Source organism: Acrocarpospora catenulata (assembly GCF_018476525.1).
Taxonomy (GTDB): Bacteria; Actinomycetota; Actinomycetes; order Streptosporangiales; family Streptosporangiaceae; genus Acrocarpospora; species Acrocarpospora catenulata.
This window is the reverse complement of the sequence record NZ_JAHCST010000008.1, coordinates 1-230,686: the sequence shown is the minus strand read 5'-3', so window position 1 is coordinate 230,686 and position 230,686 is coordinate 1. Positions and strand designations below refer to the sequence as shown.

At 68.1% G+C, this 230,686-nt stretch carries 180 protein-coding genes, 1 tRNA gene and 4 pseudogenes; 104 read left to right on the top strand and 81 right to left on the bottom strand.

The genetic code is table 11. The features are described from left to right. Nucleotides 1-64 precede the first annotated feature (64 nt). Both KIP79_RS11105 and KIP79_RS11100 read left to right on the top strand, forming a co-directional pair. Nucleotides 65-844 carry an electron transfer flavoprotein subunit beta/FixA family protein gene (locus tag KIP79_RS11105; protein WP_214104633.1) on the top strand — a complete coding sequence of 260 codons (780 nt, stop codon included), beginning with the start codon at nt 65-67 and terminating at the stop codon, nt 842-844. A 10-nt stretch (nt 845-854) separates the two neighbouring features. Then, nucleotides 855-1,808 carry an electron transfer flavoprotein subunit alpha/FixB family protein gene (locus KIP79_RS11100; protein ID WP_214104632.1) on the top strand — a complete coding sequence of 318 codons (954 nt, stop codon included), beginning with the start codon at nt 855-857 and terminating at the stop codon, nt 1,806-1,808. Between the two features lie 68 nt (nt 1,809-1,876). Here the strand turns inward: KIP79_RS11100 and KIP79_RS11095 are convergent, their stop codons facing one another. Together KIP79_RS11095 and KIP79_RS11090 are read right to left on the bottom strand one after the other, a co-directional pair. Continuing rightward, nucleotides 1,877-3,061, bottom strand: a complete 1,185-nt coding sequence (locus KIP79_RS11095) for an MFS transporter (RefSeq protein ID WP_214104631.1) — start codon at nt 3,059-3,061, stop codon at nt 1,877-1,879. 141 nt (nt 3,062-3,202) lie between these two features. Beyond that, nucleotides 3,203-3,718, bottom strand: coding sequence for a TetR/AcrR family transcriptional regulator (locus tag KIP79_RS11090; RefSeq protein ID WP_214104630.1), 516 nt, complete (start codon nt 3,716-3,718; stop codon nt 3,203-3,205). Between the two features lie 103 nt (nt 3,719-3,821). On the opposite strand from KIP79_RS11090, the gene KIP79_RS11085 reads away from it, so the two are divergent. After that, nucleotides 3,822-4,976: a cysteine desulfurase family protein gene (locus KIP79_RS11085; protein ID WP_214104629.1), complete on the top strand. Its 1,155-nt coding sequence runs from the start codon at nt 3,822-3,824 to the stop codon at nt 4,974-4,976. Nucleotides 4,977-4,982: 6 nt separating this feature from the next. Here KIP79_RS11085 and KIP79_RS11080 read toward each other — a convergent pair whose 3' ends face one another. After that, nucleotides 4,983-6,002: a DUF695 domain-containing protein gene (locus KIP79_RS11080; RefSeq protein ID WP_214104628.1), complete on the bottom strand. Its 1,020-nt coding sequence runs from the start codon at nt 6,000-6,002 to the stop codon at nt 4,983-4,985. A gap of 102 nt (nt 6,003-6,104) precedes the next feature. Here KIP79_RS11080 and mnmA point away from each other — a divergent pair, with 102 nt between their 5' ends. Beyond that, nucleotides 6,105-7,193, top strand: a complete 1,089-nt coding sequence (gene mnmA, locus KIP79_RS11075) for a tRNA 2-thiouridine(34) synthase MnmA (protein ID WP_256447199.1) — start codon at nt 6,105-6,107, stop codon at nt 7,191-7,193. On the opposite strand, the gene KIP79_RS11070 is transcribed toward mnmA, so the two are convergent. After that, nucleotides 7,190-7,819 (bottom strand): MBL fold metallo-hydrolase, encoded by a 630-nt coding sequence (locus KIP79_RS11070; protein WP_214104627.1) that lies wholly within the window; start codon nt 7,817-7,819, stop codon nt 7,190-7,192. The genes mnmA and KIP79_RS11070 overlap by 4 nt on opposite strands. Before the next feature lie 19 nt (nt 7,820-7,838). Between KIP79_RS11070 and KIP79_RS11065 the strand changes: the two genes are divergently transcribed. From KIP79_RS11065 to ligA, 3 genes are all read left to right on the top strand, one after another. Beyond that, nucleotides 7,839-8,840, top strand: a complete 1,002-nt coding sequence (locus tag KIP79_RS11065) for a methionine synthase (RefSeq protein WP_372453556.1) — start codon at nt 7,839-7,841, stop codon at nt 8,838-8,840. A gap of 66 nt (nt 8,841-8,906) precedes the next feature. Beyond that, nucleotides 8,907-9,323 carry a hypothetical protein gene (locus KIP79_RS11060; RefSeq protein ID WP_214104625.1) on the top strand — a complete coding sequence of 139 codons (417 nt, stop codon included), beginning with the start codon at nt 8,907-8,909 and terminating at the stop codon, nt 9,321-9,323. Between the two features lie 122 nt (nt 9,324-9,445). Then, complete coding sequence (ligA, locus tag KIP79_RS11055; protein WP_214104624.1) at nt 9,446-11,647, top strand: NAD-dependent DNA ligase LigA; 2,202 nt, start codon at nt 9,446-9,448, stop codon at nt 11,645-11,647. Nucleotides 11,648-12,818: 1,171 nt separating this feature from the next. On the opposite strand, the gene KIP79_RS11050 is transcribed toward ligA, so the two are convergent. Continuing rightward, nucleotides 12,819-14,219 carry a glycoside hydrolase family 6 protein gene (locus tag KIP79_RS11050; protein WP_214104623.1) on the bottom strand — a complete coding sequence of 467 codons (1,401 nt, stop codon included), beginning with the start codon at nt 14,217-14,219 and terminating at the stop codon, nt 12,819-12,821. Between the two features lie 413 nt (nt 14,220-14,632). Between KIP79_RS11050 and KIP79_RS11045 the strand changes: the two genes are divergently transcribed. The 5 genes from KIP79_RS11045 (at nt 14,633) to KIP79_RS49370 (ending at nt 22,214) form a co-directional block, all read left to right on the top strand. Beyond that, entirely contained in the window at nt 14,633-16,732 is a 2,100-nt protein-coding gene (locus KIP79_RS11045; protein WP_250213018.1) for a putative bifunctional diguanylate cyclase/phosphodiesterase, read from the top strand. Nucleotides 16,733-16,800: 68 nt separating this feature from the next. Then, nucleotides 16,801-17,100, top strand: coding sequence for an Asp-tRNA(Asn)/Glu-tRNA(Gln) amidotransferase subunit GatC (gatC, locus tag KIP79_RS11040; RefSeq protein ID WP_214104622.1), 300 nt, complete (start codon nt 16,801-16,803; stop codon nt 17,098-17,100). Beyond that, nucleotides 17,097-18,587 (top strand): Asp-tRNA(Asn)/Glu-tRNA(Gln) amidotransferase subunit GatA, encoded by a 1,491-nt coding sequence (gene gatA, locus KIP79_RS11035; RefSeq protein ID WP_214104621.1) that lies wholly within the window; start codon nt 17,097-17,099, stop codon nt 18,585-18,587. The genes gatC and gatA overlap by 4 nt, the downstream gene beginning before the upstream one ends. Before the next feature lie 14 nt (nt 18,588-18,601). Then, a complete protein-coding gene (gene gatB, locus KIP79_RS11030) occupies nt 18,602-20,089 on the top strand; it encodes an Asp-tRNA(Asn)/Glu-tRNA(Gln) amidotransferase subunit GatB (protein ID WP_214104676.1) in 1,488 nt (495 codons plus the stop codon). A gap of 169 nt (nt 20,090-20,258) precedes the next feature. Further along, nucleotides 20,259-22,214 (top strand): VanW family protein, encoded by a 1,956-nt coding sequence (locus tag KIP79_RS49370; protein WP_214104620.1) that lies wholly within the window; start codon nt 20,259-20,261, stop codon nt 22,212-22,214. Here the strand turns inward: KIP79_RS49370 and KIP79_RS11020 are convergent. Further along, nucleotides 22,201-23,271 carry a PQQ-dependent sugar dehydrogenase gene (locus KIP79_RS11020; protein WP_214104619.1) on the bottom strand — a complete coding sequence of 357 codons (1,071 nt, stop codon included), beginning with the start codon at nt 23,269-23,271 and terminating at the stop codon, nt 22,201-22,203. The genes KIP79_RS49370 and KIP79_RS11020 overlap by 14 nt on opposite strands. A 66-nt stretch (nt 23,272-23,337) precedes the next feature. Here KIP79_RS11020 and KIP79_RS11015 point away from each other — a divergent pair, with 66 nt between their 5' ends. Together KIP79_RS11015 and KIP79_RS48935 are read left to right on the top strand one after the other, a co-directional pair. Continuing rightward, nucleotides 23,338-24,243 carry a 2-hydroxyacid dehydrogenase gene (locus KIP79_RS11015; protein ID WP_214104618.1) on the top strand — a complete coding sequence of 302 codons (906 nt, stop codon included), beginning with the start codon at nt 23,338-23,340 and terminating at the stop codon, nt 24,241-24,243. A 194-nt stretch (nt 24,244-24,437) separates the two neighbouring features. After that, nucleotides 24,438-27,101 (top strand): putative bifunctional diguanylate cyclase/phosphodiesterase, encoded by a 2,664-nt coding sequence (locus tag KIP79_RS48935; protein ID WP_308169665.1) that lies wholly within the window; start codon nt 24,438-24,440, stop codon nt 27,099-27,101. Nucleotides 27,102-27,113: 12 nt separating this feature from the next. Here the strand turns inward: KIP79_RS48935 and KIP79_RS11005 are convergent, their stop codons facing one another. From KIP79_RS11005 to KIP79_RS10995, 3 genes are read right to left on the bottom strand one after another with little or no spacing between them, the layout of a single operon-like run. Further along, nucleotides 27,114-29,696, bottom strand: a complete 2,583-nt coding sequence (locus KIP79_RS11005; protein ID WP_214104617.1) for an FtsX-like permease family protein — start codon at nt 29,694-29,696, stop codon at nt 27,114-27,116. Further along, nucleotides 29,693-30,391: an ABC transporter ATP-binding protein gene (locus KIP79_RS11000; protein WP_214104616.1), complete on the bottom strand. Its 699-nt coding sequence runs from the start codon at nt 30,389-30,391 to the stop codon at nt 29,693-29,695. Before KIP79_RS11000 ends, KIP79_RS11005 begins: the two co-directional genes overlap by 4 nt. Beyond that, nucleotides 30,388-30,903, bottom strand: coding sequence for a PadR family transcriptional regulator (locus KIP79_RS10995; protein WP_214104615.1), 516 nt, complete (start codon nt 30,901-30,903; stop codon nt 30,388-30,390). Before KIP79_RS10995 ends, KIP79_RS11000 begins: the two co-directional genes overlap by 4 nt. Nucleotides 30,904-31,108: 205 nt before the next feature. Here KIP79_RS10995 and KIP79_RS10990 point away from each other — a divergent pair, with 205 nt between their 5' ends. Continuing rightward, nucleotides 31,109-31,957 carry a CAP domain-containing protein gene (locus KIP79_RS10990; RefSeq protein ID WP_250213017.1) on the top strand — a complete coding sequence of 283 codons (849 nt, stop codon included), beginning with the start codon at nt 31,109-31,111 and terminating at the stop codon, nt 31,955-31,957. A 92-nt stretch (nt 31,958-32,049) separates the two neighbouring features. Next, nucleotides 32,050-32,586 carry a DUF1707 and FHA domain-containing protein gene (locus tag KIP79_RS10985; protein WP_214104614.1) on the top strand — a complete coding sequence of 179 codons (537 nt, stop codon included), beginning with the start codon at nt 32,050-32,052 and terminating at the stop codon, nt 32,584-32,586. A gap of 56 nt (nt 32,587-32,642) precedes the next feature. Here KIP79_RS10985 and ilvC read toward each other — a convergent pair whose 3' ends face one another. The 5 genes from ilvC to KIP79_RS10960 all read right to left on the bottom strand — a co-directional run bounded on the left by ilvC (nt 32,643) and on the right by KIP79_RS10960 (nt 38,402). Further along, nucleotides 32,643-33,632, bottom strand: coding sequence for a ketol-acid reductoisomerase (gene ilvC, locus KIP79_RS10980; RefSeq protein ID WP_214104673.1), 990 nt, complete (start codon nt 33,630-33,632; stop codon nt 32,643-32,645). A 43-nt stretch (nt 33,633-33,675) separates the two neighbouring features. Then, complete coding sequence (gene ilvN, locus KIP79_RS10975) at nt 33,676-34,200, bottom strand: acetolactate synthase small subunit (protein ID WP_214104613.1); 525 nt, start codon at nt 34,198-34,200, stop codon at nt 33,676-33,678. Beyond that, a complete protein-coding gene (locus KIP79_RS10970) occupies nt 34,200-35,969 on the bottom strand; it encodes an acetolactate synthase large subunit (protein WP_256447210.1) in 1,770 nt (589 codons plus the stop codon). Before KIP79_RS10970 ends, ilvN begins: the two co-directional genes overlap by 1 nt. Nucleotides 35,970-36,163: 194 nt before the next feature. Then, nucleotides 36,164-37,483, bottom strand: a complete 1,320-nt coding sequence (locus KIP79_RS10965; protein WP_214104611.1) for an MFS transporter — start codon at nt 37,481-37,483, stop codon at nt 36,164-36,166. 67 nt (nt 37,484-37,550) lie between these two features. Then, nucleotides 37,551-38,402 (bottom strand): hypothetical protein, encoded by an 852-nt coding sequence (locus KIP79_RS10960; protein ID WP_214104610.1) that lies wholly within the window; start codon nt 38,400-38,402, stop codon nt 37,551-37,553. Nucleotides 38,403-38,653: 251 nt separating this feature from the next. Here KIP79_RS10960 and serA point away from each other — a divergent pair, with 251 nt between their 5' ends. From serA to KIP79_RS10940, 4 genes are all read left to right on the top strand, one after another. Further along, the gene (gene serA / locus KIP79_RS10955) at nt 38,654-40,243 is read left to right on the top strand and encodes a phosphoglycerate dehydrogenase (RefSeq protein WP_214104672.1); all 1,590 of its coding nucleotides are present in this window, start codon (nt 38,654-38,656) and stop codon (nt 40,241-40,243) included. Between the two features lie 615 nt (nt 40,244-40,858). Then, nucleotides 40,859-41,776: an ROK family protein gene (locus tag KIP79_RS10950; protein WP_372453557.1), complete on the top strand. Its 918-nt coding sequence runs from the start codon at nt 40,859-40,861 to the stop codon at nt 41,774-41,776. Nucleotides 41,777-41,822: 46 nt separating this feature from the next. Then, nucleotides 41,823-42,869, top strand: coding sequence for a 3-isopropylmalate dehydrogenase (locus tag KIP79_RS10945; RefSeq protein WP_214104608.1), 1,047 nt, complete (start codon nt 41,823-41,825; stop codon nt 42,867-42,869). Between the two features lie 116 nt (nt 42,870-42,985). Then, nucleotides 42,986-44,074, top strand: a complete 1,089-nt coding sequence (locus tag KIP79_RS10940) for a branched-chain amino acid aminotransferase (protein ID WP_214104607.1) — start codon at nt 42,986-42,988, stop codon at nt 44,072-44,074. On the opposite strand, the gene KIP79_RS10935 is transcribed toward KIP79_RS10940, so the two are convergent. Continuing rightward, on the bottom strand, nt 44,071-44,730 hold the full coding sequence (locus KIP79_RS10935) for an O-methyltransferase (protein WP_214104606.1): 660 nt from the start codon (nt 44,728-44,730) through the stop codon (nt 44,071-44,073). The genes KIP79_RS10940 and KIP79_RS10935 overlap by 4 nt on opposite strands. Nucleotides 44,731-44,953: 223 nt before the next feature. On the opposite strand from KIP79_RS10935, the gene cimA reads away from it, so the two are divergent. Then, nucleotides 44,954-46,528 carry a citramalate synthase gene (gene cimA, locus KIP79_RS10930; protein ID WP_214104605.1) on the top strand — a complete coding sequence of 525 codons (1,575 nt, stop codon included), beginning with the start codon at nt 44,954-44,956 and terminating at the stop codon, nt 46,526-46,528. 3 nt (nt 46,529-46,531) lie between these two features. On the opposite strand, the gene KIP79_RS10925 is transcribed toward cimA, so the two are convergent. Beyond that, nucleotides 46,532-48,166 (bottom strand): heparinase II/III domain-containing protein, encoded by a 1,635-nt coding sequence (locus KIP79_RS10925; RefSeq protein ID WP_308169664.1) that lies wholly within the window; start codon nt 48,164-48,166, stop codon nt 46,532-46,534. Nucleotides 48,167-48,336: 170 nt separating this feature from the next. Here KIP79_RS10925 and KIP79_RS10920 point away from each other — a divergent pair, with 170 nt between their 5' ends. The 4 genes from KIP79_RS10920 to KIP79_RS46785 all read left to right on the top strand — a co-directional run bounded on the left by KIP79_RS10920 (nt 48,337) and on the right by KIP79_RS46785 (nt 51,651). Then, nucleotides 48,337-49,107, top strand: a complete 771-nt coding sequence (locus tag KIP79_RS10920) for a fumarylacetoacetate hydrolase family protein (protein ID WP_214104603.1) — start codon at nt 48,337-48,339, stop codon at nt 49,105-49,107. Further along, nucleotides 49,100-50,470 (top strand): glutamate--tRNA ligase, encoded by a 1,371-nt coding sequence (gene gltX, locus KIP79_RS10915; RefSeq protein WP_214104602.1) that lies wholly within the window; start codon nt 49,100-49,102, stop codon nt 50,468-50,470. The genes KIP79_RS10920 and gltX overlap by 8 nt, the downstream gene beginning before the upstream one ends. 148 nt (nt 50,471-50,618) lie before the next feature. After that, entirely contained in the window at nt 50,619-51,044 is a 426-nt protein-coding gene (locus tag KIP79_RS10910; protein WP_214104601.1) for a hypothetical protein, read from the top strand. Nucleotides 51,045-51,171: 127 nt separating this feature from the next. Next, nucleotides 51,172-51,651 (top strand): ROK family protein, encoded by a 480-nt coding sequence (locus tag KIP79_RS46785; RefSeq protein ID WP_308169663.1) that lies wholly within the window; start codon nt 51,172-51,174, stop codon nt 51,649-51,651. A 43-nt stretch (nt 51,652-51,694) separates the two neighbouring features. Here KIP79_RS46785 and KIP79_RS10900 read toward each other — a convergent pair whose 3' ends face one another. Next, nucleotides 51,695-53,068: an NsdA family TPR-like regulatory protein gene (locus KIP79_RS10900; protein WP_214104600.1), complete on the bottom strand. Its 1,374-nt coding sequence runs from the start codon at nt 53,066-53,068 to the stop codon at nt 51,695-51,697. A gap of 152 nt (nt 53,069-53,220) precedes the next feature. Between KIP79_RS10900 and KIP79_RS10895 the strand changes: the two genes are divergently transcribed. The 11 genes from KIP79_RS10895 to KIP79_RS10845 all read left to right on the top strand — a co-directional run bounded on the left by KIP79_RS10895 (nt 53,221) and on the right by KIP79_RS10845 (nt 72,460). After that, nucleotides 53,221-53,382, top strand: a complete 162-nt coding sequence (locus KIP79_RS10895; protein WP_214104599.1) for a hypothetical protein — start codon at nt 53,221-53,223, stop codon at nt 53,380-53,382. Nucleotides 53,383-53,447: 65 nt separating this feature from the next. Then, on the top strand, nt 53,448-56,417 hold the full coding sequence (locus KIP79_RS10890) for a lantibiotic dehydratase (RefSeq protein ID WP_214104598.1): 2,970 nt from the start codon (nt 53,448-53,450) through the stop codon (nt 56,415-56,417). Then, the gene (locus KIP79_RS10885; RefSeq protein WP_214104597.1) at nt 56,417-57,676 is read left to right on the top strand and encodes a lanthionine synthetase C family protein; all 1,260 of its coding nucleotides are present in this window, start codon (nt 56,417-56,419) and stop codon (nt 57,674-57,676) included. The genes KIP79_RS10890 and KIP79_RS10885 overlap by 1 nt, the downstream gene beginning before the upstream one ends. A gap of 18 nt (nt 57,677-57,694) precedes the next feature. Beyond that, a complete protein-coding gene (gene fxlM / locus KIP79_RS49365) occupies nt 57,695-59,737 on the top strand; it encodes a methyltransferase, FxLD system (protein WP_214104596.1) in 2,043 nt (680 codons plus the stop codon). A 27-nt stretch (nt 59,738-59,764) separates the two neighbouring features. Beyond that, complete coding sequence (locus KIP79_RS10875) at nt 59,765-60,883, top strand: hypothetical protein (protein ID WP_214104595.1); 1,119 nt, start codon at nt 59,765-59,767, stop codon at nt 60,881-60,883. Nucleotides 60,884-61,295: 412 nt separating this feature from the next. After that, a complete protein-coding gene (locus KIP79_RS10870) occupies nt 61,296-63,797 on the top strand; it encodes a type I restriction-modification system subunit M (protein ID WP_214104594.1) in 2,502 nt (833 codons plus the stop codon). Next, nucleotides 63,790-64,995 carry a restriction endonuclease subunit S gene (locus KIP79_RS10865; protein ID WP_214104593.1) on the top strand — a complete coding sequence of 402 codons (1,206 nt, stop codon included), beginning with the start codon at nt 63,790-63,792 and terminating at the stop codon, nt 64,993-64,995. Before KIP79_RS10870 ends, KIP79_RS10865 begins: the two co-directional genes overlap by 8 nt. An 81-nt stretch (nt 64,996-65,076) precedes the next feature. Continuing rightward, entirely contained in the window at nt 65,077-68,301 is a 3,225-nt protein-coding gene (locus KIP79_RS10860; protein ID WP_214104592.1) for a type I restriction endonuclease subunit R, read from the top strand. Nucleotides 68,302-68,320: 19 nt separating this feature from the next. After that, on the top strand, nt 68,321-69,025 hold the full coding sequence (locus KIP79_RS10855; protein WP_214104591.1) for a M48 family metallopeptidase: 705 nt from the start codon (nt 68,321-68,323) through the stop codon (nt 69,023-69,025). Beyond that, nucleotides 69,022-70,929 (top strand): N-6 DNA methylase, encoded by a 1,908-nt coding sequence (locus tag KIP79_RS10850; protein ID WP_214104590.1) that lies wholly within the window; start codon nt 69,022-69,024, stop codon nt 70,927-70,929. Before KIP79_RS10855 ends, KIP79_RS10850 begins: the two co-directional genes overlap by 4 nt. A gap of 25 nt (nt 70,930-70,954) precedes the next feature. Continuing rightward, nucleotides 70,955-72,460 carry a serine/threonine-protein kinase gene (locus KIP79_RS10845; protein WP_214104589.1) on the top strand — a complete coding sequence of 502 codons (1,506 nt, stop codon included), beginning with the start codon at nt 70,955-70,957 and terminating at the stop codon, nt 72,458-72,460. Here KIP79_RS10845 and KIP79_RS10840 read toward each other — a convergent pair. The 3 genes from KIP79_RS10840 to KIP79_RS10830 form a co-directional block, all read right to left on the bottom strand. Continuing rightward, nucleotides 72,450-72,797: a hypothetical protein gene (locus KIP79_RS10840; RefSeq protein WP_214104588.1), complete on the bottom strand. Its 348-nt coding sequence runs from the start codon at nt 72,795-72,797 to the stop codon at nt 72,450-72,452. The genes KIP79_RS10845 and KIP79_RS10840 overlap by 11 nt on opposite strands. A 1-nt stretch (nt 72,798) precedes the next feature. Then, on the bottom strand, nt 72,799-75,162 hold the full coding sequence (locus KIP79_RS10835) for an AAA family ATPase (RefSeq protein WP_214104587.1): 2,364 nt from the start codon (nt 75,160-75,162) through the stop codon (nt 72,799-72,801). Nucleotides 75,163-75,704: 542 nt separating this feature from the next. Beyond that, nucleotides 75,705-75,917 (bottom strand): hypothetical protein, encoded by a 213-nt coding sequence (locus KIP79_RS10830; protein WP_214104586.1) that lies wholly within the window; start codon nt 75,915-75,917, stop codon nt 75,705-75,707. Between the two features lie 149 nt (nt 75,918-76,066). On the opposite strand from KIP79_RS10830, the gene KIP79_RS10825 reads away from it, so the two are divergent. The 3 genes from KIP79_RS10825 to KIP79_RS10815 all read left to right on the top strand — a co-directional run bounded on the left by KIP79_RS10825 (nt 76,067) and on the right by KIP79_RS10815 (nt 78,059). Further along, complete coding sequence (locus KIP79_RS10825; RefSeq protein ID WP_214104585.1) at nt 76,067-76,570, top strand: VOC family protein; 504 nt, start codon at nt 76,067-76,069, stop codon at nt 76,568-76,570. A 256-nt stretch (nt 76,571-76,826) separates the two neighbouring features. Then, the gene (locus KIP79_RS10820; RefSeq protein ID WP_214104584.1) at nt 76,827-77,384 is read left to right on the top strand and encodes a TetR/AcrR family transcriptional regulator; all 558 of its coding nucleotides are present in this window, start codon (nt 76,827-76,829) and stop codon (nt 77,382-77,384) included. Between the two features lie 15 nt (nt 77,385-77,399). Further along, a complete protein-coding gene (locus tag KIP79_RS10815) occupies nt 77,400-78,059 on the top strand; it encodes a hypothetical protein (RefSeq protein WP_214104583.1) in 660 nt (219 codons plus the stop codon). A 40-nt stretch (nt 78,060-78,099) separates the two neighbouring features. Here the strand turns inward: KIP79_RS10815 and KIP79_RS10810 are convergent, their stop codons facing one another. Continuing rightward, a complete protein-coding gene (locus KIP79_RS10810; RefSeq protein ID WP_214104582.1) occupies nt 78,100-79,281 on the bottom strand; it encodes a cytochrome P450 in 1,182 nt (393 codons plus the stop codon). Between the two features lie 115 nt (nt 79,282-79,396). Between KIP79_RS10810 and KIP79_RS10805 the strand changes: the two genes are divergently transcribed. Further along, complete coding sequence (locus KIP79_RS10805; protein ID WP_214104581.1) at nt 79,397-79,972, top strand: TetR/AcrR family transcriptional regulator; 576 nt, start codon at nt 79,397-79,399, stop codon at nt 79,970-79,972. Here the strand turns inward: KIP79_RS10805 and KIP79_RS10800 are convergent. Then, nucleotides 79,965-81,758, bottom strand: a complete 1,794-nt coding sequence (locus KIP79_RS10800) for a sigma-70 family RNA polymerase sigma factor (RefSeq protein ID WP_214104580.1) — start codon at nt 81,756-81,758, stop codon at nt 79,965-79,967. The two genes, KIP79_RS10805 and KIP79_RS10800, sit on opposite strands and share 8 nt — an antisense overlap. Before the next feature lie 158 nt (nt 81,759-81,916). Here KIP79_RS10800 and KIP79_RS10795 point away from each other — a divergent pair, with 158 nt between their 5' ends. From KIP79_RS10795 to KIP79_RS10730, 14 genes are all read left to right on the top strand, one after another. Further along, the gene (locus tag KIP79_RS10795) at nt 81,917-83,305 is read left to right on the top strand and encodes a DUF1996 domain-containing protein (protein ID WP_214104579.1); all 1,389 of its coding nucleotides are present in this window, start codon (nt 81,917-81,919) and stop codon (nt 83,303-83,305) included. A gap of 81 nt (nt 83,306-83,386) precedes the next feature. Beyond that, nucleotides 83,387-83,929 (top strand): DUF305 domain-containing protein, encoded by a 543-nt coding sequence (locus KIP79_RS10790; RefSeq protein ID WP_214104578.1) that lies wholly within the window; start codon nt 83,387-83,389, stop codon nt 83,927-83,929. A 167-nt stretch (nt 83,930-84,096) separates the two neighbouring features. After that, nucleotides 84,097-85,362, top strand: a complete 1,266-nt coding sequence (locus KIP79_RS10785) for a ferredoxin reductase family protein (protein ID WP_308169662.1) — start codon at nt 84,097-84,099, stop codon at nt 85,360-85,362. Nucleotides 85,363-85,617: 255 nt separating this feature from the next. Further along, nucleotides 85,618-86,676 carry a glycoside hydrolase family 19 protein gene (locus KIP79_RS10780; protein WP_250213014.1) on the top strand — a complete coding sequence of 353 codons (1,059 nt, stop codon included), beginning with the start codon at nt 85,618-85,620 and terminating at the stop codon, nt 86,674-86,676. Nucleotides 86,677-86,853: 177 nt separating this feature from the next. Further along, on the top strand, nt 86,854-87,714 hold the full coding sequence (locus KIP79_RS10775; RefSeq protein WP_308169661.1) for a lytic polysaccharide monooxygenase: 861 nt from the start codon (nt 86,854-86,856) through the stop codon (nt 87,712-87,714). 57 nt (nt 87,715-87,771) lie between these two features. Further along, a complete protein-coding gene (locus KIP79_RS10770; RefSeq protein WP_214104576.1) occupies nt 87,772-88,326 on the top strand; it encodes a DUF305 domain-containing protein in 555 nt (184 codons plus the stop codon). Nucleotides 88,327-88,519: 193 nt separating this feature from the next. Then, a complete protein-coding gene (locus tag KIP79_RS10765) occupies nt 88,520-89,278 on the top strand; it encodes a hypothetical protein (protein ID WP_214104575.1) in 759 nt (252 codons plus the stop codon). Nucleotide 89,279: 1 nt separating this feature from the next. Further along, nucleotides 89,280-89,789 (top strand): thioredoxin domain-containing protein, encoded by a 510-nt coding sequence (locus KIP79_RS10760; protein ID WP_214104574.1) that lies wholly within the window; start codon nt 89,280-89,282, stop codon nt 89,787-89,789. 2 nt (nt 89,790-89,791) lie between these two features. Next, nucleotides 89,792-90,310, top strand: coding sequence for a hypothetical protein (locus tag KIP79_RS10755; protein ID WP_214104573.1), 519 nt, complete (start codon nt 89,792-89,794; stop codon nt 90,308-90,310). Continuing rightward, nucleotides 90,311-90,478, top strand: coding sequence for a hypothetical protein (locus KIP79_RS10750; RefSeq protein ID WP_214104572.1), 168 nt, complete (start codon nt 90,311-90,313; stop codon nt 90,476-90,478). A gap of 87 nt (nt 90,479-90,565) precedes the next feature. Beyond that, complete coding sequence (locus tag KIP79_RS10745) at nt 90,566-91,039, top strand: hypothetical protein (protein ID WP_214104571.1); 474 nt, start codon at nt 90,566-90,568, stop codon at nt 91,037-91,039. Continuing rightward, on the top strand, nt 91,036-91,401 hold the full coding sequence (locus tag KIP79_RS10740) for a MauE/DoxX family redox-associated membrane protein (protein ID WP_214104570.1): 366 nt from the start codon (nt 91,036-91,038) through the stop codon (nt 91,399-91,401). The genes KIP79_RS10745 and KIP79_RS10740 overlap by 4 nt, the downstream gene beginning before the upstream one ends. A gap of 67 nt (nt 91,402-91,468) precedes the next feature. Further along, complete coding sequence (locus KIP79_RS10735) at nt 91,469-91,972, top strand: SigE family RNA polymerase sigma factor (protein ID WP_214104569.1); 504 nt, start codon at nt 91,469-91,471, stop codon at nt 91,970-91,972. Beyond that, entirely contained in the window at nt 91,969-93,027 is a 1,059-nt protein-coding gene (locus tag KIP79_RS10730) for a TolB-like translocation protein (RefSeq protein ID WP_214104568.1), read from the top strand. Before KIP79_RS10735 ends, KIP79_RS10730 begins: the two co-directional genes overlap by 4 nt. A gap of 95 nt (nt 93,028-93,122) precedes the next feature. Here KIP79_RS10730 and KIP79_RS10725 read toward each other — a convergent pair. The 3 genes from KIP79_RS10725 to selA form a co-directional block, all read right to left on the bottom strand. Continuing rightward, nucleotides 93,123-93,218: transfer RNA gene (locus KIP79_RS10725), tRNA-Sec, on the bottom strand. A gap of 15 nt (nt 93,219-93,233) precedes the next feature. Next, complete coding sequence (locus tag KIP79_RS10720) at nt 93,234-94,931, bottom strand: selenocysteine-specific translation elongation factor (RefSeq protein WP_214104567.1); 1,698 nt, start codon at nt 94,929-94,931, stop codon at nt 93,234-93,236. Then, complete coding sequence (selA, locus tag KIP79_RS10715) at nt 94,922-96,208, bottom strand: L-seryl-tRNA(Sec) selenium transferase (RefSeq protein ID WP_214104566.1); 1,287 nt, start codon at nt 96,206-96,208, stop codon at nt 94,922-94,924. The genes KIP79_RS10720 and selA overlap by 10 nt, the downstream gene beginning before the upstream one ends. A 47-nt stretch (nt 96,209-96,255) precedes the next feature. On the opposite strand from selA, the gene selD reads away from it, so the two are divergent. Further along, complete coding sequence (gene selD, locus KIP79_RS10710) at nt 96,256-97,239, top strand: selenide, water dikinase SelD (RefSeq protein WP_214104565.1); 984 nt, start codon at nt 96,256-96,258, stop codon at nt 97,237-97,239. Here the strand turns inward: selD and KIP79_RS10705 are convergent. Then, the gene (locus KIP79_RS10705) at nt 97,226-99,550 is read right to left on the bottom strand and encodes a phosphoketolase family protein (protein WP_214104564.1); all 2,325 of its coding nucleotides are present in this window, start codon (nt 99,548-99,550) and stop codon (nt 97,226-97,228) included. The genes selD and KIP79_RS10705 overlap by 14 nt on opposite strands. Nucleotides 99,551-99,742: 192 nt before the next feature. Between KIP79_RS10705 and KIP79_RS10700 the strand changes: the two genes are divergently transcribed. After that, nucleotides 99,743-100,936 carry an acetate--CoA ligase family protein gene (locus KIP79_RS10700; RefSeq protein WP_214104563.1) on the top strand — a complete coding sequence of 398 codons (1,194 nt, stop codon included), beginning with the start codon at nt 99,743-99,745 and terminating at the stop codon, nt 100,934-100,936. Nucleotides 100,937-100,949: 13 nt separating this feature from the next. Here KIP79_RS10700 and KIP79_RS10695 read toward each other — a convergent pair whose 3' ends face one another. After that, nucleotides 100,950-101,807 carry a universal stress protein gene (locus tag KIP79_RS10695; protein ID WP_214104562.1) on the bottom strand — a complete coding sequence of 286 codons (858 nt, stop codon included), beginning with the start codon at nt 101,805-101,807 and terminating at the stop codon, nt 100,950-100,952. A 171-nt stretch (nt 101,808-101,978) separates the two neighbouring features. Between KIP79_RS10695 and KIP79_RS10690 the strand changes: the two genes are divergently transcribed. Further along, nucleotides 101,979-102,398 carry a pyridoxamine 5'-phosphate oxidase family protein gene (locus KIP79_RS10690; RefSeq protein WP_214104561.1) on the top strand — a complete coding sequence of 140 codons (420 nt, stop codon included), beginning with the start codon at nt 101,979-101,981 and terminating at the stop codon, nt 102,396-102,398. Between the two features lie 63 nt (nt 102,399-102,461). Here KIP79_RS10690 and fumC read toward each other — a convergent pair whose 3' ends face one another. Both fumC and KIP79_RS10680 read right to left on the bottom strand, forming a co-directional pair. After that, entirely contained in the window at nt 102,462-103,904 is a 1,443-nt protein-coding gene (fumC, locus tag KIP79_RS10685) for a class II fumarate hydratase (RefSeq protein ID WP_214104560.1), read from the bottom strand. After that, complete coding sequence (locus KIP79_RS10680) at nt 103,901-105,637, bottom strand: NAD-dependent malic enzyme (protein WP_250213013.1); 1,737 nt, start codon at nt 105,635-105,637, stop codon at nt 103,901-103,903. Before KIP79_RS10680 ends, fumC begins: the two co-directional genes overlap by 4 nt. Nucleotides 105,638-105,764: 127 nt before the next feature. Here KIP79_RS10680 and KIP79_RS10675 point away from each other — a divergent pair, with 127 nt between their 5' ends. Then, nucleotides 105,765-107,033, top strand: a complete 1,269-nt coding sequence (locus tag KIP79_RS10675) for an FxsB family cyclophane-forming radical SAM/SPASM peptide maturase (protein WP_250213012.1) — start codon at nt 105,765-105,767, stop codon at nt 107,031-107,033. After that, complete coding sequence (locus tag KIP79_RS10670) at nt 107,030-108,340, top strand: HEXXH motif domain-containing protein (protein ID WP_214104559.1); 1,311 nt, start codon at nt 107,030-107,032, stop codon at nt 108,338-108,340. Before KIP79_RS10675 ends, KIP79_RS10670 begins: the two co-directional genes overlap by 4 nt. Here KIP79_RS10670 and fxsT read toward each other — a convergent pair. Beyond that, nucleotides 108,333-110,750, bottom strand: coding sequence for an FxSxx-COOH system tetratricopeptide repeat protein (gene fxsT / locus KIP79_RS10665; protein ID WP_250213011.1), 2,418 nt, complete (start codon nt 110,748-110,750; stop codon nt 108,333-108,335). The two genes, KIP79_RS10670 and fxsT, sit on opposite strands and share 8 nt — an antisense overlap. A gap of 322 nt (nt 110,751-111,072) precedes the next feature. Between fxsT and KIP79_RS10660 the strand changes: the two genes are divergently transcribed. The 3 genes from KIP79_RS10660 to KIP79_RS49360 all read left to right on the top strand — a co-directional run bounded on the left by KIP79_RS10660 (nt 111,073) and on the right by KIP79_RS49360 (nt 114,328). Beyond that, nucleotides 111,073-111,228 (top strand): FxSxx-COOH-like cyclophane-containing RiPP peptide, encoded by a 156-nt coding sequence (locus KIP79_RS10660; RefSeq protein WP_214104557.1) that lies wholly within the window; start codon nt 111,073-111,075, stop codon nt 111,226-111,228. Nucleotides 111,229-111,389: 161 nt separating this feature from the next. Continuing rightward, nucleotides 111,390-112,289 carry an SIR2 family NAD-dependent protein deacylase gene (locus KIP79_RS10655; RefSeq protein ID WP_214104556.1) on the top strand — a complete coding sequence of 300 codons (900 nt, stop codon included), beginning with the start codon at nt 111,390-111,392 and terminating at the stop codon, nt 112,287-112,289. Then, on the top strand, nt 112,286-114,328 hold the full coding sequence (locus KIP79_RS49360) for a tetratricopeptide repeat protein (protein ID WP_214104555.1): 2,043 nt from the start codon (nt 112,286-112,288) through the stop codon (nt 114,326-114,328). Before KIP79_RS10655 ends, KIP79_RS49360 begins: the two co-directional genes overlap by 4 nt. A 393-nt stretch (nt 114,329-114,721) precedes the next feature. On the opposite strand, the pseudogene KIP79_RS49355 reads toward KIP79_RS49360, so the two are convergent. Next, a pseudogene (locus KIP79_RS49355) lies at nt 114,722-115,549 on the bottom strand (MFS transporter); the annotation flags it as partial. Between the two features lie 713 nt (nt 115,550-116,262). On the opposite strand from KIP79_RS49355, the gene KIP79_RS48225 reads away from it, so the two are divergent. Beyond that, the gene (locus tag KIP79_RS48225; protein ID WP_256447197.1) at nt 116,263-116,391 is read left to right on the top strand and encodes a hypothetical protein; all 129 of its coding nucleotides are present in this window, start codon (nt 116,263-116,265) and stop codon (nt 116,389-116,391) included. Here KIP79_RS48225 and KIP79_RS10645 read toward each other — a convergent pair whose 3' ends face one another. Next, nucleotides 116,392-117,219, bottom strand: a complete 828-nt coding sequence (locus KIP79_RS10645) for a hypothetical protein (RefSeq protein WP_214104554.1) — start codon at nt 117,217-117,219, stop codon at nt 116,392-116,394. Between the two features lie 182 nt (nt 117,220-117,401). On the opposite strand from KIP79_RS10645, the gene KIP79_RS10640 reads away from it, so the two are divergent. Then, nucleotides 117,402-119,216 carry a glycoside hydrolase family 15 protein gene (locus KIP79_RS10640; RefSeq protein WP_214104553.1) on the top strand — a complete coding sequence of 605 codons (1,815 nt, stop codon included), beginning with the start codon at nt 117,402-117,404 and terminating at the stop codon, nt 119,214-119,216. Nucleotides 119,217-119,493: 277 nt separating this feature from the next. On the opposite strand, the gene KIP79_RS10635 is transcribed toward KIP79_RS10640, so the two are convergent. Continuing rightward, nucleotides 119,494-120,708: a glycosyltransferase gene (locus KIP79_RS10635; protein WP_214104552.1), complete on the bottom strand. Its 1,215-nt coding sequence runs from the start codon at nt 120,706-120,708 to the stop codon at nt 119,494-119,496. A 106-nt stretch (nt 120,709-120,814) separates the two neighbouring features. Between KIP79_RS10635 and KIP79_RS10630 the strand changes: the two genes are divergently transcribed. Together KIP79_RS10630 and KIP79_RS10625 are read left to right on the top strand one after the other, a co-directional pair. After that, a complete protein-coding gene (locus tag KIP79_RS10630; protein WP_214104551.1) occupies nt 120,815-121,279 on the top strand; it encodes a MarR family winged helix-turn-helix transcriptional regulator in 465 nt (154 codons plus the stop codon). 60 nt (nt 121,280-121,339) lie between these two features. Beyond that, complete coding sequence (locus KIP79_RS10625; RefSeq protein ID WP_214104550.1) at nt 121,340-122,506, top strand: baeRF10 domain-containing protein; 1,167 nt, start codon at nt 121,340-121,342, stop codon at nt 122,504-122,506. Nucleotides 122,507-122,513: 7 nt separating this feature from the next. On the opposite strand, the gene KIP79_RS10620 is transcribed toward KIP79_RS10625, so the two are convergent. Then, nucleotides 122,514-123,209, bottom strand: coding sequence for a glycoside hydrolase family 12 protein (locus KIP79_RS10620; RefSeq protein WP_308169670.1), 696 nt, complete (start codon nt 123,207-123,209; stop codon nt 122,514-122,516). A gap of 391 nt (nt 123,210-123,600) precedes the next feature. On the opposite strand from KIP79_RS10620, the gene KIP79_RS10615 reads away from it, so the two are divergent. Then, on the top strand, nt 123,601-125,694 hold the full coding sequence (locus KIP79_RS10615; protein WP_214104548.1) for a cellulase family glycosylhydrolase: 2,094 nt from the start codon (nt 123,601-123,603) through the stop codon (nt 125,692-125,694). A gap of 88 nt (nt 125,695-125,782) precedes the next feature. Here the strand turns inward: KIP79_RS10615 and KIP79_RS10610 are convergent, their stop codons facing one another. Both KIP79_RS10610 and KIP79_RS10605 read right to left on the bottom strand, forming a co-directional pair. Beyond that, nucleotides 125,783-127,243, bottom strand: a complete 1,461-nt coding sequence (locus KIP79_RS10610; RefSeq protein WP_214104547.1) for a multicopper oxidase family protein — start codon at nt 127,241-127,243, stop codon at nt 125,783-125,785. Further along, nucleotides 127,240-127,587 carry a hypothetical protein gene (locus tag KIP79_RS10605; RefSeq protein WP_214104546.1) on the bottom strand — a complete coding sequence of 116 codons (348 nt, stop codon included), beginning with the start codon at nt 127,585-127,587 and terminating at the stop codon, nt 127,240-127,242. The genes KIP79_RS10610 and KIP79_RS10605 overlap by 4 nt, the downstream gene beginning before the upstream one ends. A gap of 196 nt (nt 127,588-127,783) precedes the next feature. Here KIP79_RS10605 and KIP79_RS48930 point away from each other — a divergent pair, with 196 nt between their 5' ends. From KIP79_RS48930 to KIP79_RS10590, 3 genes are all read left to right on the top strand, one after another. Continuing rightward, a complete protein-coding gene (locus tag KIP79_RS48930; protein WP_214104545.1) occupies nt 127,784-128,920 on the top strand; it encodes a sensor histidine kinase in 1,137 nt (378 codons plus the stop codon). Continuing rightward, nucleotides 128,917-129,573 carry a response regulator gene (locus tag KIP79_RS10595; protein ID WP_214104544.1) on the top strand — a complete coding sequence of 219 codons (657 nt, stop codon included), beginning with the start codon at nt 128,917-128,919 and terminating at the stop codon, nt 129,571-129,573. Before KIP79_RS48930 ends, KIP79_RS10595 begins: the two co-directional genes overlap by 4 nt. An 85-nt stretch (nt 129,574-129,658) precedes the next feature. Further along, nucleotides 129,659-131,590: an AfsR/SARP family transcriptional regulator gene (locus KIP79_RS10590; RefSeq protein WP_214104543.1), complete on the top strand. Its 1,932-nt coding sequence runs from the start codon at nt 129,659-129,661 to the stop codon at nt 131,588-131,590. A 6-nt stretch (nt 131,591-131,596) separates the two neighbouring features. Here KIP79_RS10590 and KIP79_RS10585 read toward each other — a convergent pair whose 3' ends face one another. Further along, on the bottom strand, nt 131,597-132,037 hold the full coding sequence (locus KIP79_RS10585; RefSeq protein WP_214104542.1) for a S26 family signal peptidase: 441 nt from the start codon (nt 132,035-132,037) through the stop codon (nt 131,597-131,599). Between the two features lie 172 nt (nt 132,038-132,209). On the opposite strand from KIP79_RS10585, the gene KIP79_RS10580 reads away from it, so the two are divergent. The 4 genes from KIP79_RS10580 to KIP79_RS10565 all read left to right on the top strand — a co-directional run bounded on the left by KIP79_RS10580 (nt 132,210) and on the right by KIP79_RS10565 (nt 135,708). Continuing rightward, nucleotides 132,210-132,419: a hypothetical protein gene (locus KIP79_RS10580; RefSeq protein WP_214104541.1), complete on the top strand. Its 210-nt coding sequence runs from the start codon at nt 132,210-132,212 to the stop codon at nt 132,417-132,419. 136 nt (nt 132,420-132,555) lie between these two features. Next, complete coding sequence (locus KIP79_RS10575; RefSeq protein ID WP_214104540.1) at nt 132,556-133,095, top strand: peroxiredoxin family protein; 540 nt, start codon at nt 132,556-132,558, stop codon at nt 133,093-133,095. Between the two features lie 4 nt (nt 133,096-133,099). Further along, entirely contained in the window at nt 133,100-134,917 is a 1,818-nt protein-coding gene (locus tag KIP79_RS49350; RefSeq protein WP_214104539.1) for an ABC transporter ATP-binding protein, read from the top strand. Nucleotides 134,918-134,955: 38 nt separating this feature from the next. After that, on the top strand, nt 134,956-135,708 hold the full coding sequence (locus tag KIP79_RS10565) for a hypothetical protein (RefSeq protein ID WP_214104538.1): 753 nt from the start codon (nt 134,956-134,958) through the stop codon (nt 135,706-135,708). Here the strand turns inward: KIP79_RS10565 and KIP79_RS10560 are convergent. Next, nucleotides 135,658-136,113, bottom strand: coding sequence for an SRPBCC family protein (locus KIP79_RS10560; RefSeq protein ID WP_214104537.1), 456 nt, complete (start codon nt 136,111-136,113; stop codon nt 135,658-135,660). The genes KIP79_RS10565 and KIP79_RS10560 overlap by 51 nt on opposite strands. Before the next feature lie 60 nt (nt 136,114-136,173). Beyond that, a complete protein-coding gene (locus tag KIP79_RS10555; protein ID WP_214104536.1) occupies nt 136,174-136,938 on the bottom strand; it encodes an SDR family oxidoreductase in 765 nt (254 codons plus the stop codon). Between the two features lie 99 nt (nt 136,939-137,037). Here KIP79_RS10555 and KIP79_RS10550 point away from each other — a divergent pair, with 99 nt between their 5' ends. Next, the gene (locus KIP79_RS10550) at nt 137,038-137,883 is read left to right on the top strand and encodes a helix-turn-helix transcriptional regulator (RefSeq protein WP_214104535.1); all 846 of its coding nucleotides are present in this window, start codon (nt 137,038-137,040) and stop codon (nt 137,881-137,883) included. Between the two features lie 46 nt (nt 137,884-137,929). Here the strand turns inward: KIP79_RS10550 and KIP79_RS10545 are convergent, their stop codons facing one another. The 4 genes from KIP79_RS10545 to KIP79_RS10530 form a co-directional block, all read right to left on the bottom strand. Further along, the gene (locus KIP79_RS10545) at nt 137,930-139,699 is read right to left on the bottom strand and encodes a bifunctional metallophosphatase/5'-nucleotidase (protein WP_214104534.1); all 1,770 of its coding nucleotides are present in this window, start codon (nt 139,697-139,699) and stop codon (nt 137,930-137,932) included. 344 nt (nt 139,700-140,043) lie between these two features. Continuing rightward, entirely contained in the window at nt 140,044-140,685 is a 642-nt protein-coding gene (locus KIP79_RS10540) for a hypothetical protein (protein ID WP_214104533.1), read from the bottom strand. Nucleotides 140,686-140,697: 12 nt separating this feature from the next. Beyond that, nucleotides 140,698-141,573, bottom strand: coding sequence for a 5'-methylthioadenosine/S-adenosylhomocysteine nucleosidase family protein (locus KIP79_RS10535; protein ID WP_308169659.1), 876 nt, complete (start codon nt 141,571-141,573; stop codon nt 140,698-140,700). Further along, nucleotides 141,570-143,204 (bottom strand): AbeC-like domain-containing protein, encoded by a 1,635-nt coding sequence (locus KIP79_RS10530; RefSeq protein WP_214104532.1) that lies wholly within the window; start codon nt 143,202-143,204, stop codon nt 141,570-141,572. The genes KIP79_RS10535 and KIP79_RS10530 overlap by 4 nt, the downstream gene beginning before the upstream one ends. Before the next feature lie 168 nt (nt 143,205-143,372). On the opposite strand from KIP79_RS10530, the gene KIP79_RS10525 reads away from it, so the two are divergent. Together KIP79_RS10525 and KIP79_RS10520 are read left to right on the top strand one after the other, a co-directional pair. After that, nucleotides 143,373-144,101: an NUDIX hydrolase gene (locus KIP79_RS10525; protein ID WP_214104531.1), complete on the top strand. Its 729-nt coding sequence runs from the start codon at nt 143,373-143,375 to the stop codon at nt 144,099-144,101. A 200-nt stretch (nt 144,102-144,301) separates the two neighbouring features. Continuing rightward, complete coding sequence (locus KIP79_RS10520) at nt 144,302-144,811, top strand: HAD domain-containing protein (protein WP_214104530.1); 510 nt, start codon at nt 144,302-144,304, stop codon at nt 144,809-144,811. 46 nt (nt 144,812-144,857) lie between these two features. On the opposite strand, the gene KIP79_RS10515 is transcribed toward KIP79_RS10520, so the two are convergent. From KIP79_RS10515 to KIP79_RS10480, 8 genes are read right to left on the bottom strand one after another with little or no spacing between them, the layout of a single operon-like run. Beyond that, on the bottom strand, nt 144,858-145,613 hold the full coding sequence (locus KIP79_RS10515; protein ID WP_214104529.1) for a COG4705 family protein: 756 nt from the start codon (nt 145,611-145,613) through the stop codon (nt 144,858-144,860). Nucleotides 145,614-145,657: 44 nt separating this feature from the next. Then, entirely contained in the window at nt 145,658-146,902 is a 1,245-nt protein-coding gene (locus KIP79_RS49345) for a sensor histidine kinase (RefSeq protein ID WP_214104528.1), read from the bottom strand. Next, the gene (locus KIP79_RS10505; RefSeq protein WP_214104527.1) at nt 146,899-147,612 is read right to left on the bottom strand and encodes a response regulator transcription factor; all 714 of its coding nucleotides are present in this window, start codon (nt 147,610-147,612) and stop codon (nt 146,899-146,901) included. The genes KIP79_RS49345 and KIP79_RS10505 overlap by 4 nt, the downstream gene beginning before the upstream one ends. Then, on the bottom strand, nt 147,573-149,351 hold the full coding sequence (locus tag KIP79_RS10500; protein ID WP_214104526.1) for a glycosyltransferase: 1,779 nt from the start codon (nt 149,349-149,351) through the stop codon (nt 147,573-147,575). The genes KIP79_RS10505 and KIP79_RS10500 overlap by 40 nt, the downstream gene beginning before the upstream one ends. 14 nt (nt 149,352-149,365) lie before the next feature. Further along, a complete protein-coding gene (locus KIP79_RS10495; RefSeq protein WP_214104525.1) occupies nt 149,366-151,891 on the bottom strand; it encodes an ABC transporter permease in 2,526 nt (841 codons plus the stop codon). Further along, the gene (locus tag KIP79_RS10490) at nt 151,885-152,526 is read right to left on the bottom strand and encodes an ABC transporter ATP-binding protein (RefSeq protein ID WP_214104524.1); all 642 of its coding nucleotides are present in this window, start codon (nt 152,524-152,526) and stop codon (nt 151,885-151,887) included. Before KIP79_RS10490 ends, KIP79_RS10495 begins: the two co-directional genes overlap by 7 nt. Next, complete coding sequence (locus KIP79_RS10485; protein WP_214104523.1) at nt 152,523-153,185, bottom strand: ABC transporter ATP-binding protein; 663 nt, start codon at nt 153,183-153,185, stop codon at nt 152,523-152,525. The genes KIP79_RS10490 and KIP79_RS10485 overlap by 4 nt, the downstream gene beginning before the upstream one ends. Further along, nucleotides 153,173-153,700, bottom strand: a complete 528-nt coding sequence (locus tag KIP79_RS10480) for a hypothetical protein (protein ID WP_214104522.1) — start codon at nt 153,698-153,700, stop codon at nt 153,173-153,175. Before KIP79_RS10480 ends, KIP79_RS10485 begins: the two co-directional genes overlap by 13 nt. 114 nt (nt 153,701-153,814) lie before the next feature. Here KIP79_RS10480 and KIP79_RS10475 point away from each other — a divergent pair, with 114 nt between their 5' ends. Beyond that, a complete protein-coding gene (locus KIP79_RS10475) occupies nt 153,815-155,107 on the top strand; it encodes a HAMP domain-containing sensor histidine kinase (protein ID WP_214104521.1) in 1,293 nt (430 codons plus the stop codon). Nucleotides 155,108-155,182: 75 nt separating this feature from the next. On the opposite strand, the gene KIP79_RS10470 is transcribed toward KIP79_RS10475, so the two are convergent. Continuing rightward, complete coding sequence (locus tag KIP79_RS10470; RefSeq protein ID WP_214104520.1) at nt 155,183-155,872, bottom strand: response regulator transcription factor; 690 nt, start codon at nt 155,870-155,872, stop codon at nt 155,183-155,185. A 57-nt stretch (nt 155,873-155,929) separates the two neighbouring features. On the opposite strand from KIP79_RS10470, the gene KIP79_RS10465 reads away from it, so the two are divergent. The 7 genes from KIP79_RS10465 (at nt 155,930) to KIP79_RS10435 (ending at nt 165,699) form a co-directional block, all read left to right on the top strand. After that, nucleotides 155,930-156,202: a hypothetical protein gene (locus tag KIP79_RS10465; RefSeq protein WP_214104519.1), complete on the top strand. Its 273-nt coding sequence runs from the start codon at nt 155,930-155,932 to the stop codon at nt 156,200-156,202. Between the two features lie 582 nt (nt 156,203-156,784). Continuing rightward, nucleotides 156,785-157,309, top strand: coding sequence for a TlpA family protein disulfide reductase (locus tag KIP79_RS10460; protein ID WP_214104518.1), 525 nt, complete (start codon nt 156,785-156,787; stop codon nt 157,307-157,309). A 39-nt stretch (nt 157,310-157,348) separates the two neighbouring features. After that, complete coding sequence (lepB, locus tag KIP79_RS10455; protein ID WP_214104517.1) at nt 157,349-157,741, top strand: signal peptidase I; 393 nt, start codon at nt 157,349-157,351, stop codon at nt 157,739-157,741. A 48-nt stretch (nt 157,742-157,789) separates the two neighbouring features. Then, nucleotides 157,790-158,311 (top strand): MauE/DoxX family redox-associated membrane protein, encoded by a 522-nt coding sequence (locus KIP79_RS10450; protein ID WP_214104516.1) that lies wholly within the window; start codon nt 157,790-157,792, stop codon nt 158,309-158,311. Nucleotides 158,312-158,322: 11 nt separating this feature from the next. Further along, complete coding sequence (locus tag KIP79_RS10445; RefSeq protein ID WP_214104515.1) at nt 158,323-160,173, top strand: ABC transporter ATP-binding protein; 1,851 nt, start codon at nt 158,323-158,325, stop codon at nt 160,171-160,173. A gap of 145 nt (nt 160,174-160,318) precedes the next feature. Next, entirely contained in the window at nt 160,319-163,855 is a 3,537-nt protein-coding gene (locus KIP79_RS10440) for a WD40 repeat domain-containing serine/threonine protein kinase (RefSeq protein WP_214104514.1), read from the top strand. Between the two features lie 281 nt (nt 163,856-164,136). Continuing rightward, complete coding sequence (locus KIP79_RS10435) at nt 164,137-165,699, top strand: alpha-L-arabinofuranosidase B (protein WP_214104513.1); 1,563 nt, start codon at nt 164,137-164,139, stop codon at nt 165,697-165,699. A 48-nt stretch (nt 165,700-165,747) separates the two neighbouring features. Here KIP79_RS10435 and KIP79_RS10430 read toward each other — a convergent pair whose 3' ends face one another. After that, a complete protein-coding gene (locus KIP79_RS10430; protein ID WP_214104512.1) occupies nt 165,748-167,862 on the bottom strand; it encodes a prolyl oligopeptidase family serine peptidase in 2,115 nt (704 codons plus the stop codon). Between the two features lie 671 nt (nt 167,863-168,533). Here KIP79_RS10430 and KIP79_RS10425 point away from each other — a divergent pair. Beyond that, a complete protein-coding gene (locus tag KIP79_RS10425; RefSeq protein ID WP_250213009.1) occupies nt 168,534-169,532 on the top strand; it encodes a trypsin-like serine peptidase in 999 nt (332 codons plus the stop codon). A 42-nt stretch (nt 169,533-169,574) separates the two neighbouring features. Here the strand turns inward: KIP79_RS10425 and KIP79_RS10420 are convergent, their stop codons facing one another. Continuing rightward, complete coding sequence (locus KIP79_RS10420; protein WP_308169658.1) at nt 169,575-171,041, bottom strand: MDR family MFS transporter; 1,467 nt, start codon at nt 171,039-171,041, stop codon at nt 169,575-169,577. 431 nt (nt 171,042-171,472) lie between these two features. Between KIP79_RS10420 and KIP79_RS10415 the strand changes: the two genes are divergently transcribed. The 5 genes from KIP79_RS10415 to KIP79_RS10395 all read left to right on the top strand — a co-directional run bounded on the left by KIP79_RS10415 (nt 171,473) and on the right by KIP79_RS10395 (nt 175,564). After that, entirely contained in the window at nt 171,473-171,979 is a 507-nt protein-coding gene (locus KIP79_RS10415; RefSeq protein ID WP_214104510.1) for an MFS transporter, read from the top strand. Between the two features lie 101 nt (nt 171,980-172,080). After that, entirely contained in the window at nt 172,081-173,247 is a 1,167-nt protein-coding gene (locus KIP79_RS10410) for a cytochrome P450 (RefSeq protein ID WP_250213008.1), read from the top strand. 65 nt (nt 173,248-173,312) lie between these two features. Next, nucleotides 173,313-174,053 (top strand): DsbA family protein, encoded by a 741-nt coding sequence (locus tag KIP79_RS10405; protein ID WP_308169657.1) that lies wholly within the window; start codon nt 173,313-173,315, stop codon nt 174,051-174,053. Continuing rightward, nucleotides 174,034-174,657, top strand: a complete 624-nt coding sequence (locus tag KIP79_RS10400) for a vitamin K epoxide reductase family protein (RefSeq protein WP_214104509.1) — start codon at nt 174,034-174,036, stop codon at nt 174,655-174,657. Before KIP79_RS10405 ends, KIP79_RS10400 begins: the two co-directional genes overlap by 20 nt. Nucleotides 174,658-174,847: 190 nt before the next feature. After that, entirely contained in the window at nt 174,848-175,564 is a 717-nt protein-coding gene (locus KIP79_RS10395) for a cellulose binding domain-containing protein (RefSeq protein ID WP_214104508.1), read from the top strand. Between the two features lie 13 nt (nt 175,565-175,577). Here KIP79_RS10395 and KIP79_RS49340 read toward each other — a convergent pair whose 3' ends face one another. Further along, nucleotides 175,578-178,487, bottom strand: a complete 2,910-nt coding sequence (locus KIP79_RS49340) for a carbohydrate-binding protein (RefSeq protein ID WP_214104507.1) — start codon at nt 178,485-178,487, stop codon at nt 175,578-175,580. A gap of 640 nt (nt 178,488-179,127) precedes the next feature. Between KIP79_RS49340 and KIP79_RS10385 the strand changes: the two genes are divergently transcribed. Then, complete coding sequence (locus KIP79_RS10385) at nt 179,128-179,856, top strand: hypothetical protein (protein WP_214104506.1); 729 nt, start codon at nt 179,128-179,130, stop codon at nt 179,854-179,856. Between the two features lie 177 nt (nt 179,857-180,033). On the opposite strand, the gene KIP79_RS10380 is transcribed toward KIP79_RS10385, so the two are convergent. The 6 genes from KIP79_RS10380 to KIP79_RS10355 all read right to left on the bottom strand — a co-directional run bounded on the left by KIP79_RS10380 (nt 180,034) and on the right by KIP79_RS10355 (nt 184,671). Then, a complete protein-coding gene (locus KIP79_RS10380) occupies nt 180,034-180,468 on the bottom strand; it encodes a hypothetical protein (RefSeq protein ID WP_214104505.1) in 435 nt (144 codons plus the stop codon). Nucleotides 180,469-180,653: 185 nt separating this feature from the next. Continuing rightward, complete coding sequence (locus KIP79_RS10375; protein WP_308169656.1) at nt 180,654-181,601, bottom strand: aminoglycoside phosphotransferase family protein; 948 nt, start codon at nt 181,599-181,601, stop codon at nt 180,654-180,656. 227 nt (nt 181,602-181,828) lie between these two features. Beyond that, nucleotides 181,829-182,365: a TetR/AcrR family transcriptional regulator gene (locus KIP79_RS48925; RefSeq protein ID WP_308169655.1), complete on the bottom strand. Its 537-nt coding sequence runs from the start codon at nt 182,363-182,365 to the stop codon at nt 181,829-181,831. After that, on the bottom strand, nt 182,358-182,675 hold the full coding sequence (locus tag KIP79_RS10365; protein WP_214104504.1) for a hypothetical protein: 318 nt from the start codon (nt 182,673-182,675) through the stop codon (nt 182,358-182,360). Before KIP79_RS10365 ends, KIP79_RS48925 begins: the two co-directional genes overlap by 8 nt. 329 nt (nt 182,676-183,004) lie before the next feature. After that, nucleotides 183,005-183,553, bottom strand: a complete 549-nt coding sequence (locus KIP79_RS10360) for a PIN domain-containing protein (protein ID WP_250213007.1) — start codon at nt 183,551-183,553, stop codon at nt 183,005-183,007. Beyond that, the gene (locus tag KIP79_RS10355) at nt 183,553-184,671 is read right to left on the bottom strand and encodes a helix-turn-helix domain-containing protein (protein ID WP_308169654.1); all 1,119 of its coding nucleotides are present in this window, start codon (nt 184,669-184,671) and stop codon (nt 183,553-183,555) included. The genes KIP79_RS10360 and KIP79_RS10355 overlap by 1 nt, the downstream gene beginning before the upstream one ends. A gap of 337 nt (nt 184,672-185,008) precedes the next feature. On the opposite strand from KIP79_RS10355, the gene KIP79_RS10350 reads away from it, so the two are divergent. Both KIP79_RS10350 and KIP79_RS10345 read left to right on the top strand, forming a co-directional pair. Next, nucleotides 185,009-185,413, top strand: coding sequence for a DUF4357 domain-containing protein (locus KIP79_RS10350; RefSeq protein ID WP_214104502.1), 405 nt, complete (start codon nt 185,009-185,011; stop codon nt 185,411-185,413). A 488-nt stretch (nt 185,414-185,901) separates the two neighbouring features. Beyond that, nucleotides 185,902-188,238, top strand: a complete 2,337-nt coding sequence (locus KIP79_RS10345; RefSeq protein WP_214104501.1) for a type I restriction-modification system subunit M/S — start codon at nt 185,902-185,904, stop codon at nt 188,236-188,238. Nucleotides 188,239-188,509: 271 nt separating this feature from the next. Here KIP79_RS10345 and KIP79_RS10340 read toward each other — a convergent pair whose 3' ends face one another. Genes KIP79_RS10340 through KIP79_RS10320 form a run of 5 tightly spaced genes read right to left on the bottom strand, consistent with a single transcriptional unit; the run spans nt 188,510 to nt 194,213 of the window. Then, nucleotides 188,510-189,340: a carbohydrate ABC transporter permease gene (locus KIP79_RS10340; RefSeq protein WP_214104500.1), complete on the bottom strand. Its 831-nt coding sequence runs from the start codon at nt 189,338-189,340 to the stop codon at nt 188,510-188,512. Continuing rightward, nucleotides 189,330-190,265 carry a carbohydrate ABC transporter permease gene (locus tag KIP79_RS10335; RefSeq protein ID WP_214104499.1) on the bottom strand — a complete coding sequence of 312 codons (936 nt, stop codon included), beginning with the start codon at nt 190,263-190,265 and terminating at the stop codon, nt 189,330-189,332. Before KIP79_RS10335 ends, KIP79_RS10340 begins: the two co-directional genes overlap by 11 nt. Beyond that, nucleotides 190,262-191,539: an ABC transporter substrate-binding protein gene (locus KIP79_RS10330; protein WP_214104498.1), complete on the bottom strand. Its 1,278-nt coding sequence runs from the start codon at nt 191,537-191,539 to the stop codon at nt 190,262-190,264. Before KIP79_RS10330 ends, KIP79_RS10335 begins: the two co-directional genes overlap by 4 nt. Before the next feature lie 42 nt (nt 191,540-191,581). Beyond that, a complete protein-coding gene (locus tag KIP79_RS10325) occupies nt 191,582-193,189 on the bottom strand; it encodes an FAD-dependent oxidoreductase (protein ID WP_214104497.1) in 1,608 nt (535 codons plus the stop codon). A gap of 13 nt (nt 193,190-193,202) precedes the next feature. Next, nucleotides 193,203-194,213: a LacI family DNA-binding transcriptional regulator gene (locus KIP79_RS10320; protein ID WP_308169653.1), complete on the bottom strand. Its 1,011-nt coding sequence runs from the start codon at nt 194,211-194,213 to the stop codon at nt 193,203-193,205. Between the two features lie 185 nt (nt 194,214-194,398). Here KIP79_RS10320 and KIP79_RS46725 point away from each other — a divergent pair, with 185 nt between their 5' ends. Beyond that, on the top strand, nt 194,399-195,376 hold the full coding sequence (locus KIP79_RS46725; protein WP_308169652.1) for a hypothetical protein: 978 nt from the start codon (nt 194,399-194,401) through the stop codon (nt 195,374-195,376). A gap of 117 nt (nt 195,377-195,493) precedes the next feature. On the opposite strand, the gene pdxR is transcribed toward KIP79_RS46725, so the two are convergent. Then, entirely contained in the window at nt 195,494-196,918 is a 1,425-nt protein-coding gene (gene pdxR, locus KIP79_RS10310; RefSeq protein ID WP_214104496.1) for a MocR-like pyridoxine biosynthesis transcription factor PdxR, read from the bottom strand. A 47-nt stretch (nt 196,919-196,965) separates the two neighbouring features. Here pdxR and KIP79_RS10305 point away from each other — a divergent pair, with 47 nt between their 5' ends. Further along, nucleotides 196,966-198,180, top strand: coding sequence for an MFS transporter (locus KIP79_RS10305; protein WP_214104495.1), 1,215 nt, complete (start codon nt 196,966-196,968; stop codon nt 198,178-198,180). Nucleotides 198,181-198,239: 59 nt separating this feature from the next. Then, nucleotides 198,240-198,851 carry a dihydrofolate reductase family protein gene (locus KIP79_RS10300; RefSeq protein ID WP_214104494.1) on the top strand — a complete coding sequence of 204 codons (612 nt, stop codon included), beginning with the start codon at nt 198,240-198,242 and terminating at the stop codon, nt 198,849-198,851. 268 nt (nt 198,852-199,119) lie between these two features. On the opposite strand, the gene KIP79_RS10295 is transcribed toward KIP79_RS10300, so the two are convergent. Then, the gene (locus KIP79_RS10295; protein WP_214104493.1) at nt 199,120-199,524 is read right to left on the bottom strand and encodes a hypothetical protein; all 405 of its coding nucleotides are present in this window, start codon (nt 199,522-199,524) and stop codon (nt 199,120-199,122) included. A 129-nt stretch (nt 199,525-199,653) separates the two neighbouring features. Next, the gene (locus tag KIP79_RS10290; protein ID WP_214104492.1) at nt 199,654-200,514 is read right to left on the bottom strand and encodes a CPBP family intramembrane glutamic endopeptidase; all 861 of its coding nucleotides are present in this window, start codon (nt 200,512-200,514) and stop codon (nt 199,654-199,656) included. 117 nt (nt 200,515-200,631) lie between these two features. Here KIP79_RS10290 and KIP79_RS49335 point away from each other — a divergent pair, with 117 nt between their 5' ends. Then, nucleotides 200,632-201,333, top strand: a complete 702-nt coding sequence (locus KIP79_RS49335) for a helix-turn-helix transcriptional regulator (RefSeq protein ID WP_214104491.1) — start codon at nt 200,632-200,634, stop codon at nt 201,331-201,333. Nucleotides 201,334-201,475: 142 nt separating this feature from the next. Here the strand turns inward: KIP79_RS49335 and KIP79_RS10280 are convergent, their stop codons facing one another. After that, complete coding sequence (locus tag KIP79_RS10280; RefSeq protein WP_214104490.1) at nt 201,476-203,098, bottom strand: hypothetical protein; 1,623 nt, start codon at nt 203,096-203,098, stop codon at nt 201,476-201,478. Nucleotides 203,099-203,642: 544 nt separating this feature from the next. On the opposite strand from KIP79_RS10280, the gene KIP79_RS10275 reads away from it, so the two are divergent. After that, entirely contained in the window at nt 203,643-204,662 is a 1,020-nt protein-coding gene (locus KIP79_RS10275) for a M48 family metallopeptidase (RefSeq protein ID WP_214104489.1), read from the top strand. A 7-nt stretch (nt 204,663-204,669) separates the two neighbouring features. On the opposite strand, the gene KIP79_RS10270 is transcribed toward KIP79_RS10275, so the two are convergent. Further along, nucleotides 204,670-205,443, bottom strand: coding sequence for a transposase family protein (locus KIP79_RS10270; RefSeq protein ID WP_214104488.1), 774 nt, complete (start codon nt 205,441-205,443; stop codon nt 204,670-204,672). A 1,074-nt stretch (nt 205,444-206,517) separates the two neighbouring features. Here KIP79_RS10270 and KIP79_RS10265 point away from each other — a divergent pair. Further along, nucleotides 206,518-207,012, top strand: coding sequence for a hypothetical protein (locus KIP79_RS10265; protein ID WP_214104487.1), 495 nt, complete (start codon nt 206,518-206,520; stop codon nt 207,010-207,012). Between the two features lie 611 nt (nt 207,013-207,623). Here KIP79_RS10265 and KIP79_RS10260 read toward each other — a convergent pair. Then, nucleotides 207,624-208,652, bottom strand: a complete 1,029-nt coding sequence (locus KIP79_RS10260) for a DUF6236 family protein (protein ID WP_214104486.1) — start codon at nt 208,650-208,652, stop codon at nt 207,624-207,626. On the opposite strand from KIP79_RS10260, the pseudogene KIP79_RS49330 reads away from it, so the two are divergent. From KIP79_RS49330 to KIP79_RS10240, 3 genes and pseudogenes are all read left to right on the top strand, one after another. Further along, nucleotides 208,651-209,001: pseudogene (locus KIP79_RS49330) on the top strand (group II intron reverse transcriptase/maturase); the annotation flags it as partial. The gene KIP79_RS10260 and the pseudogene KIP79_RS49330 overlap by 2 nt on opposite strands. Before the next feature lie 351 nt (nt 209,002-209,352). Beyond that, a pseudogene (locus KIP79_RS46710) lies at nt 209,353-209,932 on the top strand (transposase); the annotation flags it as partial. 250 nt (nt 209,933-210,182) lie between these two features. Beyond that, nucleotides 210,183-211,403 (top strand): SEFIR domain-containing protein, encoded by a 1,221-nt coding sequence (locus KIP79_RS10240; protein ID WP_214104482.1) that lies wholly within the window; start codon nt 210,183-210,185, stop codon nt 211,401-211,403. On the opposite strand, the gene KIP79_RS10235 is transcribed toward KIP79_RS10240, so the two are convergent. Genes KIP79_RS10235 through KIP79_RS49325 form a run of 4 tightly spaced genes read right to left on the bottom strand, consistent with a single transcriptional unit; the run spans nt 211,400 to nt 219,962 of the window. Next, nucleotides 211,400-213,943: an RNaseH domain-containing protein gene (locus KIP79_RS10235; protein WP_214104481.1), complete on the bottom strand. Its 2,544-nt coding sequence runs from the start codon at nt 213,941-213,943 to the stop codon at nt 211,400-211,402. The two genes, KIP79_RS10240 and KIP79_RS10235, sit on opposite strands and share 4 nt — an antisense overlap. Then, entirely contained in the window at nt 213,937-217,194 is a 3,258-nt protein-coding gene (locus KIP79_RS10230; RefSeq protein WP_214104480.1) for a hypothetical protein, read from the bottom strand. Before KIP79_RS10230 ends, KIP79_RS10235 begins: the two co-directional genes overlap by 7 nt. A gap of 6 nt (nt 217,195-217,200) precedes the next feature. Continuing rightward, nucleotides 217,201-218,364, bottom strand: a complete 1,164-nt coding sequence (locus tag KIP79_RS10225; protein ID WP_214104479.1) for a restriction endonuclease-related protein — start codon at nt 218,362-218,364, stop codon at nt 217,201-217,203. After that, nucleotides 218,361-219,962, bottom strand: a complete 1,602-nt coding sequence (locus KIP79_RS49325; RefSeq protein WP_214104478.1) for a PD-(D/E)XK nuclease family protein — start codon at nt 219,960-219,962, stop codon at nt 218,361-218,363. Before KIP79_RS49325 ends, KIP79_RS10225 begins: the two co-directional genes overlap by 4 nt. Nucleotides 219,963-220,028: 66 nt before the next feature. Here KIP79_RS49325 and KIP79_RS10215 point away from each other — a divergent pair, with 66 nt between their 5' ends. After that, nucleotides 220,029-223,127, top strand: a complete 3,099-nt coding sequence (locus tag KIP79_RS10215; protein WP_214104477.1) for a DEAD/DEAH box helicase — start codon at nt 220,029-220,031, stop codon at nt 223,125-223,127. Here the strand turns inward: KIP79_RS10215 and KIP79_RS10210 are convergent. From KIP79_RS10210 to KIP79_RS49320, 5 genes and pseudogenes are all read right to left on the bottom strand, one after another. Then, nucleotides 223,103-224,068 (bottom strand): hypothetical protein, encoded by a 966-nt coding sequence (locus tag KIP79_RS10210; RefSeq protein ID WP_214104476.1) that lies wholly within the window; start codon nt 224,066-224,068, stop codon nt 223,103-223,105. The genes KIP79_RS10215 and KIP79_RS10210 overlap by 25 nt on opposite strands. Then, nucleotides 224,049-226,304: a helix-turn-helix domain-containing protein gene (locus tag KIP79_RS10205; protein ID WP_214104475.1), complete on the bottom strand. Its 2,256-nt coding sequence runs from the start codon at nt 226,302-226,304 to the stop codon at nt 224,049-224,051. Before KIP79_RS10205 ends, KIP79_RS10210 begins: the two co-directional genes overlap by 20 nt. A gap of 789 nt (nt 226,305-227,093) precedes the next feature. Next, a pseudogene (locus KIP79_RS10200) lies at nt 227,094-228,484 on the bottom strand (IS1380 family transposase). Between the two features lie 57 nt (nt 228,485-228,541). Beyond that, nucleotides 228,542-229,252 carry a group II intron maturase-specific domain-containing protein gene (locus KIP79_RS10195; RefSeq protein WP_308169669.1) on the bottom strand — a complete coding sequence of 237 codons (711 nt, stop codon included), beginning with the start codon at nt 229,250-229,252 and terminating at the stop codon, nt 228,542-228,544. 20 nt (nt 229,253-229,272) lie between these two features. Next, the gene (locus KIP79_RS49320; protein ID WP_214104473.1) at nt 229,273-229,965 is read right to left on the bottom strand and encodes a reverse transcriptase N-terminal domain-containing protein; all 693 of its coding nucleotides are present in this window, start codon (nt 229,963-229,965) and stop codon (nt 229,273-229,275) included. Nucleotides 229,966-230,686: the final 721 nt, after the last annotated feature.

Sequence of the window (230,686 nt, the reverse complement as noted above, 5' to 3'; positions counted from 1 at the left end):
GGTCAAGCATCTCGAGGCATCGCGGCGAGCAGCCGTGCGGAATACGGGAGGTCGGCCAGCGGCCATGAACATCGTCGTCTGCGTCAAGCAGGTCCCCGACACGGCGACCGAGCGGAAGCTCAGGTCCGATGACAAGACGCTCGACCGCGACGCCGCGGATGGCGTCATCAACGAGCTCTGCGAGTACGCAGTGGAGGAGGCGCTACGCCTCAAGGAAGCCAACGGCGGTGAGGTGACGGTCCTCACCATGGGGCCGGACAAGGCCACCGACACCATCCGCAAGGCGCTGGCCATGGGCGCCGACAAGGCCGTGCACCTGGTCGACCCGGCCCTGCACGGCTCGGACGCTCTGTCCACCTCCTACGCGCTGGCCCAGACGCTGAAGAAGATCGGTTTCGACTTGGTCATCCTCGGCTCTGAGTCCACCGACGCCCGGACCGGCATGCTCGCCGCGATGCTGGCCGAGCGGCTCGGCGTGCCCCAGCTCACGCTGGCGAACAAGGTCGAGGTGGGCAAGGGCGAGATCACCGTGCAGCGGGTCACCGACTACGGCTTCGACAAGGTGGCGGCCACCCTGCCGGCCGTGATCTCCGTGGTCGAGAAGATCAACGAGCCGCGTTACCCGTCCTTCAAGGGCATCATGGCGGCCAAGAAGAAGCCGGTCCAGACGTTCGGCATCGCCGACGCGGAGATCGACGCGGCCCTGGTCGGCCTGGCCGGGGCGTGGAGCGAGGTGGCCGACTTCGCGGCCGCCCCGCCGCGCGCGGCCGGCGCCGTGGTGAAGGACGAGGGCGACGGCGGGGTCAAGGCCGCCGACTTCCTCACGTCGAAGAAATTCATCTGAGGAGGGTGACATGGCGGAGATCCTGGTGCTCGTCGAGCAGATCGACGGGGACGTCAAGAAGGTCACCCTGGAGCTGCTGACGCTGGCCCGCACGCTGGGCGAGCCGTCGGCGGTCTGGGCCGGGCCCGGCTACTCGGACACGGCCAAGGCCCGCCTGGCCGAGTTCGGCGCGGCCAAGGTGTACGTGGCCGACAGCGCCGACATCGCCGACTACGTGGTGGCCCCCAAGGCCGAGCTGCTGGCCTCGCTGGTGGCCGCCAAGTCCCCGGCGGCGGTGCTGCTCGCGGCCACCGCCGAGGGCAAGGAGGTGGCCGGGCGGCTGGCCGTCAAGACCGACTCGGGCGTGATCACCGACGCGGTCGGGGTGGGCGAGGGCTTCGTCGCCGACCAGTCCATCTTCGGCGGCGGCATCAACGTGCACAGCCGGGTGACCAAGGGCACCCCGATCATCGCGGTCCGCCCCAACTCCACCGCCCCCGTGGCGGAGGCCGGCGCGGCCGTCGAGGAGAAGGTGGAGGTCGCCCTCTCGGACGCGGCGCGCGGGGCCCGGGTGGTGGAGCGGGTCAAGCAGGAGAAGGGCGCCCGCCCCGAGCTGACCGAGGCCGCCATCGTGGTCTCCGGCGGCCGCGGCGTCGGCTCCGGCGAGAACTTCGCGATCATCGAGAAGCTGGCCGACTCGCTCGGCGCGGCGGTCGGCGCCTCCCGGGCGGCCACCGACGCCGGGTGGTACCCGCACGCCTTCCAGGTCGGGCAGACCGGCAAGACGGTCTCGCCGCAGCTCTACATCGCGGCCGGGATCTCCGGCGCGATCCAGCACCGGGCGGGCATGCAGACCTCGAAGACCATCGTGGTCATCAACAAGGACCCCGAGGCCCCGATCTTCGAGATCGCCGACTTCGGCGTGGTGGGGGACCTGCACCAGGTCGTGCCCCAGCTGACCGAAGAGATCGCCAAGCGCAAGTAGTTCTCCCCGGGTTTTCCCGATGGCGCCGCTCGCCTGTTCCGTGACAGGCGAGCGGCGCCCCCTTGTTGTTACGCGGCGACGAGCACCCTTTCCTCGGTCTCCGGCCGAATTTCTTTGGAACGTGCTGTCTTCGGCAGGAATCGCGCGGCCACGGCGATCAGAATGCCGAGCACCACGGCGGTGACCAGCGCGATCCGGAGCGAGGTCGCCCCCGACAGCAGGCCGATCAGCACCGGGCCGAGCAGCAGACCCGCGTAGCCCATCGCGCCGGCCTGGGCGATCGCCGGTCCGGGGGTGGCGGTGGCCGTGCCGGCCAGGGAGAGCGCCAGCGGGGAGATCATCGCCACCGACAGGCCCACCAGCGACATCCCCGCCACGGCGGCCACCGGGGAGGGCACCAGGATCACCATCCCGTACGTGCCCGCGGTCGCCAGACCCGAGACCACGATCAGGCCGGTGGCCCCGAAACGGGTGCGCAGGCGGTCGCCGGAGAGGCGGCCGAGCAGCATGCCCGCCTCGAACACCGGGTAGCCGAGGGCGGCCAGCGCCTCCGGGGCCCGCAGCACGTCCCGCAGGTAGAGCCCGTTCCAGTCGGCCACTATGCCCTCCACCATGAACGCGCCGAAGGTGATCGCGCCCAGCAGGTAGACCACGGGCGGCAGCCGGCGCGCGCTCGCCGACTCCGCCGCCCGGACGTGATCGCGCAGGTACCAGCGGCCGAGCAGCGGCGTGACCGGCAGCGCCGGCACCGCCACCAGCGTCACGTGCGCGGCCAGCGGCAGGTCCGCCGCGATGGCGGCCGTGCCCAGCAGCCCCGCCGTGATCGCCCCGACGCACCACCCGGCGTGCATGCCGCCCAGCAGGGGCTGCCCGGCCCGGCGCTCCACCGCCGAGCCCTGGGCGTTCATCGCCACGTCCATCGCCCCGAAGGCGAGCCCGTTGGCGGCGGCCACCGCCACCAGCGCCGGCACCGACCCGACGTACCCCACCAGCAGCAGGCTCCCCGCGCACAGCGGGCCCGCGACCCGCAGCACAGCCCCGCTGCCGGTCCTGGCCAGTACTCCCCGCAGGGCCTGCATGCTGACCAGGGCCCCAAGCCCCCACGCCAGCAGCACCATCCCCACCTCGCCCTCGGCCATCCCCAGCCGATCGGCTAACGCGGGAATCCGTACGGTGAAAGTTCCGCACAACACCCCAGCAATAACAAACGTGAGGAATGCCCCCAAACGAGCAGTCCTCAGCGCGCGCGACATCACAAACTCCTTTTCCGATGTTTCTCTAAGGTTTTCCGGATGGTCAGTGGGTTTTTCCTGCCAGCGAGTTGGGCAGACATGTTCCGGTCGCCCGTACGGCCCGGGCCGTACAGGGCGACCACCAGAAGATGAGAAAGAGATTCAGGGAACGAGGGCGAGCAGACGCTCGCGAAGGTCCTCGTAGTTCCCTTGATCGTCCCTCGGGTCGAAAACGGCCGGACACTGCGTCGCCGTTTCCCAGAGGCCCTCACAGGCGAGGCGGACAATCCGCGACATCACCGGGTCCGGTTCCTCGGCCAGGCCATGGGTGTGCCAGCGGGCCATCGCGTCGCGGAGCGGGGTCAGGAGAGCGGGGTCCCCGGCGGCGCCGGTGACGACGGCCCAGCGGCGCAGGCGGCCGGTCCGCACGGCCACGAAGGTGGCCTTGATGTAGGCGCGGGTGTAGCAGGAGTCCTGCTGCGCGGCGATGAGGGCGTCGAAGTCCGCGATCAGACGCTCGATCATGCCGTTGACCAGCGCGTCCTTGGTGCCGAAGTGGTAGAGCAGGCCGCCTTTGCTGACACCGGCGCGGTCGGCCACCGCGGCGAGGGTGAGCGCGCGTTCGCCTTGGTCGGCAAGGAGCGCCTCGGCGGCGTCCAGCAGCTCATCCCTCCTCATGCCGTCTACTGTACCGTCTGGACGGTTCACTAACCACACCGAGGGGTGGTGACCTCCACCACTGGGGCTAGGCTTGGTTGGTTGTGTGTGGAACGGAGGGGCCGTGGGGACCGCCTATCTCGATCATGCTGCGACCACGCCGATGCTCCCCGAGGCGATCGACGCGATGGTCGCCGAGCTGAGCCGGGTCGGCAACGCCTCGTCGCTGCACGCGGCGGGCCGGCGCACCCGGCGGGTGGTGGAGGAGTCGCGGGAGACCATCGCCTGCGCCCTCGGTGCCCGCCCGAGCGAGGTCGTCTTCACCTCCGGCGGCACCGAGGCCGACAACCTCGCCGTCAAGGGCCTGTTCTGGGCCCGCCGCCGCCCCCGCATCCTGATCAGCGCCGTCGAGCACCACGCCGCGCTGGACCCGGCGTACTGGCTGGCCGACAACCAGGGCGCGGTCGTCGAGAAGCTACCCGTGGACGCCGGCGGCCGGGTGCTCCCGGAGACCCTGCGCGCCGCCATCGCCGCCGGCCCCGATGACGTGGCGCTGGTCAGCGTGATGTGGGCCAACAACGAGGTGGGCACCGTGCAGCCGGTGGCCGAGCTGGTCGCGATCGCGCACGAGCACGGCATTCCCTTCCACACCGACGCGGTTCAGGCGGTCGCCCAGCTCCCGATCAACTTCGCCGATTCCGGGGTGGACGCGATGACCGTCTCCGGCCACAAGGTGGGCGGCCCGATGGGCGTCGGCGCGCTGCTGCTCGCCCGGGGCATCGACCCCGTCCCCGTGCTGCACGGCGGCGGCCAGGAGCGGGACGTGCGGTCGGGCACCCTGGACGCCCCTGCCATCGCCGGATTCGCCACTGCCGTCCAGACCGCCGTCGACCGCCGCCCCGAGCACGCCGCCCGCCTGGCCGCCCTCCGCGACACCCTCGTCGACCGGGTACGGCAGGCCGTCCCCGACGTGATCCTCAACGGCGACCCGGAGGACCGTCTCCCCGGCAACGCCCACTTCTCCTTCCCCGGCTGCGAGGGCGACGCCCTGCTCATGCTCCTGGACGCCAAGGGGGTTGAGTGCTCCACCGGCTCCGCCTGCTCGGCCGGGGTGGCCCAGCCCTCGCACGTGCTCCTGGCCATGGGGCAGAACCCCGTCCAGGCCCGCGGTTCACTCCGTTTCACCCTCGGCCACACTTCTACCGAGGCCGACGTCGACCGCCTGACCGACGTGATCGCCGTGGTGGTGGAGCGGGCCCGCCGCGCCGGAATCTCCTAGGTTCTCCTAGGCCAGGAAGTGGGCGACCGTTGACCAGGACGGGTCGCTGGTCACGCCTATCCGGAGGCGGCCCTCAGGCCAGGACAGGGTCTTCAGCGCGGTCGTGGTGGTGCCGGTCGGATCGGCATAGATGTGGAACGTCCGGACGCCGTCCACGGTCATGTGGGCGGCCAGTACGGCGGGCTGGTCGGCGAGGGTGGCGGCCAGCTGCTCTCCGAACGTCTCCAGCGCGGTCTCGGAGGCGCCGGTGGGCATACCGTCGCCGTCCTTGGCCCGGTACTGCACGGTGATGGCGATGTGCTGGTCGTACAGCGGGTAGTCGACCGGGCGGAGTGGGTACCTGGCGGTGGCCGTCAGGCGTTTGCCCGTGGGGGCCTGACCCTCCAGCAGGGCCCAGCGTTCGCCCTGGAAACCCGAGGCGACGTCGGCCACCACGCCAGGCAGGTGGATGGCGGCGATCGCGTCCAGCGGCTCGAACTCGGCGGCCTCGATGTCGCCGAGCCAGCGGGCGACCTCGTCCTCGCCGAGCAGCCAGTCGAGCGCGAGCAGCGTGGTCTCCATCCGCGCCTCGTCATCGATGTCCTGAAATATCGGGTGATAGGCGGTGACGTTTACCCGGGGGGTGCCGGGTGGGACCCGTACTCCGAGGACGAAGCCCTCCATGGTGAACTGGTGGCCGTTGAGCTGCAGGGTCAGCTCGTACGGATCCGGCCGGGCCTGCCGGGAGGGGTGGAACTCCCACTCCTCGTCGGCGGCGGGCGCCGCCAGCGCCCACCGGTGCACGAAGGACCGCAGCTCCGGATTCCCGGCCGCGCTCACCACCAGCGCGTGCCGCGCCTCCCGCCCGGGCGCGACCTCCCAGACCAGCGAGTCGTCCATGGCCGCCACCGCCGGCCCGACCAGCTCCGCCAGCGCCTCGGCGTCCCCCGCGTCCAGTTGGGCACGCGTGTCGTCCCACCAGCCCCAGAAATCGGCGATCAGCGCCCCGGAGTCCACCGGTTCACTCTTCCGCCCGAACAATCGCATGGCCAGTCATCCTTCCAGGCAACCTGCACGCCCGCCAACGCGCCCCTGGAGCGAAAAACCCCGACGAGGCGGCTCCGGCTGGACGGTAATCTCGAATACGTTATGGGAAATCGTGTCGCGCCCATGCGGGTGCTCGCCGCCATGTCGGGCGGGGTCGACTCGGCCGTCGCCGCGGCCCGGATCGCCGAGGCCGGTCATGAGGTGACCGGCGTGCACCTGGCGCTCTCGGCCAACCCCCAGTCGTACCGCACGGGCGCCAGGGGCTGCTGCACCATCGAGGACTCCCGGGACGCCCGCCGGGCCGCCGACGTGATCGGCATCCCGTTCTACATCTGGGACATGGCCGAGCGCTTCCACCGGGACGTGGTGGAGGACTTCGTCAGCGAGTACGCGGCGGGCCGCACGCCCAACCCCTGCCTGCGCTGCAACGAGAAGATCAAGTTCGCGGCGGTGCTGGACCGGGCGCTGGCCCTCGGCTTCGACGCCGTGGCCACCGGCCACCACGCCCGGATCACCGACGGCGTGCTCTACCGCTCCCCGGACCAGGGCAAGGACCAGTCGTACGTGCTGGGCGTGCTCACCCGGGAGCAGCTCAGCCACGCGATCTTCCCGCTCGGCGACTCCACCAAGGCCGAGGTCCGCGCGGAGGCCGCCCGGCGCGGTCTGACCGTGGCCGACAAGCCGGACAGCCACGACATCTGCTTCATCGCCGACGGCGACACCCGGGCTTTCCTCGCCGACCGGCTCGGCGGCAGCGAAGGCCCCATCGTGGACGCGCTCACCGGCCAGGTGGTCGGCACCCACCCCGGGGCGTACGGGTACACCATCGGCCAGCGCAAGGGCCTCAACCTGACCCGTCCGGCCTCCGACGGCCGTCCCCGTTACGTGCTGTCCATCGAGCCGGTCTCCAACACGGTCACCGTGGGTCCCCGTACCTCCCTGCAGGTCACTGAGATCACCGCCACCCGACCGATCTGGAACGGCCCGGTGGCCCCGCCCGAGGCCTCCCTCACCTGCGAGGTGCAGCTGCGCGCCCACGGCGAGGTCTACCCCTGCCAGGCCCGGCTCGCCGGCCCCGACCTGCTCATCCAGCTGGGCGCGCCGGCCGTCGGGGTGGCTCCCGGCCAGGCGGCCGTGCTCTACCGGGACGACATGGTCATCGGCTCGGCCACCATCGCCGCCGCGCGCTAGACCGCTACGGACTCGCCTGGCGGGATACGCCGCATGTCGGCCTTCTGCTTGTCCGCCTCCATGCCCAGCCAGTTGTCGATGAGCCGCTGGCCGATCTCGTTGACCAGCCCGTCGTGCGTGGAGTAGGCCCGCGCCGGGCGCACCTGGCGGAGGTACTCCACCATCTCGTACGTCTTCAGCCACGGCGCGATGGTCGGCACCAGCAGGGTGGGCACCTCCACCCCGGGCGGGGTCAGCGCGTCGCCGGGATAGAAGACCTCGTCCTCGATGAAGTAGCCGACATTCTGGATGATCTGCAGATCCGGATGAATCGGCGCGTGCCACTCACCGATCACCCGCACCGCGAAGCCACTCGCCAGGAAGGTGTCCCCTTGCCGGACGATGTGCACCTTGGGCGGAATGTCACCGAGCAGGTCGGCCACCGCCTGACAGGTGAAGATCTCCAGGTCGGGCCTGGCGGCCTGGAGCAGCTCCGGGTCGGTGTGGTCGAAGTGCTCATGCGTGATCAACACCGCGTCGGCGCCGTCCAGCAGCCCCGTCCCGCTGAACGAGCCGGGGTCGATGACGATGGTGGAACCGTCCTTTTCCAGCCGCCAGCAGGCATGGCCGAGTTTGGTGAGCCTCATGACTCACTACGCTAGACCCGTGCGTGACTACCCCTGGGAACTGGCCTCCGCTACCGGTGTCGGGTCGCACCCGGGCGAGGACGCGCTCCTCGCGATGAAGACCGTGTTCGACGAGCTGAGCCTGCCGTACCTGCCGGAGTTGCCCGCCCGCGGGGTGGGCGCGGACATGATCGGGCGGACCGCGGCGCTGCTGGTGGAGCTGCCGGTCGAGGTGCAGCCCACCGGATGGCGGTTCAGCGACCGGCCGGGGCGCGACTTCAAGCGCGCCAGGGACCATCTGATCCGCGACCTGGACATGCTGGAGGAGGTCTCGCAGGGGTACACCGGGCCGCTGAAGGTCCAGATCTGCGGGCCGTGGACGCTGGCGGGCGCGATCGAGCTCCGGTACGGCGACAAGGTTCTCGCCGATCCGGGCGCGGTCCGTGATCTGGTCGACTCGCTCGCGGAAGGGCTCGCCGTGCACCTCGCCGACGTGCGCAAACGGGTGCCGGGGGCGGAGCTCGTGGTACAGGTGGACGAACCTGGGCTGCCGGGCGTGCTGGCCGGGACCGTGCCCACCGCCTCCGGTTTCGGCCGGTTGGCCGCCGTCGAGGCCGTCGTCGCCGCCGACCGGCTCGGCCGGGTGCTGGCCGCCGCCGACTTCCCGATCGTGCACTGCTGCGCCCCCCGCGTGCCCTTCCAGGTGCTCGGTACGGCTGGCGCACGCGGCATCTCCCTGGACGCCAAGCTGCTGCGCCGCGAGGACGAGGACCGCCTCGGCGAGGCCATCGAGGCCGGGACCGCCTTCTTCTTCGGCGTGGTGCCCGGTGTGGACACCCGGCTGCCCGCGCTCGACGTGGTCGCCAGGCCCGCCAAGGAGCTCTGGCGGCGGCTCGGCTTCCGCCCGGACAGCCTCGCCCGGCAGGTCGTGCTCACCCCCGCCTGCGGCCTCGCGGGGGCCTCGCCCGCGTACGCCAAGGCGGCGCTGATCCGGTGCCGGGAGGCGGCCCGGGTGCTCCGGGAGGACCCCGAGAGCGAGTAGCCGGGCGACAAGTCGTCTGCAAGCGGGAGCGCGTATCTCTTTGGCTGGAGCCTGAAGGAGAGACACATGCGTTCAATCGTCATCGCCGGGTTCGCGGCGGCCGTCTTCGCGGGGGTTCTCGCCTCGCCGGCCTCGGCCACGACGGCGGACACCTGGCACTGGGGGCCGGTGGCGTCCACGGACGGCAAGGCCAAGATCAACAGCGGAAAGATCGTCACCCGTTCCGGAGGCGGGCTGCGGGTGACCGGTCGGCTGTACGACAACTCGTCGGTGGGGCCCTGCTCGTGGGTACGCTTCCGGTACCTCAAGGCGGACGGGAAGACCGTGGTCAAGAGCTACAAGAACTGCGCCGCCGGCTATCGGAAGATCGTCCTCGACACCCCGCTGGTGTTGTCGATCGAGGCGAAGGTCTGCCGGGGGAACTCGGTGAAGATCACCGGCAAGTGTTCGCAGTACGAGGGAGTCTGGGCGCAGGGCGGCTGAGCCAGGGGGAGCCGCGTCTCCCCGGGGCGCGGCTCCTGGTTCAAGGTCCAGTAAGGGATGGGCCAGGTTGTCGGTGGGCGGCGCTAGCGTTCTCCTTGGATGTGACGCGAGGGGAGAACGCCATGGCCGACCTTTCCGGTGGGATCGATCAGGTTGCCGATGGGCTTTCCGATCGGCGCAAGCGGCATGCCGAGCTGTCCGAGTTGGTGGAGCAGGCCAACTGGCGTTACTACGTGCTCGACTCGCCCACCGTGAGCGACGCGCAGTACGACACCTGGATGCGTGAGCTGCGCGAGCTTGAGGACGAGACCCCCGAGTTGCGCACGCCCGACTCGCCCACCCAGAAGGTCGGCGGCGCGATCTCCACCGACTTCGCGGCCGTCGAGCACCTCCAGCGCATGGAGAGCCTGGACAACGCCTTCGACGCCGAGGATCTGGCCGGTTGGCAGGCCAGGACCGAACGGCTGGCCGAAGCCGATCCCGCGCCCTACCTGTGCGAGCTGAAGATCGACGGGCTGGCCATCGCGATCGTCTACGAGAAGGGCCGGCTGGTCCGCGCGGCCACCCGGGGGGACGGGCGCACGGGGGAGGACGTGACACCGAACGTCCGGACCGTGCGGAACGTGCCCGAGCGGCTGACCGGGGACGATGTGCCCGACCTCATCGAAGTCCGGGGTGAGGTGTTCCTGCCCGTGGAGGGCTTCCACCGGCTGAACGAGCAGATCATGGACGCCGGGCGGCAGCCGTTCGCCAACCCCCGCAACGCCGCCGCCGGGTCGCTGCGGCAGAAGGACCCGCGCATCACCGCGCAGCGGCCACTCCAGATGATCGTTCACGGGGTCGGCAAGTGGGAGGGCGCCACCCCGCCGCGCACGCAGTCGGAGACGTACGAGCGGTTGCGGTCCTTCGGGCTGCCGGTGAGCGACCTCTACCGGGTGGTCGGGAACCTGGCCGAGATCCAGGAGTTCATCGGCTACTACGCCGAACACCGGCACGACCCGGCGTACGAGATCGACGGCGTGGTGGTGAAGATCGACCGGATCGAGGTGCAGCGGCAGCTCGGGTCCACCAGCAAGGCGCCCCGGTGGGCGATCGCGTACAAGTACCCGCCGGAGGAGGTCACCACCGAGCTCCGCGACATCCAGGTCGGCATCGGCAGGACCGGGCGGGTGACGCCCTTCGGCGTGATGAAGCCGGTCGTCGTGGCGGGCTCCACGGTCGAGCGGGCCACCCTGCACAACGCCTCCGAGGTGGTCAGGAAAGGCGTGCTCATCGGGGACACCGTCGTGCTCCGCAAGGCCGGCGACGTCATCCCCGAGATCGTCGGCCCGGTGGCCGACCTGCGGGACGGCACCGAGCGGGCGTTCGTCATGCCCACCCACTGCCCCGAGTGCGGCACCGAGCTCGCCTACGAGCGCGAGGGGGACGCCGATCTGCGCTGCCCGAACACCCGCGCCTGCCCCGCCCAGCTCCGCGAGCGCATCTTCTTCGCCGCCGGCCGGAACGCCTTCGACATCGAAGGTCTCGGCTATGTCGCCGCGACCGCGCTGACCCAGCCGCTCCCGCCCCAGGAACCCCCCGTCCGGACCGAGGCCGACCTGTTCGACCTCACCATGGACCGCCTGCTGCCCATCCGTTCCATCGTCCGCGACCAGGACACCGGCCTGCCCAAGACCGATCCCGAGACCGGGGAGCCGAAGCAGGTCTCCTTCTTCGCCACGATCTCCGGCGTGCCCAGCAAGAACGCCGAGAAGATGCTCGAACAGCTGGAGAAGGCCAAGAGCCAGCCTCTCTGGCGGGTGCTCGTGGCCCTGTCCATCCGGCACATCGGCCCGCCGACCGCCCGCGCCCTCGCCGCGGAGTTCCCCTCCCTCGACGCCATCGCCGCCGCCTCGGAGGAGGAACTCGCCGCCGTCGAAGGCATCGGCTCCCGGGTGGCCGCCACCATCGTCGAATGGTTCTCCGTCGACTGGCACCGCGAAATCATCGACCGCTGGCGCGCCGCGGGCGTCCGCATGGCCGACGAGCCCCCCACCGACCAGCTCCCCCAAACCCTCACCGGCCTCACCTTCGTCGTCACCGGCACCCTCACCGCCTTCACCCGCGACGAAGCCTCCGCCGCCATCACCTCCCGAGGCGGCAAGGTAGCCAGCTCCGTCTCCAAGAAGACCAACTACCTGCTGGCAGGCGAAAACGCAGGCTCCAAATACGACAAAGCCACCAAACTAGCCGTCCCCATCCTCGACGAGCCCACCTTCCAAACCCTCCTCACCGAGGGCCCCGACGCCATAACACCCCCTACCTCCGAAGAACCAACCCCATAACACCAAGGCCCCCAAATCCTTCATCCGCCGGACAACAGCCGACCCTCCCGGCAAAGCCAGGTCTACGACCGAAGGTCAGAGCGGGCTGGGTCACGTCCAGCTGAGTGGGCGGGAGTCTCCCGGCAACCGTTCTTCGTTCGCCAGGACGGCAGCCGCCGGGGCCGACCGAAGGCCAGAGTGGGCCGGTTGGGTGGGATTACCTCCACCCAACTTCTTGTGTGTGGAGCCGGCGCCCGGGGGATCGCGGTTGCCGGGATCCCGGCAAGAAGGGGAAGGGCGAGGAAGGCGAGGGGAGCCAGGCGAGCCCTACGCGGCCCGACCGGCCAGGGAGGAGCACAAGCTACGGACCGGACATGGCTCCGGCGCTCCGTCCCTAAGACTGCCAAAGAACGCCCGGCCAACCCAACCCTGACCAGCGGAAATATCCCCCGAGTAGGATGGGGCGATGGGGGATAACCAGTGCGGAACACACTTCTCATGATGATTCTCGCCGCCCTGGCGGTCATCGTCGGACTCGCCTACATCTTCGCTGTCGACAACCTCCTGGAATAACCAACCGCCCCAGCCTCACGCACAGACACACCCGCAAGCGGTTGCGCCGAGGGGCTCAAAGGTTCTTGACCAGGGGATGAGCAGGGAGAACAGGGGGACACGGCCGTCGTCACCAGCTTCGCGTCCGGGGATGGCCAAGTCCGCGTGGGTGGCGCAGCCTCGCCACGACCGCCTTCCTGCTTCTTCCGGTTCGTCCTCGCATGGGCCCTACGGTATTGATCGGGCAGGTCGGTCACGACTGAAATAGCTCGCCGAGAAGTCCCGATACGCTGTTATTGACACGCCACTTGACTATTTGTTATGGTGTGATCGTTTTGGGAAGTCTGTCGGCGAGAGCCGGATGGCGATTAGCACTTTCAGGGGAACTGGCCAACTTCTCTAGAGAACTTGGCGCAAAAATCTGGAAGCTTGCGGGACTAAGAATCGCCTCCGTTGATGTGCCGCTGCGTGATTCAAATTCCGCCCGAAGAGGCAACTTCTCTAGAGAATTTTTTGTAAATGAATGAAACCCTGCCACGGATAACGAACAGAGGCCACCTCGGCGCCGGTTTGTGACCGGGGCCGGGTGGCCTCTGGGGGGTCGGTGGCTCCTACGGGCGTACCTGACCCAGTGGTGTGGCTAGACGGCGGAGCAGGTCAGGCCAGTGATGTTGTTGGCGCCCTGCCAGGTGCCGTTGAAGCCGAAGTTGGTGGTGTTATTGGGGGCCAGGTTGCCGTTGTAACTGACGTTGGTGACGGTGACGTTGCCCCCGCTGACGGTGTGCTGGCCGCTCCAGAGCTGGGTGATGGTCTGCCCGTTGGAGAAGGTCCAGCGGACGGTCCACCCGGTGATCGCCTGGTTACCGCTGTTCCGGACGTCCACGCTGGCCCCGAAGCCACCCTGCCAGGAGTTGGTGATGGTGTAGGTGGCCACGCAGGCACGGCCCGCCGAGGGTGACGGGGAGGGCGACGGGGAAGGTGAACGCGAGGGAGAGGGGGAAGGCGAGGGAGAAGGCGAAGGCGAGGGGGAAGGGGAACGCGAGGGCGACGGCGAGGGAGTCGGCGAGTTGGTGGGTGGCGGGGCCGCGATGGCCAGGTCATAGGCGCGCTGCGCCACGAACTGACCTGCGCCGGCGATGCAGCCGTCGGCCTCACCGGGGAGCTTGATCCAGAGGAAGGCGTCGATGGCCGAGTCCCCGGTCACATTGGTGCTCCAGGTTCCGGTGGCGCGCCCAGCCGGGTCGCACCATTCGCTGCCGAGCGGCCCGTTCCCGTTCCGGCTGGTGTCGATGACCGCCTTCAGCCGGGAGATCCCGGTGGCCTGGATGATCTGCTTGGCGTATGCCACCTCGGTGCTGGAGTACCGGTAGTTGGAGACGTTCAGCGAGATGCCGTCCGCGCTGTTGGCGATGTCGGAGGCGACCAGCCGGCTGGCGGCCTCGGAGGCGCTGAGCCAGCCCGAGTGGCCGATGTCGAAGTAGACCTTGGCCTGCGCCGACCCCGCCTTGAGCTTCTTGCCCGCGTACGCCATGGAGGCCCGCGTGTCGGCCTGCTGCGCCGAGCTCTGGCAGTTGGTCATGATCGGCAGCACGTCCGGCTCGAGGATGATCGACGCTGCCCGCCCCTGCAGCCCGGCCGCGAGCTCGTCGATCCAGGCCCGGTACGCGGTGTGGTTGGGCGCCCCACCGGTGGACGCGCCACTGCAGTCCCGGTTCGGGATGTTGTAGACGACCAGGATGGGAATCTTCCCGGCCGCCGCGGCCGCCCCGACGAAGGAGCTGATCTCGCTGCGGATCGTGGAGGTGTTGGTGGTGGTGAACCAGCGGCCCTGCGGGACGGCGGCGATCCGGTCGCGGATCACGGCCGTCTTGCTGTCGTTCGGGTTGGCGGCGACCCACTTGGCCGCGTTGGTCTGCGGGTCCACGTAGAACACCGAGTCGGCGGCGCGCGCCGGGGATCCGGCCACGACCATGGCCGCGCCCATCCCGAGCGCCGTGGCGGCGGCTAACAAGGCCGCCGTCAGGGGCCTGCGTCGAAACATGAGGTACTCCGTCCCTTGGAGATGGGAGCGCTCCCACCGAGCTGGACGGATCTAATCACCCCATCCTGGAGACCAGAAGGCCCACAGCCAATATGGCGGGAGGTCCAACTTGAAACCCCCTGGCAACGCCCCTGTAACCGCCCTCCCGCCACCTGAAACTTTCACCCAACGATGGGTAATCGCCGCACCGCTAGTCGTATGTCCCGGCTTGGCCGCGCCTGTGTCTGGACTGACGGAGCGGCGGGAGCGAAGCGACCAGAGCGGAGGAGGGAAGACACAGGCTCCCCGGCGGCCAAGCCCGCCGTGCCGGAGGCGCGGCCAATTTCACAGTAACGCAGGGTGCCCAAGCGGTTTCGCGAAGTGGTCCAGAGGCCGTACCCTCCCATAGTGGCCTCTTGGGGGGTTTCTTACCGATGACTGCTATTGCGCGCCATCTCGCGCCTCGCCCAGAGCTGGCGGATCCTTCGGACACGCGGGACACCGGCCCGCGCCCCGGCTCGCCCCTGTGGATCTACCTCGCCGGGGTGATCACGATCGGGTTCACCGCGCTGTTCGTCGCGCAGTTCCGGCTCGGCGGCTACGAGCTCGCGCAGCTCGCCACGACCATGCTGTTCTGGATCCTGCTCGTGCTGGTGGTGCTCGGTGAGCTGCGCCCGGTCATGGTCAGCTCCTCGGCCATCGTCGGCGGCACCCCCACCTCGACCATGTTCACCTTCGCCGTGCTCATGCACCACGGGCTCTCGGCGGCCGTACTGGTCCAGGCGGTGGCGGTGGTGGTCAGCGGGGTGCTGCACCGCCGCTCCTGGCACCGCATCGCCTTCAACATCGCCCAGACCACGCTGGCCTGCACCGCCGCCGGAGTCGCCTTCGGCGCGTTCGGCATCCACCCGCGCCCGCTGGAGACCTGGACCCCCGAGGGCACCGACATCCCCGCCATCGCGCTGGCCGGCCTGGCCTACTTCGTCGTCCGCGGCCTGCTGGTCTGCGGCGCGGTGGCGCTGCACGAGCGCAAGCCCATGATCCGGGTGATCAGGACCTCGATCGCCCCGCAGGCCATGGTGTACGGCGCGCTGCTGGGCCTGGCCCCCCTGGTCGTGGTGGTGATGGAGCACAGCACCGGCCTGGTGCCGCTCTTCGTGGCCCCCCTGGCGGCCGTCTACTTCACCGCCACCCTCTCCATGCGCCGCGACCACCAGGCCATGCACGACAGCCTGACCGGCCTGCCCAACCGGAAGATGCTCATCCTGCGCACCGAGGAGGCCCTCGCCGAGGCCAGGGAGCACGAGCGGGTCGGCCTCTTCCTGCTCGACCTGGACCGGTTCAAGGAGGTCAACGACACCCTCGGCCACCCGGTCGGCGACCTGCTGCTGCAGATCGTGGCCCACCGGCTGACCCACAGCGTGCGGCCGGGCGACGTGGTGGCCCGCCTCGGCGGCGACGAGTTCGCGGTGCTGCTGCCCTCGATCAGGGACGGCCACGCCGCCAAGGAGGTGGCCTCCCGGCTCCGGGTCGCGCTCACCGAGCCGGTCCGCCTGGAGGGCATGACCTTCGACCTGGACGCCTCCATCGGCATCGCCCTCTACCCCGACCACGCCCCCGACTTCGAGCTGCTGCTGCAACGCTCGGACGTGGCCATGTACATGGCCAAGGAGAGCCGCGCGGGCGTGGAGTTCTACGTCGCGGAACGGGACCGCAACTCCCCGGAGCGGCTGAGCCTGCTGGGCGACCTGCGCCGCGCCATCGACCGGGGCGAGCTGGACCTGCACTACCAGCCGAAGGTGTCCCTGGAGGACGGCCAGGTGGAGGGCGTGGAGGCGCTACTGCGCTGGTGGCATCCGGTGCGCGGCCCGGTCTCCCCGGTGGAGTTCATCCCGCTGGCCGAGCAGTCGTACCTGATGCGGGAACTCACCCAGTACGTCATCGACAAGGCACTGAACCAGGCGGCGCAGTGGTGGCACGACGATCTCGAGGTGCCGATCTCGGTGAACGTCTCGGCCCGCGACCTGCTCGACTCCGGCCTGCCCGAGCAGCTGGCCGCCGGGCTGACCCGGCTGGACCTGCCCCCCCACGCCATCCACCTGGAGGTGACCGAGCGCATCCTGATGACCGACCAGGCGTACTCGGCGGACACCATCCGCACCCTGGCCGCGCTCGGCGTGCCGCTCGCCCTGGACGACTTCGGCACCGGGTACTCCACGCTGGTCCGGCTGCAACGCCTCCAGGTGGACGAGGTGAAGATCGACGCGTCCTTCGTCCGCAAGATCGGCGAGTCCCCCGACGACGCGCGGATCGTCCGTTCGATCATCGATCTGGTGCGGTCGCTGGGGCTGCGCGCGGTGGCCGAGGGCGTGGAGTCCGACGCGGTCGCGGAAACCCTCCGGGAGATGGGCTGCCACGCCGGGCAGGGCTGGTGGCTGGCCGAGCCGATGCCCGCCGCCGAGGCCGTCGTCTGGCTCCGCAACCGCCTGCGCCTGCCGTCCCTCACGCATGAGGCGGTGAAAACCAGGAGCTGACCGCCCGGACCTGGCCCCTAGGATGGAGTGTCACTCACTGTCCATCCGAGAAACGGGTTCAACGACTGATGTCCGTGATAACCCGCGAAGAGGTCGCTCACCTCGCCCGGCTGTCCCGGCTGGCGCTGGCCGATGAGGAACTCGACCACTTCGCCGCCCAGCTCGACCAGATCGTCGGCGCGGTCGCCCGCGTCGCCGAGGTCGCCACCGCCGACATCCCGCCGTCCTCGCACGCGCTGCCCTTGGAGAACGTCTTCCGGCCCGACGAGGTACGGCCCAGCCTCACCCCCGACCAGGCGCTGTCCGGCGCCCCGGCGGTGGAGGACGACCGCTTCCGGGTGCCCAGGATTCTCGGGGAGGAGGCATGAGCCTGATCCACGAGAGCGCGGCGGAGCTCGGCCGCCTGATGGCCGCCGGTGAGGTCTCCGCCGTCGAGGTCGCCCAGGCCCACCTGGACCGGATCGCCGAGGTCGAACCGAAGGTGCACGCCTTCCTGCACGTCGACCCCGAGGCGGTGCTGGTCCAGGCACGCGCGGTGGACGAGCGCCGGGCGGCCGGGGAGGAACTGGGCCCGCTGGCGGGGGTGCCGATCGCGCACAAGGACGTCTTCACCACCGTCGACATGCCCACCACGGCCGGTTCGAAGATCCTGGAGGGCTGGCGCCCGCCGTACGACGCGACGGTGACCCGCCGGTTGCGTGAGGCGGGCCTGGTCATTCTCGGCAAGACCAACCTGGACGAGTTCGCGATGGGCTCCTCCACCGAGAACTCCGCCTACGGCCCGACGCACAACCCGTGGGACCTGTCCCGCATCCCCGGCGGCTCCTCCGGTGGCGCCTCCGCCTCGGTGGCCGCCTACCAGGCCCCGCTGAGCACGGGCACCGACACCGGCGGCTCGATCCGCCAGCCCGCCGCGGTGACCGGCATCGTCGGCATGAAGCCCACCTACGGCGGCAGCTCGCGGTACGGGTTGATCGCCTTCGCCTCCTCGCTGGACACCCCGGGCCCGTTCGCCCGCACCGTGCTGGACGCGGCGCTGCTGCACGAGGCGTTCTCGGGTCACGACCCGATGGACTCCACCTCGATCGCCAAGCCCGTGCCGCCGGTGGTGGAGGCCGCCCGCCAGGCCGACGTGGCCGGGCTGCGCGTCGGCGTGGTCAAGGAGTTCGGCGGCGAGGGCTACCAGCCCGGCGTGCTGGCCCGCTTCCGCGAGGCGGTGGACCTGCTGGAGTCCCTCGGCGCCAAGGTCGTCGAGGTCTCCTGCCCGTCCTTCGAGTACGCGCTGCCCGCGTACTACCTGATCGCCCCCTCGGAGTGCTCCTCCAACCTGGCCCGCTTCGACGCCATGCGGTACGGCCTGCGCGTCGGCGACGACGGCACCCGCAGCGCCGAGGAGGTGATGGCGCTGACCCGGGCGGCCGGCTTCGGCCCCGAGGTCAAGCGGCGCATCATGCTCGGCACGTACGCGCTGTCCAGCGGCTACTACGACGCCTACTACGGCTCGGCGCAGAAGGTGCGCACGCTCATCGCCCGCGACTTCGACGCCGCCTTCCACCAGGTCGACGTGCTGGTCTCGCCGACCACCCCGACCACCGCCTTCCCGATCGGCGAGCGCGCCGACGACCCGATGGCGATGTACCTGGCCGACCTGTGCACCATCCCGTCCAACCTGGCGGGCAACGCGGCCATCTCGGTCCCGTGCGGCCTGGCCGACGAGGACGGCCTGCCGGTCGGCCTGCAGATCATGGCCCCGGTCCTGGGCGACGACCGCTGCTACCGCGTCGGCGCGGCCGTCGAGAAGGCCTTCGAGTCCCGCTGGGGCGGCCCGCTGCTGAAGGAGGCTCCGGCCCTGTGAGCACCACCACCTTTATGCCGTACGACGAGGCCCTGGCCCGTTTCGAGCCGGTGCTCGGCCTGGAGACCCACGTCGAGCTGGGCACGGCGTCCAAGATGTTCTGCGGCTGCCCGACCGCCTTCGGCGCGCCGCCGAACACCCAGGTCTGCCCGGTCTGCCTGGCGCTGCCGGGGTCGCTGCCGGTGGCCAACGCGACCGCGATCGAGTCGACGATCCGGATCGGGCTGGCGCTCAACTGCTCAATCGCTGAATGGTGCAGGTTCGCCCGGAAGAACTACTTCTACCCGGACATGCCGAAGAACTACCAGATCAGCCAGTACGACGAGCCGCTCTGCGTCGACGGTTACCTGGACGTCGAGGTCGAGGGCACCACGGTGCGGATCGGCATCGAGCGGGTGCACCTGGAGGAGGACACCGGCAAGTCCACCCACGTGGGCGGCTCCACCGGCCGCATCCAGGGCGCCGACCACTCGATCGTGGACTACAACCGGGCCGGCATCCCGCTGGTGGAGATCGTCACCAAGCCCATCCCCGGCACCGACCGCCTCGCCCCCGAGGTGGCCCGGGCGTACGTCACCGAGTTGCGCGAGCTCATGCGCACGCTCGGCGTCTCGGACGTGCGCATGGAGGAGGGCTCGCTCCGCTGCGACGTCAACGTCTCGCTGATGCCGCGCGGCTCGGCCGAGTGGGGGACCAGGACCGAGACCAAGAACGTGAACTCGCTCCGCAGCGTGGAGCGGTCGGTGCGCAGCGAGATCGAGCGGCAGGCGGCGATCCTCGCCGACGGCGGCCGGATCATCCAGGAGACCCGCCACTTCCACGAGGACACCGGGTTCACCACCAGCGGGCGCTCCAAGGAGGAGGCGCAGGACTACCGGTACTTCCCGGAGCCCGACCTGGTGCCCATCGCGCCGGACCCGGCATGGGTGGCCGGCCTCAAGGCCGGGCTGCCCGAGCTCCCCTCGGTGCGGCGCAAGCGCCTGCAGGCCGAGTGGGGCGTCTCCGATCTGGACATGGCCGCCATGCACAACGCCGACGCCATCGGCCTGGTGGAGGCCACGGTCGCGGCGGGCGCCCCGGCGGCGGACGCGCGCAAGTGGTGGATGGGCGAGCTGGCCCGCCGCGCCAACGAGGGGGGCGTTGCGCTGGCCGAGCTGCCGATCACCCCGGCCCAGGTGGCCAGGGTGACCGAGCTGGTGGCCTCCGGCGCGCTCAACGACAAGCTGGCCCGCCAGGTGCTGGAGGGCGTGCTGGCCGGCGAGGGCGCCCCCGACGAGGTGGTCGCGGCGCGCGGGCTGCAGATCGTCAACGACGAGGGCGCGCTGTCGGCCATCATCGACGAGGTCATCGCCGCCAACGCGGACGCCGCCGAGAAGATCAGGGGCGGCAAGATCGCGGCGGTCGGCGCGCTGGTCGGCGGCGTGATGAAGGCGAGCAGGGGCAAGGCCGACGCGGGCCGGGCCCGCGCGCTCATCCTGGAGAAGCTCGGGGTGAGCGAGTAACCATAGGAAGCGAACAGCCCGTTGGTACCCGGCGGGCTGTTCGTCGTTTATGGGACTTGACGCGCTTCATGACAAGGAGAAGGCGCCGTTTTAGTGACAAAGGCGGAAGGGGTTGATTTAGGGTTAGTTAACTGAAGGGTGTTTCCCCTGAGCCGGAGGAGAGCGAGGCGTGCGCAACGCCGGAGCGTCCATCGACCCGCCGACGGACCCGTTCGCGGCGGCGACTCCGACCGTTCCCCGCCGGAAACACCCCGTCCGCCCCGCCACCGGCTCGCTGCCCCCGGGCGTCTCCTCCGACATCTTCGGCAGCCGCCCGCTCACCCCCGCCAACCCCCAGGACAGTGCCCTGCCGCCGCCCGCGACGGTGGAGCCGTGGCGGGTGGCCGGGCCCAAACCGGCCCCGCTGGGCGGGGTCACGCTCGCCGAACGGGCCGCCGAGCCGGACGAGCCGCAGTTCCGCTGGTGCCGCATGTTGTGCATCACGCTGACCGTCATGGCGTTATTGGCCTACCTGATCCCCGCCGTGCTGCTCACCGGCCGGGTGCTGCCCGGCACCACCGTGCTCGGCGTCGACCTGGGCGGTCTGACCACGGCCGAGGCGGAGCAGCGGCTCCGCGACCGCATGGCCAGCCACATCGCCACCGCCATCGTGATCAAGCAGGGCGCCCAGCGGGTCAGCCTCAACCCGCAGACCAGCGGCCTGTCGCTGAACGCGGCCGCAACCGTGGAGCAGCTGCCCACCGGCTTCCCCAGCCCGATGGAGGTCTGGCAGGCCTTCACCGGGCAGCACGAGGTCAAGCCCGTGATCGCGGTGGACCGCAACCGGCTGGACCAGGTGATCACCACTGAGGTGGCGCGCGACCTGGAAGAGCGCATGGTCGAGGGCGGCGTGCGTTTCGACGGGCTGCAGCCGGTGGCCGTCGAGCCGAAGGCCGGGACCACCGTCAACGTGACCGCGATCGCCGAGGGCGTGACCGACGCCTACCTGACGCCCGAGCTGATCGTCGAGGTGGATCCGCTCCCGGCCCGGCCGACGGTGAGCAAGTCGGGCGTGGCCGAGATGCTGGCCTGGGCCAAACGCGCGATATCCGGGCCGGTCCGGCTGGTGACCAAGGACACCACCGTCGAACTCTCACCGGAGCTGCTCGCCGCCCACCTGGCCTTCATCCCCGACGGCTCCGGAGGGCTCAACCCGCAGTTCGACGGCGCCGCCGCGATCCGGGGCATGAACCTGGTGCCGCCGGAGCTGGCCCCGAAGAACGCCACCTTCGACACCAGCGGCTCCCAGCCCGCGCTCGTCCCCGCCAAGGCCGGCAAGGGGGTGGACACCGCACGACTCAGCGCCGAGGTGATCAAGGAGATCGGGCCGGGCGGCGACCGTACCGTGACGGTCCCGCTGGTGACCGCGCAGCCCACGCTCACCGACCAGGAAGCCGCCAAGCTCGGCGTCAAGGAGCGGATCGGCACGCACACCTCCGTCTTCCCGTGCTGTCAGCCCCGGGTGGGCAACATCCAGACCGTGGCGCGGATGCTGGACGGCCGGATCGTGCAGCCGGGGGAGACCTTCTCGCTCAACAACGCGACCGGCCGCCGGGAGGGCGCGGCGGGCTTCACCGGCTCGGCCGAGGACGTCGAGGTGCGCGGCAAGCACGGCCGGGACGTGGCCGGGATCTCGCAGTTCGCCACCGCCATGTACAACGCGGTCCTGCTCGGCGGTCTGGAGACGGTGGAGGCCGTCCCGCACAGTGGCTTCGTGTCGCAGTACCCGCCCGGTCTCGAGGTGGCCGTCTCCTACCCTGCCCCCGACCTGCGCTGGCGCAACGACTCCAACCACGGGGTGCTGATCAGGGCCACGGCCACCGGCACCGCGGTGACGGTCACGCTCTGGAGCACCGCCCGGTTCAACGTCGAGCTCAAGCAGTCGGCCCGGTACAAGGTGGTCCCGGCCGGGCAGACCACCGGCCCGGCCACCGGCTGCGTGCCGCAGGCGGGCGTGGCCGGATTCACCATCCGGACCACCCGGGTGCTCACCCCGGTCGCGGGCGGCACGCCGCTGACCGACACCGTCACCACCACCTACCACCCGCAGCCCCAGGTGATCTGCCCTCCCGCTACTTCATCGTGATGACCAGCACCCGGTCGTCGCCGTCGTTGGGGGAGCCCCGGCCGTCCAGGTTGCTGGTGGTCGCCCAGAGGCTGCCGTCGGGGGCGGCGGCCACCGCGCGCATGCGCCCGTACTCGCCGTCGTAACGGGCCACCGGCGTGCCCGCGGCGCCCTCGGGGGTCACCGGGACCTGCCACAGCTTCTGGCCGCGCAGCGCCGCAGCCCAGAGCGAACCCCCCGCGTACGCCAGGCCGGACGGGGACGCCTCGTCCGTGGACCAGGTGACGATCGGGTTGGTGTACCGGTCGTCGTCGGCCACCCCTTCGACCACCGGCCAGCCGTAGTTGGCGCCCGGTTTGATGAGGTTGATCTCGTCGTAGGTGTTCTGGCCGAACTCGGTGGCGTACATGTTCCCGGCCTCGTCCCAGGTGATGCCCTGGACGTTGCGGTGGCCCAGGCTGTAGACGAGCGTGCCGAAGGGGTTGCCGGGGGCCGGTTTGCCGTCCATGGTCATGCGGAGGATCTTGCCGCCGAGTGAGTCGCGTTCCTGGGACAGGCCGCGGTCGCCGACCTCGCCGGTGGTGGCGTACAGGAAGCCGTCGGGGCCGAAGGCGAGGCGGCCGCCGTTGTGGTTGCCGCCCTTGGGGATGCCGGTGACGATCGGGACCGGGTCGCTGAGGGTCTGGTCGTAGCGGTACCGGACCACGCGGTTGTCGTTCTCGGCGGTGAAGTAGAGGAAAACGTAGTGATCTTCATTGAAGGCGGGGGAGACGGCCACCCCCATCAGGCCGCCCTCGCCGGCCGGTCGCGCTTCCTCGATCACCTCCACCTCGGTGGTCCGCCCCTGCCCGGTCACCCGGAGCAGCCGCGCGGTGTCCCGCTCGGTGATCAGCGCGTCCCCGTCCGGCAGGAAGGCCACCGCCCACGGCACCGCCAGGTCCCGCACCAGGGTGCGCGGCCCGTCCGGGGGCGCCTTGGCACTGGCGGTCGCCGGTGGCGTCGCCGCCGTCCCGCCCCCCTCGGCGGCGGCGCAACCCGCCGTCAGCAGCACCGCGACGGTCAACCAGCTCAGCTTCATGATTCGCTACCTCCTGTCCCTCCCATACTGGCTCTCTGCCCAGAAAGTTCCCTAAGGTGGGCAACTGTGAAGATCTGGATCGCCCCGCAGGCGGTCGCGGCCGTCCCGTCCGACCTGCCTGACGTCGAGTACGACGTGTACGACGGCACGGCCGAACCCTCGGGTGTCGAGGACGTGGACGTCTGGGTGCCCCCGCTCATCCCCGTGCCCGACATTCCCGGGCTGGTCGGGCGGATGAAACGGCTGCGGCTGATCCAGACCGTGACGGCGGGCGTCGAGCCGTACCGGCCGCACGTGCCGGAGGGGGCGGTGCTCTGCAACGCGCGCGGCGTGCACGACGCGGGCACCGCCGAGTGGGCGGTGGGCGCGATGATCGCCGCGCTCCGCGACTTCCCCGCCTTCGCCGCCGACCAGGCCGCCGGGCGCTGGGCCTACCGGCACACCGGCGTGCTCGCCGACTCCCGGGTACTCATCGTCGGGTACGGCTCGATCGGCGAGGCGCTGGAGCGGCGGCTGGCCGGGTTCGAGGTCGAGGTGGTCCGGGTGGCCCGTACGCCCCGGCCCGGCGTGCACGGCGAGGCCGAACTCCCCGAGCTGCTCTCGCACGCCGACGTGGTGGTGCTGCTGGTGCCCGCCACCGCCGCCACCGCCGGGTTCGTGGACGCCGCCTTCCTGGCCCGGATGAAGGACGGCGCGCTGCTGGTCAACGCCGCGCGCGGCACGGTGGTGGACACCGGCGCGCTGCTGGCCGAGCTGACGAAGGGACGGCTGCGGGCCGCCCTGGACGTCACCGACCCTGAGCCGCTGCCGCCGGGTCACCCGCTCTGGTCGGCCCCAGGATTGTTCCTCACCCCGCATGTCGCAGGGAGCACCCCCGCCTCGGGCAGGAGGATGATCGAACTGGTCGGCGCCCAGCTTCGCCGCTTCCACGCAGGTCAGCCGTTGCGGAACGTGATCAGCGGGGTGTACTGATCTGGCTTCGTCTACTGAACACATCGTCTGGTGAAGATGGTTCCGGACCGTGCCTGCCCCGTGACCTCAGGTCCGTAGCGTTACCCGTACGCGTAGCCCTGTTATCAGATCGGTGACGACTGGGCCATTGGCACCTTGTCCACCGGTGCCCTCGCGCAAACTGGCGAAGTGACCGGATGTAAAGGGCGACGAGCGTGAACGGCAGGAGGGACCCGAGGGTCTCGCTGATCGCCGCGGCCGGGCTCGGCGCGGCCGTGATCGCCCTTGCCCTCATGGCGGGCGGCTCGACCACGGCGGTGACCGCGGTGGCCGGCCTGGTGACCGGGCTGCTCGCTGCCGTCTCCCTGGTGGTGGCGGCCAGCCGGCACGCCGCCGCGCACCGGACCGAGGCGATCGCCTGGCGCTGGCTCGCCGGCGGCGCGCTGACCTGGCTGTTCGGCATCGGCGTGCGGCCGGTGGCGAACGGGACCGCGTTCGTGCTCACCTTCGCCGACCTGCTGCTGCTGGTCGGCTCGCTGCTGCTGATGATCGGCTGCTGGCTCACCGCCGTGCCGCCCCCGCAGTGGCGCGGCGTCCTGCGTCAGGCCACCGAGGCCTACCTGGGCGCGGCCTCCATCTTCGCCATCGCCTGGACGGCGCTGCTCGGGCCGATGGCCGAGCGGGCCGAGGAGCCGGGGTCTTTCTACTTCACCCTGGCCCTGCCGGTGTTCTGCCTGCTGGCCGCCTGCGCGGTGGCGGCCAGGGTGGCGGTCTCCCGGGCCGCCAACCGGGTGGTGGGCCTGGCCGGGCTGCTGGTGCTGGTCGCGATCACGCTCGCCGAGCTGGCCACCGCGATCGCCAGGTTCAACGGCGAACAGGCGCCCTCCCTGGTGGCCGGGCTGATCGCGCCCGCCGCGTTCCTGCTGCTCGCCGTGGCGCCCTGGATCGAGGCGGGCACCCGGCGGCGCATCCCCGCCCGGCTGCTCGCCGCCGCGACCCCGGTGCCGGTGGTGGCGGCCACGCCGTACCTGCTCACCGCCGGGGCCACCGTCGTGGTGGTGGCCGACGCCTTCGGCGGCGGGCGCGGGCCCGCCCTGCCGCTGGTGGCCGGTTCCGTGGTGGTCGTGCTGCTGGTCCGGCTGCTGGCCCTGATGCTCAGCGTGGACGGCATGCGCGACCAGCTGGCGGTCAGCGAGCGCCAGCTCCACCAGCTGGCCGAGAACACCGGCGACATGGTCCTCATGTGCGACCACGAGGGCACCATCCAGGAGATCGGCGCCGGGGTGCGGGACACCTACGGCTACGACCCCGAGACGCTGACCGGCGAGTCCGTCTTCGACTACATCCATCCCGAGGACGTGCCCGGCATCCAGTCCCTGCTCCGCAGGGTGACCGAGGACGACACCCCCCAGCGGTACGGCACCTGCCGGATCGAGTGCCGGGTCCGCGCCGCCGACGGCACCTGGCGGCCCACCGAGTCGGTGGCCACCCGGCACGTCCGGCGTGAGGACCTGATCCTGGTCACCACCCGGGACGTCAGCGACCAGGTGGCGCTCCGCCAGCAGGTCACCCACCTGACCTTCCACGACGGGGTGACCGGCCTGCCCAACCGGGCCTACTTCGAGGAGCGCACCCGCGAGGTGCTGCCCCGGGCCAGCCGTACCGCGGTCATCTTCCTGGACCTGGACGGCTTCACCGGCGTGAACGATTCGGTCGGCCACGCCAGCGGCGACTACCTGCTCGGGCAGGCGGCCCGGCGGCTGCGGGCCGCGGTCGGGGCGGACGACACGCTGGCCCGGTGGGGCGGCGACGAGTTCGCGGTGCTGCTGGAGTCCAGCGGGGACGCGCAGGTGGCGGTGGACCTGGCCGAGCGGCTGCTCCGGGCGGTCTCCGCCGAGCCGTTCCGGGTGGCGGACCGGGACATCGCGCTGACCGCCAGCATCGGCGTGGCCTTCGCCGAGGACGAGACCGCCGAGAAGGAGATGAGCCCCGGGGACCTGCTCCGCAACGCCGACGTGGCCATGGCGCGGGCCAAGGGCCTGGGCGGGCGGCGGGTGGAGGTGTTCGCGGCGCACATGCACACGGACGCGGTACGCCGCCTGGAGATCGCGGCCGACCTGCAGCGCGCACTGCTGGAGAAGCAGTTCGCCATCGAGTACCAGCCCGTGGTGGACCTGGCCACCAACCGGGTGACCGCCGTGGAGGCGCTGGTGCGGTGGTGGCGGGGGAGCGCGTTCGTGCCGCCGGAGCAGTTCCTGGGCACCGCCGAGGACACCGGCCTCATCGTGCCGCTCAGCGAGTGGATCCTGACCGAGGCCTGCCGGGAGGTGGCCGCCTGGCGCGCCTCCTCCTGGGACATCGGCCTGGCCCTCAACCTCTCCCAGCGCCAGATCACCGCCCCCGGCTTCGTGGAGACCATCTCCGCCGCCCTCGCCGACAGCGGCCTGCCGCCCTCCGCGCTCACCCTCGAGGTCATCGAGGAGATGCTGGTGGAGGACGCCGAGGACACCATCGAGAAGCTCTCCGCCCTGCGCGCGCTGGGCGTGCGGCTGGCGATCGACGACTTCGGTACCGGCTACGCCTCCCTGGCCTTCCTCCGCCAGCTTCCGGTCGACATGATCAAGATCGACCCGTCCTTCGTCTCCGGCCTCGGCCGGGACGAGACCCTCACCCTGCTCACCCGCACCATCGTCCGCCTCGGCCACGACCTGGGCCTGACCGTGGTGGCCGAGGGCATCGAGCGTCCCGAGCAGCTGGAACTCCTGCGCGAGATGGGGTGCAGCCGCGGGCAGGGCTACCTGGTGGCCCGCCCGATGGCGGCGCGTGGGGTCGACTCGCTGATGCGCACCAATCTCACGACCTTACAGAACACGGCCTGACCGGCCGGGCTCTCAGGTGAGCCGCCGGACAGGCCGGGTTCTGACCGGGGTGAACAGGCCCGCGATCACGGCGGCCAGCAGGGGCAGCACGACCACCGCCCCCGCGCAGAGCACCCAGGGGACGGTGAAGATCTCGCCGAACGCGAAGTTGTTGCGCTCGCCCTGGTTGAGCGTCACGACCGTGCTGCCGACGAACGCGATCCCGCCGATCAGGCCCGCCGCCACCCCGGCCAGCGTGCCCAGCCCGGCCACGAACGCGGCCTGGCCGGCGACGGCGATCCGCCGCACCCTGGGGGAGGCCCCGATCGCCGTCATGGTGTCCAGGTCGGGCCGGGCGTCGGCCGCCGCGAGCGCGGTCGCCACCAGGGTGGCGGCCAAGGCCAGCAGAGCGGCCGCCGTGGCGATGACGGTCAGCTCCAGGGCGGCGCCGTCGCCTCGCTCGCCCCCGACCTCGACCGAGATCTGCGGGCTCACCGCGTGCAGGAGCGCGGCGAGGCGATCCTTCTGCGCGAACGTGACCGGCGGCGCCACCAGCAGGCCCACCGGCTGCGCGAACAGCTTCAGGTCGGCCACCGCCGAGGGGGGAACCACCGCGAGCACGGGCTCACGGTCCGGTGGGATCACCTGGACGGCGGGCAGTTCCAGGTCCCTCATCGGCACATCGGCATGGCGTGGATCCGCCCCCGGCGCCTGGCTCGGCACGCTGAAGCGCGCCTTCCCGTCCTGTACCGCCCCCGCCGTCAGCACCACGGCCTTGCCGTCCGCCAGCGCCCGCTCGGCGGCCGGATCCTCCCGGCCGAGCAGCAGCCGGAGCAGCTCCGGCCCGCCACTGACCACCTGGCCGAGCGCGGTGAAGGTGAACGCGCACTGATGGCAGTCCCATCGCAGGGACATCTGGTCCACCCACGGTGGCCTGCCGGGACTGAGGCCCACCGAGTCGGCCTCGACCACGGGAACCCCGGGAAACTCGGCCGCGACCGTCGCGCGGACCCGGTCCCACAGCTCGGGGGTGAGGTTCTGGGCGGCGACGACCAGGGTGCCGGGTTGGAACGCGGCCCGGTAGGTCTGCCGTTGTACTGTGTCCAGGCTCGCGGCGAGCACGGCGAGCGGGGTCATCACGGCCAGCGCGGCGAGCACGGCCGCGACGGCGGGAGCGGTACGCGAACGGTTGCGGGCGGCGTCCCTGGCGGCCAGCCGGAGCGGGAGCGGCAGCCGCGCGCCAAACCTGGCCGTCAACGTGACCAGCCCCGGGGTGAGGGCGACCAGGCCGAGCAGCGCCACCACCCCGCCGGTGAACACCGTCACCATGGTTGTCCACACCCCCACTGCCATGATCGCGATCCCGGCGGCCAGCAACGCCCAGCCGAGGATCGGCCGCCGCGGCCGCCGGTCCTGTGCGCCACGCCGCCCGGCCAGCGCCGCCGCGACCTCGGTACGCCCGGCGCTGACGGCGGGCGCCAGCGCGGCCAGCGCCCCGCTGACCACGGCCAGCACGCTGATCCCCGCCACCTGCCACCAGGGCACGTCGAACGGGTCGAACTCCGACGCGATGAGCGGAGTGCCGTATGCCACCGCGGCGGCGGCTCCGAGGATTCCGAGCGGAACCCCCGCGAGCGCGCCCAGCACCCCGAGCGTCAGCCCGTCGGCCACCAGCACCGCGCGCAACCGGCCGGGCGAGGCACCCTGCGCGGCCAGCAGGGCCAGCTCGTGGCGTCGCCGTCGCAGCCCGACCGCGAACGCGGGCCCGGCCAGCAGCACCACCTCCAGTACGACCAGCACGATCCCGAGCCCCAGAGGCACCGCCGGTTCCCAGCCCGGCCTGCTCGGGTACACCGGGGGCAGGACGGGCGGGTTCTCGGCGACCGCGCGAGAGCTCACCACCAGGCCCCGCTCGTTGAGCCGCAGCACCTGCGCCCAGTCCACAGGACCGGGCGTGTCCACCAGCCAGAACGGCTGGTCAGCGGCCGTGTCGAGCAGGTCGCCCGGCCACCCGATCAGCTTGACGGGCACTCCCCGCTGGAAGGCCACCGAGGCCACGCCGACCACGGTCATCTCCCGGTCGGGGGCGATCAGCCGCAGCCGCGTCCCGACGGGCGCCAGGTGGGCCAGTTCGGGGAGGACGGCCACCTCACCGGCGGCTCTGGGCATCCGTCCGGACGTCAGCCGGTAGATTCCGCGGGTCAGCGGGTCGCCCGCGTCCATTTCCAGCGCCCACAGCCAGGCGTAGCCCTGGGCGGTCTCGGCGGCCCGCATGCCCTGGGTCACGGGGACGGCCCGGCCGCCGGTGGCCGCGGCGATGTCGGCGGCCGTCCAGGTCGGGCTGGGTGGTGTGCCGATGATCTCGGGTTCGAACAGGTACTCCCTGCCGGAGGCGTCCTGCCGCACCGGCGCCGCGAACTCCGCCGTCATGATCAGTGCGTCGGCGGTGCCCAGGCGGCCGAACACCGACTCCTGCGGGTCGATGTCCCTGGTGGCCAGCAGGGTGACCAGGCCGCAGGCCGCGGCCACCGGCAGGGCGATCATGGCGAGGATCAGCAGGCTGCGCCAGCGGGCCCGCCACAGGCCCCGGCGGGACAGGCGCAGGACGGCGTTCACCGGCTGCTCGCCATCGGCTCGGCGGTGTCGGCGATCGCGCCGTCCCTGAGGAAGACCACCCGGTCGGCCCAGGCCGCGTATCTCGGCTCGTGGGTGACCAGCAGCACGGCCGCGCCCGCGTCGCAGCGCTCGCGAAGCAGCTGGAGCACGTCGTCCCCGGTCGGGGTGTCCAGCGCGCCGGTCGGCTCGTCGGCGAGCAGCAGCCGCCGTTCCCCGGTCAGCGCCCTGGCGATGGCCACCCGTTGCCGCTCCCCGCCCGACAGCTCGTCGGGGAACCGGTTCCCGGCGCCCGCGAGCCCGACCTCGCCGAGCGCCCGCTCGGCCTCCTGCCTGGCCTTCCTGGTACGGACGCCGTCCAGTTCGCGGGGGAGCATCACGTTCTCGGCGGCGGTCAGCGACGGGATCAGGTTGAGGTCCTGGAACACGTACCCGACCTTCCTGCGCCGCAGCGCGGCCAGCTTCTTCGCCGGCAGCCCGCCGATCGCGACGCCCTCGACCTCGACCGTGCCCTCGGTGGCCCGCTCCAGGCCGCCGGCCAGGTTCAGCAGGGTCGACTTCCCCGACCCGGACGGGCCCATGACCGCGACCAGCTCACCGGCCGCGACCTCCAGGCTCACCCCGCGTAAGGCCGGTACGGCTGACGCCCCCGAGCCGTGCACCTTGGTCACCTCGGTCAGGCGGGAAACAGTGGTCATTCGGGCCTCTCAGAATGGGCGGCCAGCACGGATTCGCAGTGGTCGAGCCAGCGCTGCTCGGCCTCGGCTTGGAAGATCATCGAGTCGTAGACCAGGCGCTGGGCGACGCCGGCGCCGCGTTTGGCCTTGGTCAGCTGCTGCAGGGTGCGCATGGTGGCCGAGCGCTGGGCCTGGATCATGGCGGCGGCGTCCACGTCGGGGGCGATCACCGCCATGGCGAGTTTGATCACCAGTTCGTCCCTGGGCCGGTCGGCCTGGGCGATGGGGGTGCTGAACCATCGCGCCAGTTCCGACCGGCCCTGCTCGGTGATGGCGTAGACGACCCGGCCCTGGTCGTCCTGCTCACCCGGGGCCACCAGGCCGTCGCGCTCCATGCGGGAGAGCGTCGTGTAGACCTGGCCGATGTTGAGCGGCCATGTCGCCCCCGTGGACGCCTCGAACTCCGTGCGAAGCTGGTAGCCGTAGCGCGCGCCCTGGCTGAGCAGGGCGAGCAGACCGTGCCGGATGGACATATACTGAGTATGCATACGCGGTATGCGAACAGTCAATCGTGTGACGAGCATCACACCCGCCTGAATGGAACGGGGCCATCAGCAGTTTTTACTCGGGTTTGACCATTGGTCCGTTCCGTAAAATGCCTTTTTGCCTGATTTTTGGTTGGCGCAGGGCCATACTTCTGACTCCTATCCAGTGCCTACCCCTCACCTGGAAGGCAGTATGAAGAGATCCCTGCGAGCGCTCCTCAGCGTGGGCGCGCTGCTAGCCGTTGGCCTGCCGGTCACCGCCACTGCGGAGGCGGCGGCGGGTATGGCCATGGCGGCCGGCGACACCGCCCTGCTGGCCCGATGCCGGGTGGTGGCGGCCAAACCCGCCCTCACCTCCACCAAGCGCATCCGTGTGGTCGGCGCCCGGAGCGGCTGCTCCAACAAGGCTCTGACCCGGGTGCGGCTCAAGAAAGTGGTGCCAGGGCCGGACCGCGTGGTGAAGAGCGGGGCGCGGGTCGTCCGCAACGCGCGGCTCACGCTCACCGTGCCCTGCGCGTCCGGCGTCTTCTACACCACCGTCACCGACGCGCGCGGCCGCACGGCGGTCTCCGGCAAGGTACGCGTCACCTGCCCGACCAGGCCGAAGCCCTCCCCCTCCCCGACGCCCGGGGGTGGCGGCGGCGGCTCGAGCTCCGGGGTCGGCAGCGCCGTCGAGAACGAGGTGGTCCGCCTCACCAACGCCGAACGCGCCAAGGCCGGCTGCGGCCCGCTGACCCACGACGCCCGCCTGCACAAGGCCGCCCTCGGTCACTCGGCTGACATGTCCGCCAAGAACTACTTCAGCCACGACTCCCAGGACGGCCGCGACTTCAGCGACCGCATCAAGGCGGCCGGCTACTCCTTCACCGCCATCGGCGAGAACATCGCCCAGGGTCAGCGCTCCGCCGCCTCCGTCGTCAACGACTGGATGAACAGCCCAGGCCACCGTCAGAACATCCTCAACTGCAACTACGTCCACATCGGCGTCGGCTACGTCGCCGCCGGGGGCCCGTACTGGACCCAGGACTTCGGAAAGCCGTGAAATACCTCGCTCTCCCGGCCCGGAGCGGGCCGGGAGAGCGAAGTTTCCAGCAATCTGGACACCAGACTTCTGTAAAGCGGATACTCCAAGACATGAGCCCGCAACCTCCTGTCCGCGCGTCCGACGGGGACCGCGATCGTGCGCTCAACGAGCTTCGTGATCGGGCCGCCGAGGGGCGGCTGTCGATGGAGACGTTCGTCGGGCGGGTCGATCAGGCGTTGCGCGCGCGGAGCAGGGACGAGCTGGACGAGCTTGTCGCGGACCTGCCGCAGCGGGGCCGGTGGCGGCGGCGGGTCACCGACGCCGTGTCGGCGGCCTCGGAGTTCTCCTCGCGGCTCCAGAGCGCCTGGCGACGCCCCCGGCTACCCCGGCTGGCCCTTCCCCCGGACAGCCGTATCCGGTACGTGGTGGGCCGCGGGTCCTCCTGTGACCTGGTCCTGTCCGACCTGACGGTCTCCCGCGTACACGCCGAACTCCGCCGCGAGGACGACCACTGGCTCCTGGTCGACCTCGGCTCCCTCAACGGCACCCGCCTCAACGGCTGGCGCCTGGTCGGCCCGGCCCGCGTCCGCACCGGCGACGAGATCTCCTTCGGCGACTGCGCCTTCCTGGTATCCGCGCCCGCGTAAACAGAAACGGCGGCACCACTCCCAAGTGGGAGCAGTGCCGCCGTACCGGGCTCAGCTCACTGCTGGTTCTGCAGCCAGCTCATCATCGGGCGGAGCTTGGCGCCCGTGGTCTCGATCGGGTGCTCGGCCAGTTCCTGGCGGTACTTGTTGAACTGGGTCTGGCCGCCGTCGAACTCGGCGACCAGCTCGCGGGCGAAGTCGCCGGACTGGATCTCGTCCAGGATCCGGCGCATCTCCTTCTTGGTCTCCGCGTTGACCAGGCGCGGGCCGCGGCTGTAGCCGCCGTACTCGGCGGTGTCGGAGACCGACCAGTACATCTTGTGGATGCCGCCCTCGTACATCAGGTCGACGATCAGCTTCATCTCGTGCAGGCACTCGAAGTAGGCGACCTCGGGCTGGTACCCGGCCTCGATCAGGGTCTCGAAGCCCGCCTTGATGAGCTCGGAGACGCCGCCGCAGAGCACGGCCTGCTCACCGAACAGGTCGGTCTCGGTCTCCTCGGTGAAGGTGGTCTTCAGCGCGCCCGCCCGGGTGCCGCCGATGCCCTTGGCGTAGGACAGGGCCAGCGCCCAGGCCGAGCCGCTGGCGTCCTTCTCGACGGCGACCAGACAGGGCACGCCGCGCCCGGCCGAGTACTGCCGCCGGACCAGGTGGCCGGGGCCCTTGGGGGCGACCATGGCCACGTCGACGCCCTCCGGGGCCTCGATCAGGCCGTACCGGATGTTGAGGCCGTGGCCGAAGAAGAGCGCGTCGCCCTCCACCAGGTTGGGCGCGACGTGCTCGGCGTACAGGTGGCGCTGGATGTGGTCCGGGGCCAGGATCATCGTGAGGTCGGCCTCTTCCACCGCCTCCGAGGGGGTGAGCACGCGCAGGCCGTCCGACTCGGCCTTCTCCCGGCTCTTGGAGCCCTCGGGCAGCCCGACGCGCACGTCCACCCCGGAGTCGCGCAGGCTGAGCGCGTGGGCGTGGCCCTGGCTGCCGTACCCGAGGACGGCCACGTGCCGGCCCTGGATGATCGACAGATCAGCGTCGTTGTCGTAGAAGATCTCAGTCACTTTGTCTTGAACCTTTCGGGTTTCTCAGGCTTGTTCAGGCGGTACGGTCGAGTGCCCGGAGCGAACGGTCGGTGATCGAGCGGGCACCGCGGCCGATGGCCACCATGCCCGACTGCACGAGCTCCTTGATACCGAACGGCTCCAACACGCGGACGAACGCCTCCAGCTTGTCTGTGGTCCCGGTGACCTCGATGGTGACCGCGTCGGGGGCCACGTCGACGCAGCGGGCCCGGAACAGGTTGACCAGTTCCAGCACGTGGCTGCGGGAGTCGGCGTCCGCCCTGACCTTGATCAGCATGAGCTCGCGCTGCACCGACTGCGTGCTGTCCAACTCAACGATCTTGAGCACGTTCACCAGCTTGTTGAGCTGCTTGGTGACCTGCTCCAGCGGCAGTTCGGCGACGTTCACCACGATGGTCATCCGGGAGATGTCGGCGTGCTCGGTGGGCCCGACGGCCAGCGAGTCGATGTTGAACCCGCGCCGGCTGAACAGCGCGGCCACCCGGGCCAGCACGCCGGGCTTGTTCTCCACCAGGACGGAGAGGGTGTGGCGGGTCATCAGTCCTCGTGCTCCCACTTCGGCGCCATGTCACGGGCGTACTTGATCTCGTCGTTGCTGGTCCCGGCGGCGACCATCGGCCACACCATGGCGTCCTCGTGGACCACGAAGTCGACCACCACCGGCGCGTCGTTGATCTCCATCGCCTTCTGGATGGTGGCGTCCACATCCTCCGGCCGCTCGCAGCGCAACCCCACGCAACCGTACGCCTCGGCGAGCTTGACGAAGTCCGGGATGCGCCGGGCGGTCTGCAGGTTGGTGTTGGAGTAGCGCTCGTCGTAGAAGAGCGTCTGCCACTGGCGGACCATGCCCAGGTTGCCGTTGTTGATCACGGCAACCTTGATCGGCACGCCCTCCAGGGCGCAGGTGGCCAGCTCCTGGTTGGTCATCTGGAAGCAGCCGTCCCCGTCGATGGCCCACACGACGCTCTCCGGGCGCCCCATCTTCACGCCCATCGCGGCCGGCACCGCGAAGCCCATGGTGCCCAGGCCGCCGGAGTTGATGAACGTGCCAGGCCGCTCGTAGCCGATGAACTGGGCGGCCCACATCTGGTGCTGGCCGACCCCGGCCACGTAGTACGCCTCCGGACCGACGATCGAGCTCAACCGCTCCATCACGTACTGCGGGGCCAGCGTGCCGTCGTCGAAGGTGTCGTAGCCCAGCGCGTACGTGGTGCGCAACGCGTTGAGCGCCTTCCACCAGTCACTGTAGTCGCCCTTGCGGCCGTCGGCCTTGACCGCCGCGATGAGGTCGGTCAGCACTTCCCGGCAGTCGCCCACGATGGGCACGTCGGCGTGCCGGTTCTTGGAGATCTCGGCCGGGTCGATGTCGGCGTGCACGATCTTGGCGTTCGGGGCGAAGGTGTCCAGGCGGCCGGTGACCCGGTCGTCGAACCTGGCCCCGAGCGCGATGATCAGGTCGCTGCGCTGGAGCGAGCCGACCGCCGCGACGGTGCCGTGCATGCCGGGCATGCCCAGGTGCTGGGGGTGGCTGTCGGGGAAGCTGCCCCTGGCCATCAGGGTGGTGATGACCGGGATGCCGGTCAGCTCGGCGAGTTCGCGCAGCTCGGCCGAGGCGCCGGCCTTGTGCACGCCGCCGCCGACGTACAGCACCGGGCGGCGGGACTCGGCGATCAGCCGGGCCGCCTCCCTGATCTGCTTGGAGTGCGGGCGGGTGACCGGGCGGTAGCCCGGCAGCTGCATGGTGACCGGCCAGGTGAAGGTGGTCTTGGCCTGGAGGGCGTCCTTGGAGATGTCCACCAGGACCGGGCCAGGGCGGCCGGTGGAGGCGATGTGGAACGCCTCCACGATCGTCCTGGGGATGTCGGCCGGGTCGGTGACCAGGAAGTTGTGCTTGGTGATCGGCATGGTGATGCCGGAGATGTCGGCCTCCTGGAAGGCGTCCGTCCCGATCGCCGCGGACGCCACCTGGCCGGTGATCGCGACGATCGGCACCGAGTCCATGTGCGCGTCGGCGATCGGGGTGACCAGGTTGGTCGCGCCCGGGCCGCTGGTCGCCATGCACACCCCGACCCTGCCGGTGGCCTGCGCGTACCCCTCGGCGGCGTGCCCGGCACCCTGCTCGTGCCGTACGAGCACGTGCCGGACCTTGGTCGAGTCGTAGAGGGGATCGTAGGCGGGCAGGATGGCCCCGCCGGGGATCCCGAACACCGTGTCGACCCCGACGTGCTCCAGCGCCCGCACCAGGGCCTGGGCTCCTGTCATCTGTTCGGTCATCGGCTCGTTCCTTGTTGGCTGAGCGTAGTTCAGGAGGATTGGGCATAAAAAATGCCCCGTCCGCTGGGCGGATCTGGGGCGGCGCGCAGGACTGCGGACTCCGTCAGGCTGCGCGCCCGCGAAGTACTACGAGAATCCCACTGCGATGCATGGCACCACCCTGTCCGATGGACGGCCTTCACGTCAAATCATCTGGGACGGCGGTCTCAGCATTTGACATGAAGATGTCAGCTTACGGCGGCTTCCATGCGCGCGGCCGTGAGGTCGTACTTGAGGGTCATCAGCACGCCGGACAGGATGATCAGCGCGGGGATGACGGAGATGCCCACCAGCACCGCGGTCACCGCGCTGTCCGGCTGCACGACCGGGTTGGCCGGGTCGGACTCGCGGAAGCCGCCCACGGACAGGACCGCGCCGTAGATGGTCGCGCCGAACGCGGCCACCGCGCTCTCCACCGCCGTCCACAGGCCGGTGAACACCCCGCCCCTGCGCTTGCCGCTGACCAGCCCGTCGTAGGCGATGACGTCGGCCAGCATGGAGAACTGGAGCAACTGCAGCCCGGCGTACCCGACCCCGACCACCACGATGCACAGGTAGGCCCAGGCCGCGCCGAGCCACGGGCTGGCCACGGCCAGCGTGGCCCCGCCCATGAAGAGCAGCCCGGACAGGATCATCGCGCCGCGCTTGTCCATCACCTTGGCCAGCCACACCCAGAGCGGCATGGTGATCAGCATCGGCCCGACCAGCGCCGCGAACAGCGGGGTGGTGGCGCTCGGGTTCCCCAGCGTGTAGGCGGCGAAGTACGGCGCCCCCGCCAGCATCACCCCGGCCGCCAGGGTCTGCGCGCTGCACAGCCCGAGCAGCCACAGGAACGGCCTGGACTCGCGGGCGGCGGCCAGCTGGGCCCGCAGCGAGCCCTCCGACTGCTGCTGCCCGGTGTACGGGGCCCGCGCGGTCCCGAAGAACGACCCGATCATGGCGACGAACAGGATGGCCGCGAACACGACGCCCATCAGCCGGTAGCCCTCCAGGGTGTCCCCGGCCAGCATCGGCGCCAGCACCCCGCTCATCGCGATGGCGATGGCGATGAACACCATGCGCCACTGGAGCAGCGAGGTGCGCTCGTGGTAGTCGGTGGTCATCTCGGCCGGCATCGCCTTGTAGGGCACCTCGTACAGCGCGTACCCGGTGGCCGCGACCAGGAAGGCCACCCCCACGAAGATCGCGGCGGGCACTCCCTTGAGCGGCGGCCCGATGAACATGACGGCGAAGGCGATCGGCAGGATCGCGGTTCCGGCCAGCATCCAGGGCCGCCGGGGTCCCCAGCGGGAGACGGTCCGGTCCGACCACTGGCCGATCAGCGTGTTGGCGATCAGGTCCCATGCCTTGGGCAGGAACACCACGATCCCGGCCAGCAGCGGGTCCACGGCGAGCACGTTGGTCAGGTAGATGAGCAGCAGCAGCCCGGGGATGGCGCTGAAATTGGCCGTGCAGAACGAACCGACCGCGTATCCGACGCGCACGCCCGTGGAGACCCTGGAAATCATGGCGTCATTGAAGCCCAGCAAGCGCTAGGCCGACTAGGTCAAAATCTCGGATTTGTCGGTGTTTCCGTTAGTCGCGGATGTCGGCGCAGACCACATGCGCGCCGAGTTCGATCATCCGGCGCTCGGTGTGCGCGTCGGCCACCCGGGCCATCAGCACCGGCGCCTCGCTGGCGGCCAGTTGCGGCAGCCGGGCCCGGACCCCGCGGTGCAGGTCGCGCACCACGTCCTCGGCGGCGGAGGTGTGCACCTTGACGTGGAGCATGATCCCGTTCGCCCCGGACACCGTACGGGCCTCGGAGATCCAGACGTGGTGGATCACCGAGTAGTCGCGGAGCAGCTCGGCGATGGCCACCCGCAGTGCGGGCAGGATCGGGTGGTTGGTCCGCTGGTATCCCGGGTCCACCACGGTCATCGCGCCGGACAGGTGCTGCCGCGGCTGCGGGATCCAGGAGGAGCCCACCGGCGTGGGCGCGGGCACCGGGGCGCTCCGCACCGGCGGCTTGGCGATCATCGCCATGGCCCCGGTGGCGTACGCCGAGGGCACCGCACCGGACAGCACCGGCGCGGGACCGCTCCGGGTGGACTGCAGGTAGCGCTGGAGGTCCTCGATCGGCACGGCCGCCGCCGCGGGCCCGGCCGCGTCGATGACGATCTCACGGACCCCGGTCACCCGCTGGATGTCCAGGATGGTGTCCGCATCGCAGGCCGACAGCGAGTGGCTGCCCCGATGCCGGGCGTAGGTGGCCGGTCCGGTGTAACCCAGCAGAACCCGTTCACCGCCCTGGGTCGTCCCGAGGACGACCGAGCGGTCGGGCCGGACCGCCACCAGGACTCCCCACTCGGCCAGCGCGGCCAGCAACCGTTGCGGACTGCCGTGCTGGGCGAGTACTTCGCTGAGAGCGGGGTTCCCGATGCTCATATGCGAAACCATAGGTACCGAACCACGATTTAGCAGGCTAATCGCCAAGATTAGCTGCGATCAATACCAAGCTGGCGGCTGTGTGGATGGGCACGGTCCAATTTGGGTATGCCGTGAAATCGGCCTGTACACAAAGAAAGCTCATGATTCCCCTGAGTAACATCCGTCTCGTATGCCGGATCCTCCTCAGGCCCTCGGAGGAGCGCGGATAGCCTGGATCCCGGCCCATTCACTCGTTCGAAGGACTCATGTTGAACAAGCCAGTCGTCCTGGTCGCAGAGGAGCTGTCCGAGGCCGGTCTGGCCGTGCTCGGAGCGGACTTCGAAGTCCGCCACACCGACGGAGCCGACCGGTCCCAGTTCCTGCCCGCCCTCGCCGGGGTGGACGCCCTGATCGTCCGCAGCGCCACCCAGGTGGACGCCGAGGCCATCGCGCACGCGCCCCGGCTGCGCGTGGTCGCCCGGGCCGGTGTCGGACTCGACAATGTAGACGTCGAGGCCGCCACCAAGGCCGGGGTGATGGTGGTGAACGCGCCGACCTCGAACATCACCAGCGCCGCCGAGCACACCGTCGCGCTCATCCTGGCCTCGGCCCGCAACGTCGCCCAGGCGCACGGTGCGCTCAAGGCCGGCGAGTGGAAGCGGTCCAAGTACACCGGCGTGGAGCTGGACGGCAAGGTCGTCGGCATCCTCGGCCTGGGCAAGATCGGCCAGTTGGTGGCCCAGCGCCTCCAGCCGTTCGGGGTGGAGCTCATCGCCTACGACCCCTACCTTCAGCCGGCCCGGGCCGCCGCCATGGGCGTGCGGCTGCTCTCGCTGGAGGAGGTGCTGGCCCAGGCCGACTTCATCACCGTGCACCTGCCCAAGTCCAAGGAGACCATCGGGCTGATCGGCGAGCGCGAGATGCACCAGGTCAAGCCGAACGTACGGCTGATCAACGTGGCCCGCGGCGGCATCATCGACGAGAACGCGCTGTACGCCGCGATCAAGGAAGGCCGGGTCGCCGGGGCGGGCATCGACGTGTTCCCCAAGGAGCCGGTCACCGACAGCCCCCTCTTCGAGCTGGACCAGGTGGTGGTCACCCCGCACCTGGGCGCCTCCACCCACGAGGCCCAGGAGAAGGCCGGCACCCAGGTGGCCAGGAGCGTCAAGCTGGCGCTGGCCGGGGAGTTCGTGCCGGACGCGGTGAACGTGCAGGGCGGCGCGGTGCCCGAGGACGTCAAGCCCGGCCTGCCGCTGACCGAGCGCCTCGGCCGCATCTTCACGGCGCTGGCCGGCGAGGTCGCGGCCCGGCTGGACGTCGAGGTGCGCGGCGAGATCGCCGACCAGGATGTCCGGGTGCTGGAACTGGCCGCGCTGAAGGGCGTCTTCACCGACGTGGTCACCGACACGGTCACCTACGTGAACGCGCCGCTGCTGGCCAAGGACCGGGGCACCGTGGTGGAGCTGGTCACCAGCTCCGAGAGCCCGGACTGGCGGAACGTGATCACCGTGCGCGGCGTGCTGGCCGACGGCCGGACCGTCTCGGTCTCCGGCACCCTCTCCGGCCCCCGCCAGATCATGAAGCTGGTCGAGGTCAACGGGTTCACCATGGAGATCGACCCCACCGACCACCTGGCCTTCTTCACCTACACCGACCGGCCGGGCATCGTCGGCATCGTGGGCCGCCTGCTCGGCGAGCACAACGTCAACATCGCCTCCATGCAGGTGGCCAGGGGCACCAAGGGCGGCAAGGCGCTGATCGCGCTGACCGTGGACTCGGCCATCCCGGCCGACGTGGTCGAGCAGATCGCCACCGAGATCGGCGCCGACGGCGGCCGTACGGTCGACCTGGAGGACTAGCGGCACACGACCCCAGCCATCTCATCTCGTGAGACGCATGGCCGTCCATTGAGATGGCTGGGGTAACCTGCTGGGATGTATGACATGTATCCCTGGGACCACGCCGAGGACGTCGAGAACGAAGCGGCCGACGCCCTGCAGACCGCGCTGGACCGGCGCGACAACGGCGGTTCACCCCAGCGCTGAAACCGGCTGAGCTCGCCTTGATTCAATGAGAAACGCGTGATCTGGACTGCCGCAGCGGCGAGTCGATTGGTCGGAGGCTATGCGGCTGTCTATGGGACGGGTTTCTCATTGATCTACTGGCCTTCGCAACCCGGGCGAATGTGTCAATCTGGGGATGTGGTGAGCATCGGCGGCGGAGCCGCCAAGACGACCGCCAGCACGACGAGCCTGCTCAGGGTGATGAACGAGCGGGCGGTCTTCGGCGAGATCTTCCGGATGGGCCGGGTCTCCCGGCCGGAGCTGGCCCAGGCCACCGGCCTCTCCAAACCGACCATCTCCGTCGCACTGGCTGATTTGGAGCGCGCCAAACTGGTCCGCCCGGTCGGCCTGCGCACCGGCAACGCGGGCCGCGCCGCCCTGCTCTACGAGATCCGCCCGCAGGCCGGCTGGGTGCTCGCGGTGGACATCGGCCGCCACTACGTCAGGCTCGCGCTCGCCGACCTGGTCGGGCAGGTGGTGGCCCGCCGGGACGAGCCCGCCGGCGCCGAGTTGGTCGCCCAACTCGGCGACATCGCCACGGAGCTGATCAAATCGGCCGGGCTGACCCGCGAGGACGTCACGCTGACCGTGTTCGGCACGCCCGGCATCCACGACAAGGAGACCGGCGCCCTCCTGCTCGCCCCCAACCTGCCCGGCTGGGAGGACCCCGGCGCGGTGGACCGGCTGGCCGAGGTCGCCGCCGGGCCGTACGTGGTGGAGAACGACGTGGACCTGGCCGCCGTCGGCGAGGGCGCGTACGGGCTGGGCCGCGAGGTGGCGCACTTCGTCTTCGTGTCCATCGGGACCGGCATCGGCATGGGCGTGGTCATCGACGGCAAGCTCTACCGGGGCTCCCGCGGCGCGGCAGGGGAGATCTCGTACCTGCCGGTGGGGGAGGGGGACCCGCTGGTCAACCCCGGGCGGGGCATGTTCGAGTCGGTGGCCGGCGCGGACGGCGTGGTGGCGCTGGCGGGCAGGCTCGGGCTGGCGGCCGGGACCGCCAAGGAGGTCTTCGACGCGGCCCGCGCGGGTGACCCGGTCGCGGCCGAGGTGGTGGCCGCCGAGGTGGACCACATCGCGCACGCGCTGGCCGGGGTGACCGCCGTGCTCGACCCCGAGCTGGTGGTGCTCGGCGGCGGCATCGGCGGCCAGGCGGGGGACCTGCTGGCCGGGCCGGTGGCGCGGCGGCTGGCGGCACTGGTGGCGCTCCGCCCGCCGCGCATCGAGCTGTCCTCCACCGGGCCGGAGGCGGTGTTGCTCGGCGCGCTGGCGGTCGGCCTGGCCAGCGCCCGTGACCTGGTCTTTGAGCGAACCGTTGCGCTCGTATGATGAGACATGTGCTCGATCTCCGAGATGGACCGGTAAGGTGACCGGCATGGATTCGAGCATCATCCGGCTGGCGGTGATCCCCGGCGACGGGATCGGGAACGAGGTCGTGGCCGAGGGCCTGAAGGTGCTGGACGCGGTCGGCCTGAAGGTCGAGCGGACCAGCTACGACCTGGGTGCCAGGCGCTACCACGCGACCGGCGAGACCCTGCCCGACGCCGTCCTGGATGAGCTGCGCGGATACGACGCCATCCTGCTCGGCGCGGTCGGCGACCCCAGCGTGCCGCCCGGGGTGCTGGAGCGCGACCTGCTGCTCAAGCTCCGGTTCCAGCTCGACCACTACGTCAACCTCCGCCCCGTCAAGCTCTTCCCCGGCGTGGAGACCCCGCTCGGCAAGGCGCTCCCCGGCGACATCGACATCGTCGTCGTCCGCGAGGGCACCGAGGGGCCGTACGCGGGGGCCGGCGGCGTGCTCCGCAAGGGCACCCCGCTGGAGATCGCCACCCAGGACTCGGTGAACACCGCCCACGGCGTGGAGCGCGTGGTCCGCTACGCGTTCGAGAAGGCCGCCGGCCGGGAGCGCCGCAAGCTCACCCTGGTCCACAAGACCAACGTGCTCACCTACGCCGGCGATCTCTGGCAGCGCACGGTCAACCGGGTGGCCGAGGAGTACCCCCAGGTCACCACCGACTACTGCCACGTCGACGCGGCCGCGATGTTCTTCGTCAACCAGCCTGACCGGTTCGACGTGATCGTCACCGACAACCTGTTCGGCGACATCATCACCGACATCGGCGCCGCCATCGCGGGCGGCATCGGCCTGGCCGCCAGCGGCAACATCAACCCCGACCGCACCGCGCCCAGCATGTTCGAGCCGGTGCACGGCTCCGCGCCGGACATCGCCGGCCAGGGCAAGGCCGACCCCAGCGCGACCATCCTCAGCGTCGCCATGCTCCTGGACCACCTCGGCCACACCGAGGCGGCGGCCCGGGTGGAGCAGGCGGTCGCCGACGACCTGGTCGAACGGCAGGGCGCCTGGACCGGGCGGCAGACCCGCGAGATCGGCGACGACATCGCCGCGCGAGTAGCCGGGTAGCCCCGGCCACCCCAGCAGACTCAGCGCATGATGGCCCACAATGGGCCGTCATGCGCTTTTTTGTTCCCCGCCATATGGCTTAAGTTTCGTTTAGCAGCGTGTAGAGAGAAGGAATCATGAGCCAGCTCAGCTTCGACCAGCGGTCCAACCCGAACGCGCGGAGCGCGGCAGAACGGGAACAGGTGCTGGCGAACCCGGGCTTCGGGCAGACCTTCACCGACCACATGGTCTCCATCGACTTCACCGAGGGCGTCGGCTGGCACGACGCGCGCCTCGAGCCGTACGGGCCGCTGGTGCTTGACCCGGCCACCTCCGTCTTCCACTACGCGCAGGAGGTGTTCGAGGGGCTCAAGGCGTACCGGCAGGCGGGCGGGTCCATCGTGGCCTTCCGGCCGCTGGCCAACGCTGCCCGGTTCAACCGGTCCTGCGCCCGGCTGGCCATGCCGGAACTGCCGGAGGAGGTCTTCGTGGAGTCGCTGGAGCTGCTGGTGCAGGCCGACCGCGACTGGGTGCCCACCACCGAGGGGCACAGCCTCTACCTGCGGCCGTTCACCATCGCCACCCAGGTGGGCATGGGGGTGAACTACCCGTCCAAGACCTTCCGGTACATGGTGATCGCCTCGCCGTCGGCCTCCTACTTCGCGAGCGGCGTGAAGGCGGTCAAGGTCTGGCTGTCCACCGAGTACACCAGGGCAGCCCCCGGCGGGACCGGGTTCGCCAAGTGCGGTGGCAACTACGCGGCGGCCTTCGTGGCCCAGCGGCAGGCCGTCCAGAACGGCTGCGACCAGGTCGTCTGGCTGGACGCCTTCGAGCATCGCCACGTGGAGGAGATGGGCGGGATGAACCTGTTCTTCGTCCGCGGTGACCGCCTGGTGACCCCGCCGCTGACCGGTACCCTGCTGGCCGGCATCACCCGCGACTCCATCCTCACCTTCGCCGCCGACCTCGGCCTCACCGCCGAAGAGGGCAAGATCACCATCGAGGAGTGGCAGGCGGGCTGCGCCTCCGGCGAGATCACCGAGGTCTTCGCCTGCGGCACCGCCGCCATCGTCACCCCGGTCGGCTCGGTCAAGGGCGCCGACCGGGAGTGGACGATCGGCGACGGCACGCCGGGCCCGGTCACCATGCGGGTCCGCGAGGAACTGCTGGGCATCCAGTACGGCACCCGCCCCGACCCCCACGGCTGGGTGCACAAGATCTGCTAACGCCTGCGGATCAGCGTCAGCCCGTCCGCGATCGGCACCAGCACGGAGTCGACCCGCGGATCGGCTGTCACCAGGTCGTTGAAGGCCCGCATGGCGGGCACGTTGCCCCCCGCCCCGGGGTCGGTGATGCGCCCGCCCTGCAGGGTGTTGTCCACGCAGATCAGGCCGCCGGGCGCGAGCCGGCGCACCAGCTCCCGGTAGTAGTCCGGGTACCCGGCCTTGTCGGCGTCGATGAAGGCGAAGTCGACCGGCTCGTCCTCGGGCAGCGCGGTGAGCGTGCCGAGCGCGGGCCCCAGGCGCAGCTCCACCCGGTCGGTGAGCCCGGCGCGCTCCCAGTACCGCCGGGCCACCGCCGTCCACTCCTGGCTCACGTCGCAGCAGATCAGCCTGCCGTCCGGGGCCAGGCCGCGGGCGATGCAGATCGAGGAGTAGCCGGTGAACGTGCCCACCTCCACGGCCAGCCTGGCGCCGGTGAGCTGGACCAGCATGGTCAGCAGGGCGCCCTGCTCGGGCGCGATCTGCATGGAGATGTTGTCCGGCGCGATCGCGGCCGTCTCCACCGCCAGTTCGCGGAGCAGCTGGTCGGGCTGCGTGGCGTGGGCGGCGACGTACGCGGGCACGGAGGGGTCGGTGTAGGACGCCTTCAACGTGGTCATGACGGCCAGCCTACGACGCGCGCACATCTCGGATCCTGAGATCAATGTGCCGGATGGCGGATCGTATGGCAGACTCCAGAGAATCATGTCTTACTGTCTGCTCATTATTGGCAGGCGCGCCGGCTGACAGGACACCGCCGGCGCGCAGACCTCTCACGCCCGTGAGGGGTCTTTTTGTTTGAGCGAGCTGGCAGGACCTCCTACAAGGAGACGACATCCCACCATGGCTGATGACACTTTCCACGTGTACGACACCACCCTCCGCGACGGTGCGCAGCAGGAGGGGCTGAACCTTTCGGTCGCCGACAAGCTCGCCGTCGCGCGGCATCTGGACGCGCTCGGCGTCGGCTTCATCGAGGGCGGCTGGCCGGGCGCCAACCCCAAGGACACCGAATTCTTCCGGCGGGCTCAGACCGAGCTCGACCTGAAGCACGCGCAGCTCGCCGCGTTCGGCGCGACCCGCCGAGCCGGTGTGAAGGCGGCCGACGACCCTCTGGTCGCCGCACTGCGCGAATCCGGCGCGCCGATCGTGACCCTGGTTGCCAAGAGTCACGACCGGCACGTGGAACTGGCCCTCCGCACCACTCTTGAGGAGAACCTCGCGATGATCCGCGACACGGTCTCCCACCTGCGTGCGGAGGGCCAGCGGGTGTTCCTGGACGCGGAGCACTTCTTCGACGGCTACAAGTCCAACCCGGCGTACGCGCTGGAGGTGATCCGCACCGCGGCCGAGGCGGGCGCGTCGGTGATCGCGCTCTGCGACACCAACGGCGGCATGCTCCCCGACGAGCTGGCCGACGTGGTGCACCAGGCGGTCCAGACCTCGGCCCGGATCGGCATCCACTGCCACGACGACACCGGCTGCGCGGTCGCCAACACGCTGGCCGCCGTCCGGGCCGGCGCCAGCCACGTGCAGGGCTGCGCCAACGGGTACGGCGAGCGCTCCGGCAACGCCAACCTGTTCACCGTGGTCGCCAACCTCCAGCTCAAGCGCGGCTTCCAGCTGGTACCGCCGCAGGCCCTGCGGGAGATGACCCGGATCGCGCACGCCATCACCGAGGTGACCAACGTCACCCCCAACTCCCACCAGCCGTACGTCGGCACCTCGGCGTTCGCGCACAAGGCCGGCCTGCACGCCTCGGCCATCAAGGTGGACCCCAACCTGTACCAGCACATCGACCCGGCCGAGGTCGGCAACGACATGCGCATGCTGGTCTCCGACATGGCCGGGCGGGCCTCGGTGGAGCTGAAGGGCCGCGAGCTGGGCTACCAGCTCACCGGTGACCAGGCCCGCACCCTGGTGGAGCGGGTCAAGGAGCTGGAGTCCCGCGGGTACACCTTCGAGGCCGCCGACGCCTCCTTCGAACTGCTGCTGCGCGACAGCGTGCACGGCGAGCGGCTCCGGCACTTCTCGGTGGAGTCCTGGCGGGTCATCGTGGAGCGCCGCCCGGGCGGCGAGGTGGTCAGCGAGGCCACCGTCAAGCTGCACGCCAAGGGCGAGCGCATCGTCGCCACCGGTGAGGGCAACGGCCCGGTGAACGCGCTGGACAAGGCGGTGCGGACCGCCCTGGAGGGTCTCTACCCCGAGCTGGCCGCGGTGGAGCTGATCGACTTCAAGGTCCGCATCCTGGAGGGCACGCACGGCACCGACGCGGTCACCCGGGTCCTGGTCACCTCCAGCGACGCGGGCGCCGAATGGGCCACGGTGGGCGTGGACGAGAACATCATCGAGGCGTCCTGGCAGGCCCTGGAGCAGGCCGTGACGTTCGGCCTGCTCCGCGCCGGCTACAGCCTCTGACCTCTAGACCAGGTCCTTGCCGGACATCTTGAACGTGGCCGGGCCGTTGGGAGTGCGCACGATGACGGTCCGGCCCGAGCAGGACACCGCGGGGTCGTCGGTGCCCGGCACCACGATGGTGAGCAGGCCGGTCGCCGCCGGCGACTGCACCACGGGGGCGGCCTCCTTCTTCATGTACGAGGAGGAGATCCAGCCCTGGTAGGGGTTGGTCTGCCCGCTGACCACCTGCTGCCCGGAGACGGGCTTGCACCCGGGCAGGGCCAGCTGCACGATCGACGCCTTCCAGCCGCCGTCGCCGTGGCTGACCACGACCCGGCCCCCGCCGTTGGAGACCACCTTCAGGCCGGAGGCCAGGTGCCACAGGTTGCGGACCTTGCCCGAGGCGACGGTGTCGTACACGGCCATGACGTCCTTCTTGTCATGGTTGACGAGGACCGCCCGAGTGCGGCGGGTGCCGTACGCGGTGTCGGTGAGTGTGAAGGACTGCCGGTCCTTGCCGATCGACCTGCGGATCAGCGCGGTGGCCATCCGGCCCCTGAACTTCTTCCCGGCCACGATGGGCACGTTGTGCGCCTCCGGGGTGATCGTCCAGCGGCGGTAGGCGGTGTTCTCGTAGGAGTGGAATCCGGCCTCGGTGAGGATGTTGCGGCCCTGGGCGTAGTAGGTGACGCCCAGGTGGTCCTCGTGGCCGTGGAACTTCAGGCCGGGGCCGAACCTGATGGAGTAGTAGGCCGACTCCCGGTCGCCCCAGGCGGTGCGGCCGAAGACGTACCCGGCCTTGTAGATCTGGACCAGCGAGTCGGGGCGGTCGTAGGCGGCCGGCTGCACGTCGGCGGGGCCGTCCCCGAGCGGGACCAGGAAGCCGTCGGGCTGGGTGGCCGCGCTGATGTGCTCGGGCAGCTTGTCCCAGCGCCTGGCCAGGCTCTCGGGGATCTTGACGCCGCAGTCCTTGAGCTTGTCCATGGCCACCCGGAGGCGGTCGTGGAAGTACACCGCGTACCGCGGGGCCTGCTCGCGCAGGGCGCCCTCGGCGTCCACGTCCAGCTTGGTGGTCTTCTCCATGCGGCTGACCGCCTTCTTGCGCCAGGCGGCGTTGCCGTACCGGCAGGCGATGGTGAGCAGGCCGATGTCCTGGTCCAGGCCGTGGTTGTGACCCCACTCGTAGTGCTTGTCGTCGTCCAGGATCCGGGCGTGCTGGACCAGGCTGTCGCGCAGCCACTTGTCCGGCACGTGCCGGCTCAGGCAGACCAGCGCGGGCGCCCGCAGCGCCACCGGATGCTCGGCCCAGGCGTAGGTGCCCAGCGACCCCGGCGGGTTCTTGGCCACCCAGTCCTTGGCCACCTCGGTGGCCCGGGACAGGTAGGTGGCCTTGCCGGTGGTCTCGTAGTCGGCCACCAGCCGCCCCACCCACCGCAGCGAGTGGAAGACCATCTTCCAGGACCGGTTCTTGTACGGGTCCAGGCGCCAGTTGACCTTCTCCCCGATCTTCACGGGGGGCAGGTCGAGGAAGGAGAGCTGACCGGCCATCACTTCCTCCGCCGTGGGCGTGGCGGGTAACCAGTCCCCCTGGCACTCGGGCGTGCGCGCCACCGCGCTCGCGGGGGTGGCCGTCAGCAGGCTTCCCGCCAGTAGAAACACACCAATCACTCTGGAACCGCCGGGCACGCCTGTTCCTTCCGTCACACGGGGGGCGCGGATCATGCTGGCCGAATCCGGTCAATTGGGTCAAGTTCCACTACGAAAGTGGTGGGGTGGAGTTATCCACAGGGCTGCCTGAGGGGTGGCGGGCGACCACTAGCCTGGGTGTCGTGCGTATCGCGAGGTTCACCACGGGCGACGGGGTCGCTTTCGGCGTGGTCGAAGAGGGCGGCCAGGTGGTCGCGAAGATCGACGCTCACCCGTTCGGCGGCATCCAGCTGACCGGCGAGCGCTACCCGCTGGCCGAGGTGCGGATCGTGCCGCCGATCCTGCCCAGCAAGGTGGTGGCGATCGGGCGCAACTACGCCGAACATGCCCGTGAGCTGGGCAACGAGGTCCCGTCCGAGCCGTTGATCTTCCTCAAGCCGTCCACTTCGGTGATCGGCCACGGCGAGGGCATCGCCTATCCGGAGAAGCTCTCCGAGCGGGTGGACTTCGAGGGCGAACTGGCCGTGGTGATCGGGCGGCTCTGCCGCGAGGTGCCGGTAGAGCGGGCTGGGGACGTCATCTTCGGCTACACCTGCGCCAACGACGTCACCGCTCGCGACCTGCAGAAACGCGACGGGCAGTTCACCCGGGCCAAGGGTTTCGACACCTTCTGCCCGATCGGGCCGTGGATCGAGACCGACCTCGACCCGAGCGACCTGGCGCTGACCACCACGGTCAACGGCGAACTTAGGCAGAGCGGGCGCACCTCCCAGCTGATCTTCGACATCCCGGCGCTCATCGCCCACGTGACCGCCGTGATGACGCTGCTTCCCGGCGACATCATCCTGACCGGCACGCCCGCCGGGGTCGGCCCGCTCCAGGTCGGCGACGAGGTCAGCGTGGGCATCGAAGGCATCGGAACTCTCACCAACAGGGTGATCTCACGTGACTGACGTACGGGTGCGCTTCGCGCCCTCGCCGACCGGCATGTTCCACGTCGGCGGGGCCCGCTCCGCGCTGTTCAACTGGGCGCTGGCGCAGCAGTCGGGGGGCCGGTTCGTGCTCCGCATCGAGGACACCGACGCCGCCCGCAACCGCCCGGAGTGGACCGAGGGCATCATCTCCGCGCTGGCCTGGATCGGCATCGACGGCGACTCGCCGTACTTCGAGGGCCCCTACTTCCAGTCGGCGTACGAGGCGCAGCACCGGGAGGCGGCCGCGCTGCTCCGCAAGGACGGCCGTGCCTATCACTGCACCTGCACCCGGGATGACGTCAAGGAGCGCACCGGGTCGGAGTTCCGGGGTTACGACGGCTACTGCCGCGATCTGGGGCGCACCGAGGGCGCCCTGCGCTTCCGCACCCCCGACACCGGCATCACCGTGGTGGAGGACCTGGTGCGCGGCACCGTCGAGTTCCCCAACGATGCGATGGAGGACTTCGTCATCGCCCGCGCCGACGGCTCCCCGCTGTTCGTGCTGGCCAACGTGGTGGACGATGTGGAGATGCGGATCACCCACGTGGTCCGGGCCGAGGAGCACCTGTCCAACACGCCCAAGCAGCAGCTGCTCTGGCAGGCACTCGGCCACACCCCGCCGGTCTGGGCGCACGTGCCGGTGATCGTCAACGAGAAGCGGCAGAAGCTCTCCAAGCGGCGCGACAAGGTCGCCCTGGAGTCCTACCGGGCCGAGGGCTACCTGGCCGAGGCCATGGTCAACTACCTGATGTTGCTCGGCTGGGGCCCCGGTGACGATCGCGAGATCATGCCCTGGTCGGAGATGGTCCCGCTGTTCGACCTCAAGAACGTCAACCTCTCCCCGGCCTTCTTCGACGAGAAGAAGCTCCGCGCCTTCAACGGCGAGTACATCCGCGCCCTCCCGCTGGAGATCTTCATCGACCGCTGCGCCCCCTGGCTGGAGCCCGGCTGGGACCGCGCCACCTTCGCCAAGGTGGCCCCCCTGGCCCAGACCCGCGTTGCGGTCCTCTCCGAAATCACCGCCAACGTGGACTTCCTCTTCCTGACCGAGCCCGTCCACGACCAGCCCTCCTGGGACAAGGCGATGAAGCCCGGCGCCGCCGACATCCTCTCCGGCTACGCCTCCCGCCTGGAAACCGTCAACTGGGACCCCGAGTCCCTGAAGACCGCCCTGGAGGAGGTCGGCACCGAACACGGCCTCAAACTAGGCAAGGCCCAGGCCCCCATCCGGGTAGCGATAACCGGCCGCACCGTGGGCCTCCCCCTCTTCGAATCCATCGAGTCCCTGGGCCGCGAACGCACCCTGGACCGCCTACGCGCCGCCCTGTCCAAGCTGCCCTGACACGCCACATGCTCCAACCACCCCGGCCACCGATCGAACGGGGCCGGGGCGGGCCGACAGCGAGAGGGTGGGATCGACGGGCAAATGAGCGGTCGTAGTCCCGGATGCCGTGCTCGCAGGCGGAGGATGCTTCGTTCTGCCGATTTGCGTGCTGTTCCTGGCCGGGTGCCTGCCGGTTCTCGGTGATCCGGCACCGCGGCCGGTGGGATTCGGCCGTACCGGCGACGGGCGGATTCGGTTCGTGGTCGTGTTGTGTCCCGGTGAGCGACTCGCCCCGTTGACGGCGAGCGACTGGGAGCGCCGGCAGCCGATCTGGAAGGTGTCACAGCCAGACGACACGCTGCGGCACGGCGGGCGGATCACGCTGGGCGACGGACGGGGATTCGCGAAGACCGAGGTGCCCATGGTCCCGGCATTGCCGACGGCGATCGACGCGACGGCTGAGCTCGCGGATGGTCGCCTATTCGGATCCGCTTCCGACGTCGATGGGATCCTGCAGGATCTGGCAGGTTCGAATGATGTCCTGGATCTTCACACGAAAGGGTCACCGAAGACAGGTTCCGAGAACAGGTGAACGACGAGTACTGCTGAACTCGCAGCCCTGGCGGCTCCATGTACCGATCACATCCGCCGTCTGTCGTTCACAGCCTCAAAGTTGACGGTCGCCCACTTCTCCGCTGTTCGTTCTCACTGTCGAAACCGTGGGCCTGGAATCTGGTGGGGGAGTTTCGCGGCACCCATCCGTCCCGGCGGAGCCGGGCCCGGACCCGGAGGGTCACGAGGGTGGGTGGGTGGGACAACCCCCATCCGCCCCCGCAAGGACCGCCGTCCCGGCAGGGGCTGGCACGTCGGCCGAGGTGGGCGCCTTGATTGCGCGGTTGAAGGCACGGGACGATGCGGCGCTCCGCGCCTGCGACCAGGCCGGCTGGGCCCTAGGGGTGGCGCTCTCCTCGGCGATCAACCTGATCGACCCCGAGACGATCGTGCTCGGAGGCGTGTTCGCGCCGCTCTTCCCGTGGATCGGCGGCGCGGTCGCGGAAACCCTCCAGGCCCGACTCGGACAGATGCGCCTAACCGTGCCACCAATCATGGTCTCCCGCCTCGGATCCGAAGCGGCCACCCTGGGCGCGGCGGGCCAGGTAATCGAAGAGATCATCGCCGACCCAGCCGCACTCCTCTGATGGGCGCCCTAACAGCCGAGGCCTACCATGCGTGGACGTGACCTCAGACGAGTACCATCGCCCGCAGCCTGTCTGCGGCGTCGCCGGAACGTTGCTCGATGATGTCGGTTAATTTTCGTACCTGCGTCATCAAAAGTGGCACTCGTAGCTGTTCAGGCACAGCAGTGATTGCCGATACGGCGACGGATGCCGCCTCGTCCGGCTCGTTCTTCCTCGCGAGGTATCGAGCGCGGTCCAACAGGATCAGCGGTCTGTCCATGGGGTCGTCGGCGGGATAGGCGGCCAGCGCCTGCTCCTGTTCTTCCCAGGCGCTGTCGTCGCCGATCAGGCTCAGGACCTGTGAGCCGTACATCGTCATCTCCCCGTCCGGGAAGCCGAAGAACGGCTCGTTCTTCTGCTCCGGAGTGAGCCGATCGAAGATGCTTCGAGCGCTATCGAGTTCTCGGGCTGCCTGCTCGTGCTTACCCAGAAGGGCATGCGTTCGCGCAGCCAGGCCGGCGAGTTGTGCTGCCGGAGCGCTCGCGCCGCTGCCAAGGCTGGTGCGGGCTCGGTCGGCGATGGAGATCACCGTCTGAGGGGTCGGTCCGTAGAAGGCGCTCATGGCCTGCGCCATCGCGATCCAGTACTGATGGGCGACGTTGCTTGACAGTTCGCCGTACCGCTTGGCGGTGTGCAGCCAGTCCCGGGCGGCTCGCTCCTGCTCCAGGTCAGTACTGACGGCGCCGACCAGTCCACACAGCCGGGAAGCGATCAGATGGAGTTCACGCTGGTGCGGGTAGCGGTCGGTCAGGTTTGCGAGCTCGTGCAGGTCGGGGGTCAACGCCTGGAGCAGTGTCTGCGGTGGCATGGTGCCGTAAGAGGCGACGTGACCGGCGGTGACGTCGGCCCAGTGCTCCAGATCGGTGGCTGGAAGGACGCGACGGAGCCCTGCTTCCATCTGTGATCGGGTGCCGTCGAGGCTGAAGACGATCGGAGTGGCGGCGGCGAGGGACAAGAAGTGGCGACGATCCACGTCGGCGTCCTCCGGTTCGGTCAGCGATTCTGGGACCTCTCCCATCAGAGTAACGATCGGGTCCTCATCCGCCAGTCCCATCCGGACCAGGGGCGCCCGGAACCATAGCGCGAGGTACCGGCGGTAGAACCGGCCCGGAACGATGTGGCCGTTCTCCCAGCGGGAGTACTGGGAAATCGACGGAGTTCCGTCGGAGCATGGGCGACCTTCGTCGGAGGCAAGAACACGCACGCCGGTGATGACCTCATTCTGGGTCTGACCGCAGGCCAGCCGCCATGCCATCAGCAGCGTCGGAGTTTCGGCTTTGCCCGAAATCGTCTGCACGAGCTGCCAGAGTGTCCAGTTTTCGTAAGCAGCTCTCGCGCGCAGTTCCGCAGAGATCACGTCACGTGACTGGGAATCCACGAGCGCACCGTAACACCGCTTCGCGTCCGTGCAAGGGCCCCCTTTGGGGCTTGCCTCTCTGACAACCGGCTTGCCAGTAAGAGGCAATTCCCGACGTCGCCTCGCCTGCGTTCCGATAGGAGCGTTCACCGTCACAGAGGGAGGAACCCCTGATGTCCCTGACCGCCACGACCACGACGACCTCCGAGCAGGCTGGCTCGTCGGGGCTGCTCGCCGGCCTCGACCTGAGGCTCGTCGAGACCGGCTCCGCCACGGAGGCGCGAAGGTGCAGCACCGACAACGGCTGCGACACCGTTGCCGGCGGCGACTGCTGACCTGGAGGGCACCGCGGGGTGGCTCCTCGGAAGAGCAGCCACCCCGCTCTTACAAGGAGTGACCGATGCCCGCACAGCGTCCCCGGCGGTGGTACGTCCCCGTCGACGCCGCCCTGTTTCGCGCCACGGCCACCATCCCGTCCGCGCCCGCATGGCCCACCCGCGACGACAGCGATGCATGGTGCGCGTGGTTGGCCCAGGTGTGGGCGGACGACAGCCTGGCCCGTGCTGTCGCGATCGCCAGCCCGGGTTTGGCGGCCGACATCGCCAAGACTGTCGCCGGATGGCGTCCTCGTCCGCGCCAAGCTCGTCGCCTGGTGATGACTCTGGCCCGCTACCTTCTGCGGATGCGCGGCCGAGCTACTCCGTTCGGCCTGTTCGCCGGGGTCGCGCCTCTCGCCTTCGCCGAACGGCCGTCGGCTGAGTGGCGACCGCAGGACCACGTGGTCCATACCCGGGCGGGTGGGGTGTGGCTGGCACGGATCATCGCGCAGTTGGAGGCTGACCCGAAGATTCGGGCTTGTCTGCCGGTGGTCCTTAACGACCTTGCGGAGGAACGCGGCGACAGGCTGGTCGTGACTGGACAGCCCCATGCCTCGCCTCCATCCCAGTCCGAGGCGCAGGTGTCCGTTCGGCTGATCGCCCCGATGCGGATGATTTGCCAGCAGGCACGTTCTCCGATCACCGTCGCCGACCTTGCCATCAGGGTCGCGGACGAGTTCGATGTCGCGGTCTCGGACGCCGATGCGATGCTGGCGAGCCTGATCAGCGCGGGCGTGCTCGTCACCAGCTTGCGGCCCTCGCTCACCTGCTTGGACGTGCTGGCCCACGTTCTACTGCAACTTCATGCCACCGGCGCTGCCGATTCGTGCAAGCGGCTCGTTGCCGAACTGGAGGACATCCACGCCGACCTGGGCCGAGGCGCCGGGGTGGACGAGCAGATGCGGCGGGTCGCTGAGGCTGAACATCCACAGGTTGTGGATTTGCGACTCGGCTGCGATGTCGTCCTGCCGGATGCGGCGGCCGAGGAAGCGGCTGCCAGCTTGTCCGCCCTGGTCCGGCTCAGTCCACATCCGGACGGTCACCCGGGCTGGCGCTCGTACCATGGCCGGTTCCTGGAGCGATACGGGGTGGGCGCGATCGTGCCGGTGGCGGACCTCGTCAACGAGGTCACCGGGCTGGGCTTCCCCGACCACTACACCGACACGGAGCAGGACCTGCCCGAGCGGCTGTCACCTCGCGACGCCGCGCTGCTGGCACTCGCCCAGCAAGCCGCTCTCGATCGCAACGATGAGGTCCGCATCGACGACGAGTTCATCAACGGCCTGCGTCCTGGAATCGTCGAAGAACTCCAGGTGCCGCCGCATCTGGAGATGTTCGCCGAAGTATGGGCGTCGTCCATGGACTCACTGGCCGCTGGTGACTTCCGGCTGGTCGTATCGGGAGTCAGCCGCGGCGGGCTGTGCCTGGCGGGCCGGTTCACAGGCCTGTTTCCGGAGGCCGAGCAGCACCGTCGAATCGGCACCTACCGGCGATTGCCGGTAGCGGTGGCGGGCGCGGTGACGGCACAACTGTCCTATCCGCCCTGCCATCCCCATCTGGAGAACGTCACCCGCACGCCGCGTCTACTGCCCGCGCTGATCAGCGTGGGCGAGCATCATCGGCTCGATGGGCTCACGGTGCAGGACCTGGCGGTCACCGCCGACAAGGCCGGCATGTACGTGGTGTCGCTGCCCGAGCGGCAACTGGTGGAACCGTTCGTCGCCAACGCGAGTGCCCGCCACACGATGCCCCCGATCGTGCGGCTGCTGTCGGAGACCCCTCGTGCCCGCGTGGTTGCCTCGTCTCCGTTCGCGTGGGGAGCGGCCCGCTGTCTGCCGTTCCTACCGCGAGTCGTCTACGGACGGACCGTGCTGGCACGAGCCCGCTGGCGCGTCCCTGCCGCTGACCTGCCCGCACGCGATGTGTCGCCCGCTCGCTGGCATGAGCTGTTCTCGGAGCTACGCGAACGTAGGCGGCTGCCGAAGATGGTGTCGGTGGGCGACTCCGACCTGCGGCTACGTCTGGACCTCGACGAGCCCATGGACTTGCAGGTCCTGCGCGATTACCTCGACCACGCCGCCGCAGGCGGCCAGGCGGTGACGGTGCTGGAGGCGTCCACACCCGAAACCCACGGTTGGCTGGATGGCCGCGCTCATGAGGTGGTCATCCCGGTCGCCTCCACTCGCCCCCCGACACCGACACCCAACCTGTTCGCCCGGCCGATGACCCGACCGGAACGGCCAGTGTTGCCAGGCGGCCGACTGGTGTACGCGAAGCTCTACACCCACCCCGACGCCATGGACCTGATCCTCACCGCCCACCTACCTCGTCTGCTGGAGGACCTGACGCCCACCACGCCTTGGTGGTTCATCCGCTACCGCGACCCGCGTCCGCATCTACGACTTCGCCTGCACGACGTCGGGCCTGAGGGCATCGCCCGTCTCCATACCTGGGCTGAGCAACTACGCCACAGCAGACTTACCGGCGACCTTGTGCTCGACACCCACTATCCCGAAACCGCCCGGTACGGCGACGGCCCGGCCCAGTCCGCCGCCGAGAAACTGTTCGCCGCCGACTCGGCGGCCGTCCTCGAACAACTCCGCACCAGCGGCGCCCAGTCTGAGCTGACGGGTGCGGGCACAGTTCATCTGGTGGCCGGGGTGGCCGGCGGCCTGCAGGCCGGGCTCCGGTGGCTGATCGACCATGGCGACATCGGAGCCGCCAAAGCAGCGCCACGCGAGGTCATCCACGCCGCCGCCGACCTCACTCTCGCACCTGATCGTTTGGCGAAGACATGGGCTGCCCGCTCCGAAGCAGCCGCCGCCTACCGTCATGAGATGGACTCCGCCGGGCTGTATCAGGTGGCGGTGATCCGATCGCTGGTTCATATGAACCACATCCGCGTGCACGGCATCGACCGCGACTGTGAGCGGGGCTGCTATCGACTCGCCCGCGCCATCGCCTTGACCCTCACCAACCGTGGAAGCAGCTAATGACCGCCATCATGTGCCCGGCCGACGTCCGAGACGTCGCTGATCACCTCGCGGCCGTCTTGGCCACGCCGCCGGAACCTGACCCTGAGGCAGGGTACGGGCCGGACAGCTCCCGCTGGGACGGCCAGTCACTCGCTCACGGTGCCGCCGGCATCGTCATCCTTCATGGTGTCCGTGCACTCGATCAGATAGCGGGATGGGAACCCGTGAAAGCCTGGCTCGCTGTTGCGCTGCGCGAAGACGTCGCCAGCGGCGGGGGCGTCGGCCTTTGGCACGGGGCGCCCGCCATCGCTTTCGCCCTTCTTACCGGCGTTCCCGCCGATCAGTCGCGTGACCTGCTGGAGCGCCTGGACACCGCTGTCCTGGCAATCACCGAGCGGCGTCTGGAAGAGGCCAGGCGTCGTATGGACGCCTGCCTGCGGCCGCAGCCGGATGAGTTCGACCTGATCCGCGGCCTGAGCGGAATCGGCGCCTACTTGCTCCGCCGTGACCCAGACAGCATCCACCTGCGCGAGATCCTCTCTTATCTGGTTCGTCTGACTCAGCCCATGCCCGCCCGTGACCAGGCTGGAGTGGACGCCCCCGGCTGGTGGACTTCGCGACTGCCCGAAGCCCGGCCTGCCGAATCGTTCGCCGACGGCCACTCTGATCAGGGCATGGCTCACGGCATCTGCGGGCCTCTGGCGCTGCTGGCACTCGCCGCCCACACCGGCGTCACCATCGATGGCCACATCGACGCGATGAAGACGGTCTGCGCCTGGCTGACCCGATGGCGGCAAGACGGCACGGCTGGCTGGTGGTGGCCGGAGCGCGTCACCCTCGGTGAACTGCGGCGAGGACGTCCCCATCACGACGGGCCCGCACGGCCGTCGTGGTGCTACGGCACGCCGGGCATAGCCCGCGCGCTGCAACTCGCCGCCCTCGCTCTCGACGACCCCAGCCAGGCTCAGGCCGCGGAGCAGGCACTGATCGACTGCATCGCCGACACCGCCCAACTGGCGCATCTGGACACCGCCGGGCTCTGCCACGGCTGGGCCGGGTTGCTCGCCACCGCGCGAGCTGCGGCAGGCGACGCCGCATCTCCCGCCGTGCGGCAGTCGCTCCCGACCGTCGTCGACGCGCTCCTCCAACATTTGGCGCGTGCCCCAGCCCAGCCGACGGGGCTGATCGACGGCACCGCCGGGGCCGCGCTCGTCCTGCACTCCATAGCCACCCCGCACAGCCGACGAGGTTGGGAAACCAGCCTTTTGATCGCCTGACCGAGAAGGGGCCCGGCTGTGATCGCAGATCAGTGGCGCGAAGTCAGCGTATGGACGTCCACATGGCTCGCCGCCGAACAGCTCGCCACCCACACATGGGCACCGCATCTGACCGCCATGAAAACCAACGGAGACCTGGCCGGATGGTGGTTCATCCGGAAGGGGCGCGAATGGCGTATCCGCTACCTGCCCGCCATCGACAGCGGTCAGAAGGCGGCAGACGCTCTCGCCCGTCTGTTCGGCGAGGGTGCAAGCGACCAGGTCGAGCGGTGGGCACACACCCTCTACGAGCCTCCTGTCCATGTCTTCGGCGGTCCTGAGGTCGTGGAAGCCGCCCATGAGCTGTTCTATGCCGACAGCCGCCACGTCCTGGACTACATCCATGCGGGCGGAGGGCATCGCCGTGAGCTCGGCCTTCTTCTGGTTACCGCGATGGCGCGCGGCGCCGCCCGCGATTGGTACGACCAAGGTCATCTTTGGAAGTTGGTCGCCGCCGAACGGACCACACCCGGAGCGTCCACCCCAGAGCAGGCTGCGGCCGTTCACGACCTGCTGACCGCCGACATCGCCCACGCCACCGCTGCGGCGTCTGCCCCATCCGCTTGGGTTCAGGCATTTGAAGACGCCGGCCGCCGCCTGTTCGACCTCGACCGCGCCGGTGTTACCCAGCGCGGTCTCCACGCCATCCTCACGCACCACGTCCTGTACGCCTGGAATCGCTTAGGCCTTTCTGAGCAGGTGCAAGCGGCGCTGGCCCACACAGCGGCCGACGTCATCCTCGGCACCGACACGGCCCTGCACAAGCTGTCGAACGACCAGACCTGGCCTCCACAGAAAGCTATCTTCAGCCCGGTGAACACCGACACCGCCTCGACCCCTGCTGACTTTCGGCGACAGCTCGTCGAACACATCAAAGGCCGCGGGACCTTCCGCACCGCGGCCGTCGAACACGCCTTCAACGTGGTGCCGCGCGAGAAGTTCCTGCCCGAAGTCGACACCGCCGAGGCCTACGCGCCCCGTGTTCAGATCACCAAGTACGCCGAAGACGGCAGCGCCCTCTCATCGGCCTCCGACCCGAACCTGGTAGCCACCCAAGCCGAGGACCTCGACGTCCAGCCTGGACACAAGGTGCTGGAAATCGGCGCCGCGACCGGCATCAACGCCGCGCTCCTCGCCGAATTGACCGGGACCGACGGTCACGTCGTCACCATCGAGATCGACGAAGATCTCACCCACCGCGCTCGCGCCGCCCTCCAGCGGGCCGGATACGAGCGGGTGGAGGTCGTCTGCGGTGACGGCGCCGAAGGATGGCAGCCTGCCGCTCCCTTCGACCGGATGGTGGTCACCGCCGGAGCCTGGGACATCTCCACGCCCTGGTGGACCCAGCTCGCTCCCGGCGGCCGCATCGTCGTCCCGCTGCGCCTTCACGGCAGCGGCCTGACCCGCTCCATCGCCTTCGACCTTGCCGCCGACGGCCGGTCCATGACCGGTAGCCACGCCCGGGTCTGCGGATTCGTGCCGCTGCGGGGCAGCGCAGCCCACACCGCCGCGCGCATCAGTCTCGGTCACGACGCCACACTGAACGTCGACACCGCTGACCAGCCCGACGCCGAAGTACTCTCACACGCGCTCTCCCATCCAGCCGAGCAGCTGTGGACCGGCCTGAACGTCGGCGACCATGAACCCGTCGAACACCTCGACCTCTGGCTGGCCACCCACACGACCGGCTTCGCTCGCCTTGCCGTCACCCCGGCCGCCCGCCGGGATGGCCGCCTCACCCCCGCTCTCCGCTGGGCGGGCGCGTGCCTTCATGACGGCGGCACCATCGCCTACCTGGCAGTACGTGAACACGGCCCCATCAGCAAAGAACTGGGCGTCATCGCCCATGGTCCTGACGCCCGCGCACTCGCTGACCGGCTGGCCGACCTGCTGACGCAGTGGAACCACAACCGGCCCGCCCGGCCTCGGATCATCACCCACCCCGCCACCACCCCGGTGGACCAGCTCCCCGCCGGATTCCGCATCGACCGGCCGGACACCCGCTTGACGATCACCTGGTGACCCCCACCTGAAGGAGGCGCACAGCCGATGACCGCCGCCCCGGACGCTTCATCCCTTCAGCACCTGTCCGACATAGCCGCCCGGCGCTTCCCCCTGGTCGCGCGAGCTCAGGTCATCGGCCGTCCTCTACAAGTTCGCACCGACCAGATTCGGGCCCGCGCGGACCAGGCTGCCGCAGGCGGTCCGGACATGCTCGTACGCGCCTGCGAGGCTCTCAACCTCGCCGCTCTTACGGCCAGCGACTGCGGGCTGCCCGACCTCGCCCGCGCCTGGTGCTGGGACCAGTTCGACCTCCTGCATCAGGCACGCCCGCATCCGCTGGACACCGCCAAACTGACACTCCAGCCCATCATCAACCTCGCCCGGCTGCGTATCCGCGACGGTGACGGCGAGGCCGCCTGGCGGCTTCTCGAGGATCTGTTCAGCGCCATCCGGACTCGTGCCGACACCGAGCTGGACGGCCGCCCCGTCTCCTTCCACGACTTCACCCGCTCCGACGAACTAGGGGAGCTCTGCCAATGGCTGTGGGAGGTGCTGCTGAACGACGGCCTGCGCGCTCTCGCCCGTGCCAGCCGCTGGCAGCAGGCCCACGCTCAGGCTGAACAGTTGCGCGGCATTGGTACGCGGCTGGGGGATGGACGCCAGATCGCGATCCTCGCCACATGTCTCACTGGCCGATCCGACAAGGCGCTGAATTTGCTGTCCGGCAGCCACATCACCGAACCCTGGGAGGAAGCGGTGGTTTCCTGCCTGACTGTGTTGTGCCTTCGGTCCGAAGGAACAACAGCGACTGCTCAAGCCCGGCAGCTGATCAACCGCTACCTGGCGTTCAGCCGCGAGGAAGTGCCAGAGTTGGCCGCTTTCACGACTCGGCTTGGATTGGCCGTACTCGACTTACTCGATGAGCCAGACGCGCGAACCGCGGTACATGACCGGCTGGTGGGCTTGGCCGTGTCCCCTGGGGGCAGTTACGCCGCTCGCGATGTGCTCGCCCACCCAATCTGCGCGGCGAATCTGGACGAAGGGCAGAACGCCGCGCTCGACGCGGTAGTGCGGGGCTCCGGGCTTGGTCGGGGCAGACTGCCGTCCGAGGTCTTCGAGTGTGTGGCTGTGAGTATGGCCGCGCTCACCTCATCGTCTAACTGAGCGGCGCTGACCATGTCTGAGTTAGCACGGTGAGGGTACTGGCGACGTCCCCGGCGCGGAGGACGTATGCGGGGACGCCGCCAGTGAGGAGAGCAGCTAATGCGGACCTTGTGCTCTCCTCGTGTACAACCTGGCTGCTCCCTGGCGCAGCACTACGCCGTCCCGTGGCAGGAGTACAGCAAACAGGATGTCCGGCCGTTAGAAGGCCCGTGAAGTCACGGGGCTTCGCGGCGCGAAGCCCCGCTGAAGGGCTCGCGACCCACCCTGCCTACATCTTGTGAATAGGAGACACAACTCCTTTGTAGGGTGTGGTCATAACCTGCTCGTGTTGATATGGTCCCTGTCAACGGTCTGTGTGTTGATACCAAAGAAGTGAGCGTCCGCCTGTGACACGTTTGGGAGACTGTTCGCGATGACGGCGGATGACCGCATCGGATCCGTGCGACCGGTCGACAAGAGAGGCCACCACGTGGCGAAGCTGACGTTGCCGCAGCTTGAGCGGCATCTGTTCGGGGCGGCGGACATTCTCCGCGGCAAGATGGACGCTTCGGAGTTCAAGGAGTACATCTTCGGGATGCTCTTCCTGAAGCGGGCCTCCGACCAGTTCGACGTGGTCCGGGACGAGCTCATCAAGAAGCTGGTCTCTGACGGCAAGCCAAAGACAGAGGCCGAGCAGATGGCCGCCGCTCCCGGCTTCTACCGTGGTGACAGCTTCTACGTCCCGGAGAAGGCCCGCTGGAAGTACATCAAGGACCACTCCCGCGAGAAGAACGTCGGCAACCTGCTCAATACCGCGCTCAGCCAGTTGGAAGAGCACAACACCCACGCGCTTGAGGGCGTGCTGGAACACATTGACTTCATGAGGAAGGTCGGCCAGTCGACCATTCCCGACAGCCGGCTCCAGAAGCTCGTCGACCACTTCCACCGGGTACGGCTCGGCAACGAGGACTTCGAGTTCCCGGATCTGCTCGGCGCCGCGTATGAGTACCTGATCGGCCAGTTCGCCGACTCCGCGGGCAAGAAGGGCGGCGAGTTCTACACCCCGCGTGGTGTAGTCCGCATGATGGTCCGCCTGGTCAGGCCGGGGCCGGGAATGCGAATCTACGACCCGTGCTCCGGCTCGGGCGGCATGCTCATCCACGCCAAGGAGTACGTGGAGGAGCACGGCCGGGACCACCGCGACCTGACCCTCGCCGGTCAGGAGTACAACGGCGGCACCTGGGCCATCTCGAAGATGAACATGATCCTGCACGGCATTCTCAACGCCGAGTTGGAGAACGACGATACCCTCGCCGAGCCCAGGCACCTGGAGGGCGGCGAACTGATGCGTTTCGACCGGGTGCTCACCAATCCGCCGTTCTCGCTCAACTATTCGGCCGACGACATGAAGCACAAGGAACGCTTCAAGTACGGCTTCGCGCCCGAGAGCGGCAAGAAGGCGGACCTCATGTTCGCCCAGCACGTGCTCGCCGTGCTGACCCCGGACGGTGTCGGCGCCACCGTCCTACCGCACGGCGTCCTATTCCGTGGCGGCAAGGAGAAGGACATCCGCGAGGGCATCATCAAGGACGACCGCCTGGAGGCAGTCATCGGCCTCGCCCCCAACCTCTTCTACGGCACCGGCATCCCCGCCTGCATCCTCGTCCTGCGCGGCACGAATCCCCGGCCGAAGGAACGCCGCGGCCAGGTCCTGTTCATCAACGCCGACCGCGAGTTCACCGCTAGCCGGGCGCAGAACTACCTCGACCCGCAGCACGCCGAGAAGATCGTGGGCGCCTACGAGGAGTACCGCGACATCCCCGGCTTCGCCCGCGTCGTCGACATCAAAGAATTGAGGGAGAACGACTTCAACCTCAACATCCGCCGCTACGTCGACAACACTCCCCCGCCCGAACCCCAGGACGTCCGCGCCCACCTGCACGGCGGCGTCCCCAAATCCGAGGTAACCGCCAAGGCCCACCTGTTCGAGGCCTTCGACATCGACCCCGCCACGCTGTTCACGGAGAAGGACTCCGCCTACTACGCCTTCCTCCCCGAAGGCTGGCAGTCCACCGCCAACCGCCTTCCGTCGCTCGCCAACCCCGCGGAGGTACGGCTCCGCGAGACGTTCTCCGACTGGTGGTCGCGTCACAGCAAACGCCTGATCGAACTGCCCGAGTCCAAGAAGGTCATGGAAATCCGGGCCGAACTGCTCGACTCGTTCGTCGCGGAGTTGCAGCCACTTAAGCTCCTAGACCGTTTCGAGTTGGCCGGTGTGGTGGCCGCCTGGTGGGGCGAGACGCAGTACGACATCAAGGCGCTGGGCCTGAACGGCTTCGAGGGAGTCGTGGAAGGGTGGCTCACCACGATCGAGTCCGCTTTTGCTCTGGATGAGGAAGAGGCCGAGTACTGGGACAAGCAGAAGATCGCAGCAGAGAAGCGCAAGGCCCGCGAGCACCGCATCGTCCCGGCGCTCATCCCCGACTATCTCGCTGAACTCGAGGCAGCCGAATCTCAGTACGCCGACCTGAACGCCCAAGTCAAGGCCGCTACGACCAAGCCTGCCGAGGATGATGAGGACGAGTCTGCGGACTCGGATTACCAACTCTCTGAGGCCGACCTCCGGAAGCTGAGATCCGCTATGGCCGCGGTCCGCAAAAGAGTCGCTGCCCTGGAGACTCACTTTCTCCCTCGCCTCCGCATGGCTGCCGGAGCCCTTGACCGTGATGGCCTTCGTGGCTTGGTCCTCGAAGTTCTCCGCATTCAGCTTTCCAGCCGCATCGATTCTCGTACGGCTACCACTCGTAGAATGCTCGAATCAGCCTTCTTCGGCTGGTCCGACAAATACGCAGTCACCCTCCGTGAGCTTGAGCTCCAACGCAACGTAGCTGCCGCTGGCTTGGAGTCCTTCCTGGAGGAGCTCGGCTATGCGTGAAATGCGCCTGGAAGAAGTGGTTGAAGTCAACCCAGAAGTTCTCGGGGCTGGCACACCCAGCTCCCTAAATTTTCGCTACATCGACCTAAGCGCCGTCAGTCGAGGAACTATATCGTGGCATCAACTTGATATTCATAAACGATCCACAGCTCCGTCTCGAGCTCAGCGTAGAGTGAGGCGAGGCGACTGCTTGTTTGGCACTGTCAGACCTTTACAGCAGTCGCACGGCTATATCGATAAGAATGTCGACCTGCTAGTGGCATCCACAGGATTCGCAGTTCTGAGAGCTAAACCCGGCATAGCAAATTCTCGGTTCATCTACCACTGGATGCTAAGTTCCTCTGCCCTTACGCAGTCCGATGCCTTGGCCGTTGGATCGAGTTATCCTGCAGTAAATGAGTCAGATGTCTCGAAGTTTCGAATTGTTCTTCCCTCCCTGGTAGAGCAACAGCGGATCGCGGAGATCCTCGACACTCTCGATGCCCAGATCAAGAGCTCACAACTCCTGGTAGAGAAGGTCACGTTGTTGCAAGATGGTGTAATCGAAAGCATATTTTCTGAAATTTCTCCTAATGGCTGCATCGGCGAACTTCTTACTGGAACGCCCAAGAACGGAATATACAAACCTTCGTCAGACTATGCTGACAGCGGAACGCCAATCATCAGGATCGATAGAATCCAGCGGGGCGAGATTCAGTCACAGGAGACTCTTCCACGCGTAAAGCTATCTAAGAGCGAAGAGGTTCAGTTCGCCCTCCAGGCAGACGACATTTTGATTAATCGAGTTAACAGCATAGACTACGTCGGCAAATCTGCACTGATTCGAGACCTCCAAGAAACCACCGTATTCGAATCAAATATGATGCGATGTCGCGTTAATCGCAATGTTGCCATACCTAAGTTTGTCGCGACCTGGCTAGGAACATCTCATGCAATGCGCCACTTCCGAAGCTCGGCAAAGAGTGCCATTGCCCAAGCAAGCGTTAATCAGCGAGACATCCGCGCATGCCCGGTTCCCATTGCGGATCTCAATCGCCAGGGAGACGTGATTCGAATTGTTGACGGTATCCGCGCGCAAAAACACCTACGGGAGTTGGAGCTCAAGAAACTTCAGCTTCTTAAGCAGGGCCTCATGGATGACCTGCTAAGCGGACGGGTTCGGACTCCGGAGGCAGAAGCCGTCCTAGAAGATCTTTAGGGCTTAGGCGGAGCGGGTCTGTCCTGGTGTAGGGACGATTTGTTCACGTTCGTGATTGTAGTTCGAGACGGGAGCAGGATCGTGGCGAACGAGTTGGAATACACGTTGGTGGAGAAGCCACTGATCGAGCAGCTCAAAGGGATGGGGTGGAAGCACCTGGAGGGTGCGCCCTACTACGCTGTGATTCCGACCGTCGCTCGCAATTCTGGACGTCGTGGTTTTGACGAGGTGATTCTCGAAAGCCGCTTACGGGACGCGCTCGTTCGGATCAACCTCAACGATCAGGGTGAGGAGTGGCTGGACGACACCCGGATCAGCTCCGCCGTCAACGCGCTGACCCGCGTCCCGGTGACGAAACTCCTCGAAGCCAACCAGCACGTCACAGAGCTCCTGATCAAGGGCACCGCCGTGGAGGGCGTGGCGGGCTGGGACGGTGGCAAGACCCGCGTCGTCCACTACATCGACTGGAAGAACCCGGACAACAACGAGTTCACCGTGGTCAACCAGTTCCGCCTGGACATCCCCGGCGGCGGACAGGGGCCGATCGTCCCGGACCTGGTGTTGTTCGTGAACGGTATCCCGCTTGTCGTCATCGAGTGTAAGTCGACCACCGAGAGCAGCCTGGCCGGCGCCGTCCACCAGCTCCGCAAGTACGCCGAGCAGACAGGCGGCGAGAGCCGTACCGGAAATCAGAAGCTCTTCCACACGGTCCAGCTCACGATGGTGACCAGCGGGGAGGAGGCCAGGCTCGGCACGTTCACCGCCGAGTTCGAGCACTATGTGCCGTGGCGTGACCCGTACCCCCTGACGAAGGCGGCGCTCGCCGCGCGGCTGGGCAAGACCGAGGAGCAGCTCAGCAGGCAGGAGATCCTGGCGGCGGGCGTGTTCGACCGGGCCAACCTGCTCAACATCGTGCACAACTTCGTCACGTTCATGACGACCGACCAGGGCAGGACCATCAAGGTCGCACCCCGCTACCAGCAGTTCCGCGCGGTCGAGAAGACCGTGAACCGGCTGCGGACCGGGAAGACCCGCCGCCAGGACGGCGTGGCCGACCGGCGGGGCGGGATCGTCTGGCACACCCAGGGGTCGGGCAAGAGCCTCACCATGACGTTCCTGGTTCGCCGGCTGCGGTTCAGCGACGACCTGCTGAACGTCAAGGTGGTCGTGGTCACCGACCGTACCCAGCTTCAGGACCAGCTGGCCGCCACGATGGGGCTGAGCAACGAGAAGGTCGACACGGCCAGAACGGCCGCGCGGGCGAGGACGATCCTCGGCCGGCAGGGTCCGGGAGTCGTCTTCGTGATGATTCAGAAGAACCGGGATGGATCTCTGCAGGATTCTCTCGATCTGGGTGAGGTCAACACCGACGAGTCGATCGTGGTGCTGATCGACGAGGTTCATCGTTCGCACACCGCGAGTCTCGGCGCGAACCTGCGCGAGGCGCTGCCGAACGCGGCCAGAATCGGCTTCACCGGCACACCGATCATGACGAAGAAGGGGCGGCGGAAGACCAGCGTCGAGCTGTTCGGCTCGTTCATCGACACCTACCGGCTCCGCGAGGCCGAGGAGGACGGCGTGATCGTGCCGATCCTCTACGAGTGCTTCTGGGTGAAGGGCGCGCTGCGGGACGGCCAGGACATGGACGAGCTCTTCGACGAGGAGTTCGAGAGCCTCAGTGAGGACGAACGGGAGCAGTTACAGCGGCGCTGGGCTACCAAGGGCCACGTGTCCTCCGCGGAGAAGCTGATCGACGCCAAGGCCAAGCACATGCTGCGCCACTACGTGGACAAGGTGCTGCCCGAAGGGTTCAAGGCGCAGGTGGTGGCGCATGACCGGGCCAGCACGATCCGCTACCGCGAAGCGCTGCTGGCCGCCCGCGACGAGTTGGTCGCGGAGATCGAGAAGCTCCCGAACAGCGTCCTGGCCAAGCCGCTCGACGAGCTGCGGCCCCGGCAGGTTCCGCTGGTCAAAGCGCACAGGCAGCTGGACCTGATCAAGCGGATGGACTTCGTTCCGATTATCTCCAAGGGCACGGCAGAGAACGAGAGCAACTACGACGAGTGGACCGACGAGGCCAAGCGGAAGGCCAGGATCGACGGGTTCACCCAGCCGTTCGGCGAGAACGACATCGCGTTCGTCATCGTCAAGTCGATGCTGCTCACCGGATTCGACGCGCCGATCGAGCAGGTCATGTACCTGGACGCCAAGCTGGCCGAGCATGATCTGCTACAGGCGGTCGCCAGGGTCAACCGGACCGCTGACGGCAAGGAGTGCGGCTGGGTCGTCGACTACCGGGGCGTGGGGCAGCACCTGCTCGACGCGCTGCGGATCTTCGCGGCGGAGGACTTCGATCCCGACGAGGGCGTGGACGTGTCAGGTGCGCTCCGGGACGCTCGTACGGAGATCGCCAAGCTGGAGCCGCGGCTCCAGCGGCTCCGGATGATGTTCCGCCACCCGGAGGACATCGAGCGCTGCGTGCAGGAGTTGGCCGACGTCGAGCTGCGGGATCGGTTCAACGCCGAGCTCTCCCGGTTCGCCAGGACCGTCAACACCGTGCTTCCCGATCCGGCGGCGAAGCCGTACCTGCCGGATCTCAAGCGTTTCGTGGTCGTCAGGGTGACCGCGACGCGGCGCTACCGGGTCGACGGCGGCGAGTTCGATCCGGGGGCGTACGGGGCGAAGATCCGTTTGCTGATCGACGAGCACATCACCTCGCTCGGCATCGAGCAGCAGCTACCGCCGATCAAGCTGACCGCGGCGAACTTCGCGGCCTCGGTCGAGGCGATGACCGGCGGATCGCGGGCGAAGGCGTCGGAGATGGAGAACGCCATCCGGCATCACATCACCGTGCACCGCGGCACGGACCCGGTCCGCTACCAGCGGCTGAGCGAACGCCTGGAAAAGATCCTCGTGGAGCTGAAGGACGAATGGGATCAGCAACTGCTCGCCCTGGAAGAGCTGGTCACGGATATCGTCGAAGAGAACGATGAGGATAATCCCCACGGTCTGAGCGCTGTGGAACAGCGGCTTCACCGCCTCCTCGTGGACGAGTTGGCCACCTCCGATGAGGGCATCCGCGACGAACGGTACGTTGACGCCACCCGGCAGATCTACGGAATGGCGTACACGATCATTCACCGCAGAGACTTCTGGGCGAAACGCACGGATGTCGAGGACTTCCGGCGGGACATCTTCAGCATCCTCATCGCCCACGATCTCGGTGATGTCACGCGGCTGGATGCCCTGGCCACCCGCGTCCGCGATCTGATCAAGAGCAACCAGAAGGACGTTCCCAGGGGGTGAGCCTGGCATGCTGGTGGCCGTGAGTGAGTTTCCGGGGGTTCTGCGGGTAGGCGACCTCGAGGTCGCCGTGTCGGTGAGCGAGCGGCGCAAGAGCGTGCGGCTCACTGTCGAGCGGGACTCCTCGGTCGTCGCGATCGTGCCACCCCAGGTCTCCAAGGCCGAACTGGTGCGGATGGTCGAGAACAAGCGAACCTGGCTGTACGGAAAGCTCGCCGAGAAGCGCGACCTGGGCGTTCCGCCACCTGCGAAGGAGTACATCTCAGGCGAAGGGTTCCTCTACCTGGGACGGTCATACCGGCTGCGAATCATCGAATCGGGCTGCGTAAAGCTCATTCGCGGGCGCCTTGAACTTCCCAAAGGCGGCGGGGCCAAGGAACTGGTCGACTGGTATCGGCGCGTCGGAGATCCTTGGCTACGCAGGCGCGTTCCGTCATGGGCCTCCCGGATGGGCGCCGAGTTGACCGGCCTGCGGGTCCGGCCTCTCGGCTACCGATGGGGGTCCTGTTCCCAGGACGGGCAGATCAACATCCACTGGGCCACCATGCAACTGCCTCCCAGCCTGATCGACTACGTCCTCGTTCACGAACTGGCCCATCTCCAACGGCCTGACCACGGTCCGGACTTCTGGCGGATCGTCGATCGCACGCTCCCCGGTTACGCGGAGCATCGGGAACGGCTCCGCCGCGCGGGAAACAACCTGTGGCTTCCGGAGGAAGGACGATGAGGCAGGACGACGTGACGGTCAGCGCTGCGGACATCGCGCGACTGGCCGACGTCGGAAGAGCCGCGGTTAGCAACTGGCGTAAGCGGTTCGACGACTTCCCGCAACCTGTGGGCGGGACGGCGAGTAGCCCGGCGTTCTCGTTGGCGGACATCGAAGAATGGTTGCGCCGCCATGACCGGTATGTCGAGGTGGCCCCGCTGGAGCGTGTGTGGCAGCGGCTACGCGCCACAAATGACGATCTTCGCTTGGGTGACGCGGTCGGCTACGTGGGGGCACTCCTCCTGTACATCCAGGGCGACCCTGCCGGCTGGCCGAGGCTCGCGGGACTGGCTGACGATCAGCTGCTCGCCCGGCTTCCCGTGCGGGTTCCCGCCGGTGTCGCCATCGACGCGGGGCTGATCAGGGTCATCGCCGAAGTGGGGCTGACTCAAGGGCCGGTCGACGCCTTCGACGTCATCTGCGAACGCTACGTCGAGAGCCACTCCCGGCGGCTGCTGGCCACACCACTGAACGTGGCCCAGCTGATGGTCAGGATCGGCGCCACGGCCGGAGCGAGGATGCTAGATCCGGCCTGCGGGATCGGCACTCTGCTGCTGGCCTCTGACGCCTCACGCGTATTCGGCCAGGAACTGAACGAGACGGCGGCCCGGCTGACAGCTGTTCGCCTGCGACTCCACGGGCTTAGGGCGACCATCAAATCGGGCGACTCGCTACGCGCGGACGCGTTCCCCGCGGAGCGGGTGGACGCCGTCGTCTGCAACCCACCGTTCAACGACCGTACGTGGGGCTACGAAGACCTGACCTACGACGTTCGCTGGGAGTACGGTCTTCCGCCTCGTGGCGAATCGGAGCTGGCGTGGGTGCAACACTGCCTGGCACACGTCCGGCCAGGAGGCCTGGTGGTCATCATGATGCCGGGAGTCGCGGCGAGCCGTCGCGCCGGACGGCGCGTGCGCGGAAACCTGCTCCGCGCGGGAGCGCTGCGGGCGGTCATCACGCTTTCCACGGGCGCCGCCCCGGCATCCAGCGGGGCACCTGACCTGTGGGTGCTCCGCCGTCCCGAGACGGGTGACCCGCCCCTCTCCGAGGTGCTCATGGTCAACGCCGGTGCGGATCTGTCACTCGCGGAGCAGGCGTGGCAGGCGTTCTCGACCGGGGGGCAACTGCCCGGCGGTAGCCGTACGGTGAGGATCATCGATCTTCTCGATGAGGAGATCGACCTGGCGACCGGCCATCGGTTGGCGATTCAGGAACACGTGGATTCGGCCGGGTTCGCCGCGCTTCGGCAGAAGGTCGTCTCGTTGGCCAAGGCCGTGCTCGCGGATATCCCGCGGCTCACCGAGGCCGAGCACCGCGAGGTGCCGATGACCAATCTCGGCGAGCTTTCCCGGGCCGGGGTGGTGGCGATTCTCCAAGGGCCGCTGAAACTGTCGCCGGAGGGGGATCGGCCGGTGCTCACCGCGAAAGATCTCCTACTCGGCCGACCCTGCACCGGCCGGACCGAGGACATACCAGGCCTCATCACCGTCGCGGCCGGCGACGTAGTCGCGCCACTGGTGACCGGGGGCGAGTCGGCGCCGCGGGTCATGACCGAATCGGGAGCGGCCCTGGGCGAGCGGCTGCTGCTGATCCGAGCCGACCCTGACCGCCTCGACCCCCATTTTCTGGCCGGTTGTCTGCGCGCGGCATCCGGATCGAGCGTCCGACGCGGGTCTTCGATGCGTTTGGACCCACGGCGTGCGCAGCTTCCTCGTCTTCCCATCGAGGAGCAACGTAGATACGGCGAGGCGTATCGCCGATTGCTCGCCTTCGAAGACACTTCGCGAGCGCTGCGTGAGATCAACGACAAACTGGTGGCGGCGGGATTCGACGGCCTGTTTGATGGGACGTTGCGACCCGAATGATTCCCTGCTCGTCGCGGAGGCGCGGGTGGACCCCATCCTCGATCGGTACGTGCTGGACGCCACTCCGCTGGGCGGCGGCGGCATGGGTGAGGTGTGGAGAGCCTCCGACCTGAAGCTCGCGCGGCATGTCGCGATCAAGTTCATCAGGTTCCCGGACGGCAAGCCGGACGAGCAGCTTGAGGCACGATTTCACCGTGAAGCCCAGATCATGGCGAGGCTGCGGCATCCTGGCGCTCCCGTGATCCATGACATAGGAGCGTACGAAGATCCCGTTCGCGGCCGTCGGCTCTTCCTGGTCATGGAATTCGTCGACGGGGTTGGCCTCGACGATGTCGTCGCCGAGCAGGGGCCGCTTCCCGTGGGGTGGGTGGCATCGGTGGGGGCACAGGTCGCGGCCGTACTGGAGGCGGCGCATGAACAGGGCATCCTGCACCGGGACCTCAAGCCCGCCAACTTGATGCTGCGATCCGACGGATCCATCCAGGTGGTCGATTTTGGGCTGGCGGTGCTGCGGGACCCCAAACTCACCAAGCTGACCGGCGCAGGGCAGATCCTGGGCACCGCCTCGTACATGTCGCCGGAACAAGTCGAAGCAAAGGAGCCCACTCCGGGCAGCGACATCTACTCGCTGGGTTGTGTGCTCTATGAGTTGCTCGTCGGGCGGGGGCCGTTCACCGGGTCGACCGAGTTCGACGTCATGGCCAAGCAGGTGAGTACGCTGCCGGATGCCATCGGCAAGATCCGGCCTGATGTGCCTCGGGAGCTCGACGAACTGGTGCTGTCCATGCTTGCCAAGCGGCCGGAGGACCGTCCCGCGACCGCGGCCGAAGTCCATGATCGGCTCATGCCGTACTTGTCGGGGACCGGCCTACTGCCGGGAGTGACATCGCCAGAGCCGAGTCCGATCCGCAGGTACGCTCACGCGGTCAGCCGTACCTTGACGGCCCGTGGCCCACATCTCGTGGCGATCAACTCGGTCCAGGCGACAGCGGCGTTCAGTCGGGGAGACCTCGGCAGGGCGCGACGCCGCGCGGCCTCGCTCGTCAGGGAAGACCGATACGGCGAAGCCGCCGAAGTGCTCGCCGCCATGGTCGAGCCAGCGGGCCGCGTTCTCGGGCTGGACGACCACGAGGTGCTGGACCTGCGCGGACACCTCGCGGACGTGCTGTTCGAGGGCGGTGACTACCAGGCGGCCGCGCAGGCGTTCCAGCAACTCGCGGCCCGTCTCGACGCCGGCGATGAGAACGGCTTCCAGCTGCGGACTCAGGAGGCGCTCTGCCGAGTTCATCTCGGGGACGCCGGATCAGCGCTGCGAATCATGGGCGAGTTGCTCGCCGACGAGTTGCGGGTCTACCCGGAGGACGACCCACGGCCGCTGGAACTGCGACGCCAGATCGGGGAGCTTGAGCAGAGTTCCGGTGACGTCGAACAGGCCCGCCGTACCTTGACGGCCCTGCTCGACGACCTCACCAGGCTCTACGGGCCGGACCATCCCGCGACCGTACGCGTCGCAGGCATGCTCACGAGCTGAGTCGGCTGAGCAGTGCGCCGACCTCGTTGTGCAGGGCGCGCAGCTCGCTCGCGGTAGGGCTGAGCTCATAGCCGTGGTAGTGGCACGCCCGGCTCAGGCCCGCCCAGGCGCGGGCCGCCAGCCGGGAGGTCTCCTGGCCCCGGTAGTGGGTAAGGCACAGAATCTGGGTCCGCGTGTCGCACCTTTCGACCCCTGGCTGAACACGCCGCCAGTAGTCGTCCAGGCAGGACTCCAGCGCCAGCCGGATGAGGAACGCGGTGGCACGTGGCCAGAGCCCTTGCTCGCCGGTGCGGAGCAGGCCGTCTGCGTCGGTCAGGTACTGCGCGGATCGCGTCACGTCAGTTCATCTCCCGCACCTTGCGGACCAGCTTGGTGACCTGCGCGATGGGATCACTACCAGATCCGCGCAGGCGCGCGTAGAAACGCTGCGGCTCGTGACTCCCCTGGTTACAGGCCTCGTAGACATCGGCGGCCCAGGCGCCGAACCTCCGGCTCAGCTCGCCGGACACGTCCTTCTGCTGCGGTACGCCCAGGGCGATCACGGCCATCTCCCCGGTCGAGCGGGCATCGGCGATCTGCTTCTCGGTCGTGGCGTGGTCGACGCCGTCGGCCAGCAGCCTGCGGCGGGCGACCTCGACGAAGGCGGTCTCCAACGCCACCCTGCACATTCCGGGCAGTACGGCGGCACCTGCCTGCGTGGGGAGCCGAGGGTTGCCGGCGATACCGCGCGCGTTCTTCAGCGCCCGCTCCACCGGATCGTCGCTGACCTCCACCGCCACCTCGGAGCGCTCCTTGCGGATCACCTCCAGGATCGTGGCCTGGACGTTCAGCCTGCGGATCGCCTCGGGGAGCCGACTGTCGTGGGTGAAGACCACGACCTGGCGGCGTTTGGCCACCGCGTCGAGCAGTTGGGCGAGGCCGTCGACCTTCTCCGGGTCCATCGACTGAACCGGGTCGTCGATGACGAGGAACTGGAACGGGCTGTCCGCCACGAGCGCGCGTGGCAGGAACAAGGACAGCGCCAGCGCGTGTAGTTCGCCCTGACTCATGACACCGAGCGCGGAGCCGCTGATGTCGTCGACGCTCACGTTCAGATCGGCGTGGCGCGTTCGTCCCTGACCGCCCAGCCGGATCTCGCCCAGGGAGACGTTGCTCTGACCCCGCATGATCTGCCAGTAGATCCGAGCCTCCTGGCCCTGGGCAGCCATTCGCTCAGCGCGCAGGCTGTCGTGGAGCGCCCGAGCTCCGTCGTCGGCCTTCTTCACGGTGGCCAACCGAGTCCTGGCATCGATGGCCTCCCGGGCGTCCCGGCACCACGCCGCCACCTCAGGAACGATCTGCTGCCACTGCCCATCCTGCTCGGAAAGCCGTTGGCGGGCTTCATCCCGTACGGCCTGGCACTGGTCGGCCAGCCGCTGGGCCGCTGCGACGAAGACGCTCAGGTCCGCGAGAGAACCCGCGGCCGTCCACTCCTGCCAAGCGGTGGCGATCTGCTCCGGGATGTCTGCCGGAGGATCGATGATGAGCCGTCTGACACCCTCGGTGGCCGCGTTCAGCTCTTGCTGGGCCGATTCCGCGGCGGCGGCCTCACCACGGAGGCGTGTGATCTCCTCGGCCGCGCGAGCCGCCCATTCTCCATCTAGTTTGGCCGGAGTCGCGCAGACCGGACAGGCAGGGTCGCCCGAGTTCCTGTCGCGGTGTGCCAGGACCAGGCCGAGCAGGTCCGCCCTGGCTCTGGCGTCTTCCGCAGCGGTTTCCCGCAGCTGCCGCACGGCCTTGCGGGCGGAGTACAGCCGATTGGCCGCTTGCCGGATGGCCTGGATGTCCGGACCGGTGAGGTTGGCGGCGCGGTGCAGGTGCTCGTCCCTCCGGGCATCCGACAGGAGGGCTTCGAGGGCGGAAAAATCCGGCAGTGCCTGGTTGAGCTCAACCAGGGCGGCCCTGGCACGAGGATCGTCGACGGCCGCCAGCCTGTCCACCAGCGCGGGGAGACTCAGTTTGGCCTTCTTCGCCGTCTTGGTCAGTGACAGCGTCTGATCGTGCAGGTTCTTGCACGCCTCGGCCAGCGGCCCCAGGCCGAGGATCGCAGAGATCTTGTCATGCGTATCCACGGCGCTGTCCAACGCCGTGCCCAGTTCGGCGTACGGAAGGAAAGGCCGGTGGTCGGCCAACGCCCGGCCCAGCCCGAGACTGGACAGCGGTGCCGGTCCTCGTCCCGGGCGGGTGACAGTGGCGATGTTCTGGGGGTACTTGTCACCCGTCCAAGTGAGGTTCACCAGACTGGGCTCGGTTTCGCCGGAGATCGCCAGTTCGACCTCGATCTCCGGCGGCACACTCTCGTGGAGGTTGGCATAGCCACCAGTCCATGCTTGGGTCCGGCCCTTCCACCGAGAGTTCTCGCCGGTCAGGGCTATCTCGATGGCTTCGGCGAAGCTGGACTTACCCGAACCATTCCGGCCCGTTACGACGGTCAGCCCGTTACCTGGGGTGAGCGGGAGGCGGATCGCCCGGCCGATTCCTCGGAACGCGCGGACGCTGACCGCGCCCAGATATATGCCGCTCGGAGCAGGGATCTCTTCAGGCTGGGCCACAGCCCCCAGTGCGTCCAGGATCAGTCTTTGCACGTCGACCGTGAGCGCCGAGGCCGCGAGCCGAGCGCGAACCTCGTCGTGGAGCGTGACATATGCCGAGGAAGTGGACACAGCGGTCTCCTGGGGGAAGGTCGTCAGAGCACGTGCGGCACGCACGACGGAAGCGGCGAGCGGTCAGCGTTATGCTCGAGGCACCCACAAGTAAAGCATCTGTGAATGTCATTCACAAGCCATATTTAGAAGGGCGAGCATCGCCATGGTTCGTGGCTAGCCCTGCCGGCTCCGGCACAAAGTCCGCGATGGCCATGACTTGGCACTGTGCCCATCATGGGTGACCACGACTTTGGCGCTGCGTCCGTCCTGGATGATCACGCTTGGGGTGCACTGATCACGATCTGGGCGGACGCTGCCGCTAAACAGGTCGCTAGAGGCGATTGCGAATGCGCTCGGTGGCTGTCCCAGCGCCAGAATGACCCGTCTCGGAGGTGGCGTGTATGACCTTGCTAGGTTTGATCATGGCGATGCCCGTCCCACGGACCTACCACGCATCCTTCGCGTTCGGTCCTTAATGTCTGCTTTAAGCAGTTGTGGGCCTATCGCTACTTCAGGCCTGGCGCCAGCCCTGAGACCTGCCGCGCCTTCGATCCTGGGTGTCACAACCCGGAGGGGTCACGTCCCACCGTGATCTGCTCCGCGATGCGGAGGATCTCGTCATAGGAGAGCGGGGGTGTGCCGGGGAGGTCACGGTGGAGGACGGTGACGATCTCGTCCAGTGGGCGGCCCGCGTAGCGCACGGCCACCTCGTGCACGATCCGGAAGAGCTCACGATTGGCCTCGTGCTCCCTGGCCACCTGGTCAACGATCATCAAGCTGTCCCCCCATGAGTCCCGCGAGTCCACCGGACACCGTACGCGGCGCCACCGACAGTTTCCCGGATCACTCGGGGCTCGCGGGCGGGAACAACTTCGGCCCGGGAAATCGCTGAAGCCGAAAGAGAGCGTTCCTGGGAGGAAACATGCCAGTCCAGCGTCTGAACCATGCCGTGCTCTACGTGCGCGACGTCGACCGCAGCGTCGCCTTCTACCGGGAGGCGCTGGGATTCCGGGTGGTCATGGGCTTCCCCGGCGCCGCCTTCCTCCAGGCTGAGGGCTCCAGCAACGACCACGACCTGGGCCTGTTCCAGATCGGCCCGGACGCGACCGCCTCCGGCGCCGGCCGTACCTCGGTCGGCCTCTACCACCTCGCCTGGGAGGTAGACACCCTCGCCGAACTAGAACGCGTCGCCACCAAACTCACCCAACTGGGCGCCCTGGTCGGCGCCTCCGACCACTCCACCACCAAGGCCCTGTACGCCAAGGACCCCGACGGCCTCGAATTCGAGGTCTCCTGGCTGGTCCCCTCCCACCTCCTGACCGAAGACATCATCAATGGCCGCACCGCCATCAAGCCCCTCGACATCCCCCGCGAAAAGGCCCGCTTCGGCGCCGAAACCCGCGGCGGCGTAGGCGTCTCCGTCTAAGAGCTACGGCCCGCGCGATCTACGAGCTGAACGCCGCTTAGGGCCCCGGATCGCTGGCACTTCGACTGCCCAGGGGCCCGGATCGCCGGCACTTCGGCGGCTGGATCGGCGGCGAGTGTTGGCAGGGACTTTGTCCCCGGACTCAAACCTTGGGGGCGGCGAGCAACTGGGCGCGGGTGAATCCCGGCTAGCCAGGCATTAGCTATTGCCATTAGCATAAAAGCTATGGACGATAGCTTCGGCCTTGGAGCCTGCGATGCCTAGGGCGGGCCTGACCCAGGCCCGGGTCGTCGACGCAGCGGTCGCCCTCGTCGACGAACGCGGCCTGGCCGCCCTGACCCTCGCCGCCGTCGCCGAACGCTGCGGGGTCGCCGCCCCCTCCCTCTACAAACACGTCAGCAACCTCGCCGACCTACGCACCCTGGTCGGCGTACGCGTAATTCACGAAATGACGGGGCAATTGGCCACCGCCATTTCCGGCCGCAGTGGCGCCGACGCCGTGGCCTCCCTGATGCGGGCCTACCGTGACTACGTGACCGAGCACCCGGCACGCTACGCGGCGATGCCGGTCGACCCGCTGCACCAACCGGAGTTCGCCGAGGCCGGGCTACGCATGCTGGAGGTCATCCAGGCCGCCCTGCGCCCCTGGGGCTTCGACCAGCCGAACCTGATTCACGCCATCCGAGCGGCCAGGGTGATCGTCCACGGCTTCGCCTCACTGGAGGCGGCCGGCGGCTTCGGACTGCCGCACGACCTCGACGAGACCTTCGAACGCGTGATCCGCATGTTCCTCGCGGACCTTCCCGAACTCTGAAACTGGAGAAGACCGATGCCCCTCGCCCGTGTCCGCCTCGCCGCCGGCGGCCTCGCCCTGGCCGGAGTCCTCTTCTTCCTCTACCCCGCGCTACGCCCCTGGCGTGAGGAGTCCACAAGGGAAGGAGCATTACAGGCGATGTCCTCGCCATGGTGGGTGGCGACCCACCTGTTCGCGATGATCGGCTTCATCCTGGTGCCGCTGGCGCTGCTGGCCGTACGCCGAGTCGTCGAGGCGACGCGGTCCGAACGACTCGCTGTAACCGCCGCCGTCACCACCTGGATCGGCGCCGGCCTGACCCTGCCGTACTACGGCGCGGAGGACTTCGCGCTGAACACGATCGCGACGAAGGTCGCCGACGGTCAGCCCCTCGACCTGCTCGACCTCGCTGACAGCATCCGCTATCACCCAGCGGCGGTCACGACCTTCCTGATCGGCCTGCTGCTGCTGGGCATCGGCCCGGTGCTCGCGGCCACGGCGATCTGGCGCTCGGGAGCGCTGCCGCGGTTCAGCGGGATCCTCTTCGCCGCCGGCTTCGCCCTGTTCATCCCGCAGTTCTTCGCCCCGCCCGCGGGCCGGGTGGCCCACGGTGTCCTCGTGGCGATCGGCTGCGTCTGGCTGGCCGTCGCGCTCTGGCGACTCCCCTCCCGCCCGGCCGCCGCACAGCTGCCGTGACCGCGGCGTCCGGGCGAGCCGCGTCTGGTCGCCGACTGACTCACCAGGTCACCGGCAGTCGCTGCACTCCCAGGATGAAGGAGTCGCGGTACTCGACCCCGTCCACGGCCAGGGCGAGGCCGGGTAGCCGGTCGATCAGTTCCTGGAGCGCGATCCGCAGTTCGGCCCGGGCCAGCGGCTGGCCGAGGCACTGGTGCACGCCGAAGCCGAAGGCCACATGCTGGTGCGAGCCGCGGCCGAGATCGAGCTCGCCGGGGCCGGGGAAGACCGAAGGGTCGTGGTTGGCGGCGTCCAGCCAGGCGATCACGCCTTCCCCGGCCCTGACCAGCTGCCCGTTGATCTCGGTGTCGGCGACCACCGCCCGGGGCAGCCCGGTGCGCACGATGGTCAGGTAGCGGAGCAGCTCCTCCACCGCGTCCTCCATCGACTCCGGGTCCTTGCGGAGCCGTTCCAACTGGTCGGGGTGGCGGAGCAGGATCAGCACACTCAGGCCGATCATGTTGGCGGTGGTCTCGTGCCCGGCCACCAGCAGCAGCATGGCGACGCCGATCAGCTCCGCGGCGTCCATCTCCCCGGTCGCGACCCGCTCGGCGACCAGCCGGCTGAGCAGGTCGTCGCCGCCGTCCCGCTGCTTGGCCGCGACCAGCTCGGTCATATACGCGATGAGCTCGTCCCTGGCGGCCAGGATCGCCTCCATCGAGCTGGCCCAGGCCAGCATGGTCCGGGTCCGCTCCTGGAAGAAGGCATGATCCTGGTAGGGCACCCCGAGCAGCCGGCAGATCACCATCGACGGCACCGGCAGCGCGAACCCCTGGACCAGATCGGCCGGTGGCCCTTCGGCGCACATGGCGTCGAGCGCGTCCACCACGATCTCCCGGATGAGCGGCTCCATCAACCGGATACGCTTGATCATGAACTCGGGGGTGAGCATGCGCCGCAGCCGGGCGTGGTCGGGCCCGTCCATGCGGATGAACGAGCCCGGGCTGGGGGCCATCTGCTGCGGAGGCAGGCGGCGCACTATGGGAAATCCCGGCCGGGTCACGTCGCTGGAGAAGTTCGGGTCGCGCAGCACCTGGCGGACCAGCTCGTGCCGGGTGACCAGCCAGGCCGTATCCCCGCTGGGGAGTTCCACCTGCCCGATGCCATCCGGGAAGTCGATCCGCGGCACGGCCAGCGGGTCGCCCTCGGCGGGCCGGATGGGAAATCGCGGTGTACCGATCATCAGAATGCCCCCCCTGTCTCGGTACAACCCACGCTAGCTGCCGTTCAGGCAAAAATGCGCATTAGGCAAGTATGCCGGAGGGGTAGGTATATTTACCTTAGAGGGCGGTGACACGATGACTGGGCTACGTGAGCGTAAGAAGGCCGCCATCCGGCAGGCGGTACACGAGACCGCGCTGCGGCTGGCGGTCGAGCGCGGCATCGACAACGTCACCATCGACGAGATCGCCGAAGCCGCGGGCATCTCCCGCCGTTCGTTCTCCAACTATTTCACCGGCAAGGAAGACGCCCTCATCCACCCCGACGGCCAGCAGATCCGCGCGATCGTGGACGCCGTCCGGACCCGCCCGCCCGGCGAACCGGCCTGGGCCGCGATGCGCGCGGTCATCCGGGGCATCGTCCGGGAGGACGAGCAGACCGTGCAGGGCTGGGCGATCCGCACCAGGCTCGCACTCCAGCATCCGGCGATCCTCGCCGTACAGCTGGGGAAACACGCGGCGCTGGAGCGCGACCTGGCGGGCGTGGTGGCCGAACGCGACGGCGTCGATCCCGTACGAGCCCAGGTGCTGGCCACCGCCTTCCTGGCCGGGCTGCGGATCGCCCTGCGTCGCTGGATCCAGGAGGAGCTGACCGCCCATCCGGCGGACATCATCGAACAGGTCCTGGACGAGATGGAGAAGCCCTTCACTTAGCCGCCTGGAAGGCGCGACCGGACTCGGTGGGGGCGCCGTTCTCGTCGAACAGACCGCTGCCCGGTTTCCCGGTGGCGGCAGGAAGCCCGAACCAGGCGTATCGGTGCACGTAAGGGAGGGTGGACAACATCTTCGCCGAAGCGGTGATGAAGGCGGCCTGTTCGGCGTCGGAGGCGTAGCGGGTGCCGTTGGAGAAGTCGATCAATGCGTACTCGGTGAGCCAGATCGGTTTTCCGTAGCGTTTGTAGACCGCGTTCAGGTACGTCTTCAGATGGGAGACGGCGGGCTGGGTGCGGAAGTCGGCCCCGTACCAGTGCAGGGTGATGAAATCCACGCGGTAGCCGCGTTCTTTCGCGCCCGTCATGAAGCGGTCCAGCCAGCCGCCGGGGGTGTCGCCGCCGAAGGCCACGCCGGGACTGCCGAGGATCTTTCCGGCCCGCATGAGCTTGGGCCAGTGGGAGAGGGCCTCCTCGACGGTCATGTTCGCCTGGGCGGGCAGGTCGGGCTCGTTGAAACTCAGCAGGTACGGCCCCGCGCTACCGGCCTGGGCCAGGGCCTGCGGGTTGACGTTCTCGGCGGCCCTGATCATCGGGATGAAGGTGGCGTTCCGGGGGGTGGCGATGCCGTCGTGGTGGCTGGCCCAGGTGTAGTACCAGCTGGCCCCGGACTTGGCGAGGGCCGCGCTGACATTGGGGGCGTTCCAGACGGCGACCCCCTTCTTCTCCGGGGGCGCGGCCACCGGGGGCGAGGCGGATCGGGTGGGGGCGACCGGGTCGAGGGCGAGGGTCCGGGAGGGTGAGGGGGAAGGCGTCGGGGAAATCGAGGAAGGGGCTGCCTGGGGTGGTGGGGGTGGATCGCCCGGGACCACCTGGGTGATCACGAGAACGGTGATCGCGATGGTGGTGACCCCGGCCGCCGCCGCGGTGGCGACAGTGCGCCCGGGCGAACCTGCCGAGGAGAGCGCGAGTTCGGGTCGTACGGGCGCCGACCAGAGCTTGTGGAGGGCGAACCCCGCCGGGACGACGATGAGGGGGAGGCCGGAGAGCAGCCGGTCCAGGGGGATGAGCCCGCGCGTCCGGGGTGTGCAGTTCGGGCAGGACCGGATGTGCCGGGCGAACCGTTTGCGCCAGAGCGGGCTGGGGACCCCGTCCCAGTCCCAGCTCAGCTCCCGCAACTCCGGGCAGGACGCCAGGTGCTGCAACGCCCGTACGACGGTGTGCGCGGTCTGCACCTGCTCCTTCATCCGCTGCACCCGTACGGCGGCGTGCCGCGCCGACAGGCCGAGCGCCCCGGCCAGATCGGCCCGCCCCAGCTCCCCGGTCTCCTCCAGCCACCAGAGCGCGAGCAGCGCCCGGTCGTCGTGGTCCAGCCAACGGGTCGCCTCCGCCACCTCCCGCCGCTGGTCGGTCAGCCCCAGCTGGAGAATGGTGACGGTCGCGAAGTCCGAGGCGGGATCGGGGAGCTCGCTGGCCACGTCCAGTTCCGCGCTGCGATAGCGCGCCGTGCGCCGGTCCGCCTCGTGGTCGCGTACCTGCCGGACCGCGATGGCCACCAGCCACGACCGGTACGCCTCCAGGTCCCGCAGCCCCGGCAGCCCGCGCACCACCCGGATCAGCGTCTCCTGCACCACGTCGTCCACGTCGGTGTGCCCGTTCAGCGCCCGGCCGACGATGTTGTAGACGAGCGGGAGCGAGTCGGCCACCAGTGCGTCCAGGGCGCGCTGGTCCCCGTCCCTGGCGGCGGCCACCACGGCAGTGTCCGGACCGCTCCTGGCTGCTCCCCGCATCGGCTCCCTCTCTCCGTCTCCGGACCAACCCTCACCAATGGAGACGGACGGCGCAGGCTCGGACAACATTTTTTGGGGATTTGTGTTGTCCGGCCGTCCGTGCGAGGTCTCCCAGTGCAGAAGGCCTCAAACCTCTCGGACAAAGGACCTCATCCGTAATGAGTGAGACGAGTACCAGAGTTTCCCGCCTTGCGCTCGGAAGCGCCCTCGCGGCGGTTCTGGGCGCCTCCCTGGTGAGCGGGGTCAGCCCGGCCGCCGCGGCCGAAGCGCCGCTGTCGCAGCTCCGCCCGGCCGCCGCCTCCTCGGCCGAGCGCGGCGACCTCGCCCCCGCCTTCGCCGTGGACGGCAAGGCGAACACCCGCTGGTCCAGCAAGTTCAGCGACCCCCAGTGGCTCCAGGTGGACCTGGGCGCGGTACGCACGATCAAGAAGCTGGTCATCAACTGGGAGCACGCCTACGCGGCCGCGTACACGATCCAGGTCTCCAACGGCAGCGGGACCTGGCAGACCGTGAAGTCCGGCGCCGGGATCGACGGCGTGCAGACCATCGACCTGTCCACCAGCGGCCGGTACGTCCGCCTGCACGCCACCAAACGCGCCACCCAGTGGGGCGTCTCCATCTGGGAGTTCCAGGTGTACGGCCCGGCCGGCGCGACCCCCACCCCGAGCCCCAGCCCGACCCCGACTCCCACGCCGACCAAGCCCTCCCCGACTCCGACGACCTCCCCGAAGCCCACGCCGAGCGCCGAGCCGACCGGTGAACTCCCCAAGGGCCCGGTTCCGCCGGGGGCGGTGCGGGTCGCGGAGTTCGCGGCCGAGTGCCCGTTCAGTCACCGGCTGCCGGACGATCCGATCGTGATGCCCGGGCTTCCCGGCGGCTCGCACATGCACAGCTTCATGGGCAACGAGACCACCAACGCGAACACCAACCTGGGCAGCCTGCTCAAGGGCTCCACGACCTGCGAACCCAAGGTGGACCTGTCCTCGTACTGGGTGCCGACCCTCTACAACGGCGACACTCCCGTCGAGCCCAGCAGCGCCACCTTCTACTACCTGGGCGAAGGCGTACGGGATGAGCTGGCCGCCCAGACTCGGGCGTTCCCGCAAGGGCTCCGGGTGGTGGCGGGCAACGCCAAGGCGACCGGTCCCGACGGCACCAGCAGCGCGCGGTGGTCGTGTCTGCACGCCGGGCAGGTCGGGGCGTCCAAGAACTTCGTGAACTGCCCGGCCGGCACCAAGCTGGAGACCTACCTGGACTTCCCGCACTGCTGGAACGGCACGGACCTGGACTCGCCCGACCACAAGAGCCACATGTCCTACCCGGTGGGCAACGGCTGCCCGCCCACCCACCCGGTGGTGGTGCCCAAGCTCCGCATGGTGATCCGCTACACCCTCAACGGCGACCCGGCCAACTTCCGCCTCTCCTCCGGGCCCGGCTACACGATGCACGGCGACTTCTTCAACGCCTGGCCGGAACAGGAACTGGAGCGCCGGATCCGCGACTGCATCCGCCCGAAGGTGAAGTGCGGCACCGACGGCACCCCGTAACACAAGCCATCCCCTGCGGGCGAGGTCCGGGTCCCGCTCCGGACCTCGCCCCCACCCATCGGCCGATTTTCGGAGGTTGACATGCGATGGATCGTGGTCGGCGCGGTGCTGGTGCTGGTCACCGGCTGTTCCGCGGCCGCGGTTCCGCCTCCCGCGCCGAGTGCTGCGGTCTCGTCGTACAACGCGACGGACGTGGCCTGGTTGCAGCTGCTGATTCCGATGACCGAGCAGGCGGTCAGGCTCTTTGACACGGTGCCGGAGCGGACTGGCAATCCGCAGGTGGTCGAGGTCGCGCGGGTGATGCGTGGCGATCACCAGAGTCAGCTGGAGCGGCTCAGGGAACTGCTGCGGCGGAGTGGGAACGCGGAGACCGACATCCATGACGGTCATGACCTTCCGGGCATGGTGACGCCGGACGATCTGGTGATTCTCGGCAAGGTGAAGGAGCGCGCGTTCGACCGGCTATTCGCCGTGCACGTCAGCGAGTATCTCCGCCAGTCGGTGCTGGTCGCGGACGGGGAGCAGAACTCCGGAGCCGATCCCGACACAAAGGAATTCGCGGCGAGCATGGCGCGGTCCCGGCAGGACGAACTTGGCAAGCTACCGCGGAGCGATCCGTCATGACGGCCCGTGCACTCCCACGGCGGAGAGACTCGGCTGCCCCGCGAAGGGGTCCGGCTGCCCCGCGGAGGGGTTCGGCTGCCGCGCAGCGGGGGGACTCGGATGTCGCGAGGTGGGGAATCCCGGCTGTCGCGCGGCGGTCGGGGCGGAGTCAGGCGAACCCGGCGGTCGTGCTCGCGGTCATCTGGAGTGGCGCGCTCGCCGCCACCCTCGGCTGTTGGGCCGACTTACCCGAAATTTCGGGACTCGGGGAGTGGCTGGCGTGGGCGGGGCGACTGGCGGGGTTGCTGGCCGGGTACGGGTGCGCGGTGCTGCTGGGGCTGATGGCCCGGGTGCCGGTGCTCGACCGGGGTGTGGGGACCGACCGGCTGGCACGGTGGCACGCGTTCGGCGGGCGGTGGACGGTCGGGCTCTCCGTCCTGCACATGATCTTCGTGATGGGCGCGCATTCGGTGAAGTCAGGGCTTGCCGCCGGAACGATCGGCCTCATCGTGGACGGCCGCCATATCGCCGAGGCGACGATCGGCCTGGTGCTCCTGGTCGGCGTGGGCGTGGTCTCCACCCGCGCCATCCGCCGCCTAATGAAGTACGAAATCTGGCACTACCTCCACTTCTTCACCTACGTAGCCGTCTTCGCAGGCTTCAGCCACCAGCTGACCGGCCCCGACTTCGCGGGCGGCGGCGTGGCCCGCGCCCTCTGGGTCACCTTGTACATCACAGTGGCGATCGCCCTGCTCTGGTGGCGTTTCCTCACCCCGGTACGGCGCGCCCTCCGCCACCGGCTCCGCATCGAGGAGATCCAGTGGGAGTCACCGAGCATCGTCTCGGTGTACCTGTCAGGGTCGTACCTGGAGGAACTCGGCGCCGAGCCCGGCCAATTCTTCCGCTGGCGATTCCTGGCCCCGGGCATGTGGTGGACCGCCAACCCGTACTCCCTCTCCGCCCCCGCCAACCCGAAGTTCCTCCGCATCACGGTCAGAACGGTCGGCGACCACAGCCGCGCCCTGGCCCGCCTCCGCCCGGGCACCCGGGTCTGCGCCGAGGGTCCGTACGGCGCCCTGACGGCGGCGCGGCGGAGTCGGCGGCGGGTGCTGCTGATCGGCGGTGGAGTGGGGATCAGCCCGCTCCGCACGCTCTTCGAGACCCTGCCGGGGCAGCTCACCCTGGTCTACATGGTCCGCAGGGACGAGGACCTGGTGCTCCGCGACGAGCTGGACGTGATCGCCGCCCGGCGGAACGCCACCGTGCACTACACCCTGGACGAGACCAGGTCGGTGCCGCTCACCGGCCGGGGCCTGCGCGCGCTGGTCCCCGACCTCACCGAGCACGACGTGTACATCTGCGGCCCCGGCGGCATGACCAGAGCGGCCAGGAGCGCCCTGCGCCGCGCGGGTGTGCCCGCCCGCCGCATCCACGTCGAATGCTTCGACTTCTGAACGCGAGCCTGACTCATGCCGCTCTTATGACTCCCTTGAGTCGCGCTTAATGTCACAAACCAGTCAAGCCCGCTACCGTAACGGCATCCGCAGGGCCATCGCCGTCTGGCAGCAACATCTGCCGACCCGTCACCTGGCTGATGGCAACGTACGAAATTTCCGGACATCGACCGGCGCCTTGACCTGCGCAAGGCCACCCCCCGAGCGGCCTGGCCGCCGGAAAGGCATTGGTGACACGTGACGAGAAGACGGATCATGGCATGGTTCGCCGCCCTGCTGACGGCGGGCGCGATGGCGACGATCCTGCCATCCTCCCCGGCCGCCGCGGCGGCCTGCGCCACCCCCTGGAACGCCACCGCGGTGTACACCGGCGGCATGACGGCCTCCCACAACGGCCGGAACTGGCTGGCCAAGTGGTGGACCCAGAACGAGGCGCCCCCCGGCACCACCGGCGTCTGGGCCGACCAGGGCGCCTGCGGCGGCGGCACCACCCCGCCGCCCAGCGGTGGCTGCAACCATCCGAACTGGCAGGCCGGGACCTGGTATCCCGCCGGCAGCATCGTGCGCTACACCAACGGCCAGTACTACATCGCCGAGCACGACAACCCGGGGTACGACCCGACCATCAGCACCTGGTACTGGGACCCCTACACCTGCGGCAGCACCCCGCCGCCCACCAACCCGCCCCCGACCGGCGGTTTCGTGGTCAGCGAGGCGCAGTTCAACCAGATGTTCCCGGGCCGGAACTCCTTCTACACCTACAGCGGACTGGTGGCGGCGCTCAGCGCGTACCCGGCCTTCGCCAAGACCGGGAGCGACACGGTGCGGAAGCAGGAGGCGGCGGCCTTCCTGGCGAACGCGTACCACGAGACCGGAGGTCTCGTGCACATCGTCGAGCAGAACACCGCGAACTACCCGCACTACTGTGACCTGAGCCAGCCGTACGGGTGCCCGGCCGGACAGGCGGCCTACTACGGGCGCGGGCCGATCCAGCTGAGCTGGAACTTCAACTACAAGGCGGCCGGCGACGCGCTCGGCCTCAACCTGCTCGGCAACCCCTGGCTGGTGCAGAACGACGCCGCGGTGGCCTGGAAGACCGCGCTCTGGTACTGGAACACCCAGAGCGGCCCCGGCACGATGACCCCGCACAACGCGATGGTGAACGGCGCGGGCTTCGGCGAGACCATCCGGAGCATCAACGGCAGCCTGGAGTGCAACGGGCGCAACCCGGCCCAGGTGCAGAGCCGGATCAACGCCTACCAGCGGTTCGTCGGCATCCTGGGGGTCTCCCCGGGCAACAACCTGTCCTGCTGAACCGGCTCTTGCGCCGGTCGGGAGGCTCATGTTCTATTTAATTCTTAGGAAGGTTTCCTTTCAATAGATGCTGAAGCTGGCGGCGTCACCCCGCTCGGCAAAGGCGAACCTTCGTCATGGGCCCGGCCTACGGGCCAGGCCCGCGTACCCGGAAGACCTCCCAAGGAGGAAAGTCAGGTGTACCTACGCAAAAGGGTGGCGTCCGCCGCCGTCGGCCTGATGGCCGGCACGATCCTCGTGGTGCTGCCGTCCAGCCCGGCAACCGCCCACGGCACCATGTCCAACCCGCCGAGCCGTGTCTACGTCTGCAAGAACGAAGGCCCGGAGAACCCGAAGTCCGCCGCCTGCAAGGCCGCCGTGGCGGCGGGGGGCACCCAGGCGTTCTACGACTGGAACGAGGTCTCCCTGCTGGAGGCCGGTGGCCAGCACCGCACGCTCATCCCGGACGGGAAGCTGTGCAGCGCGGGCCGCGACAAGTACCGCGGTCTTGACCTGGTTCGCTCGGACTGGCCGGCCACGCCGTTCTCGGCCGGACCGCGAACGATCACCTACCACGCCACCGCGCCGCACTCCAACAGCAACTTCGAGTTCTACATCACCCGCGCGGGGTGGAACCCCAGCATGCCGCTGAAGTGGTCGGACCTGGTGCACATCCAGACGTTCACCAACTTCAACCCGACCACGTTCACCAACTGGACGATCAACATCCCGCAGCGGACCGGTCGGCACATCCTCTACTCCATCTGGCAGCGCGTGGTCGGCAGCAACGAGGCCTTCTACACCTGCTCGGACGTGGACTTCGGCGGCGGTACCAACCCGACTCCGACGCCCACCCCGACCCCCAGCAACCCGACCCCGACGCCCACCCCGACCCCGACGACGACCCAGCAGCCGGGCGGCACCTGGGCTCCCGGCGTGGCGTACGCGGTCGGCGCCCGGGTCACCTACGGCGGCCTGAGCTACCAGTGCCTCCAGGCGCACACCTCGCTGGTCGGCTGGGAGCCGCCCAACGTGCCCGCGCTCTGGAAGCGCGTCTGACCTGATCGATCCTGGCCCGCGCCCGGCCCCCGGGCGCGGGTCCTCCGGGAGGACCCCATGCGGCGGTACGTCGCGCTCGTTGCCCTGGCCACCACCGCCCTGCTGAGCTCCGGTTGCGGGACCGACCAGCCGGAACCGGCCGTCAACGCCTCGGACGTGATGTTTCTGCAGATGATGGTCGCCCACAACCGCCAGGGCCTGGACATCACCAAACTCGCCGAAGCCCGCGAGGTACGCCCCGAGGTACGAACCCTGGCCGCCGCCATCGCCGCCACCCAGGACACCGAAGTCCAAACCATGATCCGCTGGCTCCGCGACTGGGACCAACCCCTCACCGCCAACCCGGACGACCACCACGCCCACGGCGGCATGCCCCAGACCACCAAGTCCGAACTGGCCCGCCTCCGCGACGCCAAGCCCTCCGACTTCGAACGCCGCCTCCTCAACACCCTGATCGCCCACCAGGACGACGGCGTCCAACTGGCCCGCTACGAGAAGGGCGGCGGCACCAACCCCGGCACCCTCGACCTGGCCACCAAAATCGACACCTCCCGCACCGCCCAAATCAAGTACATGCTGGAACTCCTCGACACCTCTCCTCCGAACACCTGAAGCCGGTCGCCGCGTACCGTCCTGCACGGGACACGCTCGGTTAAGTGAGCGAATTCGAGTAATCCTCTCGTTGAGCAGGATCTTTTCCGAAGCATGACAAAAGGGTCTTGACGGGTTGATTCGATCATGTAAAGCTCGGGGCCTGCGCGCATGTTAAGCCCGATCTGTCCGGCTTTACATCAGGGGACACTGCATGGCCCATGTATCGCAAGTACGCGCTATCGACAACTCCGTCATCCAACTCGAAGTAGACGATTCCGAGAAAGACGCGCTGAACACCTGGTGCGGGCACGTGCGTTACACGCCCAAATACGGGGGGCGTAATACCACGGCCGATGTCTGGGCGCTGGAACTCGCCCCGATCACGTCGCTGGGATCGGCGATCTGGTCGGTCGGCGGCCGGGAGCGGGAACGATTCTCGCTGGCCGGTGGGGAAGTGGTGGTCTACGACTGCGACAAGCCGTCGGATGCCCGCTGGGCGGCCTGGCTGGGGCCCTGGCACATGGCGCACGGGATGTTCTACGCGCCGCAGTGGGAATCCTCCGACATCGTGGAGACCTTCAGCAGAGTCGCCTTCACCGACACGCCCGAGGGCATGACCGCCGACCCCGGCGCCAGGTTCGACCTGCAGTCGTCCATGTACCTGCAGACCATCGCGGGCGTCGGCACCCTCCAGGTCCAGTCCAAACAGGCCGCGGCCGGCAGCGTCCCCAAATGGCGGGGTTACGTCGCCCAGGCGGGCGAGATCTGGCGGATCACCAGCACCCCCAACGCCACCGCCCAGCCCCTGCTCATGGTCACCCCGACCGTGGTGGCCACGCTGAGCCCGTGGGACGCCCCGAGGGAGTCCCGGCCGGGCGTCTCGGTCCGCACGCTCGCCGCGGCGGCCAATCCGAGCGAGGCCGCGGCCGGATTCCTGACCAAGGTCAGGCGTATCGACTGGAACGGCTGACATGGATCCGCTGACGGCCGCCGTCATCGTCCTTGGCCTGCTGGTCGCGTTGATGTTCGCGGCCGGGGCGGGCCTCTACCGCCGGGTGCGCGAGCTGGAGCTGGCCACCTACCACGGGGTCGGGCTGCGGCTCGGCGCCGGCCAGGAGGAGCAGGCCAAATCCAGCCTGGCCACAACGGACGGCACCACCCTGGTCGTGAAGATCAACAGGCAGTGCCCGGTCTGTGAGGACCTGCTGCTGGCCATCGGCAAGCTGGCGCCCGGCCTGCCCGCCGACCACTCCTTCACCGTGGTCTCCGACGACCCCGGCTTCGACAGGAACCTGCCCGAGACGGTACGGGTGATCAAGGATCCGGCCGTCTGGCGGTCGATCACGGTGCCCTACACCCCCGCCCTGCTGGTGGTCGGGCCGGACGGCCTGGTGGTCTTCACCACCCCGGTCGGGTCCGGGGAGGCCCTGGGTGAACTGGTGGAACGGGCGGTAGCGAGACGAAAGGAATCACTCACGTGACCATGACCGGTCCTGCAAGCTCGATTCTCGACCAGATCCCGAGCGCGGACGAGCGGCCAGAGGGGGCGCTGCCGTCCCGGATGGGCGTGGTCAACCCCCGCTGGAGCCGTCGCCGCATGATCGGGATGGCGTTCGGCGCCGCCACGGCCGCCGGGCTCGGCGCGCTGGACCTGCTGCCGGGCGCCCGCCCGCGCAGCGCCGCCGCCGTCGTCTACACCACCATCTGGACCGACGGCTGCCACGGGTACGCCAACGCCACCTCGGTGTGCACACCGTCCAGCGCGTACTACGGCTCGGACAACTGCACCAACACCTGGCACCGGGACGACGGCTACTCCGGGACCTGCGTCAGCATCAACTACACCTCCTACTCCAACACCTGCGACGGCAGGAACGCCTGGCGCTGGACCGGCGGCAGCACCTCCAGCCTCCGCCGGAAGTGCTCGGACGGCTACTACTACTCCGTGACCTGCGGCAGCAGCGGCTCCGGCCGGTTCTCCATCTGCCGGACCGCCATCTAGATGGGCAACGCGACCGCCTCCGTACGCCTGCTGGCACCAGGTCTGGTGCTGATCGTGGCGGCGGAGGCGGCCCTGCTCGCGGCGGGGGCGCACGCCGCCGGGACCAGCGGCTTCACCTGGCTGGTGGCCGCGCTGGTGGCCGGGTTCTCGCTGTCCGGCTCCGTTTGAAGCCTCAACAGCGCCTGGGTGCTGTCCTCGTCGGTCCGGCGGGGCTCTGACGTTTCCGGCTTCGTCGCCGGATTGTTCATCGGAGCGATGGCGACCGCTTTCGGTTTCCTGCTCCTCGGCTCGCTGCTGCGCGCGCCGTTCCCGATTCTCTGGCTGCGGATATTCGTGGCCGCGGCGGCGGTGGTGCTTTTACTCCAGGAAATCGGGGTGCTCAAGTTCCCCATTCCGCAGAACGCCCGGCTGGTGCCGCAGTTCGTGACCAGGATTCCTTTCTGGGGCTCGGTGCAGTTCGGCATGGAAATGGGCACCGGAATGCGGACCTACTCCCCGACCGCGCTGCCGCACGTCATGGCGATCGCCGTCATGTTCCTGGCCTCCTGGCCCGAGGCGCTGCTGGCCGGCGCCGGATTCGCGCTCGGCCGGACGGTGATGCTGCTCACCTTCGTGACGGCCCGGAGCAAGATGTCCGCCGACACCGCCTTCTACTTCACGCTGCCCCGGCTCCGCCCGCTCTTCGTGCTGCTGATCATCCCGATGCTGGTGCCGCTGGTGCTCCCATGATCCTGGTCAGGTACGCCCTGGGGGCGATCCTCCTGCTCGCCGTCACGGGCAAGCTCCGTGCCTTCCGCGGCTTCCGCGACAGCCTGGCGGTGTTCGGGGTGCGCGGCTGGACCGCCCCCGTGGCCATCGTGATCGCGGAGGCCGGAACCGCGGCCGTCGCCTTCTCCCCGTTGCCGAATCTGCTCGCGGGGATCGCGGGCCTGCTGCTCGGGCTGGGCTTCACGGCGGCGCAGACGTATCTGCTGGTGGCCGGGGAGTCGGCGTCCTGCCAGTGTTTCGGCGTCCAGGAGAAGGCGTCCGCGTGGACCTGGTCCCGGGCGGCGGCGGTGCTCGTGCTCGGCCTGGCGCTGGTCACGGTCTGATCCTCAACCTTCTGGACGGAGCCGGAGTCTTCATTGGGTGACGCCGTCCAAGGAGAGGCCAGCCGGGGTGACCGACGCCGACAGTTTCCGAGAGTTCGTCGCCGCGCGCGGCCTGGCCCTGTCGCGGACCGCCTACCTGCTCACCGGCGACCACGGCGAGGCCGAGGAACTCCTCCAGGAGACCCTGGTCAAGGCGGCGGCCCGGTGGCGCAAGCTGACCCACGTGGCCGACCACGAGGCGTACGTGCGCAAGATCATGCTCAACCAGCTGCGCACCTGGCGGCGCCCCCGGCGGCTGGTCATCCTGCCGACCGCCGAACTGCCGGAGACCCGGGACCACGAGGATCCGGCCGCCGAGACCGACCTGAAGATCGTGCTGCGGAAGGCGCTGGGCGTGCTCACCGCCAAACAGCGCATCGCGCTCTATCTGACCTTCTACGAGGACCTGCCTGAGGCGGAGGTCGCCGTGCGGATGGGCTGCTCGGTCGGCACGGTCAAGCGACACAAACACGACGCGCTCAAACGTCTGAAGAGAGTGGCGCCTCAGCTGCTGGAAAGGGTGCACTCGTGAACCTGCGTGACACGTACCTTCAGTTGGAGCGGGAGTCCCGCGACTACGCCGACGCCGACCGCGCCCTGGCCACGCTCCGCCGTCGCCGTACGGTACGGCAGAGCGCCGGGGCCGCCGGGCTGGCCGCGGCCGGTCTCGTGGTGGCCACGCTGCTGCTCCAGACCGGCGGGAACGGCGGCGAGATCGCCGCCTCGCCGACACTCAGCGTCGCCACCACCCCCGGTTACGCCGCGCTGCCCGTGAGCGGCCCGGTGGGGCAGGGGGCGGCGGTCTACACACCCTGCCGGGCGACCTGCCCCACCCTGCTGTCCCTCACCGACGGACGGGAGTTCGCGCTGGGCCCCCATACGGTCACCCCGTCCGGGAACATGACGCTCTCCCCCGACGGGCGCTGGCTGGGGTTGCCCACCCTGGCGGGCTACCAGCTCAGGGACCTGCTGGGGGACACGGTCGTCCAGGTCCCCGCCATCGGGACCGGCGGCGCGTTCAGCCCCTGGGTCTGGTCGGCCGACTCGCGGCGCCTGATCCTCGGCTACCACCAGAGCGGCGACGTCAGCGGGTACCTGCAGGTGGATCTGTCCACCGGCAAGCAGACCACGCTCACCCCGTCCGCCGGGTACGAACCGGTCGGCATCCTCCCGTCCGGCGCGCTGGTGCTCCTCGACGAGTCCCAGTACGGCGACGCCGAACGGAAACGGGTGACCCTGCGCGTCGACAGGACGGACATCACCCTCACGGCCTCCCCCGCCGGGGTGTTCGCCGACGCCGACCACGGCCTGTCCGTCCAGGTCAGCGGCGGCCGCATCTTCGTCCTGGAGTACACCGACGAGCAGAAGGTCGCCGTGGCCGAATTCGACACCACGGGCAACCGTGTCCAGTACACCGTCCTGCCGGACGGGGACTACGCCATGGGCCCGACCAGGGACGGCTACGCGACCGTGCGGATGCCGGGCGACCAGGAGAACGGGCGGCAGCAGGTACGCGTCGGCGACCAGGTCATCGGCGAGTACCCAGGCATGGCGGAGATCGCCCTGCCTGGCAGCGCCCGGCACTGAGAAGGTTATTCAAAAGGAGCCCGGCGCCCTTGAAGCGAGCCACCTGCCTCGGGTGACACGATCAACGGGCGAGCTTTTGAATAACCTTCTTTAGGTGGCGGAGGCGGACGGGAATCGAACCCGCCGCGCCGAGCTACTCGGCGCCACCGGTTTTGAAGACCGGGAGGGCCACCAGGCACCTGCACGCCTCCGTCCGGCACCCTATCTCAGACGATCTCCCGCAGACTGCCGTCGATCCGGCGGGTGTGCCCCCTGCCGTCCAGATGTTCGAGCAGGGGGATGACCACCCGCCGCGAGGTGGCCAGCGCCTTGCGGGCGTCGGCCGCCGTGAACGGCTGGGGCAGCCCGGCCAGGACGGCCAGCGCCCGGTCCACGGCACCGGGCGGGAGCACCACCTCGGGGGTGAGCCGGGTGAGCCGTCCGGCCGCCTCGGCGGCGGCCAGGGCGCGGATGTCCAGGCCGAGCTCGGCCAGCCGGGTGCTGTCGGGAGCCGCGAACGGATGGTCGGCCCAGTCCTGGTGCAGGCGGGCAATGCCGGGGGCCAAGGTCGGCGCGGCGGCGGTGAGCCGACCCCGGGAGCGGCCAAGCGGCGTGCCGTCGGCGAGGGCGTCCACCAGCGCACGGTCCGGCAGGTTGAGCGCCTGCCGGACGGTTTCCGCGGGCAGGCCCGGGTCGCGCGGATCGTTCGCGGCGTGCGCCGTCACGATCTCGACCAGCCGTGCGCGCAGCCTCGCCCAGTGCCCGGGGTCGGCCACCCATTCGCCGATCACGGGTTCCGCCGCGACGGGGGCGCCCATCGCGGCCAGTTCGTCCCGCCTGGCCAGGCCGCGCCGCCGCAGTTCGGCCGCGCCGTCCGGGGTGCCGTCCACCTCGGCCAGCTCGGCCGCCCTCGCCCGCGCGGCCCCGCGCCGCCGCAGTTCCGGTGGCCGTACGTCGAGTACGGTGACCGCCCAGACGCGGCGGCTGCCCGGGTCGCGCAGCAGGGCCCGGTCGCCGATGCGCAGGGGGAGGGCCTCGCCGAGCGCGACCCGCGCGACGTCGTCGCCCAGCGGTCGCACCCTGGCCGCTCCCGCCGCCGTCCCGATGTGCCAGATCACCTGCTCGGGAACCTTTTCGGCAGGATAAATCCGGACATCGGCTTGGGAGACGGCCAGCCATCGGTCCGGGGTGACCAGCGTGTCCCCTCGACGGGGACGGCTGGACCCCCGGAGGTTCACGGCGACCCTCGCGAGCCCGGCCACCTCCTCGCACGGCTGGTTCAGGCTGTGCAATCCCCTGACATATACGGACTCGCCCCGGAGGGTGAGCCGGTCGCCCACCCGGATGACGCCCGCGCCCAACGTCCCCGTCACCACGGTTCCCCGGCCTTCGACGGTGAACGCCCGATCGATCCAGAGCCTCACCTCCGCGCCCGGATCCTGCTCAGGCACCGGCAGCCCTTCCAGCGCCGCCCGCAGCTCGTTGAGCCCGTCCCCGGTGACCGCGCTGACCGCGAGCGCGGGAACGCCCGCCAGGCTGGTCCCGCGCAGCCGCTCCCGGCAGTCGGCCAGTACCGGCCCCGGATCCGCCAGATCGGCCCTGGTCACCGCGAGCACCCCCCGGGAGATGCCCAGCCCGTTGATGATCGCCAGATGCTCCCCGGACTGCACGGACCATCCGGCGTCGGCCGCCACCACGAACAGCACCGCGGGCGCCGGCCCCACCCCGGCCAGCATGTTCCCGATGAACCGCTCGTGCCCGGGCACGTCCACGAAGGCCAGCCCGCCGCGCCACACGAACCCGAGGTCGATGGTGAGCCCCCGCCGCCGCTCCTCCTCCCAGCGATCCGGCTCCATCCCGGTGAGCGCCCGCAGCAGCGTGGACTTCCCGTGATCGACGTGTCCGGCGGTGGCGATCACCCGCATACGCCGGTCACCACCGCGAACAGCTCGTCGTCCTCCTCCGGGGCGACCGCCCGCAGGTCGAGCAGGTAACGCCCGCCGTCGGCACGCCCCAGCACGGCGGGGGTGGCGGCCCGCAGCGGGTCGGCCAGGGCGATCGGCAGGGCGACGGCCGCGCTGGGCAGGGCGACCCCGGGGGCGCCCCCGCCGCCGACCGCCGCCGTGGTGTCGACGGCCTGGGCGGTCACCCCGGCCGCGCCCAGCCGTACCACCAGGGCGTCGGCGCGGCGGCGGAGCGTGCCCGGGTCCGCCGTGAGTGCGGCGCGGGTGGGGTTGGCGGTGTGGGTGAGAGTGGCCTCCAGGGCCGCGAGCGTGAGCTTGTCCACCCGGAGCGCCCTGGCCAGCGGGTGCGAGCGCAGGCGTTCCACCAGGTCGGCGCGGCCGAGCAGCAGCCCGGCCTGGGGGCCGCCGAGCAGCTTGTCGCCGCTGGCGGTCACCAGGTCGGCCCCGGCCTTCAGCCAGGTGGCCGCGTCCGGTTCGTCGGGGAGGAGGGGTTCGGGGCGGAGCAGGCCGGAGCCGATGTCGCCGACCAGCGGCACGCCAAGCCCGGCCAGCTCGTGCACCGGCGGCGTGCCCGCGAAGCCCTCGACCCGGTAGTTGGACGGGTGGATCTTCAGGACGAACGCGGTCCTGGGGCCGATCGCGGCGGTGTAGTCGGCGACGGAGGTGCGGTTGGTGGTGCCGACCTCGCGTAATCGGGCGCCGGTGGAGGCCAGCAGCTCGGGAAGGCGGAAGCCCGCGCCGATCTCCACCAGCTCGCCCCGGCTGATGATGATCTCGCGGTTCCTGGCCAGCGCGGTGGCGGCCAGCACCAGCGCCGCCGCGTTGTTGTTGACCACGTGCACCGCCTCGGCCGCCGGGACCGCCTCCGCGAGCGCGGCCAGTGCGCCCCGGCCGCGGCGGCCGCGCCGCCCGGTCGCCAGGTCCAGCTCCACGTCGGTCGCCCCCGCCGCCGTGCGGACCGCCGCCAGCGCGGGCGCGGAGAGCGCCGCCCGGCCCAGGTTGGTGTGGAGCAGCACCCCCGTGGCGTTGATCACGCGGCGCGGCCCGCCGCCCGCCAGCGCGGCCAGCGCCGCCTCCGGCACCCGGGCCGGGTCGATCTCCCCGTCCCTGGCCCGCCGCTGCGCCGTGGTGACCGCGGCTTTCACCCGCTCCCGCCCGTGCACCTCCGTGGGCCCGGCGAACCGGGGATCGGCCAGCACGGCGTCCGTCCGGGGAATCTGCCGACGCGGATCAGTCACGATAAATCGGGATATCGCAATCTGGGGGCGGGCGCAATGATTGGATCATGATGAGGCTGACCCAGTACGCCCAGGGCGGCGGCTGCGCCTGCAAGATCCCACCCGGTGAGCTGGAGGACGTGCTGGCCGACGCGGGTCTGACCACTCCCGGCGGCGACGACCTGCTCGTCGGCCTTGAGTCGGGGGACGACGCGGCCGTGGTACGGATCGAGCACGGCACCGCCGTCGTCAGCACCGCCGACTTCTTCACGCCGGTCGTGGACGACCCGTACGACTGGGGCCGCATCGCCGCCGCCAACGCGCTCTCCGACGTGTACGCGATGGGCGGCCGCCCCCTGGTGGCGCTCAACCTGCTCTGCTGGCCCCGCGAGACCCTCCCGTACGAACTCGCCCGCGAAGTGCTGCGCGGCGGCGCGGCGGTGGCCGCCAGTGCGGGCTGCCACGTCGCGGGCGGCCACAGCGTCACCGACACCGAGCCCAAGTACGGCATGGCGGTCACCGGCCTGGCCGACCCCGCCCGCCTGATGCGCAACGACGCGGGCCGGCCGGGGTTGCCGCTCTCCCTCACCAAGCCGCTCGGCCTGGGCGTGCTCAACAACCGCCACAAGGCGACCGGCGAGGTCTTCCCGCAGGCCGTCGCCACCATGACCGCGCTCAACGCGAACGCGAGCGCCGCCGCGCTGGCGGCGGGCGTGGCCTGCGCCACCGACGTGACCGGTTTCGGGCTGCTCGGCCACCTGTTCAAGCTGGCCCGCGCCTCCGGGGTCACCGCGGTGCTCGACACTGGCGCGATTCCGTTGCTGGACGGGGCCCGCCAGGCCGTACGGGACGGGTTCGTGCCCGGCGGTTCCCGGCGCAATCTCGGCTGGGTGGCCGAGCACCTCGACCCGGGCGGCGTGGACGAGGAGACCCTGCTCCTGCTGGCCGACGCGCAGACCTCCGGGGGCCTGCTGATCGCCGGGGAGATCCCGGGGGCGCCGGTCATCGGCGAGCTCACGCCCCCGGGGGAACACCCCCTTATGCTCCGGTGACCTGCCAGGTCCAGTCGCGGATCTCGGGCAGGTCTTCCCCATGCGCCCGGGTGTACGCGCGAGCCCGCAGCCGGGCGTCCACCATCTCCTGGCGCAGGTGGGCCGCCGTCCTGGCCAGCCCGGGGACCCGGTCGATCACGTCCATGACCAGGTGGAAGCGGTCGATGTCGTTGAGCATGGCCATGTCGAAGGGCGTGGTGGTGGTGCCCTCCTCCTTGTAGCCGCGCACGTGCATGTTGTGGTGGCCGTTGCGCCGGTAGGCGAGCCGGTGGATCAGCCACGGGTAGCCGTGGAAGTTGAAGATGATCGGCCGGTCGGCGGTGAACAGCGCGTCGAACTCGGCGTCCGGCAGACCGTGCGGGTGCTCGGTGGGCGGCTGGAGGCGCATCAGGTCGACCACGTTGACCACCCGGACCTTCAGCTCGGGCAGGCGGTCGCGGAGCAGCGCGGCGGCGGCCAGCGTCTCCAGGGTGGGCACGTCCCCGGCGCAGGCCAGCACCACGTCGGGTTCGGTGCCGGCGTCGTTGGAGGCGAACTCCACGATGCCCAGGCCGCGGGTGCAGTGCGTGATCGCCTCCTCCATGCTGAACAGGTCCAGCACGGGCTGCTTCCCGGCGACCACCACGTTGACGTAGTCGCGCGACCGGAAGCAGTGGTCGGCCACCGAGAGCAGCGTGTTGGCGTCCGGGGGCAGGTAGACGCGGACGACCGCGGCCTTCTTGTTCACCACCACGTCCAGGAAGCCCGGGTCCTGGTGGCTGAAGCCGTTGTGGTCCTGGCGCCAGACGTGCGAGGAGAGCAGGTAGTTGAGCGAGGCCACCGGGCGGCGCCAGGGGATCTCCCTCGCGATGTCCAGCCATTTCGCGTGCTGGTTGAACATCGCGTCCACGATGTGGATGAACGCCTCGTAGCAGTTGAACAGGCCGTGCCGGCCGGTCAGCAGGTAGCCCTCCAGCCAGCCCTGGCAGAGGTGCTCGCTGAGCACCTCCATGACCCGGCCGCCGAGCGCCAGGTTCTGGTCGGTGGGCAGGATCTGGGCGTGCCAGGCCCGGTCGGTGACTTCGAAGACGGCCGACAGCCGGTTGGAGTCGGTCTCGTCGGGGCCCATCAGGCGGAAGTTGTCCGGGTTGGCGGTGATGACGTCGCGGACCCAGCGGCCGAGCACCCGGGTGGGCTCGCTCAGCTGGACCCCCGGTTCCGGCACTTCGACGGCGTAGTCGCGGAAGTCGGGCAGCGCCAGCGGGCGGAGCAGGATGCCGCCGTTGGCGTGCGGGTTGGCGCTCATCCGCAGGTTCCCGGCCGGTACGGTCTGCAGGACCTCGGGCACCGGGCGGCCGCCGGCGTCGAAGAGCTCCTCCGGCCGGTAGGAGCGCATCCACTCCTCCAGCATGGCCAGGTGGGCCGGGTTCTCCCGTACCGTGGCCAGCGGCACCTGGTGGGAGCGCCAGGTTCCCTCCACCGGTTTGCCGTCGACCTCGTGCGGGCCGGTCCAGCCCTTGGGCGTGCGCAGCACGATCATCGGCAGCCGCTCGGCCCGGCCCTGCTTGTAGGCGGCGATCTCGTCGAAGACCTGGTCCAGGGTGTCGGCCATCAGCGAGTGGGCGGCCACCGGGTCGGCGCTCTCCATCAGGTACGGCCGGTAACCGTACCCTTCGAGCAGGGCGATCAGTTCGGGGGTGGGGATGCGGGCGAGCACCGTGGGGTTGGCGATCTTGTAGCCGTTGAGGTGCAGGATCGGCAGCACGACGCCGTCTTTGGCGGGGTCGGTGAACTTGTTGGAGTGCCAGCTGGCGGCCAGCGGGCCGGTCTCCGCCTCGCCGTCGCCGATCACACAGGCCACCACCAGGTCCGGGTTGTCGAACGCGGCGCCGTACGCGTGGGCGAGGGAGTAGCCCAGTTCGCCGCCCTCATGGATGGAACCGGGGGTCTCCGGGGCGACGTGGCTGGGAATGCCGCCAGGGAAGGAGAACTGGCGGAACAGGCGGCGCATCCCGACGACATCCTGCGACACATACGGATATACCTCGGAATAGGTGCCCTCCAGCCAGGCGTGGGCCACCGCCGCCGGGCCGCCGTGCCCGGGACCGGCGATGTAGATCATGTCCTGCCCGCGTTCGGAGATCACGCGGTTCAGGTGGGCGAAACAGAAGTTCAGGCCCGGTGTGGTTCCCCAGTGGCCCAGCAGTCTCGGCTTGATGTGCTCGGGCTTGAGCGGCTCGGTCAGCAGCGGGTTGTCCAGCAGGTAGATCTGCCCCACGGACAGGTAGTTGGCCGCACGCCAGTACGCGTCGATTCTCTCCAGGGTGTCCATAGTTCTGATCGTCAAGCCGGAGTGCGCCGGGAAATAGGGACGTTGGTCACTAGTTGGCGTGGTTCCTCGCCGCCGCGCGTTCGCCCTGGGGAAAGGACCTTGGTCCTTTCCCGGCATGCCGTCCGACCCTTACCCGGCCCGCCGTCCTCCCGTCAAGGTGACGCCAGAGCTGCGAAGGAGGCCCGCCCCCACATGTCCGAGGAATGCGTCGCTCACCCGCGTACGGTCACGTCCCGACGCCCGGAGGGCAGCACCGGCCTGTATTCCCAGTCGGCCACCGTGGCGGACGCGCTGTGCGAGCGGCTGGCCCTGGCGGCCTACGAGCCGGCCGGGAGCGGGCTCGACGCCGCCGACCTGCTCGAACGCTGGGAGGACGACGAGCGGGTGCGGCTCGTCGTGCTCTGCCTGGACGCGCTCGGCGATCCGCGCAGGTTCGCCGCGGTCGCGTCCCGCGTCGGCCGCCGCAAACCCGTCCTGCTGTTCGAGACCGGCCGGCCGCTCCCGGACGGGGAGTCCGGCTCCCGGCTCGCCTCGGCCGTCACCCCCGGCGTCGCCATGGGCGCCCTCGCCGCGGCGACCGGGCTGCTCAGGTTCACCACCCTGGGGGAACTCGTGGACACCGCCCGGCTGCTGGCCGCCCAGCCGCTGCCCCGCGGGCGGCGCGTCGCCCTCGTCGGCGACCCCGCCGACGCCGGGACGCTGATCGCCGCCGCCTGCGAACGCGCGGGACTGGTGGTGGCCGGGAGCGCCGCCGACGCGGACGCCCTGCTCGCCGTGTCTCCGGGCCTGGCCGCCCACCCCGGGAAGACCATGGTCGCCTGCTCGCTCGGGCGGCAGGGGGCCGACGGCCCTGTTCCCCACTATCCGTATCCGGACCAGGCCATCCGCGCGCTCGCCCGGGCCGCGCGCTACGCCGAATGGCGGCGCTGCTCCCACGAGCCCCCGGCCCCCGCGCCCGTGGCGTGCGGCCTGCCGGATCCCGTGGCCCTCCTCAACGGGTTCGGCATCTCCGTCACCGCCGCCACACCCCCGGGCGTGGAGGTCATCGTCGGGGCCGTCAACCACCTGGTCTACGGCCCGCTCGTGATGGTGCAGACCGGCGGCCCCATCGCCGACCTGCTCGTCGACCGTTCCTTCCGGGTGCCGCCCTTCGGCATCGCCACCGCCGCCGAAATGATCGCCGACCTGCACTGCTCTCCCCTGCTGTACGGCTACCGCGGCCGCCGCAAAGCCGACACCGAGGCGCTGGCCGCCCTGGTCCGCGCGGTCGGCCAGCTCATCCTCACCCTGCCGGAGGTGGCGGAACTCGAACTCAGCCCCGTCACCGTCACCGCTGACGGGGCTGTCGTGACGGACACCGCCATCCGGCTGGTCTCCCGGGCCTAGCCTTTCCTCGGCTTTACTCGGTGGCCCGGACCACGGCCACCGGGCACTTGGCGTGGTGCAGCACGCCCCGGCTGACCGAGCCCAGCACCACCGCGCCCAGCGTGGAGCGCCCGTGCGAGCCGACCACGACCAGGTCCGCCTTGGCCGAGGCCGCCACCAGCGCGCCCACGGGGTGCTCGTGGCGGATGTCCTCCGCCACCTTCACCTCGGGATACTTCTCCCGGCAGGACGCGAGCGAGGCGTTGACGGCCTCCTGGCGGGTCTTGGCGATCTCGTCTAGCTCGTAGGCGATCTCGGGGGCGTACGCGTAGACGGGCAGTTGCCAGGCGTGCAGGGCGCGCAGGGTGCAGCCGCGCTGCCGCGCCTGGGTGAAGGCGTAGGTGAGGGCCGGTTCGCAGATCGGGGAGTCGTCCACGCCGACGACCACCTCGCCGCGCTCATGCTCGGGGCGGGACCGCACCACCACGACGGCGCCGGGCGTCTGCCCGGCCACGTGCATGGAGACCGAGCCGACCAGGGTGCCGGCGAAGCCGCCCAGTCCCCGGCTGCCGACCACCAGTTCGGTGGCCTCCGCGGCCTCGGCGCGGAGGACGTCGGCCGGCCGGCCGTTGATCGTCTCAATGGTGACGGCCAGTCCGGGATACCGCAGGTGGGCCGCCTCCTCGGCGTCGGTGAGCACCCGCCGGGCGTGCTGGTCGAGCAGATCCTCCAACCGCGAATCCGGAAATTTCACAATCTGGTACGGCGAGCGGTCCACGGCGTACACGATCCGCAACGGCAGCCGGGCCCGGACGGCGTCCTCGGCCGCCCACTCCACCGCCTGCAGGGCGGCCGGGGAGCCGTCCACACCGACCACGATGACCTCACGCATGGCATCCTCCTTCGTTTCCACCTTGAGTGGACTTCGGAGCCGCTACCCGGACACAGGGCCATTGGTCCTCACCAGGGGGGTCCATGGGCCGTGTCGGCGGAGCCGGGACCTGCCGATACTGGGGACGTTGGCCCCCTGCGCGGACCGCGGACAGAAAGGAAGGACGCTCCGATGAGCGAATCCACTGGCTCCGTACTCGACACGCTCAGCGTGCAGGAGTGCCTGGACCTCATCTCCGGTGGCGGGATCGGCCGGGTCTCCTTCAGCGGCTCGCACGGGCCCACCGTGCTGCCCGTCAACTACCGCATGCACCAGGGCGCGATCGTCTTCCGCACCCGCAGCGGCGGCGTCATGGACGAGGACCTGCGCACGGGCATCAAGGACCTGGACATGTGCATCGCCTTCGAGATCGACTCCATCAACGAGACGACCCGTTCCGGCTGGAGCGTGCTCATCCAGGGCCCCGTCCGGAGCATCCCCAGGTCCGCCATCGCGGGCACCCCCCTGGAGACCTGGGCAGGCGGCGAACGCGACCACTACCTCCGCATCGTGCCCACCCAGATCACCGGACGACGCCTGCGCAACCTCTGACGGTTCCGCCACGATGGCCCCATGACCATCCACGGGGAACGCGCCGACCGCGCTACGGCTAGTTCAGCGGGTGGAGGCGACTCCGGGGGTGGTCAGGGCTTCGGGGTTGACGACTTTGTCGTACAGGTCCTCGGGGACGCCGGACTGTAGGGCGGCGGCTTTGAGGGTGAGGTTTTCTTTGAGGGCGTGGTGGGCTATTTGGGCTGCTTTGTCGTAGCCGATTACGGGGGTGAGGGCGGTGACCATCATGAGGGAGCGGTCGATGTTCTGTTTGAGTTGGGGGGTGTTGAGCTGGGTGCCTTCGATTAGGTAGGTGCGGAAGTGGTGCATCATGTCGGCGAGTAGGCGGGCTGAGTGCAGGACGTTGTTGATGATGATGGGGCGGAAGGCGTTCAGTTCGAAGTTGCCCTCGGCGCCGGCCATGGCGACCGCGCCGTCGTCGGCGATCACCTGGATGGCGACCATCAGCATCGCCTCGGCCTGGGTGGGGTTGACCTTGCCCGGCATGATCGAGGAGCCGGGCTCGTTGGACGGCAGGATCAGTTCGTGCAGGCCTGCCCGGGGGCCCGAGCCGAGCCAGCGCATGTCGTTGGCGAACTTGAAGAGGCAGACCGCCAGGGCGCGGAGCGCCGCCGACAGGCGTACCAGGGCGTCGCAGGAGGCCTGGGCGGCGAACTTGTTGGGGGCGCTGGTGAAGGGGTGGCCGGTGAGGTCGGCCAGTTCGGCGGCGACCTCGTCGCCGAAACCGGGGGGCGCGTTCAGGCCGGTGCCGACCGCGGTGCCGCCGATGGCCAGCGGGTAGAGGCCGGTGAGGGTGTGTTCGAGATGGCCGGAGGCGTCGTCCAGCTGGGCGGCGTAGCCTGACCACTCCTGGCCGACCGTGAGGGGGGTGGCGTCCTCCAGGTGGGTACGACCGATCTTGACGGTGTGCGCCCACTCCTCGCTCCGGGCGGCGGTGGCCTGCCGTAGCCGGGCCAGCGCGGGCAGCACCTCGCGGGCCACGGCCAGCGTCGCCGCGATGTGCATGGCGGTGACGAAGGTGTCGTTCGACGACTGACCCATGTTCACCTGGTCGTTGGGGTGGATCGGCTCCTTGCTGCCGAGCCGGCCGCCCAGCAGCTGAATGGCCCGGTTGGAGATCACCTCGTTGACGTTCATGTTGGACTGCGTGCCGGACCCGGTCTGCCAGACGTACAGGGGGAACTCGCTGTCCAGCGCGCCGCTGACGACCTCGTCGGCGACCCGGCCGATCAGGTCGGCCTGCCACCGCGGCAACCGCCCGGCCCGCCCGTTCACGATCGCCGCCGCCTTCTTGATGTATCCGTACGCGTGGTAGACGGCCTTGGGCATGCGGTCGTCGCCGATGTCGAAGTGGATGAGCGAGCGCTGGGTCTGCGCGCCCCAGTAGTGGTCGGCGGGCACCTCGACGGCGCCGAGCGAGTCGCGTTCGGTCCGGGTGCCGGTGGCCGACAGGCCGATCGGGACGTCGTGGGGTTGGGTGCTCATGCCGCCTCGCTCCGAATCGGCCGGTACTCCGGCTGCCACATCGCGTCCTGCACCCGCTGTACGGGGTCGGCGAGATCGACCCGGGCCAGCCCCTCCACCGCGGCCTGCCGGGCCACCGCCACCGCCACCGTGGCCGAGACCTCGCGGAGGTTCTCCACCTGCGGCAGCAGCGAGGCGCCGGGAGTGGTGACGTCCACCAGCCCGCCCACGGCGTCGGCGGCGGCGTGCAACATGCCCTTGCTGATCCGGCTCGCGTGCGCGACCACCGCGCCCAGCCCCAGCCCCGGATAGAGCAGGGCGTTGTTGGCCTGCCCGATGGCGTAGGTGACGCCGTGGTAGGTGATCGGGTTGATCGGGATGCCGGTGGCGATCAGGGCGCGGCCCTCGGTCCAGCGGAGCAGGTCCTCCGGCATCGCCTCGATCCGGTCGGTCGGGTTGGAGATGGGAAAGATGATCGGCCGCTCCACGTTCCCCGCCATGGTCCGGACGATCTCCTCGGTGAAGGCGCCGTGCACGGTGGAGGTGCCGAGCAGCATGGTCGGCCTGACCCGGCTGACCACCTCGCCCAGCTCGATGCCCTGCACGGTTTTGCGCCAGTCGGCCACCTCCGACGGCGGCCGGGCGTAGCGCACCTGGAAGTCACGCAGATCCGGCATGTCGGCGGTGAGCAGGCCCTGCTTGTCGACCGCCCAGATCTGGCGGACGGCCGTCTCCTCGGCCACGCCGTCCCGGACCATCGCGTCGCAGAGCTGGTCGGCGACGCCGATGCCGGCCGTGCCCGCGCCGAAGACGACGACGCGCTGGTGGCGCATGGGGGTGCCGGCGATGCGGGCGGCGCCCAGCATGGCGGCCAGCACGATCGCGCCCGTGCCCTGCATGTCGTCGTTGAAGGTGGGGATGCGCGGGGTGTACTTCTCCAGGATGCGCCTGGCGTTGGAGGGGCCGAAATCCTCCCAGTGCAGCATCGCGTCCGGGAACAGGCGGGTGGCCGTCGAGACGTACGCGTCGATGAACTCGTCATAGCGCCGCCCGCGCGCCCGCGAATGCCGTACCCCGAGGTAGAAGGGGTCGTTGAGCAGGGCTTCGTTGTTGGTGCCGACGTCCAGGGCCACCGGGATGACGCGGCCGGGGTCGATGCCGGCGGCGGCCGTGTAGACGGCCAGCTTCCCGGCGGCGATCCCCGCCCCGCCGCCCACGCCCCAGTCGCCGATGCCCAGGATCTCCTCGGCGTCGGAGGCCACGATCAGATCCACCTCGTCGGCGGCCAGGCCGAAGTTCCGGAAGGCCTGCTCGATGCCGTCCATGTCGTCGATGGACAGGTAGACGCCGCGCGGACGGCGGTACTCGTGGCTGTAGTTCTTGATGGCCTGGGCCACCGTGGGGTCGTACACGATGGGCAGCATCTCCCGCAGGTGGTCGGAGAGCAGCCGGTAGAAGAGCACCTCGTTGCGGTCCTGCAGCGCCGTCAGGAAGACGTTCTTCAGCAGGTCGGTCGGCTGCGCCAGATACTGCGCGTACGCCCGGGCCTCCTGCTCGTCGAGCGTCTCCACCACCGGCGGAATCAGCCCGTCAAGCCCGAGCCGCACCCGCTCCTCATGACTGAACGCCGTGTCCTTGTTGAGCAGAGGATTCTCCAGTACGGCCAGACCGCCCTCCGAGGTGACGTAGCCGCCGTCCGGGCTCTCCGCGAAGGTCGTCCTGTGGTGACCGGCCCTGTGGTGGCCCATCATCATCGCCCCCCTGACGCTCTACGGCTGATTTCCAGCCTTCCCCTGGCCCTGATTGGCGGACAACAAAGCGCCGACAAAGCTCCGTTTGCCTCATCCGCGCGGCCCAGGCAACAGCGAATCTTGACTCCGGATGAGAACTAAGGCCAGATGGAAGGTGCATTCCGTGACAAAAACATTGACCGCCTTGGGGATGGCGCACTTGTCTGGAGATGGCAAAACGGAGGGATCACTCCAGCACCATGGGCCTGCCGGGAAGGCACTCGCCTTCAGGCAGTTCATCTTGAAGATCAACAGCCGGTGCAACCTGGCCTGCCGCTATTGCTACATGTACCAGATGGCCGACCAATCCTGGCGCACTCAGCCGATCAACATGACGCATGCCACCCTCGACCGGATCGCCCGGCGGATCGGCGACCACGCCAGAATCCACGACCTCGCGGAAATCGAGGTAATTCTGCACGGCGGCGAACCACTGCTGGCGGGACCGGAACTCATCGGCTACGCGGTAAAAGCGATCCGGCGCGCGGCCGACGTCGGAACCCGGATACACATTGCCGTGCAGACCAACGCCATTCTGCTCGACCAGAATTTCCTCGACCTCTTCGAGGAGCTGGAGGTCCGGGTCGGGGTGAGCCTGGACGGATACCAGGCCGCCAACGACCGGCACCGGGTCTTCGCCAGCGGCAGGAGCAGCCACCCGCAGGTGGTCGCGGCGCTGAACCGGCTGGCCAGAGGGCGGCACCACCGGCTGTTCTCGGGGATCCTCTGCACCGTCGACATCCGCAACGACCCCGTCGCCACCTACGAGGCGCTGATCGAGTTCGACCCTCCGGCGATCGACCTGCTACTGCCGCACGGCAACTGGTCCCGGCCGCCGCCGTTCCGCGATCCGGAATCGACGGCGACGCCGTACGCCGACTGGCTGATCGCCGTTTTTGACCGCTGGTACGACTCACCGAGAACGGAAACCGAAATCCGTTTCTTCACGGAGATCATCCGTCTGCTCATGGGACACCCCTCCCGCACGGAGGCCATCGGCCTCTCGCCCGCGCGCATGGTGGTGGTCGAAACAGACGGCAGTATCGAGCAGTCCGACATTCTGAAATCCGCCTACCAGGGCGCCGCGGCCACCGCCCGGCACGTCGCCGAAGACTCGTTCGAGTCCGTGCTCCACCATCCCGGATTCATTGCCAGGCAGCGCGGTTCACTGGAACTGGCCGCCAGGTGCCGCGCCTGCGATATTCACACGATCTGCGGAGGCGGCCTGTACGCGCACCGCTACAGCGACGTCAACGGTTTCGCCAATCCCTCGGTTTACTGCCTCGACCTTTACCGGCTCATCTCGCATATTCACCAGCGGGTCGCCAGGGATGTGGCCAAGGCAAGGAGCGCCAGATGATCACACCCACCCTGCACCGCGTTCCCGGCGAGATGCTCGCCGAACTGGCCACCGGGGGTGGCGGCGAACCCGCGGTCGCCTTGCTGCGCAGGGTCCAGCGCAGCAAACATCGCGCGGTGCTGCTCAGCCTGGTACGGGAGACGATCGCGGCCGACCATCCCCATGCCCGGCTGGCCACCCATGCGTACCAGGCACTGGCGGACCTCGAGACCCGGGCCCCGGCCAGCGTGAACCGCGTTCTCGCCTATCCCGCGGTGGGCAGCTGGTTGTGGCAGTCGCTGAAATCGGTGGGCGCCCAAGCGGCGGCGCCCGGCCTGGATCCGGGTCTCCTGGGCACGCTGCCGATCGTCGCCGCGATCGACGCCGGCCTCAGCCACGAGCAGCGGCTGCCGCTCTTCGCCGACTCCCTGACGTTGCCCTCCCTCGGCCGCCTGCGCCTCCCGCGCCCGCCCGGCGAAGTGACCGTCGCCACCCGCCCGGGCCCCGGAGGTGCGCTGCTGACCATCGATGGCCTCACCTCCACCGTCACCCAGGAAACCGACTCCCCGCACTGGGATGCGCTCAGGAGGGTTCCGCTGCCGGGCGGGCCCGTCCTGACCATCGACGATCTCGACCCTTGCCGGTGGCCGGACGTGACGACCCGGTGTCCCCGGCTCGACATGGCCGACCACCCCCACTGGAGCTCGCGCTTGACGGAGGCATGGAGTCTCCTCCGGACGGGCCACCCCGCCACCGCCGCCGAGGTCGCCGCGGCGATCTCCGTCGTGACCCCCATCGAGGCCCCCGGGAAAGGGCTGAACAGCGCCACCGCCCGCGAGGTCTTCGGCACGATCGCGATGTCCGAACCACCCGACGCCGTCACGACCGCCTCGACGCTCGCCCACGAGATCCAGCACGCCAAGCTGACCGCCCTCCAGGAGGTGGTGCAGCTCACCGAACCCGGGCACACCACCCGCTACTACGCCCCGTGGCGGAAGGATCCCCGCCCGGTCTACGGGCTGTTGCAGGGGGTCTACGCCTACCTGGGCGTGACCGCGTTCTGGCGGCGACAGCGGCGGCTGCCGGATCACGACCAGGGGCGGGCACATTCCGAGTTCGCCCGATGGCGTCAGGCGGTCCACGACGGCACGGCGAGCCTGCTGGCCGGTGACGGTCTGACGCCGGAGGGTCGTGACTTCGTCGGCGTGATCCGTGACACGGTCGCGGCCTGGCTGCCGGAACCGGTGCCGGACCGTGCGTTGACCCAGGCGCGAGCCGCCGCGACCCGGCATCGGAGTGAGTGGATCCGCCGCAATCGCCCTAGATAGGCGGAGGGTCGAAGTCGAACTCGATCCGCAGGCCCTTGACCACGGCGTTCGCGTCGGGGTGGCCCATGCGGACCGCCGCGCCGTACCGCTCCAGAACCTGTTCGCGAAGGAGGTCGGACTCCTTTTCCGCACCGGCCGAACGCAGGTCCAGCGCCAGGTTGGCCGCGCAGCAGAGGGTCATGTAGTGGAGTTCGCCGAACAGCGCCATCGAGCGGTCGTACGTCTGGCGGCCGAGCTCGATCGCGTCCGTGTGACGGCCCAGTTCTGCCAGGTCGCCGGCGTGGTTGTGCGCACAGGTCAGTGTGTAGTCGTGATTGGGCCCGAGCCGTTCGGTGAGCCGCGCCAGGATCGCCGTGTTGAGTTCGAGCGCGCGATCGGCCTCGCCACGCAGGCGGTGCAGGAGGGCGATGTTGACGCGGCAGCCGAGGGTGAACGGATGGTCGGCGCCGAAGACGTCCGGATAGCGGGGAAGCACGGTGGCGGCGTGCTGGAACGCCTCGTCGATCCGGTCCAGGGTGCGCAGCGTGTTCGAGACGTTGATCGCCGCCGCCATGGTCTCCGGGTGCCGGTCCCCGAAGGTCTGCTGGTACTGCTCGTGGTTCTTCGTCGCCAGGCTCAGCGCCTCGTTCAGATCGCCCTTGCGGCGGCGCGCGATGGCCAGGTCCTTGGCGGTCAGCAGGGTGAGCGGATGGTCGGCGGTGAACTCGCGGATGCCGTACTCGTACGCCTCCTCGCCCAGGTCGCACGCTTCCGCGTAGTCGCCGAGCAGCCGGACCACCCGCGCCAGGTTGTTCCAGGAGATGAGCACCGAGGCCCGGCCCGCCTCCTGGCTGCGCTCCTCCTGCCGCACGTAGGTGGTCGCGTGCAGGTTGCGGGCCCGCTCGTAGTCGCTGGTGAGCGCGTAGTCGAGGGCGATGCTGTTGCGCAGGCGCAGGGTGTGCGGGCTCTCCTCCCCGAAGGCCGCGATGAACGCCGTCTCCGACTCCTCGTCCAGCTCCCGGGCGCCGTGGAAGTCCCCCCGCGACCGCAGGTCGGCCCCGAAGCTGTTGCTCATCCAGAGCAGCTCATGCGAGTTCGGCGGGAGGAGCCGCCGCATCTGTTCGAGCGTCTCCCCATTGGTCTCGTACGCCTCCGCGTAGCGGCCCAGCACCCGCAGCACGTTGCCGCGGTGCCGGCGAGCGGCCAGCACGTCGGGATGGGTGGAGCCCAGCTCGGGAATCCACTGCTGGAGCAGCTCGTCCAGGAAGCCGAGCGCGTCATGGTAGATGCCGGCCCGGTGCAGGTAGCGCACCATCTCGATGGCGAAGGCCCGCACCTCCGGATGCCGGGAGACGATCAGATCCGACGGTTTGACGTGGGCGAACAGGGCCGCGAACTCCGCCCAGGTCCCGGTGTCGTCAGGGTCCTTCGGCGCGGCCCCGGCCAGCAGCATGTGCACCTCGGCCCGGTACATCTCCTGCTCTTCTGGCGTGAGCTCCTCGCGCAGCAGCGCCTGGACCAGCCGGTGCACCTGGAGGGTGCCGGCCGTGGCGTCGAGCCGGGTCAGCGCGAACCGGCCGAGCTCTCGGAAGATCTTGTCCCGGAGGATGGGGTCGGACAGGATTGCCTGCAACTTGGGCGTACGCTCGCTGGCTCCGCGTTTGAACACGGCCCGCGGAATCGGCTCAGGACCGAAGAAGGCACAACAACGCAGCACCTCGATGGCCTCCGGCACCTTGCTGCGCAGACCGGCCACCGACAGCTGCCAGACCGCCGTCATCGACATGGGGTACCCGGGAGCCCGGTTGGCGTCCAGGAGCCGGCTGGTCTGCTCATCGAGCAGTTCTATGTACTCCTCGGCGGTGATGCCGGTCTGCGCCTGGTACGCACCGGCCTGCTCAAGAGCGAGCGGAAGGTCACCGAGCTTGACCGCGAGCAGGTTGGCCACCTCCGGCTCCGGCGCCCGCAACAGCCGCTTGTCCAGGAACGCCACGCTCTCCGAACGCTGGAAGACCTCCACACGGAGCGTCTTCTCGTAGTCGTCCCAGCGCGGGTTGCGGGAGGTGATGAGCACGTGCCCGGCGCCCCGCGGAATGAACTCCCGGATGTCCTCAGGTTCCTCGGCGTTGTCGAAGATCAGCAGCCACCGCCGGTACGGTTCCCCGCGTTCCAGCGCGTCCCGCACGGCCCGCGCGGTGGTGGGGATGCCGGTGGCCGCCGAGGACGGCAGCCGCAGGGCCGGGGCCAGCGCCGCCAGCGCGGCCGGGACGAGCCGGGTCTGGTCGGCCGAGATCCAGGCCACCAAGTCGTAGTGGGCGCGGTAACGCCAGGCGTATTCGACCGCCAGCTGGGTCTTCCCCACACCGCCCAGCCCGTGCAACGCCTGCGCCTGCGGGAGAACCGCCGTGACGGCCCCGATGCCGTCTCGCAATTGGGCCAGGAGATCGTTGCGCCCCGTGAAGTTCGCATTCCGTTCAGGAACGTTGACCCAGACGTCTGGCCTGCGATCCGGCACGGCATGGGCCGTGAGCGATAACTCCGACATGTCGCGTCTTTGCCTCCGGCCGAATCAGGGTCCAAGCCCTCATTATTCGAGGGTGTAACGGTTGATTGAACGGCATCGAGCATCGAGAATTATATCTCGATCCAGAACGCCGCGGCCAAGGCCGTCATTTTCGGACCCGCACAAAACCATTTACGTTCGCTACTGAAACATTCGCCCACGTCACGCAGCCAAGGATCTGGAGAGCGAGATGTCCGACACGCCTTTCGGTCTCATCGACACGAGTGACCTTTCACTCCACGAACTGGCCTCCCTGGAGAGCCCGGTGCTGGTCAGCACCATCGCCAAGCTTGTCGAACAGGAAAGAACACAGGAACTGTCCGCCGGTTTCGACTCCTCCATCTGACCCGAAATGTTCGCTGTCTCCGCCGGGACAGCGAAGAGGGAGTAATGTGGCGAACCGCCGGGCCCGCCTGCCCGGAAAGCTCCGGTGAACAATGAGCACACCCGTCGGAGTCGGACGGACGCTCGGGGCTGATCGGTTCCCGACGCAGAATGGTGCCGGACATGGGTGAGATGGATGAGCCCGCTTGGGATCGGCTCATCCACCTACTGCGGAACGGGGACTGCACGCCCTTCATCGGCGCCGGGGCCTGCGGCGCCACCCTTCCCACCGGAAGGGAGTTGAGCAGAGAGATGGCCGGGCTCTGGGGCTATCCGTACGCGGATCCGGAGAACCTCACCAGGGTCACCCAATTCGGGGCGATGAGGTTCGGGGATCCGATCTACGTCAAGAAGTTGATCCGCGATCGGCTCGTCGGTGCCGACCCGCCGGATTTCGCCCACCCCCTGGAACCCCACGGCCTGCTGGCCGGCTTTCCCATCCCCGTCTATCTCACGACGAACTACGACGACTTCATCTACCAGTCCCTGGTCGCCGTCGGAAAGCGTCCCAGCCGCACCGCCTGCCCCTGGAACCCTGACATCCGCTACGCGCGCGAACTCTTCGGCAGCAAGGCCGGCTGGAATCCGCAGCCTGACTTTCCCCTCATCTACCACCTGCACGGAACCTTGGAAGACCCGCACTCGGTGGTCCTGACCGAGGACGACTATCTCGACTTCATGGTGAACCTGGCGCACGACCGGATCTCCACCAGCAAGCGCATGCTGCCCCCGGTCATCCAGGCGGCGCTCACCCGGCGTTCCCTGCTGTTCATCGGCTACAGCCTGCAGGACTGGACGTTTCGTTTCATGTTCACCCGGCTCGCGCAGACCGTGCCGGCCATGAACTCCCGGCGGCACATCAGCGTGCAGCTCGCTCCCGAGTTCCCCGACGGCCGGGCCGATCCCGACGAAATCAAAAACCAGCTGGAGACGTACTACGAGAAGTGGAAGATCTCCATCTTCTGGGGAAGTGCCGAACAGTTCTGCCACCAGTTGCGGGAACGGATGGGGGCGACATCGTGATTCCGTCGACCTACGAGCCGTACGTGGGACTGCGGGCCTTCCGTACCGAGGAGTCCGACAAGTTCTTCGGGCGGGAGCAGGAGGCGTACGAACTCTCGGATCTCTGGCAGTCCAACCGGATGACCGTCCTGCACGCGCCGTCGGGAACCGGGAAGACCTCCTTGATCCAGGCGGGTGTGCTGCCGCTGATCGAGCCGTACAAGGCGGACGCGCTGCCGATCGGCCGGGTGTCGCACGGCACCTCGTTCCCCACGCCCGCCCTGCCCGAGCACAACCCGCACGTCTTCGCGCTGTTGTCCTCGTGGGCGCCCCAGGAGGCGCCGATGCGCCTGGCCAGGATGACCGTGCGGGACTTCCTCCGGCGGCGGCACGCCCGGTACGACCCCTACGGCGACCCGGCTCTGGTGCTCATCGCCATCGACCAGGCCGAGGAACTTTTCCTGGACACCTTCGAGCGGCATCCGTACTGCGAATGGCTGATCGATCAGCTGGTGGAGGCGCTGGACGACGATCCCAACCTACGGCTGCTGTTCTCCATCCGGGAGGACCGGCTGAGCGATCTGCTCGCCCACGAGCTCAAACTGGCCGGCGTCGACCGGGAGCACTTCCGGCTGGCCCCGCTGAGCTGCGCCGCCGCCGTCCGGGCCGTGGAAGGGCCCCTCGAAGGCACCTTCCGCTCCTTCGCCGGCGGGGTGGCGGACCAGCTGGTCCAGGATCTGCGCATGGTGGACATGTCCGCCGCGGCCATGGCCCCCGACGGCACCCCGCCCCTGCTCGAAACCGTCGACCCGGTCCGCCTCCAGGTCGCCTGCGCCACGTTGTGGCACTCGCTGCCCGCCGACGTCACGTTGATCACGTCCGCACACGTCCGCCGTTTCGCCCTGACCGACAGCTCGCTCACCGAGTTCGGCGACGGTGTGGTCGCCCGAGTCGCGGAGAAGCACGCCTACCCAGGCGGCGCGGCGGCGCTGAAGCGGTGGCTGCGTGGCTCCTTCGTCGACCAGTACGGCAACCGCCGGAGGGTGTACCAGGGCCAGACCCTGACGGCGGGCGTTCCCAACGCCGTCGTCACGGCCCTGGTCGACCGCAACGTGCTCAGGGTCGAAAGGGCGGCCGACGAGTACTGGTGCGAGCTGTCTCACGACCGGCTGGTGGACTGGCTCCTGCGGGTGCGCCGCAGGACCGCGCCCGTGGCCGAGCCCACGGCGCAGGACCACCTGCATCGGGCCGAGCTCGCCCTCGCCGAGGGCAACCTCGACCTGGCGCGCGAGGAGGCCGAACAAGCCGCCGCGGCCGGGGTGGACGATCTCCAGCTCAGCGCGGAGATCGAGTCGCTGCTCGGCAACATCGCCTACAAGCAGAACGACTTCCAGCGTGCCATCGACCACTACTTGCGCGCCGCGGAGCTGTTCACCGGGCTCGGCGGCGCGACCGAGGCGGTGGGCCGGCTGCTCGCCGCGATCGGGCGGATCCTGATGTACCAGGGGCAGCCCGACCAGGCCGTCACCGAGCTGAGGGCGGCGCTGAACCGAGTCGGCGGCGGCGACGTGAGCATCGTGACCCAGCTCAGCTGGGCGCTCTGGTACGGCGGCGAAAAGGTCCGCGCGAAGGAGTTACTGGACGGGCTCCTGCACCAGGAAGGCAACGTCGTCGAGGCGTTGCGCGCCCGAGGGGAGATCCTGGCCGATCTCAACGAGTCCGAGGCCGCGCTGCGCGATCTAGACCTGATCCGGCCCCTCCAGCATCCGAGCGCCCGGGCTGCCCGCGCGCTGGCGCTCGCCCAGCTGGGCCGCCGAGCGGAGGCCGAACTGGAGATCGCGGAGGCGCTCGCGGAGGGTCCCGACCACGGGACCGTGCTCTGCTACGCGGCCCGGCTCCGCCACCTGCTCGACAAAGGCACGGCGGACAAAGAAACGGCGGGCGAAGAAACGGCGGCGGCTGTGCTGGCCCGGCGCGCGCTCACCGCGCCACCTCCGCCTCTGCCGGCCCATCTCCGTAAAGAGGCGGAAAAGCTGGCGGGCAAACGTCCTCAGCCCTGACTTCCAGACGCCCAGCGCAAGCTGCCGGTAGCGGGGACTGAACACGGCCGGAAGCACCGTGGTGCAGATCATCGCGGTCGCCAGGATCCCGGTGGCCGGCTTGATGTCGAACCAGGCGACCATAGCCGCGCCGAGCGGCGCCGCCACCGCGGTGGCCACCCGTCCGGCCAGTCGCGAGGCGCTCGCCACCCGGGCCCGCGACTCGGCGGGCACATGTTCCGCCTCGAACATCTTGTGCGTCACGTTGGTCAGGCTGCCGACGAATCCGCTGCACACCATGGCCAGCAGGAACATCCACGGGCTGGGAAAGCACGCCGCGAGCAGCAACACGGTGGTCGTGGTCCACAGCTGGAACAGCCACATATGCCGCGGCACGGGGATCCACATGGCCAGAGTCGAGCCTGCGATACCGCCCAGTCCTCCCCCCGCCACGACCAGCCCGACCATCCAGGCGGGCTGGCCGGTGGAGCCCGCGATGAACACCATGATCAACGCTTGGACCACAAGGTTGCTGATTCCTGACGTGCCGGCCAAGGCGAGCAGGAACCGGCCCTTCCGCACGACCCGCAACCCGTGCAGCGCCTCGCCCAGCAGCCTTCGACGGACCGGAGCGCGCGTCTCCGGCGACTTCACCGACCGGACGAGGAAGAACGACCCCACGAAGAAGACCGCGTTCAGCAGGAACGGCGCATACATGTTCAGGGTGAGCAGAAGGCCACCCAGCGGCCTTCCGACCAGCGATGAGCCATGGGTCCCCAACTCCATCAGCGCGAACCGGTCCGCCTTCCCCGGTGGCCGCGAGTCGGTGGCCACCACGGCGGGGAGCACGACCGCCTCCGCGAGCGAATAGGCGGCCCACATCAGCCCTTCGATTCCGGCGGCGACCAACAGGAGGAGGGGCGGGCCCTGATCCCTCACCACGGCCACAATGAAGACCACCAGGGTCACGCACCGGATGAACTCGGTCCCGAGCATGACCCTTCGCGGGCCCAGGCGATCGATCAGCGCGCCCATCGGCAGATAGAGGATTACCCCCGGTACGGTCCAGACCAGGCCGATCCAGGCCACCATCGCCGCAGAGCCGCCCATGTGGTGAATGGCGAAAAGCGGATAAACCACACCGAGAGTTCGGAAGGAGATCCCCGAGAGCAGGGAGGCCGACCAGAGGCGGGAAAAATAGGAGCGCACTCTTTGCCCATGCTCACCCGCCCCAGGATTCATGAAAATTTCCGACCCAAAACCTGGACGGGGCTCCGCCATATCTGAACCCGCTGCTAACAGCGAATTTCCTGACATTTGTACTCTTTTTCCGATGGCCTGGCATTTTTATTTGAACACCAACCTGCGGGCGCCATCGGGATCGCCCCTGCTGGGCGGAAACGTAAGCAGAAGGCGGCATGCGACCAGGCAGAACGTCGCAGCGGTCAAATCGTCCTCCTGGGTGCGGGGCCGGCGCGTCGGCAAGCCCACAAGTTACGGCACACGCCCGCGCAACCCGTGCCGTCCCCGAGGAGTGTTGCTGTGTTTCGACGACAAAAGGCAAGCCGAGGACGTCGAAATGGCTCCGCCTCCAGCCAGCCGGGAAGACCTAGACCCTATTGGAAGCAGGGGCCTCACGGGGCAAAAACTCCGCACCTTGACCGCCTGTCGCGATATACTTACAGGTTCCGCCCCATCGGGGACCACCCGTAGCCCTCTGTGCTCCGTCTCGATGTGATGGCCCAGGTCAGCGGGCTTCCGACCATCCGGTCTCAACCACTCGCCAAGTGCCGTGCGCATGCGAAGGTAAGCGGCGCACCACAGGCAGTGATCGCGGCCGAGACACCGGGCGCTGCCTCTGTCCCAAGTCGGACCCCTAGTGATCGCCAAGAGTTGCACAAGTGGCGGATGCGACCTTGGTGGAGGTAAATCCACACCGGAAAGGGTTCATGCAGATGAGCTTCGAAATTACCGCTCGCCAGCTGAGCGACAACGAGCTCGCCGACGTCACCGGCGGTCTTCCCGCGAACTACGACTGGATGCACTACGACTGGCGCGACGCCGTCATCGAGGCCCTGCCGTAGTCACCCGGCAATTGTGGGGAGTCGCCCGGTTGGGTGGCTCCCCACCACCATTCTTGGCGGCGTACGCACCAGGCCTTCGCTGCGGAACAGGGCGTACGCGGTTTCCCGTACGGCGATGTCCTTCACTTTGGCGATGAAATCGCCCGGGGAATCGCCGCACAGTTCTTTGAGGGTGGCGGAGGCGTTGAGAAGGTGCGTGATCAGTGTTCGCTGGTCTTCCAGCGGGTACGGCATACCTTCGGCATCGGCCAGATATCCATGCTTGCCGACGTAAATGTGGCAACCCTGGAGCCGTACCCCGGAAACCAGCGAGACGGGGTGCAGGTCCTCGGGGACCGGGCGGCGGTCGTAGCTGGGTTCGGTGGCGTCCAGGATGTCGAGTTGCCGGTCGTCCAGCCAGAGCACGAACAGGCGGGAGACCGTCCCCGGGGCCGCCACGGGGACGGCGGGCAGGTAGCCGTTCGGGTTGATGTGGGCGGACACGCCGGGGGTGATGCCGTGCACGTCGGCCTGGGTCAGCGGGATCACCGGCCGGGGGTGACGGTGGCTGAACTTCCGCCGGAGCTGGCCGGGGGCGGCGTTGGAACCGACCGCGATCACCCGGTGCCGGCGGTGCAGCGGGGTGGCGCCCAGGCGGGCGAGGTGATCGTCGAGTCGTTCTCCGGAGCCGAGGGTCCAGGCGTCCGCCGGCTTCCGCGCGGCCGGATGGAGCGGCACATAGTGATCGCCGGAGAAGACGCCCGACCCCGAGGGCAGGCGTCCGGGGTAGCCAAGCGGATGGGTCGCCGGATTCTCGGCGAAGAGCGGGGCTGTACCAAGGGGAGACAATACGTGTCCAATTGGTGGCCGGGAACATTGACGATCGCCTGGCGTCTGGCACCAGGCTTCCTATGCCAGGATGCCAAAAGGTCGCAAATCGGTCAAATCGGAGCAAACCACCCACTGAAGATCTGCCGCCATTTGACCCCCAGCGGATCCGGCCCCCTGGCGGCGGCACATAGCGTGATGCCATGGCATGGGAACCCGGCCCGCGCTACCTCCCGATCGGGGAACACGGCCTGATCGGGGACCTGCGGACGGTCGCCCTGGTGGGGACCGACGGCACCATCGACTGGTACTGCGCGCCCGACTTCGACTCGCCCAGCGTGTTCGCCGCGCTGCTGGACGCCGACCGGGGCGGCGCGTTCGAACTGTGCGCCGACACGCCCGCGGAAGCCAAGCAGTTCTACTTCCCGGACACCAACGTCCTGATCACCCGGTTCGCGGCGGCGGACGGCGTGGGCGAGATCCGCGACTTCATGCCCATCTCCGACGGCTCCCTCGATGTCGGCCGCCATCATCTGATCCGGCAGGTGACCTGCGTACGCGGCGCCATGCCGTTCCGGGCGATGATCGCCCCCCGCTTCGGGTACGCGACCCAGCCGCACACCGCGCGCACCGACGGCACCCACACGGCGTTCGAATCCCCGGACATGAGCCTCAATCTGACCGCCACCGTCCCGGTCGAGTGCGACGGCAGGGACGTACGGGCCTGGTTCACCCTCAAGGAGGGGGAGCAGGCGGTGTTCGCGCTGGACCCGCTGGGCGAGGGCATCCTGCCGCGCGCCTGCCCCGTGCGCCAGTCCCAGGAGGAGTTCATCGCCACCGTGCGCTACTGGCGGCGCTGGCTGTCGGCCTCCAAGTACCGGGGCCGCTGGCGGGAGGTCGTGCACCGCTCCGCCCTCACCCTGAAACTGCTCACCTACGCCCCCAGCGGCGGCATCGTCGCCGCTCCCACCACCAGCCTGCCCGAGCAGATCGGCGGCCCCCGCAACTGGGACTACCGCTACGTCTGGATCAGGGACGCCGCGTTCTGCGTCTACGCCCTGCTGCGCCTCGGCTTCACCGAGGAGGCGGAGGCGTTCATCGGGTTCCTGACCCAGCACGCCATCCTCTCCGGCGACTGCGCCTGCGGCCCGCTGCAGATCATGTACGGCATCGACGGCCGCCGTGACCTGCCCGAACGCGAACTCACCCACCTGGAGGGCTACAAGGGCTCCACCCCGGTGCGGGTCGGCAACGCCGCCGCCGACCAGCTCCAGCTGGACATCTACGGCGCGCTCATCGACTCGGTCTACCTCTACAACAAGTGGGGCCAGCCCATCTCCAGCGAGAACTGGGACGAGCTGTGCACCATCGTCAACTGGATCTGCCACAACTGGGACCAGCCGGACGAGGGCATCTGGGAGACCCGGGGCGGCCGGAAGAACTTCGTCTACTCCCGGCTGATGTGCTGGGTGGCCATCGAGCGCGCCATCCGGGTGGCCAACTTCCGCGGGCTGCCCGCCGACATTCCGTACTGGCAGGGGGTGCGGGACCAGATCTACCGCCAGATCATGAGCCAGGGCTGGTCGGAGAAGCTGTCCGCCTTCGTCCAGCACTTCGACGACGACGTGCTGGACGCGGCGGTGCTGATGATGCCGCTGGCCAAGTTCGTCTCCCCCACCGACCCGAAGTGGCTGGCCACCCTGGACACCCTGGGCGAAAAGCTGGTCTCCGACTCCCTCGTCTACCGCTACGACCCTGAGGCCAGCCCCGACGGCCTCCCCGGCCGGGAGGGCACCTTCTCCGTCTGCTCCTTCTGGTACGTCGAGGCCCTGGCCCGCGCCGGACGCCTGGACGAGGCCCGGCTGGCCTTCGAGAAGATGCTCACCTACGCCAACCACGTCGGCCTGTACGCCGAGCAGATCGGCCACACCGGCGAACAGCTCGGCAACTTCCCGCAGGCGCTCACCCACCTGGCCCTGATCAGCGCCGCCTTCACCCTGGACCACGCCCTCGGCTGAGAGATTTCTGCGTTTCGGTGGTGGCGGAGGTTCGGATGGACTAGTGTCTCCGGTCACCGAGATCCGAGCCCAGGCGATGCCTTGACAGCCCTTTTGACTGTGCGTTAGATTTCGGTGTCTAGTGGTCTGGTATGCCCACCCAAAGGGTGGTTGCGGTGACCCACCTCCCCCAAAACCCTTGCAGAGGGAAGAACCAACTTCTCTAGAGAACTTTGCGCAAGAACGTGAAAACTTGCAATCCGCTGCCAGTCAAAGCAACGTCGGCTATGAGCTGCGCTCATGCGGGGATTCCCGTCGTCGACGACCGTTCGGTCAGGTCGATGATGGCTTCGGCGGCGTTGCCCGGTCCGTCGACCACCGCGTAGAGATCACGGATGCGCTGGGCTTCGGTCCTGAAGCGTGGTTCGGCGAGCATGCGGGCCGCTGCCCGGGTGAGCCGGTCGGTACCGGCGTGCCGGGGTGCGACCAGGAGTGCGGCGTGGTGGCGCTGGAGGAGCGCGACGTTGAGGTCCTGCTCGAGCTGGAGCGGGATGCCGATCACCGGTGTGCCCATGGCCATCGCCGTCTGCATGCTGCCCTGCCCGCCCGCGGTGACCGCGAGCGTGACCCGGGGCATGACCAGGTGGCTGGGCAGGATGCCGCCGACGCAGGTCCGTTCGTCCGCGAGGTCGCCGAGCTCGTGCACGGTGCCCGCCACCAGCACGTTCACGCCGAGCGGCCGCAGCGCCCGTACGACCCGCCGGACCAGGCCGGGCGAGCTGGAGGTGATGGCGACGTAGACGACCGGACCCGGCCGGTCGAGGAACGCGGCGACGTGGTCGGGCAGCGGCACGTCGAGGTGGGAGTAGAGCGGGCCGCTGTAGCGCAGCCGGGTGGCGGGCCGGTAGTGCCGGCGCCCGGCCGGAGTCCAGGCCGCGAGCTCGTCGGCGGGAATGCCCAGCACCTCGGGGATCTCGGGGACCAGGGTGAGATCGCCGAGCATGAGCGCGGCCACGCTGGGCACCCCCTCGACGCCGAGGCGGGCGGCGGTCCGGTTGAAGCCGCCGCAGTAGAAGCGCGTGCGGGGCAGCACCCTGTTGGCGAGCAGGCGTCCGACCGCGGCGGGCAGGTGGCGGGTGGCGCGCATGGTCGGCGCAGGCGCCAGGCCGTGGTCGAAGGCGGGCGGAACCCAGCTGCCGGCGTGCTCGGTCACCAGCGCGGCGCCGGCCAGCCGGGTGGACAGCAGCGTGGTCAGCGTGCATCCGGTGACGACGGTACGGGTTCCGTGCTCGCGGAAGTACGCCGCCTCGGCCTGGACATAGGTGAGTAACTCGGTGTCGTCGTACATGCTCTGGCGCACGTCGCCCAAGCCCATGGCCGAGGCGACGAACCTGGCCGAGCGGTCGGGGCTCATGTGCGGGCCCACGATGTCGTACTCGACACCGGCGGCGCGCAGGAGCGCCTCGTGGGTGCCGCCGTGGGTGGCCATGCGCACGCCGGCGCCGCGCGCCACCAAGCGCGGTGGATCTCCAGCATGCGGGAGGTCTCGGAGATGTAGCCGCAGTGCGGCATCAGGACGATGTGGTGTTCTGCCGACATAGATAGGTAATATATTGACTATGTCTTCGACCGACAAGCTCCCTTTCCTCGACGGAGAGCTGACTCTCCCCGTAGAGGCGTTCCGGACCAGCCTTTATCTGGCGCAGCGGCTCCGCTATCTGATGGACGACCGGCTGCGCGCCGATGGACTGACCACCCAGCAGGCGGCGCTGCTGACCCTGGTGGCGGGACTGGGCGCGCCCTCGTTGAAGCAGGCCGCCGCGGGTCTGGGCACCACCCACCAGAACGTGGCCCAGCTCGTCCAGGCGCTCCAGCGCAAAGGCATGCTGGCGGTAAACGACGATCCCGCCGACGGACGGCGCAAGCTGTTGTCGGTGACCGAGACGAGCCGGGCGTACTGGTCGTCGCGCGACGAGGGCGACCACGCCGCGGTCGCCGGCTGGTTCGCGGCGCTGTCCGAAGAGGAGCTGCGCACCTTCGTCGAGCTGGCCCAGCGGATCCTTTCCGCGCTCGATCCGCAGTGACGGCGGTTCTTGTAGGTGACGTTGTCCGCCCGTTACTGAGCAGTTCCTAGATTGACTCTCATGACGGTAATCGACGAAGGACGGCACATGATCACCAAAAGCACCGTCGACCGTCTCATCCGCTTCGACGGTGGTGGTCTGCCGGTCCTGTCCATGTACGTCACCCTGGGCTATGACGGCCTCGACGCCATCCGCACCCGGCTGAACAGCCTCATCACCGAGATCCGCCCGCTCACCCGCGACCCGTCGTTCGACCGGCGGGCACAGCTCTCGTTGCGGCGCGACATCGAGCGCATCGAGGGCGAGTCAGGGCTGGGGCAGGGCACGATCGGCGCCGTCGCGGTGTTCTCGTGCAGCGAGGGCGACCTGTTCGAGGTCGTCACGCTCCCGCGTGCGGTGCGCGACCGGATCGTGGTGGACCAGACCCCGTACGTCCGGCCCATGCTCGCGGTGCTCGACGAGTACCACCGTGCCTGCGTCCTGCTCGTCGACCGGGAATCGGCCCAGGCCTGGGAGCTGTACCAGAAGGAGCTCCGCGAGATCGGCAAGGTGCAGGGGCGCACCCTGCGTAAGCCCGACTACGGCGGCTGGGCCGGTTTCGCCGAGCATGGGGTCCGGAACAAGGCCGACGACCTCACCAAACGGCACTTCCGCCAGACCGCGGCCCTGCTCGGCGAGATCTTCCGTACCAGGGACTACGACCTGCTGATCATCGGCGGCCAGCACGAGGAGGTGGCCGTCTTCCTGGACTTCCTGCCGCACCAGCTGCGCCGGAAGGTCGCGGGCACCTTCAACCTCGACATGGACAAGGCCACCACCGAGGACATCAGGGAGAGCGCCGGGCGCGTCATCGCCGACTTCGAGCGCGAGCAGGAGCGCCGCCTGGCGCAGGAGATCTTCGAGAGCGCCGCGGCCGGTGGCAACGCCGCGCTGGGCATCGACGACTGCCTGTGGGGTGGGACCATCGCCGCGATCAATACCCTGCTCATCCAGGACGACGCCGAGGTGCCCGGCGTGGTCTGCGACGAGTCCGGCTGGCTGGCCCGCTCCGGCGAGACCTGCCCGCTCTGCGGCGGTCCCACCCGGCAGACTCCCGATGTCCTCAACGACCTGGCCGAGACGGTCATCGACGAAGGCGGCTTGGTCGAACACGTCACCGCCGACACCCCACTGAAGACCGTCACCACGGCCGCGGCACTCCGATTCTCGCTGCCTCCCAGGCCTTGATGACCGGTCAGGTCGCCGACACCGAGAAGCTGTTGGTACGGAAGTCCATGCCGCCGCTGGACGAGGTGATCTCGTAGCCGAACTGCACGTAGCTGAGCGTCACGTCACCGAACCAGCCCCTGGACCGAATCCAGTTCAGGATCGCCTTGATGTCCACGGTCCCGGCGTTGGTGTTGCCCTGGCGTACGAAGGAGAACACCTGGTTGGCACCGTTGGAGCCGCGGTAGACGTCCCAGGTGTGACCGCCCACCGAGGCGCTCGTCTGCCGCGAGCCGAGCGGGCCCACCGGGCCGTACTTGTTCATCCAGAGCATGATCTCGTAGGTGTTGCCGTCGCACCAGATGTCGTACGCGGAGGTGTACGCGCCGCCGTTCGGCACGGTGACGTTGAAGCTGCTGGTCGCGCTGCCGAGGGTGCTGATCCGCCGGTTCACGTTCCGGGTGGCGTTGGGGTAGGACTTGACGCCACCGGTGTTGGGGTGGTTCGCCCAGACACCCCAGTTGCTGTACGAATTCGCCCAGATCGTTTGTGGGCCGGCGCCGCTGCCCCAGATGTTGTTGTAAAGGGTGTAGCCGCCGTTGGTCCAGGTGGCCCACTGGGCCGTGGAGGACCAGACGGCGGCCTGGGCGGGCTGGGCGAGCACCCCGACCAGCGCGACGAGAATGGATACCGGGACGAAGAGACGCAGCGTTCTGAGCATGATTTCCCTTTCCGCTGTTGTCGCCGACGGCGGGCACCGAATTGTCGAATTTCAACTTTCGAAGCGCTTCGACGAAATTTCGATGCGATCGACCGTTTTCCGAATGGAAACGGAGTTACCGTAAATCTGCGTCTCTTCACAGGAAACACCTGCAGATAGAAATCTTCACCGGCGCAGGTCAAGCCACGGCGGGCAGCACGCTCCCGGTGAATGTTTCACCGGCGGCCACGCCATCACCCGCAGCTGAAACTTTCTTACCTCCGATGAACGCTTCATGCGCAGGAGCAGGTCAGCGGAGCAGCCTGGGGAAACGTCCTGTACACCTACGGGTGATCACGCCAAACATGGGAGCGCTCCCGACCTGACCCGGGAGCTCCTTCCATGGAGGCTTGAAGTGAAGAGACTGCGTTTATGGACTCTGTCCACAGCGGCGGCGCTGCTGGCCGCGATCGGGGTGACCGTCGCCCCGGCCCAAGCGGCGGTCGCCTGTTCCGTGACCTACACCAAGGCCTGGGACAACGGCAGCGGATTCGGCGCCAACATCACGATCAACAACCTCGGCGACGCGGTCAGCCCGTGGACGCTGCGCTATACCTGGCCCGGTAACCAGCGGGTCACCGACGGCTGGAGCGGAACCTGGACCCAGTCGGGCGCGAACGTGACGGTGACCGCCCCGGGATGGGCCCCTGGCCTGGGATCGGGAGCCGGCATCACCGTCGGCTTCAACGGCAGCTACACCGGCACCAACACCAACCCGACCACTTTCACCCTCAACGGCGTGACCTGCGGCGGCTCGCCGAGCCCCACCCCCACGCCATCCCCGACACCCACCCCGACCCCAACCCCGACGCCCAGCCCGACACCGACCCCGACGCCCACGCCGACCCCGCCGCCCGGCAACGCGCGCGCCATCGTGGCCGCGATGCAGCCCGGCTGGAACCTGGGCAACTCCCTCGACGCCACCGGTAGCGGCGAAACCTCATGGGGCAACCCGCAGATCACGCAGGCGCTGCTCCGCAACATCAAGGCGCAGGGCTTCAACAGCATCCGGATCCCGGTGACCTGGGGCCAGTACCAGGGTGGCGCGCCCAGCTACACCATCAACGCGACGCACATGAACCGGGTGAAAGAGGTCGTGGACTGGGCCCTCGCCGAGGGCTTCTACGTAATGATCAACATCCACCACGACTCCTGGCAGTGGATCAACAACATGCCGGGCGACCGGACGAACGTCCTCGCCCGTTACAACGCGACCTGGACCCAGATCGCCACCACGTTCCGGAACTCCTCCGCCAAGCTGCTCTTCGAGAGCGTCAACGAGCCGCAGTTCACCGGCAGCTCCGGCGACGCCCAGAACGCGACGCTGCTGAACGAGCTCAACACGTCCTTCCGGAACATCGTCCGCCAGTCGGGCGGCAACAACGCGACCCGGCTCCTGGTCCTGCCGACCCTGCACACCTCGGCCGACCAGGCCAGGCTCAACGAGCTGGTCACCACGTTCAACGCGATGAACGACCCCAACCTCGTCGCGACCGTGCACTTCTACGGATACTGGCCGTTCAGCGTGAACATCGCCGGCGGCACCCGCTTCGACGCCACCGTGCAGCAGGACCTGATCGACCAGTTCGACCGGGCGTACAACGCCTTCGTGGCCCGCGGCATCCCCGTGATCATCGGTGAGTACGGCCTGCTGGGCTTCGACCGCCACACCGGCACGATCGAGCAGGGCGAGAAACTGAAGTTCTTCGAGTACCTCGGCTACTACGCCAGGTTCCGGCAGCTCACCACCATGCTGTGGGACAACGGCCAGCACTTCGGCCGCACCTCGTTCCAGTGGTCCGACCCCGAACTGTTCGGGCAGATCAAGTCCAGCTGGACGACCCGCTCGGGCACGGCCTCCTCGGACCAGGTGTACAACGCGAGGTCGTCCGCCATCAGCAGCAAGACGCTCACGCTGAACCTGAACGGCACCACGTTCCAGGGCCTCAGGCAGGGCAGCACCGATCTGGTGAACGGCACCGACTACACCGTCTCGGGCAGCCAGCTCACCCTCACGGCCTCGGCGCTCACCCGGCTGACGGGCTCCCGCGCGTACGGCGTGAACGCGACGCTGTCGGCCAGGTTCTCCCAGGGCGTCCCGTGGCGGATCGACATCCTCAGCTACGACACGCCGATCCTGCAGAACTCGACCGGCGTGACGGGCAACTTCACCATCCCCACCCAGTTCAGGGGTGACCAGCTCGCCACGATGGAGGCCAAGTACGCCAACGGCACCAACGCCGGCCCCCAGAACTGGACGTCGTTCAAGGAGTTCGACGTCACGTTCGCACCCAACTACAGCTCCAACACCATCACCCTGAAGCCGGACTTCTTCGGCGAGGTCAACGACGGCCAGCGGGTGACGCTCACCTTCCACTTCTGGAGCGGCACGACCGTGAACTACTACATCACCAAGTCGGGCTCCACGGTCACCGGCACCACCAGCTGACCGAACAACCCCCAGCCCGGCGGGGCTACCCCCCGCCGGGCCATTCTGGCCGGCGCACTCGACCTGGAGTCACCGCAACCCTTGTAAGTCAGACCACTTCGAATGTGCTCATCATGGCCATGTCCTCGTGTTCCAGGTTGTGGCAGTGCAGGACATAGCGGCCCCGATAGCCGGTGAAGCGGGTGATGATCTCCACGGACTGGGTCTCTCGCAGCTCGACCGTGTCCTTCCACTCCGGGGGCCCGTCCCTGCGTTCGCCGGCTACCGACAGCACCTGGAAGGGGGCCAGGTGGAGGTGGACCGGATGGGAGACGTCGCTGGTGAGCCGCCAGATCTCCACCTGGCCGAGCCTCGGCCGGGCGTCGACGCGCCGGGCGTCGAAGGGCATGCCATTGATCAGCCAGCCGGTTCCGCCGTGCATGCCGCCGCTGGTGAACTCGAAATCGCGGGTCACCGCGGCCCGTGCCGGGTCGAGCGCCTCGACGCGCGACAGCGTCGCCGGGATCGCCGAGTCGTCACGGGCGGCGCGGTCCACGGTGAAGCGCATGATCCCGGCCTGCGGTCCCTCGCCGGCGAGGTTGCGGAGTTCGACGTGGTCGCCGACCCGGTACGCGGCGAAGTCGACCACCACATCCGCGCGTTCGCCCGGCGCCAGCCGTACCTGACGCAACGATCGCGGCGTCGCGAGCAGGCCCCCGTCACTGCCGATCTGCGTGAAGGCACCGCCGGACGACAGCGCGAGCTCGTAGGTGCGGGCGTTGGACCCGTTGAGCAGCCGGAGCCGGTAGCGGGCGCCGGCTACCCGCAACTGCGGCCAGGGGACGCCGTTGACCAGGATGACGTCGCCGAGCACGCCGCCCATGAACGCCTCGGCCGCGCCGGGGCCGTCGGCGCGGGCCGGATAGGGCATGGTGCCGTCGGCGTTGAAGGACCTGTCGCAGATCAGCAGCGGCACGTCCCGCTCGCCCGAGGGCAGCGGCAGCGAGGCCTCCTCATCGTCACCGACCAGGAAGAACCCGGCCAGACCGCGCCACACCTGGGGTCCGGTGTAGTCCATGCGGTGGTCGTGGTACCAGAGCGTGGCCGCCCGCTGGTCGAGCGGGAAGACGTAGTCGCGGTGCGTGCCCGGCTGGACCAGGTCCGTGGGGTACCCGTCGGACTCCGGCGGGGTGTGCCCGCCGTGCAGGTGGGTCACGGTGGGCTGGCCCAGGGTGTTGGTGACGCGCACGACCGTCCGGCGGCCGCTGCGCGCCTTGATGGTGGGTCCGGGGAACTGCCCGCCGTACCCCCAGACAGGGGTACGCAGGCCGGGCAGGATCTCCACCTCGGCCGTACGCTGAATCAGCTCGTAGTAGTCGGCCTGGCCGTCGGTCCGGTACGGCACGGCCACCGCGGGCAGCGGCAGCGGCACGGTGTACGGCGTGGGCAGCGGCGCGCTGCTGGACAACATCCTGGGCTGCGGGCTACGGCCCAGTAGCGAGCACCCCGAGACGGCGGCGACCGCGCCCAGGCCGAACAGGCGCAGGGCATCCCGGCGGGTGAACGTCATGCCACGGCCACGGGCGTACGGCGCTCGGCCCAGACCTGGCCGAACCGCAGCAGGCTCACGCCGAACATCACCACCCCGAGCGGCACGTGCAGGCTCTTCACATGCGCGATGCCCAAGGCGATCTGCACGATCGTCATCGCGACCGCGCCGACGGCGGGCAGGATCACGTTCCGCTGCCGGGTGGTGATCGCCGCGACCAGGTGCAGCAGCACCGTGACCACCACGGCGATCGCCGAGACGCTGTGCAGCGCGCGCCCGCCGGGTGAGGACAGCAGCAGCCCGGCGGTGACGGCCTGGAGGAGGAGCGCGATTGTCTGCAGGGTGATCGCGATACGCACAAACATGGTTTCCTCGACGGGGTGCGGGAAATAGCGACGACGGGCAATGCTCGTCCAGTCCTGGGCCGAAGGCGTCCCACCAGGGGAGGCATCGCCCGTACGGCATCGGGACCAGGTTCCGGCGATCTACCACCCTGGGAGTAGCCGCACATACGACACCGCGCGGATGAGGCCGTCCGGGTATCGCCCGTAAAGTGCTGGAATGCTGTTCGAGCTGAGGCGGCATAAGACGGTGCCCGATGTCGCCCTCGCGGTGGCTCTCACCGCCGTGCAGATCGCCAGTGCCGCCTCGGTGCCCGGCACCGGCCCGCTGAGCTATGCGGCGATCGCGGCCGGTTGCCTCGCTCTGGCCGTACGCGGCCGTGCCCCGGTCCCGGTCCTGCTGGTCACCACCGCGTGCATGCTCGCCTACGCCGTGGCCGCCGCCCCCGCCCAGCAGGCGGCCTTCCCCGTCCTGATCGCCGTCTACACCGCGGCGAGGCACGACCGGCGGCTGCTCGCGGCGGCCGCGGGCGCCGTGTTCCTGTCCGGCTCGCTGGCGGCGAGCCTGGCCGGCGCGGCCCAGCCCACCCGGGCGATCGTGGAGCAGACGGTCCTCCTGCTGGGCTGGTTCCTGGCCGCCGTGATCGGCGGCACGGTGAGCCGCCACCGGGCGGCCTACCTTGAGCAGGCCGAACAGCGGGCCGCCGAGGCCGAGCGCACCCGCGAGGAGGCGGCCAGGCGCAGAGCCGGTGAGGAACGGCTGCGGATCGCCCGCGAGCTGCACGACTCGCTCACCCACAGCATCTCGGTCATCAAGGTGCAGGCCGGGGTGGCCATTCACCTGGCCCGCAAACACGGCGAGGAGGTGCCCGAGGCGCTGCTGGCCATCCGGGAGGCCGGCGCCGACGCCATGCGTGAGCTGCGCGCCACCCTGGAGGCCCTGCGCGACGCCACCGGCGAGCCGCCGGGCAGCGGCCTGGACCAGCTGGACAGCCTGGTCGATCGGGTGCGTTCGGCGGGCCTGCCCACCACCGTGACGATCAGCGGCGAGACCCGCAGGCTGCCCGCGGCCGTGAACCGGGCCGCCTACCGCATCGTCCAGGAGGCCCTGACGAACGTCTCCCGGCACGCCGGCCCCGCCACCGCCGCGGTGACCATCAGCTACGAGCCGCAGGAGCTCGCGGTGCGCGTCGAGGACGACGGGCTGGGCTCACCCCTCCTGTCGCCCACCCCCGGCAACGGCCTGATCGGCATGCGCGAACGCGTCACCGCGCTCGGCGGTCGCCTGCAGGCCCATCCTCGCCCGCAGGGCGGCTTCTCCGTCCACGCCCAGCTTCCCATCAAGGACCTGCCGTGATCCGCGTCCTCCTCGTCGACGACCAGCCCCTGATCCGCGCCGGATTCCGCGCCCTGCTGGAGGCCGAGGACGACATCGAGGTCGTCGGCGAGGCGTCCGAGGGCGCCCAGGGCCTGGCTCTGGCCCGGCGGCACCTGCCCGACGTCGCGCTGGTCGACGTGCAGATGCCCGGGATGGACGGCATCGAGACGACCAGGCGGATCGCCGGCGACCCGGACCTGTCCGGCGTCCATGTGATCATCCTGACCAACTACGGGCTGGACGAGTACGTCTACGAGGCGCTGCGCGCGGGCGCCACCGGATTCCTGGTGAAGGACACCGACCCGGCCGACCTGCTGCACGGGATCCAGGTGGCCGCCCGCGGGGACGCCCTGCTGTCACCGGCCATCACCCGCCGCCTCATCGGCGAGTTCGTCGCCCGCCGCCCGCACCCGGTTCCGGCGGGGCTGCCTCACCTGACCGACCGCGAACGCGAGGTGACCGCGCTGGCCGCCCAGGGGTTGTCCAACGACGAGATCGCCGCCCACCTGGTGATCAGCCCCGCCACCGTGAAGACCCATGTCAGCCGCGCCATGATGAAAGTCCACGCCCGCGACCGCGCCCAACTCGTCGTCTTCGCCTACCAGTCCGGCCTGACCAGCCCGGGAGGCTGACCGGAACGCGTTCTACCAGGACCTATACCGGACCTATACCGGCGTCTTCGATGCTCGGCCAAGCACGCGAAGAGAAGCGGGCTTCATGAAGATGGGAGCGCTCCCACACGACTGGGCCTCGCGAGGGGTGATGTTGTTGGAGTTCGACGTTCTCGGGCCGCTGCGGGCGAGCCGCGACGGGGTGCCCGTCCCGCTGGGCGCGGCGATGCTGCGACGCCTGCTGGCGACCCTGCTGTGCACGCCGGGCCGGCCGGTGGCGGTGCCGACGCTGATCGAGGCCCTGTGGGGGAACGATCCGCCGCGCAGCGCGCACAAGACCCTTCAGGTGTACGTGCTGCGGCTCAGGCAGGCGATGGGCGAGCACGACCGCATCGTCCACGGCACCGGTGGCTACGCCGCCACCGTGCTGCCGCCGGAGCTGGACGCGCTGCGCTTCCACGAGCTCACGGCGGCGGGGCGGGCCGCCAGGAGGAAGGCGGATCTGCCGAGGGCGGGGACGTTGTTCCAGCGTGCGCTGGACCTGTGGCGGGGGCCCGCGTACGCCGACATCGGGGACGCGGCGCTGGTGGCGGACGAGGCGCGGCGGCTCGAGGAGGAGCGGCTGCTCACCCACGAGGAACTGGCCGCCGTCAACCTGGCCCTGGGCCGCCACGCGGAGCTGGTCACCGGCCTGACCGAGATGGCCGAGCTGCATCCGTACCGGGAACGGCTGCACGCCTGTCTGATGCTGGCGCTCTGCCACGCCGGGCGCCAGGCCGAGGCGTTACGGGTCTACCAGCGGACGCGAACCGTGCTGGGCGAGGAACTCGGCGTGGAGCCCGGCTGGATGCTGCAGCGGATGCACGAGGCGATCCTGCGGGGCGACCCGGCCGAGGTCGTCGACGAGATCCTCGGGCTGGACGGGGCGGCCCATCTCCCTGCCGAAGACGAGGCGTGCATCGGGCCCACGGCGGTCGCGCCGTGCCATCTGCCGCCGAACATCGCGGACTTCACCGGCCGGCACGAGATGGCCGCGTCGCTGCGCCTGTCGCTCACCGGCGCGGGCCACACGATGCCGGTCGTCGCGCTGTACGGCAGGGCGGGCGCCGGCAAGACGACGCTCGCCGTCCACGTCGCCCACCGCCTGCGGGAGACGTTCCCCGACGGCCAGCTCTACATCGACCTGAACGGAACCTGCCCGTGCCCGAGCGACCCGGCCGAGACGCTGGCGCACTTTCTGATCGCCCTCGGCGTGGACGAGCGGGCGGTGCCGTACGGGCTTGAGGAGCGCGGAAAACTGTTCCGTGCCCTCCTGGCCCCGCGCCGCGTGCTGGTGGTGCTGGACAACGCCGCGAGCGAGGAGCAGGTCAGGCCGCTCCTGCCGGGCAGTCCGAGCTGCGCCGTGCTGGTGACGAGCAGGCGCAGGCTGGCCGGACTGAGCGCCCGGTCCGCACGCGTCGGCACGCTCGACCCGGCATCCGCGTCGGCGCTGCTCGCGCGCATCGCCGGGCCGGACCGGGTGGCTGCCCAGCCCGCGGTCGCCGCCGAGATCCTGCGGCTCTGCGACCACCTTCCCCTGGCGATCAGGATCGCCGGGGCGAAACTGGCGCTACGCGAGCACTGGCGCCTCGAACACCTGGCGGACCGCCTGCGCGGCGAGCGGCAACGCCTGGCGGAGCTCGCCATCGGCGACCTGTCGGTACGGGCGAGCCTGGCCGCCGACTACCGCATGCTCGACGAGACCTCCCGGCGGGCCCTGCGCCTGCTCGGCCTGCTCGACGCCCCCGCCTTCGCCGCCTGGGTGCTCGCGGCGGCCCTCGACGTCCCCGTGTCCGAGGCGGAGACCTGCGCCGATCGGCTGGTGGACGCCCAGCTGCTGACCTGCGAGGGCAGCGACGGGGACGGACGGTTCCGCTACCGCTGCCATGATCTGGTGCGGCTCTACGCACGGGAACGCGCCGAACTGGAGGAAACCCCCGACGACCGGGACAAGGCGATCGCCCGTGTCCTGGGCGCGCTGCTCGCGCGGTGTTCCTAACGCTGGCTACGACAGCCTGCGCATGACGACGCCCAGCACCTCCTCCACCGGCAGGTAACCCCAGTCCCGCGAATCCCGGCTGGTGGGGCCGTCGCCGAGCACCACCAGCCGGCCGGCCGGGACCAGATCTCCCGGCGCGGCACGCACACCCGCCGTGACCTGGTCGGGCACCCGGTCACCCGGCATCGCGGCGATCCGCTTGATCAGCCACTCCGTCTCACGCAGCCGGGGGGCAGGTCTTGACGCGCCGCCCGGCTCGACCCGCCGGAAGACCACCACCTGACCGCGCCGCAGGGCCGCTTGCGCGCCGCGCCGTACCAGGACCCGATCTCCCGGCTGGTACGTCGGAACCATGCTCGTCCCCGCCACCCGTACCACGACGAAGCGGCGCCGGGCCACGATCGCCACCGCGACCACGACCAGCGACGACAACAGAATCGCTTGCATGATCAACCTTTCGGCCTGGGCTGCCGATCGGGATTCTGCGACGGCCCGGTTGCGCCGTGGTAGCGCGTCCGGTTGCGGCGTACCCGGATCGGCCGCAACCGTGGCGAAGGCCGCGCCGAGCATCCTCACAGGGCGGGCGGCCTCCCCGCCCGAATCAGTGAAGGGAGCACGCATGATCCGCACGCTGAACCGCCTGGGAGACCGGCTGCTCGAACGACTCCTTCCCGGAGCCGAAGCGCAGGCCGACAACTGTTTCGAGTACTGGGTGACGGGTGGCTGCACCCGGTACCGGGAGTGCTACCCCAACCCGACGGGTTTTCTCTGCATCAAGTACCACCGTCCCAGCTGCAGCAGCCCCTGGCAGAACATCGGCTACTGCTGACACGAGGTAACGGGGTACGGCGGCTCGGCGGCCTTCCCGCGCCCCTCGGGGGCGCCGGCCGCCGCGCCGGCCGTCGTGCTCCTCGACGACCTGTTCCGCTGAACGACACACGACCCTCGAAGCGAAGGGAACGCCCATGGCCGTCCTGGTCGCCGCCGTCATCCTGCTCGGCGGCCTCGTGCTGGTGAACCTGCTCCTGACCGGCGCGGTCATCAGGAAACTCCGAAAGATCACCAAGGACTCCCCCGCCGGGGGACTTCCCGTCAGCCCCGGCCTCGACGTGGGCGCCGAGATCCCGGCCTTCTCCGCGCTCACCGCCACGGACACCAAGGTCACCACGGACGACTTCGCGGGCGAGCGTACCCTCGTCGGGTTCTTCAGCACCGACTGCCGGCACTGCCTGCCGAAGGCGCCCGCCTTCGCCGCCACCGCCCGCGAGGCCGCGGCCGACGGCGTACGGGTGCTGGCGGTGGTGGTGGAGGGCCAGGAGAAGCCCGCGAACCTGCTCGCCGCGCTGACGGACGACGTGAGCGTGGTCGTCGAGGGCGAGGGTGGCGCGGTGGTGGACGCGTTCGCGGTCACGGCCTTCCCGTCGTTCTTCCTGGTCGGCCCCGACGCCACCATCGCCGCCAGCAGCCTGAAGCTGGAGCGGCTGCCCGTACCGTCCCGGACCTGACAGGGTGAGGTCACGACTCGGGCCGCTGCGGCTCACCTTGGCGCTCGTCTGGCGCGCCGGACCCGTACTCGCCCTGTCCCAGCTCGCCATGGCGGTCCTGACCGGCGCCTCCCCCGTCGCGATCACGTGGCTGACCAAACTGCTGATCGATCGCCTGACCGCCGGAGTGGGCCCCTCGACGACCCCGCTGGCCGCCGCGATGGCCGTACTCGGAGCGCTGACCGCGCTGCTGCCCCACCTGTCCGGGTACGTCCAGCGGGAGCAGCACCGCCGCATCGTCTGGCACACCAGCGACGAACTGTTCACCGCCGTCTGCCGCATGCAGGGGCTGACCAGGCTGGAGAACCCGCGGTTCCACGACCGGCTCCAGATGGCCCAGCAGTCCGCCCAGACCGCCCCGCAGCTCATCACCGAGTCAGGGCTGGGCGTGATCCGCAGCGGTGTCACCATCACCGGGCTGCTCGGCGCGCTCGCCACGCTGAGCCCGCTGCTGGCCGCCGTCGTGGCCGCGGCCACCGTACCCGAACTGATCATCCAGCTCCGGCTCAGCCGCCACCGCGCCCTCCTGAACTGGGAGGTGGCCCCCGCGGAACGCCGCCGGATGTTCTACCAGACGCTGATGCTCGACCATCAGGCCGCCAAGGAGATCCGGCTGTTCGGCATCGGCGACTTCCTGCGCCGGCGCATGCTGGGCGAGTTGGCCGCCCAGCAGCGGGCCGAACGCCGGGTGGACCTGACCGCCATCCGCTACAACGGAGCGCTGACCGCTCTCAGCACGATCATCGCGGGCGCCGCGCTGATCGTGCTGGTCTCCTGGATAGCGGCGGGCAAGGCCGGCATCGGCGACCTGGCCGTCCTCACCGCCGCCGTGGCGGGCACCCAGTCCGCCCTCTCCGGCATGGTGGTCCAGCTGGCCCATCTGACCGAGGCACTCGTCCTGGCCGGCCACTACGCCCACGTCGTGACCGCCGGACCCGACCTGCCGGAACCCGCCACCGGCGGCGACGTGCCCCCGCTGCGGCGCGGCATCGAACTCCGCGACCTGTGGTTCCGGTACGACGCCGACCACCCCTACGTGCTCCGGGGCGTGAACCTGACCATCCCGTACGGGCGAAGTGTGGCCCTGGTCGGCCTGAACGGCGCGGGCAAGAGCACCATCGTCAAGCTGCTGTGCCGCCTGTACGACCCCGAGCGCGGCAGCGTCCAATGGGACGGCACGGACCTGCGCGACCTGCGGATCGCCGGCCTGCGCCGCCGGATCGGAGCCGTGTTCCAGGACTACATGGCCTACGACCTCACCGCCGCCGAGAACATCGCCGTCGGCGCCGTCGACTCCCTCGACCAGCCGGAACGGCTCCACGAGGCGGCCAGCAGGGCGGACATCCACGACAAACTCATGAGCCTGCCCCGCGGCTACGACACCATCCTGTCGCGGTTCTTCGCCGCCAACCCGGACGAGGACCCCGGCCAGGGCGTGCTCCTGTCGGGTGGCCAGTGGCAGCGCGTCGCCCTCGCCCGCGCCCTCCTCCGCGCCGACACCGCCGACCTGCTCATCCTCGACGAGCCCAGCTCGGGCCTGGACCCCGACGCCGAACACGCCATCCACCAGCGACTCCGCGACTACCGGTCCGGGCGTACCAGTCTGCTCATCTCCCACCGCCTCAACACCGTGCGCGGCGCGGACCACATCGTCGTCCTCACCGACGGCCGGATCGCCGAAGAGGGCACCCACGACCAGCTGATGGCCCTCGACGGCGAGTACGCCCGCCTGTTCACCCGCCAGGCGGCCGACTTCCAGCTCACCCGGGGGAACGGCGGTTAGGGCTTGAACCACATGAGGGGGGCTTACGTTTCTGGGGCATGAGACTGAGAATGACCTTCCTTGTGGCCACGTTGTCGCTGGTCGCCGCCTGCGGGGGAACGGGGCCGGACACGACTGCTGTCGCCGCCGAGGACGGGCCGGCGCAGCCGGTCGCCTTGTGGGGGGCCGAAGGCGGGTTCGTGACCGCGACCATGAACGCGCTTCGTCCGCCACGGGTGGTGGTGTACAGCGACGGTCTGGTGATCGTTGACGCGACCAAGAAGCTCGACCTGACCAAGGCGCAGGTGGACGAGACCGTCGCGTCGATGGAGAAGTACCTGACCGGCCAGCCGCCGACCGCGACCCCGAAACCGGACGCGCCGATGGTGACCGACATCCCCACCACCATCCTCGGCGTACGGGCCAAGGACGGAAAGATGCTGGAGGTACGGGTCCCCGCGCTGGACCAGGTCGCGGACTACTACCCGAAGGAACTCTCGGACGCGAAGAAGCTGATGGACGGCCTGGCGAGCCGGGCCACCACGGAGGGTGCCGACTACACCGCCACCCGCGTCCGCATGGTCGCCGAGGGGGCGGCCTCGGCGGAGGGCACACCGCAGGCGTGGCCGGCGGGGGTCCCGGAGCCGTCAGGCACGGTGGAGCCGATCTGGCAGCAGGACCTCGACGAGGCAGCGTCAGGCGCGCTCATCAAGGCCGTTCCCGCCGGCCAGGAGTACGGCAAGGCGCTCTTCAAGACCAGCTCAGGAGCGGTCTTCGTGCTCTCCTGGCGGTACCTGCTGCCCGACGAATAGCCTCGCCGCCTCGATCGTCTGCTTCATCTCCGCCGCTCCGCGTTCGATGCGAATGCGGAACTCGGCGGCGAGCGAGTGCGGCAGAACATCGGTGGTCCAGATCAGCCGACCGGCACCATCCCCCTCAGACCGGACTTCGAATGAGGCATGGTGGTGCTCGGTCGGCGGCCGCGCGCCCTCGACGACGGAGTAGGCCAGCCGGCGGGCGTCATCGTCGATCGAGACGATCAGCTCACGGACCACATGCCCGTCGGGAAAGGTCAGGAACCGCTGGTCACCCTCGATCCGGGTGTCGCTGACCCGGCCGGGCAGCAGGCGTTCGTGCACCGCGCCGACGTCGCGCAGCACGTCCCAGATGTGCTCGGGGGGCGCGTCGATCACGATTTCGTGCCGGATGGAGGCCATGGGGCCAGGGACTCCTCACATGACAGGACAGGTCGTGATCAACCTAGCCGGAACCGGCTGTCATTTGCCGTGCGGGTCGGACGCGTTGAGCGTCGCGACGACCTGGTCGTAGTCGCCGCGCGCTTCGCCGTAGCGCAGGAACTTCACGCGCTCGACCTGGATTTCCCTCGCGTCGGGCTGGGCTTCGAGCAGCGCGACGACCTCCGCCACGAACTCCTCGAGCGGCATCGCGAACTCGCTGTCCTCCTGACCGGGCAGCAGCGCGGTACGGACGGACGGCGGCTCCAGTTCCACGACCCGCACGCTCGTGTCGGCCAACTGCAGCCTGATCGACTCGCTGAGCATGTGGATCGCGGCCTTGGACGCGTTGTAGCTCGGTGTGACCTTGAGCGGCGCGAACGCCAGGCCCGAGGAGACGGTGACGATGGTGGCGTCCGGCTGCTCCGTCAGGTGCTGGATGAACGCGGCGATGAGGCGGATCGGGCCGAGCAGGTTGGTGGTGATGACCGACTCGGCCGAGGCGAGGAACGACTCGGGCTTGCGCCAGTCCTCGACCCGCATGATCCCGGCCATCGTGACGAGGACGTTGAGATTCGGGTGCCTGGCCAGCACCTCGTTCGCCGCGGCGGCGATACTCGCGGGATCGGTCGTGTCGATCCGCACGGTGTCGACGCCGGGGTGCTCCGCGGCGATCCGCTCAAGCAGTTCGGCGCGCCGGCCGCCGACGATGACCGTGTTCCCCTTGTCCCGCAGCGCAAGGGCGAGAGCGAGGCCGATGCCGCTCGTGGCGCCCGGGATGAAGACGGTGTTTCCAGAGATTTCCATGTGCCCAGCCTGCGCGGCGGGCGGCCGCGTGTGCAGAGAGCGCTTATCGGGGGATCAGCGATCCCTGGTTCGTTTGCGCGGGGGGCGGATACTGAACACATGGACCGCGGAGCACTCGCCGACTTCCTGCGCCGCCGCCGTGAGGCGCTCCAGCCGAAGGACGTCGGGCTTCCCTCTGGCGCCCGCCGCCGCGCCCCGGGCCTGCGGCGCGAGGAGGTGGCGGCCCTCGCCGCGATGTCGACCGACTACTACACGCGGCTCGAACAGCAGCGCGGCCCCCAGCCCAGCGAGCAGATGCTCGCCTCGCTCGCCCGCGCGCTACGGCTGACGGGCGACGAGCGCGACTACCTGTTCCAGATAGCCGGACACAACCCCCCGGCGTCTACGGCGACCACGACGCACGTCGCCCCCGCGCTGCTGCGGGTGCTCGACCGCCTGGACGACACCCCGGCTCTCATCCTGTCCAACCTGGGCGAGACGCTGGTGCAGAACCGGATGGCCGCCGCCCTGTTCGGCGACAGGTCCGGCTACACCGGGCTCGCCCGCAGCGAGATCTACCGTTGGTTCACCGATCCCGCCGAACGGCTGCGCTACCCCGAGGACGACCGCGACAGGCAGAGCCAGGCCCAGGTCGCGAACCTGCGAGCCGCCTACGGATCGATGGGCCCCAAGTCCAGGGCCGGCGAACTCGTCCGGGCGCTGCAGAAGGTGAGCGCGGAGTTCGCCAGCCTGTGGGACCGGCACGAGGTGGCCAAGCGCTTCGCGGACCACAAGATCCTCATCCATCCCGAACTCGGCCCGATCGAACTGGACTGCCAGGTGCTGTTCACCGAGGACCAGTCCCAGGCCCTGCTCGTCCTCACCGCTCCGCCACGCACCGAGGGCTACGAGAAGCTGCAACTACTCGCCGTTCTGGGCCAGGAGCAGTTCACCGCCTCCCGGTGAAACCCCCGCCGGGGCATCCAGCTGACCGGCGGGGGTTACGCCATGCCTAGAAGACCGGTACGCCCTCGCGGACGAGCTTCCAGTTGAGGTCGGCGAAGTTGGCCGGGTCGATCGTGCCGGAGGCGCTGGCGGCGTCGATCAGCGCCTGGCGGATCTCCACCTGGGCGTTGTAGACCACCGGAGCGGTCGTGACGTGCGGGAAGCCGCCGCCGCCCGACTGCCGGTAGTTGTTGATGGCCACCACGAACTGCTGACCGGCCGCGACCGGGTTGCCCTGGTAGGTCAGGTTGACGATGCGCTGACCGACCGGCTGGGAGATGTCGATGTCGTAGTGGACGCCGGACAGCTGGTCGTAGTTGTAGTCCGGGGTGCCGCTCGCGTTGGTGAGGGTGGCGAGGTTGATCGGCGCGCCGGGAGCCACTTGGGCGAAGTACTTGGCGGAGTACTCCAGGTAGTCCTTGATCTGGGCGCCGGTCAGCTTGATGCCGAGCAGCGTGTTGTCGTAGACGTACAGGCCCGCCATGTCACGGACGCTCACCGGCCCCGCCGGGAAGACCGCGGTCCGGCTGAAGGGCGCGGCGATCGACAGCACCGGCAGCGAGGCGTCCGCCGTACCCGCGATGGCCTGGCTGACCACGTCGGTCTGCACCTTCTGGATGTAGTCCAGAATCGGGGTGTCCTTGTACGGCGACTCGGTGGCCGACAGCTGCTCCTTCGACTGGGCGATCACCTGGTTGACGTAGGCGACCGTCTTGTCGTGCTGTTCCTTCATCAGCTTGACGATCTTCGGGTCCTCGGCGACCGTGTTGGTGTTCAGCGTGGTCGAGGACTTGCCGGTGACCGTCCACTTGCCGCGCTGCTTGGTGAGGTTGAAGTCGACGACCGAGAGGCGCTGACCCCACCGGCCAGGCTCGGTGAGCAGCACCTGCTGGCCGGTCACCTTGTTGGTGACGAACCGCTGCGGCACGTCGTTGTGGGCGTGGCCGAACAGGACGGCGTCGATTCCCGGCACCTGCTCGGCGACGAGCGCCGAGGCGTTCTCCACCGGGAGGTCGGTGCCGTACGAGGACAGGCCGTTGTCGCCGGCGTGCGCGGTGACGAGCACGACGTCGGCGCCCTTCTCCCGGATGATCGGCACCCACTTCTTGGCGGTGTCGACCAGGTCGAGGAACTTGAGCTTGCCCTCGACGTTGGCCTTGTCCCAGATCGCGACACCCGGGTTGGTGAGACCGAGCACGCCGACCTTGATCGGCTTCTCGCCCTTGACGTTCATCGTCTTGATGATGAACGGCTGGTACGCCGGCCGCCCGTTCTTGACCGACACCGCGTTGGCGCCCAGCACCGGGGCCTTCATCTGCTTGACCCAGGTGGCCAGCAGGGGCAGCCCGTAGTTGAACTCGTGGTTGCCGAGCGTCACGGCGTCGTACCCGATGGCGTTCATGGCCCTGGCCATCGGGTGGGTCGCGCCGGTCTCCGTGATCGGTTCGACCTTGGCGAAGTAGTAGTCGAGCGGGGTCCCCTGGATGGTGTCCCCGGAGTCGAAGAGCAGGGTGTGATCGGCCCCACGGTCAGCGCGGATCTGGTTGACCAACGTGGAGATCTTCGCCAGCCCCACGTCGTTGTGCGCGCTGTCGTCGTACTCCATGTTCTTGAAGTAGTCCCAGTTGAGAGCGTTTCCGTGGATGTCGGAACTGGCCATCACGGTGACCTTCACCGTGTGGTCGGGGGAGGCGGATGCGGGAACCCCGGACGAGAGAACCCCAACGACCACAACGGCGACGCCGGCGACGAGGGTCCGGCCTAGTACTGAAGACATAAGACGTGACTCTAGTGATGCGGAATCACCAAAGAGTCACACATTCATTAACAGGACATTTGAGGATAAATCGGTAGATATGCACATGGACCTGGATGCGCCGCAGGCTCTCCCGATGGCCGCAGGACGAACGGCGAGCGGCCAGCGAGCCCCGCGAAAAGCCACCACACCACACTCAGTAGCCGCCGCGTGACCTACTTCGGCCTGTGGCTGCCGGGGCCACTGTCGCGGACGAGGTCGGTCGACCTGGGTGCGCGGCATCTACACCTCTCCCGAATCGAACCAAAGGTGTGCGCCAATAGCTCGGGACAGATGAATACGAACCGGTCAATTCAAGCACTCGCCTAGACATGGTCCCAGGCCGTGGTGAAGAGCTGGAGGGCATAGTCATACATCAGGCCAGGGCGAGACGCCACGATGCAGGACGAGTCACGGCCGTGGGACGCCCGGCGGTAGAGAGTGAGAAACGCCACGCGATCGGTGATCACTATTCGGTGAAGGTTGGGGAGGTTGTAGCGACGCAATTCGATGTTGTTCCTGTCGACGGCGACCTCGCTGATGTAGCCGGCGTTGATGTCGACCTGTTCGGCCAGCATTCCCCGGGAGAAGCCAGGGTCGATACGCCGGATCTCGTCTTCACGCCAATCCAGCCATGATGCGGAGCGATGGTCGGTGTCGGGAAGCAGCACGTGAACGAACTCCAGGCGGCGTCCCGTGTCTTCCCACAGAGCGGCGAACCCGTCGCGGGTGAGTTCATTTCCTCGGCCGGCGAGCACCCGTACCCAGCGGGCTTTGCTCAGCTCTTTCGTGAGATCGTTGGCGGCGACACGCTGTCGTGGATGTACCCGGGAGATCCCCAGGCCAGTGAATCTGGACAGAAGCAAGGTTGGCCAGGAGCGCACGCGAGGCGACAGCACCATACCGCCCACTACCGCGAGCACGGTAGCGACAAGCGAACTCACCACCCCGATCATGAACTCTGTCATCGGGACTCCCGGTCAGGAGCGACAGGGAAGGTAGGGAATCAGTACCCGCAGTACCTCGGCTGCGTGCCGGGCGGCCGTTTTCTGCAGGGCGTCGTCCTTAGCTTTGTCCGAGTGGTCGGAAACCCCGCGGATCACCACCCAACCGCGCAGCTGGGGCGAGTTACCGCGCTCGTGAAATGCCTGGGCCAGGCCGCCGGCTTCCATGTCAACCACAGAAACCTTGTCGTTGTAGTGTTTAAGATACTTCCTGATCTCGGAATCCGCATCCGCAATGACGGCGTCGCCCGTTCCAATAATGCAGGAAATAACGCGAAATTCGTCATCTTCGCTCGCGAACCGTGCCGGTTCACCATAGTCGACGAAGAAGCTGTTTACGGCATTTACCACTATGGCAGGCGTCTCACGGTCCTCGCCTCTGCGCTGGACCCCGTCAGCGGTTTCCTTTCGAAGGTCGTAGTATACAGCGCGCGTCCCTATGGCGACGTCGCCCGCTGAGACATCCGGGTAGAACCCGCCACCGATACCGACGAGTGCGATGACAGCCGGCCGGAAGGTCTCCCTGAGATTCTCGAACGCGGCCATCGTCGATCGCTGGCCCTGACCGTGCGAAAGTATCATCGCCACCCTGGTGGCTACCCCTCGAAGGTCGGTTGTTCCAAGCCAGAATTGGACTCCGTTCATGGATTCACGTTCGAGCCCGAAGGCCTCCACGACCGCCGTTGCCTCCAAAGGTTTGATCGTTATCACGCCAACGTCCGCGCGTCTGCTGACGGTTGCCGCTGACGGATGTTGGTGGACAACCGCGGCCCCGTCACCGATCGCGGTGCCGTTGATGATCATGGAGCCGCCCTGATTGATTATTCCGCTGTTCTTGAACTGTCCGGTCACGTGTGACCTCCTCCTGATACGCTGCCAAAGGATTCGGGTAAATCGAGTTTCACCGCGTTGGCGCCGACCGCAGAGTTGTTGACGGTCATCGATTCACCGAAGTTCATGATCCCGGTATTTATGATGCTGGTAGCGCGTTCCTCGAACTCCGATACGTCGACCTGGTGTTCGCGCAGGAACTCGGTTGCCACCTTCAACAGACGGTCCTCGATGAGCTTCACATGGTCGGAGATGAGCGTTCGGTCGAGTTGAGCCGACTCCCACGGCATGCGCTTCTCTTCCCGCACACTCAGCTTTGCTCCGATCTTCACACCCCGTTTGGGGTCGAGAACGCGGCTTCGCCGTGCTCTGAACGCTCCGAACAGGACGATTGGGACGCGAATCAGGCGCCACGCCTGCATGATGTCGGCGGGAAGTTCGGTAAGGGACCGGGCCGCCGCCCGGAGGACGGCGGTGACTCCGTCTTCGCCGTACTCGTCGAGAATGTGATACTCGTCCGGCGTACGCGTCAGCGCACATGCGGCGAAGTCGAGGCTGAGCGCGCGCCCTTTGACTGTGGTGCGAAGGAACACGGTGGTGACCAGCTCACCGGCTACCGACGTACGGATTTCGAGGAAGTGATGGAATCGGTCGAATGGCCGATCAATAATCTCATTGATTTTGTACGCAGCGGGCTCGCCTTGCAGCCAGTCGCGCTCGGAGTCGACATCGGCCTCCGCTACATATATACGGTCTGCTTTTCCGAATCCGGGAAGGCTGGTGGCGTCATCCTGCCCGTCGAGCCGTTGCATCTCGCACTTCAGATGGTTGACCAGCTTGTGCGCCTTGAACGGGAGCGGATCGAACTCCCGATCCGCCATGCTGCCCTTGCCCTCCTTCAACAGGTGGATGTTGAGTGGCGGGTTCCAGCGATGGATCAGCCGTCCGGCACCAACGAATGGCTTACGCGAGTCATCCAGTGCCAGGATTTCGCGGAAGTTATCCGGATCCGGCTCCTCCATTGAGGGCCTGCTATAAATAACAAACGGGTGGTGCTGCTGTTCGTCGATCACCCGATACCGGCGACTGTCCGGCGAGGGCAGTCGGCCCTTGGCTGTTTGATGCAACGCGCTGCGTTGGGCCGCACCACAACCGCACGCGACGAGAATGGGCAACATTCCCATGATCGCTGCTTGCTGCAGTAACTGGGGCAGCGGAATCTGTGCCACGCCAGAGATCACGGGGACGACCACGATCAGGACACCACTGCCGGTGCAGGCAAGCTTCAGGGAACGGAGATGCTCGGCGAGATCGTTCGACTGGCTGTGCCAGCGGGCGCGCCGTAAGAACCGGTCCGCGCGCTCTCTGGCCTTCAGCGGTACCGCGACCAGTGCGCTTCTGACCGCGACGGCAATAGACCAGCACAGGCCGAACAACGCCATTACGGCGACGGCCACCGCGGGTGCCCCTGCAAAACCGCCAAGGAGGATAGCGAGGATCAGCGCCCACTTCAGTGTTTCCAGGCGCCACGCCCGCCAGGCGTGCACGACGACCGGCACCAGATCGAAGCCGTAGGAAGGCGCGACCATGTGCTTGGAGTCGTTGTAGACACGGCGGATGACCATCTCGCGGAATTCACGATCGAGGTACACGCCAGCACATAGGTACTGTGTCGCCTTCGAGTTGACCGCCCCTGTGCTGTTCTCGAGACGTACCGTGCGTGCTCGGGCCATGAGCCCTCCCGGTAGTCATTAAGGTAAATCTGACCATAAGCACGGTCGGCACTTAGAGTCAACTGGACCTTTAATGGGGTTATGGCAATGAGCAATACAGTCCACCGACGCCGCCCGCCCACCTCCCTGGCTGTGGCAGTGGATCTGGTGATCTTCACCGTGCGCGGTGGCCGACTCCAGGTTCTACTGATCGAGCGCGGCAACATGCCCTACCGTGGCGAAACGGCGTTGCCCGGCGGGTTCGTTCGTGATGGCGAGGCGCTGGACGCGGCCGCCCGGCGGGAACTACGAGAAGAAACCGGAGTAGTCGGCGACAGCCTGCACCTGGAACAACTACATGCCTACGGCGACCCCGGTCGCGACCCACGTGGACGCATCATCTCCATCGCCTACCTTGCGCTCGGCCCCGATCTCCCCATGCCCCAGGCGGGAACCGACGCGTCCGCCGCCCACTGGACCCCGGTGTCCTCCATCCTCGACGGACAGACCCCCCTCGCCTTCGACCACGAGAAGATCCTCCGTGACGGGTTGGAGCGGGCCAGGTCCCAGCTTGAGCACACCACGATCGCCGCCGCCTTCTGCAAGGAGCCCTTCACCATCGCCGACCTGCGCCAAATATACGAGGCGGTATGGGGCGCCCCCCTTGATCCCAGCAACTTCCGCCGCAAGGTCATGAAGACCCAGGGCTTCGTCATGCCCATTGGTGAACGACGGCTCCCCGACGTCGGACGCCCTGCCGCCCTGTTCCGCCGAGGTCTCGCCGCGACACTCACTCCGCCATTGACGAGGTCGGGCGGAATGTCAGCTTCCCGCTAGCCAGAGCGGACCTCCGACGCTCACTCGCTCCCAAACTTCCCCACACTTGCGCCATCCACCTTGTAACTCGTAGCGAATCCGTGACCACCACCGTGGTCAGAAGGCTGCAAACGCTGCCCGCAGGCGAACTCACTGGCCGTGACGCCTGGTCCTAGCCGACCGCGTGGCAGAACACCCGCCCGACTCCGAAAGGCCGCCGCATGAACCGCCCGCTGATCCTGCTCGACGTCGACGGCGTGCTGAACCCGTTCCGCCGTCCCGGCGAAGACTGGCAACATCACAACCTCACCTGCGACGGCATGGCGTTCGACCTCTGGCTCAACCCCGCCCACGGACCGAAACTGCTCGAGCTCGCCGAGACGACCGGCGCGGAGTTGACCTGGGCGACCACCTGGGAGCACGACGCCAACCGCGCCGTCGGCCCCATCCTCGGATTGCCCGAGCTACCGGTCATCGAAGTCACCAAGACCAAAACTCTGACACCACCCGGCTGCTGCCGGAAAACCCCCGCCGTCGCCGAGCACGTCGCCGGCCGCCCGTTCATCTGGTTCGACGACGACCTGTCCCGCCACGACCGCCTCTGGCTCAACCAGCACCCCAACGTCAACCGCTTCCGCCTCATCCACATCGGCGCCTCCACCGGCATCAAGGACGCCCACTTCCGCCAGGCCACCGACTGGCTGGCCACCCTCGGCGAGGCGAGCCCCTGAGCCTGGCCAAACGAGAGCGCGAACCGGACTGGTCGTGGATTGAACGTCAGCGTGCCGCTGCCGGGATCTCGTCGCGGCGGCTGAGGCTCAGGTAGAGGACGAAGCCCAGGATGGTGGCCAGGAACAGGCTGCTGGTGACGATCGTGCCCAGGCCCAGGCCGCCGTCGTCGGACGGCTGGGACAGGTAGTCGCCGATCGAGGCGCCCAGGGGGCGGGTCAGGATGTAGGCGAGCCAGAACGCGGCGACCGCCTGCAACCTGAAGCCGTAGTGGGCGATGGCCACCAGGGCGATCGCCGCGCCGAACACGACGGCCGACAGGGCGTAACCGAGGCTGAGCGACTCGGCTGCCAGGTCGCCGGCGGCGGTGCCGAGGGCGAAGGTGAACAGGATCGCCAGCCAGTAGAAGGCCTCGCGCCGCGGCGTACGGATGCTGTGGATCGACAGTGTTCGTTCGACGGCGTACCAGACGGCGAACGTGATCGCGAGGGCGATCGCGAACGCGATGGTCGTGGCCTCCAGGGGGACGCCGAAGTTGTCGGTGAGGTTGTCGGTGATCAGCGTGCCCACGACGCTGATCAGGACGACCACGAGCCAGTAGACGCCAGGCACATAGCGGCGCAGCGCGAACTGTATGACCAGGGTCGCGATCAGCAGCGCGGCCATGACGTAGGTGGTGTTGGTCAGGCCCAGGTTCAGGTTGCTGTTCAGGAAGTCGGCGGCGGTCTCGCCGACCGTCGTGCAGAGCACCTTGATGATCCAGAAGAAGATCGTGACCTGGGGGACCTTGTTGAGCATTCTCATGGTCGCAGGCTCACATCGGCCGCCTGAAATCATCCTGACTGCGTTCAGGCCAGCGGCAGCCGCACCACGAAGCGGCCGCCGGCGCCCGCGACCGCCGTCACGTCGCCGCCGCTCGCCCTGGCCAGGCGTCGGGACAGGGCGAGGCCGAGCCCTGAGCCCTCGGCCAGATGCGAGGCGCTCCCCCGATGCGCGGGCTCGAAGATCAGCTCTTCCTCGCCGGGCCGCACTCCCGGACCGCTGTCGGTGACGGTGAAGGTCACGGCCGATCCGTCCCTGGCCACCGTGACGCGTTCCGCGCAGCCGTACGTCAGGGCGTTGTGGCGCAGTGGCGCCAGGATGCGGGTGACCAGTTCGGACTCGCAGCTCACCCGCAGCCCGGGGTCACAGGTGAAGTCCACACCGGGGCCCTGAACCGCGTCCCCGATCCTGCACCCCGCCGAGGTGAGGGCGGTACGGGAGAACCCCAGCAGCGTGTCGACCACGTGGCTCAGTTCGCCCGTGTGGGTGACCACGCCGCGCAGCGCGTCGCGGAGTTCGGCGGCGGGCCGGGGGCGGAGCAGCGCGATCTCGGCCTCGGCTCGCAGCCGGGCGAGCGGGGTGCGCAGTTCGTGCGCGATCTCGGCGCTGAGCAGCCGTTCGTGCCGCAGGTTGATCGCGACGCGATCCAGCAGGACGTCGAGCCCGGCGGCCAGGCCCGTCAGCTCGTCGCGTACCGGCCCCCAGGAGAAACGGCGGTCCAGGTCGTGCTCGCTCCACTCCAGCGCCTGGCGGGTCATCGCGCTCACCGGGCGCAGGGCCGCCCTGACCACCTGCCGGGTGAGCACCACCACCAGGGCGAGGACGGCCAGGTCCAGCACCAGGGCGGCCAGCAGTGCGATTCGCGCGCTGTCCCGGTAGGGACGCAGGGACACGCTCACTACGACGGTGCCCCCGGCCGGGGCGGGGACGGCCAGCAGGCGCACGTCGCCCACGTCCTGGATGCCCGGCTTGAGGGCCGCGGCGGCCCGGGTCACGTCGGCCCCGGCGTGCGGTTGGGCCAGTACGCGTCCGGACGCGTCGAACACCCACGCGTTGTCGTCGATCACCTGGTCCAACGGCGGATCCTCGACCGCGAGTCCCCCCGGGGTGACCTCCACAGTGGTCATCGTGGCCTCGGCGCGCGAGCGCAGCACACGCACGGCGTCCTGGTCGAGCCCACGAGTCAGGACCGCCCAGAACCCGATGGTGAGCACCAGCAGCGCGGCGGCCACCGAAGCGGTGGTGACGGCCAGCAGGCGGCGGCGGATCACGAGTACCGATATCCGACGCCGCGGGCTGCGGTGATCGTCGCCTGCGTGCCCAGCCCCGCGAGCTTGCGGCGCAGGCGGGTGACATAGGAGTCCAGCGTGTTGTCGTGCACGATCGCGCCGTCGGGCCAGGCGGCGGCGATGAGCGCGTGCCGGCGAACGACCTCGCCGGGCCGCGCCATCATCGGCGCCAGCAGGCGAAACTCGGTGGGCGTGAGCCGGACGGCGCGCTCTCCGTCGGTGATGCTGTGCCCGGCCGGGTCGAGCCGCAGCCCTTCCGGCGGGGCCGCCGGGGCGAAGCGCCGCGCCAGCGCGTGCAACCGCACGGTCAGTTCCGCGAACGCGAACGGCTTGACCAGGTAGTCGTCGGCACCCGCACGGAATCCGGAAAGCAGGTCGGACAGCCCGTCGCGGGCGGTCAGCAGGAGCACCGGCGCATGGACGCGGCGCGCCCGCAGCGCCATCACCACGTCGCGGCCATCGGCGTCCGGCAGGCCGATGTCGACCACCAGCAGGTCGGTCGGGGTCTGCTGGACGCCGTGCAGCAGGGCGGTCCCGGTGGGTACGCTCACACGCACGTCGAAGCCCTCCTCCCGGAGGCCGCGCGAGATCAGACCGCGCAGCGGCAGGTCGTCTTCGGCGATCGCCACGCTGGGCGGCCCGGCGCGCACGGTCAGCCCGCCGCTGCGAGATCGTCGAGCAACCGCCGCCACTCGGTACCGATGCGGCCGGGGTCGTACCGCTTCGCCGTCTGCAGGCCCCTGCCGCCCAGTTCCAGGCGCCGGTCACGGTCACGGATGAGCTGCTCGATGGCCTCCGCCAGGGCGGCCGTGTCGCCGGCCGGAACGAGGAGCCCCTCACGGCCCTGGGTGATGATCTCGCGTGGGCCGTTCGGGCAGTCGAAGCTGACGACGGGCACGCCTTTGCTCAGCGCCTCGACGATCGTCATGGAGAAGCCCTCGTGCCGCGAGCTCAGCGCCAGCACGGACGCACCGTCGAGCTGGGCGCCGATGTCGGCGATGGGTCCGGGCAGTTGCACAGAGTCCTCCAGTTCACGATCGCGTACGGCGGTGGCGAGGTGGGCCATCTGGGGACCGGCACCGACGATGCGCAGCCGCCAGCCGGGGAAGTCGGCGGCCACCCGCTGCCACGCCTTGATCAGCAGGTCGAATCCCTTCACCCTGGTCAGCCGTCCGATAGCCAGCACCGTGGGCGCCTCCAAGGGGGACGGGCCGCCGGTGAGCGGCGTCAGGGCGTTGGGGATGCGCTCCAGCCGGGCGTCCGCGCCGAGGATCGTGCGATAGGCCGTGCGATCGGCCTCGGTCAGTGTCACGAGGGCGGAGAGGCGGCCGTACCTGCGGCGGATCAGCGCTCGGATCGCGGGCTTGTGGGCGGCGAGGCCGACGTGCTCCTGCGCGATCGTGATGACGCCCGGCGGCGCGAAGAGGGCGGTCACCAGGTTCAGCCCCGGCCGTGTGCTGATCAGAACGCCTCCGTGCAGCCCCCGCAGGAACCGGATAAGCAGCCAGTCGGTACGCAGCGAGAAGGTCTTGTAGGCGGCTTCCTCACGGGGAATCAGCCGACTGCGGAGGCCCCACGGGCGCCGTCCGACGCGATCGTCGAGGAAGGTGACCGTGACCCCGTCCGGTACGGCGAAGAACGGTTCCGGCCGGGTTCGCACCACGCTGACGATCTCGACCTCGTGATCGGTGGCCAGGTCGGCGGCGAGGTTGTAGACGGACCTGATGGTCCCGCCCATGCCGTTGGCGTGCAACAGCAAGATCTTTATCTGCCGGCTGCCGGGCGGTTCCGGCTGACGGGCGCGGCGGCGGTTGGCGTGGCCCAGCAGCAGTACACCGAGCCGGCGTGCCCGCCCCAGGCTCAGCGCCAACACGATCGCGGCGGGTGCCGCGACGAGTGAGCCCAGGGTGTCGGTGAAGTAGTGGGCGCCCAGGTAGACGCGTGCGAACATCTGCGCCACGACCACGACGGCACCGGCGACGATCACCCAGCGGCGGCGGATCAGCAGTGCGGCGGCAATGGCCAGCGACAGGGTCAGGCAGACATGGCCGCTGGGGAAGCTGTTGTCGCCCAGTTCACCCAGCAGGGCGTGGTGGACGGGGGGCCGAGGCCGTCCGACGACCACTTTGAGGACCATGCTGATCCCCCAGCCGGCCAGCACGACAGCGAGGGTGCGGACGGCATCGGCATGTCTGCCGGCCAACGCGAGCCCCGCCGTCAGGGCGATCACGATGATCGTGCCCGCGACGGTGCTGAACCCGATGTCGAGCACCTGCGCGATCCCGGTCAGCCACGGCGCGCGGGCCGACTGGACGGCCTGGCTGAACGCCCAGTCGCGTGCCGTCCAGCCGGAAGTGCGCGCGGCGAAGCCGAGCGAGGTGGCGAGCACCAGTGCCAGGGTGCTGAGCAGGAGCCGGGTCTTCTCGGTCAACAAATTCCCCCCGATCACAGGTCCCGCAGGACCGTCAGCGGCGGCCGGCGGGCCGCCCGCAGCGCGATGAGCCCGGCGGCAGGCAGCACCACCAGGCCGAGCCCGGCCAGGACGGCCAGGTGACCCCAGGGGATGGCGAGCTGGTCGGGCGGCGGATCGAACACGCCGGTCAGCACGGCCACGAGCATGCGCGCGACCGCCCACCCGGCGGCCGTCCCCAGCAGCGCCGCGCCGAGCCCGACCAGTGCCACCTCGGTCCAGATGAACGCGCCGAGCTGCCGTGGCCTGGCCCCCAGCACGCGGGCCAGCGCGAAGGTCCGGCGTCGTTCGGCGAAGCCGAGGACCAGCAGCAGCCCGGTCGCGGCCACGACGAGGGCCAGGCCGTACCCGAGCTCGATGGCGCTCAGCCCGCCCAGATCGACGGCGGTCAGGCTCGACCCGACGATCCGGCGCGTCGTGTCGAGGTCGCTGATGCCCGCGCTCGGACCGAGCCGGTCCCGCAGCCGGGCGGCGACGACGTGCGGGGCCGTGCCATCGGTGGAGACCAGGAAGGTGGTCGACCCGCACGACCGGGGGCAGGCGCTGGCCAGGTAGGACGCGTTGGCGACGAGGAAGCTGTCGCGCGGCGCCGTGGGGAATTCGGCGACGACGCCCGCGTAGTGGAAGGGCACGACCTGGCCGTCCTGGGTTCGCAGGCGTACCAGGTCGCCCGGCCGCAGCTGGAAGTCGGTGACGGTTTCCTGGCTGACGAGCAGCGCGTCCGGCCGGGCGGCGAGCTTCCCGACCGCGCCCGCGGCGGTGTCGCCGGGGAAGTAGGCGTCCTGCAGCCGGGCCGCCGACAGCACGGTGCCGGCGCGCAGGCCGTAAAGATCCTGCAGGTCGGAGCCGACGTAGGCGAACCCGTGCTGGAGCGGCTCGACGGCCGAGACACCGGGCACACCGGCGAGCCGGCCTTCGGTGGCCGTGGTACGGGTGACCGTGACGTCGGCCCCGTTGGTCAGCACGGCGTCGACGTTCGCCTGCTGCCGGTACGTGGCGTTGAACGTGGCCGTGGAGAGCACGAACGCCACGGCGAGCGCGGCCACGGTGACGCCTCTGCCGATCGGCCCCGCCTGCCGGGCGATCGAGGCGGCGACGGTGCCGCTGAGTCCGCCGGCCAGCGGCGCCGCGAGCCTGGCGAGCAGTCCCCTGCCCGGCCCGACCAGGAGCAGGACCAGTCGCCAGACGAGCAGCCCCAGCCCGGCCCACAGCAGCGCGGGCGCGGCGAACGCCCAGTAGTCGACCGAGATCTGCGTCAGCCCTTCCGGCACCAGGACGAGCTGGTGCCCGGTGGTCAGCCGGAACAGCACCAGAGCCGCCGCGATCAGCACGAAATCAAGCCAGAACCGGAGCGCGGCGGGTGGCCGGCCGGTGGTGACGGGCGCCCGTCCCGTGATCACACTGCCGGGCCGCAACGCCGAAGGCAGCACCGTCGCGCACGTGACAACCAGGCCGAGGGCGGCGCTGACCGCCCCCCATCCGCCGACGGGCCCGGTGAGCGCGGCCAGGCCGAGCCCGGCGAGCGTGCCCGCCGCCCACACGATCAGGGTCTCGGCCAGCGCCAGCCGCAGGAACACCGCCGGGGTGGCGCCTCTGGCGCGGAGCAAGGCCTGCTCGGACGCCCGCCGTACGGCCCCGGATCGGGCGACCGACGCGGTGAGCAGGACGGCGAGCACCACGCCGGGCACGCCGAGGAACACGAACAGCAGTTGTGAATAGAGCGCGTCCTCGCGGGCGGCGCCCAGGGCCGCGCCGAGGTTGTCGCCGACCAACCCGCTGCCGGCCATCCGCACTTCGAGATTGCGCGCCGCGCCGGTCACCTTGATATAGGCGTCGGCGGGATCGGGCGGCAGCTGGTGGTCCAGGCGCACGTGAAACTGGGTGCGCGCCGTCGCACTGCCGTCGAAGAGCTGGTGCCAGCGGGCCGCCGGCAAGATCAGGACGTTGTCCGGAGGCGCCTGCGGTTGCGCTCCCGCGGGTGCGCCGACCCGCTGGAACAGCGCGTCGGCTTCGGGCAGTTCGACCACGCCCGACACCGTGACCTCAGCGTCCGGCCGGCCCCGCCGATGCACGGTCACGGTCGTGCCCGGCTCGGCGTGCAGGTTGGCGGCGGTCTGCTGGGCCAGCAACGCGCCCGTGGCGTCGCCCGCGAGCAGCCGTGTCTGGCCGGGAAAGACGTCGGCATAGTCGGCGGGCAGCCCCAGCGCGCGCCCGGGACCGGTGTCGATGGTCGGGGTGCTGAGCCCGTCGAAGGCGGCGAAGTCCACTTCCCTGAACGTGCCGGGCATGGGCGTCGTGATCGAGGCGCCTGGTTGGGCCTCCACCTGCCAGTCGACCGCCACCCGCTCGACCGAGCGAGCCGTCATCGTCGTCTTGGCCGACGACAGGAAGACGCCGAGCGCGGCGGGCAGCGCCACGGCGAGCGCGATCCCGGCGGCCGCGACCGCCAGCCGGGCGCCGCGGCGGGTGAGCAGGCCGTACAGCCAGAGCCAGGTCAGCATGTCAGCCCTCCATCGCGCATGCGCCAGTGAACCGGCAGCAATTGGGCGATCCGCGCGTCGTGCGTGGCGATGACCAGGGCGGCATGCAGTTCCTCGGCCACGGTCACCAGCAACTCGACGACCCGGACCGCCAGCGGCGCGTCGAGTTGCGCGGTCGGCTCGTCGGCGATGATCAGTTGCGGCGATCCGGCGAGGACGCGGGCGACGGCGACGCGCTGGGCCTGCCCGCCGGACAGTTCCTGGGGGAGCTTGGCCGCCAGGTCGCCGACACCGACGGCGTCGAGTGCCGCCAGGGCCCGCAGCCTGGCGTCCGCGGCCGGCTGCCCGGCGATGAGCAGGGGCAGGGCGACGTTCTCCGCGGCGTCCAGCGGCGGCAGCAGGCTGGGGCCCTGGAAGACCACTCCCACGTGGCCGCGCGGCTCGTCGTCCAGGTCGGGCCAGGCGATCGTGCCGGTGGTGGGCCGATCCAGGCCCGCGAGCAGGTGCAGCAGGGTGGTCTTGCCCGAGCCCGACGGCCCCGTAAGCGCTACGTGGTCTCCCCGGCCGAGCCCGCAGGAGATCCCGTGTACGGCGACGACGGCCTTGTGGCCACGCCCGTAGGTGCGGGCGACGTCCTGACAGGCGACGACCGTCATACGAGCCGCCCGTCGGCGAGTTCGACCACCCGGTCGGCCCGGTTGCGTACGGCCGCGCTGTGCGAGGCGATGACGACGGCGGTCTTTTCGCGTGCCTGGTCCCTGATCAGGTCGAGTACGGACGCCTCGCTACCGGCGTCCAGCTCCCCGGTCGGCTCGTCGGCGACCAGCAGCGCGGGACGGCAGGCGAGCGCCACCGCGAGCCCGGCCCGCGCGGCCTCGCCGCCCGACAATGCGCTGGGCCAGGCGTCGCGCAGGCCCACCAGGTCCAGCCGGTCCAGCAGTTCGTCCAGGTAGGCGCGGTCCGGCCGCCCGCCCAGCGCCTGGGCCAGCCGCAGATTCCGCGCGACGGTCAGGTGCCCGACGAGGTTGCCGCTCTGGAACAGCACGCCGACCAGGCGTGATCGTAGCCGCGCCTTCTCCGCCTCGGGGAGATGGCTGATGCGCCGTCCCGCGATCCGCACCGAGCCGCCGTCGGGGTCGTCGAGCCCGGTCACACAGTTGAGCAGCGTCGACTTGCCCGAACCCGACGGGCCGCTGATCGCCACGACCTCGCCCGCGCCGGCGGTCAGCGAGACGCCGCGCAGTGCCCGGGTCTCCTCCTCGCCTGACCGGTAGAAGCGGTACAGCTCCTCGGCCTGGAGGATCACGACGTCCACCGGAAGGAGTCGGAGACCGTACGCCACGGGTCGACGTTGTCGGCGCCGACCGGACCGGACAGGGTCAGGATCGCCTGCCGCCCGCCCTTGTCGAAGACGTAGCGCTCGACCTCGTCCAGGACGACCTTGCCGGTCACCGGGTCGGGAGCGCTGTCGACGCGGTAGACGGTCAGCCGGGCCTGGCCGCCCGTGCGGTTGACGGTTTTCTGGTCGATGGGGCGGCCTGGCGGGTCCGATGGGGCGCCGAGCTCCACGCGAACGCTGTTGAGCTTGTCGGTGAAGGTCGCGCCGGTGGGCAGGTCGCTGCGCGCCCACCCCTCGGGCACCTTGACCTCGTAGCCCTGGCCCTGGGGGCGGAAGGGGAGGAAGACGGTGTCGTCCGGGATGTCGCCGACGGGGTTGGACTCGGTCGGGTGCGCGGCTGGGACGGTGGTCTGGGCGGCCTGGGGCTGCCCGCCGCACGCCCCCAGTGCGGCCACGGTGACCAGCGCGAGCGCCGTGTGTCGTACGTCCATGGATGCACCGTAGGAACGACCGGGTCAGCGCCCGCTGAGCGAATGGTTAGCGCGACGTTCACCTTCTCCTTGCATTTATCGGGACGTTAACCTCCTACCTGCGACGATGCGGACATGAGGCCCCCCGGGACCCCGCTGCGCCGCCGGGCGCTGATCGCGATCGTGGCCGCCACCTCGCTGGCGGTGCTGCTGTTCGCGGCGCCGCTGGCGGTGTCGGTCGGCCGTCTCTATCGCGACCAGACGGCCTCCGCGCTGCAACGGGACGCCGCGTGGATCGCCGCCACCGTCCCCGACGACGCCGGCACCGACCCGAACCCGCCGACGCTGCCGAAGAACGTCTCCACGCACCTGGCCGGGGTGTACACCGTCCAGGGAAAGCGGCTGTTCGGAGCCGGGCCGCCGACCTCGGCGTTCGCCGCCCTGAGCCGGGACGGACACACCCACCAGACGATCGAGGACGGGTACCTCGCCGTGACCGCGCCCATCCCGTCCGACGAGGGCATCGCGTTGACCGTCCGGGTGGCCACCCCGTACGACGAGGTGGCGGAACGGGTGCACCAGGCGTGGCTGGTGCTGGGCGGGCTGGCGGTCGTCGCGCTCGGGCTGGCCGCGGCGATGGCCGGCTACCTGGCCCGCCGCCTGGCCACCCCGCTCGAACGGCTGACCCGGGCCGCGCAGGCGCTGGGCGACGGGGATTTCACCGTACGGGCGCCGAGATCAGGAGTGCTGGAGGCCGACCAGGCCGGAGCGGCTCTGGAGGCGACCGCGCGGCGGCTGGGCGAGGTGCTGGCCCGGGAACGGGCATTCAGCGCGGATGTCTCCCACCAGCTCCGCACCGGGCTGACCGGGCTGATGCTGGGCCTGGAGTCGGCGCTGTCCCGCCCGTCCGCCGACCGGACGGAGGCCATCAGGAATGCTCTGGCGCGCGGGGAGCGCATGCGGACGATCATCGAGGATCTGGTCACCCTGGCCCGCGACGAGCACGGCGCGGGGCTGCCGCTCGAGCTGCCCGCGCTGGTGGAGGAGGTCCGCCAGGACTGGCACGGCCTGCTGGCCGGGCAGGGCCGCCGCCTGACGATCCGGCTCGACGGCGACCTCCCCGTGGTGACCGCGTCGTCGGCCGCGGTCCGGCAGATCCTGCTCGTCCTCCTCGACAACGCGATGCGCCACGGCGCCGGGGAGGTGCTGCTCACAGTTACCGATGTGGGGCCCGGGATAGCGGTCAACGTGAGCGATCAGGGCGAGGGCGTCGCCGAGGGCCGCGACGTTTTCGGCCGCATGCCCCGGGACGGCCACGGCATCGGCCTCGCCCTGGCCCGCTCACTGGCCGAAGCCGAGGGAGGCCGCCTCCTCCTGCAACGCGACCGCCCACCAGTGTTCAGCCTGCTACTTCCCGGTGTGCTGTGATCCCTTGTTAAGCCGGTGGCCGTGATCTCTTGTTACCCGGGGTGCCTTGATCTGTTGTTACCCGGTTTGCCTTGATCATTGCTCGAAACGGTAGCCCCGCCCACGGACCGTCGTGATCCTCGGCGCCCCACCCTCCACGCGCGGTTCCTCCAGCTTGCGGCGGAGCGCGAACACATGCACGTCGAGCGTCTTGGTGGAGCCGAACCAGTTCTCGTCCCAGACCTGGTCCATCAGATCCTCGCGGGTGACGACCTCCCCCGCCTTGCCCGCCAGAACCGCCAGCAGATCGAACTCCTTGGGCCGCAGCGCCAGCTCCGTCCCGTCGAGGAAAGCCCGCCGCGCCGCCAGGTCCAGGCGCAGCGCGCCCACGGTCAGCATCCGTTCCTGCGGGATCACCGCCTGCCTGCGCATGTGCGCACGCAGGCGGGCCATCAGTTCGGCCAGCCGAAACGGCTTGGTCAGGTAGTCGTCGGCGCCCGCGTCGAGGGCGACCACGACATCGAGCTCCTCGGTACGCGCCGTAAGAACGACAATCACCGCCTCCGGCACCGCAAGCCGGATCTTCCGGCACACGACCACACCATCCAGGTCAGGCAGCCCGAGATCCAGCAGAACAAGATCAGGCGCAGCAGACTGGGCCCTCTCAATCGCCGCCTGCCCATCAGTGGCCAGCGTGGCAGCGTACCCGTTGACGTCGAGGGCCTCACTCAGCTCCGCCCCGATCACCGGATCGTCTTCCACCACCAGCACACTCGCACCTGCCATGCATCGATCGTAAGCGCCAGTCCTCGTGACTCACCGTCCACTGAAAGGCTGCTCACCATGGACGTCTACGAGAGCAACGCTTGGCTGGATTGGTGGGCGAATCCCATCACTTGCCTTGCGAGCTTCGAGGTGATGTTGGTGATCCGCTCCGAGGGGCGTACCTGGGAGGCTCAGGCACAGCTGGTCAGGCTCGACGAGCCGGCGCTGGATGCGTTCGAACTGCTCAACTCTGACCCAATCTTCGATCTTCGACTGCCGGACGGTGCCACCCTGAGCGTCGAGGTCCACACAACTGACGAGACCGGCAAGTTGCAGCTGACGATGCGGTAAAGCCTGTTCCACCTGGGCCTATACCCGATCTATACCGGCGTGTCCGATGCTCAGCCCGAGCAGACCCTGGCCCCACCCCAGGCTGTGGGGCAGAAACGACGACCTCTGGAGGTATGCACCCGGGCCTTCCATCAACGAGAGCAAGTAAGCAGAAAACCCGCGTTGTTGTTCGGCAGATTCTTCAACCCGACATCACTCCGATCAGGAAGGAAGACATCATCCGATGAAGCGCACTTTGGCTCGTTTCAGAGATGAACTGCTGTCGGCAGTTCTTCCGGAATCAGACGCAGCGGCCTCCTGCACCGTATACAGCACCTCCTGCTACTACTGCTCATCGACCTACTCCCGGAAAGTGATCACCTACCGGTGTTACCCCAGCGGCGGTGGCGTCTACTACTACAGCTCGGACCTGGGCTGCGGTACCTGCTGAAACCGATCACCCCAAGGAGCTGCCGTGATCGTAGTTCGGCCGGCTCTCGCGGGATGATCTGATCGCTGGAATCCCCGGCATCGTGATGCTGATATGGATTGCGGTGCCGGTGTCCGGAAATCCCCACCTCCATCTACGTCCGGGGCCGAACTGTGATCGCATTCCAGGTAAGTCTGTTAATACTGACGTTGTGTCTGACTCTGCTCAACCTGGTGCTCATCCTGGGTATCGCGCGAAAGGTCGGGCGGGGCGCGGGAGTGGCGCCCATCCAGGCTGGAGACCTCCAGCTGAGCTCATCGCCGGGAACTCCGGTAGGCGAGTTCATGGCCACCAGCACACAGGGGGTGACGGTCGATCGTGACACCCTCGAATTCGGTACCGTGTTCGCCTTCCTCTCGCCGGGCTGCGCCCCTTGCAAGGAGGCCATGCCGGCGTTCATCTCCTACGCGACCATGAACAAGGGAACAGTCGTGTCCGTACTCTCCGGCGTATACGACGGGGACGTCATGGCCACTTTGGAGGCGCTGGGACCTGTTCTCATCGAAGAGCCGAACGGGCCCGTTGCCAGGGCGTTCGGTGTCGCCGGAGTCCCCGTCTTCGTCACCGTGGGATTCGGGAACGTGCTCGCGACCAGTCCGAAGATCGGCCCGGAATCGAGAATCAACACACCCGCGTAACCCTGTTTCCGCCTACCTGCTCGACCGGGGTTGCCTGCCATGGAACTTGCTTACATAGCACTTGTCTCGGTGGCGTTCTGTCTGGCTTCCACCCTCGGCGTGCTTCGCCGGAAGTTCGGCGTCGTGCATGTTCATGGATCGAGCATGAACCCGCACCTGAACGCGGGTGACAGGGTCATTATCGCGCGCCGTCCGTCCAATTATGCGCGCGGCGACGTTGTGGTGATCACACGCCCCGACTCGCCGGGGCAACTCGTCAAGCGGATCGCGGCCGTCGCCGGCGACCGATTCCCGGGCGGGCTGGGAGTGGTGCCGCCGGACCATGTATTCGTTCTCGGCGACAACCTGCCGTCCAGTATGGATTCGCGTCATTTCGGGTTCGTACCGATGGATCGAGTAGTGGGGCGAATGATACGGCGGCTGACAATATAACGGGACCAGATGGCCTGGGCCCGCTGACTGTTTGTAGGTGACGGCTAGATGGCAGACTATTTACTCGTATTCAGCGGAACTCTACTCGCCGTCGTCTTCCTTACTTCGAGCGTCGGCAAAATCCTCCACTACTCGTCGTTCACGGACTCGGTCCGCAATATGCAGCTCCTGCCCCTCGGGGCCGTACCGAGTGTCGCACTCCTGATAATCACGGCCGAGCTGGTCACCGTCCTGTCGATAGTGCTCGGCCTGATGACGAGCTCGACTCTGCTCGTGTACGCCTTCGCCCTTCCCGCCGCGCTCTGCGTGGTATTCAATGCGGCGATTATCACCGTGATCCGCCGAGGCAGCTCCGTGGCCTGCAACTGCTTTGGACGACAGGCATCGGAATTCTCCACTAGGCACGTCGTGCGCAATACCCTACTTGCCGTGGCGGCCGTCGTCGGCATGCTCAGCGCCGACGTCGGGCTTGGCCCGTGGACCGCAGGAACAGGGATCACCATTGTCGCGGGACTGGTCCTGTCGTTTCTGGTCGTCCTGATGGACGACCTGGCAGATCTCTTCGCCTAGCAAAGGACACGATGATCCGGCCGAAATCAATGCGAGAAAGCGCCCATATGACGGCCAGGACATTTTCCCTGGCCTGGCAGGCGAGGTCACGGCTCGTCATTTTGGCGGTGCTCATCGCCGTGGGCACCGCCGCAGTACCCGTCACCACGGCCTGGCTGACCAAACTCATTCTGGACGCCATCGTGCTGGGCCAGCCGACGAGAGCCGTTCTCGTTCTCGCGACCCTGCTCGCGACGCTGGGACTGGCATCGAAGGCACTGACGGAGGGCGCCCGCTACTGCCAATCGGAACTGGACAGATCGATTGCGCTGACGGCCCAGAGCAGACTGTATGGCGCACTCAACCGGCTGCCGGGACTCGCGCGCTTCGAAGACCCCGCCTTCCTCAACCAGCTGAGGCTGGCGCAGACCATGGGCGGCCGCACGCCCAGCCAGATCCTCTCGGGATTCCTGTCCATCTCCGCAGCGGCCCTGGGCGCCGCGGGTTTCGTCGCATCCTTGTTCGCCCTCAACCCGATCATGGCAGGCGTGATCCTGACCAGCATGGTGCCGACCCTGCTGGCGGAGGTTTCGCTTTCCCGGCGCCGGGTCGCCATGCACATGAAACTGGGCCCGCTCGAACGACGGGAAATCTTCTACGCGCAGTTGATGACCGACGATCAGGCCGCGAAAGAGGTCCGCCTGTTCGGCATCGGGTCCTTCCTGCACACCCGGATGGTCGCCGAGCGGCGGGCGGCCAATGCCGAGAACAGGAAGTTGGATCTGCGTGACCTCGTAACCCAACTCTCGCTTGGCACGTTGGCGGCGCTGATCGCGGGAACCGGTCTGGTCTGGACCATCATCCACGCCCGCGACGGTGCTCTGCTGATCGGCGACATCTCGATGTTCATCGCCGCCGTGGCAGGAACGCAGAGCCACCTCGCCGCGCTCGTCGGCGAAGTGGCGCGAACCCATGGGCAGATCTTGCTGTTCAAGAGTTTCCTGGCCGTCGAGAGCACAGAACCGGATCTCGTCGTGGCCCCACACCCCGCACGGATCCCCTCCTTGTCCCAAGGCATCAGGCTGCACGACGTCTGGTTCCGCTACAGCGAAGACCATCCCTGGATTCTCCAAGGCGCCTGCCTCGACATTCCGGCCGGGACGTCCATGGGACTCGTGGGCCTGAACGGCGCGGGAAAGACCACGATAGTGAAGCTCCTGACCCGCATGTACGATCCCACCGCGGGCCACATCACCTGGGACGGAATCGATCTGAGGGACTTCGAGCCGGCGGAACTCAGAGCCAGGATAGGCGCCGTTTTCCAGGACTTCATGGCCTACGACATGTCGGCACGGGAGAACATCGCGATCGGGCGGCTCGACCTCATGCGGGACACGCTCGCCATCGAATCCGCCGCTCGCGAGGCGGGAATCGACAAGAAGCTCCAATCCCTGCCCCGCGGCTACGAAACCCTGCTCACCCGGCTGTTCATCGACGAGTCCGATCAGGAGAACACCGGGGTCTTCCTTTCCGGAGGACAGTGGCAACGGGTGGCACTTGCCCGCGCGATGCTGCGGCGCGACAGTGATCTCCTGATCCTGGACGAGCCGAGTTCCGGCCTGGACGCGGAGGCGGAACACGAGGTCCACACCCGCATAGCGGCCCTGCGAACCGGCCAGACGAGCGTGCTCGTCTCACACCGGCTCGGCGCCATCCGCCACGCCGACACACTCGCCGTCCTTCAGGACGGCGTGTTCGCCGAGGTGGGACGGCACGACGAGCTCATCGCACGAAACGGCCTGTACGCCCGTCTGTTCAAACTCCAGGCCTCCGGCTATCGCGACCCCGTCGAGCACGCCCAGCCAGGCCACTTCGAGGGTTGAACCGACCGACCACAGCGACATCATCTGCCGCAGAAGACGCGATCAAGATCAATGATCGCGCTGCTCGGCCGATGGCGGACTCGCTTGTAGCCCGTACCGGGTGCCCCCGCCGAACCAAAGCCGGTGATCCGCCATCTAAGAGACCATGACGGCTGACGCGCTGCGCCCGGGGGACCCGTCGAGGCTGGGCCGCTACCGGCTGGCGAGCCGGCTCGGCTCGGGTGGCCAGGGCGTCGTCTACGAGGGCTACGACGAGGCGGCCAACCGCGTGGCGGTCAAGGTCCTGCACGCCTACCTGTCGGGCGACTCTCCCCTGCGCCGCCGCTTCACCCGGGAGGTGACCGCCGCCCAGCAGGTGGCGTCGTTCTGCACGGCCCGCATCCGGGACCACGACCTCAAGGGCGAGCGCCCGTACATCGTCACCGAGTTCGTCCCCGGCCCGAGCCTGCGTACGGCGGTGCGGGGGGCTCCGCTCACGGGAGACCGGCTGCACCGGCTGGCCGTGGGCATGGCCACCGCGCTGGCCGCCATCCACCAGGCCGATGTGGTGCACCGTGACCTGAAGCCGGAGAACGTCCTGCTGGGCCCCGACGGGCCGCGGGTGATCGACTTCGGCATCGCCCGGGCCGCGAGCCTGTCGATGACCTCGATGGGCGAGCTGGCCGGCACCCCCATGTACATGGCGCCGGAGCTGTTCTCCGGAGGGCGCGCCGAGCCGGCGGCCGACGTGTTCGCCTGGGGCGCGGTGGTCCTGTTCGCCGCGACGGGACGTGACACGTTCACCGCCCCGACGACGTTCGCGGTCATCAACCGCCTGCTCAATCACGACCCCGACGTCGAGGTCCTGCCCGGTGGGCTGCGGGATCTGGTGCGCGCCGCGCTGTCGAAGGACCCTGCCTCGCGTCCGTCGGCGCAGCGCCTGCTGCTGGCGTTACTCGGCGGCGGCGGGGGCACGACACTGGCCGAGGGCGCCCAGGCCGCCGTCGACGTGCGCCCGCCCGACGGGCCGGCCGACGAACCGGCGCTCGGCGCGGTGGCCGAGAAGGTCTACGCCGGGCTGCCGCCGTCCGAGCGTCAGGTGGCGCGCGATCTGCTGCTGCGGCTGGTGGACGTCCGCGACGGCGAGGAGGTGCCGCGCACCGCCCCGCTGGAGGAGTTGCTCGAGGTACGGCACCCGGCCGCCGAACGGGTGCTCGCCACGCTTGAGCAGGCCGTACTGGTCCGCCGCCGGGAGGACACGGTCGCCATCGGCAACGCCGCCCTGCTGTACGCCTGGCCCAGGCTGCACGAATGGGTGACCGTCGACCGCGACGCGCTCGGCCGGCACCGCGAACTGGGCGAGTCGGCCCGCCGGTGGGCGCGCAACGGCCGCCGCCCTGAGGACCTCCTCCGCGGCACCGCCCTGCGCCAGGCGCTGGACTGGACCGGGGCCACACACCTGACCCTGAACGCCACGGAGCGGGAGTTCGTCGAGGCCAGCAGGACCGGGTCGGCACGGCAGGCCAGGCGACGGCGCCTGGTCACCAGCGGCGTGGTGGTCCTGCTCATCGCCTCGCTCACCGCCGGCGCCCTCGCCTGGGACCAGTCGGTCAGGAACGACGAGACCGGCAGGCGCCTGGCCGGCGAGCAGGCGCGGGCCACGGCCCGGCGGGTGGCGCTGCAGGCGGACGCGCTGCGCGGGACGGACCCGGTGAAGGCGATGCTGCTCAGCGTGGCGGCCTACCGCATAGCCGGCGTCCCCGAGGCGGAATCCGCGGTGCTGAGCTCGCTCGCCCAGCAGGAGCAGTCGGTCTTCACCGATCCCGCCCCGGCCAACGAGGGACGGGCGCTGAGTCCCGACGGGCGTACGCTGATCAGCGCCGGCGCCGACCGGGTGACCGCCTACGACGTGGTGACGGGACTGCCGGTCAGGACCTTCGGCGGGATCGGCGAGGCGCCCGTCACCGCCGCGGTGGGTCCCGACGGTGACACGCTGGCGCTCGCGCGGGGCAAGATGCTGGAGCTGTGGAGCCTGCGGACCGGCCGGCGGCTGGGTGAAGGCCGGTGGGGGCCGGCGGAGATGACGAACAACGACGGCCGCCCGGAAAGCATGGAGTTCAGCCCCGGCGGGGGCTACATCGTCGTCCGCGACAACATAGGCGGGCCGTACGTCGGGTTGTGGAATGTGGCACGTCGGGCGTTGGAGAAAGTGGACGGGTATCTGAGCGGCGCGCGGCTCGGGCCAGGCGACCGCTTCGGCATCGTCAACACGACGCTGCGGACCTTTCCCGACGAGGGAACACCGGCGGACAAGCGGCTCCCCGGCCACCTGCCGGGGTCGGTCCTCGCCTTCAGCCCGGATGGCGCGCTGGCCGCCGTCCAGGAGGACGGCACGACGCTGTGGAATCTGTCCACCGGCAAGCGGGACCGGCGGGTCTTCCCCGGGGACGCCGCCGACGCCATCTTCAGCCCCGACGGCCGCTTCCTGATCACCTTCGCCGACTCCGCGGGTGGGGACCTCACGCTGTGGCGGCTGGCGGACGCGGCCCCGCTCCTCCGGGTGACCATCACATCCAGGATCATCGGCTCCCCACGGCTCGACTCAGGCAATCGCACGCTGAGCATCCTGGACGACGCCGGACGCGTGACCACCTACGACGTCAGCCGGCAGACCGGCCCTCGGCGCGTCCTGCCTCCCGAGGCTCTGCACCCGCAGTTCACCACGTCAGGAGACGCGCTGTTCGCCCTGACGGGCGGCACCGTAAGCAGCTGGTCGGTGCCCGGCTTCACCGAAACCGGGCGATTCGCCGCCCCTGGGAACGAGCTGATCGTGCGGGTCAGCCCCGATGGCCGTACCGTGGTCACCCTCCCCCCGAACGATCACACCGTGGGCCCCACGCTCTGGGACGCCGTGTCCGGGCGGAAGCTCGGCGATCTGCCCGTGATGTCGAATTACTACACGGCGGACATGCAGTTCAGCCCCGACGGCCGCCTGCTCGCCATCGGTCACGCCCTGCCCAACGACTATTACGGCCAGGGCGACGTCGTCCTCGTCGACCTGGCGAGGCGCAGTCAGGTGGCGCGGTTCGACACCGTCGCGGGAGGCGTCCTGTCGTTCAGTTCCGACGGCAGGTTCCTCGTCACCGCCGACGACGGGGGCGCCGACGTCATCGACCTCGTCGCCCGTAAGGTGCTTCCCCACGCGGAAGGCCCCGGCACGCTCGCCCAGCGGTGGATGACGCTCGCGCCGAAGGGGCCGCTGGCCGCGTCGCCGTACGGGAGCAGGGCGGTGGTCCTGTGGGACACCCGCACCTGGCGTACGACGGGTCAGGTGTTCAGGGTGCCGGGAGACGTGGTGGGGGCCAGGTTCTCCCCCGATGGGCGGATTCTGGCGGTCGTCCACGACACCAGGGTGACGCTGTTCGACACGGTCGCGGGCCGGCAGCTCGGTGCCGGCTGGACCGTGACCACCGGCACGTCCGATCCGTACGCGGTGAAGGGCCCCGCGCTCGCTTTCACGGCCGACGGCTCGCTCCTGCGCGTGGTGGGGCGGGACGGCACATACCAGGACCTGCCGACCGATCCCGCGCGGGCCGTCCCTGCCGTGTGCGAGCGGGCGGGGCGCCGGCTCACTCAGGAGGAGTGGCGCGAGCACGTGGGAGCAGACCTGAGCCACCGGGAGGTCTGTCCCGCGATCATCTGACCGGGCCGCGCATTATTTTGATAAACCTTGACTAACATACGCTCCCGTTCCATAGTGAGCCCGTAAACCCCAAAAACACCACGCCTTGGAGGCCGTATAGAGCCCTGAAAATGTTAGCGCTAACAGCGCATACTTCTTTCCCACCCTTGTCGCGACGCCGCAGGTCAGCGTGGATATGGTCGCGCATGCATTCGTGTGACGATCGCCCGCGACTTTCGGCCGACGTCCTATGCCTGAAATTCCCGGCATTAACAGTCACCCTGCAAAGGCAGAGGTTCATCATGACTTTAAGGTCCAGATTCCGGCACCCCAAAAAGGCGCTGCTGTCCGCGGGTGCGGCCATCGCACTCGCCGCCGGTCTGTTGTCCGGCATCTCCACGCCATCACAGGCCGCGACGTCACAGCCGTGTGACATCTACGCCTCAGGCGGCACGCCGTGCGTGGCGGCGCACAGCACGACCCGCGCCCTGTACGCCGCCTACAACGGCGCCCTCTACCAGGTACGCCGCTCCTCGGACAACACCACCAGGGACATCGGCGTCCTGAGCGCGGGCGGAGTCGCCAACGCCGCCACCCAGGATTCGTTCTGCGCCGGCACAACCTGCCTCATCACCATCATTTACGACCAGTCCGGCCGGAACAACCGCCTCACCCAGGCACCCCCCGGCGGGTTCTCCGGCCCGGCCGCGGGCGGATACGACAACCTCGCGATCGCGACCGCGGCACCGGTCAGGATCGGCGGCCAGAAGGCGTACGGGGTCTACGTGGCCCCCGGCACCGGGTACCGCAACAACGCCACCAACGGCGTCGCGAAGGCGGACCAGCCGGAGGGCATGTACGCCATCTTCAACGGCACCCACTACAACAACGGCTGCTGCTTCGACTACGGCAACGCCGAGACCAACAGCCGCGACAACGGCAACGGCACCATGGAGGCCATCTACTTCGGGAACAACACGATCTGGGGCTACGGCGCCGGCAACGGCCCCTGGATCATGGCCGATCTCGAAAACGGCCTGTTCTCCGGGGTGAACCAGAGGTACAACGCCAACGACCCGACCGTGAACCACCGGTTCCTGACCGCCATCGTCAAGGGCGAGCCGAACCACTGGGCCATCCGCGGCGGCAACGCCCAGTCTGGCAGCCTGTCCACCTTCTACAACGGGGTACGCCCGAACGTCGCAGGCTACAACCCGATGAAGAAGGAAGGCGCCATCATCCTCGGTATCGGCGGCGACAACAGCATCAGCGGCACCGGCACCTTCTACGAAGGCGTGATGACCTCCGGTTATCCGTCGGACGCCACCGAGAACGCGGTCCAGGCCAACATCGTCGCCGCCGGCTACGCGACGCCGGCCGGGGGCGCGAACGGCACCCTGACCCCCGACTCGTCGATCTCGCTGCGCGCGACGACGTCCTGCTGCAACACCCGCTACATCCGGCACCAGAACGACAACGCGATCACGTCGGTGATCACCTCGTCCAGCTCGTCCCTCGACAAGAACGACGCCACCTGGATCGTCCGCAGCGGTCTGGCCGGCAGCTCATGCGTGTCGTTCGAATCGAGGAACTACCCCAACAGCTTCCTGCGGCACCGCAACTACCAGTTGTACCGCCAGGCGAACGACGGCACCGCGCTCTTCGCCTCCGACGCGACGTTCTGCCCACAGACCGGACTCAACGGCCAGGGCGCCTCGTTCGCCTCCTACAACTTCCCGACCCGATTCCTCCGCCACTACAACAACACCGTCTACATCGCCGGCAACGGCGGCTCGAACACCTTCGACAGCGCAACCTCCTGGGCCGACGACGTGAGCTGGGTCGTATCCCAGCCCTGGGCATAGACCCCACCGTGCACGAAGCCGCCCCCGGTCCACGGGGGCGGCTCCGCCTCAGGCCGTTCTCAGTATGGTTCTGGTGGCCTTTTCGGGTGACAGACCGGTGTATTTTCCGGCGAAGGCCAGGATGTCCGCGGTCAGGGCCTGTTCTTTGCTCGCGGGAGAGGCGGCGTGGGCGGTGTCGGGTTCCCGGCGCATGAGGATCGGCCGGTCGCTGCTGGTGGCATGTTGAAGGGCCGCGCACATTTTGGTGACGTGAGCCTCTCCGGTCTGTAGATCGGTTACCGCGCCGGCCAAGAGGAATGCGGGATAGGGGACTCCGGGCGTGATGTTGTGGTACGGAGAGTATTCAAGAAGCCATTGGAGTTGTTCGGGGTGGGCGGCGCTACCGAATTCCTCTTTCCAGGTGCATCCCAGGCCGAAGTTTTCGTAGCGCACCATGTCGCACAGCGGGCCTTCGGCGATGACCGCGGCGTACAGGTCTGGTCGCTGGGTGGCGGCGGCGGTGACCAGTAGCCCGCCGCCGGACTGGCCGAAGATCGCCAGTTGGTCGCGGGTCGTCAGACCGGCGTCGATGAGCCAGGTGGCGGCGTCGTTGAAGTCGCTGATCGCGCGGTGTTTGTGCGGTCCACGGCCTGCCTCGTGCCAGCGTTGGCCTTCTTCACCGCCGCCGCGTACACAGGCGATCGCGTACGTGCCACCGGCGCTGACCCATGCGGCCGCCAGGGGGAAGAACCATGGACGCATCGGCATGCCGAAGCTGCCGTAGCCGTAAAGGAGGGTGGGGCGAGGGCCCTCATGCTCTTCGGCCGGGGTGAACAGGAACAGCGTGATCTCAGTGCCGTCGCCGGCGGGATAGCGAACGCTGCGGCTGCGGATTCCCGCGGTACGCCCGGCTGTTGTGGCGCCGGTTTCCTGTTCGGTCCTCCCGCTGGTGGCGTCGTAGCGATAGATCGTGGGTGGAGTGGTCACGTCGCAGTAGCTGAACCATGCGTGACGTCCGTAGGGCAGGTTCGTGCGCAGGGATGACACGACGCCCGCGCCGGGAAGGGGCAGGCTGGTGAGCGGTTGGCCGCTGGCGAGATCGTGCAGGGTCAGGATGGAGATGCCGTGGCGGGCGCGCGCCACCAGCAGGAGGGGCCGTTGAAGCGCCGGGTCTTCCAGGACCAGGCACTCGTCCAAGGGGGCCTCGCGATCCTCGGCCACCAGCGTGCGCCATGCGGCCGGGTCGGCGTCGTGCCGGTCCGCCACACAGACGCGGCCGCACGGGGCCAGGTAGTCGGTGACCAGCAGCAGGTTGTTGTCCGCGAGGAAGCGTGGGAGAACCCGGGCGCCCAGGGTGGCTCCGTCCACGATCTTGACGAACTGCGGGGCTTCCGGGTCGATGAGCTCGGCCACGTACACGTCGTTGTATGAGGCAGGCCCGGCCATCGCGGTGATCGCCAGATGGCGGCCGTCGGCGCTGACCGTGAGCCCGTAGTAGTGGTCTGGGGCGTCGTCGCCGCCGAACACCACCGTGTTGGTCTGCCAGGGCGTACCGACCCGGTGCAACCTCACCCTGCGCTGCAGGCGCATGTCGCCGGGGGCCAGTTCTTCGTCCGGAACACGGCTGACGTAGTAGAACGCGTCCCCGCCCGGCAGCCAGGCCAGCGAGGTGTTGCGGGCGCGCGGCAACGGCCCGTCCACCGCCTCCCCGGTACGCACGTCCAGCACCATGATGTCGCTGCCGGGCTGCTCGGCGACCTCCATCTGGACGGCGACACGTTCGCCCTCGCGCGATGGCCACCAGGCGTAAAGCCCGGTACGGCCGGACGGATCGAGCTCTACCGGGTCGACCAGCACCCGCCTGTTCCGTTCCGCGTCGATGACGAGCAGGCGCCGTTGCTCATCCCCGCGGAGCTGCTCGGCGAGGAACATGACCGAACCACGCACCATCGGAGGCTCCGACACGCCGAAGGACGACACCTGATCCACCAGGACCGCCCACGATCGCGTCTCCCGCCATCCGCCGCGGTAGGCGTGGAATAGACAATCCTGGGCCGCGGCCCAGGCCTGCACGCGTGCGTCACCGCCGTCTTCCAGCCACCGGTAGGGGTCGGGAACCGGGAATCCGAACAGGTCCTCCACCACGTCGCTGCGCCAAGCGGCAGGGTAAAACAATCGCGCCATAAACGCCCCCCGGATGTCGCCCTACCTGCCGTAGATCGAGGTACTGCGGCGTATACGCACGCAGTACCTCGACTCACTCAGTTACGACTGGCCGCGAAGAATGTCCGCCTGCCAGTTGCGCACGCCCCCAATACGGGGAGCCGGGCCGGTAGAACTATACGGTAGGTAGCCGTACATATCATCCTCCCGAATCTGTTGCTTCGCCCAGAATGAGCGAGTTCGGCAGCAGATATCCCCTTGGCTGCGATCGATAAACACCGGCATCACTCTCGGCCAATGAGCGCGAATTCCCCTGAATCCTCGGCACACGCGAATCAGAGAGCCTGCTGATCCTATCGGCCATAATCCTGCTAAAACTTCATGAAAGAGCGGGTCTTCTCGTCCCATTCAATCTTGGTGTGGCAGTCGCCCTCAGCCCTGGCCGCAGACGGCTGGACGAGCCGCCAGATGCCAGACGATGGCCGGGCGACCCGCCACCTCCCTCTTGTTTCGAACATGTGATCTAAAACTTCTGGAATCGGAGGTCCGGTCAAAGTTACGATCTTGCCGATCGCCGGCCGTGCTGCTCGGCCGGCTCTCCACGCTGACGGGGCGCCGAGATCGCCCCACGACCGGACGGGAGATCGAACTTGAGACGTGCACTGGTCGCGTTAGGTGTCGGATTCAGCCTGTTGGGTTCCGCAGTCGTCGCTCAACCGGCACAGGCCGCGAGTGTGCTGGCGGTCCCGTTGGCTCCCACCCTGACGGCGGCTCAGCAGGTCGCGAGGTTCTGGCTCGCCGACGGAGCCGTCAACCTGAGGAACGCCACGCCGTACAACATCTGGACCGCGGTCAGCGGAGAACGCCTGTCGACGGACATCGTTCCGGACGGCCTTCCCACTTCCCTCCCTCCGGTGGAGGGGCCTTCGCCGGAGGGGAGCATGCCCACGACCTTGGGCAAGGTGTTCTTCATCGGTAGCGACCTCCAGCCGCACTGGTGCACCGGCACAGCGGTGCAATCGCCCTACCGGAACATCGTCGCGACAGCGGCTCACTGCCTGCTGGACGTCGAGGCCCCGGCCGGCCCGCTTACCAAGTGGGTCTTCGTCCCCGGTTACTCCGAAGAGAGCGTGACCCCGTTCGGCCTGTACGTCGGGAAGCAGGCCGTCGTCCACTATGACTTCGACGACATCCGGGACTACGACCGCGACTACGCCTTCATCAACGTGTACAGCGGCGTCGTCTCCCCTGCTCCGGACGTACTGACCAATGTCGGAAGGCTGGTCGACAACGTCGGCGCCCAAGGGCTCGCGTTCAACCGGCCGCTCGCGCCCACGGCCGACGTCTTCGGCTATCCCGCCGGCCCCAACCCCGACGGCAGCCAGCCCTACACGGGTGAGACCCTCGAACAGTCGACCGGATCGACGTTCACGATGGACGTCACGGGCTTCCACGCAGACCGGCCCATCGGCGTGGACTCCCCGTTCACCGGTGAAGGCTCCCTTGGGTCCCCATGGCTGACCGATTACTCGGCCGACAGCCGTACCGGCTACCTCAACGGCATCACGATCAGCGTTTCCGATACAGATGGCGACGACCGCTACGACACCGGCGTCTCGTCGTACTTCGACACCGAGTCGTACGCGGTCTACCGGGCCGCCATCAAGAACTGGACCGGCCAAATCGCTTGAACAGCCCGCCGCGTCCGCCCAGTGGGGCGGGCGCGGCGATGGTCATCGGCCGTGTCCCTCGAACTCGCCGACGCTGTCCGCTCGGGCCGGTAGGAGCAGGGCGGTGATGACCACGGCCACCGACAGCACCGCGCCGATGACGAAGGCCAGCCGCATGCCGCCGAGGTTGGCGAGCGTCTCCGTGGCTCCCGCGGATCTGAGGGCATCGGCCCGCGCGCCCATGACGGTGATCACGAACGCGGTGCCGATGGCCGCGGAGACCTGCTGCAGCGTGCTCAGAATCGAACTGCCGTGTGAGTAGAGCGGCGGCGGAACCGCGCCGAGCCCGAGGGTGAACACGGGGGTGAAGGTGGCGGCCAGACTCACCATCAGCAGCGCGTGCAGACCGAGGATCAGCCAGAACGGCATGGTCATCGTGACCTGGGTGAGGCCGGTGAGCGCGACCGTGATCCCGATCGCGCCGGGGATGACCAGAACCCGGCCGCCGAACCGGTCGAACAGGCGGCCGACGGCCGGCCCGAGCAGCCCCATCGCGAGGCCGCCCGGCATCACCAGCAGCCCCGTCTGCAGGGCGCTGAGCTCGCGGACGTTCTGCAGGTACAGCGGCAGCAGAACCATCGAGCCGAGCATGGCCATGAAGGCCACCGACATCAGGATCAGCGCGACCGTGTAGGTGCGGTAGCGCAGGGTACGCAGGTCCAGCAGCGGCACGCCCCGCTTCTGCAACGACAACTGGCGGACGACGAAGACGGCGATGGCGACCAGTCCGGCCGCCGCGATCGCGGCGGCGACGCGGACGTCACCGCTCTCGAAGCGGCTGAGCCCGTAGACCAGGCCGCCGAAGCCTGCCCCCGCGGTCACCACGCTCCACCAGTCGATGGTGCTGAACTGAGGCACTCCGACGTTCTCCAGGTGCTTCAGACCGCGCCACGTGATCAAACCGGCGATGGGAAGCACCACGGCGAACAGCAACCGCCAGGACCCGAACTGGAGGATCACCCCCGAGACCGCCGGACCCATGGCGGGCGCGACCGAGATGGCCAGGGTGACGTTGCCCATCACCCGCCCCCGGTCCCCCTCGGGCACCACCTGCATCAGCGTGGTCATCAGCAGTGGCATCATCACCGCCGTCCCGGACGCCTGGATGATGCGGGCGGCCAGCAGCACCCCGAACGACGGCGCGACAGCGGCCAGGGCCGTGCCGAGCAGGAACAGACCCATCGCGGTGGTGTACGCGGTGCGGGTGGTCACCCGTTGCAGGAACCAGCCGGTGATCGGGATGACCGCGGCCATGGTCAGCATGAAGGCGGTCGAGAGCCACTGCGCGGTCTGCTCGGTGATGTGCAACGCGTCCATCAGCCGCGGGATCGCGTTGATCATGATCGTTTCGTTGAGGATCACCACGAACGTGGCGAGCACCAGCAGCCGGATCACGACCGGGGTGCGGCCCGAGACGGCGGTCGCGGACTTGGCAGGTGAGTCGAGTTGGTCGAGCTGGGGGCTGGGCACGGTACCTCAATCGTCGTCGTCGTTGCTGGTGTCCCAGCCTCAGGTCTCACAAGAAGGTCTGGTCACGCCAAGCATGACCGGCACCACCGACAAAAACTCGCCGCCCGGTCTCAGCATTCCGGCAAGAGACTCAAAACCACCCATTTTTCACCAGCAGCGGACGGCACGAAGTGGCGTGACGGGCGAGGCCGACCGGCTCCCGGCGCCCGGAATGTACGGTTGCGGGAGATGATCTTTATCGGCGCGCACGCCCAGAGCTCGTACTTCGGCCACGGCTCTCCCGGGGGGAGAGTACGGCAGCTGGCTGCACCACCACACGCTCCACCGTCCGTTGATCACACCGCTACGGCCGAAAAGGCCGGGCGGCGCTTGGTACATGGGATGCTTGCTTTGCTATGTCTGCGGTTTTGCCCTTTCGAGTTATTCGGGCCATGGCGTTCGCTGTGGTCTGTGTTGGGCTGGCCGCGGTGGCGCACACGTTCGGCGGAGGGTCGCTGTCCGGGCCGAGCGTTGGTGCGGGGTTCGCGGTCACGTTCGGTGGGGCCTTGGCGATGGCCGGGCGGGAACGGGCATTGACCACGATCATGCCGGTTCTGGGCGGGCTGCAGATCCTGTTGCACCTCATGTTCGCCCTTACGCACGCCGCCGCTGTGGGGCCGGTCGCCAAGCATGTCCACTCGGAGCTGACGCCGGATGCCGGCATGGCCATCCTGCATGTCTGGGCGGTTGTGGTGACCGCCGTGTGGCTGGCCAGGGGCGAGGCCGCGTTGTGGGCCTTGCTGCGGATGGTCGAGGCTCGGCTGCCGCGGCTGCTCAAGGCACCGAGCGATCTTCCCGTTGTTCCGGTTTTCCTGGGTGCGGGCGAACGGGTTTGTCCGGTTCCGGTATGGAACGCCGGACGGCCGATCAGGCGGCGCGGGCCTCCTTTCTGGGAGTAAGTCCCCTTTCCCCCTGAAGACTCCAGGCGCCGATCGATGATCGTGCGCCGGTTCCTGCTGCGTGCATGGCCGCAGCGGGAGCGAAAGCAAGGAACATGATCATGTCCGAATCCGAGTTTCCCCTCGTGCAGTTCCTGCGGAACGAGATGGATCCGGTGGCCGAACTGGCGCGTATCCGTACGGAACAGCCGGTCTTTCCGCTCCCCATGCCGGATGGCTCGACCGTCTGGCTCGTCACGCGTTATGACGACGTACGGACCGTACTGGGTGACCACGAACGGTTCAGCAATGACTTCGGCAATATCGTCGCGGTCGGATCGCAACAGGAGGACCCGGGCGGGCTGGGTTTCCGTGACCCGCCCGAACACACGCGGCTGCGGAAGATGCTCACGCCCGAGTTCACGGTACGGCGGCTTCAGCGACTGGAGCCCCGTATCCGGGTCATCGTCGAAGAGCATCTGGACGCCATCGAGAAGATGGGACCGCCGGTCGATCTGGTGCGCGAGTTCGCGCTTCCGATTCCGTCGCTCGTGGTGTGCGAGTTGCTCGGGGTTCCGTACCAGGATCGCCAGGAGTTTCTCCGGTTCAGCGCCGACCGGTTCGACTTCACGGCCGGGCCAGAGGCGTCACTTCAGGCGATCAACGACTCCATGGCGTACCTGACCGAGTTGGTCGGACGGGAGCGGCTCGCGCCCGGTGACGGACTGCTCGGCACGCTGATCCGCCAGTACGGGACGGAGGTCACCGACCGGGAGCTGGCCAGTCTGGCCGACGGCATGCTGACCGGCGGACACGACACCAGCACGAGCATGCTGGCTCTCGGAACGCTCTGGTTGCTCCGGAATCCTGAGCAGGCGGCGCTGGTACGGGAGCGGGACGACCATGTCGACCGCGTAGTGGAGGAGTTGCTGCGCTACCTCACCGTGGTGCAGGTGGCCTTTCCGCGGTTCGCCCGTACGGATCTGGTGCTGGCCGGCCAGGAGATCACGCGTGGTCAGATGGTGCTCTGCTCGCTTGCCGCCGCCAACCGGGATCCGGCACTGGGCCCGTCGATGGACACCGTTCTCCCGGACCGGGAGACCCGATCGCATCTGGCCTTCGGCCACGGTATTCACCGCTGTGTCGGTGCCCCGCTCGCGCAACTGGAACTGCGCATCGCATTCCCGGCCCTGTTGCGCCGGTTTCCTGATCTCCGCCTGGCCGGGGAGCCCGCGTTCCGGACGTTGGCCATTGTCTACGGCCTGGACGAACTGCCGGTCGCCTGGTGATGCCGTAAGGCATTCACTCCACCCCTTTCAGACTTCCGCCGAATGGCGGCTTCCAAGGAGTACTCGTGGCGTTCAAGTCACCTCAGAACACAACGGCGAGCGGTGCTCGCGCCAAGATCGACGCCGCCCGCGCGCAGGACCGGCGCAGGGCCGCGCGGAAGCGGAACATGACCATCGTCGCGAGCCTGGTCGCCGCCTTCGCCGTCATCGTCGCGGTCTTCCTCGCGGTCGACCCGGGATCCGGGCCGGACGGCGACACGCTGGCGGCCGGTGAGTCCCGGTACGTACGGTCGGACAGCCACCGGCTCACCACGGCCGCCGACGGCAAGGTCACCCTGGTGGAGTTCCTGGACTTCGAATGTGAGGCGTGCCGCGGGATGTACCCGCTGGTGGAGAGCCTCCGCAAGGAGTACGAGGGCCGGGTGACCTTCGTCGTCCGCTACTTCCCGCTGCCGGGTCACTTCAACGCCGAGCGGGCCGCCCGCGCGGTGGAGGCCGCCGCCCAGCAGGACAAGTTCGAGATCATGTACCAGCGGATGTACCAGACCCAGACAGAGTGGGGCGAGAAGCGGACGCCGGCCGACGAGTACTTCCGCGGCCTGGCCCAAGGGCTCGGGATGGACATGGCGGCCTGGCAGAAGGCGTACGAGGATCCGGCGACGCTGGCGCGGGTCAAGAAGGACGTCGCCGACGGGCAGGCGCTCGGTGTCCAGGGCACGCCGACTTTCTACCTGAACGGCACGCTCGTGCAGGTCCAGATGCAGGACGATCTGAAGAAGGCCATTGATGCAGCGCTCGCCGGATGACCTGACGCTCTCTGGCGACGAGCAGATCGCCGGGGAGGCCGACCGTCCCTTCGCGCGGTCGCTGCCGTGGCTGCTGCTGGTCGGCGGTCTCGTCGGGTTCGCGGCGGCGTTCACCCTCACGGTGGAGAAGATCGCGCTGCTGCGGGATCCCGACTACGTGCCGACGTGCAGCATCAATCCGATCCTGTCCTGCGGATCGGTGATGCGTACACCGCAGGCGGAGGTGTTCGGATTCCCCAACCCGCTGATCGGCGTGGCCGCGTTCGCCGCGCTGGCGGCGATCGGCGCGGCGATGCTGGCCGGGGCGCGCCCGCGCCCGTGGTTCTGGGCCGGGTTGCAGGCGGGCGTCACTTTCGGCGTGGTCTTCGTGCACTGGCTGATCTGGCAGAGCCTGTACGTGATCGGTGCGCTCTGCCCGTACTGCATGGTGGTCTGGGTGGTCACGATCCTGCTCTTCTGGTACGTCACCCTGGTCAACCTGGGACGGACCCGAGCGGGCCGTCTGCTGGCGGAATATCACGCCGTCGCGCTGACGGCGTGGTTCCTGCTGATCATCGGTTTGATCACCGTCAGGTTCTGGGACTACTGGAGTTCCCTGATCTGAGACACCGCTTGGTCGCGGGGGGCGCGGTCCCCCCGCGACCTGGCTGGTGAACATTTCACGCCGATCATCCGTTCTGGGAAGGCGCTGCCAGGTCATGACGACCGGGAGCCACGCTGTCTTCCGTCGCAGGACCGCCGGTGCGATGCTGCCGGTAAGCCAGTCCGGGCTCGCCCTCCCGGGAGCCGCCTTGATGACGATCAGACGAGTGCTCGTGGCGACACTCCTGGGCGCGAGCGTGATGCTCACCGTTCCCGGCCCCGCCACCGCCGCCGCGACCGCCGTCTCGTACGGCATGACCACCAACTGGGGCGAAGGTTTCCAGTCGCAACTGACCGTGGTGCCCGGCGAAGCCGTGACCACCTGGACGATCGAGTTCGATCTCGCCGCCCAGCAGGAGGTCAGGGCCGCGTTCCACGCCGACTTCACCCAGACCGGACGGCACGTCGTACTGTTCAACCGCCCGTTCAACGGAGCCGTCCCCGCGGGTGGCATGCTGAGCGTCGCGATCCAGATCGACAACCCTGGTCTGATCAACGTGCCACCGGCCGGTTTCACCGTCAACGGCCAGCCCGCGACGTACACGCCTCAGCCGTACCTGCTGGCGAGCGTCGCCCGAGGGCGGCTGCCCGAGGGCGGCACGCTCTCCTTCAACGTGCGGATCACCCAGATGCCCACCACGGACATCACCGTCGAAGTGGGCAGCGGCAACATCGGCCCCGATGTCGTCGTGACCCCGCGGACGCTCACCTTCGTCAACAATCCGAGGCTCTGGAACACCCCTCAGACGCTCACCGTCACCAGGCCGGAAGGCGCCGACACCAGCAGGCCCGTGTTCATCCCGATCATCCAGCGCGGGGGCAAACCGGCGTACGCCATGGAGGCGGTCATCATCGATCCGTCCGACTAGACGGGCCGCGTGATCACTTGAACTCGATCCAGTTGATGCTCACCATGTCGCCGGGCTGGTCGGCGGAGAAGGCGAGCACCACGGTGTGCTTCCCGGTCACCGGAGCGATATCCTCCTCCACCGTCTTCCAGGTCTGCCAGCCCCCCGTGTTGGGGATGCCGAGGACGCCGATGGAATTGGCACTGTCGTCGAGCAGAACGCTGATTCTTCCGCCGACGTTCTGCGGCGCGCTGCTCGCCAGCCGGACCCGCATACGGGTCGCCGAACTCGTGCCGAAGTCGATCTCGTAGGCGAGTCGATCGCCCCTGCCTATCCCGGCGACGGCGCTCTGTCCGCCCGTGATGTCACTGGTGTTCTCGACGCGCACGTCCCTGGCGGCGCGGGTGAACCGCTCGGCCTCGATCCGGGGAACACCGCCCACGCCGGGGAGGCTGGGCTCAGGGGGCTCTGCGATCCGCGCCGCGAAGGGCGCGCCGATGGTGGTGACCGCCGCGATGGCCAGGGCCGACAGCGGCGCGGCCAGCCCGCGTACGCTCCGCAGCCCCCGGATCCGGTGCCACGGCTCCCGGGCGATCCGCATCAGCCGCCACTCCCAGAACAGCCCGAGCGTGAGGGCGAGCAGCGTCACCTCCGCGAGGACGATCGCGAGCAGCCGGAGTTTGTCTCCTGGCGGTTCCGGGCCGACGAACCGCGGCAGGAGCGCCGCCACCTCGATGGCCAGGGTTGCGACGAGCACGTGCGCGGCCTTGGAGAGCGGGGAGTCACCGCGGATCCGCGGATAGAAGTAGCCGTAGATCAGCCCGAACAAGGGCAACCCGAAAATCGTACGCACCGCGATCAGGTACGCCACGGGCTCGGACTGCGCGCTGAAGGGCTGCTTGTAGACGAGCGTGATCGGGACCGTCACCGCGAACGCCACCAGGAATCCGGCGACGCCGTTCTGCCATGGCGTACGCCCGCCGGATGTGGCGAAGGCCAGGTCGGGGTGGACGGTGCCCGCCTGGTCGGACGCTTCCGCCGCGATGGCGCGTTCAAGCGCGGTGCGCTGCTCCTCGAACGCCGCCACGGTCATATCCCCGGTGCCCAGCCTGGCCCGCCCGGTGCGGTACAGGTGGCGCAGTGCCAGGCGCATGAACCGGCGACGGAGCGACGCACCGACCACCGCGGCGTGCGCCTCGGCCGTGATCGTGGCGAATTCGGCCGAGCGCCGCGACGCCGTACCGGAGAGCAGCCACCAGACGGCCGCCAGTGCGACCAGAGCCGCGATTCCGATGGTGTCGAACGACGCGGGATACAGATGAAGCGCCACGGCCACGAACGCCACCGACGCGCGGGTCTCGCTGGAGGCGACCGCCGTGGACCGCTGCCCGAGCCGCCGAAGGCGGAGCACCAGCAGGATGAGGAGCAGCAACGGTGCGGTGTTCGCCGCGAGGGCGGGCCAGTCCAACGTGCCTTTCAGTGCCCACTGAGCGACGTAGACGGCGATGGTGGCCAGTAGCAGGACGAGCACCTGCGCTCCCGTCCAACCGCCCGCGCTCACCGCGATGGCCGCGGCCAGAATGACCAGCCAGATGAGTGTGCCGGTGATCTGCGCCAAGTCGAACTGCTCATCCAGCGCATGACTGCTTACCGCGAGGATCACACCGACAGCCGCGATCGCCACCCCCGCGACGGGCAGCGCCATGCGACGCAGCGGCTTGATCACCCCGAACAGCACGGGCACCCCGACGACCAGCAGGACCGCGGGCCATCGGATGTGCTCCACGCCCTGCCCCACCGCGAGTGCCGTCAGCCCCACCCCGGCGGCGAGCAGGACCGCCGAGCCGATGAGCACATCACGGCGGGGCCAGCGCGGCCACCCGAGCCTGCGTACCGCGTGGTTGACCGCGAGGACGCAGACCAGGGCCGCCCAGATCAGCCACGCCACGTCAGTCTGCGCTCCGCCGACGAAGATGGATGCGGCGAGCAGTACGACGATCCCGCCCGCCAGGAAACGGTTGAGGCGCCGCCGCCACCAGGCTCGGCCCAGCCATTGCACGATCAGCACGATCAGCGCGACGACTGTCACCGAGATCAGCAGCAGTTCTCGCGCCGCGGTCAGATCTGGATCGGCTTCTTCGGCGAGCGTGGCCGGCGCATCGGTTAGTGTGCCGCCTTCCTGCAGATATGCGATAAGGTCCGGTACTTCTTCGCCGGACCGGACAAGAGCGATGCGGGTCTCCGGGCCGCCTACGACGTCCAGGGCTCCCGTGCTCATCTTGGCCGGAACCTGTCCGGCCACTCCGGCCACGTCCCAGCCCTTGAAGCGGATGTGGATGGCGTGCGAATTGACCGCCGGTTCGTCATACGAGCCCGAGTTGATGAATGGGCCCAACTCCAGCCCGAGCAGCGGGGTTTCCTCGGGGTACCTGCTGTATCCGAGGCCCCGGACGGTGACGACGGCGCCACCATTGGAATCGGGGGTCACCTTCGGCGGGAAGAAAAAGGTCTCCAGGTAGGCGGTGGAGTCGTCCGTGTCTATATGGCCGAGTCCTCCCTGGATGAAGGCCGTGCTGTACTTGGACGCTTTTGTTGACCGGACATCCGCGAGGAGCGGGTCGCCGGAGTTCAACTGGACGGTGTGCACGATCGAAATCTTCACGAATTTGGACTCGGCGGGTGGGGCGTCCGGACGGGACACGTATTTCTCGAGTTCGGCCATGAGCGGAAACTTTTCCACCTCCGCCAAGGCCGCCGGTTCCACGGTCACTGTGGTCCGGGCGGTGCGGGCCGGGTGCCCCGTGGCCCCCCATCCGTCGAAGTTCGGATAGCTGGATTCCTCGTATACGCCGTTGAACTCGGCCTTTACGCAGGGCTCCGTATCAGGTGCGAAGGTGGGCGACTCCTCCACCGGGCCGGGAGAGCTGGTGCTGGTGACGGTCACGGTCGGACAGGAGGCAGGAGTCTCCAGGGTCTGTCTCTGCCGCTCGGGGAAGCTCACGGCCGCCCAGAAACAACCCCCGACAATGACCAAAAATATCAAGGCGCCGAAAAGTAGGCGATACAGGGATCGCGACATTTAGAATTCCGCCCCGTGGTCGATCCATTTCGCCGTCGAGTCAATTTGTACCAAACAATATGCGCAATTTCCAGATAGTTACTCAAAGCGTGACAAAGGCTGCCAGTCCGGGAGGGAGCACACAGAGCTTGACAGTCTCCCGGCGGTTCGGGGATAACTCCGCAACTGGCCGCTGTCATACCGAGCCAGAGATTCGTAACTCAAGCCATCAACTGTCTCTAGCGCCTCTGCCGTACCAACGACCCCGACCAGAGGGCGAGAACCATACCTTGAATCCCGAACTGGCACGTTGATCATGACCGCTCAGTACGGACGGGGCCGGGTGTAGCCCGCGTTGCTCCCGGGGCCGCATACGCCACAGACCCGATCTTGACGCGCGAATTGGCTATACGGGATGGTCATCTGCGTGTCCGTACCGAACGACGAAGCGGCAGCCGAAGCGATCCCCCGCAAGGGTGTATCCAGTCCACGCTCATGGTTGCGAACAGTCGGAGTCGTAGGGGCCATGGCCGCCGTCCTCGTCGGCGGAGCCGGCGTTGCCCGCTTCTTCGGGCCGGACTCGCAAGCCGTCCTTCCCCCGCCTGACGGCCCCTGGCCTGAGCAGCGCAGGTTCATGGTTCTGCAGTGCTCGGAGGAAGGACTGACGCCGGAGACCCAGCCGACCGTCGAGAAGTTCCTTCGTGGCTTGTCGGAGATCGAGAGCATCACCGCATACAGCAAACAGCAGATGGCGGGAGAGCAACTGGCGACTCGCAACCTGTGCGGCGTCCAGGCGCATTTCGTGGGAACCGCCCGTGATGCAAGCGACATCCCGACGATCGCAAAGGAGCTCGCGAAGTCACCGGTTCCAGTAAATCTGGTGCGACTGCCTTCCAATTTCTGGGCGGGGAAGGCGGACGTGCGGATTACATTGACTGGCCCGGACTCTCCCTTGCTCGAACTCGGAGCGGAGGGGGCTCGGGTGGCGACGAAGAATGACATAGAGGCCATCGCCACGAAGATTCGGCAGGCAGTAGACGTCAACGAGATCTATTACGAGGAGAGCGCCTTCGCGACGAAGGTCAACGCCTCCTACTGCCCTGACCGGCTGTGCGCCTTTGATCCAGGCCCGGTTGATCAGGAGACCCTCTATGTCAAGATCGATACCCCCAACGCGGTCGAGACGTTGAAGAGCGCCCTTGACGACATGCCGGGTGTGGATTTCGTCTTTCCGGTCAGCCTCGATGTGTTGTAACTATCCTTTTTCGAGAAAAGGCGCTCGGCTGTGGTATCCCAGCGGTGACTCTCTCGGGGAACGGGGCAGAGTAGCCTGCGGATGAGCCATCCAGGCCGCCCACATGACGGATTTGAGAGGTGGGCTCTCACATGCCCATGAGAGTGGTTGGATGCTGGGCTCGGACGGCTGGTGTCGCTACCCGTCTGCGAGTAGGTGGGAATGCATCGCTTTAACGTGCGGGTCCTCCGACGAGCCGCCCTGGTCATTGATGAAGACTGCGATCACCGTGTCGTTCGGATTGAGTTGACCGTACAGTTCCCGCCAGGCCATGAGGTTGGGGTGTTCGTAGGCAGTGCACGCCTCGGCCGGTGTAAGCAGGTCGATCGCGCGCAGCAAGTCTGCCGTGTCCAGTAGGTATGAAGCCGACCCAGCCCGATGGCCACAGACGGTCGCCAACACCACGCCCGGCAACGGGTGATCGCCACGGTCGATACGCGCGAACTTGGGCTCTCCGTCCTTGCCCTGGTATCCGACACCATAGGCAGTGGGCGCCTGCCACCCGGGAATAGCGGCCTCGAACTGCCGCAGCGCCGCGATAACCTCCGCAGTCGTCTCCCACCGTTCGCGCATGTCACCTTCACCCGATCCTGTTGAGCCAAGATCAGGACCCTACTACGCCCGATCGGCGCTCTGATGACGCTGTGAAAGCTCAATTCCGGCGCCTTCTGATCCCGCTCCAGCTTCACTACCGGACGCTGCGCACTGATCAGCGCGCCGAATATCTGGCGGATGATCTGGCCGCACGCATCGCCTCGTCAGCGGCGACCCGATCCGTGCTTGGAGGCACTGGTCCTCGACGAGAAGGTGTGGTCAGCCAGGACTTCATCAATAACGCGGCGGTGGCCTGCAGCTTGTTTCTCGTCCCTGTCGATGTCCTGAACCAGGCTGATCAGGGCCTTCCACAGGGCCCAGCCACGAGCCCGCGCCCACGTGTCGGAATCCTGACCGACAGCACTGCGGAAGGCCTCCCGGCTGTCGCCTGAGAACATCGTCCACGCGATCACCAGATCGCAGGCAGGATCGCCGACGCCAGATGCCCCGAAGTCGATGACGGCAGCCAGCTTTCCGTCCCTGACCAGCAGGTTGCCGCTCGCAAAGTCGCCGTGGAACCACACCGGCGGCCCGGACCAGGCCGCCTCAAGGGCGGCGTCCCACACAGCCAATGCCCGGATGGTGTCGATGCGGCCTTCCAACATGACGAGTGAGCGGCGTGTCTCATCGTCGTAGTAAGCCGGCGACACACCCCGATAGGCGCTGTGCGCGCCCGCCGACGGCCCGCCAGTCGCGTCGACGCGCTGCAGAGCGCGAATGAAGTCGGCAACCGAGGTCGCGAATTCGGACAGGTCGTCGATGCGGTCAATGCTCGCGGTCTCACCATCCAGCCAGCCGCGGATCGACCAATTGAACGAGTACCCCTCACCCGGAGCCCCCTTCGCCAGAGGCACGGGAATGGCAACCGGCAACGAAGGCGCGAGAACCGGCAGCCACCGATGTTCCTTGTCGACCGCCGGGGCATAGCCGACAGCAGTGGGAAGACGCACCGTCATCTCGTCACCGAGACGATAGGTACGGTTGTCCCACCCGTCGACCTCAACCGGCGTCACGGGAAGTGCGCTCCACTGCGGAAACTGGGTCGCGACCAGTCTCTTCACCAGCCCCGCGTCAATGCCGGCACGCCCATCGATGCACATGCTCTCCACCACCCCGAGAGTGTGTCGGCCGCTCCCTCCGCCGTGCAAAAGGTTTTCGGCATCCCTCGAAGGATGAGCCAGCAGACCGTCTTCCCGAAGGTCACACGGTGTGCTCCCCCAGCCACCGAGGCCGGACGCGTTCCGACTACCGAAATCGACGGAGGCGTCCGACGATGCGAACGCGATCTTGACGATGATTCGGAAGGCGACTCAAGTAGCCCGCTACTGCGGTTCTGCGCCTAAGGTGTGGCCTTCGCAGTGGGGACTGCGAAGGCAGTGGCACCCGCCAGCCAGGCACCGCTCAGGTCGGTACCGGGCGGAAATCGGCCGTCCAGTTCCAGCAGCACCATGCCGTGCGCGAAAGCCCATACCGCGCGAGCCACGTCGATGTCACCCCCCACGGCACGCAGCAGAGGCGCAACGGCACGCGCTTCCAGGCCAGAAGGCAGCACGTCGCGGGCCAGCGGACGATCACTGGTCAGCCGATACAGGTGCGGATGCTCCAGCGCGAACCGCCGATAAGCAGCAGCCAGCGCGGACAACGCCGACCCACCCTGCAAGCCAACCTCGGCCGCCTCCAGCGCCTCAGCCAGACCGACCAGCCCTTCCGCCTGCAGCGCCGCCTCAACGGCCGCCTTGTCCGGCAGATGCTTGTACAGAGACGGCGCCCGAATGCCCAGCCGGTCAGCGATACGCCGCATCGACACCGCCTCAGGACCCTGCGTTTCCAGCAGTTCCCTGGCGGCGGCGACGATCTGGGCAAGCCGATCACCCACGACGAGCTGCCCGCAACACAGCGACACCGGTCAGCCAGCCAAGCCCCGCGGTAAACGCCGGCGGCCACGCAACCGGCGTGAAAAACGCGTAAGCGATCAGAACGGCAAGCGGCAACAGCGCCGACTGGGCCACCCTGCTGGCCCGGAACACAAACGGCACAGCCAGGAACGCAACAGCGGCCACCGTGGTGAGCAGGCCATACTTCACCGCCTCGAAGACAGCGAACGCACCAAGAAAAGCAGCAAAGATCCCCCAGGCAGCCCTACGAACCGGCTCGGCACCCCGGCGTGCCGTGACGGGCGTAGTCATGTCGATCCCCTTAGGCTAACAGCGTTAGCCATAATGATGCGGCTAACAGCGTTAGCCGTCAAGCGGCCGGTTCTGTGACGTCAAGCAATCTCCCGTGACCAGATCAGCGACGCCAACGTTCTCGGCCTTGAAGACGCCCCTGTGGCACCGCTTGCACCGGATCGTCCGCGAATACGCGCCGATCGAGGCGACCCGCATGGCGGCCCAGTTGAGTCGACTACGTCATGCGATAGCTATGGGAACCCAGAGAAAACCGGTGCAAGTTGTACCAGCTACGTGAAGATCGCACTACGGGCGGAGGCTGGCCAGGTACATACAGCCGCGGCGCCTCAAGGGCCGTCGAGAAGGCCGTTCTCCTCGGCCCACAGCTTGAAGCCGCCAGGTCGGAACGGCAGGTGATACTTACTGAACAGCAGATCGTCGGCCAGTTCGGCGACGAGCGGGACAGTCAGCAGGCCATCCCTGATGGACCAGCACAGCAGCCGCAGTGTCGGGCAGTAGTCGATGTTGAAGGAGGCCGCGGCCTTCCTTGCCACGCCGTCGTCCACAATGGCCGTGGCCCTCATGGTAAGCGCCAAGGCGAGCACGCCCGCCTCGCCGATGTTCTTGTCGCCGACAACCAGCAGTTCCGAGAAGTCGGCGAACGCCTCCCTCTCGGCCTGGGACCTGAGTTCCCGGTGCTCGATCCAGTCCGCAGTAAGCGCGGCGCCGATGCGCGAATCCTTGGCCTCACCCTCCATCAGTTCCGCCACGACGACGTCCGGGATGACGGCACGGCGCTTACCGACCACCGCCTTGAGCACGCCTAACCAGTTGTTGGTGGCGAAGGCGCTCAGTGGGCCCGTGTCGAAGACGAACGTCTCGCTCGCAACCTCCATCAGGACACGAACTCCCAGATCGCGTTCTCTGGCAGTTCTGGCACAGGTGGGAGCTCGTCCTCGGTCCACGTGTCAAACAGCAGGTCGACGGCTCGGGCGGCAGAGACATCAGAGCTGCGGTACAGGGAGAGAACGGACTTGACGTACGGCTTGGGCAGACAAGGTGGTTCGAGTTCGCGCTTAACCACCAGGTTCAGTTCGACGATGTCGGCTCTGCCTGTGCGTACCGACCGGACAATGTTGGCGTCGGAGAAAGAGACCAGGCCGATCTCGGTCATACGGCGGGCCAGCGTCGCCATATCCACCTGGTAGAAGCTGCCAAGTTTGACCGCGATCGTGCGCAGGTCGGTGCCCTCGTTGATTAGGCGGTGGAATTCCTCGCGCAGGCTGGCCTCGGGCAGCAGGAAAGCACGGGCAAACCGGTCCAGGCGCGACTCCCAGCCTTCGGTACTGTCCTGCTCGGCGATCCGCCAGTCGACGGTGTACTCGTCAGCAAAGAGGAAGTGACCAAACTCGTGCGCTAGGGCCAGGCGACGGCGGCCGACCTGGCGAGCGCCGTTAACAATAGCCACGCCGCCTTCGCGGAGCAGCAGGGAGGCGGCGTCGGCGGCGTCGGAGCCCAAATCGAAAGAGAATGCGAACAGGCCCCGTGCGGCCATGAGGTCAACCAGCGCCGACGCGGGGCCGCTAGGGTCGGCGTCCAGGAGAGCGCGAGCCCTCGCGGCAGTGTCCTCGGCCTGGGCCGCAGTACCAGGCCGGGCAAGCGCGGGCGTGTCCGGCCACGCCTGACTGACGCGCTCGGTGACGAACTCGACGTGCCGCGCCACCCTCTCGATCAGGCGGTCAATAGCGGGACTGGCCGCGCCGGGCTCCTGAAGGTTGCGGTGAGAGATCACGGCGGGCGGGGCAGGCCGGAAGAACCATTCAATACGTTCGTTCACCGCGCCAGCGATGCGGGCCAACTCTAGGGCGGACACCCGGCGACTGCCGTTCTCGATCTTGGCGAGGCTGGAGCGGTCGAGCGCCACTGCGGCGGACAGGTCTGCCTGCGTCATCCCAGCGCGCTGCCGAGCGAATGCGATGCGCTCGCCCAGCTCATTCCTGTCCAGAGTGCTCACTGTGCGATTATAGAACAACCATCGCGACCAGGGAAACGTCCCCCGTATCCGCGCCCGCGACACCAGCCATAACTGCGCGCCCCTCCCGGCCGCCCTCGACGTCACCCCCTGGGTCACGATGCACACCTGCGGCACCCGCATGTCTCGATGACCATGGATATGTACACGCAGATGCCCAGCCCTGAGGCGCGCAAGGCCTCGACCGGCTCAACAAGAGCTTGAGTGACATTAAGTGACACCCGTTCCCGCCCAGTTCAGATAGACAAGACTATCTCCCCTGCTTTACTCTAGAGCGAAGTAGACCAGAGTAGAGAGCCTGCTTCGTTCAGGAGGAGCCATGCCCACCATCACCATCCACCTCGCCCCCGAGGTGATCTCTCGACTGACTACGCCGGATGCTGGTCCCATTGAGGTGACTATCTCTCTCACCGAGACGACCGCCCTTATTCAGGAGCCCCCGGTGGTGCCTGCTGGCCCGCTCGCCGGGCTTCTCACCAGCGGTCTACTCAAGGCCGGCACTCCACTCCGGCTCGTACAGACGAGGGCCAACCGTTCCGCCAACGCGACAGTCCTCGCCAACGGCTCGATCCTGGTGGAGGGCAAGACTCGGGCGTACTCCTCGCCGTCCAAGGCCGCGAGCGCGGTGACCGGTACGCCTGCCAATGGCTGGGTGCTTTGGCGTGTGCCCGACGGGCGCACCCTGGACGACCTTCGGGACCAGCTGGAAGAGGGCGACCAGTAGAAAGCTCCTCGATCGGCGTCCAGGGCTGATTGAGGACGTTGCTGTACTCCACTGCTTTACGGAGAAGACAAAAGCCACTTCCGATGATCAGCGGCTTTTTAGCGCTCCGGGCCCCTCCACTGCTCACCAAGGCGTCCCCACAGGCTGCATTGTGTGCGTCTACGACCAGCACGATAGCCCCAACTGGCATGGTCCCCTGACGTCCACCTGCAAAGCGCTCCTGGGCCCTCCAGACGGAGAATAACCTTCAACCAGGGTGTCGGGATCGTCAGGTTGATCGACGGCCAACATCTGTTAACCCTATTTTAGGCTCTCCATCCCATGCATATGAGTTGACGCGCACGCCGTCTAGCAGATCTTCCTGCAGGTCACAGGCGCGAAGACAAGCTTGAGTGACATGTTGTTCGGTCGCGTAGCTCCCGACCTTAGTTAGAGCACTGATGGTGCTCGGACTACATCGACCTGTTGCCTTCTCTACAGTCAGCCTCATGGCGCAGCAACGAGAGATCCGAGCGAAGCAGGGAAACGCACGTCGGTTGATCACCCGGACAGAGATCGCGGAGTGGGCCAAGGTGGCACGTCCGGCCGTCACAAACTGGGAGAGGCGGCACGCAGACTTCCCCAAGCCCGTGTCGGCAGGGGAAGCGGAGTACTTCCAACTCCAGAGCGTGCTCATTTGGCTGGACGCGCGCCGCGTCCCAGCCAACAGGTTGATCGGTGACGAGCCCCCCGGCACCACCTACGGCGACCGAGTCCGGCGCAGCCTACCCGACAACGAGCTATCCCCTTCGGTTGGAGATCCGCCCAGCGAAGAACAGGTACAACGGCCACGCGAACTGGACGAGCTAATGGCACTGGCGGAAGCAGTTAGAGGATCCGCCTCCATGACGGATTACCTAGCCCTACTGTCCGCGCTCAATTTCCTGCGCGTGGCCGAGCGGGAGCGCTGGACGAAGCTGCACGAGATGGCCATGTGCACCGACGGCGCAAAGCAGACCAAGGAACTACTCCGATACATCGGGCACGCGGCGGACGAGGCGCTGCGCCGACATGGCGTTCCTCCGGGACTGCAGAACTCCTTGATGCGGCTGGCCCCACGCACCGTCCAGGAACTCAGAAGGGTCATCCGCCTCTCCGCAGGCTTCGGATGCGAGACGTTCGAGCAGCTCCTCGCCAGGTACGAGGAACTGCTCGCATCGCCCAGCGGTGAGTTCTTTACACCTTCCGCGCTGACCGGCCTCATAGCCGACCTCGTCATCTCCAGCGGCACCGAGATCAGGCACATCTACGACCCGTACGCCCGAGGGGGTGAGCTATTGGTCGCGACCGCCGACGCTGCGGGCGGGAACGTAGATGTGCACGGCGAGAGCCCGGGAGCGGAGACCCTCCGGTATGCCGCGATGAACCTGCTCCTGCACGGCGCCAACGCAAGCCTGGAACTCGGTACGGCCGCTCCATGGGAGAAGCGCGACAGCCGAACGACAGGCCGAGCGGACGTGATCATAACGAACCCGCCCTTCAACATGGGCTCAGCAGAACGAAAGAGGCCTCCGGCGACCTGGCCGTACGGCACGCCGCCAGCGGGGAACGACAACTTCGCCTGGCTGCAGCACATCTTGCAATCACTAAAAGACGGCGGCAGGGCAGCCGTGATCATGCCGCAGGGCGCTGGGTTGTCCGCCAATCAGGCCGAGCGGGACATTCGTCGCAATATGGTGGACGCCGGCGTGATCGAGTGCGTGATTGCCCTGCCAGGTCGGCTGTTCACCGCAACAGACGTGCCTGTGTCCGTGTGGTTGCTGCGCCGACCGGGCACTCCCGGCGCGCCGGTGCTCTTCATCGACGTCCGTGAGCGAGCAGTGAGGTTCCGCAAACACCGGACCCTGCCGCGCGGCGACTCGGATGCCATCGTGGCCATGTATCGGCGGTGGCGTGATGGCCAGGCGCCGGGCCGCGAGCATGAGGCGAGTGACGGCCTCGGCATCGCAGTTTCGCCCGGCGATATCCGCGACCACGACTTCTCACTCAACCCCGCCGATTACCTGGCGAATGAGCCGCCCGACGGTGTCGTCAGAGGGTTGAGCGCCGTCACCGACGCATTCGAGCAACTGGCCGAAGCACAGGCACTGGCGAACGAAGCGGATCAGATGGTCGGCACGCACGCGAAGGTACTCGCCCAAGGGACCGGCGGCCTGTCCTCCCAGCTCCCGGAGGGCTGGACACGCACGACGCTTGCAGAGATTTGCGAGATCCAGTCAGGCCCCTCGTACTCAAGTCTGCGCGACGAACTGCGCTCGCCGGACGGCGCCGTCCCCGTGGTACGGCCCAGACATCTGCTGGAAGGCCACATCGCCGGTTCCGACCAAGAAAAGGTCTCGGCCGAGTTCGCCGCGTCGCACAAGCGCTACCTGCTCAAATCCGGCGATATCGTCTGCATCCGATCCGGCGCGCTGGTCCCTCCCGCGCTGGTACGGGACGAGCAACAGAGCTGGCTGCCGCACCACAACCTGTTCCGCCTGCGCGCGCGCCAGCCACAGGTATTCGATCCCCGCTACCTATTGGGCTTCCTATCACAACCGTACGCACTGGATTGGGTACGCAACCGCTCTGCCTCGGCAGGAGCGCCCTCCATCAGCACTCATTCCTTCGGGGAACTGCCGGTCGTGTTGCCCCCAATGGTCGTACAACAGCGCATCGCCGCCCTGCTCCATGACCTCGACCGGCAGATCTCATTCCACCAACAACTGGTCGCGGTCGCCACAGACGCCCGCGCCCTGCTGACCAAGGGCCTCATGAGCGGGGCGCTCACGTTCGGCCCGGCATGAACCACCCATCCAAGGAAGGAACCCTGACATGGACACGCAACCTCCCGCCGGACCCGGTACCGCCCGTCTCCTATGGCTGGCGGTCGCTGGACTCTTCTCTCTGGTCATCGCCCTGATCGCAGGCATACTGAAAAGTCAGACCGGAGCGGGGCTTGCCGAATCGGCGCTGGTGAGTGGCGGCGCGTTCGCCGCAGCGATGGCTCTGTGCCTGGCGGTCTTGGCGGCACTCCAGGTCCCACGATGACCCCCCGAGTTGTTCCATCACCAGGACCTAACCCTTCAAGCCCGTGTGCGCCAGCCCCTCGATGAACTGCCGCTGGGCCAGCACGAACACGACCAGGATCGGCAGCGCTGTCAGCGAGGCCGCGGCGAGCTGGATGTTCCACATGGGACCGCCATAGGTGTCGACGAACTGAGTGAGGGCCTGCGGCAACGTGAACTTCTCCGGCGAGGAGAGGAACACGATCGGCTCCAGGTAGAGGTTCCACGAATGCAGGAAGGTGAAGATGGCGACCGCGCCAAGAGCCGGCCGGGCCAGGGGGATCGCCACTCTGACGAAGGTGCCGAAGCGGCCGAGCCCATCGACTCGGGCGGCCTCCTCCAATTCGCCCGGCAGGCTGACGAAGAACTGACGCATGATGAAGGTCGCCATCACGCTGGGCGCTCCGAGGATCGGCACCACGATGAGCGGCCAGTGGGTGTCGGTGAGGCCGAGCCCGTGGAACATCTGGAACAGCGGCACGATCGTCACCTCGCTGGGAATCAGCAGCCCGACCAGCACGACGATGAAGAACACGTTCTGCCCGGGGAAGCGGATGCGAGCGAAGGCATATCCGGCCATCGCCGAGACCACCATGGTCCCGGCGGTGACCAGCAGGGCGATGTAGAGGCTGTTGAAGTACTGCGTGGCGAACGGTTGCAGCTCGAAGACCTGCCGGTAGGCCGAGGCGTCCCACGAGGAGGGCAGTGGCGAGGGCGGGAAGGCGAAGATCTCACCGACCGGCTTGAACGACGAGGTGACCATCCACCAGGTCGGGAAGACGAAGGGCACGCACAGCACGCAGAGCAGGCCGTACAGGGTGATCTTCAACTTATGACTCATAGAGGACCCATTTCCTTCGCATGCGCCACTGCAGGAGGGTGAGCGCAGCCACGATCGCGAACAGCAGGATCGACAGGGTCGCCCCGTAACCGAAGTGATGGAACTGGAAGGCCTGCTGGTACAGGTAGTAGACGAGCACGGTCGTGGAGACGCCTGGACCGCCCTGGGTGAGGACGGCGATCTGGGCGAACACCTGGAGCGAGCCGACCACGGTGATGATGGAGGTGAGCAGGATGGTGGGGCTGATCAGGGGCACCGTGATGCGGGTGAACCGTCTCCACGCCCCGGCGCCGTCCAGTTGGGCGGCCTCGTGAAGCTGGCGGGGCACGCCCTGGAGCGCGGCCAGGAACAGCACCATGTTGAGGCCGACGTTCTTGAGCACCTGGACCACGATCACGGACACCATCGCGGTGGCATCGCCGCGCAGCCAGTTGGGTCCTTCGACGCCGATGGTGCCGAGCAGGCCGTTGATGCCGCCGTCCGCCTGAAGCAGGAAGCGCCACACGATCGTCCACGCCACCAGCGAGACCACGACGGGAGAGAAGAAAAGAGTCCGGAAGAACGTGGTGCCGCGCAGGCGCTGGTTGAGTAGGACGGCCAGTAGGAGCGCCAGGCTCAGGTTGAAGACGACCAGGCCTATGGAGAACATCGCGGTGCCGCCCAGGACCTCGCCCAGGTTCGAATCGTTCAGCAGCTTGGCGTAGTTGTCGCCGCCGGTGAACTCGAAGGTCCCGGCCAGCACGTTCCACTCGTGCAGGCTGTACCAGAGCACCAGGCCCAGCGGCAGCAGGACGAACAGCGCGCTCCCGATGAGCTGGGGTCCGATGAACAGGTAGCCGACGAGGTTGTCCCGGCGGCGGTGTGTCCAGTAGGGGGAGACGACAGCCCGGTGCGCCGCCGTCTCCCTGGTCCGGGTGAGGGTCACGATGTGCCGATCATCGGCTGGATCTTCGCGCAGACTCCGTCCAGCACCGCGTTGACGTCCGCGTCGGCCTTCCACAACGGGTCGAGCGCAGCCCGGATGGTCTGCGACAGCTCGGCCTGCCCGATGTGGCTCGGCTTGACGGTGGCCTTCGCGATGCCGTTGATCACCACTTCCTCGAGCTGCTCCGGCTTGAGCTTGGGGTTGGACTTGGCCAGCGTCTCAGTGGTGAGCTGAGAGGTCCGGGGCGGCGGGAAGTACGCGGCGAGCTTGGCGGAGTTGGCGGGGTTGGTGAAGAAGGCCAGGAAGTCCATGGCCTGGGTGGCGTTGGCGGAGTTCTTCAGCACGCCCAGGCCAGCCTGACCGATGACCGCGTACTCGCCCTTGGGCCCCGAGGGCAGTGGCACCAGGTCCCACCCGAACGTCGCTCCTTCCAGCAGGGAGGCACGGGAGATCTGGGTGATGGTCATCGCCGCGTCACCGGCGAAGAAGTCGACGATCGTGCCGGGGCCCGGCAGCGCCTTGTCCACGAAGATGGACTTGTGGAGGAAGGTCATGGCCTGGACCATTTCGGGGCTGTTGAAGCCGCACGTCTTGCCATCCTCGCTCCATGCCCTGGCGCCCCAGCCGCCCCAGACGGAGGCGAGGTTGTCCCAGTTCTTGTAGTCGAAGTCCCGGACGACCAGGCCCGCCTTACCCTTCTTCGCGACGGCCGCGCCGATGGCCACGGCGTTGTCCCAGTTCCACTGGCCCGCCTTGATGAGCTCGCGCGGCGTCTTCTGCCCGGCCTCCTTGACCAGGTCGTCGTTGACGAAGATGCCGAAGGGCGAGGTGGAGAAGGGGTAGGCGAACAGCTCGCCGTCCCGTTCCCACAGCTTCGTCGCCGCGGGGGCGAGGTCGGTGAACTCATAGCCGAAGGTCTTGGCGAGTGTCTGCTTCAGCGGCGCCAGCGCGCCGGAGGAGACGAAGTCAGGAGCCGAGTTCTCCAGCACCCAGGCCAGGTCGGGGGCGTTGCCGCCGGCGATCTGGGTGGTGAGGGTGGTGGTGTAGTTCTCGAAGGGGATCGAGTCGAAGGTGATGGCGCCGACGTCCGGATGGGTCTTCTTGTATTCGGCCGCGATCTCGTTGAAGAGCTTCAGGTGGGCCTCATTGGAGGTCCAGATCGTCATGCGCAGCGGCTTGGGGCCTTGCTGGGCGGGGGTCTGGCCACCGCCGCACGCGGTGGCGGTGAGCAGGGCGGCCATCGCGAGGGCGGCCAGCTTCCCGATTGGCTTCATGGGGTGATCTCCTTGGGTGGTTTTCCCCCGAACGGTCATGGATCAGTAGCCGGCGACGTCAGGCCAGCGCAGCTCGACGCCGTCGCCGGTCAGGCGCCGCTGGAAGTCCGCCAGGAGGGTCTCCTTCTCCTTGACGGCATGCGGGGTGGTGGCCCGGTCCAGGCAGAACGCGGCCAGCGCGCCCGCGGCCTCGCCCGCGTTCCACTCCACCGGGTGCAACCGGTAGGCGCCGTTGGTGATATGGGTGGTGCCGATGTTCTTGCCCGCGGCCAGGAGATTGGTCATGCGGCGTGGGATGAGGGCGCCCAGCGGGATCTCGAACGGCGAGCAGCCCACGTCGATGTAGTTGTCGCCGCCGGTCGAGGGGTGCAGGTCGATGCGGTACATGCCGACGCCGACCGAGTCGGCGTAGGAGACCGCGCCCTTGTCGCCGCGCACGGCCAGGGACAGGTCCTGCTCGGTGACGGTGTACAGGGCCCGGATGCGGCGGGACTCGCGGATGTAGGCCGCCTGCGCCAAGCCGTCGGCGCCGCCGGTGACGTCGCCGCGTAGCCGCAGGCCCGGGTAGCCGGTGCCGCCGTCGGCGCGCGGCGCCTCGGTCTGCAACCAGTAGAAGACCGAGCGCGACAGCTCGCGGGCCGCTGTCAGGTGTCTGCCGGCGTCCGGCACGTCGATGACCGGGCCCTCCAGATAGTCGATCATCGGCCAGTTGACGAGGGTGATGTCGCTGGCGTACGCGCCCTGCGTGAAATTGCGGCGCGCGGCGATCCTGCGGAAGGTCCACAGATTGGCATCGCCCGGATTGACGCGCTGGTCGGCCTCGACGAGTTGGGGGTCGTCGTCGGGATTGGGCGTGAAGGAACGCTCCATGATCGCGAGGGTGCGCGGGTTCGGGCACCGCCACGACAGCAGCTTGTCGCCCCAGAAGGGCGGCTCGTATGCCCGCCAGAAGTCGTAGGAGGCGGGCCGATCGATCGTGTGGTCGCCGTCGACGTGGTCGATCGCGAAGCAGACGGAGACGGCCTGCATGTTCAGCGGTTGCGCCTCGCCGGGCGCGCTCGGCTCGCCCGTTTCCGACTGTGACTCGAATCCGGTGACGTACTCGGTGCCCGTCAGGGGCAACAGTTCGCCGGTCTCGGTCGCGTCCAGTATGTACGGCGCGCGCAGCACGACCTGCTCGGCGTCATCGTCGCGGTGCGCCAGCCGTACCGACGTGACGCGGTCGCCGTCCACCTCCGCACCCACCGGCCGGTACGGCTGCAGCACCCGCAACCGGCCCGAGCCCCGGTAGGGGGCGAGCATCGCCTCGATCACCGCGACCGCGACCCTGGGCTCGTGGCACAGACGGCTTACGTGACCGGCTCCGGGGTTCAGTTCCCGCTGCGCCCGCGCCCGTTCGGTGAGCGGGTAGTGATCGCGGTAGTAGCGCCGGATGCCTTCGCGCAGCGCCCGGTAGCTCGCCGTGACACCGAACCGCTCCACCCAGGAGTGCTCGTCGGGCGGGACGGCCTGGCTGGTGAGCTGGCCGCCGAGCCAGTCATGCTCCTCCGTGAGGACCACCGTACGGCCGGCCCGCAGCAGGGCCAGCGCGGCGGCGACACCGCCCAGGCCGCCGCCGACCACGACCGCGTCCGCCGATATCTCAACCACGTGGGCGTCTCCTTCACATTCCGGAGGCCGGAGCCAGCGTGCTGCCGGCGACCAGCTCGCAGGGGAGCAGTTCTTGCGGGGTTCCGCCGCTCTCCAGCACGCCGACCAGCAGTTGTACGGCTCTGCGGCCCATCTCGCGCCTGGGGATGCGGAATCCCGTGAAGTCGGTGTCAACCTGGGTGAACGCGCCGAGGGTGAGGATGGACAGATCACGGGGGATCTCCATGCCGCGCTCCTTGGCCGCTCCGGCGAGCGCGACGCAGTCGGCGTACTCCTCGACGAAGACCGCCGTCACCCCGGCCGCGACCAGGTCCTCCAGGGGCGCCTCCGGCGGGAGGTGACGGCCCTCGGCACCGTTGGCCGCCACACCCTCGTAGAACCCGCGCAGCCGGTCGGCCCTGGACTCGCCGCCCGTGCCCGCCCCGACGTAGGCCAAGCGCCGATGGCCGAGAGCCACCGCCCGCTCGACCAACGCCCGGACCGCCGGTGGATAGTCGGCCCCCACGTACGGCACCGGCCCGCCCGCGTCGTCGCGGCGGCCGACGGAGACGAACGGGATCCCTTCCGCCAGCAGCCGGGCCAGGTCGTCACGATCGACCGTACGGCCGAGCAGCACGCAGCCGTCGGCCAGCCGCACGCGGCTCTCCTCGTTGAAGATCTGCCGTCGCGCCCCCGAGGCCGCCCTGGCGCTGGTGAACAGCAGCAGGTCGCAGCCGATCTCCTCGGCGCACTCCTCGATGCCCACCAGGAACGGATAGTAGAAGTCGGCGCTCTCGGCGGGAAAGACCGCCTCGTAGGTGAACACGCCGAGGATGCGGTTGCGGCCGTCGGCGAGCCGCCGTGCGACGGGATCGGCCACATAACCGGTCTCCCTGATCACCCGCAGGACCCTTTCGCGAGTCTCCGGGGCGATCCGCGCCTCGGCGTCGCCGCGCTTGTTGAGCACGAGGGACACCGTCGTCTGGCTCACGCCGGCCATCTTGGCGATGTCCTGCTGCGTGAGACGTCGGCCCGGGCCAGTCACCGTACGTGTCCTCCCATGATCCAGTAATGCGCATTAGCGGCTTGGTGAGGCCCTATCTTCCGCACGACACCCCGTACCGTCAAGTGGGGATTTTTCCTGAAGTAATTCGCATTAGCATCTTGACGCGGCGTTCCGCCGGGGCGAGCGTGTGAATCCGCACCACGACGCAGCGTGAAGGAGCCGACGTGGACACTCCCCACCCATTAATCCGACGGCGGACCGTGTTGCTGGGCGCGGCCGCGGGCGTGGCCGCAAACCTGGGGCTCGCACCGGCCGCGCGCGCGGCGGCGGGCCCGGCCGGGATGCCGACCTACCGGTACCTGCGCGACGCGCTGGCCCTGCCGCTGAGCTACAACCCGACGGGGGAGTTCATCTTCCCCTGCATCAGAGGGATGTACGACAAGCTGAGCAATCCCCGAGCACGGTACTACCTCTACTACGCCCCGCATGAGAATCCGGGCGGCATCTGCGTGGCCTTCGCCAACTCCCTGGCAGGCCCCTTCGACGACTACTCGGGCAACCCGCTCATCGACAACCGCCTGCCGACCACCACGGTCTCGCACGTGTCCTCACCCCATGTGACCTGGGACGCCGCGACCCGGCAGTTCTTCTGCTACTTCCACGGCGAGAACTTCACCACGCGCGTGGCCCGCTCCACCGACGGCATCACCTTCACCAACGAGACCCCGATCCTCAGCACTCGCCTGGTGCCCGGCACGTCCGAGACCTCCTACGCGCGGGTCTTCGAGCATCCGCTGCCCGGCCGGAACAACAAATACGTGATGATCTTCATGGGGGTACGCAACGGCCGCCGCATCTTCTACGGCTGGTCGCCCAACGGCTGGGACGGCTGGCAGTTCAGCGCGACCCCACTGGTGAACCCCGAACCCGACGGCCTGACCGACATCTCCGGCCCTCACCTCGTCAAACGCAACGGAACGACTTACGTGGCCTATCACGGCAACGACGGCAGGATGCGAATCACCGAGGTCGGCAACGCATTCGACAAGGAGACCCACCTCGGCGTCTTCCACTCCCCGATCGCCTCCGACAACGGCAGGGTGGCAGCACCGTCGTTCGGCACCCAGGACGGGGTGCAGTACATGTTCTACGAGGCGGGGCCACGACTGAACGCACGCATCTGCATCGCCCGCGCGGTCTGAGTCTTCTGGCTCAGAGCGGTGATGGCATCGCCGACCTCCCGTTGCGGCGAGCTTCCGATCCAGGTGGGATAGTACGCCAAGCGTTGCGCACGTATTCGACACGGGTAATCGAGGACCTCAGGTGGGTCTCTGGCTCACTCGGCGTGGCTGTAGTAGGTCGGCGATGGTCTCGATGCCGTCGGAGATGGCGGCTGTAGTCAGGTTGCCGAATCCGAGTACGAGTTGTGGGGGCCGTGGGTGCTGGTCCATGCGGTAGGTGCTCATTCCGTACAGTCCGACGGACCGACGGCGTGCGGCCGCGATTATGGCACGCTCGTCGGCGTCGGTTGGTAGCTGGGCGACGGTGTGGAACCCGGCGGCCAGCCCGCGCAGTTCGATGTTGGGTGCGTGTCGTTGGATCGCTTCGAGGAGGGCGGCGCGGCGGGCGGCGTAGCGCTGCCGCATGTGGCGCAGGTGGCGGTCGTAGCGGCCGGACTTCAGCAGGTCGGCGAGCGCGAGTTGGTCGATGACCGGTGAGCCGCGGTCGGCGAGCTCCTTGTAGCGGACGACATCGGGAGTCAGGTGAGGTGGGCTGATAATCCAGCCGAGTCGCAGGGCCGGCGCCAGTGACTTGCTGACGGAGCCGAGGAGCGCGACCCGGTCTGGGGCGAGGCCCTGTAGCGCGCCGACGGGTTCGCGGTCGTAGCGGAACTCGGCGTCGTAGTCGTCCTCGATGATCGTCGCGGTCCGTGCCGTAGCCCAGTTAATCAGGGCTTGTCGCCTGTCAGGGGCGAGCACAACGCCGGTGGGCGATTGGTGGGCGGGTGTGAGCACGACGGCGCGTGCGTCGGTGGCAGCGAGTGCGTCGGTGTCGATGCCGCGCTCGTCGACCGGGACCGCGATGACGTCGAGGCCCAGCATCGCGGCGATGGTGCGGTGGTCAGGGTCGCTGGGGTCCTCGAAGGCCACGACGCGTACGCCCTGGCTCGCCAGAGACCGCAGGACGAGCTGGAGCCCTTGTGCGTAGCCCGCGCAGATGACGGTGTGACCGGGGTCGGTGCAGGCGCCGCGGACTCGCCGCAGATAGGCGGCGAGCACGTCGCGCAGTGTCGGATCGCCGTGCGGGTCGGGGCAGCCGAGCAGGTCGCTGGGCGCGTCGCGGCAGGCACGGCGAAGGGCGCCGCTCCAGTACTCGCGCGGGAAGCTCGACAGGTCGGGTACGCCGGGTCGGAAGTCGATTCTGGCGGGCTCGATGGCGGTGGCTGACGGAAGCGCGGCCGTGTACGGACGCGCGGTGGCGGCAACCCGGGTGGCCGAGCCGCCGCGGCTGACCAGATAGCCCTCTGCCTGCAGTTGCGCGTAGCACTCGGTCACCAGGCCGCGAGAGATGCCGAGGTCGCGGGACAGGGCACGGGATGAGGGCAGTCGCTCTCCGGCAGCGAGCCGACCGGCCCGGATGGCCTCCCGCAATGCGCGTTCGAGTTGGTCGCGCAGGGGTTCGGGTCGGTTCCGGTCGACCTGCAACAGGAGCTGTGGTCCGGAACCGGTCCAGTCGATCAGCATGAAACTGGACCTTACTGATGAACCGGATCCCGTCCTACGGTCGGCTTATGGATCATCAGGAGGTCGCCGCCGGTAGGGAAGCTTCGGTGGGCAGGGTCGAGGTTCGTCTCGGGGATGTCGTGGATCGGCAACCCATCCTGACCCGTCCGATGGTTCTGTTGCTGATCACGTCGGTGTGTTCTCCCGGGAGCTTCTATCTGCTGATGTCGGTCGTCCCCCTGTATGTGGGCACGGCCGGGGTGGGCGGCGTGGGCGCGGGCATGTCCACCGGCGCACTGATGCTGGGGACCGTGCTGATGGAGTTCGCAGTGCCGGGCCTGCTGCACAGGTACGGGTACCGCGCCGTGATGGCCGCAGGCCTGCTTCTGCTCGGGGCGCCTGCGTTGGTACTGGTGGCATCCTCCGCGCTGCCGTTGGTGCTGGGTGTCTGCTTGGTGCGTGGCGCAGGGCTCGGCATTGTCGTTGTGGCCGGCGCGGCCCTCGTCGCCGAACTCGTGCCGACCGATCGCCGCGGCGAGGGGCTGGGGTTGTACGGCGCAGCCGTCGGGGTCCCGTCCATCGTGTGCCTGCCGTTGGGTCTGTGGCTGGTCGGGAGCGTCGGGTACGGGCCGGTGTTCATCACCGGGGCGGCGCTGTCGTTGCTCACGCTGGCCGTCGTACCTGGCCTGCCGGCCCGGTCGGCTCGGATCGAGCACGGCAGCGTTCTCGGCGCCCTTCTTATCCGTGGGCTCGCCAGGCCGACGGTCATCTTCGCCGCCGTGACACTGGCGGCCGGCGCCCTGCTGACCTTCCTCCCCATGACCGTACCGGCCGAGTCGCATCAGGTGGCCGCAGGGGCTCTGCTCGTGCAGTCCTGCGCTGCACCGCTCGCACGCTGGGGCGCGGGCTGGTACGGCGACCGTCATGGCTCTGCCCGCTTACTCGTCCCCGCAGTGCTCGCGGCCACCGTTGGCACGGCCGTGCTCATCTGGGCGGGCAGCCCGATCGCGGTGATGGCCGGCATGGGGCTGTTCGGGCTCGGGTTCGGCCTGGCCCAAAACGTGACGCTGGCACTGATGTTCGAGCGCGCCTCCGAGTCCGACTTCGGTCGGGTAAGCGCGCTGTGGAACCTCGCCTACGACGGCGGGATGGGCGTCGGGGCAGTCATGTTCGGCCTCCTGACCGTGCCGATGGGCTATCCCCTGGGATTCGCCGTCATCGCGATCGTGCTGTTCACCGCGCTGGCCCCCGCGTGGCTCGACCGTAGGGCCGACATCACTTGACGGTCGCTTCAGCCACGCCCCCGTTGATACCGCAAGGAACGAGCGAAAAGGACAACCTCATGGAAAACGTCGTGCTGAACATGAGTGTGTCAGTGGACGGCTTCAGCGCCGGACCCGATGTGACTGTCGAGCACCCCATGGGCGAAGGCGGCGAGCGGCTCCACGAGTGGCTGTTCAACAGCAGTTCGGATCGGACTGTAGCCGCTGACGGCACATCACCGAATGGAGTGGACGCCCAGGTCGCACAGGAGATTTTCGCATCGACCGGAGCCGTTGTGGTGGGCAGACGCACGTTTGACGTGGGAGTGGGGCTGTGGGGGGACACCCCGTTCCCCGTGCCCTGCTTCGTGCTCACTCATCAAGCCCGCGAACAGTTGGCCATGAAAAGCGCAGCGTTCACCTTCGTCACCGACGGCATCGAGAGCGCGCTCCGGCAGGCCCAAGCGGCGGCGCGCGACAAGAACGTCCTCATCATGGGCGGGGCGAACACCGCACAGCAGTTCGTGAGGGCCGGACTCGTGGACGAGATTCAGATTCAACTGGTGCCCGTGCTGCTCGGTTCAGGCACCCGGCTGTTCGACCACCTGGGCACCAATCACATCGAGCTGGAACGAAATAGGTTGATCGAGTCACCGCACGTGACACACCTGCGATTCCGCGTGGCGAGGTAGCCGGCTGGCCCAAGCCCGCCAGCCGCGCCGAGCAGCGCGACTGATCCGTCTTGAGCTGTACGGAGATCAGAAAGGCCACCTCCGGTGATCGGAAGTGGCCCTTGAGCTGGGCGCGGCCGAGAGGACTCGAACCCCTAACCTTCTGATCCGTAGGTCCAAAACGATCGCCAAGTTCGTTCACCGCCCTGGTTGTCAACGACCTGGCTGTTCAGATCCGTCCAACTCGGTTCGTGATCGTTCACCCGGGTGGCTCCCAAAGACCTGTGTCCTACAGGCATCGAAGCCAGGCGACCAGTGGATATCCGCCCCCGTTCGGTAACTCTATCCATCGATAACCCGCCTCGACCCGGGCGCTGATATTCCTGGTCTCTCCTTCTCCCCACAGGCATGCAGGGCGATCACCGGTGTGGAGCATGCCGTCGCGATCAGTCCATGGCACCTCGGCTGGAAGCTGCATGGTCTGCCCGCCGTCTGGGGTGAATGAGCCGCCACTGCCGTCGGCAACGAGTTGGGCATATCCCTCAGCGATGATCAGCGAGACCTTTCCGATGGGTAGGTTCTGCGCCACCACGCCCCCGACAAGGACGGCGCCAACCACCATCATGATGAGAAAAGCAGGCCGTATCGAAACTTCGCGTGTGAGTGAACGGGGCCAGCGCCGGGGGAGCGACATGTCGGGACTGTAGCGCGCTGCGAATCTGGTCAACAGGCTGTGCGCTTCCTGGCTGATCGGCAGAGAGGAAGACGGCACACCCCTTCGGCCGAGAGTCCACGGGCCCGAGTGGACTTTCAAGAGCTGACGTTATGTAGTTTCTCCGTCGCGGTCAGATGACGAATGGACGGACGTTTTCTGAAGACCTGGTGAGAATGCGCGGCTCCACCGGATCTGCCGCCGCAGGCCCCACGCCACCAGGACCGTGGCCACCAGAGTGATCCCCGTCGACACCAGCCCGACCTCGTGGAATCCCGCCGGTCCCACCATCAGCTCCGGCCCCGACCGCTGGAGGGCCTCATACAGGTGCCCCTGGGACCAGTTCCACCCCCAGTGCAGGCCGATGGCCGCCCAAAGGGAGCCCGTGCCCACTCGTACGGCGGTGAACAGGAACGTGATCACCACGCAGCCCGTGATGACGCCAGGCGCCCACGCTGCCGGGGCGGACTGGAGGTGCAACGCGCCGAAGACCAGCCCGGTGATCAAAGCCACGAGCCAGAGCGGCAGCCGTTCGCCCAGGTTGGCGAGGAAATACCCACGGAACGCCACTTCCTCCGCAAACCCGACGCCCAGCGACGCGGCGAAGCTCATCAGGAACAGCCACGGATCCCAGGCACCAACGACGTCCCGCCACCCGGCCGACCACTCCACCAGCGTGATCAGCCCGACGAGTCCGAACCCGGCCAGGCAACCGGCCAGCAGCAGCCCCGCCCCTGGTCCCGAGAGCCCGATGCCCTCCCATGAGCGGCGGTCGAGCCACCGCCGGAACACCCAGGTCATGCCCGCGAGCAGGGGGACGACCAGCACCAGGAAGACGAGCCGGCGCGCGGCCATCGGGGCCGGGATCGCCTCAGTGACCGCTTGCAGGGCCACGACCAGCACGAAGTACGCGACGAAGTACAGCAGCAGCCGGAGCGGAAGGCGGAGGCGCTGCTCGGAGTCGAGGAACATGACACCTGCGTAGCCCGAACCAGACCCCGCCGACATTCCCCCAAGTGGGGGAGATCCGGCGGATCCCCCATCTGAGGGGCCTGGTACGCCGTGCGAACCGGGCGCGACAATGGTCTCGTGCCACACCGCTGGGTGATCCTGGCGCTCCTCGCCGCCACTCCCCTCCCCCTCGTCCTGGGGCCGGGGCTGAAGACGACGTTCTATCTTGGCGACGTCTGGAACGTTCGCCCGTATCCGTTGCTGCCCGTCCTCGTACTGGCCGAGTTGGTACCGCTCTGGTGGTCGCGCGGCCGCCCCGTGGCCGCGCTCGCCGCGACCGGCACGGCCTTCCTGACCGGCCAGGCATTCGATCTGCCGTCGACCACGGCCGACCTGGGACTGCTGGTGGCGCTGTTCATGGTGGGAGCCCATGCCCGCCGCAGGGACGCGCTGCTCACGATGGGCGTGACCGCGGCGATGCTCGCGGCGTTCATGGTGGCCGCCAACGCGACGGCCGCCCGGCTCATCGGCGACGTGCTCACCGCGCTGGTTGTCGGCACCGCCATCGCGGCCCTGCCAACGCTGCTCGGGTGCTCCTTCGCCGCAGTACGGCACGTGCCCGCACAACCGCCGGAACCCGCTGGGTCACCCCTGACCAGGCGGGAACTGGACATCCTCCAGATGGTCTCCGAAGGAATGACGAACGCGGAGATCGCCGACCACCTCGTCATCGGACGGGAGACGGTCAAGACCCATGTGCGGAACATCCTGGCCAAACTGGGTGCCCGTGACCGTACGCATGCGGTCACGATTGCCCACCGCGGCAACCTGCTCGGGTGAGCGGCAAATTTATGTCGGCAGGCAGGACGAAGATCCGCAGGAAGCTCCAGGACCCGTCCGATGGTGCCCTAGACGCTGGCGCCCACCGTGGCATCACAGCTCCGTTGACGATCGGGCCGAAGAATGTAGCGGCCGGCGATCGCTATGCCGCTCTCCTCGCCGGATAGATGAGAATGAGATCCACGCCTGGACGCGTATACAGGCGCAGCCGGTAGAGGCCGGGACCGCTGCGCGCGAGATTGGGGAAGCGCACCTTGCTCGCCGACAGCGTCTGCATGACCAGGCGACCCGATTCGCTGATGATGTCCGCCTCGACCACCTCGTCCCAGCCTTTGCCTCGCAGGGGTGGCGGGGCCGAGCGCAGCGCCTTCGCCGTGACGCAGGTCGCCCAGTCCTGGCTCGGTGTGAAGATCAGGGCCAGCTGACCGCTGGTTTCCAGAGTGTCGACCGATTCCGCATTCCAGATCACTTCGGAATCTTCCCCGGTGTCCGCTTCCGCGTCGTAGATGCCGTAGGGCTGGGTATCCCAGTCGTAATAGGACGCGGTCGCCTGGAACCGAGTACGTAGCGCGGGCCACGGGTCGCGGCACATGGCGTCCTCCTTGCGCGCCTCGCGCTTCAACTGTTCGCGCTCGATGTTCTCCTTCTCCGCCTGTTGCTGGTCGATCTGAGCGGACGACAGCAACAGATCCGGATATTTCCGTCCAATCACCTCCGGGCAGAGCAGCGCGAGCAGCGCGGGCCGAGCCTTGACCGGCTCCCCGGCTGCGAACCTGGTGCACGCATGCCAGCCCTTGCCGAGCAGTTCCTGGTCCGAGACATGCCGCCCAGGCTTGCTCACGCTGCACATGTAGGCCCGATCGCGCTTGTGGGCCGGGATATCCGCGACACGTGGCGGTTGCGACCACGCCAAACATTCCATGAACTCATCAAGCTCATCGCTCTGCCAGGTGTAGGTGAGATGTGCACGGCCCTCGGGTCCGACGACCATCAGCAGCAGGACCGTGGCCACAGCCACGACCGCTGTGGGCACTCGCAGAGGCGCCTTCTGCCTCGGCTCACGGTTCAGTTCATGCGCCGTGCGCGCCAGCCAGACGATGTAGAGCACATCCATCGCCTCGGCGATCGACTCGATCGTGCTCCCGCTCGTCAGGCCGTCAACGAGCTCTACCAGGAAAGCGCTCGCGAATATGCCCAGACCGATGAGGAGCGTCACCCGGCTCCAGCGTCCATCGCGCCGCTGGGCGAGCAGGAGCATCACCATCACGACGAACGTGGCCACTCCCGCGGCCATGACAGTCGCTTGGTAGGCCGGACTCACGAAGCGCTGGAGCTCTGAATCGTCCGCCAGGCCGCTCGCGAGCGATCTGGCCGGTTCCACCAGTCCGAGCAGAAGCAGAGCCAGTCGGAAGGGCCAACCTGACCCGGTCAGCACCACGGTGAGCAGCACGAGCGCAGGCACCCAGAGCACCAGCCCGATGACCGTTTCGACCAGGCCTGGGAGAAACGAGGGGATCAGCAGCCACATCACGTCGGCGTACAGCAGCAGCCGGAGCCAGGTGGCCGCCCGACGCATCGGCACGGCCATAGGCGCGGGTCCCCGCAAAACCTGCCACAGCATCCACGAGTTCACCAGACCAAGCAGCAGCAACCCCCCCAGCACCGGCACCAGAGGAGACTTCCCGATGATCTCGTCGGGCGGGTACCACATGGTGGCCAGCCATGCGGGTGTCGCGGTGCCGATCACCAGGCTGAGGATGATCAAACCTAGGGTGATGGCTAAGTAGGCAGAAGCCGCCAAACGGTGTATGCGCACAATGAGGGCTGATCGTAGTACGACCGAGCAATGCTCTCGCGGAGGTCCAGCGGGGGTTCCCGGAACACGCTTTGACCCTCGTCGTCTACTGGTTGTCTCCCCCGCATCACTCTGCTCGGCGTCCGATGTGCGGTGAAGGTCGGCCGGAACTGAATCGCTCCGGGTCTGATGGAGGTTCCACCGATCCCGGAAGGGTTCACCTCGTCAAGGTCTATGAGGGTGCTGTCGATATCGAAGAGCGCAAGCCGCTGCCCTCCGCTTCTTCGGGCCGTTCCCATGGATGAGCTGCAGTCCTAGCCGTATCAGTTCCCTGCCTTTGGGGGTCGAGCAGCGGCGCTGCCTGAGCGCGGCGTTCCCGAGGGAGCACTAAGCGAAGGCCGTACCGGAGCAGTTGAGGCACCGCCGCCTCGCCACGCGCGGCGCGACCAGGACACTCAGCAGATGACGGTGGATCCAACCCACACAGAAGTTCACATACGGCAGGATCTCCGTCATGACGTCGCTGCCCGCTCCCCCGGCTGACAGCCCGTGTTCCTGCTCCGCCACCGCCTCGGCGGACCCGCGGTTTGTCGCCTGGTGCCCCGAATGCCGATCGAACGTCGATCCCACGGCTGGCACACACACCGCGACCGACGCTCGGCTCGGACGCTCCGCCCGGCGGCAGGAGGCGCAACGGGCGGCCGACCGCGCGGTTGTCGAACGACTGTACGCGGAGGTCTCCGGCGAAGCGGGCCCGCGTCCCCGGCGCGACTGGGCCTGGTTCACCGCCATGACCGTCGCGGGAGCAGTGCACCTGACCACTGTCGTCCTTGCAACGGGTTCCGTCTGGCTGCTGGTCACCGGGACCTTCCTTATCCGTTTTCTCGGCGTGGTGGGGCTCGCCACCGCCGTTCTCCTCCGTCCACGCGTGGGCCGACTCCGGCGAGACGAATGGTCACTGAACCGCACCGAGGCACCTCACCTTTACGGCATCGCAGACCGGGTCGCCGCCGAGCTGGGAGTGCAGCCCATCGAGCTGATCCGGGCCACCCCGGAATTCAACGCCAGCTACGGCAAGATCGGGCTGCGCCAGCGCAGCGTCCTCACACTGGGCCTGGCCTTGTGGGAAGTACTGACTCCTCAAGAGCGCATCGCACTACTCGGACACGAGTTCGGACACGCCCTCAACGGTGACACCCGTCGCGGCCTGTGGCTTCACTCGGCCTCAGAGGCGCTGACCAGCTGGTACGAGTTCACCCAACCCGACAGAACCTCTACTACCGGGTCGGACCTCTTCACCATGTTCGGCCATGCAGCTGCCAAACTACTGCTGATCATTCCCCATAAGCTCACCGGTCTGATCCTGCTCCTGCTTCACCGCTGCACGCTGCGCACTGGCCAGCGCGCCGAATACCTGGCGGATGATCTGGCCGCGCGCGTCGCCTCGTCAGCGGCGACCCGGTCCATGCTGGAGGCGCTGGTCCTCGACGAGAGCGTGAAGCACCTGTTCCAGCGCCAGACAACCATCCACTGAACCTTTTTCATCCCCAGGTAGCTCGGTGGTTTTGAAGTACGGCGATGGCCTTGACCAGATGGCCGGCCTTGCTGGGGCTGCACCGTAGTTTCCGGAGGATGCGCCAACTCTTGAGCTGGGCGTTTGCGCGTTCGCCGGGTCCGCGGAGCTTGGCATGGGACCGGTTGGCCCGCTTCTGTGACTCGGGCTTGTTCTTGCCCTTGTACGGGGTAATCACCGTCTCGGCTTCCGCCCCCTGATAGGCCTTGTCCGCCAGGGTGATGATTCCAGCCTTGTCCAGTGCGCGCAGGATGCCCCAGATCCGGGCGGCGGTCAGATCGTGTGTCTTACCCGGCAACGCCCCCGACGTCCACACGATGGTGCCGTCCGGGCCGGCGATGACCTGGATGTTCATGCCGTGCACCCGGTGTTTGCCGGAGAAGTACGGGCGGTCGGCACGCACCCGGTCGGTCCGGATGAGGGTGCCGTCCAGCACCAGCAGATGCAGCCCGTCCTTCTTGGCCTTGCGTAACGCCGCCGTCAGCTTGGGCGAGCGCGCCGACAGCAGCGCAATGGTCTCGGTCACATACCGCCACGCGGTGGCCGCCGACACTCCGAAACCTGCCCCGACCTCGGCGAACGTCTCACCCTTACGCAGGTGGACCAGGACCAGGAGGGCCTGCCGGCCGGGGTTGAGCCGCCGCCAGGGCGAGCCGATCGCCTTGCGTCGCCTGCGGATCAGCCCGGCCACGTAGTTGAGCGTTGAAGACGACAAATCGACGGAAGCGCGATAGAACAGCATCCGAAGCTCCTGGTGGTGGCGGATGGATTGTGGTGATCAACCCGTCTACCAGGGGCTTCGCTACGTCATGGGGGCGAACTCCGGCATCGCGATCATGCTGTGACCAGCCCACCTGCCACAGGGGATGAAAAAGGTTCACTGGCAAAAACGCTCCTCGCGCATTAACTCCCGCCGGAGAGACGACTTCGCTCTCTGGCAGGAACTGCGGGATTACATCACCTCGATCCCCGAAACCGAACGCTTGCGGCGACTTCACCTATCGGCCTTACACATGACTTCCGTGGACGCGACCCACCCGCCCACCCATCTGCGTATCCAACTGGTCGATGCACGAAAGCCTCAAGAAGCCGCGATCACTCTCCAGGAGTCAGAGATCGCTGCCATTGAAAGCGAGCTAACGTCAGTCCGCGCTCGCGCGGCTCACGCCGTACTCACCTCAAACTACTGAGCACACCACATCTGCCACCTGCCGAACAGGGGGCAGCTCAGATCTCATGACATAGACATCTACACCCAGATACTCAGCCCGGAACCCGTAAGGCGCTTGACCGCTCGACCAGATCCTCAAACGATCAAGCGGCACATAGCTAATCTTCCGATACCGCAAAGGCCCTTTGGGATCATCCCAAAGGGCCTTTGCGCGTTGCGGCCCCCTCTCATAACCAAGGGGATATACCAGACTGTCTGTGATGGCCATTTCGCTTTTCGCTCTTTGTGATTCAAAGGAATGAGGCATCTGGCAGGTTGCCAGTCCGATGTCGTGCCGAACGTAGCGGAGGGCATATGACGCACCCTGTGAGTTGTGAGCGCGCCAAGGGACATGACTGCGGATGTTCCGCGTGCGGCGGGGCGCAGCACGGCTGGACGTACGGCCTCTTGTTGGCCCGTGACCCCTCTCCCGCTGCTCGTCAAGAGGCGAGAGACCGCAGCGACTCCAACTGGGCTGCAACCCAACCTCCTAGAGGGCAACGAGAGCCATCCAGGCGGAGAAAGGCAGCGGCCACTGACAGTGCCACAGTCGACCTCGTCGACTGGCTATCCGAAAACCCGGACGCCGTCGAAAAAATCCAGGAAGTGGGAAATATCCTAGCCGGCCCTGTAATCCAGGAGCTCGACAAGAGGTTCGGCGGTAGCAAGCCACGAGAGGCCCGAAGACGACTCACCGAACACTTCTGGTGCGATCTCCTAACAGCCTCGGCTGAAGCCATCGAGAAATTCACGAAAGCCCTGGACCGAATACCGGAGTACGTCACGACGGTCATCATGAAATCCCGTAAAGCCGAGGGTCGCGACCCTCTCCTTGAAGTACTGGTAGGCCTTGCCGTACGGACGGCGTGGGAGCCCATCAAAAGCATGGTCCACACGACCGGTGTCGAGGAACTGCAACGGACGTGCCGAATCCTCGCCGTCCTGATCTGCCCGGCACCCGAAAACCACAAGGCTGTTCAGAACGGCGCCCTACTTCCCTTGGCGAAAGAGGGGCTGTTGGAGACCAGCAAGGAGCGGCTTGAACAGGTCTTCCCTGCGGACTGGGTTCACCGCCTGCGGGAGGGCCTCGGCGGCGCCTGAGCCAGGCAGTCGGCGCCCCGGAGACACGAACCCGCTGAACTCGCAGAGACCGTCTGCATGCGACTGCGTAGCAGTACAACGATGCTGCGCAACCACGAAAAAGGCCCTCCAGGATGATCTTGGAGGGCCTTTGACCTGGAGCGCGGCCGAGAGGGCTCGAACTCTAACCTTCTGATCCGTAGAGGAAGGTTCAACCTTGTCCTACAGCAGCGCTGAGATGCATAAATGCCAGCACGTTGAGGCTGCCAACCAGCATTTGCGCACGTATTTGGCAGAGCCGATCTTGGGGCGACCACGCCAGCAGACGCAACCTCAACCCACCTGGAGACAACTACGACGTCAGGCCAGCCGCCATCGTTACAGATAGCGTCGAGTCGCCCCCGCAGAGCCTCCTGCGACTCGGCTGAGCAGCGACTTCGGCGCGAGCTTACCGACATGTAGTAGGTAGCTCGCAGGTGAAGGAATCAGCTTCTGGGCTCGCTCACGCCTAGCGGCGCGAACGACACCGAGAAGGCCGAATGCTACCGCCCCGGTGCCTGCAAGAATGGGTTGTCCTGCGGCAAGACCGCCGCCCAAGGCGGCCACAGAGGCAGGGAGTTCGAACTTAACGTTCAGTGCTCCGAAGCAGAGTCTATGCCGACGCCTCGCATGGCCTTCCTCAACTCTTCGAGAGGGCGCTCGAATCTCCGCTCGATCTCTTGGCGGAGATAGGCGTCGAGGATTCGGGGTTCGTTGACGTCGGCGAGGGCGTCGGCTAACTCCGTCGCGGTCGTGGTCACCAATTCGCCGAAGGCGTCGAAGTCGGCTCTGTACTTCTTCCGGAGAAGGACGATCTTCTTAGTGGGGATGTCGTTCAGGTTGGATGGAACAGCGACTTGGAGGGCCATGAAGGCGAGCCTGTCGCTCAGGTCCTTCGCTCGCCGCTCTGCTGGCTCTCCGCTGGGGGAGAGCAGGGCATCTGCGATCTGATCGGCAGTCCATTCATGGTCCGCTGATTGTGTTGCGATCTGGTCGGTTGTGGGCTGGAGTAGATTCTGCCGGGCAATCTCTTGGGTGAGAACACATTTGTAGACCCATGCGAACTGTGGCCGGACGGCTAACCAAGCCCTGGAACTACCTTCCTCCCGGCCCGCTTCGAAGGCAAGTTCCGCGCTAATGAGGCTTTCTCGAAGTGAGGGTTCGACTTCATTGAGAAGAATGCCAGTGAGTGGCAGTCGTGGAAACGGCTCGACTGGTTCAGCTTGAGCGTCGTCTTCATCGCCCCGCTGATCAAAGGTATCCGAAGGGCCCGGAGGGTACAGGCGTTCATTTGCCAGGAGAGAGGGAAGGATGAGTTCTCCCGAATGGGCAGAGCTCCAGTCTCCACGGCCAGGATGGGCCTGATATAGCATGCGTAGTCGCTCGGCGTGCTCTGCTAGGACCTCTTGGAACAGGAAGGACACATTTGCAGTTGCGGGCCCGGGTTGCATATGGATGAGGAAATCGAGCCCATCAGCGAGTGTCCGCGCCACCTCTGAGTCGCGCAGTTGGTATCCAGCTGGCACGATGCGCGCCATTTGGGGCCAGTACAGTGCTGCTGCCTTGAGCCACCGGTCGTTGCGGAAATGAATGTATGGATAGTAGAGACCGATTCGTTGCATGCCTCCATCTTCCATCAGATGGACATCGTTTCGATGGCGTTTCGGAAAGATCTTACTTTGCGCGCGGTGCGGGTCGCGGGCGGTCGGGCTACAGCAGAGTGAGGTGCAGGTACTGAAGCCGATCTGGTTAGAACGGCGGGTTATGGGGCCCGCACTTGGCGTTGTTCCAGCCCTGCAATGCGTCTTTCAGAATGGAGAAGATGCTACGGAGCCGAGTAACCGGGGCATCATCCAGTACTACCTGCTCGCCAGCGACGTGTTCCGCTTCGCCCGGCTCCGCTGGGTCATGGAAACCTCGCTGCTCAAGACGCTCGCCGGCAAGCACCGCTCGACCGTGACCGCCATGGCACGCAAGTTCAAGGCCAAGGTTGACACGCCCGCCGGGCCCCGCACCTGTTTGCAGGTCATCACCGAGCGTCCCGGCAGGAAGTCACTGGTCGCACGGTTCGGTGGCATTCCGCTGCGGCGAAACAGACATGCCCTGGTCATCGACAAGGTCACGACCAAACCGGCGACCCAGCGCAAGGAACCGGTCTCCCGGCTCCTGGCCGGGCGCTGCGAGCTCTGCGGCGGCATCGACGGCATCGTCGTCCACCACGCCCGCAGCCTCGCAGCCCTGACCGACCGCAGGCAGCCGCATCCGGACTGGGTGACGGTGATGCTCAAGAAACGATCACTTCGCCGGTGGCCTACCGGTGCCCCGATGACCGCGTTCGTCGACCACGGCACCCCGGCGGGACCGGCGAGGCCGCCGCCCTGATGCTGCGCCCAGGCAACGCCGGCTCCAACACCGCCACCGACCACATCACCGCCGGACGACTCGCCCTCACCCAAATCCCCTCCCGCCTGCACAAACAGGTCCTAATCCGGACCGACTCCGGCGGCGGCACCCACGCCTTCCCGGACTGGGTGACCCGCAGACGCCTCAAATACTCGATCGGGTTCACCCTCACCGAGGACATCCAGGCGGCCATCCTCGCCCTCCCGGCGGACATGTGGGAGATCGCCTACGACGCCGACCGGCGACCCCGGCCCGGCGCCTGGGTCGCCGAGCTGACCGGGATGCTCGACCTGACCTCCTGGCCGAAGGGATGCGGGTGATCGTCCGGAAGGAGCGCCCCCATCCCGGCGCACAGCTCCGCTTCACCGACATCGACGGGCACCGCTTCACCTGCTTCGTCACCGGCACCCGCCCAGGTGGCGGGCGCGGACAGCTGGCCGACCTGGAACTGCGCCATCGTCGCCGCGCCCGCTGCGAGGACCGCATCCGCACCGCCAAGTCAGAAAGGGACAACCGCGGGCCCGTGGAACCCCGTCAACCCGACACGACAGCCGGGTAATGACGCTGACCCGACCTCGAAACCAACGCTCAGCCGGACCGTTCACCCGACCACGGGAAGATCACGAAAGTTCCAGGTTAGTCCCGCCAAAAGCCTGACAAAAACGCGACAATCTCAGACTCTTTCAACCTCACCTTCTCTCCTGGTTCTACGGTGACCATTGGTTCCTCCGAGGAGAAAGGTGTCCCTGATGACAAACGGGAACGTTCCAGAGAACGAGATGAGAATCGAGCTCACCTTCACCGATCAGGGTGGACGATGGGTTGACTCGGTGCCGGAAGGCATCTCTCTCGGCGCACTCACCCTCCACGGATGGGAGGTGCACCCGGTCAGTGCCCTTCCGGACGTTTCTGGCGGCATGGACTGCTACCTCATAAAGGTCAACTACGAGCTGGAACTCGCAGCCGACTCGGCTCCCCTGACTTGGTACGAGGCTGGCTTCGCGTTCACGACTGATTCGGGCAAGCCGGTCACGATGGTGGACGCCCTCCCTCGCTCGACGAGCGACCGAGCCGACGAGGGCCTGTACACGCTCACCGACTGGCTGCACCTCGTGCCGTATACGGCGGGCGGTGGGATTCAGCTGGTGCTTCCCCAGATGTGGGACGTCGTCCATGCCTTCGGCATCGGTGGTCCGCAGGTGCGGTGGAGGCACCTGGCGAGACCGGGTGAAGGAGTGGGAGCGGGCTCGGGCGTCGCGTGGATCGTCGCGCTGGTTCCGAAGGGCTCCCCGGAAGTACTGGTCGAGTTCTCGGTCCGGTACGCGCTCAACATCGACGACATGATCGACGCGATTCCCACCCAGGGGACGAAGCAGTTCCCGTTGAAGCTGCGAGAGGGCATCGTTGATCGGCTGGTCATCGAACCGGTCACCGTCGGCGAGGAACCGCGGCCCAGCATCAAGGGTGGGCCTCGTGTCTTCATGTGCTATGCCCACGACGACGGGGAGCGTGTTCGTCAGGCTTTCCAGTTCGGCGAGTTGCTCGTACGGCTCGGCGTGGATCTTCACATGGACAAGACCTCAGAAGGCCCCCGCCAGGATTGGTTTGATTGGGCCATCCAGCAGATCCGGAAAGCGGACTTCATCGTGATCATCGCTTCGCCCAAGTGCAGGGCTGCGGGTGACGCAGAGATCGACGACCAGTCCCACCCGGGGATACGAACCGAGCTGGCGATGATCAAAAGCAAGCTGCATGAAGACCGGAAGCTTTGGACATCAAAACTGCTCCCTGTCGTCCTCCCGGGCGAGAATGTGTCCAACATTCCGCTCTTCCTCTCACCGAGTTGCGCCGACTACTACGTGATCGACGAGGTGGCCGAGGAAGCCCTGGAGAGCCTGCTTCGCGCCATGGGGCGGACTGAGTCCGGGGAATGGCCCCGAACTCAATCCGCCGGCGATGAGTTCAGCTAAGCGTCAGCCGCTTCGTCGCCTTCGACCACGGCGGGTATCTCGTCGAAACCGGAGCGCCGGTAGTTGGGGTGGTCCTCGTCGACCGACTTGGCCAGGTGCAACGGCACCGGCGACATAGTGCGGTCATCCCAGGAGATGGCCTGCTCGCACATCCTCGCGGTGAGAACGGCAAGCGCCTCGGGAGGCCACGAGCCCGCTTCGACGACGACGATCTCTTTGGCGGTGTACGAGTGCCACGGGTCGTTCATCGCTGTATTCGCGTCCACGTCTTTCGACAGGTTCCAGCGGGTTCGCTGCGCCCCTCGTCTCCCATTCTTGGCTCGGTACCTGACCGAAGTGCCGGGGAAGAGCCATGAGGGGACTACTGAATCCTTCAACTGGTAGATCTTCCGTCCGGGGGCGGCGGGCTGGTTCGCATCCCCGGGCTTGTTGCTCCTTTCTACTCGGGCGACCGGTCGGCCGATCTCCTCGGTCTCCGTGTTCAGGCGGACGACCGCCACGTCACCGCCTCGTTCGCGCAGGAGGTCACCGGGCAGGGGCCCGTCGCCCACTTGGGGGTCTTTGAGTCCAGGCCAGATGCTCCGGGCTGCCCGGGTGCCGATGAAGACCACCATGGGCGTGTCCGCGAAGTCGCCCGTGGCGAGATCGCACAGGCTGTTCTCGATCAGGGTCCGCGTTCTGATGGCTTTCTCCCCGGAACGACCTAGCCGTGAGGAGCCGATCGGTCCGGCGTAGAAGCTGGTGATCCCCTCAGCAGACCGGACCCAGCCGCGCGACAGGTCACTCCAGACCAGGATCCGGCAGGATTCGAGGCTGGCAGGGTCTATGTAGACGGCGACCATGATCAGGACGAGGACCGGGTCTCCGTTCCCGGTTTGCTGCCGGCGGAGATGGATGCCGACCAGCAGGGTCTTCCGATTCAACGGATACTTCAACCGGCTGGTGGTCAGCGCGTCCAGGAGGCGTCTGTCGAGGATTCCCGCGGCCCTGAGGAGGTCTCTCAGGGCCGCGCGGGAGACGTGCTCGTACACTTCTTCGTTTCGCGGCTCGGCGTTCTTCGGCAGCACCGGAGGGTCGGTCGCCATGAACTGCGAGGGGATGCCGAGGTGCGCGAGCAGCGTCCTCATGTGCGGTTTCGCGTCGAGTTCCGGACGGTCGGCCAAGGGGTGGAAACTGGTCTCCGCCCAGACGGCCACCAAGTGGTGCGGATCGCTCGACATCTTGCGGAGTTGGTCGAGGTACTCGAGTCGGTTCACCGTGTTGTGCGAGACGAGCTCGTCCGACCATACGGCGACGACATCCAGGCGATCGTTGATCTTGATGCCGGGGCCGCCAGGAGTTGGGCGGATCGGACGGCCGGTGAGCGCCTTGAGCCCTGCGAGCATGCGCCGCCTGGCGTCGGGCGTGGAGTAGAGGCAGACGAGGGTGACGTGTTTGTAACCGCTCGGCCCAACTCCGTCGGAGGGGATCCCGTCGATCATGAACTTGCGCACCGGCTGCGGGAGCTTGATCCGCTTGTCCAGTTCGTAAGTCAGTGGTTTGAGTTCCGGGATGGTACGCAGGATGTGCTTGTACAGGTAGTACATGAACCTGGGCCCGGGCCCGCTGCCGATGGACTGGTATCGGCTGTAGGTGAGCTGGGGGCGGACGATGTCCGGCTTCTCTGGGAGTTCGGCAGGTAGTTCCAGAGCCTTGAGCTGGCAGGCCTCGAGGATGGCGGCGATGGCCGGGTCCAGGTGGGAGACCCATTCGTCGGTCTCCTTGTCCTTCCGATGCCGCACCGGAAGCCGCAGGATGGGGGTCGCCCCTTCCTCCCGGGCGATCCAGGCGTGTTTCGTCTGCCTGCCGTACCAACGGGGTGAGAGGCGGGAGAGATGGGCGTCGAAGCAGAGGACGGGATCCTCGACACCGACCTTCGTGACCAGCTTGACGGTCAGCTTGGCCATGGCGAACGCCGTCTTGTCGCCCGTGGTGCGAGCCAGCAGATCGTCCCAGGCCAGGAGCGAGCCGTCGGTGTCGATCCGCAGGGCCAAGGTCCGCTCGTCGTCGATCAGGAGCGGTGTGCTCGCCACCCGGCGCATGATCTTCCACGCCGCCGTCCTGTAGACCCAGCCAGGTGCTGTCGGCGCTCGCCTGGTGCTCAGGGCGATGTAGTCGCTGAAGGCACGCGCGGGTTCCGGTTCCGGTAGCTGCTCGGCCAGGACAAGGGATCCCTCGCCGTCCCGGAGGTGACGTTCCCAGGCTTGTACCGCTGTCCGAAGTCTACGATCGAGGGCGTTGTCGCTGGTCAGCAGCAGTGATCGGCTTCCGGCTGCGACTTCGTCCGCGGCAAGGTTGCTCTCCCCGAACAGGCGGACGGGGTTGCCGGTGGCGGCGATGAGTCCTGTCGCCAGAACGGCGTAGGGAGGCTGCTTGCCGTACAGGCGGGGAAGGGTGTCCCAGGCGGCCGCGAAGTCCTGGGTGAGCGGATACGCCGTCACGGTTCCGACCACCCCGTCCAGGTGTTCGCGGGGAATCCGAAAGGCGAGCGTGATCAGCACGTCGGGGCTCCGTTCTCGGTGGCGTAGTCAAAGAAGGCCGTCAGGGTCGTGTCGTAGTAGGTCTCCATGTCCTGGAGTTCGCTCGTGTCCTGCCATCTGGTCTTGAGACGACGGATCAGTGCGGCAAAGTCGGTCCCTCTGCCGCTGTCGAGCATCGCGCCGTCCACCAGGTGAAGAGCGGCGTTCGTGCCGCCGCGGCGGGCGCGGCCGATGAGTTGGATGGCGCCGTTGATGGTCTCGGCGACCACTCCGAGCTTGACCTCGTCCGGTTGTGCGTGGAAATAGGGGGGACGGTGGATGATCTTTTCCAGGTACTGGCCCGCGACCTTTCTGCGCCGCGTCAGAAGGTCTCGAGGATCGACGGATGGCCCGCCGTATTCAAAGTGGGCCTTGGCCTGGACGTGTGCGAGGAGTTCGTTGGGTTCGTCGATCAACGGGACCGGCCGGACAATCAGCCAGACCGAACCGAGAGCTGACTTGTCGTCCTTGCCGATGATGTTCACACCGCGTTGCACGCGGGCGAGCGGGGCGATCAGGATGTCGGCCTTGTCATCGTCCGGAAAGAGTTCCAGACGGTCAGCCTGGATCTCTCGCCACCGGCCGGCGTCGATGATCTGTCGAGTCTCGTCATCATCAGGCGGTACAGCCAGGCAGATGCGATGTGACTCGACGCCTGCATCAGCAAGTCCTTCGGCTACATGCCGCGCCCCGGCGTAGGAAGTGGTGGCGAGCAGGACTCGTGCCCTATCGCTGTCCTCCCTACGAAGGCGGCTCAGTTCCGCCTCCAGGTAGGTGTTCCACAGCCGAGATGCGATTCGTTTCGTCGCCGAGACGCGCATGGCTCCGTCCAAGCCGGAGATCCGGGCGAGATTCTCCAGTTCATCGATGATCGGGGCCGCGACGATGCGTACTGCCTCGGGATTACGGTCGGTCACCCACCATTTGGGCTTGACGTGCACGTGGTGGTGTGGAGCCCAGGGGAAATACGCGGTCGCGGAGAGGCCGAGCACAATTCTTCTGGTCTCGGCATGGGCCAGGGCGGTCGTGTCGCCGAGGGTGACGACGTAGGTGTGGGGATCCCCGCCGAAGGCTGCGGTGGTCAACCGGGCGAAGTCGCCGCCGGTGTCGTCGTGGTACTCGGTGAAGGCGAAGACGAGGCGTCCGAGTGGCCCGGTGGGGGTCACCCGCCATCGTCCGTAGATCCCGATCGCGTCTGCGATCTTCTGGGCGGACTCGACACCGATGTCCACCAGTTGAGCGTTGCTGGCCATCAGACGGTGCAGATAGACACGAGCACGCTCCAGGATGGCGCGGCGCAGGATGCGATTGATCACCTTCGGCCGCTCGTTGCTGGGGACCGAAGCGGCGAGTTCCTCCAAGGCTTCGCGTGCCGCCCTGATCGCCAGGCCGCCTGATCCGCCGGTGACCACGGCGGCGAGCCTGTCACGAGCCTCGTCGAAGCTTTCCGGCTCTCCGGGAAGAGGAGCTCGCTCGCCGAAGAAGAGTGAGCGGAACATTGCCATGTGCCGCCAGGTGACCTCCTCGCGCTCGATGTCGAAGATTTTGGCGGTGAGCCAGTTGTCCCAGCGTCTCGGGACGATCCAGTTCCGTCGCGGTCCGCGCGGTCGCGCCTTCTTAGATGGGGAGATCGCGCCGATCCGCTGATAGGAGATGTGGCTCACGTAGGTTTCCGACAAATAGCGGAGCCCGAAGTAGGCGTCGCGTACCGTGGCGTCGATGTCGCCGTGGAGGCGCCCGAAGGCGGTGCCGAAGTCGGAGTCGAATTCACGGAGCGGTGTGTTGATCCGCCCGCCGTAGTCGAGCAGCAGGCCACGTCCCGACTGGTCGATGACGGTCCGCTGGAAGCGGTCGATCTCGTCGATGACCACGACCTGGCAGCGGCGCATGATGAGTTCCTCGACGGTGACCCGGTCGTTTGGACCGCATCCGTCGTCCACCGGAGCCTGGAGGATGCCGAGCAGCAGGTTGGCGTGGGACGTCACGATGATGTCGGCTGAGCAGGCTGCCCTGACCTGGCGGTATCGTCCGCACGTGGTCCGCCAGGGGCAAGCCACTGTCTCGGGCCGCTTTCGGGCCGGCCGGGGGCGACGGAGCTTGGCGCAGGGTTCGTAGCCGGGTCGCCAACCGTCGATGCCGCTTTCCGTCGTGGCGATCGCGGCCAGCCCGCAGCCGTAGCCGAAACGTTCCCACACCCAGTCCGCTGTGGGGCCGGAGGACGAGGTCTGCAACGCGGTGTCCGCGACCTTCAGCATCGCACGTGGAGACACCAGGGGAACTGGGGATTTCACCGGTCTGCCGGGAATGACGATCTTCAGGGCCCGTTCGATCCGATGGGTCATCTGGACGACGTCGCCGTTGGTGGGCAGCACGAAGGCCACGCTCACGTTGTTCTTCGCGGCCCAGCAGGCGAAGCTCTCGACGAGCACGACCGATTTCCCGAAGCCGGTGTAGGCCAGCAACTCGTTGAGCGTGCCCGCGGTGATGTCCAAGCCCGTGACCTGCTTGTTCCCGCTCGTCTGAATTTGATCGGCGAATCGTCGCACGCATGCCTGGCGGTACGCGGGCTGGCCCTCCTTCTCCATTGCTCGATCGATGGTGGTAGCGATGGCCTCCAGATCCGCGAAAGAGACCCAGTGGTCCAGCAGTGGCGGAGCATCCTCGATCCTTGGTAAGTTGCGGGTCGGCTCCTCATGGTGAGACTGCAGCTCAAACTCGAAGTCGACGAAGGTCTCGGCGGCACCGTCCAGACCGGGCATCCGGAGGGTGGCGTAGTGGGTTCCCGGCTGGGCCACCGACAACTCCCGGCGGCTCTCCGCGTACCAGGCGTCCAAGTCGGCCAGATGCTTGTCGATGAACGCGGTCAACGGCATGCCCGGATCGACCAAGATCTTCGCGTCGTCCTTGGACTCCTCCCTCACAAAGTCCTCATCAGGTTCGCAACCGGCGATGGAGGCCTCGTCCAGCAGCCGGTCCAGCACCTCTCCGGCGGCCTCGGCGTTCGCCAGCTGGTTCGGTCGACGTCGAAGCAGTTTGGCGAACCTCTTAGTGTCGGCTTCCGCGAGGTCCTGCCAACCTGACCAGTCCGCGATGTGACCGTCGAGGATGAAGAGGACATCACCTCGGGTGGTGGTACGGCCAAAGCCTTCGCCAACGTCGCTGGGAAAGAATCTGGCGGCCAGCCCGATCGCGGCACCGAACAGCAGTGGGGCAACCTTCTGCTTGTTGTCCATGTCGTCCTACTCCGATCGTCCGCTCGTCTGAAGGGCTCGCCTCACTTGCGCCAGGAAGCGCTTCTCTGTGGTGACGGACAGGCTCGGAAGCGCCGCACGAAGGGTTTCGTGCTGGTGCTCATGCGTCTTCGGCAGGAGCACACGTGCCCGCGGCGGCTTGGCCTTGAGGTCGGAGATCAATCGATGTGTTGATCGATACTCCTTCACGTCCACGGTGAATTCGTGATCGCCTGCCGTCACGTACAGGTCGTAAGAGTCGAAGTCGGGCCAGAGGTCGACCCGAGCGCCGAGACGCTGGAGTTGCTTGTAGATCCGCAGCTCGCTCGATCCAGGGACGACGATGAACCGCCACACGCCCATGTCCAGGCAGACGGCGTCCTCCGCTGCACGGGTTTCGGGCGGTTTTCGCGGGCCGGAGCTCTCATCGATCCGCCGGAGGGTGGGTCTGCCGTTGGCGCGTGCCTTGGTCACTTCGTATACGTAGGAGTGCGGCCGGTAGCCACACCGAACGCCCCCCCGCGACACCATCATCGGCCAGCGGCAGTCGGGACACGGCCACCACCAAGCCTTGCCCGTCTCCGTCCGGTGCAACTGGCGACGGGGGATGGGCTGGTAGCTGGACGCAACGCGGATCTCGGCTTTGCTCACCAGGTCTCCGATCTCCCCCGCAACGCCGGCCGGATGTTCGATGAGAAGCCGACGGGAAGCCACGTAGACCTCCTGCTTCTTCATTGCGGTCATCGCGGTGAAGACCTGGTGCCTGATCTGGTCGGAGCGCATCCGCGTCCAGTCCGGCAGCCAACTTCCGGAGTCGGTCAGAACGTTGAGCGGCATGACGTATTCGCAGATCAGATCCTGCACATCGGGGGAGAGTTCGTTCTCGTCGGCCAGGAGGGACATCTGGCCGACGGGATCGTCGCTGTCGGCGAAGATCGGCAGCTTGTTGAGGGGAATGCGCAACGCGCGCACCAGATCGAGTGGCGTATTCGGTGCCCGGCCTGGCCCCTGGGCCTCCATGATGACGCCCGTCATCCTTGCGATCTCGTGCATGGCCCTTTTGGGGCGCGTTTCCCGTACTGTCCAGGCGTAAGCCGCACGTAGCGCGGCTGTGACGACACGACGACGTCGTTCAGAGAGTTCGCCGGAAGGCGGAGCGAGCCAGGCGGTCATGATCCACTCCTCATTTTGGCGTCCGGACACCAACGCGTGAAGACGCACGTTCGGCACTCCTTGCCGGGCTTGGTGGCACGTGCCAAATCGCTGTGCCACCCGGCCACCTCGGCCTGTATGACCTTCCGCGCCTCGGCCACCAACTCGGAGTTGTGCACATCGAACTCAGTGAGAACGGGACCGTTGGCGGTGAGCCGTTCGAGCTCTACCCGGCACCCGGCGTTCCCGCCGCCCAAGGCACCCTCGGCGGAGAGGACGATCGCGAGGGCGATCTGCGGGAACTTCTTGAGCAGGTCGCCCTCGAACAGGTATCGCGAGGTCTTGGTCTCGCGCAGCCGCCACACGCCCTCGCTCAGGTAGAGCAGATCGACCTTGTCGATGACCACTACTTGGGCGGCGGGGTCGTAGACGACTATCGGATGCTCGGGGTAGACCTCCATCTCCTGGCCCGCATCCCGGAAGGGGCAGACGAGAGAGTGATCCCCGATCATCCTCATGCCCAGCTTGGCCTGCAGCGTGTCCTCCGCGAACCGCTCGTCACGTGTGAGGTCCGGAACGTCGTCCGCGCGACACGCCTGCTGGGGCGAGCGCAGGTGCTTGACTTCGATCCACTCGTGTACGGCATGGCCGCGCTCGACTGCCGGACTCTGCTCCGCGCTGCCGTCCCGCGGAAGCTTGAGGTCGCGGTAGTAGGGGATCGGTCCGCATTTGCGGTGCTGGCGTGTCGTGGTCAGCGACCAGGTACGGAGCGGCTTGGACGCATCGTTGACCCCCAACAGCCCTTCTATTGACGGCACCGCCGGGCACATATCGATCAGTGGGCACTCCGCGCAGTCGGTGCCCGGCCGACGCACATTGCCTGCGGCCACAGCGCGCAGCAGTTCCTCCGCCTCGCGCTGATATTTGTGGATGGCAGCCTCGGGAGTGTCATCGAAGAGCACGTTGGCGGTGCCGTCCAGGCATCCGATCTCGACCACCCGCACCTGGTGCGGACGCTCTGACCTCCCAAGAGTCGCCGGGCCCTTCTTCCAGAGTTTGCTCAAGGCCGGCCTTGCCTCGGCCAGGACGGCGGCGGCGAGAGCGATCTCGGGTTCGTTCCGGGGTCGGTCCTCGACGCTTCCCATCCGGAGGATCCGAAGTTCGCGTACCCGGTCCTTCTCGAAGCGCCGACCGGTCACCGTCTCCTCGTGCACCACGGGGATTCCGTCGTGCGAGGTGTCGAGCCGTCTGACCCAATCACGCGATACCGGCTCCAGGTGCGCCGAGTCCTTCACGCTGTTCAGGTACTGCCGGACCGCGTGTTCGGTCCATCGGGCGAGTGCCGGATGGACCGGCTTCCTGCCCTGCTGCAGCCCTTGGCTCAAAGCCAGGACTTCCGGCTCCCCGTCTAACTCCATGCGATCGAGCACGTTGTGGAACGGTCCCATACTGTAGTCCGGCCTGTCTCGGTAGAGCGGACGGTCTCGTGCCAGATCAGGACGCACCTTCAGGGCCAGTCGCAGTGGGCAACTGCGCTCGCGGGCCGCCGCGATGGAGGGACGGAAACGCAGGAAGTTCTCTTCGCCAGTGATTCCCTCGGGGATCTGCCAGTTGGCCACGGCGATTTCCCTCCTTTCAGTGTGATAATTTTCGGTCCGATTGTCGGAAGAACAGGGGATAGCGGTATGACGGAGCAGTGGCTTCGCGGCCTATTCGTCGGGGTGAACTTCTATGCGAATAAATCGAACTTTCGTTCGCTTAACTATGCGGTCAAGGATGCGAAGGCTCTGCATGCCCTGTTCATGGACAACTGCACCGGTGAGTCAAATCTAGTGCTGGACGGGGAAGCTACCAAGGAAAAAATACTGACAGAAATACGACACCTCGCATGTGATAGCACACACGACAACACGGTCGTAATCGCCTTTTCTGGACATGGCTCCACGAGTGGTGAGTTAGTACCCCATGATGCGAATATCAACGATATGCACGATTCTGCGATCCCCTTGGAGCTCTTCGTCGAGGAGGTATCCAAGATCACTGCTCGGCGGGTCCTCGTCATGCTGGACTGCTGCTTCGTCGGCGGGGAGCTTGCCAAGGCGGTCTCGCGGCGGGTAGACGAGGACGGTGCGAGGGCTGGAGGGCCGAATGTCGAACAGGTGCTGGGAAGGATCACCGGTCGGGGTCGCCTAGTGCTCGCCGCCTCAGGCGAGGGACAGATCGCGTACGAGGGCAGGGGCACCAACCACGGACTGCTCACCCACTACTTCATCCAGGGCCTGCTCGGCGAGGGCGTGCCGGTGGAACGAGACAAGATCTCGCTGCTGCATGTGGCCTCGTCCGTCATGAGGAGGGTGTCGGCGCACCCTCGCCTGCCGAGGGGAATCGAGCAGAACCCGACGCTGAGTGCGCAGATCGACGACGAGATACGAATCCCCAAGTTCACGAAGGGCCCCAGGTACAACGATCTGATGCAGGGTACGGCCCTGCAGGCGGCCACCCCCGTGTTTAGCAGCCTCGCCAAGCTCGGCCTCCCCGATCAAGTGATCGCCGTGTGGAAAACACGGATGCCGAAGCTCAACACGCTTCAACTCGAAGCCGTCAACATGGGCGAGTTGTTCAGCGGCCAGAATCTCGTGGTCAGCGCCCCCACCTCATCCGGTAAGACCATGATCGGAGAGATGGCCGCGATCCGCTCGGTCGCCCAAGGCGGCCGCGCGGTGTTCCTGTTGCCGACCCGGGCCCTGGTCAACGAGCAGTACGAGCGCTTCGTCATGGACTACCAGACGAGCGGCATCAGAACGGTTCGCGCCACAGGCGAACTGCGTGACCAGGTGAGTGAGTTGCTGGCCGGGAAGTTCGACCTGGCAGTCTGCACCTACGAGAAGTTCATCGGCCTCCTGCACACGCGCCCTGATCTGTTCTCCCGCATCAACCTCCTCGTGGTCGACGAGATTCAGTCGATCATGCTTCCCGATCGCGGGCCACAACTGGAGATGCTGCTCACCTGGGCGCGACCCCGCCTGGATCGGGAAGACGCACCACAGGTGATCGGGTTGACCACCTCGATCAAGGGATGCGGCGAACTCGCGGAATGGCTCGGTGCCGCGCTGGTGGCAAGCGAGGAGCGGCCGACTCCACTCCGCGAGGGCATGGTCTGGCCAGGCGGTGGGCTCCTCTCGATCAGCGAGGATGGAAAGCAGCAACGCGACCACCTCCCCAACCTCGGCGACGCCGACGGGGACAACCTAGTCATCCGTCTCGTCAAGCACCTGACCGGTGGTGAGCGGAACGACCAGGTCATCGTCTTCCGCAGCACACGCAGAGCCGCCCGGAACCTCGCGCGAGAGCTGGCACGCCACCTTGGTTTCGCATCGGCCGAGACGACACTCGCGGCACTTCCTCGCGGAGACGAAGGCAGACTCGAAGAGCAGCTACGTGACTGCCTTGGCGGCGGCGTCGCCTTCCACCTCTCCGATCTCGACGAGGACGTGCGTCGCGTGATCGAAAAGTCCTACCGGCGCGCGGACAGCGAAATCCGCGTGCTCATCGCCACCACCACGCTGGCCCTGGGCGTGAATCTTCCTGCGGACTCCGTGATCGTCTGCGAACTGGAGCATCCTAGTGGCCAACGCTATTCCGTGTCCGAATACGACAACATGGCGGGCCGCGCCGGGCGTACTGGGTGGAAGGCGGAGGGGCACGCGTACATCGTCGCGGCCAACGAACGCGACGCCATCAGAAAAGTGGAGACATACATCCAGGCTGAGCCCGATCCTCTCCGCTCGGCCATGCGGGACGATGTCAAAGATCTGCGTGACACGATCCTGTCGATCATCGCGGGCCCCAGCAGCCGGCCCGTCGACGTCCGCGACTTCCTGAGGTCCACGTTCGCCTCGTTCCAGACCGGTGGGGAAGCCATGACCTTCCCCTTTTCCGAGGAGCGCATCGAAGCTGCGCTGACCAGCCTGCGCAAGGCGGGATTGGTGCGGGCAGCCGGATCTGGCCTCGCTCTCACGCAGCTCGGCGCCATCGCCGCGCGTACGGGGTTGAGCGTTGAATCGGTCACCATTCTCGCCGAAGCCCTTGCGGAGGTGCCCCTGGACGCGATGAGCAGGATGACGCTCATCTGCGCGGCACAGCTCGCGAAGGAATTGGAGGACAAACGATTCACAGCTCCGAACGGCCAGCCTCGAAAGCTGCAGCAACTGACGAACGACATGCGCGGCAAGCGAGTCGCCGACACGATTCTGAAACGTATGTCGATCGAGCCCGTAGAAGGCGATTCCTACATCTCCAGGGCACGGCGGAGCGTGGCTTGTTTCATGTGGACTCAAGGCGTCCTTCTCACTCAGATCGAGCAGAGGGTCAGCCTGAGCTCGCCGTATGAGGATGTGCACACCCATCCCATACGGCAGGCGGCCCAGCGCGCAGCCGATTTCATGAACGCCGTCATCGAGATCGCGATGTGTGTGAATCCAGCCGCCGACTTCGGGATGCTGCCGGACACCCTGCCCACGCAACTCGAACAAGGCATCCGGGGCAGTCTGGTTCCGATCGCCCGGGCGTCGGAGGTTCGGCTGCCACGGGTCGCCTACCTGCGGCTCATCCGCGAAGGCTTCACTTCGGTGGAGGGGGTCCTGGCTGCGGATCCTGCAGTCCTCAGGACTTGCCTGGAGGACGACGACCTGCTCCAGGGCGTGCTGGCGGCGGCAGAACGGGCCAAGGAAGCGATGGAGCAGGAAGCTGAGTCGGATGGTCAGATGCCGCCGACAGATGATTGATGGCTGGTCATCCGGTCCAGCCACGCAAGACCGTAGGAACGGTTGGCCTCCAATCCGGCGAAGGCGACCGTAGCCTCGCCTTCCTCGTTGAGCCGGACCACACCGTCGCAACGCAAGGGGTCACCTACTTCAAGTGGCAACTCGTTGTCGACGACCCACAGCAGACCCGGACGGAAGGCGGCGAAACGAACGGTGAGTTCGAAACGGGCACACGGGTATCGCGGAGTGCAGACGTAGAAGGGCATCGTTCCGCCGTTCATCACGACCTTGATGGCCAGTTCATGGCCCTCATGCTGCTGGAGCGGTCGCGATAGCCGTACTCGGAAGCCGGTTCTGGTGGTGGACAGCCTTTCCTGGGCCAGTCGGGTACCGCCACGAAGCACCTCGAAGTCCAACTCGGCAATGTATGAGTCCGCCAGAGAATAGGACTGGTCGATGTCGACCAGGCCGTCGCGGCGGCTGACGATGCCGCGCTCCTCCACTATCTCAACCTGCGAAGACGTGATCAGGACGCTGGTTTTCAGCCACTCGAGCTGCCAGGGTCCGTCACCTGAGACGTGCTGTCCGGCCAGCGGAGAGGTCGTGATCTCGTACGCCAGGTGCTCGAGCGCACTGTTGAGCCGACGGTGGACGGTACGGGGATGGCAGCGCAGCGTGCGGGAGACGTGCTTCACCCGTCGTTCAAGCCGCCATCCACTACCGCGTTCCAGGGCGAGCCCCCACCTGCTCAGCTCCGCCGCGGCCGGCGGCAGCCTCTCTGCCATGCGGAGAAGGAAGGAATAGATCTTCCTACTCTGTTGGTTGGGCCCGTCATCGGACGTCACCCCGGCGCACTGGCTCAAGGCCGGTCCGATCCGCTTCGTGACTCCCGGATCGCCGAAAGCGAAGCCCTGGCGGAGGGTCTTCAGCTCCCGGATGACGTCAATGGCTCTGACGTCCATCGGTCACCTCGACGATCTGACCGGGCTGCTGCATCCACGACCGGAGTCTCGCCTCTCCGATCACGGTCGGTTCCAGAGATTGTTGGAGGGAGTCGGCTCGCGCCCACTCGGCGAGTGCTTCCTGGAAGCGTTCGGAGGCCGCGGCGACGTTTCCCAGGCCGGTGAGCGCCCGAACGGTCTCGTATCGGCTGCCGGAATCCTCGGCCAGTTCCTTGGCCTGTCGGTAATAGTCGGCAGCGGCGTCGAAGGCGCCCCAATTGAAGTAGGCCCAGGCGATGCAGTTGAGCGACATCACGATGTCCAGAGGAAGATCAAGTCGCTGGAACTCGGTCAGCGCCTCCTGGCCCCGTTCCACAGCATCCCGATAGTCTGCGAGTTCGGTCTCGGCCAGGACGATGGCACGGAGGGTGATCGCGGCGTTCCGCAGATTGCCCAGCTTTCGGTAGGAGGCCAAGGCCAGCTGCAGTTCGCGGAGTGCGCTCTCGTAGTCGCCCAAGTAGAAGGAGGCCCAGGCAAGATTGGATAGGGCGCTCGTTTGTCCGTGCTCATCCCCCAAGTGGCGGAAAAGTCTCAGGGCCTCCTCGTAATGGCCGACCGCCGAGGCGAAATCGCCCTGGTCGACGTGGGCGATGCCGAGACTGTTCAGCGCGACCGCCAGGACGTCGTCGGCACCGGCCGCACGCGCCGACCTGACTGCGGCCTGATGCGTCTCGATCCACTGCGCCCAGAGCTTCGCGACGAAAAAATAGTCGCGTAATGCGAAGGCGAGTTGCCAGCACCGACGGTGAAACCCTCGTACAGCGGCCGTTTTGCACAGCTCGACCAGGGCGGGCCACTCTGTGTGGAACCAGTCCAACGCCAGAGCTCGGTCGCTGATCTCGGTCCGCAGGTGAGCGGATGTTTCGGCCGTCAGCGGCCGGTGGCGATGCGGATCAATGAGCCTTCCGCACGCTTCGGCGAGTACCAGGTTATGGTCGAGGAGCCGCAACAATGCGGCGTCGTGGTCCGATGTCGCCAGACCGGTCAGGGCCTTGTCGCAGGCGAACTCCCGCACCAGATCGTGCATGACGACGCGGTCTGCGGTTTCGTAGGACACGAGATTGGCTTCGCAGAGTCGATCCAAGGAGTTGCGAGCCTGGCCGAGGGTGACGCCCGAGAGGGCGGCGATGCTGGAGAGCGGGATTTCGCGCGTTGGGTACAGCGCGAGCAGCGCGAACAGACGGCGATCAGTCTCCCTCAGCTCGTCGAAGGACATCGCGAGGGCACCGGCGACGCTGCGATCTCCGTCGTTGATGGCCTCGATGCGGGGCATGTCCTCGGCGAAGCTCTGCGCGAACGCTTGGAGGGTCCACTGGGTGTTGAGGCCGAAGCGCGCGGCGGTGATGCGGAGGGCGAGCGGGAGCCGCCCACAGAAGTCGACGATGTGGGCCAGCAGGGGAGCCGCCACCCCCTCCGTCCGAGGTCCGGCTGTCGCGCGAAAAAGCATGACCGCCTCTTCCTGGGTCAGCTCCGCGAGGGGGATTTGCACAGCCTCGTCGAGACTGATCAACCGGTTGCGGCTGGTGATGATCAGCCGGCAGCCCGACTCGGCCGGTAACAGAGCCTTCACCTGGGCGGCGCTTCCCACATTGTTCAAGATGATCACCATGCGTCTGCCTCGCATGCTGTCCTGATAGAGCGCGATGCGGCCCGCCCGGTCCACCGGGATGTCCTCGCTGTGCACGTTGAGCAGCCTGAGCAAGGTGCCAAGCGCGTCGTACTCGCTGAGTTCGGGGACGCCCGGGGTGTGTGCGCCGAAGTCGAGCTGGAGCGTGCCGTCGGCGAAGGAGCAAACAGACTTCCACGCGGCCTCAAGGGCGAGAGCGGTTTTGCCGACTCCAGCCATCCCGGTGACCAGGCAGATGTTCGCGCGGCTCTTGTCGTGGAGGAAGGAGGTCAGCTGGGCCAGTTCCCTGAAACGTCCCACGAACCACTGCGTGGAAGGGGGGAGGCTGACCAGCCCCTGCGCGGGACGGCGGGCCGGAGAAGGAACCAGGGACATCAGCGCGCCACCCGCTCCCAGCGCCTCGTCCAGACTCTGTGCCAACTCAGGGCTGATCGCGACCCTACCGTTCTCCATTCTGCTGATGTAGCTCTTGTGATAGCCGACCGCCCTCGCCAGCTCCTCCTGCGTCCTTTCCTTTGCACGACGAAGACGTTGCAGCTCAGGGCCGAATTGAGTGGGGAGTTTCGCCATGACTTCATGATGCCCTATCCATCGCATTCTCTGTCGAAAGAATGGCGTTCTGGTCGGCGCGGGCGCGGCAGCCGGATGAAACTTGCGGATCAACCGCGCACCTGCTCGCACGACATGATCATCTGTCAAATGGATGCGTGTGCACTGTAAATACACCTCCCTGAGCCAGGGTCGATCTGAGTGCCTTCGTGAGCACTGTCACCTCAGAACGGAGGGCAAGTAAAGGAGTTTCCGAAAGAAACTTTCTTGGAAACCGTGAACCCCGCTTCTACCAGCGGAGTTTCTGACCCCGGCAGACAGTTGGAAACACCAGAGGAGACCTGTGAGCAGCCCGGCGAGCATTGGAACCCCGACCAGCATCACCCCAGCAGCCCACCACGGCGGCCCCAGGGGAGTCCTCCCCTGGGGGACGACAGACCAAGATCGACTAACTAGAAAATCCCTGTTGCCTAGGCGTTTCGCCGCAGATCACCGCCGTCGGATACCTCGCGCGCCCGGAGGTGGCACCGCAGTGGCCTCCCAGCCGGCGGCGTTACAGCGAGAGATCAAAGTAGAACAGGAAGGCGTTATATTAGGATAAGTCATCATTTTGACGGCCGCCTGCCGCCTATTGGCTCTTGGCTAGCCTCGATGTTTCGTGAGGTTGGCCGGGTCGCGTAGCGGACTGTCCAGCTGATGATTTTCAGTGGCCGGTCAGCCCGGCGGCCCGACTATCGCGTCGGGTGGGCGGGGTTCCACGAGCCCGGCCCTGTGCTCCTTCCTGGGGTTGTCGGGACGGTCGGGTGTCGGTCAGGGTGAGGGCAGGGTCTGCAGGCGGGTGATCGCGGCGGCGATCAAACCGGCCCACCGCCACTGCCCGGCCAGGCGGAGCCGGATTCTTCTCCCGCCCCTGACCAGGCGTCCAGCCGCGGAGAACAGGCGCAGCCGCAGCCGTTTGGGCTCCCACCGGCGGGCCGGGTCATCGTGCAGGGCCAGCATCTGGGTCCAGGCCATCAGCTCACAGGCCAAGGCGACCAGTTCAAGCCAGACCTGGTTGGCGGCGAAACCGTGCAGCGGCAGACTACGCAGCCCGGTGTCCTTGGCCGATCGGATCCGGTCCTCGCAGCGGGCCCTGCGCCGGTGCCGCAGTTCCAGGTCGGCGAGCTGACCTCGGCCGCCGCCCGGGCGCGTGCCGGTGACGAAACAGGTGAAGCGGTGCCCGTCGATATCGGTGAAGCGCAGCTGAGCGCCCGGGTGCGGGCGCTCTTTCCTGACGATGACGCGCATCCCCCTCGGCCAGGAGGAAAGGTCCAGCATGCCGGTCAGCTCCGCCACCCACGCCCCGTCCCGGACACCGCCGCCGGCGTCGTAGGCGACCTCCCACGCATCCTTCGGCAATGCCAGGATCGCGGCGCAGATGTCCTCGGTCAGTTGAAGCCGATCGAGTACTTCAGGCGGCGGGCGTTCACCCAGTTCAGGAACTCGTGGGTGCCGCCTCCGCAGTCGGTGCGGATGAGAACTTGTCTGTGCAGGCGCGCGGGGATTTGGTTAAGGGCCAGGCGGCCGGCCGTGATGTGATCGGCGGCGGTGTTGGCGCCGGCGTTGCCTTTGCGCAGCAGCAGCGCCGCGGCCTCGCCGGTCCCGCCCGTGCCGTGATCGATGAACGCGGTCATCGGATGGAATCCGAAACTCTTCTTCCAGGTCGGCGCCGCTGATTCCTTGTCCGAATGCGCGATCACGATGGTGGCGTCCAGGTCCACCGGGATCAGCGCGCCGCCCGCGCCCGGTGCGTGTTCTCCCGCCAGCTTCCAGACCTGTTCCCGCGCCGCCGCCCGCGCTGCGCGGATCAGGCGTAATGCTGTTGGTCCGGCCTCGGCCAGCGCGGCGATCAGGCGGGAGACCGTGGGGTCGGAGGCCACCGGCCCGAACAGCTCCGGTGAGGAGCGCAGCACCGCCACATCGGCCAGGCAGTCCCCGCCCAGCGCGAGGGTGACCGCTAGATCCGTGATGATCTTTCCGGGGTCGTGCACCGCCCGGGGCTTGCGCCATCGGGACAGAGCCTGTGACAAGTTCTGTCTTAGGCCGCTGACGCGCAGGGTCTCGATCAGAAGCAGTCCACCGGCCTGGCTGAGGATTCCCCGTCCGTCCGATGACACGACGATCTTGTGGCTGGAGGCGGTAGTCGCCGGGTAGCCCCGGATGATTGCTCATCCAGGGCCCCCTCAGAACCGTGCGTGCCACTCGTCGCGGCACACGGCTCAAGCAGATCGCGAGGGCGATCCGGGTGGCTGAGCTGGTCCTTGCCTGCGCTCGTGGCGCTTGCGCTGGCAAGTGGTGTGCACGAGGCGTGTTCGGATGTCGCCGGGCGGGCCGGGTTCCCGGTGGTGGGTGAGGTAGCTGGCGGCTATCGCCTTCCGGGTGACCTGCTGCCACCATCGTTCCCATTCTCGGGGCGATTGTGGTGGTTGGTCGGCGGTCAACAGGTGGTCTCCGCAGAGCGGGCACCGCGCGTTCTGCCTGGTGAGCAGGCAGAGCGTGTACTCATCCAGCGGAGGTTTCACCCGTTGCCGTCGTTTGGCCCAGTAGTCGGCCAGGGCAGGGTCGTCGGGGGACGCCGCGCCCTTGACGATGACATGCCGGTCGATGCCGGTCCAGGAGAACTTGGCCAGGTGGCCGCCGCTCACGCGGTCTCCGAACACCCAGTGGTCGTCTCGGAACCGGTTGAACTTGCCGTAACACCGGTTGGCGATCCAGCGTCGGGACTGGTTGCCGTGGCTGCGCTTGGCCCACTTGTAGGTGAGCGTCCACACGTAGTTGTCCAGGCTGGCGAACACCCTGGACGCCACCACGCCCCGGTAGTAGGCCGCCCATCCCCGGATGACCGGAGAGAGCGTCATGATGACCGCCGCCGCGTTCGCGCCGCGCAGGCGGCGCATCTCGGTGGCGAGCCTTTTCCGGAGCCGCCCGATCGCCGGTCGGCTCGGCTTGATCAGCAGCTTGGCTCGGTAGCGGCCTTCAGCCAGCCTCGGATCATCTCCCGGGCGGGGAAGTCACCGAGCGCCGTCAAAAGCCGGTCGTGGTCGATCCGATCGAATGCCGCCGCCAGGTCCGCATCCAGCGCCCAGACCCGTTTGGCCCGAGGGCCCTTGCATGCCTGGTAGATCGCGCCGATCGCGTCGTGGCAGCCTCGGCCCGGCCGAAACCCATACGATCGAGGCTCGAACTGGGCCTCCCATTCGGGCTCCAACGCGTTCCGGACTCGCGCCTGATGGCATCGGTCCAAGATCACGGGGATGCCGAGTGGCCTCAGCTTCGCAGGGTTGGAAGCCTTCGGTATGTGCACGCGCCTGACCGCGAGGGGCCGCCAAGTACTGCGGGTGGCCATGACACGTTCGGCCACCCCGGCCCTGGTCGAGGATGTCAGCGCGACTTCCCCATCGATCCCGGCGGTCTTGCGCCCAGCGTTGCGCTGCGTCACCTGGCGGACCGCGATCAGCGCGTTCGCCCGGCTGCGCAGCATCAGCCTCTGCAGGTTCCTGGCCTTGCGCCAGTCCCCTTCCCGTGTCGCCTTGAAGATCCGCTGCCGCATCCGCCGTACCTCCCGTTCGCAGGCCGCCCAATCGATCGAGTCCCACTCGACCTCAGCGGGATCCGCGAGCGCGAGGCCCTCTGGTCCGTTCACCGTGAGGTGTCCAACTTGTCCTTCGGTTCCGGCGTTCACCGCAGTCCGCTCTTCAAAGATCCACCTGCCCACGTCAGCCCCGCTTTCGCGTCCCGCACCCGCGGGTATCCGGCCGGTTGAACGGGACGAGCGGCGGAGGAACCACTCATCTGGTCCCGCCTTCCCGCTGCCTTTCGGCCGCCGGCATTGGCTTCTTGGGCATCCTGTCCCGCCAGGGGGTTGGGCCCTCCTTGCAGTCGGCTTACCGGCTCACGGCCGGACCCTGACGAGGTTTCCATGTTCCGCTCGCGTGAGATGCGGCTGGGGTCGGGCGTCCTCTGTACTCCGGGGACGGCGGTGTCCATGCAGCTGAGGTGCATCATCAGCTGTCGCCTGCCGCCTCTCAACGGCCGGTCCCTGTCACCCCGGATCACAACGACCCGCCCCGGAGTGCTTTTCTCACGAAGCATCAGCAAGGATTCACTGGCGTTCGCCCCATGCCCAGCCTTCCCCTCGCCTGTAACCCCCGGACGGAACAGGGGCCCTTGGACTTTCCCGTGAGCTCCGCACCTGCCGACCAGGAGACCGGCACGCACGTCACGGAGGGGACAGGTCTCAGAGTGCGTTGCGCGAGCATATGCCTGTGATGTCGCTATGTGATCGCATGGATTTGTAGCGTTACCGCCGGCCGGTGGGGTCTGCTGTGCTGGGATGGCCGGGTGACCGAGCGTAAGCCGTACCC

Coding starts and splice junctions, on each gene's coding strand:
- KIP79_RS11105 (WP_214104633.1), top strand. CDS start 65: ATGAACATCGTCGTCTGCGTCAAGCAGGTCCCCGACACGGCGACCGAG.
- KIP79_RS11100 (WP_214104632.1), top strand. CDS start 855: ATGGCGGAGATCCTGGTGCTCGTCGAGCAGATCGACGGGGACGTCAAG.
- KIP79_RS11095 (WP_214104631.1), bottom strand. CDS start 3,061: ATGTCGCGCGCGCTGAGGACTGCTCGTTTGGGGGCATTCCTCACGTTT.
- KIP79_RS11090 (WP_214104630.1), bottom strand. CDS start 3,718: ATGAGGAGGGATGAGCTGCTGGACGCCGCCGAGGCGCTCCTTGCCGAC.
- KIP79_RS11080 (WP_214104628.1), bottom strand. CDS start 6,002: ATGCGATTGTTCGGGCGGAAGAGTGAACCGGTGGACTCCGGGGCGCTG.
- mnmA (WP_256447199.1), top strand. CDS start 6,105: ATGGGAAATCGTGTCGCGCCCATGCGGGTGCTCGCCGCCATGTCGGGC.
- KIP79_RS11070 (WP_214104627.1), bottom strand. CDS start 7,819: ATGAGGCTCACCAAACTCGGCCATGCCTGCTGGCGGCTGGAAAAGGAC.
- KIP79_RS11060 (WP_214104625.1), top strand. CDS start 8,907: ATGCGTTCAATCGTCATCGCCGGGTTCGCGGCGGCCGTCTTCGCGGGG.
- ligA (WP_214104624.1), top strand. CDS start 9,446: ATGGCCGACCTTTCCGGTGGGATCGATCAGGTTGCCGATGGGCTTTCC.
- KIP79_RS11050 (WP_214104623.1), bottom strand. CDS start 14,219: ATGTTTCGACGCAGGCCCCTGACGGCGGCCTTGTTAGCCGCCGCCACG.
- KIP79_RS11045 (WP_250213018.1), top strand. CDS start 14,633: ATGACTGCTATTGCGCGCCATCTCGCGCCTCGCCCAGAGCTGGCGGAT.
- gatC (WP_214104622.1), top strand. CDS start 16,801: ATGTCCGTGATAACCCGCGAAGAGGTCGCTCACCTCGCCCGGCTGTCC.
- gatA (WP_214104621.1), top strand. CDS start 17,097: ATGAGCCTGATCCACGAGAGCGCGGCGGAGCTCGGCCGCCTGATGGCC.
- gatB (WP_214104676.1), top strand. CDS start 18,602: ATGCCGTACGACGAGGCCCTGGCCCGTTTCGAGCCGGTGCTCGGCCTG.
- KIP79_RS11020 (WP_214104619.1), bottom strand. CDS start 23,271: ATGAAGCTGAGCTGGTTGACCGTCGCGGTGCTGCTGACGGCGGGTTGC.
- KIP79_RS11000 (WP_214104616.1), bottom strand. CDS start 30,391: ATGACCACTGTTTCCCGCCTGACCGAGGTGACCAAGGTGCACGGCTCG.
- KIP79_RS10995 (WP_214104615.1), bottom strand. CDS start 30,903: ATGTCCATCCGGCACGGTCTGCTCGCCCTGCTCAGCCAGGGCGCGCGC.
- KIP79_RS10990 (WP_250213017.1), top strand. CDS start 31,109: ATGAAGAGATCCCTGCGAGCGCTCCTCAGCGTGGGCGCGCTGCTAGCC.
- KIP79_RS10985 (WP_214104614.1), top strand. CDS start 32,050: ATGAGCCCGCAACCTCCTGTCCGCGCGTCCGACGGGGACCGCGATCGT.
- ilvN (WP_214104613.1), bottom strand. CDS start 34,200: ATGACCCGCCACACCCTCTCCGTCCTGGTGGAGAACAAGCCCGGCGTG.
- KIP79_RS10965 (WP_214104611.1), bottom strand. CDS start 37,483: ATGATTTCCAGGGTCTCCACGGGCGTGCGCGTCGGATACGCGGTCGGT.
- KIP79_RS10960 (WP_214104610.1), bottom strand. CDS start 38,402: ATGAGCATCGGGAACCCCGCTCTCAGCGAAGTACTCGCCCAGCACGGC.
- KIP79_RS10945 (WP_214104608.1), top strand. CDS start 41,823: ATGGATTCGAGCATCATCCGGCTGGCGGTGATCCCCGGCGACGGGATC.
- KIP79_RS10940 (WP_214104607.1), top strand. CDS start 42,986: ATGAGCCAGCTCAGCTTCGACCAGCGGTCCAACCCGAACGCGCGGAGC.
- KIP79_RS10935 (WP_214104606.1), bottom strand. CDS start 44,730: ATGACCACGTTGAAGGCGTCCTACACCGACCCCTCCGTGCCCGCGTAC.
- cimA (WP_214104605.1), top strand. CDS start 44,954: ATGGCTGATGACACTTTCCACGTGTACGACACCACCCTCCGCGACGGT.
- KIP79_RS10895 (WP_214104599.1), top strand. CDS start 53,221: ATGTCCCTGACCGCCACGACCACGACGACCTCCGAGCAGGCTGGCTCG.
- KIP79_RS10890 (WP_214104598.1), top strand. CDS start 53,448: ATGCCCGCACAGCGTCCCCGGCGGTGGTACGTCCCCGTCGACGCCGCC.
- KIP79_RS10885 (WP_214104597.1), top strand. CDS start 56,417: ATGACCGCCATCATGTGCCCGGCCGACGTCCGAGACGTCGCTGATCAC.
- KIP79_RS10875 (WP_214104595.1), top strand. CDS start 59,765: ATGACCGCCGCCCCGGACGCTTCATCCCTTCAGCACCTGTCCGACATA.
- KIP79_RS10870 (WP_214104594.1), top strand. CDS start 61,296: ATGACGGCGGATGACCGCATCGGATCCGTGCGACCGGTCGACAAGAGA.
- KIP79_RS10865 (WP_214104593.1), top strand. CDS start 63,790: ATGCGTGAAATGCGCCTGGAAGAAGTGGTTGAAGTCAACCCAGAAGTT.
- KIP79_RS10850 (WP_214104590.1), top strand. CDS start 69,022: ATGAGGCAGGACGACGTGACGGTCAGCGCTGCGGACATCGCGCGACTG.
- KIP79_RS10830 (WP_214104586.1), bottom strand. CDS start 75,917: ATGATCGTTGACCAGGTGGCCAGGGAGCACGAGGCCAATCGTGAGCTC.
- KIP79_RS10825 (WP_214104585.1), top strand. CDS start 76,067: ATGCCAGTCCAGCGTCTGAACCATGCCGTGCTCTACGTGCGCGACGTC.
- KIP79_RS10820 (WP_214104584.1), top strand. CDS start 76,827: ATGCCTAGGGCGGGCCTGACCCAGGCCCGGGTCGTCGACGCAGCGGTC.
- KIP79_RS10815 (WP_214104583.1), top strand. CDS start 77,400: ATGCCCCTCGCCCGTGTCCGCCTCGCCGCCGGCGGCCTCGCCCTGGCC.
- KIP79_RS10810 (WP_214104582.1), bottom strand. CDS start 79,281: ATGATCGGTACACCGCGATTTCCCATCCGGCCCGCCGAGGGCGACCCG.
- KIP79_RS10805 (WP_214104581.1), top strand. CDS start 79,397: ATGACTGGGCTACGTGAGCGTAAGAAGGCCGCCATCCGGCAGGCGGTA.
- KIP79_RS10800 (WP_214104580.1), bottom strand. CDS start 81,758: ATGCGGGGAGCAGCCAGGAGCGGTCCGGACACTGCCGTGGTGGCCGCC.
- KIP79_RS10795 (WP_214104579.1), top strand. CDS start 81,917: ATGAGTGAGACGAGTACCAGAGTTTCCCGCCTTGCGCTCGGAAGCGCC.
- KIP79_RS10790 (WP_214104578.1), top strand. CDS start 83,387: ATGCGATGGATCGTGGTCGGCGCGGTGCTGGTGCTGGTCACCGGCTGT.
- KIP79_RS10780 (WP_250213014.1), top strand. CDS start 85,618: ATGGCATGGTTCGCCGCCCTGCTGACGGCGGGCGCGATGGCGACGATC.
- KIP79_RS10770 (WP_214104576.1), top strand. CDS start 87,772: ATGCGGCGGTACGTCGCGCTCGTTGCCCTGGCCACCACCGCCCTGCTG.
- KIP79_RS10765 (WP_214104575.1), top strand. CDS start 88,520: ATGGCCCATGTATCGCAAGTACGCGCTATCGACAACTCCGTCATCCAA.
- KIP79_RS10760 (WP_214104574.1), top strand. CDS start 89,280: ATGGATCCGCTGACGGCCGCCGTCATCGTCCTTGGCCTGCTGGTCGCG.
- KIP79_RS10755 (WP_214104573.1), top strand. CDS start 89,792: ATGACCGGTCCTGCAAGCTCGATTCTCGACCAGATCCCGAGCGCGGAC.
- KIP79_RS10750 (WP_214104572.1), top strand. CDS start 90,311: ATGGGCAACGCGACCGCCTCCGTACGCCTGCTGGCACCAGGTCTGGTG.
- KIP79_RS10745 (WP_214104571.1), top strand. CDS start 90,566: ATGGCGACCGCTTTCGGTTTCCTGCTCCTCGGCTCGCTGCTGCGCGCG.
- KIP79_RS10740 (WP_214104570.1), top strand. CDS start 91,036: ATGATCCTGGTCAGGTACGCCCTGGGGGCGATCCTCCTGCTCGCCGTC.
- KIP79_RS10720 (WP_214104567.1), bottom strand. CDS start 94,931: ATGCGGGTGATCGCCACCGCCGGACACGTCGATCACGGGAAGTCCACG.
- selD (WP_214104565.1), top strand. CDS start 96,256: ATGATGAGGCTGACCCAGTACGCCCAGGGCGGCGGCTGCGCCTGCAAG.
- KIP79_RS10705 (WP_214104564.1), bottom strand. CDS start 99,550: ATGGACACCCTGGAGAGAATCGACGCGTACTGGCGTGCGGCCAACTAC.
- KIP79_RS10700 (WP_214104563.1), top strand. CDS start 99,743: ATGTCCGAGGAATGCGTCGCTCACCCGCGTACGGTCACGTCCCGACGC.
- KIP79_RS10695 (WP_214104562.1), bottom strand. CDS start 101,807: ATGCGTGAGGTCATCGTGGTCGGTGTGGACGGCTCCCCGGCCGCCCTG.
- KIP79_RS10690 (WP_214104561.1), top strand. CDS start 101,979: ATGAGCGAATCCACTGGCTCCGTACTCGACACGCTCAGCGTGCAGGAG.
- fumC (WP_214104560.1), bottom strand. CDS start 103,904: ATGAGCACCCAACCCCACGACGTCCCGATCGGCCTGTCGGCCACCGGC.
- KIP79_RS10680 (WP_250213013.1), bottom strand. CDS start 105,637: ATGATGATGGGCCACCACAGGGCCGGTCACCACAGGACGACCTTCGCG.
- KIP79_RS10675 (WP_250213012.1), top strand. CDS start 105,765: ATGAGAACTAAGGCCAGATGGAAGGTGCATTCCGTGACAAAAACATTG.
- KIP79_RS10670 (WP_214104559.1), top strand. CDS start 107,030: ATGATCACACCCACCCTGCACCGCGTTCCCGGCGAGATGCTCGCCGAA.
- KIP79_RS10660 (WP_214104557.1), top strand. CDS start 111,073: ATGTCCGACACGCCTTTCGGTCTCATCGACACGAGTGACCTTTCACTC.
- KIP79_RS10655 (WP_214104556.1), top strand. CDS start 111,390: ATGGGTGAGATGGATGAGCCCGCTTGGGATCGGCTCATCCACCTACTG.
- KIP79_RS48225 (WP_256447197.1), top strand. CDS start 116,263: ATGAGCTTCGAAATTACCGCTCGCCAGCTGAGCGACAACGAGCTCGCC.
- KIP79_RS10640 (WP_214104553.1), top strand. CDS start 117,402: ATGGCATGGGAACCCGGCCCGCGCTACCTCCCGATCGGGGAACACGGC.
- KIP79_RS10630 (WP_214104551.1), top strand. CDS start 120,815: ATGTCTTCGACCGACAAGCTCCCTTTCCTCGACGGAGAGCTGACTCTC.
- KIP79_RS10625 (WP_214104550.1), top strand. CDS start 121,340: ATGACGGTAATCGACGAAGGACGGCACATGATCACCAAAAGCACCGTC.
- KIP79_RS10610 (WP_214104547.1), bottom strand. CDS start 127,243: ATGACGTTCACCCGCCGGGATGCCCTGCGCCTGTTCGGCCTGGGCGCG.
- KIP79_RS10605 (WP_214104546.1), bottom strand. CDS start 127,587: ATGTTTGTGCGTATCGCGATCACCCTGCAGACAATCGCGCTCCTCCTC.
- KIP79_RS48930 (WP_214104545.1), top strand. CDS start 127,784: ATGCTGTTCGAGCTGAGGCGGCATAAGACGGTGCCCGATGTCGCCCTC.
- KIP79_RS10590 (WP_214104543.1), top strand. CDS start 129,659: ATGAAGATGGGAGCGCTCCCACACGACTGGGCCTCGCGAGGGGTGATG.
- KIP79_RS10585 (WP_214104542.1), bottom strand. CDS start 132,037: ATGCAAGCGATTCTGTTGTCGTCGCTGGTCGTGGTCGCGGTGGCGATC.
- KIP79_RS10580 (WP_214104541.1), top strand. CDS start 132,210: ATGATCCGCACGCTGAACCGCCTGGGAGACCGGCTGCTCGAACGACTC.
- KIP79_RS10575 (WP_214104540.1), top strand. CDS start 132,556: ATGGCCGTCCTGGTCGCCGCCGTCATCCTGCTCGGCGGCCTCGTGCTG.
- KIP79_RS10565 (WP_214104538.1), top strand. CDS start 134,956: ATGAGACTGAGAATGACCTTCCTTGTGGCCACGTTGTCGCTGGTCGCC.
- KIP79_RS10560 (WP_214104537.1), bottom strand. CDS start 136,113: ATGGCCTCCATCCGGCACGAAATCGTGATCGACGCGCCCCCCGAGCAC.
- KIP79_RS10555 (WP_214104536.1), bottom strand. CDS start 136,938: ATGGAAATCTCTGGAAACACCGTCTTCATCCCGGGCGCCACGAGCGGC.
- KIP79_RS10550 (WP_214104535.1), top strand. CDS start 137,038: ATGGACCGCGGAGCACTCGCCGACTTCCTGCGCCGCCGCCGTGAGGCG.
- KIP79_RS10545 (WP_214104534.1), bottom strand. CDS start 139,699: ATGTCTTCAGTACTAGGCCGGACCCTCGTCGCCGGCGTCGCCGTTGTG.
- KIP79_RS10540 (WP_214104533.1), bottom strand. CDS start 140,685: ATGACAGAGTTCATGATCGGGGTGGTGAGTTCGCTTGTCGCTACCGTG.
- KIP79_RS10525 (WP_214104531.1), top strand. CDS start 143,373: ATGAGCAATACAGTCCACCGACGCCGCCCGCCCACCTCCCTGGCTGTG.
- KIP79_RS10520 (WP_214104530.1), top strand. CDS start 144,302: ATGAACCGCCCGCTGATCCTGCTCGACGTCGACGGCGTGCTGAACCCG.
- KIP79_RS10515 (WP_214104529.1), bottom strand. CDS start 145,613: ATGAGAATGCTCAACAAGGTCCCCCAGGTCACGATCTTCTTCTGGATC.
- KIP79_RS10495 (WP_214104525.1), bottom strand. CDS start 151,891: ATGCTGACCTGGCTCTGGCTGTACGGCCTGCTCACCCGCCGCGGCGCC.
- KIP79_RS10490 (WP_214104524.1), bottom strand. CDS start 152,526: ATGACGGTCGTCGCCTGTCAGGACGTCGCCCGCACCTACGGGCGTGGC.
- KIP79_RS10480 (WP_214104522.1), bottom strand. CDS start 153,700: ATGGACGTACGACACACGGCGCTCGCGCTGGTCACCGTGGCCGCACTG.
- KIP79_RS10475 (WP_214104521.1), top strand. CDS start 153,815: ATGAGGCCCCCCGGGACCCCGCTGCGCCGCCGGGCGCTGATCGCGATC.
- KIP79_RS10470 (WP_214104520.1), bottom strand. CDS start 155,872: ATGGCAGGTGCGAGTGTGCTGGTGGTGGAAGACGATCCGGTGATCGGG.
- KIP79_RS10465 (WP_214104519.1), top strand. CDS start 155,930: ATGGACGTCTACGAGAGCAACGCTTGGCTGGATTGGTGGGCGAATCCC.
- lepB (WP_214104517.1), top strand. CDS start 157,349: ATGGAACTTGCTTACATAGCACTTGTCTCGGTGGCGTTCTGTCTGGCT.
- KIP79_RS10450 (WP_214104516.1), top strand. CDS start 157,790: ATGGCAGACTATTTACTCGTATTCAGCGGAACTCTACTCGCCGTCGTC.
- KIP79_RS10445 (WP_214104515.1), top strand. CDS start 158,323: ATGATCCGGCCGAAATCAATGCGAGAAAGCGCCCATATGACGGCCAGG.
- KIP79_RS10440 (WP_214104514.1), top strand. CDS start 160,319: ATGACGGCTGACGCGCTGCGCCCGGGGGACCCGTCGAGGCTGGGCCGC.
- KIP79_RS10435 (WP_214104513.1), top strand. CDS start 164,137: ATGACTTTAAGGTCCAGATTCCGGCACCCCAAAAAGGCGCTGCTGTCC.
- KIP79_RS10430 (WP_214104512.1), bottom strand. CDS start 167,862: ATGGCGCGATTGTTTTACCCTGCCGCTTGGCGCAGCGACGTGGTGGAG.
- KIP79_RS10415 (WP_214104510.1), top strand. CDS start 171,473: ATGGCGTTCGCTGTGGTCTGTGTTGGGCTGGCCGCGGTGGCGCACACG.
- KIP79_RS10410 (WP_250213008.1), top strand. CDS start 172,081: ATGTCCGAATCCGAGTTTCCCCTCGTGCAGTTCCTGCGGAACGAGATG.
- KIP79_RS10400 (WP_214104509.1), top strand. CDS start 174,034: ATGCAGCGCTCGCCGGATGACCTGACGCTCTCTGGCGACGAGCAGATC.
- KIP79_RS10395 (WP_214104508.1), top strand. CDS start 174,848: ATGACGATCAGACGAGTGCTCGTGGCGACACTCCTGGGCGCGAGCGTG.
- KIP79_RS10385 (WP_214104506.1), top strand. CDS start 179,128: ATGGCCGCCGTCCTCGTCGGCGGAGCCGGCGTTGCCCGCTTCTTCGGG.
- KIP79_RS10380 (WP_214104505.1), bottom strand. CDS start 180,468: ATGCGCGAACGGTGGGAGACGACTGCGGAGGTTATCGCGGCGCTGCGG.
- KIP79_RS10365 (WP_214104504.1), bottom strand. CDS start 182,675: ATGACTACGCCCGTCACGGCACGCCGGGGTGCCGAGCCGGTTCGTAGG.
- KIP79_RS10360 (WP_250213007.1), bottom strand. CDS start 183,553: ATGGAGGTTGCGAGCGAGACGTTCGTCTTCGACACGGGCCCACTGAGC.
- KIP79_RS10350 (WP_214104502.1), top strand. CDS start 185,009: ATGCCCACCATCACCATCCACCTCGCCCCCGAGGTGATCTCTCGACTG.
- KIP79_RS10345 (WP_214104501.1), top strand. CDS start 185,902: ATGGCGCAGCAACGAGAGATCCGAGCGAAGCAGGGAAACGCACGTCGG.
- KIP79_RS10340 (WP_214104500.1), bottom strand. CDS start 189,340: ATGAGTCATAAGTTGAAGATCACCCTGTACGGCCTGCTCTGCGTGCTG.
- KIP79_RS10330 (WP_214104498.1), bottom strand. CDS start 191,539: ATGAAGCCAATCGGGAAGCTGGCCGCCCTCGCGATGGCCGCCCTGCTC.
- pdxR (WP_214104496.1), bottom strand. CDS start 196,918: ATGCTGATCGACTGGACCGGTTCCGGACCACAGCTCCTGTTGCAGGTC.
- KIP79_RS10305 (WP_214104495.1), top strand. CDS start 196,966: ATGGATCATCAGGAGGTCGCCGCCGGTAGGGAAGCTTCGGTGGGCAGG.
- KIP79_RS10300 (WP_214104494.1), top strand. CDS start 198,240: ATGGAAAACGTCGTGCTGAACATGAGTGTGTCAGTGGACGGCTTCAGC.
- KIP79_RS10295 (WP_214104493.1), bottom strand. CDS start 199,524: ATGTCGCTCCCCCGGCGCTGGCCCCGTTCACTCACACGCGAAGTTTCG.
- KIP79_RS10290 (WP_214104492.1), bottom strand. CDS start 200,514: ATGTTCCTCGACTCCGAGCAGCGCCTCCGCCTTCCGCTCCGGCTGCTG.
- KIP79_RS10275 (WP_214104489.1), top strand. CDS start 203,643: ATGACGTCGCTGCCCGCTCCCCCGGCTGACAGCCCGTGTTCCTGCTCC.
- KIP79_RS10270 (WP_214104488.1), bottom strand. CDS start 205,443: ATGCTGTTCTATCGCGCTTCCGTCGATTTGTCGTCTTCAACGCTCAAC.
- KIP79_RS10260 (WP_214104486.1), bottom strand. CDS start 208,652: ATGCAACGAATCGGTCTCTACTATCCATACATTCATTTCCGCAACGAC.
- KIP79_RS10240 (WP_214104482.1), top strand. CDS start 210,183: ATGACAAACGGGAACGTTCCAGAGAACGAGATGAGAATCGAGCTCACC.
- KIP79_RS10230 (WP_214104480.1), bottom strand. CDS start 217,194: ATGGACAACAAGCAGAAGGTTGCCCCACTGCTGTTCGGTGCCGCGATC.
- KIP79_RS10225 (WP_214104479.1), bottom strand. CDS start 218,364: ATGACCGCCTGGCTCGCTCCGCCTTCCGGCGAACTCTCTGAACGACGT.
- KIP79_RS10215 (WP_214104477.1), top strand. CDS start 220,029: ATGACGGAGCAGTGGCTTCGCGGCCTATTCGTCGGGGTGAACTTCTAT.
- KIP79_RS10210 (WP_214104476.1), bottom strand. CDS start 224,068: ATGGACGTCAGAGCCATTGACGTCATCCGGGAGCTGAAGACCCTCCGC.
- KIP79_RS10205 (WP_214104475.1), bottom strand. CDS start 226,304: ATGGCGAAACTCCCCACTCAATTCGGCCCTGAGCTGCAACGTCTTCGT.